Source organism: Robbsia andropogonis (assembly GCF_000970345.1).
In the GTDB taxonomy this organism is placed as follows: Bacteria; Pseudomonadota; Gammaproteobacteria; order Burkholderiales; family Burkholderiaceae; genus Robbsia; species Robbsia andropogonis.
The window spans coordinates 1-194,511 of record NZ_LAQU01000009.1 but is presented as its reverse complement, the minus strand read 5'-3'; the positions used below and the strand labels follow the sequence as shown (position 1 = coordinate 194,511).

Annotated in this window: 167 protein-coding genes, 1 tRNA gene and 6 pseudogenes; 100 read left to right on the top strand and 74 right to left on the bottom strand. The window is 60.5% G+C overall.

Going from position 1 to position 194,511, the window contains the following annotated elements; genetic code table 11:
• Positions 1–304: 304 nt before the first annotated feature.
• The 7 genes from WM40_RS11440 (at position 305) to WM40_RS11400 (ending at position 10,576) form a co-directional block, all read left to right on the top strand.
• Positions 305–1,873 carry a methyl-accepting chemotaxis protein gene (locus WM40_RS11440; RefSeq protein WP_082102590.1) on the top strand — a complete coding sequence of 523 codons (1,569 nt, stop codon included), beginning with the start codon at positions 305–307 and terminating at the stop codon, positions 1,871–1,873.
• Positions 1,874–2,664: 791 nt separating this feature from the next.
• Positions 2,665–4,107 carry a circularly permuted type 2 ATP-grasp protein gene (locus WM40_RS11425; protein WP_024902149.1) on the top strand — a complete coding sequence of 481 codons (1,443 nt, stop codon included), beginning with the start codon at positions 2,665–2,667 and terminating at the stop codon, positions 4,105–4,107.
• Positions 4,108–4,203: 96 nt separating this feature from the next.
• Positions 4,204–5,157 (top strand): alpha-E domain-containing protein, encoded by a 954-nt coding sequence (locus tag WM40_RS11420; protein ID WP_024902150.1) that lies wholly within the window; start codon positions 4,204–4,206, stop codon positions 5,155–5,157.
• A gap of 18 nt (positions 5,158–5,175) precedes the next feature.
• Entirely contained in the window at positions 5,176–6,051 is an 876-nt protein-coding gene (locus tag WM40_RS11415; RefSeq protein WP_024902151.1) for a transglutaminase family protein, read from the top strand.
• Between the two features lie 97 nt (positions 6,052–6,148).
• Positions 6,149–7,207: a peptidase gene (locus WM40_RS31360; RefSeq protein ID WP_024902152.1), complete on the top strand. Its 1,059-nt coding sequence runs from the start codon at positions 6,149–6,151 to the stop codon at positions 7,205–7,207.
• A gap of 191 nt (positions 7,208–7,398) precedes the next feature.
• Positions 7,399–8,646 carry a formate-dependent phosphoribosylglycinamide formyltransferase gene (gene purT, locus WM40_RS11405; RefSeq protein WP_046152921.1) on the top strand — a complete coding sequence of 416 codons (1,248 nt, stop codon included), beginning with the start codon at positions 7,399–7,401 and terminating at the stop codon, positions 8,644–8,646.
• A gap of 211 nt (positions 8,647–8,857) precedes the next feature.
• The gene (locus tag WM40_RS11400; RefSeq protein ID WP_082102588.1) at positions 8,858–10,576 is read left to right on the top strand and encodes a DEAD/DEAH box helicase; all 1,719 of its coding nucleotides are present in this window, start codon (positions 8,858–8,860) and stop codon (positions 10,574–10,576) included.
• A 134-nt stretch (positions 10,577–10,710) separates the two neighbouring features.
• Here WM40_RS11400 and gluQRS read toward each other — a convergent pair.
• Positions 10,711–11,679, bottom strand: a pseudogene (gene gluQRS, locus WM40_RS11395) (tRNA glutamyl-Q(34) synthetase GluQRS); the annotation flags it as partial.
• Between the two features lie 34 nt (positions 11,680–11,713).
• Positions 11,714–12,490 carry a sulfurtransferase gene (locus WM40_RS11390; protein WP_024902156.1) on the bottom strand — a complete coding sequence of 259 codons (777 nt, stop codon included), beginning with the start codon at positions 12,488–12,490 and terminating at the stop codon, positions 11,714–11,716.
• Between the two features lie 162 nt (positions 12,491–12,652).
• On the opposite strand from WM40_RS11390, the gene dnaE reads away from it, so the two are divergent.
• Both dnaE and WM40_RS11380 read left to right on the top strand, forming a co-directional pair.
• Positions 12,653–16,381, top strand: coding sequence for a DNA polymerase III subunit alpha (gene dnaE, locus WM40_RS11385; protein WP_046152890.1), 3,729 nt, complete (start codon positions 12,653–12,655; stop codon positions 16,379–16,381).
• Positions 16,382–16,407: 26 nt separating this feature from the next.
• Positions 16,408–17,565 carry a glycosyltransferase family 4 protein gene (locus WM40_RS11380; protein WP_024902158.1) on the top strand — a complete coding sequence of 386 codons (1,158 nt, stop codon included), beginning with the start codon at positions 16,408–16,410 and terminating at the stop codon, positions 17,563–17,565.
• A gap of 4 nt (positions 17,566–17,569) precedes the next feature.
• Here the strand turns inward: WM40_RS11380 and WM40_RS11375 are convergent, their stop codons facing one another.
• Together WM40_RS11375 and WM40_RS11370 are read right to left on the bottom strand one after the other, a co-directional pair.
• On the bottom strand, positions 17,570–18,472 hold the full coding sequence (locus tag WM40_RS11375) for a glycosyltransferase family 2 protein (protein WP_082102609.1): 903 nt from the start codon (positions 18,470–18,472) through the stop codon (positions 17,570–17,572).
• Positions 18,473–18,491: 19 nt separating this feature from the next.
• On the bottom strand, positions 18,492–20,018 hold the full coding sequence (locus WM40_RS11370) for an O-antigen ligase family protein (protein ID WP_046152889.1): 1,527 nt from the start codon (positions 20,016–20,018) through the stop codon (positions 18,492–18,494).
• Between the two features lie 250 nt (positions 20,019–20,268).
• Between WM40_RS11370 and msbA the strand changes: the two genes are divergently transcribed.
• The 3 genes from msbA to WM40_RS11355 all read left to right on the top strand — a co-directional run bounded on the left by msbA (position 20,269) and on the right by WM40_RS11355 (position 26,064).
• On the top strand, positions 20,269–22,074 hold the full coding sequence (gene msbA, locus WM40_RS11365; RefSeq protein ID WP_046152919.1) for a lipid A export permease/ATP-binding protein MsbA: 1,806 nt from the start codon (positions 20,269–20,271) through the stop codon (positions 22,072–22,074).
• 334 nt (positions 22,075–22,408) lie between these two features.
• Complete coding sequence (locus WM40_RS11360) at positions 22,409–24,673, top strand: hypothetical protein (protein ID WP_046152888.1); 2,265 nt, start codon at positions 22,409–22,411, stop codon at positions 24,671–24,673.
• Between the two features lie 200 nt (positions 24,674–24,873).
• Complete coding sequence (locus WM40_RS11355) at positions 24,874–26,064, top strand: hypothetical protein (RefSeq protein ID WP_046152887.1); 1,191 nt, start codon at positions 24,874–24,876, stop codon at positions 26,062–26,064.
• Positions 26,065–26,250: 186 nt separating this feature from the next.
• Here WM40_RS11355 and WM40_RS11350 read toward each other — a convergent pair whose 3' ends face one another.
• The 12 genes from WM40_RS11350 to WM40_RS11295 form a co-directional block, all read right to left on the bottom strand.
• Positions 26,251–27,198 (bottom strand): ABC transporter substrate-binding protein, encoded by a 948-nt coding sequence (locus WM40_RS11350; protein WP_024902163.1) that lies wholly within the window; start codon positions 27,196–27,198, stop codon positions 26,251–26,253.
• Positions 27,199–27,316: 118 nt separating this feature from the next.
• A complete protein-coding gene (locus WM40_RS11345; RefSeq protein ID WP_024902164.1) occupies positions 27,317–28,351 on the bottom strand; it encodes an ABC transporter permease subunit in 1,035 nt (344 codons plus the stop codon).
• A gap of 41 nt (positions 28,352–28,392) precedes the next feature.
• The gene (locus WM40_RS11340; RefSeq protein ID WP_046152886.1) at positions 28,393–29,943 is read right to left on the bottom strand and encodes a sugar ABC transporter ATP-binding protein; all 1,551 of its coding nucleotides are present in this window, start codon (positions 29,941–29,943) and stop codon (positions 28,393–28,395) included.
• Positions 29,930–31,180: an ROK family protein gene (locus WM40_RS11335; RefSeq protein ID WP_046152885.1), complete on the bottom strand. Its 1,251-nt coding sequence runs from the start codon at positions 31,178–31,180 to the stop codon at positions 29,930–29,932. The genes WM40_RS11340 and WM40_RS11335 overlap by 14 nt, the downstream gene beginning before the upstream one ends.
• Before the next feature lie 196 nt (positions 31,181–31,376).
• Positions 31,377–32,843, bottom strand: a complete 1,467-nt coding sequence (gene rng, locus WM40_RS11330; RefSeq protein WP_024902167.1) for a ribonuclease G — start codon at positions 32,841–32,843, stop codon at positions 31,377–31,379.
• Positions 32,840–33,634 carry a Maf family protein gene (locus tag WM40_RS11325; protein WP_024902168.1) on the bottom strand — a complete coding sequence of 265 codons (795 nt, stop codon included), beginning with the start codon at positions 33,632–33,634 and terminating at the stop codon, positions 32,840–32,842. The genes rng and WM40_RS11325 overlap by 4 nt, the downstream gene beginning before the upstream one ends.
• Positions 33,635–33,681: 47 nt before the next feature.
• Complete coding sequence (gene rlmH, locus WM40_RS11320; RefSeq protein ID WP_024902169.1) at positions 33,682–34,152, bottom strand: 23S rRNA (pseudouridine(1915)-N(3))-methyltransferase RlmH; 471 nt, start codon at positions 34,150–34,152, stop codon at positions 33,682–33,684.
• Between the two features lie 33 nt (positions 34,153–34,185).
• Positions 34,186–34,887: a ribosome silencing factor gene (gene rsfS / locus WM40_RS11315; RefSeq protein WP_024902170.1), complete on the bottom strand. Its 702-nt coding sequence runs from the start codon at positions 34,885–34,887 to the stop codon at positions 34,186–34,188.
• A gap of 45 nt (positions 34,888–34,932) precedes the next feature.
• Positions 34,933–35,625, bottom strand: a complete 693-nt coding sequence (locus WM40_RS11310; protein ID WP_024902171.1) for a nicotinate-nucleotide adenylyltransferase — start codon at positions 35,623–35,625, stop codon at positions 34,933–34,935.
• A gap of 7 nt (positions 35,626–35,632) precedes the next feature.
• Entirely contained in the window at positions 35,633–36,616 is a 984-nt protein-coding gene (gene hemF, locus WM40_RS11305; protein WP_236693472.1) for an oxygen-dependent coproporphyrinogen oxidase, read from the bottom strand.
• Positions 36,617–36,629: 13 nt separating this feature from the next.
• Positions 36,630–37,937, bottom strand: a complete 1,308-nt coding sequence (purD, locus tag WM40_RS11300; protein WP_046152884.1) for a phosphoribosylamine--glycine ligase — start codon at positions 37,935–37,937, stop codon at positions 36,630–36,632.
• 43 nt (positions 37,938–37,980) lie between these two features.
• Positions 37,981–38,709: a YebC/PmpR family DNA-binding transcriptional regulator gene (locus tag WM40_RS11295; protein WP_024902174.1), complete on the bottom strand. Its 729-nt coding sequence runs from the start codon at positions 38,707–38,709 to the stop codon at positions 37,981–37,983.
• A 274-nt stretch (positions 38,710–38,983) separates the two neighbouring features.
• On the opposite strand from WM40_RS11295, the gene upp reads away from it, so the two are divergent.
• From upp to WM40_RS11280, 3 genes are all read left to right on the top strand, one after another.
• Positions 38,984–39,634, top strand: a complete 651-nt coding sequence (gene upp / locus WM40_RS11290; RefSeq protein ID WP_024902175.1) for a uracil phosphoribosyltransferase — start codon at positions 38,984–38,986, stop codon at positions 39,632–39,634.
• Between the two features lie 295 nt (positions 39,635–39,929).
• Positions 39,930–40,598 carry a DUF4126 domain-containing protein gene (locus tag WM40_RS11285; RefSeq protein ID WP_024902176.1) on the top strand — a complete coding sequence of 223 codons (669 nt, stop codon included), beginning with the start codon at positions 39,930–39,932 and terminating at the stop codon, positions 40,596–40,598.
• 128 nt (positions 40,599–40,726) lie between these two features.
• Positions 40,727–43,369: an ABC transporter permease gene (locus tag WM40_RS11280; RefSeq protein ID WP_046152883.1), complete on the top strand. Its 2,643-nt coding sequence runs from the start codon at positions 40,727–40,729 to the stop codon at positions 43,367–43,369.
• A gap of 94 nt (positions 43,370–43,463) precedes the next feature.
• Here WM40_RS11280 and WM40_RS11275 read toward each other — a convergent pair whose 3' ends face one another.
• From WM40_RS11275 to WM40_RS11250, 6 genes are all read right to left on the bottom strand, one after another.
• Positions 43,464–44,048 (bottom strand): LOG family protein, encoded by a 585-nt coding sequence (locus WM40_RS11275; protein ID WP_024902178.1) that lies wholly within the window; start codon positions 44,046–44,048, stop codon positions 43,464–43,466.
• Between the two features lie 76 nt (positions 44,049–44,124).
• Positions 44,125–44,937: a TetR/AcrR family transcriptional regulator gene (locus WM40_RS11270; protein WP_024902179.1), complete on the bottom strand. Its 813-nt coding sequence runs from the start codon at positions 44,935–44,937 to the stop codon at positions 44,125–44,127.
• 123 nt (positions 44,938–45,060) lie between these two features.
• Positions 45,061–46,725, bottom strand: a complete 1,665-nt coding sequence (locus tag WM40_RS11265) for a dihydrolipoyl dehydrogenase (protein WP_082102586.1) — start codon at positions 46,723–46,725, stop codon at positions 45,061–45,063.
• 121 nt (positions 46,726–46,846) lie between these two features.
• Positions 46,847–47,863, bottom strand: coding sequence for a DUF3106 domain-containing protein (locus WM40_RS11260; protein ID WP_157684924.1), 1,017 nt, complete (start codon positions 47,861–47,863; stop codon positions 46,847–46,849).
• Complete coding sequence (locus WM40_RS11255; protein WP_024902182.1) at positions 47,860–48,321, bottom strand: DUF3619 family protein; 462 nt, start codon at positions 48,319–48,321, stop codon at positions 47,860–47,862. The genes WM40_RS11260 and WM40_RS11255 overlap by 4 nt, the downstream gene beginning before the upstream one ends.
• Entirely contained in the window at positions 48,318–48,887 is a 570-nt protein-coding gene (locus WM40_RS11250) for an RNA polymerase sigma factor (protein WP_024902183.1), read from the bottom strand. Before WM40_RS11250 ends, WM40_RS11255 begins: the two co-directional genes overlap by 4 nt.
• 478 nt (positions 48,888–49,365) lie before the next feature.
• Here WM40_RS11250 and WM40_RS11245 point away from each other — a divergent pair, with 478 nt between their 5' ends.
• The 5 genes and pseudogenes from WM40_RS11245 (at position 49,366) to pssA (ending at position 54,954) form a co-directional block, all read left to right on the top strand.
• Positions 49,366–51,240, top strand: a complete 1,875-nt coding sequence (locus tag WM40_RS11245) for an acetolactate synthase 3 catalytic subunit (RefSeq protein ID WP_081764785.1) — start codon at positions 49,366–49,368, stop codon at positions 51,238–51,240.
• Positions 51,241–51,374: 134 nt separating this feature from the next.
• On the top strand, positions 51,375–51,866 hold the full coding sequence (gene ilvN / locus WM40_RS11240) for an acetolactate synthase small subunit (RefSeq protein WP_024902185.1): 492 nt from the start codon (positions 51,375–51,377) through the stop codon (positions 51,864–51,866).
• A gap of 90 nt (positions 51,867–51,956) precedes the next feature.
• The gene (gene ilvC, locus WM40_RS11235; RefSeq protein ID WP_024902186.1) at positions 51,957–52,973 is read left to right on the top strand and encodes a ketol-acid reductoisomerase; all 1,017 of its coding nucleotides are present in this window, start codon (positions 51,957–51,959) and stop codon (positions 52,971–52,973) included.
• A gap of 246 nt (positions 52,974–53,219) precedes the next feature.
• Positions 53,220–53,855 (top strand): annotated as a pseudogene (locus WM40_RS11230) (phosphatidylserine decarboxylase); the annotation flags it as partial.
• Between the two features lie 247 nt (positions 53,856–54,102).
• Positions 54,103–54,954: a CDP-diacylglycerol--serine O-phosphatidyltransferase gene (gene pssA / locus WM40_RS11225; RefSeq protein WP_046152914.1), complete on the top strand. Its 852-nt coding sequence runs from the start codon at positions 54,103–54,105 to the stop codon at positions 54,952–54,954.
• Between the two features lie 92 nt (positions 54,955–55,046).
• Here the strand turns inward: pssA and WM40_RS11220 are convergent, their stop codons facing one another.
• Positions 55,047–55,550, bottom strand: a complete 504-nt coding sequence (locus WM40_RS11220; RefSeq protein ID WP_024902189.1) for a hypothetical protein — start codon at positions 55,548–55,550, stop codon at positions 55,047–55,049.
• On the opposite strand from WM40_RS11220, the gene WM40_RS11215 reads away from it, so the two are divergent.
• The 24 genes and pseudogenes from WM40_RS11215 to WM40_RS11095 all read left to right on the top strand — a co-directional run bounded on the left by WM40_RS11215 (position 55,549) and on the right by WM40_RS11095 (position 78,680).
• On the top strand, positions 55,549–55,836 hold the full coding sequence (locus tag WM40_RS11215) for a hypothetical protein (RefSeq protein ID WP_046152882.1): 288 nt from the start codon (positions 55,549–55,551) through the stop codon (positions 55,834–55,836). The genes WM40_RS11220 and WM40_RS11215 overlap by 2 nt on opposite strands.
• Positions 55,837–56,019: 183 nt before the next feature.
• Complete coding sequence (rpsO, locus tag WM40_RS11210; protein WP_024902191.1) at positions 56,020–56,289, top strand: 30S ribosomal protein S15; 270 nt, start codon at positions 56,020–56,022, stop codon at positions 56,287–56,289.
• 266 nt (positions 56,290–56,555) lie between these two features.
• On the top strand, positions 56,556–58,682 hold the full coding sequence (gene pnp, locus WM40_RS11205; RefSeq protein ID WP_046152913.1) for a polyribonucleotide nucleotidyltransferase: 2,127 nt from the start codon (positions 56,556–56,558) through the stop codon (positions 58,680–58,682).
• A 513-nt stretch (positions 58,683–59,195) separates the two neighbouring features.
• A complete protein-coding gene (gene tpiA, locus WM40_RS11200; RefSeq protein ID WP_082102584.1) occupies positions 59,196–60,038 on the top strand; it encodes a triose-phosphate isomerase in 843 nt (280 codons plus the stop codon).
• Between the two features lie 44 nt (positions 60,039–60,082).
• Positions 60,083–60,463 carry a preprotein translocase subunit SecG gene (gene secG, locus WM40_RS11195; RefSeq protein ID WP_046152881.1) on the top strand — a complete coding sequence of 127 codons (381 nt, stop codon included), beginning with the start codon at positions 60,083–60,085 and terminating at the stop codon, positions 60,461–60,463.
• Between the two features lie 433 nt (positions 60,464–60,896).
• Positions 60,897–60,981, top strand: a tRNA-Leu gene (locus WM40_RS11190).
• Between the two features lie 179 nt (positions 60,982–61,160).
• Positions 61,161–61,520: an NADH-quinone oxidoreductase subunit A gene (locus tag WM40_RS11185; protein ID WP_024902195.1), complete on the top strand. Its 360-nt coding sequence runs from the start codon at positions 61,161–61,163 to the stop codon at positions 61,518–61,520.
• Positions 61,521–61,861: 341 nt separating this feature from the next.
• Positions 61,862–62,341: a NuoB/complex I 20 kDa subunit family protein gene (locus tag WM40_RS11180; RefSeq protein ID WP_024902196.1), complete on the top strand. Its 480-nt coding sequence runs from the start codon at positions 61,862–61,864 to the stop codon at positions 62,339–62,341.
• Between the two features lie 183 nt (positions 62,342–62,524).
• Positions 62,525–63,127: an NADH-quinone oxidoreductase subunit C gene (locus tag WM40_RS11170; RefSeq protein WP_024902197.1), complete on the top strand. Its 603-nt coding sequence runs from the start codon at positions 62,525–62,527 to the stop codon at positions 63,125–63,127.
• 83 nt (positions 63,128–63,210) lie between these two features.
• Complete coding sequence (locus tag WM40_RS11165; RefSeq protein WP_024902198.1) at positions 63,211–64,464, top strand: NADH-quinone oxidoreductase subunit D; 1,254 nt, start codon at positions 63,211–63,213, stop codon at positions 64,462–64,464.
• On the top strand, positions 64,448–64,669 hold the full coding sequence (locus WM40_RS11160) for a hypothetical protein (protein ID WP_024902199.1): 222 nt from the start codon (positions 64,448–64,450) through the stop codon (positions 64,667–64,669). Before WM40_RS11165 ends, WM40_RS11160 begins: the two co-directional genes overlap by 17 nt.
• A 15-nt stretch (positions 64,670–64,684) precedes the next feature.
• Positions 64,685–65,155, top strand: a pseudogene (gene nuoE / locus WM40_RS11155) (NADH-quinone oxidoreductase subunit NuoE); the annotation flags it as partial.
• Between the two features lie 146 nt (positions 65,156–65,301).
• Positions 65,302–66,690, top strand: coding sequence for an NADH-quinone oxidoreductase subunit NuoF (gene nuoF / locus WM40_RS11150; RefSeq protein ID WP_024902201.1), 1,389 nt, complete (start codon positions 65,302–65,304; stop codon positions 66,688–66,690).
• A gap of 12 nt (positions 66,691–66,702) precedes the next feature.
• Entirely contained in the window at positions 66,703–69,069 is a 2,367-nt protein-coding gene (gene nuoG / locus WM40_RS11145) for an NADH-quinone oxidoreductase subunit NuoG (protein ID WP_024902202.1), read from the top strand.
• Positions 69,070–70,134 (top strand): NADH-quinone oxidoreductase subunit NuoH, encoded by a 1,065-nt coding sequence (gene nuoH / locus WM40_RS11140; protein ID WP_024902203.1) that lies wholly within the window; start codon positions 69,070–69,072, stop codon positions 70,132–70,134. It abuts the gene before it with no gap.
• 4 nt (positions 70,135–70,138) lie between these two features.
• Positions 70,139–70,627, top strand: coding sequence for an NADH-quinone oxidoreductase subunit NuoI (gene nuoI / locus WM40_RS11135; RefSeq protein ID WP_024902204.1), 489 nt, complete (start codon positions 70,139–70,141; stop codon positions 70,625–70,627).
• A 72-nt stretch (positions 70,628–70,699) separates the two neighbouring features.
• A pseudogene (locus WM40_RS11130) lies at positions 70,700–71,344 on the top strand (NADH-quinone oxidoreductase subunit J); the annotation flags it as partial.
• A 223-nt stretch (positions 71,345–71,567) separates the two neighbouring features.
• Positions 71,568–71,876, top strand: a complete 309-nt coding sequence (gene nuoK, locus WM40_RS11125; protein ID WP_024902206.1) for an NADH-quinone oxidoreductase subunit NuoK — start codon at positions 71,568–71,570, stop codon at positions 71,874–71,876.
• A gap of 97 nt (positions 71,877–71,973) precedes the next feature.
• Positions 71,974–74,022 (top strand): NADH-quinone oxidoreductase subunit L, encoded by a 2,049-nt coding sequence (nuoL, locus tag WM40_RS11120; RefSeq protein ID WP_046152879.1) that lies wholly within the window; start codon positions 71,974–71,976, stop codon positions 74,020–74,022.
• A 14-nt stretch (positions 74,023–74,036) separates the two neighbouring features.
• A complete protein-coding gene (locus tag WM40_RS11115) occupies positions 74,037–75,515 on the top strand; it encodes an NADH-quinone oxidoreductase subunit M (protein WP_024902208.1) in 1,479 nt (492 codons plus the stop codon).
• Between the two features lie 36 nt (positions 75,516–75,551).
• Positions 75,552–77,027: an NADH-quinone oxidoreductase subunit NuoN gene (nuoN, locus tag WM40_RS11110; protein WP_036007839.1), complete on the top strand. Its 1,476-nt coding sequence runs from the start codon at positions 75,552–75,554 to the stop codon at positions 77,025–77,027.
• Between the two features lie 6 nt (positions 77,028–77,033).
• Positions 77,034–77,342, top strand: coding sequence for a DUF2818 family protein (locus tag WM40_RS11105; RefSeq protein WP_024902210.1), 309 nt, complete (start codon positions 77,034–77,036; stop codon positions 77,340–77,342).
• Between the two features lie 32 nt (positions 77,343–77,374).
• On the top strand, positions 77,375–77,998 hold the full coding sequence (locus WM40_RS11100; RefSeq protein ID WP_024902211.1) for an NUDIX domain-containing protein: 624 nt from the start codon (positions 77,375–77,377) through the stop codon (positions 77,996–77,998).
• A gap of 106 nt (positions 77,999–78,104) precedes the next feature.
• The gene (locus tag WM40_RS11095) at positions 78,105–78,680 is read left to right on the top strand and encodes a DUF1178 family protein (protein ID WP_046152911.1); all 576 of its coding nucleotides are present in this window, start codon (positions 78,105–78,107) and stop codon (positions 78,678–78,680) included.
• Here WM40_RS11095 and WM40_RS11090 read toward each other — a convergent pair.
• The 3 genes from WM40_RS11090 to WM40_RS11080 all read right to left on the bottom strand — a co-directional run bounded on the left by WM40_RS11090 (position 78,646) and on the right by WM40_RS11080 (position 81,473).
• Positions 78,646–79,524: a dioxygenase family protein gene (locus WM40_RS11090; protein WP_201779135.1), complete on the bottom strand. Its 879-nt coding sequence runs from the start codon at positions 79,522–79,524 to the stop codon at positions 78,646–78,648. The two genes, WM40_RS11095 and WM40_RS11090, sit on opposite strands and share 35 nt — an antisense overlap.
• Positions 79,525–79,672: 148 nt before the next feature.
• Positions 79,673–80,845 (bottom strand): pyridoxal phosphate-dependent aminotransferase, encoded by a 1,173-nt coding sequence (locus WM40_RS11085; protein ID WP_024902214.1) that lies wholly within the window; start codon positions 80,843–80,845, stop codon positions 79,673–79,675.
• A gap of 163 nt (positions 80,846–81,008) precedes the next feature.
• On the bottom strand, positions 81,009–81,473 hold the full coding sequence (locus WM40_RS11080) for a putative toxin-antitoxin system toxin component, PIN family (protein ID WP_046152910.1): 465 nt from the start codon (positions 81,471–81,473) through the stop codon (positions 81,009–81,011).
• Positions 81,474–81,631: 158 nt separating this feature from the next.
• Here WM40_RS11080 and yaaA point away from each other — a divergent pair, with 158 nt between their 5' ends.
• Positions 81,632–82,414, top strand: coding sequence for a peroxide stress protein YaaA (gene yaaA, locus WM40_RS11075; RefSeq protein ID WP_024902216.1), 783 nt, complete (start codon positions 81,632–81,634; stop codon positions 82,412–82,414).
• Between the two features lie 15 nt (positions 82,415–82,429).
• Positions 82,430–83,626: a M14 family metallopeptidase gene (locus WM40_RS11070; protein ID WP_046152877.1), complete on the top strand. Its 1,197-nt coding sequence runs from the start codon at positions 82,430–82,432 to the stop codon at positions 83,624–83,626.
• Between the two features lie 142 nt (positions 83,627–83,768).
• Here the strand turns inward: WM40_RS11070 and WM40_RS11065 are convergent, their stop codons facing one another.
• The 3 genes from WM40_RS11065 to WM40_RS27870 all read right to left on the bottom strand — a co-directional run bounded on the left by WM40_RS11065 (position 83,769) and on the right by WM40_RS27870 (position 87,103).
• Entirely contained in the window at positions 83,769–84,548 is a 780-nt protein-coding gene (locus WM40_RS11065; protein ID WP_024902218.1) for a BspC domain-containing protein, read from the bottom strand.
• Positions 84,549–84,855: 307 nt separating this feature from the next.
• A complete protein-coding gene (locus WM40_RS11060) occupies positions 84,856–85,590 on the bottom strand; it encodes a hypothetical protein (RefSeq protein WP_024902219.1) in 735 nt (244 codons plus the stop codon).
• A gap of 175 nt (positions 85,591–85,765) precedes the next feature.
• Positions 85,766–87,103: a helix-turn-helix transcriptional regulator gene (locus WM40_RS27870; protein ID WP_052738282.1), complete on the bottom strand. Its 1,338-nt coding sequence runs from the start codon at positions 87,101–87,103 to the stop codon at positions 85,766–85,768.
• A 534-nt stretch (positions 87,104–87,637) separates the two neighbouring features.
• On the opposite strand from WM40_RS27870, the gene WM40_RS11050 reads away from it, so the two are divergent.
• The 4 genes from WM40_RS11050 (at position 87,638) to WM40_RS11035 (ending at position 92,698) form a co-directional block, all read left to right on the top strand.
• The gene (locus WM40_RS11050) at positions 87,638–88,498 is read left to right on the top strand and encodes a fumarylacetoacetate hydrolase family protein (protein ID WP_046152908.1); all 861 of its coding nucleotides are present in this window, start codon (positions 87,638–87,640) and stop codon (positions 88,496–88,498) included.
• A gap of 319 nt (positions 88,499–88,817) precedes the next feature.
• The gene (locus WM40_RS31355; protein WP_052738281.1) at positions 88,818–90,647 is read left to right on the top strand and encodes an SUMF1/EgtB/PvdO family nonheme iron enzyme; all 1,830 of its coding nucleotides are present in this window, start codon (positions 88,818–88,820) and stop codon (positions 90,645–90,647) included.
• 32 nt (positions 90,648–90,679) lie between these two features.
• Positions 90,680–91,762: an L-histidine N(alpha)-methyltransferase gene (locus tag WM40_RS11040; protein WP_096335523.1), complete on the top strand. Its 1,083-nt coding sequence runs from the start codon at positions 90,680–90,682 to the stop codon at positions 91,760–91,762.
• Between the two features lie 69 nt (positions 91,763–91,831).
• The gene (locus tag WM40_RS11035) at positions 91,832–92,698 is read left to right on the top strand and encodes a 5'-methylthioadenosine/adenosylhomocysteine nucleosidase (RefSeq protein WP_236693470.1); all 867 of its coding nucleotides are present in this window, start codon (positions 91,832–91,834) and stop codon (positions 92,696–92,698) included.
• Here the strand turns inward: WM40_RS11035 and WM40_RS11030 are convergent.
• A complete protein-coding gene (locus WM40_RS11030) occupies positions 92,659–92,874 on the bottom strand; it encodes a heavy-metal-associated domain-containing protein (RefSeq protein ID WP_024902225.1) in 216 nt (71 codons plus the stop codon). The two genes, WM40_RS11035 and WM40_RS11030, sit on opposite strands and share 40 nt — an antisense overlap.
• 153 nt (positions 92,875–93,027) lie before the next feature.
• Here WM40_RS11030 and cueR point away from each other — a divergent pair, with 153 nt between their 5' ends.
• Complete coding sequence (gene cueR / locus WM40_RS11025; RefSeq protein ID WP_024902226.1) at positions 93,028–93,510, top strand: Cu(I)-responsive transcriptional regulator; 483 nt, start codon at positions 93,028–93,030, stop codon at positions 93,508–93,510.
• Here the strand turns inward: cueR and WM40_RS11020 are convergent.
• Entirely contained in the window at positions 93,498–94,367 is an 870-nt protein-coding gene (locus WM40_RS11020) for a 23S rRNA (adenine(2030)-N(6))-methyltransferase RlmJ (protein ID WP_046152876.1), read from the bottom strand. The genes cueR and WM40_RS11020 overlap by 13 nt on opposite strands.
• 206 nt (positions 94,368–94,573) lie before the next feature.
• Positions 94,574–95,029, bottom strand: a complete 456-nt coding sequence (locus tag WM40_RS11015) for a universal stress protein (protein ID WP_024902228.1) — start codon at positions 95,027–95,029, stop codon at positions 94,574–94,576.
• Positions 95,030–95,469: 440 nt separating this feature from the next.
• Here WM40_RS11015 and WM40_RS11010 point away from each other — a divergent pair, with 440 nt between their 5' ends.
• Positions 95,470–96,276, top strand: a complete 807-nt coding sequence (locus WM40_RS11010) for a 3-hydroxybutyrate dehydrogenase (protein ID WP_036007907.1) — start codon at positions 95,470–95,472, stop codon at positions 96,274–96,276.
• Positions 96,277–96,494: 218 nt separating this feature from the next.
• Here WM40_RS11010 and WM40_RS11005 read toward each other — a convergent pair whose 3' ends face one another.
• Positions 96,495–97,694 (bottom strand): amino acid aminotransferase, encoded by a 1,200-nt coding sequence (locus WM40_RS11005; protein ID WP_024902230.1) that lies wholly within the window; start codon positions 97,692–97,694, stop codon positions 96,495–96,497.
• A gap of 301 nt (positions 97,695–97,995) precedes the next feature.
• Between WM40_RS11005 and uvrB the strand changes: the two genes are divergently transcribed.
• The 6 genes from uvrB to opgC all read left to right on the top strand — a co-directional run bounded on the left by uvrB (position 97,996) and on the right by opgC (position 105,464).
• The gene (uvrB, locus tag WM40_RS11000; RefSeq protein ID WP_024902231.1) at positions 97,996–100,077 is read left to right on the top strand and encodes an excinuclease ABC subunit UvrB; all 2,082 of its coding nucleotides are present in this window, start codon (positions 97,996–97,998) and stop codon (positions 100,075–100,077) included.
• Between the two features lie 331 nt (positions 100,078–100,408).
• Positions 100,409–100,951, top strand: a complete 543-nt coding sequence (locus WM40_RS10995; RefSeq protein ID WP_024902232.1) for an iron transporter — start codon at positions 100,409–100,411, stop codon at positions 100,949–100,951.
• A 207-nt stretch (positions 100,952–101,158) separates the two neighbouring features.
• Complete coding sequence (locus tag WM40_RS10990) at positions 101,159–101,482, top strand: cupredoxin domain-containing protein (protein ID WP_024902233.1); 324 nt, start codon at positions 101,159–101,161, stop codon at positions 101,480–101,482.
• A gap of 193 nt (positions 101,483–101,675) precedes the next feature.
• Positions 101,676–102,512 (top strand): FTR1 family iron permease, encoded by an 837-nt coding sequence (locus WM40_RS10985; protein WP_046152875.1) that lies wholly within the window; start codon positions 101,676–101,678, stop codon positions 102,510–102,512.
• Positions 102,509–103,996 (top strand): 4Fe-4S binding protein, encoded by a 1,488-nt coding sequence (locus WM40_RS10980; protein ID WP_024902235.1) that lies wholly within the window; start codon positions 102,509–102,511, stop codon positions 103,994–103,996. Before WM40_RS10985 ends, WM40_RS10980 begins: the two co-directional genes overlap by 4 nt.
• 301 nt (positions 103,997–104,297) lie before the next feature.
• On the top strand, positions 104,298–105,464 hold the full coding sequence (gene opgC, locus WM40_RS10975; RefSeq protein ID WP_024902236.1) for an OpgC domain-containing protein: 1,167 nt from the start codon (positions 104,298–104,300) through the stop codon (positions 105,462–105,464).
• Positions 105,465–105,728: 264 nt separating this feature from the next.
• On the opposite strand, the gene WM40_RS32480 is transcribed toward opgC, so the two are convergent.
• The 9 genes from WM40_RS32480 to WM40_RS10930 form a co-directional block, all read right to left on the bottom strand.
• Positions 105,729–105,995, bottom strand: a complete 267-nt coding sequence (locus tag WM40_RS32480) for a hemin uptake protein HemP (protein ID WP_082102600.1) — start codon at positions 105,993–105,995, stop codon at positions 105,729–105,731.
• 295 nt (positions 105,996–106,290) lie between these two features.
• On the bottom strand, positions 106,291–106,788 hold the full coding sequence (locus WM40_RS10965) for an SRPBCC family protein (RefSeq protein ID WP_024902238.1): 498 nt from the start codon (positions 106,786–106,788) through the stop codon (positions 106,291–106,293).
• 222 nt (positions 106,789–107,010) lie between these two features.
• Positions 107,011–107,433 carry an ExbD/TolR family protein gene (locus tag WM40_RS10960; RefSeq protein ID WP_046152873.1) on the bottom strand — a complete coding sequence of 141 codons (423 nt, stop codon included), beginning with the start codon at positions 107,431–107,433 and terminating at the stop codon, positions 107,011–107,013.
• Between the two features lie 78 nt (positions 107,434–107,511).
• Positions 107,512–108,228: a MotA/TolQ/ExbB proton channel family protein gene (locus tag WM40_RS10955; protein WP_024902240.1), complete on the bottom strand. Its 717-nt coding sequence runs from the start codon at positions 108,226–108,228 to the stop codon at positions 107,512–107,514.
• Positions 108,229–108,311: 83 nt separating this feature from the next.
• On the bottom strand, positions 108,312–109,031 hold the full coding sequence (locus tag WM40_RS10950; RefSeq protein ID WP_052738279.1) for an energy transducer TonB: 720 nt from the start codon (positions 109,029–109,031) through the stop codon (positions 108,312–108,314).
• 379 nt (positions 109,032–109,410) lie between these two features.
• Positions 109,411–109,647 (bottom strand): (2Fe-2S)-binding protein, encoded by a 237-nt coding sequence (locus WM40_RS10945; RefSeq protein WP_024902242.1) that lies wholly within the window; start codon positions 109,645–109,647, stop codon positions 109,411–109,413.
• Between the two features lie 98 nt (positions 109,648–109,745).
• Positions 109,746–110,729, bottom strand: coding sequence for a glutamate racemase (gene murI / locus WM40_RS10940; protein WP_024902243.1), 984 nt, complete (start codon positions 110,727–110,729; stop codon positions 109,746–109,748).
• Between the two features lie 20 nt (positions 110,730–110,749).
• A complete protein-coding gene (gene bfr / locus WM40_RS10935; protein ID WP_024902244.1) occupies positions 110,750–111,229 on the bottom strand; it encodes a bacterioferritin in 480 nt (159 codons plus the stop codon).
• A gap of 322 nt (positions 111,230–111,551) precedes the next feature.
• Positions 111,552–113,075: a fumarate hydratase gene (locus tag WM40_RS10930; RefSeq protein WP_046152872.1), complete on the bottom strand. Its 1,524-nt coding sequence runs from the start codon at positions 113,073–113,075 to the stop codon at positions 111,552–111,554.
• Positions 113,076–113,305: 230 nt separating this feature from the next.
• Between WM40_RS10930 and acs the strand changes: the two genes are divergently transcribed.
• Genes acs through WM40_RS10915 form a run of 3 tightly spaced genes read left to right on the top strand, consistent with a single transcriptional unit; the run spans position 113,306 to position 117,907 of the window.
• Complete coding sequence (gene acs / locus WM40_RS10925) at positions 113,306–115,288, top strand: acetate--CoA ligase (protein WP_046152871.1); 1,983 nt, start codon at positions 113,306–113,308, stop codon at positions 115,286–115,288.
• Position 115,289: 1 nt separating this feature from the next.
• Complete coding sequence (locus WM40_RS27865) at positions 115,290–115,733, top strand: DUF4212 domain-containing protein (protein ID WP_052738278.1); 444 nt, start codon at positions 115,290–115,292, stop codon at positions 115,731–115,733.
• The gene (locus WM40_RS10915) at positions 115,733–117,907 is read left to right on the top strand and encodes a VC_2705 family sodium/solute symporter (protein WP_046152870.1); all 2,175 of its coding nucleotides are present in this window, start codon (positions 115,733–115,735) and stop codon (positions 117,905–117,907) included. Before WM40_RS27865 ends, WM40_RS10915 begins: the two co-directional genes overlap by 1 nt.
• Positions 117,908–117,942: 35 nt before the next feature.
• Here WM40_RS10915 and WM40_RS10910 read toward each other — a convergent pair whose 3' ends face one another.
• The 6 genes from WM40_RS10910 to WM40_RS10880 all read right to left on the bottom strand — a co-directional run bounded on the left by WM40_RS10910 (position 117,943) and on the right by WM40_RS10880 (position 124,790).
• Positions 117,943–119,715 (bottom strand): 3'-5' exonuclease family protein, encoded by a 1,773-nt coding sequence (locus WM40_RS10910; RefSeq protein ID WP_052738277.1) that lies wholly within the window; start codon positions 119,713–119,715, stop codon positions 117,943–117,945.
• On the bottom strand, positions 119,712–120,224 hold the full coding sequence (locus WM40_RS10905) for a DUF6232 family protein (protein ID WP_046152869.1): 513 nt from the start codon (positions 120,222–120,224) through the stop codon (positions 119,712–119,714). The genes WM40_RS10910 and WM40_RS10905 overlap by 4 nt, the downstream gene beginning before the upstream one ends.
• A 120-nt stretch (positions 120,225–120,344) precedes the next feature.
• Positions 120,345–121,898 carry a Rieske 2Fe-2S domain-containing protein gene (locus tag WM40_RS31350; protein ID WP_052738276.1) on the bottom strand — a complete coding sequence of 518 codons (1,554 nt, stop codon included), beginning with the start codon at positions 121,896–121,898 and terminating at the stop codon, positions 120,345–120,347.
• Positions 121,899–122,024: 126 nt separating this feature from the next.
• A complete protein-coding gene (locus WM40_RS27855) occupies positions 122,025–122,456 on the bottom strand; it encodes a hypothetical protein (RefSeq protein ID WP_157685774.1) in 432 nt (143 codons plus the stop codon).
• 323 nt (positions 122,457–122,779) lie between these two features.
• Positions 122,780–123,838, bottom strand: coding sequence for an AI-2E family transporter (locus WM40_RS10885; protein ID WP_024902254.1), 1,059 nt, complete (start codon positions 123,836–123,838; stop codon positions 122,780–122,782).
• A gap of 271 nt (positions 123,839–124,109) precedes the next feature.
• Positions 124,110–124,790, bottom strand: a complete 681-nt coding sequence (locus tag WM40_RS10880; protein ID WP_046152902.1) for a response regulator transcription factor — start codon at positions 124,788–124,790, stop codon at positions 124,110–124,112.
• A 344-nt stretch (positions 124,791–125,134) separates the two neighbouring features.
• Here WM40_RS10880 and WM40_RS10875 point away from each other — a divergent pair, with 344 nt between their 5' ends.
• The 6 genes from WM40_RS10875 to WM40_RS10850 all read left to right on the top strand — a co-directional run bounded on the left by WM40_RS10875 (position 125,135) and on the right by WM40_RS10850 (position 132,182).
• Positions 125,135–126,310 carry an ABC transporter substrate-binding protein gene (locus tag WM40_RS10875; RefSeq protein WP_081764789.1) on the top strand — a complete coding sequence of 392 codons (1,176 nt, stop codon included), beginning with the start codon at positions 125,135–125,137 and terminating at the stop codon, positions 126,308–126,310.
• A 6-nt stretch (positions 126,311–126,316) separates the two neighbouring features.
• Positions 126,317–127,354 carry a branched-chain amino acid ABC transporter permease gene (locus WM40_RS10870; RefSeq protein ID WP_036007952.1) on the top strand — a complete coding sequence of 346 codons (1,038 nt, stop codon included), beginning with the start codon at positions 126,317–126,319 and terminating at the stop codon, positions 127,352–127,354.
• Between the two features lie 11 nt (positions 127,355–127,365).
• Positions 127,366–129,315: a branched-chain amino acid ABC transporter ATP-binding protein/permease gene (locus tag WM40_RS10865; RefSeq protein ID WP_082102597.1), complete on the top strand. Its 1,950-nt coding sequence runs from the start codon at positions 127,366–127,368 to the stop codon at positions 129,313–129,315.
• A 32-nt stretch (positions 129,316–129,347) separates the two neighbouring features.
• On the top strand, positions 129,348–130,169 hold the full coding sequence (locus tag WM40_RS10860; RefSeq protein WP_024902257.1) for an ABC transporter ATP-binding protein: 822 nt from the start codon (positions 129,348–129,350) through the stop codon (positions 130,167–130,169).
• Complete coding sequence (locus tag WM40_RS10855; protein ID WP_046152867.1) at positions 130,166–131,305, top strand: ketopantoate reductase family protein; 1,140 nt, start codon at positions 130,166–130,168, stop codon at positions 131,303–131,305. Before WM40_RS10860 ends, WM40_RS10855 begins: the two co-directional genes overlap by 4 nt.
• A 97-nt stretch (positions 131,306–131,402) precedes the next feature.
• Positions 131,403–132,182 (top strand): class II aldolase/adducin family protein, encoded by a 780-nt coding sequence (locus WM40_RS10850; RefSeq protein WP_024902259.1) that lies wholly within the window; start codon positions 131,403–131,405, stop codon positions 132,180–132,182.
• Positions 132,183–132,234: 52 nt separating this feature from the next.
• On the opposite strand, the gene WM40_RS10845 is transcribed toward WM40_RS10850, so the two are convergent.
• Positions 132,235–133,719: a PAS domain S-box protein gene (locus WM40_RS10845; protein ID WP_024902260.1), complete on the bottom strand. Its 1,485-nt coding sequence runs from the start codon at positions 133,717–133,719 to the stop codon at positions 132,235–132,237.
• A gap of 405 nt (positions 133,720–134,124) precedes the next feature.
• On the opposite strand from WM40_RS10845, the gene WM40_RS10840 reads away from it, so the two are divergent.
• The 4 genes from WM40_RS10840 to WM40_RS10820 all read left to right on the top strand — a co-directional run bounded on the left by WM40_RS10840 (position 134,125) and on the right by WM40_RS10820 (position 137,293).
• Positions 134,125–135,267 carry an acyl-CoA dehydrogenase family protein gene (locus WM40_RS10840; protein WP_036008006.1) on the top strand — a complete coding sequence of 381 codons (1,143 nt, stop codon included), beginning with the start codon at positions 134,125–134,127 and terminating at the stop codon, positions 135,265–135,267.
• 27 nt (positions 135,268–135,294) lie between these two features.
• On the top strand, positions 135,295–135,660 hold the full coding sequence (locus tag WM40_RS10835) for a hypothetical protein (protein WP_024902262.1): 366 nt from the start codon (positions 135,295–135,297) through the stop codon (positions 135,658–135,660).
• A 9-nt stretch (positions 135,661–135,669) separates the two neighbouring features.
• On the top strand, positions 135,670–136,425 hold the full coding sequence (locus tag WM40_RS10830; RefSeq protein WP_046152866.1) for an SDR family NAD(P)-dependent oxidoreductase: 756 nt from the start codon (positions 135,670–135,672) through the stop codon (positions 136,423–136,425).
• Between the two features lie 352 nt (positions 136,426–136,777).
• Positions 136,778–137,293, top strand: a complete 516-nt coding sequence (locus WM40_RS10820; protein ID WP_024902264.1) for a flavin reductase — start codon at positions 136,778–136,780, stop codon at positions 137,291–137,293.
• A gap of 92 nt (positions 137,294–137,385) precedes the next feature.
• Here the strand turns inward: WM40_RS10820 and WM40_RS10815 are convergent, their stop codons facing one another.
• Genes WM40_RS10815 through WM40_RS10795 form a run of 5 tightly spaced genes read right to left on the bottom strand, consistent with a single transcriptional unit; the run spans position 137,386 to position 141,920 of the window.
• A complete protein-coding gene (locus tag WM40_RS10815; RefSeq protein WP_024902265.1) occupies positions 137,386–138,522 on the bottom strand; it encodes an amidase in 1,137 nt (378 codons plus the stop codon).
• Positions 138,523–138,577: 55 nt separating this feature from the next.
• Positions 138,578–138,973 carry a tautomerase family protein gene (locus tag WM40_RS10810; RefSeq protein WP_024902266.1) on the bottom strand — a complete coding sequence of 132 codons (396 nt, stop codon included), beginning with the start codon at positions 138,971–138,973 and terminating at the stop codon, positions 138,578–138,580.
• A gap of 7 nt (positions 138,974–138,980) precedes the next feature.
• A complete protein-coding gene (locus WM40_RS10805) occupies positions 138,981–139,496 on the bottom strand; it encodes an aromatic-ring-hydroxylating dioxygenase subunit beta (protein WP_024902267.1) in 516 nt (171 codons plus the stop codon).
• Positions 139,496–140,839 carry an aromatic ring-hydroxylating oxygenase subunit alpha gene (locus WM40_RS10800; protein ID WP_024902268.1) on the bottom strand — a complete coding sequence of 448 codons (1,344 nt, stop codon included), beginning with the start codon at positions 140,837–140,839 and terminating at the stop codon, positions 139,496–139,498. The genes WM40_RS10805 and WM40_RS10800 overlap by 1 nt, the downstream gene beginning before the upstream one ends.
• Before the next feature lie 52 nt (positions 140,840–140,891).
• Positions 140,892–141,920 carry a PDR/VanB family oxidoreductase gene (locus tag WM40_RS10795; protein ID WP_081764790.1) on the bottom strand — a complete coding sequence of 343 codons (1,029 nt, stop codon included), beginning with the start codon at positions 141,918–141,920 and terminating at the stop codon, positions 140,892–140,894.
• 222 nt (positions 141,921–142,142) lie between these two features.
• Here WM40_RS10795 and WM40_RS10790 point away from each other — a divergent pair, with 222 nt between their 5' ends.
• Together WM40_RS10790 and WM40_RS10785 are read left to right on the top strand one after the other, a co-directional pair.
• Positions 142,143–143,132, top strand: coding sequence for a LysR family transcriptional regulator (locus tag WM40_RS10790; protein ID WP_046152865.1), 990 nt, complete (start codon positions 142,143–142,145; stop codon positions 143,130–143,132).
• Between the two features lie 273 nt (positions 143,133–143,405).
• Positions 143,406–144,182, top strand: coding sequence for a class II aldolase/adducin family protein (locus WM40_RS10785; RefSeq protein WP_024902271.1), 777 nt, complete (start codon positions 143,406–143,408; stop codon positions 144,180–144,182).
• Between the two features lie 68 nt (positions 144,183–144,250).
• Here the strand turns inward: WM40_RS10785 and WM40_RS10780 are convergent, their stop codons facing one another.
• Entirely contained in the window at positions 144,251–145,192 is a 942-nt protein-coding gene (locus tag WM40_RS10780) for a LysR family transcriptional regulator (RefSeq protein WP_024902272.1), read from the bottom strand.
• 168 nt (positions 145,193–145,360) lie between these two features.
• Between WM40_RS10780 and WM40_RS10775 the strand changes: the two genes are divergently transcribed.
• Positions 145,361–146,539, top strand: a complete 1,179-nt coding sequence (locus tag WM40_RS10775) for an acyl-CoA dehydrogenase family protein (protein WP_046152900.1) — start codon at positions 145,361–145,363, stop codon at positions 146,537–146,539.
• Between the two features lie 31 nt (positions 146,540–146,570).
• Here WM40_RS10775 and WM40_RS10770 read toward each other — a convergent pair whose 3' ends face one another.
• Complete coding sequence (locus WM40_RS10770; RefSeq protein WP_024902274.1) at positions 146,571–147,038, bottom strand: DUF4188 domain-containing protein; 468 nt, start codon at positions 147,036–147,038, stop codon at positions 146,571–146,573.
• A 292-nt stretch (positions 147,039–147,330) separates the two neighbouring features.
• Between WM40_RS10770 and WM40_RS10765 the strand changes: the two genes are divergently transcribed.
• Positions 147,331–148,023, top strand: a complete 693-nt coding sequence (locus WM40_RS10765) for a TetR/AcrR family transcriptional regulator (RefSeq protein WP_024902275.1) — start codon at positions 147,331–147,333, stop codon at positions 148,021–148,023.
• Positions 148,024–148,144: 121 nt separating this feature from the next.
• On the opposite strand, the gene WM40_RS10760 is transcribed toward WM40_RS10765, so the two are convergent.
• Together WM40_RS10760 and WM40_RS10755 are read right to left on the bottom strand one after the other, a co-directional pair.
• Positions 148,145–149,491, bottom strand: a complete 1,347-nt coding sequence (locus WM40_RS10760; RefSeq protein ID WP_024902276.1) for an MFS transporter — start codon at positions 149,489–149,491, stop codon at positions 148,145–148,147.
• 128 nt (positions 149,492–149,619) lie between these two features.
• The gene (locus WM40_RS10755; RefSeq protein ID WP_024902277.1) at positions 149,620–150,354 is read right to left on the bottom strand and encodes an EthD family reductase; all 735 of its coding nucleotides are present in this window, start codon (positions 150,352–150,354) and stop codon (positions 149,620–149,622) included.
• A gap of 250 nt (positions 150,355–150,604) precedes the next feature.
• Here WM40_RS10755 and WM40_RS10750 point away from each other — a divergent pair, with 250 nt between their 5' ends.
• From WM40_RS10750 to WM40_RS10720, 7 genes are all read left to right on the top strand, one after another.
• Positions 150,605–151,495, top strand: coding sequence for an HpcH/HpaI aldolase family protein (locus WM40_RS10750; RefSeq protein WP_052738273.1), 891 nt, complete (start codon positions 150,605–150,607; stop codon positions 151,493–151,495).
• Positions 151,492–154,047, top strand: a complete 2,556-nt coding sequence (locus WM40_RS31345; RefSeq protein WP_236693469.1) for an FAD-linked oxidase C-terminal domain-containing protein — start codon at positions 151,492–151,494, stop codon at positions 154,045–154,047. The genes WM40_RS10750 and WM40_RS31345 overlap by 4 nt, the downstream gene beginning before the upstream one ends.
• A 15-nt stretch (positions 154,048–154,062) precedes the next feature.
• Entirely contained in the window at positions 154,063–155,124 is a 1,062-nt protein-coding gene (locus tag WM40_RS10740; RefSeq protein ID WP_236693468.1) for an ABC transporter permease, read from the top strand.
• Positions 155,121–157,037, top strand: coding sequence for a dipeptide ABC transporter ATP-binding protein (locus WM40_RS10735; protein WP_046152864.1), 1,917 nt, complete (start codon positions 155,121–155,123; stop codon positions 157,035–157,037). The genes WM40_RS10740 and WM40_RS10735 overlap by 4 nt, the downstream gene beginning before the upstream one ends.
• Positions 157,038–157,116: 79 nt before the next feature.
• On the top strand, positions 157,117–157,839 hold the full coding sequence (locus WM40_RS10730) for a GntR family transcriptional regulator (protein WP_024902283.1): 723 nt from the start codon (positions 157,117–157,119) through the stop codon (positions 157,837–157,839).
• Between the two features lie 560 nt (positions 157,840–158,399).
• Positions 158,400–159,545, top strand: a complete 1,146-nt coding sequence (locus WM40_RS10725) for a porin (protein WP_176025944.1) — start codon at positions 158,400–158,402, stop codon at positions 159,543–159,545.
• Positions 159,546–159,663: 118 nt separating this feature from the next.
• The gene (locus WM40_RS10720; RefSeq protein ID WP_052738272.1) at positions 159,664–161,214 is read left to right on the top strand and encodes an ABC transporter substrate-binding protein; all 1,551 of its coding nucleotides are present in this window, start codon (positions 159,664–159,666) and stop codon (positions 161,212–161,214) included.
• A gap of 134 nt (positions 161,215–161,348) precedes the next feature.
• Here the strand turns inward: WM40_RS10720 and WM40_RS10715 are convergent, their stop codons facing one another.
• From WM40_RS10715 to WM40_RS10690, 6 genes are all read right to left on the bottom strand, one after another.
• Complete coding sequence (locus tag WM40_RS10715) at positions 161,349–162,611, bottom strand: amidase family protein (RefSeq protein ID WP_046152863.1); 1,263 nt, start codon at positions 162,609–162,611, stop codon at positions 161,349–161,351.
• 187 nt (positions 162,612–162,798) lie between these two features.
• Positions 162,799–163,968, bottom strand: coding sequence for a porin (locus tag WM40_RS10710; protein ID WP_036007963.1), 1,170 nt, complete (start codon positions 163,966–163,968; stop codon positions 162,799–162,801).
• Positions 163,969–164,172: 204 nt separating this feature from the next.
• Positions 164,173–165,345, bottom strand: coding sequence for a pyridoxal phosphate-dependent aminotransferase (locus tag WM40_RS10705; RefSeq protein ID WP_046152862.1), 1,173 nt, complete (start codon positions 165,343–165,345; stop codon positions 164,173–164,175).
• Positions 165,346–165,474: 129 nt separating this feature from the next.
• Positions 165,475–166,701, bottom strand: a complete 1,227-nt coding sequence (locus tag WM40_RS10700; protein WP_236693467.1) for an aminotransferase class V-fold PLP-dependent enzyme — start codon at positions 166,699–166,701, stop codon at positions 165,475–165,477.
• A gap of 10 nt (positions 166,702–166,711) precedes the next feature.
• The gene (locus tag WM40_RS10695; RefSeq protein ID WP_082102574.1) at positions 166,712–168,064 is read right to left on the bottom strand and encodes an MFS transporter; all 1,353 of its coding nucleotides are present in this window, start codon (positions 168,062–168,064) and stop codon (positions 166,712–166,714) included.
• A gap of 90 nt (positions 168,065–168,154) precedes the next feature.
• On the bottom strand, positions 168,155–169,579 hold the full coding sequence (locus WM40_RS10690) for a M20 family metallopeptidase (protein ID WP_046152861.1): 1,425 nt from the start codon (positions 169,577–169,579) through the stop codon (positions 168,155–168,157).
• 184 nt (positions 169,580–169,763) lie between these two features.
• Between WM40_RS10690 and WM40_RS10685 the strand changes: the two genes are divergently transcribed.
• Positions 169,764–170,702, top strand: a complete 939-nt coding sequence (locus WM40_RS10685; protein ID WP_046152895.1) for a LysR family transcriptional regulator — start codon at positions 169,764–169,766, stop codon at positions 170,700–170,702.
• A 3-nt stretch (positions 170,703–170,705) separates the two neighbouring features.
• Here WM40_RS10685 and WM40_RS10680 read toward each other — a convergent pair whose 3' ends face one another.
• The 3 genes and pseudogenes from WM40_RS10680 to WM40_RS10670 form a co-directional block, all read right to left on the bottom strand.
• Positions 170,706–171,653 carry a ketopantoate reductase family protein gene (locus WM40_RS10680; RefSeq protein WP_046152860.1) on the bottom strand — a complete coding sequence of 316 codons (948 nt, stop codon included), beginning with the start codon at positions 171,651–171,653 and terminating at the stop codon, positions 170,706–170,708.
• On the bottom strand, positions 171,650–172,237 hold the full coding sequence (locus WM40_RS10675) for a nuclear transport factor 2 family protein (RefSeq protein WP_036008045.1): 588 nt from the start codon (positions 172,235–172,237) through the stop codon (positions 171,650–171,652). Before WM40_RS10675 ends, WM40_RS10680 begins: the two co-directional genes overlap by 4 nt.
• A gap of 167 nt (positions 172,238–172,404) precedes the next feature.
• Positions 172,405–173,345, bottom strand: a pseudogene (locus WM40_RS10670) (LysR family transcriptional regulator).
• Between the two features lie 207 nt (positions 173,346–173,552).
• Between WM40_RS10670 and WM40_RS10665 the strand changes: the two are divergent.
• From WM40_RS10665 to WM40_RS10645, 6 genes and pseudogenes are all read left to right on the top strand, one after another.
• On the top strand, positions 173,553–175,130 hold the full coding sequence (locus WM40_RS10665) for an ATP-dependent acyl-CoA ligase (protein WP_046152894.1): 1,578 nt from the start codon (positions 173,553–173,555) through the stop codon (positions 175,128–175,130).
• A gap of 65 nt (positions 175,131–175,195) precedes the next feature.
• On the top strand, positions 175,196–176,362 hold the full coding sequence (locus WM40_RS10660; RefSeq protein WP_024902297.1) for a thiolase family protein: 1,167 nt from the start codon (positions 175,196–175,198) through the stop codon (positions 176,360–176,362).
• Positions 176,359–176,442 (top strand): annotated as a pseudogene (locus WM40_RS32475) (zinc ribbon domain-containing protein); the annotation flags it as partial. The gene WM40_RS10660 and the pseudogene WM40_RS32475, both read left to right, overlap by 4 nt.
• A 36-nt stretch (positions 176,443–176,478) precedes the next feature.
• Complete coding sequence (locus WM40_RS27845; RefSeq protein ID WP_051504235.1) at positions 176,479–176,760, top strand: hypothetical protein; 282 nt, start codon at positions 176,479–176,481, stop codon at positions 176,758–176,760.
• A complete protein-coding gene (locus WM40_RS10650; RefSeq protein WP_046152859.1) occupies positions 176,750–177,502 on the top strand; it encodes an SDR family NAD(P)-dependent oxidoreductase in 753 nt (250 codons plus the stop codon). The genes WM40_RS27845 and WM40_RS10650 overlap by 11 nt, the downstream gene beginning before the upstream one ends.
• Before the next feature lie 70 nt (positions 177,503–177,572).
• On the top strand, positions 177,573–178,811 hold the full coding sequence (locus WM40_RS10645) for a dienelactone hydrolase family protein (RefSeq protein WP_024902300.1): 1,239 nt from the start codon (positions 177,573–177,575) through the stop codon (positions 178,809–178,811).
• A gap of 36 nt (positions 178,812–178,847) precedes the next feature.
• On the opposite strand, the gene andR is transcribed toward WM40_RS10645, so the two are convergent.
• Entirely contained in the window at positions 178,848–179,837 is a 990-nt protein-coding gene (gene andR, locus WM40_RS10640) for an anthranilate 1,2-dioxygenase regulatory protein AndR (protein ID WP_024902301.1), read from the bottom strand.
• A gap of 220 nt (positions 179,838–180,057) precedes the next feature.
• Between andR and andAc the strand changes: the two genes are divergently transcribed.
• From andAc to WM40_RS10615, 5 genes are all read left to right on the top strand, one after another.
• Entirely contained in the window at positions 180,058–181,335 is a 1,278-nt protein-coding gene (andAc, locus tag WM40_RS10635) for an anthranilate 1,2-dioxygenase large subunit AndAc (RefSeq protein WP_046152893.1), read from the top strand.
• 54 nt (positions 181,336–181,389) lie between these two features.
• On the top strand, positions 181,390–181,863 hold the full coding sequence (andAd, locus tag WM40_RS10630; protein WP_096335526.1) for an anthranilate 1,2-dioxygenase small subunit AndAd: 474 nt from the start codon (positions 181,390–181,392) through the stop codon (positions 181,861–181,863).
• Positions 181,864–181,871: 8 nt separating this feature from the next.
• Positions 181,872–182,195 carry an anthranilate 1,2-dioxygenase ferredoxin subunit AndAb gene (gene andAb / locus WM40_RS10625; RefSeq protein WP_024902304.1) on the top strand — a complete coding sequence of 108 codons (324 nt, stop codon included), beginning with the start codon at positions 181,872–181,874 and terminating at the stop codon, positions 182,193–182,195.
• Positions 182,185–183,423, top strand: a complete 1,239-nt coding sequence (gene andAa / locus WM40_RS10620; protein WP_024902305.1) for an anthranilate 1,2-dioxygenase system ferredoxin--NAD(+) reductase — start codon at positions 182,185–182,187, stop codon at positions 183,421–183,423. Before andAb ends, andAa begins: the two co-directional genes overlap by 11 nt.
• 203 nt (positions 183,424–183,626) lie before the next feature.
• Positions 183,627–184,697, top strand: coding sequence for an NAD(P)H-dependent flavin oxidoreductase (locus WM40_RS10615; RefSeq protein ID WP_024902306.1), 1,071 nt, complete (start codon positions 183,627–183,629; stop codon positions 184,695–184,697).
• Positions 184,698–184,795: 98 nt separating this feature from the next.
• On the opposite strand, the gene WM40_RS10610 is transcribed toward WM40_RS10615, so the two are convergent.
• The 6 genes from WM40_RS10610 to WM40_RS10585 form a co-directional block, all read right to left on the bottom strand.
• A complete protein-coding gene (locus WM40_RS10610) occupies positions 184,796–185,344 on the bottom strand; it encodes a M48 metallopeptidase family protein (RefSeq protein WP_024902307.1) in 549 nt (182 codons plus the stop codon).
• Between the two features lie 130 nt (positions 185,345–185,474).
• Entirely contained in the window at positions 185,475–186,275 is an 801-nt protein-coding gene (locus WM40_RS10605) for an amino acid ABC transporter ATP-binding protein (protein WP_024902308.1), read from the bottom strand.
• Positions 186,256–186,909 carry an amino acid ABC transporter permease gene (locus WM40_RS10600; RefSeq protein ID WP_024902309.1) on the bottom strand — a complete coding sequence of 218 codons (654 nt, stop codon included), beginning with the start codon at positions 186,907–186,909 and terminating at the stop codon, positions 186,256–186,258. Before WM40_RS10600 ends, WM40_RS10605 begins: the two co-directional genes overlap by 20 nt.
• The gene (locus WM40_RS10595) at positions 186,906–187,604 is read right to left on the bottom strand and encodes an amino acid ABC transporter permease (protein ID WP_024902310.1); all 699 of its coding nucleotides are present in this window, start codon (positions 187,602–187,604) and stop codon (positions 186,906–186,908) included. Before WM40_RS10595 ends, WM40_RS10600 begins: the two co-directional genes overlap by 4 nt.
• Positions 187,605–187,728: 124 nt before the next feature.
• Positions 187,729–188,526 carry a transporter substrate-binding domain-containing protein gene (locus tag WM40_RS10590; protein ID WP_024902311.1) on the bottom strand — a complete coding sequence of 266 codons (798 nt, stop codon included), beginning with the start codon at positions 188,524–188,526 and terminating at the stop codon, positions 187,729–187,731.
• A 429-nt stretch (positions 188,527–188,955) separates the two neighbouring features.
• Positions 188,956–189,309: a hypothetical protein gene (locus tag WM40_RS10585; protein ID WP_157685772.1), complete on the bottom strand. Its 354-nt coding sequence runs from the start codon at positions 189,307–189,309 to the stop codon at positions 188,956–188,958.
• 496 nt (positions 189,310–189,805) lie between these two features.
• Here WM40_RS10585 and WM40_RS10580 point away from each other — a divergent pair, with 496 nt between their 5' ends.
• The 6 genes from WM40_RS10580 to WM40_RS10560 all read left to right on the top strand — a co-directional run.
• The gene (locus tag WM40_RS10580) at positions 189,806–190,885 is read left to right on the top strand and encodes a LacI family DNA-binding transcriptional regulator (protein WP_162199063.1); all 1,080 of its coding nucleotides are present in this window, start codon (positions 189,806–189,808) and stop codon (positions 190,883–190,885) included.
• A gap of 2 nt (positions 190,886–190,887) precedes the next feature.
• Positions 190,888–191,271 carry a tautomerase family protein gene (locus tag WM40_RS10575; protein ID WP_024902314.1) on the top strand — a complete coding sequence of 128 codons (384 nt, stop codon included), beginning with the start codon at positions 190,888–190,890 and terminating at the stop codon, positions 191,269–191,271.
• Between the two features lie 126 nt (positions 191,272–191,397).
• Positions 191,398–192,429 (top strand): acyl-CoA dehydrogenase family protein, encoded by a 1,032-nt coding sequence (locus tag WM40_RS10570; RefSeq protein ID WP_201779134.1) that lies wholly within the window; start codon positions 191,398–191,400, stop codon positions 192,427–192,429.
• Positions 192,368–192,541 (top strand): acyl-CoA dehydrogenase family protein, encoded by a 174-nt coding sequence (locus WM40_RS32470; RefSeq protein ID WP_201779133.1) that lies wholly within the window; start codon positions 192,368–192,370, stop codon positions 192,539–192,541. Before WM40_RS10570 ends, WM40_RS32470 begins: the two co-directional genes overlap by 62 nt.
• 40 nt (positions 192,542–192,581) lie before the next feature.
• Positions 192,582–194,177, top strand: a complete 1,596-nt coding sequence (locus WM40_RS10565; RefSeq protein WP_024902316.1) for an acyl CoA:acetate/3-ketoacid CoA transferase — start codon at positions 192,582–192,584, stop codon at positions 194,175–194,177.
• A 58-nt stretch (positions 194,178–194,235) separates the two neighbouring features.
• On the top strand, positions 194,236–194,511 hold a 276-nt coding region (locus WM40_RS10560; protein ID WP_046152858.1), incomplete at its 3' end, for a MaoC family dehydratase.

Genomic DNA, 194,511 nt, shown 5'->3' with positions numbered 1-194,511 from the left:
GCGGTTCGACTCCGCGGAGGCCCACCAAACACAGTAAGAAAAGCCACCTTCGGGTGGCTTTTTGCTTTGAGGCGTATTTGTGGCCCCCGTGGCGTCCTCCGGCGAGCCGATATCGACCGGACGGTAAGTGTTTTTCAGATACCTTTTTTATCTCATTACAGCGATCTTGCTGTTCGTGACAGGTGCATTGCGCCAGCCATTGTCTGCGCTCTTATACATATAAACCCTAAAGAAAAATTGCTCCAGCATTCAATTGGAAATGCCGTTAAGGAACCAAACAATTCTACTTGGCTTGGGGGCGGCAATGCGCAATATGAAGGTATCCACGCGTCTTACTATCGGTTTCGGTTTGCTAACGGCGCTGGTGCTTACCGTGGCGGCAATCGCCTTCTATGGTTTGTTGCGGTTGGATGCCCAATTCGATGCCGTTGCACGCGTACACAACGCCGAAACGCGATTGGCCAACGAACTGCGTGCATCCATTCTGGATCGCGCGATTGGCGTCCGGAACATGGTCCTGGTTACCGACCGACGGGATAACGCGCAGGACGCCGAGCGCATCAAGAAACAGGAACAGGCCTACGCCGACGCGAACGAGAAATTATCGCGTCTGTTCGCGGAGGAACCCACGACAACGGAACGCCAACGCGCCCTTCTTGTGGCACTGAAGCAGGACGAAGCTGCGGCGTTGCCCCCGATGCGAAAAGCGATTGAACTCGCCCAGTCTAATGATTTCGCGGGCGCTACCCGAGAACTCCTTCAGAATGCGCGTGCCCCGCAACGCGTTTGGCTCGACCGCACGATCGAATTGGCCAGTATCGAGGATCAGTTGAATGTTAAAGCGCAGCAGCAAGCGGAGGAGACCCTCTCGAGCGTTCGCAAATCTATTGCCCTTATCGTGACGATTGCCGTGGTAATTGCGAGCGTGACCGCAACGTTGATCACCCGTAGCATCTTGCGGCAGCTCGGTGGTGACCCCGCACTCGCCCAGCATGCTGCAGCACAGATCGCAGAGGGCAACCTGATGATTGATCTGCATTTGACACGCGGTGATTCCCGCAGTCTCATGGCCTCACTGGAGGCGATGCGTGTCAGGTTGACGTCGATTGTCCAGGACATCAAGATCTCCGCCGAGTCGATTTCAGTCGCGGCGGGCGAAGTGGCGCAGGGAAATGTCGATCTGTCGCAACGCACCGAAGAGCAGGCTGCGTCGCTGGGTGAGACCGCTGCCAGCATGGAGGAGCTGACCGCCACGGTAAGGCAAAACACCGATAATGCCCGTCAGGGCAGTACGCTGGCGGTGACCGCATCCCAGACGGCGCTGTCGGGAGGGGACGTGGTCAAGCAGGTGGTCAGCACGATGGACGATATTTCCACGAGTTCGAGCAAGGTCACTGAAATTATCTCCGTGATCGAAGGTATTGCATTCCAGACAAATATCCTTGCGCTCAACGCCGCTGTCGAGGCGGCACGCGCCGGCGAGCAAGGCCGGGGGTTTGCCGTGGTCGCTGGTGAGGTGCGCACCTTGGCGCAGCGCAGCGCGGTGGCGGCGAAGGAAATCAAGGAGCTGATCGAGAAATCCGTATCGCATGTGAACAATGGCTCCGGGTTGGTGCGGGACGCCGGGCAGACGATGGGTGAAGTCGTACGTTCAGTGAAACGCGTCACCGACATCATGGGCGAAATCGCTTCTGCATCAACGGAACAAGTAACGGGTATCGAGCAAGTGAACCAGGCGGTGGCGCAGATGGACAGTGTCACGCAGCAGAACGCAGCGCTGGTCGAGCAGGCATCGGCGGCGGCGCAGTCGATGGCCGATCAGGCAAAAAACCTGAAAGCCGTGGTCTCCGTGTTCAAGGTCGATGCAAGGTGACGTGCGGTATAGACGCCTGGTTGTTGGTGTGAAATGGTTTCATGTCGATGCGAGATGCCTGCCGGTTCCTGGCTTCGACAAACAACATGAAGTGACGTATAAGGCACCTGGACGGGTGCCGTGGCAGCACGACTGTCAGGTCACGTTGACCGAATTGGAAAAGCATGGGCATGCTTACCGATCGCATCCTACGCGGAAAGGCTGATCAGCCTTTCCAATGATCTATCCGGGAAAATTCTTGCTCTCTCCTGAATTGCTTCGCTATCCTCTATAAATGAGGTGCGCCGTCACAGCGTGCCGTTTAGGCGTCGTGGGCCGATCGATCCGCGCGTGCAGGCGACGGCAATAAGCAAATGAGAGGCCGACGGACGGGATGCAGATTTACGGTGCCATAATGGGCTACCTGATAGCCATGCGCGGCTTTACCCGCGCAGCCTGGCAGCGTTTGAAGGCGAGGGGGCGCAACAGCCGGAACCATGTCAATCCATGGCGTATTGGCACGTTGATTCTGCAAAATGACGATATCCGGCCTGCCCTCTTTGGATAGCACCCGGGAAACGATGGCGCGGTACGATGCCGCCCAGGTTCGCGCCAAAATTGTGCGGCAAGGCGCTGCGTCTTGTCGGAATTTGCCGTAAATTGGCGAGATGCGATGATCGGATGGGATAAGGTTGGCTAAAAAATCTCAAAATTGCCCCATCTTGGTGAATGACGGGCTCGTCCAGGCGGGCATGCCTTTCGCTTAGACAGGACTCTCCATGCAAGGCAGGCCACAGGCCAAAGGCGTAACGATGCGAATTTACGACGAAATGCAGGAGACCGGCGCCGCCATGATCGCGGGCCATGTGAACACGGAAGGAGGGATCAGGCGGCACTACCAGCGTTTCCATCAGTGGTTGCAAGCGCAGCCTGCCGAAACGATTGCCCGGAAACGGGCCGAGGCGGATCTGCTGTTCCGCCGCGTAGGTATCACGTTCGCGATGAACGGGGACTTGCAGGGCACTGAACGCGTCATTCCCTTCGATATGATTCCGCGGATCATCCCGGGTGACGAGTGGCGCCGACTGGAAGCGGGGCTGCGGCAACGTGTCAAGGCGCTGAACCTGTTCATCCACGATATCTATCACGACGCCAATATCGTCAAGGCGGGTATTGTTCCCGCGGATCAGGTCTTCACCAACGCGCAGTATCGCCCCGAGATGCAAGGTGTGGATGTGCCTCTCGGCATTTACGCCCATATTGCGGGTGTCGACGTTGTCCGCAACGGCGATGACGGCGAGTTCTATGTGTTGGAAGATAACCTGCGGGTGCCGTCAGGTGTCTCGTACATGTTGGAAAATCGCAAGATGATGATGCGGTTATTCCCCGAGCTGTTCGTGCAGAACCGTGTTGCACCCGTGGCCCATTATCCGGATCTGTTGCTCGAAACGCTCCGGTCCGTTGCGCCGCCTGGCGTCGACGAACCGGTAGTGGTCGTGCTGACGCCGGGCATGTACAACTCGGCGTATTTCGAGCACTCGTTCCTGGCGCAGCAAATGGGCATCGAATTGGTCGAAGGCAAGGACCTGTTTACCGAGGATAACTACGTATTCATGCGGACCACGCAAGGTCCGCGCCGCGTGGATGTGATTTATCGCCGGATCGACGATGATTTTCTCGATCCGCTCGGGTTCAGACCGGACTCCGCACTCGGGGTGCCGGGACTGCTGACATCCTATCGCGCCGGGAAGGTGGTTCTAGCGAACGCGATGGGAACCGGTATTGCCGATGACAAGTCGATCTATCCGTATGTTCCGGAGATGATTTCGTTCTATCTGAACGAAGCACCGATCCTGAAGAATGTGCCGACGTTTCAGTGCCGCAAGCCGGAAGATCTGGCATACACGCTTGCGCATTTGCCCGAACTCGTCGTCAAGGAAGTACACGGCGCGGGTGGCTACGGCATGCTCGTCGGCCCGGCATCGACGCACGAGGAAATCGAGGCGTTTCGTGCGCTTTTGCTGGCAAAGCCCGCCGGATATATTGCGCAGCCGACGTTGTCATTGTCAGCTTGCCCTACCTTCGTCGATGCCGGCATCGCACCGCGGCATATCGATCTGCGACCGTTCGTGTTGTCGGGGCGTGATGTGACGATGGTCGCCGGCGGCTTGACCCGTGTCGCGTTGAAGGAAGGGTCTCTGGTGGTGAATTCGTCGCAAGGGGGCGGAACGAAAGATACCTGGATGGTCGACTGAGCCGATTCGCGACGCCGCTCACGCCTTACGCACGCAGCGGCAATACGCGCGCTATTCTGCGCACCGACAGCAAGAACAGAGACAGGAAAGACGACCATGCTGAGCCGAACAGCGGACCACTTGTTCTGGATGGCGCGCTACATGGAGCGCGCTGAAAATACCGCCCGGATGCTCGACATCCACTTGAAGGGGGCGCTGTTGCCACAAACCGCGGAAGCGGAAGCCGAAGCCCAGCGCGAAATGCTGCGGATATCGGAACTCGAGGGCGCGTTTGCCGAGCGCCACGGTGATGCCCCGCCGACGTTGGCGGCGGTATTGGAGTTCATGGTCGCCGATGCGTCGAATCCGTCGAGCATCCGTTCGTGCCTGTATGCGGCACGTGAAAACGCCCGCGCGGTGCGGGGGTCATTGACGACGGAAAGTTGGGAAACGCTGAACTTCACCTGGCTGGATTTCTCGGACCGCCTGGTGCGTGACGAACTGACGGCCAATCCGGAGGCGTTGTTCGAATGGGTCAAGTATCGCTCCCACCTGACCCGCGGCGTGATTTCCGCAACGGCGCTGAAGGATGATGCGTTTTATTTCATACGACTCGGTATCTTCCTGGAGCGGGCCGACAACACCGCGCGTATCCTCGATGTGCGCTTGTCGGACAGCACCTTGACGCGCGACAACGCGCGTCAATTGGAGGATTTTTACTATTGGACGTCGGTGCTCAGTTCCGTGTCGGCGCTGGAGATTTACCGAAAGGTGTACCGTGATGTGGTGACGCCGTCGCGCGTGGTGGAATTGTTGATTCTCAACGCGCAGATGCCGCGCTCGCTGCTGGCGTCGCTCGACGACGTATGCGAAATGTTGGCCCTGCTTCGGACGCCGGGTTCCGCGGAGTGCGAACGTTTTGCCGGAAAGCTCCGCTCGGAACTGTTGTACGCGGATATCCAGCAGATCTATGCCACCGGGCTGCACACCTACCTGACCCAGTTTCTGAAGCGTGTCGATGAACTGGGCATGCGTGTGATGCAAACCTACTTGATGTTGCCGCTGGTGTAAGCGGCAGGAGACGGAACCATGCAGTTGAACATTCGTCACGATACCCGTTACCGTTATGCCACGCCCGTCCAATACTCTATCCAGCAATTGCGCCTGACGCCGGAAACGAACAGCGCACAGCATGTACGGCACTGGTCGATCGACGCGCCCGGAAAGCTGGACGCCACGCGCGATGCCTATGGCAATATCCTGCACACCCTGGTGTTGAACCGTCCGCATGAACAGATCGTCTTTGCGGTCAGTGGCGAAGTGGAGACGGTGCCGCTGCGTGACGGCTGGCTATCGGACGGCCCGGGTCGCATCCCGATCGCGCACTACACCTGTGCCACGCCTTTGACCGAAGCCGACGATGCCATCCGGGCGATGGCAAGTACGCATTCGTCGCTGCGCACGCCGGCGGATCTGATCGCGCTCGCCGAAACGATCTCGGGGCGCGTGCGCTACATGCCAGGCGTCACGATGGTCACCAGCACCGCCGCGCAGGCCCTGGCGTTGGGTAACGGCGTCTGTCAGGATCATGCGCATTTGATGTTGGCATGTTGCCGGGAACGGGGCGTGCCGGCACGCTATGTCAGTGGCTATATCGATCCGGGCGATGTGCCCCATGCCGCAAGTCATGCATGGGTCGATGTCTGGCTTGACGGCGGTCCACAGGGCGCGGGTTGGGTGACCGTGGACGTGACACATGCGGTATTTGCCAGCGAACGCTATTGCCGCCTTGCGGTAGCACGCGATTTCCAGCCCGCCTCGCCGGTGCGAGGCTCGCGCATCGGTGGAAGGGATGAAACACTTGAGGTGGCAGTGTTCGTCGACGTCGGAGGGGCGGCGCGCAATCCCGCCGCGAACGGCCTGGGCAACGGGATTGGCAGTAGCGTCGGCATGGCGCAACAGTGATCGCTTCACGCGAACGGCAGTTGCGCATCGCGCCTGTGATGCATCGGCGCGCCGTTCTACAATACCGGATTGAACGAAGGCGGCGAGGTAGGCGGAGATGACATATTGTGTGGCGCTGTGTGTGGATGAAGGGCTGGTCTTCCTGTCCGACACGCGCACCAATGCGGGCGTGGACAATGTAAGCGCGGCGCGAAAGATGGCTGTGTTCGAGCAGCCCGGTGACAGGGTGCTGACATTGTTGTGCGCCGGTAACCTCGCATTGACGCAGGCTGTCGTGCAGCGGTTGACCGAGGGCGCTTCTCCGGAAGCGTTGCAGGATGGCGAGCGGGCAATGCGCCGGACTGGGCAGGGCAATGCGCCGGTGTCGATGGCACCATTGGGTCAGCAAGCGATCCCGACGGAGGCGGTCACCGTGGCGGTCAGCACCACGGATGCCTCGTCTTCCCTCCCGGCGACCCCGGTGACGTTGTGGACGGCTTCGTCGATGTTTGAAGCTGCCCGGGTCGTGGGGCAGGCCGTTCGCGATGTCTATAAGCGTGATGCGCAAGCGCTATCCGAATTCCAGGTCGAATTCAACTGCAGTTTTATCCTGGGCGGCCAGATCGGTAGCCAGAAACCCCGTTTGTTCATGATTTACGCCGCGGGCAATTTCGTCGAGTCCACGGACGCCTGCCCGTTTTTTCAGATCGGCGAGTCCAAATACGGCAAGCCGATCATCGATCGCGTGGTGACGCCGAAGACTTCATTGGACGAGGCCGCCAAATGTGCGCTGATCTCCATGGATTCGACGCTGCGCTCGAATTTGTCGGTAGGTTTGCCGTTGGACCTGCTGGTCTACGAGCGCGATGCGTTGCGGGTCAGCCGATTTGCGGTATTGGACCAGGACAACGCGTATTACCAGATGATTCATCGCAGTTGGGGCGAGCGACTGCGACAGGTGTTTGGTGAAATTCCCAATCCAGTCTGGACCGATGTCGACAGCGCACCGTTCCATGAACGACTTGACGGCGGTGTCAGCCAGGCACTGCGCTCTCACACCGGCCATGCACCGCAGGATCCCGCGGTACCAGGCGGTGCCCTGGCGAACGGCGGTGAAGAGAGTGCCCCGGCGCAAACACTGGCGCAATCCGAGCGGGGTCTGCCCACGCAGAGTTGAGCAATCGTCATCTGGTCGATCGCCTTCGATTACCCGTGGGCAATGCTATCGAGCCCGCCGCGAGCGTGTCAAAAGGCGGGGTGCCTTGTCGGTGGCCTCGCGCCAGCGGCGACGACGCGCATACGCCCACACGCGTCGACCGGGTACAATCCCGCCATTCCGAACCCTTCCTTGATCACGCTATTGTCGCCATGAGCCAATCGACCCTTTCCGCCGCTCCCACCCCATCCGTCTTGCCCGCGTTTGGCACACCATTGAGCGGGTCCGCGTTGCGCGTCATGCTGCTTGGTTCCGGTGAATTGGGTAAGGAAGTGGTCATTGCGCTGCAGCGCCTGGGCGTGGAAGTGATCGCGGTCGATCGCTACGAGAACGCGCCGGCCCATCAGGTCGCCCACCGGTCGCATGTCATCGCGATGACCGACGGCGCGGCGTTGCGCGCGGTGATCGAAGCGGAGCGCCCCCATCTGATCGTGCCGGAGATCGAGGCAATCGCCACCGACATGCTTGCCGAGATCGAGCGTGAAGGGCTGGCGCGCGTGGTCCCTACCGCGCGTGCCACGCAATTGACGATGAACCGCGAGGGGATTCGCCGCTTGGCCGCCGAGGACCTGGCGTTGCCGACCTCGCCTTATGCGTTTGCCGATACGCGCGAAGCGCTCGAAGCGGCGATCGACGCCGGCATCGGCTATCCGTGCGTGGTGAAGCCGGTGATGTCGTCATCGGGCAAGGGGCAATCCGTGCTGCGCTCCGCGGCCGATCTGGACCCTGCGTGGGCGTATGCGATGGCAGGTGGACGCGTTGCCGGTACGCGGGTCATCGTCGAGGGCTTCATCGACTTCGATTACGAAATAACGCAACTGACGGTACGCGCGGTAGGGGCGTCGGGTGCCGTTGAAACCTTCTTCTGCGAACCGATCGGGCATCGCCAGGTGGACGGCGACTACGTGGAATCCTGGCAGCCTCAACCCATGAGTCCGGTCGCGCTTGCCAAGGCCCGTGATGTATCGCACAAAGTAACCGAGGCACTGGGTGGCTGCGGTCTATTCGGCGTGGAAGCGTTTGTAAAAGGCGACGATGTCTGGTTCTCCGAAGTCAGTCCGCGTCCGCATGATACCGGTCTGGTAACGCTGTGCACGCAACGCTATTCCGAGTTTGACCTGCATGCACGCGCGATCCTGGGCTTACCGGTGGACCCGTCGCTGCGTGAGGCTGGCGCGTCCGCGGTGATCTATGGCGGCATGGAAGCGCAAGGGATTGCCTACGATGGCGTCGCCGATGCGTTGAAGGTGCCAGGCGCGGACCTGCGGTTGTTCGGCAAGCCGGAAAGCTTCAAGAAGCGCCGCATGGGCGTGGCGGTTGCCACCGGGTCGACGACGGATGAGGCACGCGAGCGTGCCCGCACTGCCGCGGCTCGGGTCAAGCCGCGCCGTGTCGAATGACGCCAGCGCGGGGCGGGGAATACCCCCGCGCGCAAGTATTTGAAATTCCCGGTGTTACAATAGCCTCCATGTGCCGCATGCCACCGGCATGCCCGCGGCCGTCCACCAGGACAGCGCGCGATTTTGATGATTTCAGGGCCGGCGCCGATCTTTTCACGCTTCGACTGTGAAGCGTCGTTGATCCACCGCTGACCGCCCTATACCTATTTCCATGTCCGAGTCAGGAATTTTTCCGGTTCACGGCAGCGGCGAGAACGCCACGCCGTCCGAGACCGATAACACGAACGCCGCATCCGCATCGTTTGTAAAGGCCGCTCCGTCCACGGTTGCTCCTCCACCAGAGACGGGTACCGAACTGCCTGCCAGTCCGGCCGCGGATGACGTGGCGCCAGTGATCTCGCACGTTGGGGACGTGGTGGAAACCGTCCCGACGGTGGTGCCCGATGCGGTGACGTTCGCAACGTTCGGCTTGCATCCGAAACTGCTCCAGGCGGTGACCGAGCAAGGCTACACGAAGCCCACGCCGATCCAGGCGCGCGCGATCCCGGTGGTGCTGACGGGCAGCGACCTGATGGGCGCGGCGCAGACGGGTACCGGCAAGACGGCCAGTTTCTCGTTGCCGATCATCCAGCGGTTGATGCCGCAGGCGAACAACAGCACCTCTCCCGCGCGCCATCCGGTGCGCGCGTTGATCCTGACGCCGACGCGTGAGCTCGCGGACCAGGTGGCGGACAATGTCGCGGCCTATGCAAAGCATACGGACCTGCGCAGTCTTGTTGTGTTCGGCGGTATCGACATGCAGGGCCAGGCGCAGGCACTGCGAGGCGGTGTCGAGATCCTGGTGGCAACGCCGGGTCGCCTGCTTGATCACGTGCAGCAGCGTAATGTGCAATTGGGCCAGGTACAGATGCTGGTGCTGGACGAGGCGGACCGGATGCTCGACATGGGCTTCCTGCCCGACCTGCAGCGCATCCTGAATCTGTTGCCTGAAAACCGCCAGACCTTGTTGTTTTCAGCAACCTTTTCGAACGATATCAAGAAGCTGGCGTCGACTTACCTGCGTAATCCGACGACGATCGAAGTGGCGCGTAATGCGACCGCATCGACGGTCCGCCAAATACTGTTCGAGGTGGACGAAGCGGACAAGCCGCGGGCGGTGACGCAGTTGATCCGCGCGCGCGATCTGAAGCAGGTCATTGTGTTCTGCAACAGTAAGCTGGGAGCGGGTCGTCTGGCGCGGACCCTCGAGCATGACGGCATCGTTGCTTCGGCGATCCACGGCGATAAGTCACAGAGCGAACGCATGCAGGCGCTGGAAGCGTTCAAGAAAGGCTCGTTGGCGGTCTTGGTCGCCACCGACGTGGCGGCACGTGGACTGGATGTGACCGATTTGCCCGCGGTTATCAACTACGATTTGCCGTTCAATGCGGAAGATTATGTGCACCGGATTGGCCGCACCGGTCGCGCCGGTGCGTCGGGCGACGCGTTGTCTTTGTGTTCGAGCAAGGATCTCCGCCTGCTCGCGGACATTGAAAAAATGATTGGACGTCCGCTCCAACGCGAGACGCTCATGCTGCCCGCATCGCCTGCGCGTGAGCGCGGTGATCGATCACCGCGCGATGGCCGAGCGAGCAGTCTGCGCGAACCCCGTGACGGCGCCGATGCCCATTCGCGCCGCGAGGGTGCGTCTGGGCATCAAGGCCGTGGCCTCTACGGGGATGGGTCGGGCCGTGGGACGGATCGTCGTCCGCGACGTCACGCTCCCATCGACGACATCTTCACTCGGCCGTATGAGCCGATGGTGAAGCCAACGGATGCATCCAGTGCAACAGCGTCTGACGCGTCGCTGGATCACGGCAAGCGCACCACCGCGAAGCGGCCGCTGGCGGCCTTGCTCGGCGGCCTGGGTATGCCGCGCAAGCCGGACTGATCGGCGCTTCGCCGCCGGGTTCCGATCCATTTCGCAGATGCGGGCTGCAACGCCCCTTCTGATCACGCCGAGGGGGAAGGCATTGGGGGGGGTGTCTCCCCGGATGACCTTGGTATTGCCACGACGGTAGCACCTCCGAAGCGTTGTCGCCATGCCATAACGGCTTCGTCCAGTAGACGCGTTCGACCCTCCGCCATAATTGCTTCAGCATGGGGTGGCGTGTTCGCGTTCCATTCCTCTAGCAACGGTATCGTCGGCAAGCCCATTTCCTGCTGTAGAAAACGCAATGCGTCGCGTAATGCCGCATCAATGCCGGGGGCGTCTCGCGGTAGCGCCTCGGCACCTGTTTGCTTGCTCAATTTCTCGCCGCGTGCGTCGTTCAGCACTGGCACATGAAGATAACGTGGCGTGGGGACGCCCAGACATTGCTGCAGGTAGATCTGCCGGGGCGTGGAATCGAGCAGGTCGGCGCCTCGGACCACATCGGTCACACCGGCGGCCGCATCGTCGACAACGACTGCCAATTGATAGGCCCACAACCCGTCGCCACGCCGCAGCGCGAAGTCGCCAACCTCGGCGGCGAGATCCTGTGACTGCGCGCCATGCCAACGGTCGACGAAGTGAAAGCATGCCGCGGTGCCTTCCGGTACGCGCAAGCGCCAGGTACGCGGCGCGCGACCATGCAAGCCATGGCGGCATGTACCCGGATAAGCCAGCGTTGCGTGTCGATGGCGCGTGTCATGGTGCGCCAGCGCATCCGCGATCTCGCGTCGGGTGCAGCCGCAGGGATAAAGCAGGCCGCTCGCGCGCAATTGCGCAAACGCGGTTTCATAGGCCTGGTCGCGATCGTGCTGCCATACTGGCGGGGCGTCGGCGTGCAGCCCGTAGGCGGCCAGCGTGGCGAGGATGTCGTCGGCGGCACCAGGGACGCTGCGCGGTTGATCGACGTCCTCGATGCGCACCAGCCAGGTGCCGTCGTGTGATTTTGCATCAAGCCAACTGGCAAGCGCGCTGATCAGTGAGCCGGCGTGCAATGGCCCTGTCGGGGAAGGGGCGAAGCGTCCACAATAGGGGCGCGGCGCGGTCGACCGCGATGACGGCATGCGGGCTCCCGGCACGCCGTCATCGCGGTGCGGATTACTGTTCGAATGCATCCGAGGTTGCCGCTGCGCGGGAGACGGGTTGCAGTGCCGGCGTCAGCGCTTCCCGCTCATCGAAGACAAAGCAGGCGCCGTTGTAATGCGCGCCGCCGACGTGTTCGAAATAACCGAGAATGCCGCCTTCAAGCTGGTACACGTCATTGATGCCGTTGTTAGCCATATGAATCGCAGCCTTTTCGCAGCGAATACCACCAGTACAGAAAGAGACGACCGTTTTGCCGTCGAAGGTGTCCCGATGCGTCTCTACCGCGTCCGGGAAGTCACCGAATTTCTCCAGTCGCCAGTCGATCGCGCCCTCGAACGTGCCGTGATCGATTTCAAAGCCGTTACGCGTGTCTAGCAGGACCACGGGCCGGCCGTTGTCGTCGTGTCCGCGATCGAGCCAGGTGCGTAACGTCTCAGGCGACACGGACGGTGCACGACCGGCTTCGGGGCGAATCGTTGGGTGCCGCATCGTAATGATTTCACGCTTCAGCTTGACCCGCATTTTTCCAAAAGGCGGATGTTCCGAAAGGCTTGTCTTGAACGTCAACGGCGTGAGACGGCCTTCGAACAGCGGATCGTCGCGCAGGTAGCCGATCAGGGCATCCGTCTGCGGCTGCGCGCCGGCGATAAAAAGATTGATGCCCTCGGGGGACAGCAGGATCGTGCCGCGCAGTTGCAAGGCATCACAGCGTTCGCGCAGCGGCGCGCGCCATGCGGCGGGGTCCGGAATGGACACAAAGAGATAGCCGGCGAGGTTGACGGTACGCATCGGTAAGAAGCAGTAAACGGGGTTCAATTCGACATTATCTCGCAACAAGACCACGCATGGGATCGGATTGGAGCCCTACGCGCTGTCCCGGCGTCGGTACGCCACGCGCGCATCACGCTGAAAGTATGTTCCGGTGATGTGCCGGCAGGTACAATACGCGCTATGTCAGAACCTCGTTTTATTCATCTCCGCCTCCACTCCGAATATTCGATCGCAGACGGTATCGTCCGCCTCGATGACGCGATCGCTGCTGCCGCGAAAGACGGCCAGGGCGCGCTCGCGCTGACGGATCTCAGCAACGCGTTCGGTCTCGTTCGCTTCTATAAGGCCGCGCGCAGTGCGGGTGTCAAGCCGATTGCTGGCGCCGACGTCTGGATCACGAATCCGGCCGATCGGGACAAGCCGCATCGGCTGCTGCTCCTGGTACGCAATCGGCAGGGATATCTGAACCTGTGTGAGCTGCTGTCACGAGGCTCACTGACGAACCAGTATAAAGGCCGTGCCGAGATCAGGTCGGAATGGCTGGCGAACGGTTTTGCCGAGGGTCTGCTGGCGTTGTCCGGCGCGCAGGGCGGCGATATCGGGGCGGCGTTTGCCGCGGGCAATCCCGAGGCGGCGCGGCGTTGCGCGACATATTGGCAAACGGTGTTTCCGGATGCGTTTTATATTGAATTGCAGCGTGCCGGACAGCCAGGCGAGCAATCGTACATCGCCCAGGCGCTCGCCCTTGCCGCCTCGCTGAATCTGCCCGTTGTCGCCACGCACCCGGTGCAGTTCATGACGCCGGACGATTTCACGGCGCATGAGGCACGTGTCTGCATCTCGGAAGGCGATCTGCTGGCGAATCCAAAGCGCGGCAAACGCTTTACGCAGACACAGTATTTCCAGACGCAGGCCGCTATGGCGGCGTTGTTCGCCGATTTGCCGTCCGCGCTCGACAATACGGTTGAAATCGCCAAGCGGTGTAATCTGACACTCGAACTCGGCAAACCGAAGCTGCCGCTGTTCCCTACCCCCGATGGCGTGTCTCTCGACGACTTTCTCGTGGCGGAGTCGCGCGCGGGCCTAGAAAAGCGGCTGGCGTTCCTGTATCCAGATGAAGCGCGGCGTGAATCCGAGCGCCCGCGCTATGCGGCGCGTCTCGAATTCGAGGCGAATACCATCATCAAGATGGGCTTTCCGGGTTACTTCCTGATCGTTGCGGACTTCATCAATTGGGCGAAGACCAACGGCGTGCCGGTGGGACCGGGTCGAGGATCGGGTGCGGGTTCGTTGGTCGCGTACGCGTTGGGGATCACGGACCTCGATCCCCTCGAATACAACCTGCTGTTCGAGCGGTTCCTGAATCCGGAGCGGGTATCGATGCCCGACTTCGACATCGATTTCTGCCAGGAAGGCCGCGATCGTGTGATTCAGTATGTCAAGCGCAAGTACGGTGCCGACGCGGTGTCGCAGATCGCCACTTTCGGGACGATGGCGGCAAAGGCCGCCGTGCGCGACATCGGGCGGGTGCTGGATCTCGGCTACAACTTCACCGATAGCGTCGCCAAGCTGATACCGTTCAAGCCGGGCAAGCACGTCACGCTAGAAGACGCGATGAAGGAAGAGCCGCAATTGGCCGAGCGGTATGACGCGGAAGAAGAGGTGCGCCAGCTGTTCGACCTTGCCCAGCGCGTCGAAGGACTGACCCGAAATGTCGGCATGCATGCGGGCGGCGTCTTGATCGCGCCGGGCAAGCTGACGGATTTTTGCCCGCTTTACACGCAGGGCCCCGCCGGCGAAGGCGAGGAGAGCGGGGTCGTCAGCCAATACGACAAGGATGACGTCGAAGCGGTGGGGTTGGTCAAGTTCGACTTCCTGGGTCTGACCACGCTGACCATCCTGGATTGGGCAGAGCGCTATATCCGCCGACTCGACCCGTCGAAGGCAGATTGGTCGTTGGCACAGGTGCCGCTGACGGACCCTGCGTCGTTCCATATCCTGAAAAAGGCGAATACGGTCGCCGTATTCCAGCTGGAAAGCCGCGGCATGCAGGGCATGCTGAAAGATGCGCAGCCGGACCGTTTCGAGGACATCATCGCGCTGGTGGCGCTGTATCGTCCGGGCCCGATGGATCTGATTCCGAGTTTCTGCGCCCGAAAACACGGTCGCGAGAATGTCGATTACCCGGACCCACGCGTGGAGTCCGTGCTCAAGGAGACCTATGGGATTATGGTCTACCAGGAGCAGGTGATGCAGATGGCGCAGATCATCGGAGGCTACTCGCTGGGTGGCGCCGATCTGCTGCGTCGGGCGATGGGGAAGAAGAAGGCCGAGGAGATGGCGGAGCATCGGGCATTGTTTGCCGATGGTGCCGCGAAAAACGGCCTGAGCGCGGAAAAGGCCGGTGAAATTTTCGATTTGATGGAAAAGTTCGCCGGCTACGGTTTCAACAAGTCGCATGCCGCCGCCTATGCCTTGCTGGCCTATTACACGGCATGGTTGAAGGCGCACCATCCGGCCGAATTCATGGCGGCCAATATGAGCCTCGCGATGGACGACACCGATAAGGTGAAGATCCTGTACGAGGACTGCATCAGCGCCACGAACAACTTGAAGGTGCTCCCGCCGGACATCAACCTTTCCGCCTATCGCTTTGAGCCTGTCGCGGAGGCGCCGGACGCGGATGGCAAGCTGCAACGGTCGCGAACCATTCGATACGGTCTGGGTGCGATCAAGGGTAGCGGGCAAAACGCCATCGAGGAAATTATCCGTGCGCGTGATGAACGGCCGTTCCGCGATCTGTTCGATTTCTGCGAGCGCGTGGACCGACGCGTCGTCAATCGTCGAACCGTTGAAACGTTGATCCGCGCGGGCGCCTTCGATGCATTGCACGACAACCGGGCGCAGCTACTGGCTTCCGTCCCGTTGGCGATGGAAGCCGCCGATCAGGCGGCGGCCAACGCCTTGCAGGTTGGGTTGTTCGATCTGGGCGGGGAAGCGCCGCCGCACGAACTGATTAAAACCGCGCCATGGAACGACAAGCGCCGCTTGCAGGAAGAGAAGTCATCGCTTGGCTTCTACTTGTCGGGGCATTTGTTCGACGCGTACAAGACGGAGGCGCGTCGGTTCACGCGTCAGACCATCGGCGAGTTGACCGAAGGGCGCGACAAGATCATTGCCGGGATCATCGTCAGCTTGCGTACCCAGATGACGCAACGTGGAAAAATGGTGGTGGCGCTGCTCGATGACACCACCGGTCAGTGCGAAATCACGATTTTTAACGAGCTTTTCGACGCAAATCGTGAACTGTTGAAAGAAGACGAGTTGCTGGTGGTCAGCGGCAGTGCACGCAATGACGCATTCACGGGTGGTCTTCGCTTTACCGCGGAGTCGTTGATGGATCTCGAGCGCGCACGAAGCCGCTATGCCCGGGCAGTACGCCTGTCGGTGCGTGGCATCGGCGCCGCAGGCGAAGCATGCAGCATCGGTGGCAAATGCACCACAGTGGTGAATGGCGAGGTGGGAAGTCGATCGGGGAGCGGAAACGTGCAGCCGACCGCGGACATCGCACGTCTGAAGGATATTCTTGTCACCTATCGCGCGCCCGACATGATGGTCACGGCAACAGAGGGTACGTTCGCCGAGGCGGATGTAGGCGGCTATCGAGCCGGTGGGAATGGGTTGGGTGGCAGGCAGGGGGGCGGCTTTGGTGGCGGGGCGGGACGTGGCCGACAGTCGCGCGATGTTGCGCCGGCGCGCACGGGTTTGCGGGTTGAGATACGCTATGTAGGCAAAGACGCTTATACGGAGCTGGCGCTCGGCCACGCGTGGTGCGTGAAACCGAACGATGAATTGATGTCGGCGCTGGCGGTGGCATTCGGCCGGGATGCAGCGGAAATATCCTATTGACCCCCTCTCGGATCCGCGAGGCACGCATGAATATTGCAATCGCATGCAACGCTTTCAAACAAAGCGGTGGGCTTGAACGTTATGCGTTGGACGTGGTGCGCGGGTTGAATCGCGCAAACGTTCGACCGATCGTCTTCGCGCGCAGCTTTGATGACAGGCTCCTTCGCGAGTGCGCCGTGGACCCTGTGCCGATCAATGTGCGATGGCTGCCCGGGAAGCTACGTGACCAATTTTTCGCCCGCCGCGTTGCTGCGCTGCGACAGCAATATCGGGTCGATCTTCTGATCGGTGTCAATCGGACCGACTGTGCTGAAATTGCGATTTGCGGTGGCACGCATCGGGGCTATCTGCGCTCGCTCGATCGAGAGCCAACGTGGAGCGATCGACGGCAGATCGCCCTCGAGTCGTCACAATACGCCCACGCCCATACGGTGGTTGCCCACTCGGAAATGATGGCGCACGAACTCCGTAGTCTCTATGGTATGCCGGATGAGAAGGTCAAGGTGCTTTATCCGCCGGTCGATCAAGTAAATTTCCGAACCCTCGATAGCGTGGCGGGGCAAGCCGAACGTCAGGCTTGGCGCGCCCGGCATGGCATTGGTGACGACAAGATTGTCTTCCTGTTTCCCTCGAATAGCCACCACCGCAAGGGCTATGCTCGCCTTGCCGCGTTTTTTGCGAAAACCTCGCTGCCAATTGTGCTGGCGGTGGTGGGCCGACCGATACCGGACACATCCGACGCCATCCGGTATCTCGGTTATGCATCGGATATCGCGGAAGCCTACCGCGCCGCGGACGTGACGATCCTGGCATCCCGTTACGAACCTTTCGGCCTGGTCGGTGTCGAATCGTTATTATGCGGTACGCCGGTTGTGCTGGATCGCCGTATCGCATGTACCGAGGTGTTGCCATCGTCCGATTGCTACGTCTTCGATGGTGACATTCCGGATGATCTGGCGCGCGCGGTCACCGCGGCAATGCAGCGATGCCTCGCCCGTCGCACGAAGGTGCGTGATATGGATACCCAGGCATCGTTGGACGATTCGACAAGCCTGCCGGTGGGATATGACCCCAATATCGATCAGCACGTCGCCGCCTTGCTGTCCTTGATTCCGCCGCGTCGACATACTCCTGTGGGGCATCACGGTGAATCGAACGCATTCCGGCCACGTGCCACCGCTTGACGTACTAAGACATCGACTTTTTATCGTCTTTCAGTTTGGGCACGCTCTCCGCGCTGGGGTCGATGCCGGACGCATCGGGATGAACAGGCGACCTGACCGCGATCAGTTGCTCGCGTAAGCGCAGGAAACGATAGAAAACCGTCTGCGCGTTCATTACCGCAATCGTCAGTCCCGCGCCGCCATCGAGAAATCCTCGCTTCAAAAGATAGGTACGGGTGAAGGCCCACACCGCGCGCCACCACGCTTTGCCGATGCTCGGTGGGCGTGCCCCCGGCGCACGTTCGAAACGTTGGCGAGCGCCTTCCGCTGCGTATTGGTCGATCTTTCGTAATACGGTGTCGACATTGTCATAGCTGAAGTGCAGCAATTCGCCATCGAGCGTCCGGACAGGGGCGTCGTACAGCAAGCGCTCGTGTACACGGTCGTCGGAAAAACAGGCATTTCCACGCCGGAATACGCGCGGGATGACGTCAGGACGCCACCCGGAATGCTGAATCCATTGGCCGCAAAACGACGACACGCGATCCAGTGCATAAACAACAGGCGGCGCGTTGTCCGGTACCTCCATCGTGGAGTGGACGGACTGACAGTGTTGCTGTAACGAAGCGCGGAGCGTCTCAGAGACGATTTCATCGGCATCGAGGAGGAGAATCCAGTCGGTTGCGAGTAAAGCAATCGCGCGGTTCTTCTGTACCCCAAAGCCTGGCCAGTCCGGGGCCGTGATCACGCGTGCGCCACGGGTCCTGGCGATGTCCACGGTGTCGTCGGTACTCGATTGATCCAGCAGGACGATATCATCGGCGAAGTCAATCGCGTCCAGGCAGGCGGCAAGGTGCCGTGCAGCGTTACGGGTAATCAGCGCCACACCTAACGTGCTGCGTTCCGGTGCGCTCGCGGGCACTTCCATCGGTGGCGTCGGCATCGGCTTACCGGGGGTGTCGCGAGGATTCGACAGCACCAGCGTCGTGCGCGGCATCGCTATCGTGATAGGCCTGCACGGCGGTGAAGCGCCCCTCGCGATCACTGCCGGAATGGGCGATTTTTTCGAGGGTCGCGGTCATCGTCGTTCGCGCCACGGCGAGGAAGACAGCTGTCATGAAGACAAATATGGCGGTTTCCATCGAAATGATGAACATCGTCTCGGTCAACCCGAAGATGAGGTAGGAGAGTGGCGTGACCACGCCCATGGCCATAACGCATCGGACCTGACGAAATCGCGCATCCAGCAGCCAGCGCAGGCATGTCGCAAACGGCACGAGATACAGACATAACAATCCCAGGCCCCCGAAAGCGCCCGCCGTCGACAAGGCGAACAACATGTCGTTATGCGAATGTGGCAATCCGAGCAGCACGTCTGGAACCCGTCTGGCATGAACCATTTCGTTCAGCACGGGTATGAACTGATCGGTGCCAATGCCAAAAAGAGGATGCGCGGCGAACATCATCACGGAGGCGTGCCATACTTCGAAACGGATGCCGACGGGTGTGTCGAAGTGGTCGTAATGCAGAAATACCGCGATGTTGGAGAACGCCTCCGTCAGTCGCGGCCAGGCATGCCAGACACCGAGCGCTATCAGCGCGAGGATGGCGGCCGCAAGTCCGGCGCGTTGCACCCGAGCGTAGGTTGACGACGCGTGCGTACCGCTGCCGCCCTGATGCTCCGCATCACGGGAGCCAAGTGCCGCCAGCGCATACCAGCACAGCAAGCCAAGGAAAGGAATCGTCAACCAGCCGCCACGAGAGCCGCTTGCGATCGAACCACCCAGGGCCAACGCGAACGCAAGCAGTTTGAGTGTGTTTTCCACGAAGACGAGCCAAGGGCGGCGCTGATCCGCCAGCGTCCACCCAAGCGTCAGCAGGGAGAGGAAGCCGAACATCAAGGCGATATCGCTATACGGGATCGTATTGATCAGACCGATCTGCGCGACCCGGTCGACACCGTAATTCAGATAGATCTCACGGCTACCGCCGGCGATCGCCCCAGCGATCAGCCCCCATTGAAGGTGACGGACATGCTTCGCGCCAAGACGGCAGGCACAGGCCATGCAGGGGCCGAGCAGTGCGAAGCGTAACGGCAAGTCGAGATTGCGGGGCACCCATTGCCCACGCGCAAGCTCGCTGGCAACTGCGGCCGTGAATGGCAGGCAACCCAGGATCGCGATGTGCAGCAACGAGGGTCGCGTGAGTGAACCGATGTCCTTGCTCACAAGCATGGGCAGGCTGAACAGCCCGATGAGCGAGAACAGGAAAAGGCCGCCATTGGCCGCGCCTGGAATGTTCAGACTGGCGGCAGGGTAAAGCGTCGCCAGCACCAGCAAAATGATTGGTAAGGTCTGAGGCACGATGCGGCCAATTGTCGACGTGTGTCTACCGCGTTTGCCTTCGTATCGGTCGGCCGCGCTCCGCGATGTACGCTCTCTGGCATCGGCGGCGCGCGCGGGATCGCTCGTCAAAAATACGCCGGCAGGCGGAACGGGGAGCGTTTGGGGACTAGTCGCGGGCGAGTTCCGCGACGCCGAGCGAGGCAATGGAGAGGTTGTTTTACGGATCATGCGTTGGTCTGTTATCCACACCAAGTGTAGCATGGGCGTAATACGCGCAGCGCGCCGCATTACCGCATGGGATTGCGCTGATAGGGGTGACCGATATAATGGGCCTCCTTTTGTTTGGCGCGTGCCGCGGCACGCGCGCTGGCCGACACCGATGACTACAAGCGCCTCATCTCCCGCCCGTAGCGCCACGGCAAAACCCATTGCGAACACCGCCGTGTTCCGCCGCCTGCGAAGCTACGTGCGCCCGCATCTGGCCGTCCTGATCGGGGCAGCCTTGGCGATGGGCCTGGTTGCCGCGAGTGAGGCGGGCATTCCGTGGTTGCTGAAGCCGTTAGTGGACAACGGGTTTGGCGACACCAAGGGTGCGCTTTCCAAATGGGCCATTCCGATCGCCGTGGTTGTATTGGCGTTGGTGCGTGGGGCGGCGCAATATGCGTCCGGCTATCTGCTGAATCGGATCAGCACCCAAATACTGCTGAAATTGCGTCAGGAAATGTTCGAGAAGATGCTGCACGCGCGTGTTGCATTTTTCCAACGTGAGACGGCCAGCACGATCATCAACGCAATCGTGTTCGAGGTGAACAACATCCTCAATACGCTCAGCGGGGTCATGGTCACGTTGGTGCGTGACTCGATGACAGTGCTGTGCCTGCTCGGACTGCTGTTCTATCGGAACTGGCAATTGACGTTGATCATCGCGGTCATTCTGCCGGTGATCGCGTGGCTCGTCCGGAGGATCAACCGTCGCTTACGGCGTCTGAACCGTGACTTTCAAACGCAGACCAATCAACTGTCCTATATCGTCGAGGAGACCGTCGGGGGCTACAAGGTTGTCAAGGTCCATAACGGGGAAGCCTACGAAATGGACCGCTTTCGCGAAATGAGCAAGATCCTGCGTGGCTACGCCATGCGCATGGCGGTAACCGGCGGGCTGGCGCAGCCGATCACGCAATTCATTGCGTCGATCGCACTCGCGGTGGTGTTGGCGATCGCGATGATCCAATCCGCGCACGACCAGACCACAGTGGGCGGCTTCGTGTCGTTTGTGACGGCGATGCTGCTGATCATCTCGCCGCTGAAGCACCTGACGGATGTGAACCAGCCGCTGCAGAAGGGGATGACGGCTGCGGAATTGATCTTCGGCCTGATCGACGAACCGCCGGAGACATCGGGTGGCGACAAACCGCTGATGCGATCCGGTGGCGCCGTTCGCTTCGAGCGGGTGGGATTCCGCTATGGCGAGACGGTCCGTCCGGTGTTATCGGACATCACCTTCGAGGCGCGTCCAGGCGAGATGATCGCGCTCGTGGGGCCATCCGGCAGCGGTAAGACGACATTAGTGAACCTGTTGCCGCGTTTCTTCGATGCAACGGAAGGCACGATCTCGATCGATGGCGAGCCGATCAACCAGTATCGCCTGGCGGACCTACGCAGGCAAATCGCTTTCGTCAGCCAGGATGTCGTGTTGTTCAACGACACGATCGCGGCGAATGTCGCCTATGGTCAGGAAATCGACGTCCCGCGCGTTGAAGCCGCATTGGCCGCGGCGAACCTGACCGAGGCCGTTGCCGGTTGGCCGGAAGGGCTCAGGACGCAGGTGGGTGACAACGGCATGCGCCTGTCGGGTGGTCAACGGCAGCGACTGGCCATCGCGCGGGCAATCTACAAGGATGCCCCGATTCTCATCCTCGACGAGGCGACATCGGCGCTGGATTCGGAATCGGAACGCCATGTCCAGGTTGCGCTCGAGAAATTAATGGAAGGGCGCACGACGCTGGTGATCGCACACCGTCTGTCGACCATCGAACGGGCCGACCGCATTCTGGTCATGGAAGCCGGACGCCTGGTGGAAGAGGGCAGTCACGCCGAGCTACTGCGCAAGGATGGCCTGTACGCAACGCTGCATCGTATCCAGTATGAACGTGCCGGCGACATGGCTGCCGCTTCCGCGGACTGACTGCCTGAAGCGGAGGTTCGACGGTTCACCACATCGGTAGCATGGCGACCGAGGCCCCTTAGCGCATCTTCACGAAGGCAGACGGCTTCAGAGAGAGTCACTTGATCACTGCTTCGTTTTTTTAAAAATAAGGATAACGAAATAAAATAAGAGGTAAAGCGCGCCATGAATCTGGAAACCCGGCGCTGCCCTTGAGACAAGAATCCGGTTTCCCGCAATCCGACCGAATGGAAGACTACGCAACCTTTGGCGCATGTCTTATTGTTTGTAAGTAACAAAGCGTGCGATGGCGTGTACGCCGCCAGAACTGTCGATCACACTATAGGAGCAACATATGGGCGCGATCCAGTCGCATCTCTGTCCTGGGCGCGATAATCCCGTGGTTCCTAGGCCGCGGTCATCCGGTTCAGTTGCCGCGGAGAACGCGCGCGTGCAGATGTCGATGGCGGAGGGTGAACGGTCGGACGATGCGGAAAACCGCCTTGTCGGCGCGCGGGCGCGGGCCGAAGATGAGAAAACGATGTTCTGCAGCGTTGCCCCGAACGACGATGAGGTATGGCTGCAGGAAGGGCGTGACCTTCTCCATCTCTGGCAATGGCATGAACGCCAAGGTCACGGCCATGCCACTGGCCACCGATCGCGACGAGAAAACTGGCGGGCACCCGCGCTTTTGCTGGCGGCATCTGGTCCGCACTTGTCTGATCTGTTCAATATACCGATCGTGGCGTTGAATGAAACGTCTCGTCACGAAGCATCGGTCCCGCTCCAGGGATTACAGTTTTCGGGTGTGCAGGAGGAGTCCTCGCCTGGAGGAAGCGTCATTGAAGTGCTGAGCTATCTTCGCAACGTGACCGCCAATATGGATCCGGGCTTCATGACGCCAACCGATGAAGCGGCGTTTGAATCGGATACGGTTGAGATGATGACGGTACCTGACCTTTGGCCTGCGAATGCCACCCAGTCGAGCGTGTCGCCCGTGGAGCAAGAAGATGTCTCAACATCGTCATTCGCCAATGAGGAGGCAAGCACACCATCCGTTATTGACTTCTTAGATGACAGCAATGTCACCGTTTCACCCGCGCATTTTCCGGATATGGTGAATGGTAGCGCGTGGGGGCCATTAACGGCGTTGGCGTCTTTTTGGGATGAGGCCGACGATGCCGAGGAACCCGGCATGGACGATGATCTGTACCCTGAGATCTTCAAGGAGAAGCAGCAGAATGTCCATCCGGTGCCTAGTAATGGATCGATCTTTCGAGAGAACGACGATCATTTGTCGGGAAACGTCACGGCGGCAGAAACACTGCTGGATGATGCGCCGTATATATTGTCGTTGGTTAGCAACAGCGGTTCCGCGGTCGAATTCGATGCTGCTATCCAAAGCGTTCCAGCGCTGCGTTGCGATCTACGCAGCCGTTATCGACGAGTGATCGGCCTGGTGGATCAACTGGCCACCTACGTCGCGGCCCAGGATCAAGCGAGTGAAGACCGGATTAAGTCTATTGGCTTGGCGGAGCTGATGCGGGCCGTGGACGTTGCGTCCAATACGACCTCGTCACCGATGCGGGAAAATGCGATGGTTGAGGGGGGGCGGAGTGGTGCTACGGAGCCGATTGCGCTTGCGTCTGCGCCGGATTTTGCAAGCAACCTGACACAGGCGATACCCGACAGATCGATGTGCGATCAAGTCGCGTTCGCTTTAACGAATGACGTACGCTTCACGCGCAATCTACTGGAGGCGATCCGGGACGAAATACATCGGGGAGTTAGCCTGATCAGTGATGCTGTCTTGGATCTGCGTCTTGCCGGGTGGAGGCCGCATCGCGGCGAAGAGGGTGCGAGATCGCTATCCTTGGCGCACTTTACCGAAGCGGCATTGGCCGCCTTTCGACAAACCGGCCTCGCCAAGACCGCAGACTTGGTTGATGCAACGGAGCAGGCTCTGGCCGAGCGTGCCCTCGACTTGTTAAGCGATGGTGCCGGGGAACGCTTTGATACAGCGTCAGGGAATGACGAGAGGAACGCGACGCAGCATCTCGAATTGCGGCAACGCTATGCCGCGAACTTGCTTGTCATGCGGTTCGACATGGTTCACTGGCTTGGCGTTGATGACGACCATTTCCTGGGCCAATTACTACGCTATATCGTGAAGTTGAAACCGGAGCCGGTGTGGGAGGCGTCGGATCGATTGCCTACTACCGGTGCGTTGCTTCGTTATGTCGCGGCATTGAGCGACGCTTATGAGGAAAAGCAACGAGCCATGCAAGCGATATCGTTTTTACCGATGAAGTATTACCGTGCGCGGTGTTTCGAAGAAGGGACCAAGCATCTGCGCGTCAAGCGTCTGTGGAATCCGATACCGCTTCGTGACCGGATACGGTCCGCTGTCTATCGCCGTTGCTTTTTCTCGACGGACCCCCATTATCGCGTTCAATATCATCGGCAATTCACGCTCTATCGTGAACGCGACGCCGAGCGTCATGCGCTTTACCTGGCGGAGACCCTATTGCAGCGCGGTGGTATCCACCCGCTTCTCTGGCGCAGTCAGGGGCATGTCTATGATCTGTCGTATGACAGGCGCGAACGAAAAGAAAACTAAATGCCTTGCCTTACCACGTGCTCACGCACCAGTGGCGAGCAACGGTGGTGCGTTTCGATGGTACGGCGCTCATCGTTTGTAAAAGCAAAGAAGATCCCAATTCGCTTGCCGTGTCACTCCTGACAGAGGATGGGGAATGTCAGCAACAATTAAACGCGCTTTCAAAACCGCGTCGCTTTCCGTTAAGAAATCAGCTTGCAATGGTGGCGCACACCGGGAAATTGGCGCTAGGATGGTTGCCCGAGCGCGATGGTAGACGCCGGTTAGCGTACGAATGGCATCTGGTTATCGCGAGCCGTTCGTCAGAGGAATCGTCCGGAATGCCGGAACGTGTCAATGCCACCGCTTCCGGGACCCCGTCCAGGCCGACATCAACGACCAGTATCCTGACGGAATTGCAGACTGCCGCGACGGGTGTGCTCCGGGAGTATGTCGATTCATTCGAGCGAGACCAATACACGCCTGGAAGTGCGGAGTGGCTGGAGAATTGGCTGCCGTTTTATAATGCGATAGAAATGGAGCGTGGCACGGACACCTATCGTGTGCGCTGGCGTCGCGTAGCGCTTGATACGCTTGAGGTCGTCGCCGTATTGGCGATGTTTGGCTTGCCTGTAAAGGCCATTGGTAACGCTGCACTAAAAGCTGGCCGCGCGGCCATTCAATCTGCCAGAAGAGCACGCTTGCTTCCCTTGGCGCGAGCGTATCAGGTAATGCGCAGCGCTTTGCCGCATTTGCGCAGGTTGTCCCGACCAGCGCGGCACTGGGCAAACCGATTGAGATTAGGCGTTCGTCGCGGCAGTAATGACGCATGGCGCTCAATGCGACGTCTATATTGGGATCGCGCTGCGGCATGGTCGCTTGCGGGCAGAGCGCGTGCGCCGGCCTTGACCCCGACACCGCTGAGGCGAATCGATCAGATCTATCTCTCCTATATACAAAGAGTATTTGATAGCCATGTCGGCATGCGGGCGATGATCCTTCAACCTGCCGGCATGTGTCACGACGCGGCTCTTTTGGGGCGTGAATTGATACGCCGCGACTCACTACGCGTGTCGTATCGCGGTGTGTTGATTTGGCGGGAAGGCATCGCACAACCGGCAAATCACGTTGTCATGGTGATAAAAAGGGGCGGTCAGACGTATGTGCTTGATCCAACCGCTGCGCAATTCAGGCGTTTCAGCGCCAGTTTCGAGAACGCGCTTTATGCTACTGATACGCAATGGCAAGCCATGTATCGGCACGGCTTCTATAATGAAGTCGTCAAGTTCTCCGATTTCAAAGCGCTTGCGCAAACCGAGCGACTGTTCGGAACCGTCCCACGTGCGGTTGGTGAATCTCTGCCGTCCAGCACGACCTTGGTAGCGCCAACCTGGTACCGTGCAAGGGTATAAGTGTGCGTCAGCATGCCATGCACCATGCACCATGCACCATGCACCATGTGACGTCTGCCGTCTGCCGGCCGTCCGGAGAAGGCGCTTCGACACGCCGCTTTTTCCCAAGGGACGCGGCACTTTGATGCGATCGGGCTTGCTGACCCGATCGTGAATTACGGCGCGCGGCGCCGCGAATCAGGCGTGTCAGTGCGAACTCCAGCCCTTGTAGCTATTCACGTTGTCGCGCGTGACCAGCACCGGATCGAGCAGGATCGTCGGATTGTCCGGCTTCTTGCCGTTCATGATGCCGTAGCCGATGGATACGGCTTTCTTTGCCATGGCGAACGGATCCTGGCTGGCGGATGCTTGCACGAGCGTATTCGACTTCAGGGCGGCCTCGATGTCCGGCGCACCATCTACCGATGTGATGACAATGCCGTTGCGATTGAATTGCTTCGCGGCGAGGTCACTCCCGATCGCTTGCGGATCATTGATCGTGAACACGCCGTCGAGCTTCGGAAAGCGCGTCAGGTAACCTTGCATCGCGGCCATCCCACCTTCGCGCGATCCTTTCCCATCCTGATCGGAAGACAGGATCTTGATGCCGGGGATCTTCGCCAACACGCTCTTGCAACCATTCACGCGATCGGTGACCGCCGATACCTGCGGGCCGTTCTCGATGACGACATTGCCTTTGCCGCCGATCTTCTTCGCCAGGTAGTCACACGCCATCGCCCCGGCCTTGACGTTGTCGGTCTCCACGGTCGCATCGGCACCTGCGGCCGCGACGTCCACGGCAATCACCGGAATGCCGGCCGCCTGCGCTTTCTTCACGGCCGGCTCGATCGCCTTTGGATCGGAGGCATTGAGCAGGATCAGGTCGACATGCGCGGAGATGAAGTTGTCGATTTGCGTGAACTGTTTGTTGAGGTCGTAGTCGGCGGACACCGCGGTGATTTTCGCGTTCGGGTTGATCGCCTTCGCCTCGGCTTCCGCACCCTTGACCACCGTCACGAAGTACGGATTGCCGAGCGAGCCGACGGTGATACCGATCAACTTCAGCGGCTTGTCCGCGGCATGCGCGGCGCATGCCGAGACAGCAAGTGCGCACGCGAGGCCTGTTTGAAGGGCTTTGATCTTGAACTGGAACATGTCGTGTTGTCTCCGTTGGGTCCCGTTGGTCGAGAAGCGCGCGAGGACCCGCGCGCGCTCCGGTGTGCAGGCTGCCCGGATCAGGGGGAAGTTCTACCGGACAGCGGGCCGTGGCCTATCAGGTGCGTGCGGAACCGCTCTGGCGATAGCGGTCCAGCGCGACGGCGCCGATGATGACAAGGCCTTTGATAATGTACTGCCAGATGTCCGATACGCCCAGCAGCACGAGGCCGTTCGACAGTACCGCGATGATCAGTGCGCCGATCAGCGTGCCGACGATCGAGCCGACACCGCCGACAAAGCTGGTGCCGCCGAGAATCACCGCGGCGATGGCATCGAGTTCATATGATTGGCCGAGCTGGAGGCCATTGGCTGCGTAAAGGCGGGCAGCGGACATCAGCGCGCCGAGGCCGGCAAGCAGCCCGGAAGCGGCATACACGAACAGTTCGATGCCCCGCACGTTGATACCGGACAGACGTGCGGCTTCGCGGTTGCCGCCGACCGAATAGATGCGCATGCCAAGCACTGTACGGCGCAAGATGAACCACGACAAGGCGACCACCGCCAGCGCGATCACGACGAGCCACGGCACGCCCAGGATCGCGCCGTTACCAATAAAGGCGAACGGGAGATGGGCGTTGAAGATCGTCGTGTCGTCCGCCATCAGCCGGGCAATGCCGCGCACGGCGGTCAGTGAGCCCAGCGTGACGATAAACGGCGGCAGACGCAGGAACGTGATCAATGCGCCGTTGACGAGGCCGAACAGGAGGCCAACGAGCAGGGCGACGGGAACGCCGACCCATCCCAGACCGGGAAGGTTCGACGCCAGCAGCGCACCGACCGCCGCCGCCGCCAGGATCGAACCGACGGACAGGTCGATGCCGCCCGTGAGGATGACGAAAGTCATGCCGGCGGCAAGCACGATGTTGATCGATGCCTGCTGGGCGACGATCGACAAATTCTGCATGGTCGCAAAACTGTCGGTCATGAAGCCGAAGCCGATGCAGAGCAGTAGCAGCACCGGCAACATTCCGGCCGTGCGCATCAGTGATTGCATGCGGGCACGGCGGTCAGCGCCGCGGGTCTGCGTGCCGGGCGTTGCTGCGGGAGTAGCGGCCGCGGTGGCCAGGTCGCGCTGGTGAGGTTGGTTCATGTCGTTGTCCTGTATCTTGAATGACTGGTCGGTGGCGTGACTCAGTGCGTCTCCGCCGTCTCCGTTTGCGAACCGGTGGCAAGCGCGATGATCGATTCTTGCGTGATCGGCGCGCCGCTACGTCCGCCGAGTTCGCCGGCGATCCTGCCTTCGCGCATGACAAGTACGCGGTCGGCCACGCCGATGATCTCGGGCAACTCGCTTGAGATCACAATGACCCCGACCCCCGAATTCGCGAGCGCATTGATGATTCGATAGATTTCCGACTTGGCGCCGATGTCGACACCGCGTGTCGGTTCGTCGAGAATCAGCACCCGCGGTTTCGTCTCCAGCAAACGCGAGAGCAGCACCTTTTGCTGATTGCCCCCCGACAAGGCGCCGGCATTGACGTTTGCATGCGATACCCTGATCGACAACGCCGCGATCGCGTCACGGGCACGTTGCACACCGCGCGCCAAGTCGAGCACGCCAGCACGCGCGTCATTGCCCGCGACTGAAATATTGATGTTGTCCCGCACGCTCATGTCGAGAAAGAGACCTTGGTGTTTGCGATCCTCGGTCAGATAGACAAGGCCGGCATCGATGGCGTCGCGCGGTGAGTGCGCGCCCAGCGTGCGATCTCCCACCCGCACTTCGCCCGTGACGCGCGGCTCCGCGCCGAAAATCAGGCGAGCGAGTTCGGTGCGTCCGGCTCCGACGAGTCCCGCGATGCCAAGGACCTCGCCGGCATGGAGATCGAGGCTGCAACCCTTTACACGACCGCTGTCCGCGATGTCGCGCACGGATAGCAAGCAGTGTCCCGGATCGTATGGTGCATGCGCCTTCTTGTAGAAACCGGAGATGTCACGGCCAACCATCATCGACACGAGTTGATCGGCCGACAGCGATTCGCGGTCGAGGGTACCAACGTAGGTGCCGTCCCGCAGTACCGAAACGCGATCGGACAGTTCGTAGATCTCCGCCATCCGATGGCTGATATAGATAATCGCCAGCCCTTCCGCGCGTAATTGGCGTATCAGTTTGAACAGGTGCTCGGTCTCGCGCGACGACAGCGGCGTTGTCGGCTCGTCCATCACGAGGATGCGTGCTTTCGTATGCACTGCCCGCGCGATCTCGACGAGTTGCTGCTCGGCAATCGACAATGTGCCAACCACTGTCTCTGGACCGAAGCTGGCACCCAGGCGCGTCAGCACGTTCTCGCAGCCGCGCGCCATGGCGGGCCGGTCGATCATGCCCCACCGGCCGCCGCGTCGCAGTTCACGGCCCACGTAGATGTTCTCCGCGACGGTCAGGTTCGGGGCCAGGGATAGCTCCTGGTAAATCACCGCGACGCCTGCCGCGCGCGCGGCGAGCGGATCGTCGACGACGATCGCATCGCCATCGATCAGGATCTGCCCGCCGGGGTCGGCTTGATAAGCGCCCGACAGAATTTTCATCAGGGTGGACTTGCCGGCGCCGTTTTCCCCCATCAACGAATGCACTTCACTGGGATAGACGGTCAGGCTCACGTCGTCGAGCGCGCGTACGGCGGGAAACGTCTTGCTGATTCCACGCATTTCAAGCAACGGGCGGCCCGGCTCAGAATGAGACATAAGCGATCTCCTGCGTATCCACGCTTGCGCCTTTGAGAATACTGGCGCGCGGGGAGAAGTTGAAAAACATGGGAAGCGTCGCGGCACCGATCGCGCCGGCGTCCGGACCGAACGAACCACGGACGAAAGTCGGCATATCCCTGGATTCGGGCGTAATGGCGGCAAGGGCCGCATGCAGACGGGTCATTACCTTGTCGATCAGCCCTACGTCTATATCGGCATCCAGTACGACGACCGGCGAATCGAGTACCGATAGCACCGAGCGCAATACGGAGGCGAGCGCCTCGACGCAGTCGTCGATCCATTCTTCGACGGCCGGCACCTCCCGCGCGATGCAGGCCTCGAGGTCCGCCCGGTTGTCGACGGCCTCGCCTCTGTAGCGCAAATGGCGGATCAATGCACGCAAGGACGCGCGGGTTAGCAAGATATCCCAGGTCCCCTGCGGGGCCGGTGCCGACGGCAGACGGCTCGGGAGCACCGGCATCACCGCGAAATCGCCGCCATTGCCTGTACGGCCACGCAGGCAGTCGCCGTCGACTGCAATACCGCCGCCGATCACCGGTCCCAGGAATAAATAGACGAAATCATCGTGATGGCGCGCGCGCCCGTAGAACAACTCGGCGATCGCGGCTGCATTGCCGTCGTTTTCGCTGAAGACGGGCAACGCCAGCGTGCGGTCCAGCTCGGACGCGAAGTCGACCTCGCTCCATGCACGAAAAGCGTCTGCCGGCAGTTCCAGCTCGCGCAGCCAACTGCCAAGATTGAATGGCTGGGCGACACCGACACCTCTCAGGCGTTCGCGATCTTCAGCGGGCAGCATCTGCTGCATTGCCTCGATATCGCGGCCAACCATCGCAAGCACGGTCTCGGGCGGCGGGAGCAGCGTGTCATGCGATCGGCGGCCGATGACGTCGCCGGCGAAGTTGACCAGCGCGGTCTCGATCCGCATCCGATCAAGGCGTACGCCGATGCCGAACGCGCCGCGTGGATCAAGGCGGATCAACGACGCGGGCTGACCGCGCTGGCCCTCGACGCGGCGGCCGGTAAATTCGATCAGCTTCGCATCGGCAAGCGACGCGATGATGCTGCCGACCGCCGTGCCGGTCAGGTTCGCGACGCGGGCGAGATCGGCTTTCGATGCGCTGCCCGCCTGCCGCAGCGCCTTGAGCAGCAAGCGTTCGTTGTAGCGGCGCACATTGGCCGAATTGCTGCCTTGGCCGACGTACGAACTCGTCATGGCGGCGTCTCCTCCGGGTGGCACCCCTGTTTGGCACCATTAAATTAATCAAGTTGATTTATTTAAACCCGGGAGCGGCGGCCTGTCAGCCTAGGAATATCCCGAAGGTGGCGCAAGACGCGCGAGTGATTCGCCTGCCCGTTGCGGTGCGGGAGGCATTCCAGCGTTCTGTCTAGCGGCCTCGTTTCGCGAGGCGTTACATCAGCACGATATCGTATGATTCCTGATTCAAGTGCGTGCCGACACGCAGCGAGATAGGCTTCTGGATGGCGTCCTCGAGCAGCGCCAGATGGGCGGCTTCTTCGTCTAGCAGCATATCGATGACCACTTGCGATGCAAAGATCCGGAACTCTTTCGGATTGAATTGCCGTGCTTCGCGTGTGACCTCGCGCATGATTTCGTAGCACAGGGTGCGGGGTGTCTTGATCTGCCCCTTTCCCGTGCAGACAGGGCAGGTTTCGCACAAGATATGCGCCAGCGATTCGCGCGTACGCTTGCGCGTCATTTCCACCAAGCCCAGCTGCGAAAAACCGCTGACCGTCACGCGGGTACGGTCGCGAGCGAGCGAGCGATTCAGTTCGGTGAGCACCGCCGCGCGATGCTCGGGGTTTTCCATATCGATGAAATCGATGATGATGATGCCGCCCAGGTTCCGCAGCCGCAGTTGCCGCGCGATCATGTGTGTGGCTTCGAGGTTGGTCTTGAAGATCGTCTCATCGAAGTTGCGCGCGCCCACGTAGCCGCCCGTATTGACGTCGATCGTCGTCATTGCCTCGGTTTGATCGATCATCAGATAGCCGCCAGATTTCAGATCGACGCGTCGGGACAAGGCCTTCTGGATTTCCGTCTCGACGTTATACAACTCGAACAAGGGCCGTTCACCGGTGTACTGGTGCATCAACGGCGCCACCGCCGGCATGAATTCCGTTGCAAACGCTAGCAGGCGCGCGTGCGCATCGGACGCATCCACCTGAATTCTGCTGGTCTGCTCGGTGACGAAGTCGCGCAGGACCCGTTGTGACAGATCGAGGTCGTTGTACAGTACCGATGCGGGTGGCACACGCAAGGCCTGTTCAGCAATCGTCGCCCAGGTCTTCCGAAGATAGGTGACATCGCTGGCCAGCGCCTCGCTGCTGGCGTCCTCCGCCATGGTCCGGACGATATAGCCGCCTTTCTCATCGGCCGGCAGGACGGCAAGCAGACGTTTGCGCACAGCCTCCCGTTCGGCTTCGCTGCCGATCTTCTGCGAGACGCCGATATGCGGTTCCTGTGGCAGATAGACGAGATTGCGCCCGGCAATACTGATTTGCGTCGACAAGCGCGCGCCCTTCGTGCCGATCGGGTCCTTGATGACCTGCACCATCAAGGTCTGTGCCTCGAAGACGATTTTTTCGATTGGTTGTTGGTTGTGGTGACCGGGATGACCGTCGACGCGTGCTTGCCAGATGTCGGCAACATGCAGGAAGGCCGCTCGTTCCAGGCCGATATCGATAAAGGCCGATTGCATCCCCGGCAGGACACGGACGACCTTGCCAAGGAAGATGTTGCCCACGCGACCACGTGACACGCTTCGCTCGATGTGCAATTCCTGGACCGCACCTTGTTGTACCAGGGCAATCCGGGTTTCTTGCGGTGTCACATTGATAAGAATCTCTTCGTTCATTGGTTCGAATCGCGATGGGACAATGCGACATCGTAAGCCATCGGTGCCGTATCGCGCAAAAGAGATGCCGTTTCAAACAAGGGGAGCCCCATCACGCCGGAATAACTGCCGTCCAGATGCGCGATAAAGGCCGCAGCTCGCCCTTGGATGCCGTACGCGCCTGCCTTGCCGAATGGTTCTCCGGAAGCGATGTAGTGAGCAATGTCGGCGTCATCGAGCGTGCGAAACGTAACCGTCGACGTCGAGAGCACGCAGCGGATGGACGGGGGCAGGGCTGCCTCGGACAGGGCCGTCGACGTGCATGTTGATGTTGATGCGAACCATGGTCCGGACGCCGTGGTCTGCGGTTGCGGTGCGGCTGGCGTCGATGACACGCGGCGTGTGGCTTGCCCGGTGGGGGCAGGGACGACGGCCACCGCCGTCATCACCTCATGACGGCGGCCTGATAAGCGCGACAATATCGCCACGGCCTCGGTGGCATCGGCAGGCTTGCCGAGGATGGCGCCATCGAGTGATACCGTGGTGTCGGCGCACAGTATGGCGGCGGACGGCCAACCGCGCCGGGCGAGCCGCTCGGCGGCGGCGCATGCCTTGGCTTGCACCACGCGCATCACATAATCGTGCGCGTGCTCGCCTGAACGTGTTGCTTCGAGCGCTTCCGCATCTTCATCGGCATCGGGGAGCAACAGGCGATATGACAGGCCGAGTTGTTCCAATAACTGACCGCGTCGAGGACTTTGTGACGCGAGATACAAAAAAGCAGAATCGGAAAGACGGGGCGTGGACGTCATGGTATGCGGCGAAGTACGCGGCCATGACGACGAACCGAGGAGCGGCGTCAGGCCCGGTGATAAGGGTGATTTTGCGTGATGGTCCAGGCGCGGTACAACTGCTCGGCCAGCAGCAAGCGCGCGACGCCGTGCGGCAGGGTCATGCTCGATACGCGCAGCAGGGTGTCCGCGCGGCTTTTCAACGTGGGGTCGAGCCCGTCGGCACCGCCGATCAGGAAGACGACATCACGACCTTCGCGTTGCCACTCGGGCAATGCACCGGCAAGTTTCATCGTCGTCCAGTCGGCCCCACGTTCATCGAGTGCGATGATCCGCGCCTGCCTGGGCAGCGACGCCTCGATCCGCTGCCGCTCGACGGCCATCACCTGCTCCGCCGGTCGATTGGCGGTACGCGGTTCCGGCTTGATTTCCCGCAACGCAATGCGCAGTTCCGGGGGCATCCGCTTCGCGTACTCCTCAAATCCGGTGGCGATCCAGTCAGGCATCTTATGGCCCACCGCGATAATCCACAGTTTCATGACGGCACGCTTTCAGACAGTACGGGACACGACTCAGGCATTGGATGCCGGTGTGGCGCGCTTGCGCGCCGGTGCTTTCTTTGCCGCCGGTACGCGCTTTGCGGCCGGGGCCTTGGCCGCGGCGGAGGCCGTGCCCGCACTTTTGCGCGCGACGGTCTTGCGTGCCGGAGTGGTTTTTTTCGCCGCCACTTTTTTTGCCGCGGTCTTGCGCGCTGCCGTCTTGCTTACCGGTAGCGGCTCGTCTTCGGTCGTTTGTGCGGCCAGTCCGGCTGGCGTTTCCGGGGCCAAGGCCGGCTTCGCCGTACGGGAACGTGTGACGGCCGGCGCCGGCGTATCGTCGTCGTCCGCTGCATCGGTGCTTGCCTTGCGGCGGCTCGTTGCCTGCTTGGCGGAGGCGGTCGTGACGCGCACTGCCTTGCCGCCCCACAGTTCTTCCAGGTTGTAGTACTGACGCAGTGCCGGTTGCAGAATGTGGACGATGGCATCGCCGCAGTCGACCAGTACCCACTCACCGGTGTCACCGCCTTCGACGCTGACGACCTTGCCGCCGTTTTCTCGCACCTTGTCCGCGACGCTGGACGCGAGCGCCCGTGTCTGGCGGTTCGACGTGCCGGAAGCGATGATCACGCGATCGAACAGTGACGTCAGGTGCGTGGTGTCGAACACCTTGATGTCCTGACCCTTGACGTCTTCCAGACCGTCGACGATCGCCAGTTGCAATGTTTTGATATCCATGAGGTCTCTGTAATGCAAGCAGTGCGCCACGCCGGGCGCTGCTGCTTAATCCTTGTATAAATGATGGTCGCGAACGTAGTGCCAGACCGTATCGGGCACATGTTCGCAGGCTTTTGCGCCATCGGCCAGTCCGCGATGGGCCGAATCGCGAATTTCGGTCGCCGATATGGGCATATCCAACGCCTGGTCGATGAAAATGCCGCCGCACGGACGCTGTTGGATTGCATCGGCATCGCATTGTCGATGCGCCAACTGGGCCGCTACGGCGGGCGACACCGCTGTCAGATCGAAGCCGGGCCGTGCCTCGACGCAGACATGCGCATAGTCGAACAAGTGCAGCCAGTCATGCCAGCGATCCAATCCGACCAATTGATCGGCTCCGATCAGTAGTGACAATGAGGCCTCGTCGCCAATTCGCGGCCGCCATGCGCGCAGTGTTTCCACTGTGTACGTATTGCCCTGGCGATCGACCTCGTCGGTGCCGACGCTGACGTGCGTTGACAACCGAGACTGTTCTGCAAGCCGCCGCGCCAGTTCCGTCGCCGCCAGTCGTGTCATCGCGAGACGGTGGGCAGGCGCGGACACACCAGATTTCTGCCACGGTTGACCCGCGGGCAGCAGGACCAGCTCGTCCAGGGCGAGCAGGCGCGAAAACCGGCTGCCCAAGGCCATATGGCCCTCATGAATCGGATCGAAGGTGCCGCCCAGGATCGCGATGCGCTTTGGTCGCTCGCTCATCGAATGCTCAATTCCTTGGCGTGGCCGGTTCGTCCAGCCAATCGCGCGCGACCAGGAAATCACGCGTCAGGCGCGCCTCGGGCGAGCCTGTTTCGGGCGTCCAGTTATAGCGCCATTGCACGCGCGGTGGCATCGACATGAGGATCGATTCGGTCCGGCCGCCACTCTGCAGGCCGAACAGCGTGCCTCGATCGAATACCAGATTGAATTCGACGTATCGACCACGCCGGTAGGCCTGGAAATCACGTTCGCGCTCGCCATACGGGATATCGGCGCGACGTGCGAGTATGGGTTGGTAGGCCGGCAGGAATGCATCGCCCACGCTGCGCATCAAGGCAAAGCCATTGTCGAAACCGAGTTCGGTCAGGTCGTCATAGAAAATGCCACCTACGCCACGGGGTTCGTTGCGATGTTTCAAAAAGAAGTACGCGTCGCACCACTGCTTGAAACGCGGATAGAGATCCGCGCCAAACGGAGTCACGGCGTCATGGCAGGCTTGGTGAAAATGCCGCGCGTCTTCTTCGAATCCGTAATACGGCGTGAGGTCCATTCCGCCGCCGAACCAGCAGGCCGCAGGGGCCGCGTCCGCGGCCGCACCCGGATGTCGCGCGATAAAGCATCGGACATTCAGGTGCACGGTTGGGCAGTACGGATTGCGCGGATGCATGACCAGCGACACGCCCAGCGCTTCAAAGCCGCAACCGGTCAGTTCCGGGCGATTCGCCGTGGCGCTGGGTGGCAACGATGTGCCGCGGACGTGCGAAAACCCAACGCCACCGCGCTCGAACACCGTGCCGTCTTCGATGATCCGGGTACAGCCGTCGCCTTGCAGCCGTTCGCCCGGCGCACGGGTCCATGCGTCCCGTGCGAACGGCCGGTCGTCCAACGCGCCCAGCGTGTCGGCGATACGTGTCTGAAGGTCGAGCAGATAGGCGCGTACCGCGTCGGTGCGCCAACCGGCAGTGGACTGATCGATGGAAACGTTTGCCAAGTAAAAGGCCTGCTCAGGACGTTTGTTTTCGGTTCAGCGCACGGTAACCGATGTCGCGGCGGTATTGCATGCCGTCGAACGAGATCTGATTGATCACGTCGTAGACTTCGGATTGCGCGCCGCGCACGGAGTCGGACAGACCGACGACGCATAGCACGCGGCCACCGGTGGTCACCAGCTTGCCGTTTTCCAGTGCCGTGGCGGCATGGAACGTGACGGTGCTGTCGGTTTCGCCGGGAATGCCGGCAATCAAGTCCCCCTTTTGTGGCGTTTCCGGATAATGGCGCGCGGCCAGAACCACGCCCAGGGCTGTGCGCCGATCCCACTCGATCTCGGCCATATTCAATTGGCCTGCGATGGCCAGCTCGAACACCTTCGCCAGATCGCCCTTGACGCGGGCCATGATCGGTTGCGTTTCCGGATCGCCCATGCGGCAATTGAATTCGAGCGTTTTCGGCGTGCCCTGCGCGTCGATCATCAGGCCCGCATACAGGAAGCCGGTGTAGCGCATGCCGTCCGCTTCCATGCCCCGGACCGTCGGCAGAATGATTTCGCGCATCACGCGCGCATGCAATTGGGGCGTGACGACTGGCGCGGGGGAGTAGGCGCCCATGCCGCCGGTGTTCGGGCCCTGGTCGGCATCGAGCAGCCGTTTGTGATCCTGGCTGGTCGCCAGTGCCAGCACGTGCTTACCGTCCACCATGACAATGAAACTGGCTTCCTCGCCAGCGAGGAACGCCTCGATGACGACGCGCGCACCGGCGCTACCGAGCTTGTTGTCGGCAAGCATCATATCCACCGCGTCGTGCGCTTCCTGCGTGGTCTGCGCCACCACGACGCCCTTGCCGGCCGCGAGCCCGTCAGCCTTGATCACGATCGGCGCGCCCTTGCTGTCGATGTAGGCATGGGCGGCGGTCGCGTCGGTAAAGGTCTCGTAGTCGGCGGTCGGGATCGCGTGGCGCTTCATGAAGGCTTTTGCGAAATCTTTCGAGCTTTCGAGCTGAGCTGCCTCCTTCGTCGGCCCGAAGACCTTCAGGCCACGGGCACGGAACACGTTGACGATACCGGCTGCCAACGGCGCCTCGGGTCCCACCACCGTGAACGCGATCTGCTCGCGTTCGGCGAAATCCGCCAATGCGTTCAGCGCAGCCGGCGTGTAGCCGTCCTTCAGTTCCGGCAGGTCGACGTTGCGCAGGCGGTCGTCCAGCGCGGTGCCGCCGTTACCCGGCGCAACATGGACCATCTGCACGCGCGGCGACTGGGCGAGCCGCCATGCCAGCGCGTGTTCGCGGCCACCGGAGCCGACTACCAATACATTCATGCTATTTCCCCGAATCGCAATTGCCATGGGTGTCGAGGGCGTTTCACGCTTCCTCGATCACCGCGTTCGTATACACATTCTGGACGTCGTCCAGATCCTCTATCACGTCGAGCAGTTTCTGCATCCGTGCGCCTTCGTCGCCCGTGAGCACGATGTCGTTGCCGGCTTTCATCGTGACTTCCGCCAGTTCCGCCTTGAATCCGGCGGCCTCCAGGCTTTGCTTGACGTCCGAGAACACGTCGGGATTGCACAGCACCTCGATGCTGCCGTCATCGTTTGTCGTGACGTCATCGGCGCCAGCTTCCAGTGCCGCTTCCATCAGCGCATCCTCGGACGTGTCCGGGGCGAAGAGGAACTGACCTACCGACGTGAACAGGAATGCCACCGAGCCTTCCACACCCATATTGCCGCCGTACTTCGAAAACGCGTGCCGTACTTCGGCCACGGTCCGCGTGCGATTGTCGGTCATCGTGTCCACGATGACCGCTGCGCCGCCGATGCCATAGCCTTCGTAGCGGATTTCCTCATAGTTGGCGCCCTCGGCGCCACCGACACCACGATCGATCGCGCGCTTGATGTTGTCCTTCGGCATATTCGCATCGGTGGCCTTGTCCATGGCCAGTCGCAGACGCGGATTGCTGTCCGGATCGCCGCCGCCCATCCGGGCCGCAACCTGGATTTCCTTGATCAGACGCGTCCAGACCTTGCCTCGCTTCGCATCGGCCGCGGCCTTCTTATGCTTGATATTGGCCCATTTCGAATGTCCCGCCATGTCCGGAAGTTCCTCGTTCGTTTCCTGATTCGTTAGCCGCATCCGGTCGACGGGATGCGGCAAAGACCGCTATTTTACCGGTGGTTGCGCGCTGGCGGGGCGGTTTAGCGCGACGGACGTGGCACTGAGAGGGTGAAAGGGCGATCCGGTGGGTGGGTGGGGCGCATTTGAACGGGTCTTGCAGGCGTCGCTACCGTATACTGCGACTCGTCGCCGCGCGCCGCCGACCCGGTCATGGCGCGCGTTCCATCCGACCGATCCGAGATTTTCGCCAATGACGACCGATCCGCGCTTTCCCGCGCTGCGCATCCTGAATCATCCGTTGATTCAGCACAAATTGTCGCATATGCGCGACCGCCACACGTCGACCCGGACCTTTCGCGAATTACTGCGGGAGATCACGTTGCTGATGGGCTATGAAATCACCCGCAATCTAGAATTGACCACCCGGGAGATCGAGACGCCGCTGACCCGAATGGATGCGCCGGTCATCGCCGGGCGCAAGCTGGCCATCGTGCCGGTACTGCGCGCCGGGGTCGGCATGTCGGACGGTCTGCTCGAATTGGTGCCCTCGGCGCGGGTCGGGCATATCGGCGTGTATCGCGATGAAAATCAGCGACCCGTCGAATATATGGTCAAGCTGCCCGATGTCGAGGACCGCACCTTCATCCTTTGCGACCCGATGGTCGCCACCGGATACTCCGCGGCGTACGCGGTGGATGTACTGAAAAAGCGCGGTGTGCCGGCATCGCGTATTTTGTTTCTGGCATTGGTGGCGGCGCCGGAAGGTGTGGCGGTTTTCGCGCGGCAACATCCGGACGTCCACCTTTTCGTGGCGTCGTTGGACGAGAAACTCGATGACCACGCCTACATCGTGCCGGGCCTGGGCGATGCGGGTGACCGGCTATTTGGCACAAAGAACTGAATCCTGCGCCTCAACCAATATGGTCGCGTATTGGAGGGCCGGCGACCCTGCGATGGAACCGGTCCATGTACCGGCCAGCGCATCGTTGCCCGCGCTCTGGCGCCTTGGCGTATTGTCTGGCCGGATGGCTGGACGATGCGGATGTCTGATTCGTGACACGAATACGATCGGCTCATGATAAAACCGTCAGGGTTCTCCCGCGCCGATTTCGATGCGGGGCTATAATGAAATCGACAGGTCGGCGCCCTTGGCATCTTCTTCGATGCGGGACGTCGCGACCGACATGGAGAACGCGATGATCCTGGCTTACGCGCTGGCGGCGGCCCTGGCATGGTCCAGCGGCTTACGGCTGTATTTGGCCGTCTTTCTGGCGGGCCTCGCGGGCAGGAGCGGCTTGGTCGTATTGCCAGGCGCGCTGCATGTGCTCAGCTCTCCCTGGATCATTGGCGCGGCCGTGGTGCTGGCTACCGCGGAGTTTGCGGCTGACAAGATCTCGCCACTCGACTCCCTCTGGGACGCGCTGCATACCTTTATTCGGATTCCCGCCGGCGCCGTGATGGCCTGTGCCGCATTCGGGCATGCGGAGGAAAGCTCGACGCTGATCGCGGCCGGCGCGCTCGGCGCATCGCTGGCCGGCGCGTCGCATCTGACCAAGGCCGGGGTTCGCGCGCTGATCAATCTCGCGCCGGTGCCGGTGACCAATGGCATGGCCTCGTGGTTCGAGGAATGCATCGTGGTAGGGGGACTGACGCTGGCGCTGTTGGCGCCGGGTGTGTTCCTGGCATTACTCTTTGCGTTCCTTATCGTCTCGGCGTGGGTACTGCCGCGGTTATGGCGGGGTGTACACCACGGCTATCACGCGATGTCGACCCGAATGGTCCCGGCGCGGATCCGCACCGATCGCGGCTATCGCTCGCCGCCGACCGGTGAGCGCGATACGGCACGTCGCCGTTCCGGCGACTGATGCCGGACCCCGTGTCTGGCGCCGATCCCCGGCAATCGCGACCGTCCTCCGGTCGTTCTCCTTCTCCTGAATCCGCGACGTGGCCGCTATCCAAGGTAGCGGATGCGTCTTCTCATGACCCGGTCCGAATGCGTCGCCGCACCCGCGTTGGGTGGCGTTTTCTTTTCAGGATGGCGCTGACGCTGTCATTCCGGGATGCGCGCGCCGGCGAGTTGACCACGCTGTGGGTCGCCGTGGTACTCGCGGTCGCCGCCTTGACCAGCGTGGCCTTTGTCGCAGACCGCATGCACGCCGGACTCGACCGCGAGGCGCGTCAGATGCTGGGCGGCGACCTGCGTCTCCGCGCAGATCATCCGATCGATCCTGCGCTGCTCGCCGAGGCACGGGTGCGCGACTTGCGAATCGCGTCGACGGCCGAATTTCCGAGCATGGCGACAGGCGACGCCGCCCCATCCACCCATGCCGCGCCACCGCCCGCACGCCTGGTCGCGGTCAAGGCGGTATCGGCGAACTACCCGTTGCGCGGCACGGTCTTGTTGGCACCGCAGCCGAATTCCCCGACGCGTGAAGACTATGCTGCCACGGGCGGGCCGGCACCCGGTACGGCTTGGGTTGACGCGCCCTTGCTTGATGCCTTGGACCTGAAAGTAGGGGGCAATCTGCAACTGGGGGGCCGCATATTGCGGATCGCCGCGGTGATTGTCCGGGAGCCTGATCGGGGTTTCTCTTTCATTAATTTCTCGCCTCGCGTAATGCTTGCCGACACCGATCTGGCCAGCACCGGGTTGATCGGCCGTGGCAGCCGTGTGACTTACCGCACACTGCTGGCTGGCCCGGATACGGCGAGTGCCGATGCGTTCGGTGCATGGGCGCGAACGACGATTGCTCAGCGCGGGATTCGCGGCACCCAGGTTGAGACCCTGCAGGCCGGGCAACCGCAGTTACGCCAGACACTGGATCGCGCGGATCATTTCCTGCGGCTGGTGGCATTGTTGACATCGTTGCTCTGTGCGGTTGCCATCGCTTTAGGCGCACAGCGCTTCGCGCGACGCCATATCGATGGTTGCGCCGTGCTGCGTTGTCTCGGAGCAAGCGAGGGACTGCTACGCGGCGTCTTTCTCATAGAGCTGGCCGGGCTGGCGGTGGCGGCATCTGTCGTGGGTGGTTTGCTCGGACTGGCCGGTCATGCCATGTTGTTGCATTGGCTTGGCGGTTTGATTCGCGTTGATCTGCCCTGGCCGTCGATGTGGCCCCTGTTGCAAGGGTTGGCCGCGGCGCTCGTGCTATTGCTCGGATTCGGGCTGCCCGCCTTGTATCCGTTGACGCGAGTGCCGCCGGCGCGGGTGCTGCGGCGCGATGGCACCGGCGTGGCGGCCGCGCTGACGCAAGAGGACGAGGCGCGCCAGGAGCAGTCGGCGTGGCGTCAGGCCTGGGGACATGTCTATTCGCTGCGAGGCTATGCCATCGGTCTGCTGTTATATGCCGGCTTGCTGGTGTGGGCGGCCGGAGCGCTGCGCCTGGGCGTGATCGTGTCAGCCGGATTCCTGATCGGCGTGGGTGGTTTTGCTTTATGCGGACGCGGGCTGCTTCGCGTGCTGGCATGGTGGGGGCGCAAGCCCGGTGCCCCCGGCTTCGGTTGGCGGTATGCGGTGGCATCGCTGGAACGCCGCAGCGGCGCCAGTACGTTGCAGATTACCGCATTGGGGGTAGCGCTGATGTGCCTGTTGCTATTGTCGATGACGCGCAGCGACCTGATAGCTGGCTGGCGTCAATCAACCCCGGCCGATGCACCAAATCGCTTCGTCATCGATATCCAGCCCGACCAGGCCGACGAGGTCGCGCGCCGCCTCGCCGCGGCCGGCATCAGCGCGGCACCGCCGGCGCCGATGATCCGCGGGCGCCTGACCGCGCGCGATGGCAAGCCCGTATCTCCGGATCAATTCAAGGACGCGCGAGTCAAACGTCTGGTCGATCGGGAGTTCAATCTGTCTTATCGGATGACATTGCCGGACGACAATCGCGTGGAGCAAGGACAGTGGTATGGTCCGGCAGGCACGCCCAAGCCGCAGATCTCGATCGAATCGGGATTGGCACGCGACCTCGGTATTCGTCTTAACGACCTGTTGACGTTCGACGTGGCCGGACAGCAGATTACCGCGCCCGTCACCAGTATTCGGCGTCTGAACTGGGGCACGATGCAGGTCAATTTCTTTGTGCTGATGCCGCCGGACGCGTTGCGCGGTTTTCCGGCCACGTTCATCACCAGCTTTCATCTGCGCGCGGATCAGCAGCGCGCGCTGGATGACATGGTACGGGCCATGCCAAGTTTGACGATTATCGATACGGCTGCGTTACTTGGGCAGGTGCAGCGCATGCTGGATCAGGTCATCGCGGCGGTCCAGTTCCTGTTTCTGTTCACGCTCGCGGCCGGTGCGGTGGTGCTGTATGCGGCCCTGGCCGGGACCAGGGACGAGCGGGCCCACGAGTCGGCATTGTTGCGAGCGCTTGGTGCATCGCGACGTCAGGTGCAGGCCGTGCAATGGACGGAGTTTGTCGTGGTGGGCGCGCTGGCCGGGCTGATGGCGGCCATCGGTGCCGAGGCGGTGGGGTGGACATTGGCGGTGCGAGTGTTCTCGTTCGCTTTTACCGTCAATCCTTTGATTCTGCTGACCGGTGTCGCAGCCGGATTGGTCTGCGCCGTGGCCGGTGGTTGGTGGAGCCTGCGTAGCGTTTTGCGTCGCCCGGTGCTGGTGACGCTGAGAGAAGGATAAGTCTCGGGTCGACGGTGAAACGGATGCACGGCCCGCCCCGGTCGTCGTCAGCGTCGGGCACGGTCCCGTCCAGCCTCGATGGCCGCCAATCGCGTCAGACTGCGTTGCGGCCGTCTGCCCATTTGTCCTGCTTGACGCGGCCCCGCATGTGCAGCGCGTTTAGCAGCGCAGCCGGATCGTGGTAAGACTGCAGCAGATCGAGATAAGCAGGGCGAATAAAGCCTTCGTCCGCCGTATGCTGGAGCATCGTGACAAGGGGGTCATAGAAACCCGCGATGTTCAACAAGCCCATCGGCTTGTCGTGATAACCCAACTGTGCCCAGGTAAAGACCTCGAATAATTCCTCGAGCGTGCCGCCGCCGCCAGGCATCGCGATAAAGCCTTCTGCCAGATCGGCCATTTTCTTTTTGCGCACATGCATGTCGGGCACGACATGCAATGCTGTCAGACCCGTATGCGCCACTTCCTTGTCGACCAGCAATTGCGGGATGACGCCAATCGCACGTCCACCCGCAGCCAGAATGGCATCGGCGATCGTGCCCATCAGCCCGACCCGTCCACCGCCATAGATCAGCGCGATATCGCGTTCGGCCATGGCTTGCCCCAACGCTTGCGCGCCGGCTTTATATTCGGAACGCGTACCGTAGGACGATCCGCAATAAACACATACTGATTGCATTATCGATAAATAGCGAAACGAAGAAATAAAAAAAGGAAGCGACCAGACCCAGGCTTCTCGGTCCGCGCGGCGCGCGCTATGCGCCCACGTGGCTGCCGTGACTGGCCGCGCCCGGCACGCCGACGCCGAACAACGCGGGCGTGGCGTCGGGCGGTGCCTGGCGCACCAGTTCATCAAACATCTGACGCGATTTGCCACGCAGATAAGGCGCCAGGATGGACAGGATCTGGCGGCTGACGCGCCGCAAGTCCTTGCCAATGGCCTGCTGATCATTGTACTGCCGGGGATTCATGACAAATTGATACGAGAGCCAATAAGTCGCAATGATGCCAATATTGGTTGCTATTTGGTCGATCTCCGCAGGCGATGCTTCCATTTCTCCGTCGCTCACCAACTGTTCGCACAGTTGCTGGGCGAAGTGCACCTTGCGTTCGACGATTTCCTTGAAATGTTTCTCGAGTTTTCGATTTCGGGCCAGGAGGTCGTTCAAGTCGCGATAAAAGAAACGATAGGTCCAGAGGAAATCGGCCATCTGTTCGAGATAATGCCATACCTCAGTAATGGTTGGTCGTTCGCGGTTGCTCTGCGTCTCATCGCGCGGGCGATGTTCCGCCGGCGGCAGCGATGCGTCAGACCTAGCCGGGGCGTTGCTCGCCGAACGGGGCGCGAGAAATTGCATCCGGGTGTCGAGTTCTTTCTCGAACTGCCGGAAAATGCTCTCGATGATGTCGTCCTTGTTGCGGAAATGGTAGTACAGATTTCCCGGACTGATTTCCATTTCCTCGGCGATCGTCGTCGTCGTGACGTTCGGCTCGCCGATATCGTTGAACAGCTTCAACGACAGCTCGAGAATGCGCTCGCGGGTGCGTCGTGGCGGTTTGGCTTCCATATAAATGTCGATACACTCGATGCGTCCGATTATACGCTCGGCATCTGGGCGGATCTGTGTATTACAGTGTCATTCGGAATTTACCGCGTTCGTGTACCGACGTATCGGAGTGAGCGATACGATTCATGTGCCAATCGCGTTGCTGAGCGGGGTTTCCGTTACCGCGTCGGCGCAATTGGCGGTGGCGCGCCGGGCCACGGTACGCGCCCGCATCGCCTCGCGCAAGGCGGTGCGTAATCCTTCCTCGAAGACCGGGTGATAGAAGGGCATGGCGAGCGTATCGTCGACGCTGAGGTTCTGTTGGATCGACCAGGCGAGCAAGTGCGCGAGGTGTTCCCCGGCAGGTGCGATCCCTTCCGCGCCGAGCAATGCGCCGCTATGAATATCGACATAGACGTGCAGCAGGCCGTGGGCGCGTTGCACGACCTGGCTGCGGCCCTGGTGCGCGAAATCGATCGAACCGGTCACGAAGCGGCGAGGGTCCAGCGACGCATACCGGGCGCCCACGCTTAATATCACCGGATCGCAGAATACCAGCGACATCGGGGTCGGCAGAGGCTGTGGTGCCACGACGCCATCCGGCGCGGCGACCCGCGCGGCGTTGTCGCCGGCGATGTGACCCTCGTTTGCGGCGTCGTTCAGCCAGGGACGCTGGCCGTCGACATCGCCCGCGATGAAGATGGGAAGCCGGGCCGGATGGGACGACGCATCGTCGCCGCTGGCGGCACGGCCGAGGCATTGCATCGTGCCCCCGTCGAAGAGGGGGACGCCGCGCTTGTCGGTGGCTACCGAGGTACGTTCCAGGTCGAGACCGTCGAAAACCGGTACGCGGCCGGTGGCCAGCAGCACACGATCGACATCGACATGCCGCTTGATCGTCGGTGCGTCACGGTCGCCGTGCGAGCCCGTCGTTGCGTTCTCTCCGGACGACGTCCAATGCAGCCGCGCGCCGCCTTTGGCGAGCCGCTCCGCATGCGGGGCGGTATGCGCGTGGATTGGCATCTGCGTGCGTAACAAGGCGAAAGCCGCGTCGCGCACGGCAGGGTCCTGGAGCGCCGCCAGATTGCCGTCCCGCCCGAACATCGTGACGGCTACCCCGAGCCGCGACAACGCCTGGCCAAGCTCCAGCGCAATCACACCGGTGCCAATGACGGCGAGACGGCGCGGCAAACTCGGCCATTCGAAGATATCGTCGCTGGTGCAGAGTGCCTCGCCAAGGGGCCGATATGCATCCGGAATCAGGGCTTTCGCGCCGGTGGCGATGACGGTGGCGCGGGTCTCTATATGATATCTGGGCCCATTGGGGTCGGCGAAGGGCGCTTCCGGTGTTACCAGCAGCGCGCGGTCGGAGAGAAAGCGCGCGCGCCCCTTCAACTTGTCGCTCGCTGGAAAATCATCGACGTCATCGATCACCGATGCCACGAAACGGTCGCGCTCCTTGCGCACGCGCGCCAGCACGCGCGCTCCGTCGCCCACCTCCGGAGCTTGCGGCAGCGTCACCCCGAAACCGTCAAGCAGTGTTGTGTCGTACATCGCGTTGGCCGCGGCGATCAGAAGTTTCGAGGGCATGCAGGCGCGTTGCGCGCAGGTGGTACCGTAGCTCTGGGCTTCCACCAGCATGACGCGTGCACCGCGTTTTTTCGCCGCGCGGTAGGCGGACATACCCGCCGAGCCTGCACCGATGACCACCACGTCCACCGCGAGTGAGACCGTCTCCTGGCTATCGGGCGCGTCAATGGGAGCGTGGGGCGGCACTATATGGTCGCGGGAATACGGCGCAGGGGGCATGGTGGCTCCAATGTGACAGGTGGTGGGCGTCGCGGTGGATGCCGTCCATGCGTGACGCATACGGAACGGGGATCACCCCTCATCACTTTGCCACGAATGGCGTAAATCGTCGGTCGGCGACTTAGTGCTGTTCGACCGAGGGTTCCGGCGAGGAAGGTGCTCGTGCCGGTTGCGCGGGGGGAGTGCCAGGGGCAACCAGGCTGGAGGCCGGGGCCGTTACGCCATTTGAATCACCCACCCGTTTCGCGAGATTCGGTGTACCACTGGCGGGTGTAGCACGCGTGCTGGAGCCAGGGCGACCAGAGTGCCGCGCGGGCCGCCGGGGTTCGGACGGCGGCGCGCTGACGACCGATGGTTGGCGACGCTTTTCCGCTGCGGCGAATTTCGCGCGTTGGGCCGGGGGTAAGGCCTCATAGGCCCGCCACGCCTGTTGCCGCGCGTTCGGCGGCAACACCCGCGACATCTCATAGTTTTCTCGGGCCAGGCGGCGCTGTTCCGGTGTCATTTGCGTCCAACGCAGCATCCGCTCATGCAATCGCTGCTGGGCATCGGGCGACATTCTGGGATATACCGACGCAATGGCAATCCACTTGCGTTTCTGTAGATCCGACAAGTGGGGCCAACATTCCGCAAAGGGCTGGAGTGCGTCCTGCTGTTGCGGCGTCATCGCTTGCCAGGTTGCGGGAACATCGTCGCTGACAGGTACTCGCACGATCGTTGGACGTCGCCCGGTCTCGCGCTTGGCACCGGTAGTGGGCGCGGTCGTGGCGTTCCCGATCGCGGCGCCGGGCGCTGCCAATGTCGAAGGCGTCCCGGATATCGCGCCTGGCGTCGTCGAGGGCTTGCCGTCGCCCGGCGTAACGCCTTGCGTTTCCGGCGCGGGAGCTATCGTCCCATCGCGGGCCACCTCGATGGCCGTCGCACCGGCTTCGTTTTCCGGCGGCAATTGCACGGTGACCACCGCTGGATGCCAGCGCGGCCACGTTGCAAGCACACAGACGGCCACCACGCACACGACACTGATGACGATGGTCGACAGGCGCGATGGCGCGAGCCCGACCGGGTCGCTCACCTTGGTGGCCACGCTGTCGGGCGGCTCATTCGCCATCCGTCGCCGATCGTCAAGGCGCTCGCTCACCGGTTGCGCGCCAGATATTCGTTGAAGCCGTGATCGAGGTAGGCATCCAGCGGCAGTGTGTCGCTCAACACCTCGGCGTCGAGGCTCGCCAGCTCAGCGATCTGGCGTTGATCTTCCCAGTGCGCGATGGCGGCAAGCGACGCAAGCAGCAGGGCGATCGGTACCCATAATTGCAGTCGAACACGGAAGGGCCGTGGTCCGCGCGCGCTGTCGAGGCCGGGCAGGCTACCCATTCCGGCACCCGCGAGCGCCGGCACGAACGTCGGAACGGGCGCGGCGGCGGTCTCCGGCTTCTTGCGTGCAAGCGCCATGCGCCGCGCCGCGGCAAGGCGCGCCGTCGTGTCGTTGGGGAGTGCGCGGGCGCCTTCGTCCAATGCCCGACGCACCTTGTAGGCAAACACCGCCTCGTTCAGTGGATCGCGTGATGCGCGACTAGACGGCTCTGCGACGTGGTTCATAATGTGATCCCCTTGGCGTGGAGGGCCTCGGCCAGCGCGCGCACTGCGCGCGAACAATGCGTTTTCACGCTGCCCTCGGAGCATCCCATAGCAGCCGCCGTTTCGGCGACATCCATATCTTCCCAATAACGCATGACGAACGCCTCCCGTTGACGCGCCGGCAGACGTTGTATCTCTGTTTCGATCACACCGACGATCTGGTCCTGGCTGACCTGATCCTCGCTGCTCGCCGAAAAAGACGTTGCCTGGGCATCTATGCGTTCCGCCGCGTCGTCCTCTCCTTCCTCGCGGGCCGCGGCGGAACGGAAGCTTGAAAACAACGTGATACGGGCGTCTCGGACTTTTTTACGGCGAAAGTAATCGAGCGCCGTCGTTTGCAGAATCCGTTGAAACAGAAAGGGTAGTTCCGCGGCGGGCTTGTCACCGTAATGCTCCGCGAGCTTGATCATCGCGTCCTGGACAATATCCAGCGCGGCGTCTTCGTCGCGGACGGCAAATAGCGTCTGCTTGAATGCGCGACGTTCCGCGCTTTGCAGGAAATCGCCTAATTCCTTATCACTGGCCATCCGCAGAGCTTAGCAAGACTTTCGGGAAGTTGGGGCAAACGTCTGAATTCATTGCGTCACCACGCGGCGGTCGCCTCGTCGTGAATTCACGTCAGTGGTCATGGTGACGCAGGGTGCGCCAAGTAACGCGCATGATCCGGCAAATGCGGGGATGGTACCAAATTTCGTCACCATTTCCCGGCGACGGGCAGTGTAGGAGGGCGCTGCGACGCCACGCCGCTTTTGATCCGCCTCTGGTGGGGCGGGTCGTTGGTGCGGCAGCCATATACACGCATTGTAGGGCGGACAAAAATAACTTGACTGAATGCGGTCATCTGACTATTGTGTTGGACTGTTTATCGCATCCATGTCCCGTAGTCGATCCGCCTATCCGGCTGATCAGCGCACTGGACGCCTCGTTCAAACCCGCGCCACAAGCGCGTGGAGAGAGCACCCGATCAATTTTTTGCCGAAAATTGCAAAGGCGACTTTAATGAATATGCCTCGCGCGGATATCGATCCGCACGCCGACAGCGTCCCAGCGCCTGCTTCCGCGAATCGGAACGCGCCCACCGCTGCACACGCTACCGCAACGAACCAACGTGATTCGTCGGTACGCTCCGCTTCTCTCCCGGTCTCCTCGGTGTCCGCAGAACCGTCAGACGCCTCTATCGGCGCCACGGTGTTACTGCGCGCGTTGCAGGAAGAAAACGTCGAATATCTCTGGGGTTATCCCGGCGGCTCGGTCCTGTATATCTACGACGAGCTGTACAAGCAAGACAGTATCAATCACCTGCTGGTGCGTCACGAGCAAGCCGCCGTGCATGCCGCCGACGCCTATGCGCGGTCGACCGGCAATGTCGGTGTTTGCCTGGTGACATCGGGTCCCGGAGTGACCAATGCCGTCACGGGGATTGCGACCGCCTATATGGATTCCATTCCGTTGGTGATCCTGTGCGGCCAGGTGCCGACGGGCAGCATCGGCCAGGACGCATTTCAGGAGTGCGATACGGTTGGCATCACGCGGCCGTGCGTCAAGCACAACTTCCTCGTGAAGGATGTGAAGGACCTTGCCGCCACGGTGCACAAGGCGTTCTACATCGCCCGTACCGGTCGACCCGGCCCGGTGCTGATCGACATTCCGAAGGACATTTCCCGCACGCCGCACGAATACGAAACGCCGAAGAATATCGCGCTGCGTTCCTACAACCCGGTGGTGAAGGGGCATGCGGGTCAGATCCGCAAGGCGCTGGCGCTGTTGATGACTGCGAAGCGGCCATATATTTATAGCGGCGGCGGCGTGATTCTGGCCGATGCGTCACGCGAGTTGAACCAGTTCGCGGACCTGCTCGGCTTCCCGGTGACCAATACGCTGATGGGCCTCGGTGGCTATCGTGCCAGCAGCAAGCAGTTTCTCGGCATGCTGGGCATGCATGGCACCTACGAAGCCAACATGGCGATGCAGCACTGTGACGTGCTGATCGCGATCGGCGCGCGTTTCGACGATCGTGTTATCGGCAATGTCGCCCATTTCGCCGAAGTCCCGCGCAAGATCATTCATATCGACATCGACCCCTCGTCAATCTCGAAGCGCGTCAAGGTGGACATCCCCATCGTGGGTGACGTGCGTGAGGTGTTACGCGAGATGATCGACCAGATGCGCGCAATGTCGGCCGGCCCGGATGGCACGGCGCTGGACGCGTGGTGGCAGCAGATCACGCAATGGCGTGACATCGACTGCCTCAAGTTCGATCGCGACAGCGAGATCATCAAGCCGCAATACGTGGTGGAGACACTGCACCGCTTGACGAAGGGTGAGGCGTTCGTCTGCTCCGACGTCGGGCAGCACCAGATGTGGGCCGCGCAATACTATCCTTTTGATCAACCGCGCCGTTGGATCAACTCCGGCGGTCTGGGTACGATGGGATTTGGCTTGCCGGCGGCGATGGGCGTGAAAATGGCGCACCCGGACAGCGATGTCGTCTGCATCACGGGCGAAGGCTCGATCCAGATGTGTATCCAGGAGTTGTCGACGTGCAAGCAACACAACACGCCGATCAAGATCGTGTCGTTGAACAACCGTTACCTGGGTATGGTGCGGCAATGGCAGCAGATCGATTATCGCAAGCGGTATTCGCACTCCTACATGGATGCGTTGCCTGACTTCGTCAAGCTGGCCGAGGCGTATGGTCACGTCGGCATTCGTATTGAGCGTACGGCCGACGTCGAGCCGGCGCTAAAGGAAGCGCTGCGGCTGAAGGATCGCACCGTGTTCCTCGATTTCCAGACCGACCCGACTGAAAACGTCTGGCCGATGGTTCAAGCGGGCAAGGGCATCACGGAGATGCTGTTGGGGTCCGAGGATCTGAACTGAGGGTCATCAGCGGGGATGGCGCGTTGGCCCGCGGTATGGGAGTGGTTTGCCGGCAAAAGGCACAACGCCCGACCGCGGTCTCCGGCGCGCCGTGGACGCCCTTCGTGGCGGTTGACGGAAATAACGGGTGTGCGATGAAACACATTATCTCTATCTTGCTGGAGAACGAGCCGGGCGCGTTGTCACGCGTGGTGGGCCTTTTTTCGGCGCGCGGCTACAACATCGAGTCGCTGACGGTGGCCCCGACCGAGGACCGGTCGTTGTCACGGATGACAATTACGAGCATCGGCTCGGATGACGTGATCGAACAGATCACGAAGCACTTGAACCGCCTGATCGAGGTGGTCAAGGTGGTCGACCTTACCGAGGCCGGCCATGTGGAGCGGGAACTGATGCTGATCAAGGTCAGGGCGGTGGGGAAGGAGCGCGACGAGGTCTACCGGATGGCGGATATTTTCCGTGGCCGGGTCGTCGATGTCACCGAAAAGACGTACACGATCGAGCTGACCGGAGACAGCGCGAAGCTCGACGCGTTTATCGACGCGCTGGACCCGGCATCGATCCTCGAAACCGTGCGTACCGGATGCTCCGGCATCGGTCGCGGTGAACGAATCTTGAAGGTCTGACCGGCAGCGAACATCGGTGCCGGACACGCGGTCTGGTCCCGTTTCTGCCGATACTCGTATAACAGATTATTTATTTAGCGGAGCATGACAATGAAGGTTTACTACGACAAAGACGCCGACCTGTCCCTTATCAAGGGCAAGCAAGTGACGATCATCGGTTATGGCTCGCAAGGCCATGCACACGCGCTGAATCTGAAGGAAAGTGGCGTGAACGTGACGGTCGGCTTGCGAAAGGGTGGCGCGTCGTGGTCGAAGGCCGAGAACGCCGGCCTGACGGTCAAGGAAGTCGCCGATGCCGTGAAGGGCGCGGACGTCGTCATGATGCTGCTGCCGGATGAGCAGATCGCGGCCGTCTACAAGACGGAAGTCGAAAAGAACATCAAGGATGGCGCGACGTTGGCATTCGCGCACGGCTTCAACGTTCACTACGGCCAGGTTGTGCCGCGCAAGGACCTGGACGTGATCATGATCGCGCCGAAGGCACCGGGCCACACGGTGCGTTCGACGTACTCGCAGGGCGGCGGCGTGCCCCACCTGATCGCCGTGGCACAGGACAAGTCCGGCGCTGCGCGCGACATCGCGCTGTCGTACGCCACCGCCAACGGCGGCGGCCGCGCCGGCATTATCGAGACGAACTTCCGCGAAGAGACCGAAACCGACCTGTTCGGCGAACAAGCCGTGCTGGCTGGTGGGACCGTCGAATTGATCAAGGCGGGTTTTGAGACGCTGGTGGAAGCGGGCTATGCGCCGGAAATGGCGTACTTCGAATGCCTGCACGAACTGAAGCTGATCGTCGACTTGATCTACGAAGGCGGCATCGCCAACATGAACTACTCGATCTCGAACAATGCCGAATTCGGCGAATACGTGACGGGTCCGCGGATTGTGACGTCGGCGACGAAGGATGCGATGCGCGCGGTGCTGAAGGATATCCAGACCGGCGAATACGCGAAGCAGTTCATCCTGGAAGACCGTGCCGGTCAACCGACATTGCAGTCGCGTCGCCGTCTGACCGCCGATCATCAAATCGAGCAGGTGGGCGAGAAGTTGCGTGCGATGATGCCGTGGATCGCGAAGAACAAGTTGGTTGACCAGTCGAAGAACTAAGGCGAAGGCTTAGAAACCGACCGGCCGGGAGGCCTTTCCGGCTTTGCGATGGACTCGTCCTAACGCGCGTCAAGATGCCGTTCAGCGAATGCTGGATGGCATTTTTTTTCTCGTATCGCGTTTGCACGCCAACCCGGCCCGCCTTTTGCTATCCTTGAGCCTGGCGTCGCGTGTTGGCGCGTGACGGGGAATTGTTGTCGGTCCCGTCACGCCCGACTGCACCGATCAACACTCACCTCGATTTATATGAACTATCCTCATCCGATCATTGCCCGCGAAGGTTGGCCGTTTATCGGTATTGCCCTGTTGCTGGCGATACTGGTCCATGCACTGGGGGGCTTTGGCTGGGCTTGGCCGTTCTGGCTGCTGGTCGTGTTCGTCGTGCAGTTTTTCCGTGATCCGCCGCGGTCGATTCCAGCCGACCCGAACGCCGTGTTGAGCCCCGCCGATGGGCGAATTGTCGCCATCGAGACCGTGCTTGATCCGTATGCGCAGCGGGAAGCGATGAAAATCAGCGTGTTCATGAATGTGTTCAACGCACACTCGCAGCGCTCACCCGTAGATGGGACGGTGCGTCGCGTGCAATATTTCCCGGGTGCATTCCTGAATGCGGAGCTCGACAAGGCATCGCTGCAGAACGAACGCAATGCGCTGATATTTGACTTGCCGGGCGGCGTGGTGATCAGCTGCGTCCAGGTGGCGGGCCTGGTGGCGCGGCGCATTCTCTGTTACGTCCGGGAGGGTGAGACACTGAAGCGCGGTCAGCGTTACGGTTTCATTCGCTTTGGCTCGCGCCTGGATGTGTATTTGCCGCTGGGCGCGCGTCCACGTGTTTCGATCGGCGAAAAGGTGTTCGCATCGTCCACGATTCTTGCGGAATTGGGGGAGCCGATAGCGGTCACGCCGGAAGCACCGTTCGCGACCGCACCGGCCGGTGCCACCGTGACGGATACGGTGGCCAGCCCGGTCAGTCCGACGTCACCGGTTCAGCCGACCAGCCCACTGACGTCGGCGGAACCGGTGGGTCAGGGCGTGGCGACCGCGCCGTTGGCGGGTGCAGCAGGTATCGCATCGGAGGTGGGGATTGGCTCTGAAGCCGCGCCGAAGTAAAGCCAAGCCCGGCGCGGAGCTGCAGGGGACGTTCCGTCGTCGCCCGCGCGGCTTCGGTCGGCGCTATGTCGATGACGCCGCACGGGGGGAGCCGCTTACGCCCCGTGAGCAGCGTCGTCTGGCGCGCCAGCAGTTCCTGCGCAAGCGTGGCATCTACCTGTTGCCGAACGCGTTCACGACGGCCGCCCTGTTTTGCGGCTTTTATGCGATTGTCCAGGCGATGAACCTGCGGTTCGAGTTTGCCGCGGTCGCGATTTTCGCCGCGATGGTGCTCGACGGAATGGACGGTCGCGTGGCCCGGATGACGCATACGCAGAGCGCGTTCGGTGAACAGTACGACAGCTTGTCCGACATGGTGTCTTTTGGTGTCGCGCCCGCGCTCGTGATGTACGAATGGGCGCTGCGGGATCTCGGGCGGTGGGGCTGGCTGGCGGCGTTTGTCTATTGTGCCGGTGCGGCCTTGCGGCTCGCCCGGTTCAACACCAACATCGCCGTTGTCGACAAGCGATTCTTCCAGGGGATTCCGAGCCCCGCGGCTGCGGCTCTGGTCGCGGGTTTCGTATGGCTGTCAATCGATAACCGATTGCCGGTCAGCTCGCACTGGGTGCCCTGGGTCGCCTTCGTGTTGACGATCTATGCTGGCGTAACCATGGTCTCCAACGCGCCGTTCTATAGCGGGAAGGCCCTGGATGTACGCTATCGCGTGCCGTTTGGCGTCATGGTGCTGGTGGTGGTCGCGTTTATCGCCATCTCGTCTGATCCGCCGATTGTCCTGTTCGGGCTGTTCGTGTTGTATGGATTATCCGGCTATGTATTCTGGGTCTGGTCCAAATTGCGTACGCGTGTGAAAGCGCCGGACGCGAGCGCTTGACCGATTATCCCGCAGTCGTCTAGCAGGCTGTGTGCAACGAAAAACGGCTCGCCATCATCGATGGCGAGCCGTTTTTCATGTGGCAATGCGTTTCAGCAAAGCTCGCCGAACCCAAAGCGTCGATCTGGATCATGCAGCGGATCGGGCGACTTTTGTGTGCCCTTCAGCACGCCGTTGTCGTCGAACAGGAAGACGAACATCGAATACCAGACTCCGGCGTCCATATACCGATAACTCCAGGCGGCCCGGTGCGAGAGCTGGAAGTATTGCTTGCAGACGGGCTGTCCAAAGTGGGAGAGCACATCCTGTTGCGTCCATTTGTCCGGGACAGCCTGATAAAAGTACGCGTTGTCGAGCACCTGCGCCACCTGTACCACCTTGCCGGACGCATCGATATCGACGGCGGTCGTGGTCTCGCCAAACGGCTGTGTTGGCCAAAGCAGGCGGGTAACGCCGTTGTCCAGCGGGTAACGCTCGCGCGGCTGTCCCAGCGTGGAATAGACTCGCGCCACCGGTGTGCCAGGCGGCAATTTCTGCTGTGGCAAGGCGCAGGCGGCCAGCGTGGCAAGCGCCGCGGTAGCGACAGACCACTGCATGACGCGCCGCCATCCCCGCAATCGCGGCGTGCGTTTGACGGCGTTGAAGACCTCGGGTGCGGTGGAATACCGCGACGGCCGGGTCATGCAACACGGGGAATCCCTGAAAAAGCGGGTCGCTACGCGGGAAATGAGCGGGCGGGCAATCGACATGGCTGGCCTGTTATTGTTGTCGGTCGGAATCGGATGCCTGCGCTTCGCGTACCCGGCATACCGTCGGCAATGGCTTTCCGCCCAATGGACGATGGCGACGTCGAAGCGGCATCTAACACACATCTTCGCATGATAAATAGCCTTTAGCCGGAAGGCGAGTTGTGGTAGACTCGGCGATTCAGTTTTGACCGATTTATGTCAGCGCGCGAAGTGTGGGCGGTTGATTCGCCAAGGCGCCGGCTCGGAAAAGCTGATACTCACGGCACGGCCTTTTCTTCCGTGACCGCATGTCCCTATAGGAAAACGAAGGAATATCATGTCTGTATCAGAGATCAATAAGACCGAAATTGTTGCGAAGTTCGCACGCGCGCCGAAGGACACCGGTTCGCCGGAAGTACAGGTTGCGCTGTTGACGGCACGTATCAATGAGCTGACGGTGCACTTCAAGGAACACAAGAAGGACCACCACAGCCGTCGTGGCCTGTTGGCCATGGTCAGCCGCCGTCGTAAGCTGCTGGACTACCTGAAGAAGGGTGATGCGGACCGTTATCGCAACCTGATCGAAAGCCTCGGCCTGCGTAAGTAAGTGATGAAGCGCGGTTGCCGGCGCTGAAATGAGTGCTCAATGCCTGTGTCAGCCTCCTGATACAGGCATTTTGTTTTTTCCAGAACGAAAACGCGCGTCCGCGGCATATTGCATCGCGGCGTCATGGCTAGCTTGCGCCAGTGCGCGGGCAGCGGACGCCTCAGAGCAGGTCGCGCGCCGGGGATTCCCGGTCGCCTGGGCAACAGGGCACGGTGGTTCCGCGTCCGATCAAGGGCGCCGCGCAGCCGCATATAAAGGAGTGGTACATGTTCAATAAAGTCGTGAAGGAATTCCAATGGGGCCAACACAAGGTCCGTCTGGAAACCGGTGAAATAGCACGTCAGGCAAGCGGCGCCGTCATCGTCGACGTCGAAGACACCGTCGTGCTGGCAACTGTCGTAGGTGCCCGTAGTGCAAAACCGGGTCAGGATTTCTTCCCGCTGACCGTCGATTACCTTGAGAAGACGTATGCCGCCGGTCGTATCCCCGGCGGTTTCTTCCGTCGCGAAGGTCGCCCGTCGGAGGGTGAGACGCTTATTTCGCGTCTGATAGACCGTCCGCTGCGTCCGCTGTTCCCGGAAGGTTTCTACAACGAAGTACAGGTCGTCATTCACGTCCTGTCACTGAATCCGGATGTGCCGGCCGATATCCCGTCGATCATCGGTGCGTCGGCGGCATTGGCGATTTCGGGCCTGCCGTTCAATGGTCCGGTGGGTGCGGCGCGCGTCGGATATATCGACGGTCAGTACGTGCTGAATCCGAACCGTTCACAATTTTCGTCATCGGACCTCGATCTGGTGGTGGCGGGGACGGAGACAGCGGTGCTGATGGTCGAGTCCGAAGCGGATCAGTTGCCGGAAGATGTCATGCTGGGCGCGGTGGTGTTCGGTCACGAGCAGATGCAGACCGCGATCGACGCGATCCATGAACTGGTCAAGGAAGGCGGCAAGCCCGAATGGGATTGGCAGCCGGCACCGAAGGACGAGGCCCTGATCGCAAGCGTCACCGAGATCGCGGATGCGCCGCTGCGCGCCGCTTATCAACTGCGCGACAAGCAACAACGCACGGCAAAGCTGCGTGAGGCGACGGCATTGGTCGAGCAGACGCTGAAAGAGCGAGCGGCGGCGTCGGGTACAAGTGCGCCAGACAGCACTGCCATTGGCAATGTGCTGTTCGATCTGGAGTCGAAGATCGTCCGTGGCCAGATCCTGAATGGCGAGCCGCGTATCGACGGTCGCGATACGCGCACCGTGCGTCCGATCGAGGTCCGTACCGGCGTGCTGCCACGGACGCATGGTTCTGCACTGTTCACGCGCGGTGAGACGCAGGCATTGGTCATCGCGACATTGGGCACGCAACGCGACGAGCAGATCATCGACGCGCTCGAAGGCGAGCAGCGCGATCACTTCATGCTGCACTACAACATGCCCCCGTTCGCGACGGGCGAAACCGGCCGTGTGGGTTCGCCGAAGCGCCGCGAAATCGGCCATGGCCGCTTGGCGAAGCGTGCGCTGGCTGCCTGCTTGCCGACGAAGGAAGCGTTTCCGTATTCGATCCGGGTCGTCTCCGAAATCACCGAATCGAACGGTTCGTCGTCCATGGCATCGGTCTGCGGTGGTTGCCTGGCAATGATGCATGCCGGGGTGCCGTTGAAGGCGCACGTCGCGGGCATCGCGATGGGCTTGATTCTGGATGCCGACACCAAGCGTTTCTCGGTGCTGACGGATATTCTAGGCGACGAGGATCACCTGGGCGACATGGACTTCAAGGTTGCCGGCACCGATGCGGGTGTCACGGCGCTCCAGATGGACATCAAGATCCAAGGCATCACCAAGGAAATCATGCAGGTGGCGTTGGCGCAAGCGCGCGAGGGCCGGATGCATATCCTGGGCAAGATGCGCGCGGCGGTGGATGGTGCAAATACGGAGTTGTCCGATTACGCGCCGCGGATGATCACGCTGAAGATTAATCCGGACAAGATTCGTGACGTGATTGGCAAGGGTGGCTCGGTCATTCGCGGACTGTCTGAGGAGACCGGCACGAAGATCGATATCAGCGACGAGGGCAATGTCACCATCGCCGGCACCAGCGCCGAAGGGATGGAAGAGGCAAAGCGCCGTATCGAAGCCATCACGGTCGATGTGGAAGTCGGCAAAACCTACGACGGTACCGTGTTGAAGCTGTTGGACTTTGGTGCGATCGTCAATATCCTGCCGGGCAAGGATGGTCTGGTGCACATCTCCGAAATCGTCCACGAGCGCGTCAACAAGGTCGGCGATTACCTGAGCGAAGGGCAGCAAATCAAGGTCAAGGTGATTCAGCTCGAAGAAAAGGGTCGAATCCGTTTGTCGATGAAGGCCTTGCTGGATGCGCCGACGCCCGCTGGCGAGTAATCGCGCGGCGACCGCTCCCGCTCCCGTCTACCCAAGTTGGGTGCAGGCCGGGGCCGGGCGTCGGCTGCGGTGGTCTGTCTGTCTGCCTGGCGATGCATTGCGCGGATGCTGCGCCAATGAGGCAAAATAAGGGTCCGGGTCGACAGGTCCGGCACCCTGAATATCGGTTAGAACGCCGGTGTCGCAAGGTGCGGACACCGGCGTTTTATTTAGGCGAATGTCCCAGACTGTCGGGTCGTGCCGTCTTGTCGCCGAGACGGAGAACGCGTGCCCGGCGCCGGAGAACGTCCATCGATCGGAAAGGTGGCGTTGTTGACGTGTCGTTGAACGTTGAATTGACCAGCCCGGTTCCGGCGTCTTACAATGCCGTGTTTTGGTCCGGATTTTGTGCCCGCCTGCCGCAAAGGGCGTTGCGATCGTGTCCGTCGCAACGTTTGTGAGTCTTGCGAGGGCTTGGGTCCGGCCGCCGCGAACCGCGCTTCCCCGATTTTTAATCAGAGAGAGCGAATCGCCATGTCCGAACAAGTCAAGAGCCCCCAGACGTCCGTTGGTCACGCTCATGCGTATCCCGCCGATGCGGGGCGTACCCGCTGGGTGGTGGGTAACTGGAAGATGCACGGCAGTCTTGCATCAAATGCCACGCTGTTGTCGGCACTGGCCGATACTGTCGGCAGGCAGCCGGCGGCGGAGGCCGGCGTTGCAGGCGGCGTCAAGGTAGGCGTCTGTGTGCCGTTTTGTTATCTCTCGCAAGCGCAGCAAGCGCTTTCCGGGTCCGCGGTTCGATTGGGCGTCCAGGATATTTCCGGCCACGCGCTCGACAAGGGTGCTTATACCGGTGAGATCTCCGCGGCGATGGTGCGGGAATTCGACGTGACATTGGTCATCGTTGGTCATTCCGAGCGCCGCACGTTATTGCGTGAGAGCGATGCCGCGGTGGTCGCGAAGACCCGACAGGTGTTGGATGGTGGCATGACGCCGGTGGTGTGTGTGGGCGAGACCCTGGCGGAGCGGGAGGCGGGGCGTACCGAAGCGGTTGTGGGCGCGCAGCTCGATGCGCTGCTGTCGGCATTCGATGCCGGCCAATTGCGACGCATGGTGTTTGCTTATGAGCCGGTCTGGGCGATTGGTACCGGCAAGAGCGCAACGGCGCAACAGGCGCAGGACGTGCACGCATTTCTGCGCGCGCGGCTCGTGGCGAAGAATGAAGTGTTGGAACAGGTGGCGTTGCTGTACGGTGGCAGCGTGAAGCCGGGGAATGCCGCCGAGTTGTTCGGACAACCGGACATCGATGGTGGCTTGATTGGCGGTGCGGCGTTGGTGGCAGATGATTTCATTGCCATCTGCCGTGCGGCATAGTGTGATTTTTACTTGAGGCATTCGACACGTCGAATGACATACGCATGGTGTTGTTGAAGTCCCTGATCATCGTCATCCAGGTTTTGTCCGCCCTTGGCGTCATTGGCCTCGTGCTGGTGCAGCACGGCAAGGGCGCCGATATGGGGGCGGCGTTCGGCAGCGGCTCTTCCGGCAGCCTGTTCGGCGCCTCGGGTTCTTCGAACTTCCTGTCGCGCACGACGGGCGTATTGGCCGCGCTGTTTTTTATCTGCACGCTGGCGTTGACCTACATGGGTAGCGCCAATCGTGAAGTGGCGTCGGTCGGCGTGATGGGTGCCGCGCCTGCGCCGGTGACGTCAGTGCAGGCAGGTTCCGCGCCTGCGGCGGCCAGTGCCGCAGGTGTGGCCCCGTCGTCGACCGTGCCGGGCCAGGATGTGCCGAAGTAAGGGGTGCATGTGTTCATTCCGCGTCGTAGCGGGCGTCAGGTAAATATGGTGCCGGCCCGTTTTCTTCGCCGGATCAAGGCGATCCGTCTGGTGTGTATTTAACGATCTCGTTCCGATGTAAAAATTGCGGATTGTGATTGAATAATCATACGAGAGGCGCTACAATTTTGGTCTTGTCGCGGAGCGAAGACGGTTCGTTAGACACAGATTGTGCGTAGATGCGGAAAGATCCGGATTGCCTGTGCAAGGCGAGAACGATTCAAGCGCGGTGCCTGATATGGTCTGAAGGTGCTTGCTGCTGCCGTTTGTATCGCAATCGAAAATGGATTATTAAGCGTTGCGATGCAGCAAACCGTCGCGCATCGGAGTAAGATACCCGTGGCTTTGCAAGATCATGGGTAGCAGCAAGTAGCGCAAGTAGTAGAACGTTTTAGCCGACGTGGTGAAATTGGTAGACACGCTATCTTGAGGGGGTAGTGACGCAAGTCGTATGAGTTCGAGTCTCATCGTCGGCACCATGATTCAGACAATGCCAGCCTGTTGCAGAGACGCTTCGGCTGGCATTGTTTTGTGAGGCGTAGGATCATTTGCCCGAAGTGGGTGAATGGTGTCAGGGTGGTGCGGTCTAGGCCGTGACCATCATTACGCGCCGAAGCGCTTTGCTGTCAGCGCGCACTACTATCAAAAGAGGATTGCCGTGAACCTCGCACCCTATTTCCCCGTATTGTTGTTCATAATCGTGGGTGTCGCACTGGGTGGTGGTCTCATCACTGTCGGCAAACTAGTCAGTCCTCATAAACCAGATGTCGAGAAAAACGCACCATACGAGTGCGGCTTCGAAGCATTCGAAGACGCGCGTATGAAGTTCGACGTGCGCTATTATCTGGTCGCCATTCTCTTCATCATCTTCGATCTCGAGACCGCTTTCCTGTTCCCATGGGGGGTATCACTGCGCGACGTCGGTTGGCCCGGGTTTGCTGCGATGATGGTGTTCATCCTTGAATTCATCCTGGGTTTCGTCTTCCTCTGGAAGAAGGGCGCGCTGGATTGGGAGTGAGCAGGATCGTGGGAAGGGGTGATAATAAACGTGTCGGCCGTATGACGTGTCGCGGTGCGGGAAACGCAAGGTAGGCTGTTTCTTTAAGCGGCCTGCGGTATTGCAGCGCAATACGCTGCGCGTTGTAGTGGGCGGGCAGGCGTCGTGCCGGATCCTGGGCGACGAGTAGAAAGTGAGGGACGGTATCGCCAACCGATGTGAGCGAAGCGCACGCATCGGTTCGACGGACCGGCGGCAGAGTCGGCCGGTTGCATACGACGTGAGTAGACCACGAGTCGACGACGGGCCGCGGCGTGTGTTTCGCGAGATGCCACCGCATCTTGCGGTACCAGGAGTCAGGAATGAGTATCGAAGGGGTCTTGAAAGAGGGGTTCGTCACCACCTCCGCAGACAAGCTGATCAATTGGACGCGTACCGGCTCGTTATGGCCGATGACGTTCGGGCTTGCCTGTTGCGCGGTGGAGATGATGCATGCCGGTGCCGCGCGCTACGATCTGGATCGTTTTGGCATCGTGTTCCGCCCCAGTCCACGTCAATCCGATCTGATGATCGTCGCCGGCACGCTGTGCAATAAAATGGCGCCAGCATTGCGGAAAGTCTACGACCAGATGGCCGAGCCGCGGTGGGTGCTCTCGATGGGCTCCTGCGCGAATGGCGGCGGCTACTATCACTACTCCTATTCGGTCGTCCGTGGTTGTGACCGCATCGTACCCGTGGATGTCTATGTGCCCGGTTGTCCGCCCACTGCTGAGGCGCTGATCTACGGCATCATCCAACTTCAGGCGAAGATCAAGCGGACGGCGACCATTGCGCGCCCATAACGCACAGCAGGCAGGTGGCCGGGCGGTAGTGTGCGCATTGTCAGCCAGGTTTCCCGCGCCGACGCATGCGATCGTCTCGTCACGCGCGATTGCCTGTTGGCGTCGTACAGGACCGCCGGCGCGTTGCTTCGCCGCGTATCGGCCGCATGATGCTCGTGGCCCAAAACAGCGTCTGTTTCCACTATGACAAACAAACTCGACACTCTGCAAGCCGCGCTCGAAAGCGCTTTGGGCGACAAGATCGTTCATCTCGTCTCATCGCTGGGACAAGTGACGCTAACGGTAAATGCCGGAGATTACCTGAAAGTTGCTGAGACTTTGCGCGACAATTCGTCGCTGGCTTTCGCGCAGCTGTCGGATTTGTGCGGCGTGGATTACTCTGCCTACGGAGACGGGGCCTATGAAGGGCCCCGTTTCGCCGTGGTCGTACACCTTTTGTCGCTAGAGCATAACTGGCGGCTGCGTGTCCGGGTGTTTGCCCCGGACGATGATATGCCGATGGTGCCGTCGTTGATCGACGTCTGGCGTTCCGCGGATTGGTACGAGCGGGAAGCCTTCGACCTGTTCGGGGTGGTCTTCGACGGTCATCCGGACCTGCGCCGGATCCTGACGGACTATGGGTTTGTGGGTCATCCGTTCCGCAAGGACTTTCCGATATCGGGTTATGTGGAGATGCGCTACGACCCCGACCAGAAGCGCGTGATCTATCAGCCGGTGACCATCGAGCCGCGCGAGATCATTCCGCGTGTGATCCGCGAGGATCTGTATGGCGGGCTGAAGCATTGAGTCGTGGGATGGAGAAGCGCGCGGGATGATGGCGTACGCCGCAAGATGAATACAACGCGGCTGAATTGGAAGTGGGGCCTCGCATGGCAGATATCAAGAACTACACGTTGAACTTTGGACCGCAGCACCCGGCAGCGCACGGGGTGCTGCGCTTGGTGCTGGAGTTGGATGGCGAGGTGATCCAGCGTGCCGATCCGCATATCGGCCTGCTGCATCGCGCAACCGAGAAGCTCGCGGAGTCGAAGACTTTCCTGCAGTCGGTTCCGTATATGGATCGTCTCGACTATGTGTCGATGATGTGCAACGAGCACGCCTATGTCATGGCGATCGAACGGCTGTTGGGTATCGACGTGCCCATCCGTGCGAAGTACATCCGTGTGATGTTCGATGAATTGACGCGCTTGTTGAACCATTTGATGTGGATTGGTTCGCACGGCCTCGATGTCGGCGCGATGGCGTTGATGCTGTATGCGTTCCGCGAGCGCGAGGATCTGCTCGATATCTATGAGGCCGTGTCGGGCGCGCGGATGCACGCAGCCTATTACCGTCCGGGCGGCGTATATCGTGATCTGCCGGAGTCGATGCCACAGTACAAGGCATCGAAGGTGCGCAACGCAGCGGCGTTACGCCGCTTGAATGATCAACGTAGCGGCTCGGTACTCGATTTTATCGAGGACTTCACGAATCGCTTTCCGCATTACGTCGATGAATACGAGACACTGCTGACCGACAACCGGATCTGGAAGCAGCGGTTGGTGGGCATTGGCGTGGTGTCACCGGATCGGGCATTGCAACTCGGCTTGACCGGCGCGATGCTGCGCGGCTCGGGCATCGAGTGGGATCTGCGTAAAAAGCAGCCATATGAGGTCTACGACAAAATGGACTTCGACGTGCCGGTGGGTACGAATGGGGATTGCTATGACCGTTATTTGGTGCGAATGGAAGAGATGCGCCAGTCGAATCGGATCATCAAGCAGTGCATCACCTGGCTGAGGGCGAATCCGGGGCCGGTGATGATCGACAACCATAAGGTGGCGCCGCCGTCTCGGGTAAACATGAAGAGCAATATGGAGGAGTTGATCCACCATTTCAAACTCTTCACCGAAGGTTTCCATGTGCCGGCGGGTGAGACCTATGCGGCAATCGAGCACCCCAAGGGCGAATTCGGCATTTACCTGATTTCGGATGGTGCAAACAAGCCGTACCGCCTGAAGATCCGTGCCGGCGGTTTCGCGCACTTGTCGGCATTCGACGAGATGGCGCGGGGGCATATGATCGCGGATGCGGTCACGATCATCGGCACGCAGGATATTGTGTTCGGTGAAGTCGACCGCTGAGCTGCAGGTCGGCGTGGCGGTATGGCAGGCGGTGAACAAGAGCAGCATTGTGGCTTCGTGGGGTGCGGGTCCGGTTCGGCAGCAGATGCCGTCGGACCGTCGCGAAGAGAATCAAACCAGGGCAGCAAACCAGGAATGCAAACCGGCGCGCGCCACCGTCCATGAGGCGGTGGCGAGGTGCAGCGGGGAGCGCCTGACTGAATAGCGAAAGAAGACGACCATGCTTTCTGCTGAAGCGATGAAGGAAATCGACCGCGCGGTCGCCAAGTATCCGCCCGAACAGAAACGCTCGGCGGTGATGGCCTCGCTTGCGGTGGCCCAGGACGAACTGGGCTGGGTATCACCCGAGGTGATGCGATTCGTTGCCAACTATCTCGGCATGCCGGCGGTAGCGGTGCAGGAGATCGCGACCTTCTACAACATGTTCGATACGCGTCCCGTCGGACAATACAAGATCACCCTGTGTACGAACCTGCCATGCCAGTTGCATGATGCCGATGACGCGGCAACGTATCTGAAACAGAAATTAGGGATCGATTTCAATGAGACCACGGCCGATGGCCGGTTCACGCTGCGCGAAGGTGAATGCATGGGCGCTTGCGGCGATGCGCCGGTCTTGCTGCTGAACAACCAGAAAATGTGCAGTTTCATGAGCCGCGAAAAGATCGACGCGCTGCTGGCCGAATTGTCTGCCGCGCCGTTGAGGACGACGGCCGGTGGCGGGCATCCGGTTGATCATGCCGCGGACGCGCGGCTTGCGGATCATGCCGACCATGATGGTGCACATGCAACGCTGAATGAGCGTCCGGCTCCCATGCCGGGCGAGGAGACGGCACGATGACCTCCCTGCACGATCGACATATCGCCCCCTTGATTCTGGCGGGCCTGACCGGTGACAACTGGGATTTGAAGGGTTATGAAGCGCGTGGTGGCTACAAGCAACTGCGCCGGATATTGGAAGAGAAGATCCCGCCGGAGCAGATCATTGCCGACCTGAAGGCATCGAGCCTGCGCGGTCGCGGCGGCGCGGGCTTCCCGACGGGCCTGAAGTGGAGCTTCATGCCACGTCAGTTTCCAGGGCAAAAATATCTGGTATGCAATTCGGATGAAGGTGAGCCGGGCACGTTCAAGGACCGCGACATCCTGCGCTACAACCCGCACGCCCTGATCGAAGGCATGACGATCGGCGCATATGCGATGGGCATTACCGTCGGCTATAACTACATCCACGGCGAGATCTTCGAGGTTTACCGCCGTTTCGAGGAAGCGTTGGAGCAGGCGCGTGAAGCAGGGCTGCTGGGAAACAACATCCTTGGTACCGGTTTTTCGTTTCAACTGCATGGGCACCACGGCTATGGTGCATACATCTGCGGTGAGGAAACGGCGCTCCTCGAGTCACTGGAAGGCAAGAAAGGCCAGCCCCGCTTCAAACCGCCGTTTCCGGCCAGCTATGGCCTGTTCGGCAAACCGACGACGATCAACAACACCGAAACATTCGCGGCGGTGCCGTTCGTGCTAGGCGTGGGGCCGCAGGCTTACCTGGAGATGGGCAAGCCGAACAATGGCGGCACGAAGATTTTTTCGGTGTCTGGCGATGTCGAGAAGCCGGGTAATTACGAGGTGCCGCTCGGTACGCCGTTCGCCAAGCTGCTCGAACTGGCCGGCGGCATGCGCAACGGCAAGAAGTTGAAATCGGTGATTCCCGGTGGATCGTCGGCACCGGTGGTGCCGGGTGCGCTGATGATGGAAACCGATATGGACTACGACGCAATCGCGAAGCAGAAGTCGATGCTCGGGTCGGGTGCGGTGATTGTCATGGACGAAACCCGCTGCATGGTGCGCGCACTGCTGCGGCTGTCGTACTTCTATCATGAGGAATCGTGCGGTCAATGCACGCCCTGCCGTGAAGGTACGGGCTGGCTGTATCGCATCGTCAACCGGATCGAACATGGCAAGGGCCGCAAGGAAGATCTCGATCTGTTGAAGTCTGTTGCTGACAACATATCGGGTCGGACCATTTGCGCGCTCGGTGATGCCGCCGCCATGCCGGTCCAGGGAATGCTGCGTCACTACTGGGACGAATTCGAATACCACGTCGCGAACAAGCGCTGCCTGTGCGGGCCCGGTGCCGAGGGCGCCTTCACCGGATTGGTGGGGGCGGCCGGGGCGGAACCGGCGGCATCGGACGCGAGCAAGCAGTCGGCGCTCGCCACTGCGCAGGCCTAACTGAGTTGAGCCATGGTTGAAGTTGAAATCGACGGAAAGACCGTAGAAGTACCGGAAGGCAGCATGGTGATGGAGGCCGCGAAGCGTGCCAACACCTACATCCCGCACTTCTGCTATCACCGCAAGCTGTCCATCGCGGCAAACTGCCGTATGTGTCTTGTCGAAGTCGAGAAGATGCCGAAGGCCGTGCCCGCCTGCGCGACGCCGGTCTCGTCTGGCATGATCGTGCGGACGAAATCGGACAAGGCGATCAAGAGTCAGCAGGCGGTCATGGAGTTCCTGCTGATCAACCACCCGCTGGACTGCCCGATATGTGATCAGGGTGGCGAGTGCCAGTTGCAGGATCTGGCCGTCGGCTATGGCAAGTCCGCGTCGCGCTACCAGGAAGAAAAGCGTGTCGTGTTCCACAAGAATGTGGGGCCGCTGATCTCGATGGAAGAAATGTCGCGCTGCATCCACTGTACGCGCTGCGTGCGCTTTGGCCAGGAAATTGCCGGCGTGATGGAGTTCGGCATGTTGGGCCGTGGCGAGCACGCCGAGATCACTACATTCGTGGGCGCAACGGTCGACTCCGAAATGTCGGGCAATATGATCGACCTCTGCCCGGTGGGTGCGTTGACGTCGAAGCCGTTTCGTTTCAGTGCGCGAACCTGGGAGTTGACGCGGCGCAAATCGGTCAGCCCGCATGACGGCACCGGCGCGAACCTGATCGTTCAGATGAAGAACGGTAAGGTCAAGCGCGTGCTGCCAATGGAAAACGAAGCGGTCAACGAATGCTGGATATCAGACAAGGACCGCTTTGCCTACGAAGGCTTGAACGGTGAAGACCGGTTGACGTCGCCGATGATCCGCCAGAATGGCGAATGGCATCAGGTCGACTGGCAGACGGCGCTTGACTATGTCGTCGACAGTTTTGGCAAGATCGCCGCGCAGCATGGCAAGGACGCCATCGGCATGCTGGGTAGCCCGCATAGCACCGTCGAGGAACTGTTCCTGTTGAAATCGCTGGCAAATGGCATTGGCACGCCCAATGTCGACTACCGTCTGCGTCAGAGCGACTTCGCTGGCGAGGTGCGGGGCGGCGGCGCGAATGGTGGCGGGGTACGCTGGCTTGGCATGCCGATCGCGGACCTTGCGTTGGTCGACCGTGCGTTGGTGATCGGCGCGCATCTGCGGCGCGACCAGCCGTTGCTCGCGGCGCGCTTGCGCCAGGCGGCGCGGGGTGGGGCGCATATCGCGCTGTTGGGTGCCAGCAGTGACGATTCGCTGATTCAGAACGCGCATGCGGTCGTGGCGGCGCCGAGCGAATGGCTTGCGGAATTGTCATCGATCGCGCGCGCGGTCGCGTCGGTGCGCGGGGTCGACTTGCCCGCGGCGTTCGTGCAGGGCGATGCCGCCGAAGCGCCTGGCGATGAAGCACGGCGCGCGGCGGAGTCGTTCGTGGCGGGCGAAAAGATCGTCGTGCTGCTTGGCAATGACGCGGTACATCACCCGTCATTCACGCAGTTGCACGCATTGGCTGCCTGGATTGCCGAACAAGCCGGTGCCGCGTTCGGCTTCCTGACCGAAGCGGCGAATACGGTGGGCGCACAGTTGGTCGACCTGTTGCCGGGCGAGGGCGGACTTGCCGCGGCCGAACAGTTCACGCAACCGCGCAAGGCCTACCTGCTGCTGAACACCGAGCCTGAATTCGATACCGCAAACCCGGCGCAGGCTGTCACGGCATTGCGAAACGCGGACCTGGTCGTCAGTCTGACCGCGTTCAAGCATGCAACCGACTACGCCGATGTGTTGTTGCCGATCGCGCCGTTCACGGAGACCGCGGGTGCCTTTGTCAACTGCGAAGGCCGTGTGCAGGCGTTTAACGGCGTCACCACGCCATTGGGCGAGACACGTCCCGGGTGGAAAGTGTTGCGCGTCTTGGGCAATCTGTTCGGCATGTCCGGTTTCGAATACGACAATGTCGAGCAGGTGCGTCAAGCGGCGTTGGGCGAAATCGACGTTCCCAGCCGCCTGAACAACGCCACATCAACGCCAATCGTAGAAGGACGACGTTCTGCGCGTGTACCGGGCCGTTTCGAACGGCTGGCCGATGTGCCGATCTACCATGCTGATCCGCTGGTGCGTCGTGCGCCATCGTTGCACCTGACCGTGGCGGCGAAGCAGGCGGTGCGGGCCGGCTTGCCGGCGGCGCTGTTCGATACGCTGGGTCTGAAGCAGGGTGATGCGGTCCGTGTCACGCAGGACGGGTTGTCGGTGACCTTGCCGGCATTCCGCGATGCGGCGCTGGCCGAGACGGTCGTTCGGGTGTCCGCAGCCACGCCGGCATCCGCCGCGCTCGGTAGCCTGTTCGGTGAATTGGTGGTGGAGAAGGCATAAATGAGCTTGTTCGATACGATCAACACGGCGGGACTCGGGGTATTCGGCGTCGCATGGCCTACGATCTGGGCGCTGGTACGCATCGTCGTGCTGTCGGTCGTGCTGTTGCTGTGTGTGGCTTATCTGGTGCTGTGGGAGCGCAAGCTGATCGGCTGGATTCACGTGCGCCTGGGTCCGAACCGGAATGGTCCGGGCGGGATGTTCCAGACGATTGCCGACGTGCTGAAGCTGATCCTGAAGGAAGTGATCACACCGGCCCAGGCTACGCCGTGGCTCTACCTGCTCGCCCCGATCATGGTCGTGATGCCGGCGTTTGCCGTCTGGGCCGTGATTCCGTTCCAGCCTGCCGCCGTACTGGGCAATATCAACGCGGGCCTGCTGTATGCCATGGCCATCTCGTCGATTGGCGTCTACGGCGTCATTCTCGCCGGATGGGCCTCGAATTCGAAATATGCGTTCCTTGGCGCGATGCGCGCGTCCGCGCAGATGGTGTCGTACGAAGTGTCGATGGGGCTGGCGCTGGTCACGGTGTTGATGGTTACGGGCTCGTTGAACCTGAGCGACATCGTCACTCAGCAGACTCAGGGCCGGTTCGCGTCGCATGGCCTGAACTTCCTCTCGTGGAACTGGCTGCCGTTGTTGCCGATGTTCATCGTCTACTTCATCTCGGGGCTGGCTGAAACGAATCGCCACCCGTTTGACGTCGTTGAAGGCGAATCGGAAATCGTCGCCGGTCACATGGTCGAATATTCGGGGATCGTTTTCGCGTTGTTCTTCCTGGCCGAATACCTGAACATGATCGTGATTTCCGCGCTGACGGCCACGATGTTCCTTGGTGGCTGGAACGCACCGTTCGGTTTTCTCGAATTCATTCCGGGTGCGTTCTGGCTCGTGCTGAAGGTATTCATGCTGTTGTCTGTGTTCGTGTGGGTCCGTGGCACCTTTCCGCGTTACCGTTATGACCAGATCATGCGCCTGGGCTGGAAAGTGTTCCTGCCGCTGTGCCTGATCTGGGTCATCGTGACCGGCTGCTGGATCATGTCGCCGCTGAACATTTGGAATTGATGCGATGAATGCGATAAGAGATTTTTTCCGTAGTTTCCTGCTGCTTGAATTGTTGCGTGGCATGGCGCTGACTGGGCGTTATGCGTTCCGGCGCAAGATCACCGTGCAGTTTCCCGAGGAAAAAACGCCGATTTCACCGCGTTTTCGGGGGCTGCATGCATTGCGACGGTACGAAAACGGCGAGGAACGGTGTATTGCTTGCAAATTATGCGAGGCCGTGTGCCCGGCGCTGGCAATCACGATCGAGTCGGAAACGCGGGCCGACAATACGCGTCGAACCACACGGTATGACATCGACCTGACCAAGTGCATCTTCTGTGGTTTCTGCGAAGAGAGTTGCCCGGTGGATTCGATTGTCGAGACGCAGATTCTCGAGTATCACGGTGAGAAGCGCGGTGACCTGTATTTCACGAAGCCGATGTTGTTGGCGGTAGGCGACCGATACGAGAAGGACATTGCCGCAGCGAAAGCGGCGGATGCACCGTATCGCTAAGACGTGGGGGCTTGACCGCACGACGCAGGCCTTCCCTGGGCACTGCACACGAAAGATCAGCAAGCAGACAACATGGCATTCACGACCGTACTGTTTTATCTCTTTTCGATCCTGTTGGTAGGCAGTGCCTTCCGCGTGGTCACGGCGCCCAATGCGGTGCAGTCGGCGCTCTTCCTGGTGCTGGCGTTCTTCAACGCCGCCGGGATCTGGATGCTGCTCCATGCCGAGTTCCTGGCGATTGTCCTGGTCCTGGTCTATGTCGGCGCCGTGATGGTGCTGTTCCTGTTCGTCGTGATGATGTTGGATATCAACATCGAGGGACTGCGCAAGGACGTCCGACGCTTCGTGCCGTGGGCGACCGTTATCGGCGTCATCATCGTCGCGGAGCTGGCGCTGATCATCTGGCATGGTTATGGCGGCACCGCGACGCCGCTGGATGGCAACCCCGCGGATATTGGCGTGCCGAATACCGTGGTCATCGGCCGACTGCTCTATACGAAGTACATCTTTGCGTTTGAAATCGCGGGACTTATCCTGCTGGTGGCTATCATCGCCGCCGCCGCGTTGACGATGCGCAAGCGCGAAGGCGTCAAGCGCAACGACCCGTCGCAGCAGGTCCGTGTCCGGGCGAAGGACCGTCTTCGGATCGTCAAGATGGCGGCTGTCGTCGATGCGCCTGATGCCTCGACCGACCCGGCAACGCCAGGCAATGCCGGCGCCGGCTTGACGCAGACCGCGGGTGCCGCGGCGGGCTCGACCGCACCCGCATCGTCGGCGACGCCGTCCGGTCCGGCCCCGGCGGCAACGACGACCGGCGGCGCGGCGAGCGCGGCGGGCAATGCGTCAGGTGGTGCGACGCGGACGCCCCCGCACGCGTCACCCGAGAATCCACCGAAAGACGCACCGAACAACAAGCAGTCATAACACGGAGGAGACAACGATGACCCTCACCCTGGCGCACTATCTTGTCCTTGGCGCGATCCTGTTTTCGATTGCGATCGTCGGCATCTGGTTGAACCGACGCAATGTGATCATCATCTTGATGGCCATCGAGCTGATGCTGCTCGCGGTCAACACGAACTTCGTCGCGTTCTCCCGTTATCTGGGCGATCCGAACGGTCAGGTCTTCGTGTTTTTCGTGCTGACGGTGGCCGCGGCGGAAGCGGCGATCGGCCTGGCGATCCTGGTGGCGTTGTTCCGCCGTCTCGACACCATCAATGTCGAGGACCTCGATCGCTTGAAGGGATAAGCATGAAACGCAAGAGGGAAGTGAGAAGGGAACGGTACGCGGGTGGCATGCGCCACGCGTATGTCATCGGAATTCAGGGATAAAGGCAGGTGTCGTCATGGCAAATACATTAAGCCCAACCATCTTGTCGGTGATCGTGCTCGCACCGCTGCTGGCGGCCATCGTCGCCGGGTTGTTCGGTCGACAGATCGGCCGCGTGGGCGCGCACTCGATCACGATCCTGGGCGTGGGCATCTCGTTCGTGCTGTCCGCGATCGTCTTCTCGAAGGTCATCGCGGGTGCCAGCTTCAACGGGACGATGTATGAATGGATGAGCGTGGGCGCGTTGAAGCTGGAAGTCGGCTTCCTCGTCGATACGCTTACCGCGCTGATGATGTGCGTGGTGACGTTTGTCTCGCTCATGGTCCATATCTATACCATTGGCTACATGGCCGATGACGACGGGTATCAGCGATTCTTCTCCTATATCTCGTTGTTCACGTTCGCGATGTTGATGCTCGTGATGAGCAACAACTTCCTGCAGCTGTTCTTCGGTTGGGAGGCGGTGGGGTTGGTGTCTTACCTGCTGATTGGCTTCTGGTACACGCGGCCGACGGCGATCTACGCGAATATGAAGGCGTTTCTCGTCAATCGCGTGGGCGACTTCGGTTTTCTGCTCGGCATCGGGTTATTGCTGGCCTATGCGGGTTCACTGAACTACGGCGACGTGTTCGCGCATCGTGAACAACTGGCGGCGTTGACGTTCCCAGGCACGAGCTGGGGGTTGCTGACCGTGGCGTGCATCTGCCTGTTCATCGGCGCAATGGGGAAGTCGGCGCAGTTCCCGCTGCATGTGTGGTTGCCTGACTCGATGGAAGGCCCGACGCCGATCTCCGCGCTGATCCATGCGGCGACGATGGTCACCGCCGGGATCTTCATGGTTGCCAGGATGTCGCCGCTGTTTGAACTGTCCGATACCGCGCTGTCGTTCATCCTGGTGATCGGGGCGATCACGGCCTTGTTCATGGGCTTCCTCGGCTTGGTGCAAAACGACATCAAGCGGGTTGTGGCGTATTCGACGTTGTCGCAACTGGGCTATATGACGGTCGCGTTGGGTGCATCGGCTTATCCGGTCGCGATTTTCCACCTGATGACGCACGCGTTCTTCAAGGCGCTGCTGTTCCTTGCGGCGGGCTCGGTGATCATCGGCATGCACCACGATCAGGACATGCGCAACATGGGTGGTCTGCGCAAGTACATGCCCATCACCTGGGTCACGTCGCTGGTGGGCTCACTGGCATTGATCGGTACGCCGTTTTTCTCCGGCTTTTACTCAAAAGACTCGATCATCGATGCGGTACGCGAATCGACGTTGCCGGGTAGCGGCTTTGCTTATTTCGCGGTGGTGGCCAGTGTGTTCGTGACGGCACTGTACGCGTTTCGGATGTACTTCCTGGTGTTCCACGGCAAGGAGCGGTTCCGCGCATCGCATGCGGCGCACGACACCGACGGGTCGGCGCATGCCCATGGCGATCACGGTCATGGCGACGCCCATGCGCATGGCGCACATACACCGCATGAGTCGTCGTGGGTCGTGACGTTGCCGTTGGTGTTGCTGGCCATTCCTTCGCTTATCATTGGGGCGCTGGCGATCACGCCGCTGCTCTATGGCCGATTCTTTGGTCAAGGCGTTGCATTCGACAAGGTTATTTTCATCGGTGAGAACCACCCGGCCATGGCCGACCTCGGCGCGCATTTCGATGGGTGGGTGGGCATGGCGCTGCATTCGGTGACGGGCCTGCCGGTCTGGCTCGCGTTGGCCGGTGTCCTCGTCGCGTGGTGGTTCTACTTGCGTCAGCCGGCCATTCCGGCGGCGATCAAGCAACGCTTCCTGCCGGTCTACACGGTGCTTGATAACAAGTATTATTTCGACAAGTTCAACGATACCGTCTTTGCCAAGGGCTTCGTGGCGATCGGGCGTGCGTTGTACAAGGAAGGCGATCAGGCGGTCATTGACGGCGCGGTGGACGGCAGTGCGAATGCGATGCGGTGGCTTGCCCGCTCGTTGCGCCCGATGCAGACCGGATATGTGTATCACTACGCGTTCGCGATGATCCTCGGTGTACTCGCGCTGCTGACGTTGTTCGTGGTGATGAGCGGCAATTAACGGGAGGGCGCCTCATGCATACACTTCCGTTACTTAGCCTGGCGATCTGGGTTCCGATCATTTCAGGCATCGTTGTTCTGGTTCGTGGCTCGAATCGCGATCCGCACATTGCACGACGACTGGCGCTGGGTGGATCGGTGCTGGGATTGCTGGTGACATTGCCGTTGATCTGGGGTTTTGACCGCAGCAGCGCGGCGTTGCAATTCGTCGAGCACGCGGACTGGATCGATCGATACAAGGTGGCGTATTACCTTGGCGTCGATGGTATTTCCATGTGGTTCGTCGTGTTGACCGCGTTTATCACCGTGGTGGTCATCATTGCCAGTTGGACGTCGATCACGTCGCGGGTGGCGCAATATCTGGGCGCCTTCCTCGTGCTGTCGGGTTTGATGATCGGCGTCTTTACCGCGGCCGACGGCCTGCTGTTCTATGTGTTCTTCGAAGCCACGTTGATTCCGATGTACCTGATCATCGGTGTGTGGGGTGGTCCGAACAGGGTGTATGCGGCGTTCAAGTTCTTCCTGTATACGCTGGCCGGCTCACTATTGATGCTGATTGCGCTGATCTATCTGTATCGCGAGTCGCATACGTTCGAGATTGCCGCATGGCACGGGATGGCACTCGGCATGACGCAGCAGATCCTGCTGTTCATCGCGTTCTTCTTTGCCTTTGCGGTGAAGGTGCCGATGTGGCCGGTGCACACGTGGCTGCCAGATGCGCACGTCGAAGCGCCTACCGGTGGGTCGGTGGTGCTGGCGGCGATCATGCTCAAGCTGGGTGCCTATGGTTTCCTGCGGTTCTCGATGCCGGTAACGCCGGACGCCTCGCATACGCTGGCACCGGTCATGATCGCGTTGTCGCTGATCGCGGTGATCTATGTCGGTGTGGTGGCATTGGTGCAGACCGACATGAAGAAGCTGGTGGCGTATTCTTCGATTGCCCATATGGGGTTCGTCACGCTGGGTTTCTTTATTTTCGACCCGTTGGGCGTGGAAGGGGCGATCGTGCAGATGATCTCGCACGGCTTCGTATCCGGGGCAATGTTCCTGGCCATCGGCGTGTTGTATGACCGGATGCATACGCGCGAGATTGCGTCGTACGGCGGTGTGGTGAACCGGATGCCGCGTTTTGCGGCGTTCGCCTTACTGTTTTCCATGGCGAATGTCGGCTTGCCCGGTACGTCCGGTTTTGTCGGCGAGTTCATGGTGATCCTGTCGTCGGTCCATTTCAACTTCTGGGTCGGCGGTCTGGCAGCCACCACGCTGATTCTGGGCGCAGCCTACACGTTGTGGATGTATAAGCGGGTGTATTTCGGTCCGGTGGCGAACGAGCAAGTGGCGGCGCTCACGGATCTGAACGGTCGGGAAATGGGGTTGATGACCGTGATGGCGATACTGGTGCTGGCGATGGGCCTGTATCCGAAGCCGTTCACGGATGCGATGCATGAGTCGGTGGCGAATCTGCTCGCGCACGTCAGTCAATCGAAGTTGTAGGGAAGGTCCAAAAGAGGACAGAAGCGAAGAATAGCTATGCAAAATGCGAACATGACTGTCTTGCTGCCAGAGGCGCTGCTGTTGGTGGCAGCCCTGCTGACGGTGCTGAACGACGCCTTTACCACGGGGCCCGGCGGCCGCCGGATCACCTACGGCATCGCGTTGTTCTCGTCGTTGGCGGCAACGGTCTGGTATGCGGCCATTGCGACTCAGCCGCAGGTGGGGCGCTTCTTCTCCGATATGTATGTCGTCGACCAGATGGCGAGCGTGTTGAAAGCGTTCGTCTGTCTTGGTTTCGCCTTGACGCTGTTGTACTCCCGGCGTTATCTGGTCGATCGCGATCTCGACAATGGCAACGTGTACATGCTCGGCATGTTCTCGCTACTTGGTCAGATCGTGATGATCAGCGGCAACAATATGCTGACGCTGTATCTCGGCCTGGAAATGATGTCGTTATCGCTGTATGCGTTGATCGCGCTGCGGCGGGATGACGCCACGTCTGGCGAGGCATCGATGAAGTACTACGTACTCGGTGCCTTGGCTTCCGGTTTCACGTTGTACGGTATCTCGATGATGTATGGCGCGACATCGTCCTTGGACCTGGGAGAGATCTCGCGTACGCTGGCGTCCGGCCGGGTGCCGAATACCGTGTTGTTGTTCGGTGTCGTGTTCGTGGTTGTTGGCGTGACGTTCAAGCTTGGTACCGCGCCGTTCCATATGTGGGTGCCGGACGTCTACCAGGGCTCGCCCACGGCGATGACACTGCTGGTGGCGGCGGGCCCGAAGGTCGCGGCATTCGCCTTTGGTTTCCGCTTGTTGATCGACGGCATGCTTCCGCTGGCGACGGACTGGCAGCAAATGCTGACGATTGTCGCCGCCCTTTCGCTGATCATCGGTAACGTGATGGGGTTGGTGCAGACGAATATCAAGCGGCTGCTGGCCTATTCGGCGATTTCAAACCAGGGTTTCGTGCTGCTCGGGCTGATCGGTGGCGTGGTCAACGGCAATGCCGACGAAGCGGCGAGCGCGTATGGTTCGGCGATGTTCTACAGCATTGTTTACCTGATCACCACGATCGCGGTCTTCGGTATCCTGTTGATTTTGTCGCGCCGCGGTGTGGAAGCGGAGAATATCGACGATCTGAAGGGGCTGAACCAGCGTAACCCCTGGACCGCGTTCGTGATGTTGGTTTTGATGTTCTCGTTGGCCGGGATTCCGCCTACCGCCGGTTTTTATGCGAAACTCTCCGTCTTGAGCACAGTGGTCAACGCAGGCATGGTCTGGCTTTCGATCCTGGGCGTGCTGTCCTCGTTGGTCGGGGCGTTTTACTACCTGCGGATTGTCAAAGTGATGTATTTCGATACGCCGCTGGATGAAACGCCGGTCGAGACGCACACCGTGGCGCGGGTGGTCTTGACGCTGAACGGCCTCGCGGTACTGGCGCTTGGGATCATCCCAGGCCCATTGCTGAACGTCTGTCTGCACGCAATGCATCAAATTTTCGGAGCGTAGGAAAACATGTCCGCAGCAGGGTGGTTTATCGTTTTGGTTGCCGTGTTTTTCGCGAACCTGCCGTTCGCCAACCAGCGCCTGTTTGCGGTCATTCCCTTGCCGTTGAAGCCGGGCAAAGCCAAAAGCGCCTGGATCCGCCTGGGCGAATTGCTTGCCGCGTATCTCCTTGTTGGCGTGTTCGGTCATCTGCTGGAGGCGCGTGCCGGTAATGCTTTCGACCAGGGCTGGCAGTTCTACGCGGTGACCTTCAGTTTGTTTGTGGTTTTTGCCTTCCCCGGCTTCACTGCACGTTATCTGGTCAAATATCGCGTGTAGGCTGAAAACTCCTTCCGATATTCAGACTTCCGATGACCCTCCATTTCACCGATTCTCCTGATTCGCTTTCCCCTGATACCGACGCGGCAAAGCAGGCCGATCAACGGCTGCGCGAGCATTGTGAGTCGAGCACATTGGTGCATCAGGGGGTCTTCCTGACGGTAAAATGCGACAGTGTACGTTTGCCCGATGGCAAGATCGCTACGCGCGAATACGTTCAGCATTCCGGGGCAGTGATGATCTTGCCGCTGTTCGACGACGGTACCGTGTTGGTGGAGAAGCAGTTCCGCTATCCACTCGGCAAGGTACTGACGGAGTTTCCGGCCGGGAAGCTGGATCCTGGCGAAGACCCTGTTGTTTGCGCACATCGTGAGTTGCTGGAAGAAACGGGCTATAGTGCGAGCCAGATGACGTTTCTGACTCGCATCAATCCGGTCATTTCCTATTCGACCGAATTCATCGATCTTTACCTGGCGCGCGGTTTGACACCTGGCCAGCAGCAGCTCGACGACGGTGAATTCCTCGAACTCGAGATTGTATCTCCGGCACGCATGATGGAAGCCGTGCGGCGCGGTGAAATCAGCGATGTCAAGACGATCATTGGCACGTTCTGGCTTGAAAAGATCCTGTCTGGCGCATGGCCTTTGTCTGCTTAGCGCGATCTGGGCGCACACTGTGGGTTGAAGGTGTCCTTGCGATGTGAGAGGCATTGCCTCGCCGGAAACAATGCCGTGTGCCGGCTCAGATGAGTTTCGTTACAGCATGAAAGTTTTCGATTTGCAGTGTGAGCACGAGCATCGCTTTGAAGGGTGGTTTGGCTCCGCTGCCGCCTATGATACGCAGCGCGAGCAAGGCCTCGTGCAATGCCCGATGTGTGGCTCCCCCGTGGTGCAGCGGTTGCCGTCGGCGCCGCATTTGAACGTTTCATCGCTGCGTGATCCCGGTGCGATGCAGGCGCGGGCGGCGGTTACGCAACCCCATGGTTCCGGTCGCCACGCCGCTGTCGACGGTGACGCTCGCGCGGCTGCCGAGCAGGGCGCGGGGACGGTGGCGGGTCGGCGAGCAAGCGGTCAGCGTATCGACGACAGCACGCCAGAGGCCAGGATGGCCGACGCATTGCAGGCAGCGTGGCTGAAAATGGCGCGCGAGGTGATTCGCCAGACCGAGAATGTTGGCGCAGCCTTTGCCGACGAGGCGCGCAAGATACATTATCAAGAAGCGCCGGCACGTGCGATCCGTGGTCATGCAACCGCCGAGCAGGTCGCTGAACTCGCCGACGAAGGCATCGACGTATTGCCGCTGCCTATACCGGACTCGGCGAAAGAGACGCTACAGTAGCGGGTTGCGCGAATAAGAAGGCGTCCATGGACAGTACGCCGTAGCTTATCCCCCCCTCGATGCAGGTGATCACGTCGGGCGCGGGTGAACCGTCTACGTTGGCCGCACCGAGCGCTACGTGCAGCGGCAGCAAGTGGTCGTCAGTTGGATGTGCCCGCTCGGCATAGGGTGCCAAGACGCGGTAATCGAGTAGGGCGGGCACGTCGCTGCGTACCACCGCGGCACGGATCCAGTCTGAGAATGCCGTGGCATAGGCGGCATCGGCATCTGCTTCCCGTCGAATATCACCGAGATTGTGAGTCAGGCTGCCGGACGCCATGATCGCAATTCCCTGCTCACGCAGCGGCGCTAGCGCGCGACCTAACGCAAATGCCTCGGCCGGCGTCGCGGGCCATGGCAGCGACACCTGGAAAACGGGGATATTCGCGTCTGGCACCATATGCCGCAGCGGCACCCAGGCGCCGTGATCGAGGCCGCGGTCCGGGTCGATCCACGCGTGCACGCCCGCCGACTCCAGCGCGTTCATTGCTAATGCCGCGGCGTCCGGTGCGCCCGGTGCCGGATAGCGCAGTTCGTATAACGCGCGCGGAAAGCCACCGAAATCATGTATGGTCTCCGGTGCGCGGGTTCCGGCAACGGCAACGCCCCCTCGCGTCAGCCAGTGCGCGGATACGACAAGAATGGCATGAAGGCCGGACATGGCGCCCTGATGCAATTGGGCACTGCCTAGCGCAGCCAGGCGCGGGCCGGCGACGCCAGGTTCCAGGGCGAACGTGGGAGCGCCGTGAGAGATGAACATCGCCGGCATTCGCGAGCGGGTCGCCGTGGAGGATGGGGAACGCATGATCGGGTTTGCTCCATGTCGCGCGCGACGGTCTCGGGATCGATTGATCGCTCAGGCTCTACTGTATGAGCCCGTCGAGCATTGATAAATGAGGCAAAAAGGAATGGATTGTCTCGGTAATCGTGCCAATCATGCGATTTCAGCGTTGTTATAACCGGGAGAGTCGACCGATGGCGTCACGAAGCGTGTCGTCTTTCTTGGCAAAACAAAAACGCACAACGCCGGATTCCTGGTTGTTTTGATAGAACGCCGACATGGGGATCGCGGCCACGCCCGCCTCGTTGATCAACCATCGGCAGAAGTCGACTTCATTCAAGTCGCTGATCGCGGTGTAATCGACGCATTGGAAAAACGTGCCTTCGCACGGCAACACCGTGAAGCGTGTCTGCGCAAGCCCGTCTCGGAAAAGATCGCGCTTGCTCTGGTAGAACTGCGCGAGGTTCGCGTATGTCGATGGATCTTGCATATACGACGCGATACCGGCTTGCATCGGTGTATTGGCGGTAAAGACGTTGAACTGGTGGACCTTGCGGAATTCCGCCGTCAACGGCGCGGGCGCTAGTACATAACCGAGCTTCCAGCCGGTAACGTGGAACGTCTTCCCAAAACTCGATACGATGAAGCTGCGCGCGGCCAGCGCCGGATGCCGGGCGATGCTGGCATGCGACTGGCCATCGAACACCATGTGTTCATACACCTCATCGGACAGCACCAAGACATTGGTGCCATGCAGAATCTCCGCCAGTTTCTCGATGTCTTCTTGTTTCCACGTCCGACCGGTGGGATTGTGCGGGGTATTGATGATAAGCATCCGCGTCCGATGCGTCAGCGCGGCCTGGATCGCATCGAAATTCAACATATAGTCCGGAGCGGAAAGCGGGACCCGCACCGGTTTACCGCCCGCCAGTTCGATCGCCGGTACGTAGCTGTCGTAACTTGGCTCGATGACGATTACCTCGTCGCCCGGTTGCACGGCACACAGGATGGCGGACAGCAAGGCCTGGGTCGCGCCGGATGTTACGGTAATCTCATTGGTGGTGTGATAGCTGCGACCATAGACGGCATCCACTTTGTTGGCGATCGCTTCGCGCAACGCCGGCCAGCCAGCCATCGGCGGATACTGATTGTGCCCATCGCGCATGGCTTGCGATACCGCGTCGATCAATGCCGGATCGCAATCGAAGTCCGGAAAACCCTGCCCAAGGTTGATCGCTTTTTTTTCCGCGGCAAGCGCGGACATCACCGTAAAGATGGTCGTGCCTACCTTCGGCAACTTTGACGGAAAGGATGGCGTGTGATGAGCGAGGGCGGCCGAGGTCATAAAGCGTAAGGTTTTAGAAAGCAAAAAGAAGCAAGGTCCCGCCGGATGGCGGGATGACAGGTGTATTTTAGAGGTTCTGCCTCGCAAACATGGATTTTGGCCGTTGTTTCGGCTGCTCGAGGAGATGAATCGCGTCTCGATGGTAGGCGCGCCGTGTGTCCGGTCAAGTGACGCCGAGCGCTTGCGCGGTGAACACGGTGGGCAATACGACGTGACATCCAAAATCGCGCAGCATCCGGCGATGCAATTTCAGCAACGCCTTGTCCTTCGTCACCAACCAGCGTGCCCCGGTTGACGCCGCGAGCGCTAGGAATTTCTGGTCGTCCCGATCGCTGCAGCGCGGTAGCACCGGCTGCAGTGGCAGTGCGGCGCCGGTGGTCGGGCCGGCTTCCTCGGGGACGATTGGTGTGACGTGATGCGTCCAGGCCCGAGTTTGCGCTAGCGCTTTCGCATCATCAACGGCGTAGGGTACGAATTGGGGATACAACAACACGCGCGCCAGCTCCCGGAGGCAGGCGTCGTCGATGACGGCGTGCAGGGTGCCGGCACGCAACGCCTGGCGGATCGGTTCGACGTCAGGATCGGCGAAAACGTGCAGGTCGATCCACACGTTCGAATCGAGGATGATCGGCGTGGTTGGCCCGCACCGTGCGGTGCGCCCGGTCGTATCTTCCTTGGCGTGGTGCGTGCCGGGATTATTGTTGTCGGCGGGGCCGGTTACAATCACGTTTGCTCTCCGCGTCTGGCGGTCCTTTTGTCAGTCTTTCATGCGTCTTTCTGCCCCACATGATAATCGTTTTGTCCCCCGCGAAGTCGCTCGACTTCGACACGCCAGCGCATGTGCGCACCCATACGCAACCCGCCTTTCTTAAGGAATCGGCTGAGCTGATCAAGACATTACGTACGCTTTCCCCGGCGCAAATCGCCAGCTTGATGAGCATCTCGGACCCGCTTGCGCACCTGAACCACGCGCGTTTTGCCAGTTGGCAGCCGACGTTCGACGAGACCACGGCGAAGCAGGCGGTACTGGCGTTCAATGGCGATGTTTACGAGGGACTCGACGCGAAATCGTTGCACGGCGACGATCTGGCGTTTGCGCAGCAGCACGTCCGGATTCTTTCTGGTCTGTACGGCCTGCTGCGCCCCCTCGATCTGATCCTGCCGTACCGGTTGGAGATGGGGTCGAAGTTGGTGAATCCGCGAGGGCGCGACCTGTACGCTTTCTGGGATGGCAAGCTGGCGGATGCATTGAACGCGGCGTTCGAGCAGCAGAAGGGCGGCGAGCGCGTGCTGGTCAATCTGGCATCGGAAGAGTATTTCAAATCGGTCAAACGCGGCAAGTTGGCTGTTCCGGTTGTCACGCCGGTGTTCGAGGATTGGAAGGGGGGCCGCTACAAGATCATCAGTTTTTATGCGAAGCGCGCGCGTGGATTGATGACGCGCTTCGTGACCACGCAGCGGATCGACAGCGTGGAAGGCCTGAAGGGATTCGACCTGGATGGCTATGCCTTCGCACCAGAGGTGTCCGGCAAGGACAGTTGGGTGTTCCGCCGTCGGCAAGCAGACTGAGACCAGGAAGAGACGATGACAATCAGTATCAATAGCCGGTTCGATAGCGGTGCGGTCGACGTGGTCGACGCGAGCCGGCCGGACGATGTCCGCCTGCGACTGCGCCCTGATAACGCCAGCGCCTTCGCGCAATGGTTCCATTTTCGCGTGAACGGCGTGTTGGGCAAGGCGTGCCGCTACACGTTCGAAAACGCATCCGAAGCGGCCTATCCGGATGGATGGCGTGATTATCGTGTTGTAGCCAGTCACGACAGCGTGAACTGGTTTCGTGTTGTGGACACGCGGTACGATGGCCAGGTGCTGCAATGGCACTATACGTCACCATCGGATACGGTCTGGTTCGCCTATTTCGAACCGTATGGCGAAGCGCGACACCATGCGTTCCTTGGCGAAGTCGCGGCTAGTGGTCATGCGCGTTGCACGGATCTCGGCATGACGTTGCAGGGGCGGCCATTGACCTGCGTGCGTGTGGAAACCGCCGACGCCGGGAGCCCAGGTGATGTGCGTGATGCACGCGGCGCGGACGCGACGGCAACCGCCGTGCGGGCGCCGATCTGGATGATTGCCCGGCAACACCCGGGAGAGACCATGGCGGAGTGGTTTGTCGAGGGATTTCTACGACGGCTGCTGGGGCTGGGCGAGTGGGCGGGCGATCCGGTGGGCCGTCAGTTGCGTGAGCGCGCGACGTTTCATATCGTCCCGAATATGAATCCGGACGGCGCAGCGCTGGGCAACCTTCGCACGAATGCGTGCGGCGCGAATCTGAATCGCGAGTGGATGCAACCTAGTGCGGCGCGCAGCCCGGAAGTGCTGGCGGTGCGTGATGCGATTGCCGCAAGTGGTATCTCGATGTTTTTCGATATCCACGGTGATGAGGCGCTGCCGTGGAATTTCGTCGCGGGCAGCGAGATGTTGCCTGACTTCAGCGACGCACAGCGTGCGGAGCAGGATGCATTCATTGCGCGTTTCAAGGCGGTCAGCCCTGACTTCCAGAATGTCCATGGCTACGAAGCCGGCCATTACAACGCGGACGCATTGACGCTTGCATCCAAATACATTGGCAATCGGTATCGTTGCCTGTCACTGACGTTGGAGATGCCGTTCAAGGACAATGCCGATCTACCCGATCCGGTGCATGGCTGGAACGGTGCGCGCAGCATGGCGTTGGGTGCCGCGATGTGTCTTGCCATCTTGCGGCAACTCGGCGACTGAGCGATGGGGCGCGTCAGATCAGCACAGTCCGAGCGTGCCGCGTGGCGGCGCGCGGACAGATCATTCCGCCCCCGATGCCGTCGCGCCATGTGATTCGAGACTGGGTGGTCGCGGCCCCCCATTCCGCGGAGGCCTGACATCATCACTGCGCCGTGCGCGATTTGCCGGTGTTTTTCGCCTTCGAGGATTTTGCCGGAGCCTTGGCGCCCGATTTTGCCGTGGACTTCGCGGACGAACGCGTCTTCGTCGTCGTGCCACGCCGGCTGGTCGCGTGCGCCGCCTTGCCACGGGTAGCGTGGCGTGAGGACGACGCGCGATTCCGGGTGCCGCGGCTTCGCGATACGGGCGCACCCGCAGGCGGACTCGCTTGCTCGGGCTCGTTATAGCCGAACGCCAGCAATTTGTCCTGGACATACCCGCAACGGAAGTGCAGCAGGTCGGGTTGGCCCGCTTCGCCCGCGTTTTTGCGGTAGCCGAGCCCGCTGACGCGTACCAATGTTTCGACGTTTACGCGCTGCTTACGGTCATCGAACGGCTGGTTCCACGCCTCGATGCTGGCATGCTGATCGTCCAGCTCGGCCGGCAAGAATTCCACGTGGTCGTACAAATGCGATGTTGGCACGACAAAGGCGGCATGCGCGGCGCAATCGGCCACCAATGGATTGGCGTGTTGCTGTTCGATCAATTGCTGGACCATGACGTCGTGGTCCAGGATCGGATCGGCGTGGGCTATCGTGAGGGGCAACAGCGTCGCCAGGGCGCCTGCCCTGAGGCGGGTTGGTCCGAATCGAACGACCGTCAATCCGGCAGGAGACGAGAAAGACGCGGACGATGGGAGGGCGCGAAGGGCACGGTCGGGAATGGCACCCAACCACGCCAAGGCACGGGCGTACCAACGGGAATACGAATCGGATTGCGGCATCTTGCTAACGAAAAACTAGGAAGTCCGAGACCAGATCGCGATCTTTCGGAACAAATAAGAGTCGATGCGCGCGGAAGCGTTCACTTCTGCCAGGGCTTCACGGCAATGGCGAGAGCGGAAACGTCTCGCCGCCATCTTTCGACGGGGCGAGTCGCACACAGCTCGTACCAGACACGCGCGCAACGCTGAATGATTATACGGATAAATCGTCTCAGCTCTGCCCAATTGGCGCGGTACCGTTTGAGATGGTGACCTGATTTCGCGCGTGCGCGGATTGTCGTGGGGACCAGGAGAGGGGTATTGCCGCTTACTGATCGATACGATTGAGTCGCTTGTCGAACGTGGTCATCCAGGCAGGTTTGTAGACCGCTATGATCGCTGTCATCGCGCAGGTGAACATCGCCTCCCCGCACGCCTGAATCGACGTCACCATCACGAAGGATGGATCGATCCAGCGCCAGGCGACCCCGAGTAACCCGACATGACCGAGAAGGACCGTCGATGACGATGCGGTCACCGCCAGTACTGGCGTCAGGACGCCGTGCCCTAGCACGAAAGGAGCACGCTTATTCGGGAAGTACCGGGTAAGGATGTTCTCGACGAAGGCGGACACGAGTACCGGGACGACACTGAACGCCAGTAATGTGAGCCCGATGCCGTCCAACGGCGTACTCAGCATCACGGCAACCAGCAACACGACGATACTTGTCCCAATCAGCGCCAACGCCCAGCCGAACAGCGTGACCATCAAGGTCGCACCCAGCAAGTGGAACACGGGACCGTATTGCGACCAGATATCGAAAGTCCACAGCACCGATAGCGTTACGACGCACGACAGCCAGAGGTGCTGCAGCCCGTCGGTGTTGAGTTTCGCGAACGGGGTACTGAACGAAGCGCGCAGCCGGCCAGCCCGGCTTCTGCCCGCGTGCTGAAGATGCGGGAATGGTGTCTTCCGCACCACCGCCGCTGCGAGCACCACCATGGCGACGATCCATCCGCCTATCGATGCCCACAACGGTAAGGGTGAGTAAAGGAAGCCCATGCGCTAAATCTTACCCGCTGCGACGCAACAGTGGTAGCGCGGCACGGCATTGCCGCGCGGACTGTTGTCAAAATCCCGCGTCGCGACGCCGGCGATTCCCGCCATACGGAGCCTGGATAGCCGTGACGGAGGCGTGCAAAATCCGTTCCGATCGCGGCTATATGGCGGATGCGCCTTACCATGTCGAGTGGATATTGTTGTGCGTGGTCAGATCGCGTTCGGCATCGCCGTCTTCCGGGAACGGTACGGTGGACATCGGGGGCAGTGGTGTCTCGGGGGTGTTGTGTCGTTGCGATTCATTGAAGCGTTTGTCAGGGTTGGGAAAGCGCGGCGACGACGGCCAGCGCGGAATGGCACGTTCGGCGCGAGGAGAGCGGATTGGTTCGGTGGGCGACGATGATGCCGTGCCGTTTTGATCATGCTGTGGAAGCGGGGTGCCACGCGGCGGCGACAACGCCTTCGGACCCGGAAAGGGGCTGGCGGGCGTGCTGGGTGGGGCAGGAGGTTCATCCCCATGCATGTCAGGGCGCTGGTCCGGCACCGCATCAGGATGCGCATCGACGCGCCGGTTCTGGAGCGTGTCGGGCACCTGATCGGGGGTTGAATGCGGGCATGCCTCCGGACGAAGGACATAAGGGCGCCGATCGGGCGGCGTGATCGATGGCGTTTCCGGAAACGGTGACAGCGGCGCCCGGGGCGCAGATGTTCCTCGTTCAATCGATGCCGTCGACGCTTCCGCATCCCCTTCACCGGTCAGGTTTTCCACGCTGGGCCGTCCAAGTCGTAACACCGCCGCTACGTCCTGCGACTGGGGCAGGCGCAGCGGCTGTCCAGGCGTCGCCGCTACCGAATCGATTTGCTCGAACATCCAGCCGTTATAAATGGCGACGGCGGCAGCGCGATTGCTTGCTCCCAAAGTCTTGAATACGGTAGCTAAATGAATCTTTACCGTGCCTTCGCTGATGCCTAGCGCACGTGCGATGCCCTTGTTGGTACTTCCCATATGGACAAGGCGCATGATCTGTTGCTGGCGCGGTGACAGCAAAGGCGCGTCCCCAAGACCACGTCGACGGTATGGCAGGCGTCGCTCCGAAATTTCCGGCGATGTCGCCTCCGGACTGTGCAAGCTGATTGCACTAGGCGGCACGTAATGGGTCCCGAGTAATACCAGTTCAAGCGCACGCACCATCGCGCGGATGCCCATCGAATGCGGCATGACGGCTTTTACGCCTGCGCACATCAGGTCACGGATCAGTTGTGCGGGAAGTTCCCTGCACGTACCGGCGAGCACCAATGTACCCTTATGTTCGGCGATGAGACGCAGTGCCTCGGTTTGGTTTGCTGTACTACCCAAATCACAGAGCAGAAGATCGCGCGCTTCGTGAGATAGCGCACGCCGTGCCTGCAGCCAGTCACGGACATCACTCATCTGTGCACGTCGGTCGAGTTGCCGAAGAAGGGTTTTCATCTCCTCTCGTTCCTGCGCATTGTGGCTGACTACGAGAAATTTCATTGCATCACCTGTATTTCGATGGACTGCGATCAAGCGCAACGTCGTGTGCGTTCGAAACGTCCTCGGAACTGTGGGGCCGTTTTAAAGCGCCGACACGTGCATGACCTGAGTCAGGACTGGCGCGCGGCGCAGTATTCGGTGCGACCCTTCAGCATTGCGTTCGGCCGTGCTGTTTTAGCTGCGTCCGACCCGCATTGCGAAAGGCAGTGGAAGTCAGGCCCATCATTGCAAATTCGGGGATTCCGCGCGTCCTCTCCGAAAGAGATAGGCGGTGGAACAGGATCGACTAGGTGCAACGGATAGTGATGGGCGGTATAAGTATTTAGTAATAGGTGCGATGCTTAAGCCTTATAAGATTTTTCGATTAATCTCATGAGGCTAACGGTTTGCCACGCAGGGTGGCGACCTTGACTTTTTCACGGTGCGTGCGGTGCGCGACATGGCGGATTGGCTGACATTGCGCGGACCATGAGACAGGTAATAATGAGATAGGGTGCCTACGGGTCACCCAGGACGATGACAAGGAGAAATACGTTGAAATTGTTGCGTTATGGCGCGAAGGGGCAAGAACGTCCGGCGATGCTGGGTGCGGACGGCATCGTGCGTGATTTGTCGTCCGTGATCACCGACATTGGGCCGGAGATGCTATCGCCGCAGGGTTTGCAGCGGCTGGCGGGAATCGATCCGGATACGCTGCCGCCCGTGCCTGAGCCCGAGCGGCTGGGCGTACCGTTTATCGGGATGGGCAAATTCCTTTGCGTGGGTTTGAATTACGTTGACCATGCGGCGGAATCAGGCGTGCCCGTCCCGACGGAACCGATCCTGTTTACCAAATGGTCGAGCAGCCTGTCGGGCCCCAACGATCCCGTGGTGCTTCCTCGCGGGGCCGTCAAGGCGGATTGGGAGGTGGAGTTGGGCATCGTCATTGGTACCAAGGCGCGCCATGTATCCGTCGAAAACGCCCTGTCTCACGTGGCCGGCTATACGCTCGTCAATGATGTCTCCGAGCGAGCCTTTCAAATGGAGCGTGGCGGAACCTGGGATAAGGGCAAGGGTTGCGACACATTCGGTCCGGTGGGTCCGTGGCTGGTCACCGCGGATGAGGTGCGCGATCCGCAAGCGCTGACGCTTTGGCTGAACGTCAACGGCGTGCGCCGCCAGATTGGAAATACCAAGGCGATGATTTTCGACGTGGCGTACCTGGTTCACTACATCAGCCAATTCACGACGCTGCACCCGGGTGATCTCATTTCCACGGGAACACCGCCAGGTGTCGGCATGGGATGCAAGCCACCCATCTATTTGCGGCCGGGAGACGAGATGCACTTAGGTATCGATGGCCTCGGGGAACAGCGTCAACACGTCTACGCATGGGATGAACGCCTGCTTGATTGAGGGCGTTGTCCCCACCGCGCACGACGGGATGCCGCGCGGCGGAGTCGATCAGATTGACGTACGGGCATGATGCCTGCTTGTTGCTTTTTTTTCCGTACCACGCCGCTTTCCCTTCCGAGGTGACCGGTTGCGGACCGGGTGTGGCCGACAGGATGGGCTTGAGTCGATGCTGTCACCCGGCCCGACGTCACAGAAATGTGCGATTCGGTTGCCATGTCGTGCGGTTCGGCCGTCCGACTAGGGCGCGCGGCGGGGTCGCGGATGCGTCCGGGTTGCTGACGGCCTGGATGTATCGCCCGTTTCCGAGGAGCTTGCCCCCATGCCAGACAAGTTGAACGGCGCCAGCCACGGCACGGCAGTCGCGCCGCGCGCCGCCGGTTTCACCCGGTCATCTACCCACAAAGATCGGATACACCCGCCTCGCGTCGACGGCAGTATCCATTCGCCGGCGCAGGCCGCGGCACGGTCAACCGCGTGGCGCGCAGCCATCGGTGATGCTTCGTCCTTCCTGATGCAATATCGGGATGCTTGCGCCGAGACCGACCGTCTGTTCGCCGCTGTCCATCCAGATTTCCTGACCAGCCGTCCGGTCCTGGAACGGCACCGCCTCTTGTTTTATATCGGGCACCTGGAAGCGTTCGACTGGAATTTGTTGGCGTCCCGTGTGCTCCGTCAGCCGTCGTTCCACCCGGTGTTCGACCACTTGTTCGCGTTTGGGATCGATCCCGTGGGAGGCGGCTTGCCCACGGATGTTCCGGAGGATTGGCCGGCGCTCGATGAGATTCGCCGCTATCGCGACATGGTTCGGGACCGTATAGAAACCGCCATCGCGCATGTCGATTTTTCCAGTCCTATCCAGCAGGTTCCCGCGGACAGCCCTGGAAATCGACTGTCTGCGTCCACGATGCCCGCGGGGGTGCCATTGATGCGTGCGGAAAGCCCGATCTCCGGCGGCGGCAATATCCACTCTGACGCCGGTGATGGCATCGTCTCCGTTGGAACATTGTGCCTGGTGGCATTGGAACACCGGCAGATGCACGCCGAGACCCTGGCCTATCTGATTCATCAGATGCCTTACGAACGCAAGCGCATGCCGCCGGATGCGGCACCGATGGTCGTTGCCTCAGGCCGGGCGCGTCCCCGCGCGGCTGATCCGGATGCGCCGATGTGCGTGATACCGTCTGGCACGGTGACGGTGGGGCTCCCTGGGCGCTTTGCAAGCCGCTCACCGCATCGGTCGCCTGAAGTGGACACGGATCGCCATTCGACATCCAACCACGCGTCACCGGACGTGGAGGCGGCAGTCACGCGCCGTGACGATGAACACGACGACCCATCACGGACGCCACGTTTCGGCTGGGACAACGAATGGGTGGACCCGGCAGCCGCCCAGGTACCGGTGCCGTCGTTCGAAATCGACCGGTGGATGGTGACGAACGGCGCTTTCCTGCGATTCGTCGAGGCCGGCGGCTATTACGAACGGTCATGGTGGCGCGACGAGGATTGGGCATGGCGGCAAACGGCCGGCATTGTCCACCCGGCATTCTGGGAGGCGGATGCGCACGCGGCGGACGGGTGGCGGTGGCGTGGCATGTTTGCTTCCTGCGCGCTACCACTGGATTGGCCAGTGTATGTGAGCCGAGCGGAAGCGGCCGCTTACGCGCGCTTTGCGGGAAAACGTTTGCCGACCGAGGCGGAGTGGCTTCGTGCGGCCGAGGGCGTCCCAGGACTGCCGGACATGGAAAGCCGGCCGCCCGGGGAGGAGGGCGACAAGGTGCGCGACCGGTTGTCGCCAGCGGGTCCGGCCGAGTGGGCGTCGAAGCCCACGTCCGGCTTTACCGGCAACGCCGATTTCCGGCGATGGGACCCGGAGCCCGTCGACGCAGCGCCGTTGAATCGCAGTCGCTTTGGTGTGGAAGGACAGTTTGGCAATGGATGGGAATGGATCGCGGACCCGTTTGCGCCGTTTCCAGGATTCACTGCATTTCCATTCTATCGGGGTTATTCAGCCGACTTTTTTGACGACAAGCATTTTGTGTTGAAAGGCGGCTCCCCGCGCACGGCGGCCCGCATGCTGCGGCCATCGTTTCGCAATTGGTTTCAGGCGCATTACCCGTATGTATATGCCGGTTTTCGCTGCGTGCGATGACCGCACGCCTTAAAAGGACAAGGAGAGACTGCATGGCAATGACTTCAAGCGATGTGCATGAGCGGGCGATGTTTGCGCGGGCCGTGCGAGACGGGTTGGGGCAGGAAGGGCAAAAATCGCTGCCGCCCACGTATCTATACGATGCGCTGGGCTCGGCGCTGTTCGATGCCATCACACTGTTGCCGGAGTATGGCGTGACGCGCGCCGAAGAGCGTGTGCTGGTGCGGCATGCCGCGCGTATTGCAGCGCAGGTACGTTCGACCACGCCGCGCACGAAGGCGCTGCGCGTCGTGGAGCTGGGCAGCGGCTCTGGACGAAAGACGCGCGCCCTGCTTCAGGCGTTGACGCGTGAAGGACCGGTTCATTACTGCCCGATCGATGTGTCGGGCGCGGCGCTGGCGCAATGTGCGCAGGCTTTGTCGGATTTGCCCGGCGTGACGATCCAGCCCTTCGAGGGGGATTATCTCGATGGTCTCGCACACGTCGGCCGCGAACGGATGCACGCCGACACGGACGAGGCGGTGCCGGCAAGGCAGGGCGCGGTGGGGCTGCAGCCGCCACGCGGGGATGTCGCGGCGCTAGGGTCGCGCGACTTGCGGGGAGCGCCGATGTTGGTGCTGTTCCTGGGTAGCACGATCGGCAATTTCCCGAGACTTGCCGCGCAGCGCTTCATGATGGCGCTGCGCAGCGCCATGTGCGCGGGAGACGCCCTGCTGCTTGGCGCGGATCTGCTGAAGCCGATCGATACCCTGCTGAATGCTTATGACGACGCGACAGGCGTTACTGCTGCCTTCAACCTGAACGTGCTTGGGCGGATCAATCGGGAACTGCAAGGCGATTTCTTGCTGTCCGCATTCGAGCATGTTGCCCGTTTCAATCCGCAGGCACGCAGTGTCGAGATGCATCTGCGCGCCAAGCAGGGACAACACGTCAATATCCCGGTGGCGGGGCTGCAGGCGGGCTTCGTGACGGGAGAGACGATCTGGACGGAAAGCAGTCACAAATACCTGCCGGAGGAAGTCGTGCGCCTGGGGACCGATGCCCGGTATCATGTCGTCGATCAATGGACCGACGACACATGGCCCTTTGCCGAGACGCTGATGGCAGTGCACTAGCTGCTGTCACATCGCACCGTTCCAGGCGTGTGCGGCACGGCGCTGGGCCGTTATGAGAACACCTCACCGATGCCTGCTTCCCTTGCGCCTTCATCCTCGCTTTCTGATATGACATCGACGTTGGCGGCAGAGGCGCAGTCGCACCATGCGCCCGTGTCTCGCGATGCCGGTCCGATCGGCGTTATCGGCGCCTTACCGGAGGAGATTGCCGGCTTGCTTGCCCGGTTGTCTTCCTATGGCGTTACGCTTGGCGGTCGGGATTTTCACCGGGGTTACGTCGCGGGCGTCGATTGTGTCGCCGTGCTGTCACGTATTGGCAAGGTCGCCGCGGCGACAACCGCGAGTGTCCTGATTCACCGGTTCGGCGTGCGCGCGATCGTTTTCGTCGGGGTGGCGGGCGGGATCGGTGATGCGGTGCGGGTTGGCGACATCGTGATTGGCGAAGGCTTCGTCCAGCACGATATGGACGCGTCGCCATTGTTTCCGCGTTTCGAGGTACCGCTGTCGGGGGTGTCCCGTCATGCGGCCGACGCGCATTGGTCTGCCGCGCTGCGCCGTGCAGCCCAGACCTATCTTGCCTCGCGCCGGGGGCGCCCGGGCGAGGCGCAACCACGGGTACATTGCGGACTGATCGGCAGTGGCGACCGATTTGTGTCGGGCTTAAATGAGCGCATACTGCTAAGTGAGGCGATACCCGGGTTGCTGGCCGTGGATATGGAAAGCGCCGCCGTCGCGCAGGTGTGTCATGAGCATGACGTACCGTTTGCCGCGATGCGATCGATATCGGACAGCGCGGATGACGGAGCCGCGATCGATTTTCCGGTTTTTTTGCGTGAGGTGGCCGCCGTGTATGCCGATGGCGTCCTGGATACGCTATTTGCGCAAGTGTCGAGCGCTCACGACCCGGCGGCGTCCTGCAACGTCGCCGCCGGATAACCGGCGTCATCGATTGCAGCCCGCAAGGTTTCGGCCGAACGATCGCTTTGCACCTTGACCCGTCCGCTGCCTAGGTCAACCTGCACGTGCGCATTCGGGTCCACGTCCTGGACTGCTTGCGTGACGGCCTTGACGCAATGTTGGCAGGTCATGTCGTTCACTTGAAACTGGGGCATGCTACCTCTCTTGGTTGGGGCGCGATTCATGCAGGATCGGCGTGGCGGGGGAGGCACGGCGGACCACCATGCCTGGTGCCCGCATGCGTCATGCATGCGTTGGGTGTTCATGATAACCCTAGCCTCATGAAAAAGTTGATACGGAGGACATGAATGAATATCGGTGTGGTGGCGAAGGCGTCGGGCGTGAGCGCGAAGATGATCCGGTACTACGAGGACATCGGATTGTTGCCGGAATCGGCGCGGAGTTCAGCTGGGTATCGCTGTTATGGCGAGCGCGATCTGCATGTCCTGCGGTTTGTCCGGCAATCGCGAGACCTGGGATTCAAGATTGATGACATCCGGCGCTTGCTGATGTTATGGCAGGATCGGTCGCGCAATAGTGCGGACGTCAAGGCTATCGCGCTCGATCATGTGCGGGCGTTGGACCAGCGGATTGCCGATTTGAGCGAGATGCGTGCCGCGTTGGCGAACATGGCCGATGCCTGTCAGGGCGACGATCGGCCGGATTGCGCCATTCTCGATACGTTGGCCACTACCCCGTGTTGCGCGGCCTCGTCCAACGAGACCGCATTCGCAGCGCGTCCGGATGTTGCGCCGGGGCCCTCGATGTCGGTTTCTCGTCAGGGAATATAAGCTTCGAGTGACCACGCCGCGCCATCGTCGCCTGCCAGCGTATCGCACAGCCAGGGCAGTGCTTCCTGCAATAGTCCTTCCAGCAGGTAGGGGGGGTTGACGATGAACATGCCGCTGCCGTGCAGGCCAAAGCCGTCGCTGGATGGCCGGGCGACGCGCAACGTGGCGTGCAGCCACGCACCTGCGCCAAGGGTGTGCAACTGCTTGGGGAATGCAACGGACTCCGGTCGCGAAACGATCGGATACCAGATCGCATAAACGCCGGTGGCGAAGCGCTTCATGGCATCGGAGACAGTGGCCAGGGTGCGTGCGTAATCGGATTTGTCTTCATACGACGGATCGATCAAGGTCAGCGCCCGGCGTGATACGGGTGGCATCACACTGCGTAGAGCGTCGAATCCGTCTGCCTTGGTTATCACCGCCCGCTTGTCCGCACGGGAGAAATTGTCTGCAAGGATATCGATTTCACTCGGATGCAGTTCGAAAAGCCGCATCCGATCCTGCTCGCGCAGTAACTGCCAAGCGAGATACGGGGACCCTGGGTAGAATCGCAACTGCCCGTCGGTATTCATCGCGGCAACCTGGTCAAGGTAATCGACGATCAGGGTGGGCGGCGGTGTCAGGGCCGAAGCCCCGGAATTCTGACCGGTCCACAGGCGGCCGATGCCGTTGTTGAATTCCTCGCGTTTCGCCGCGAACCCCTCGGTCAATGCATAGGCGCCCGCGCCCGCATGCGTATCGACATACCAATACGCCTTGTCCTTGCGCGCCATATAGCGCAGCAGGGCGACCAGCATGGCGTGCTTCAGGACATCGGCGTGATTGCCGGCATGAAAACCGTGGCGATAACTGAACATGATGCAAGCGGGAAGAAGGAGATGGCCGACGTGACGGTAGGGACAGGGATACCGTCGCCGCACCGTGTTGCACAATGCGACGACGGCGAGACCGGACCTCGGCAACGCCCCGGCTTCCCATCGCATCGTGTAAAACAGGGAAGCGATACTATCCGAACCCGGCCGTTCTGGCTATTTTCGCCGCGTCACGGCCACGGCCGCATGCATCACTCGTCGGCGGCGTAGCGTACCAACAGTACTGGCACCGGCGTCACCCGCATGAACTCCTCCGCGACGCTGCCCAGCAAGGCGCGCTGCATGCCGCGTCGGCCATGTGTCCCGAGAACGACGAGGTCGGCGCCCCAGCGGTCGGCTTCCTGCGCCAGTGCATGTACCACGTCGCCATTGGCGCCTTGGGCATCGACGATCGCGGTGTCGCCCCGCACACCGGCCGCCTGCATAGACTCCTCCGCTTCCCTTGCCAGAAGCGCACCTTCCTCGACAAATGCTTTCTTCAGTTCCGCGGGATCGTAGAATCCCACGCCGTAAAGCATCGCAGGGCTGTCCACCACGTAGACGACATGCAACAACGCATCCTGGCTTCTTGCAAAGCGCATCGCTTCATCGAATGCCCGCTTCGAAGTGTCGCTGCCGTCGATCGCGGCCATGATTTTCTTGTACATGGTGAGCCTCCCTTCAGTGGTCATCGTGCGGTTTCATTGTACAGCCACACGTTCGGCGGATGTGTGCACCATCGTCATGTATTCGGGTTAGGAAAGCCCTGATTCGCGTTGTATAGTCACAGGTCAATGAGACCTTCCTAAGCGATTGCCAAATCCTGTAAATCCCCGCACACTGGAACGGCGACAGCCATTCGGAGGGGACAATGACCAAGGAATTCGACGAACGCCGTGGGGTGGAGGAAGGACCGGCTGATCCGCTCGATGATGTATTGATGGGCAGGGCTGACACCGTCCGGGCCGCGCGACCGCATGCCGATGTGCACCGACCGCCGGCGCATGCCGAGACGCCGCACCGGACCCCTGGCACGCCGGGCGAACCCGCTGGTAATGCCGAGATAGTGGCTGCGCAGGATGGTGATCTGACGCTCGCGCCGCAGCCCATGCCCGAACGGGAAAGCGGGAATGGCGCGCTGGCCGGCAAGGTCGCCGTGGTGACCGGTGCGGCCAGTGGCATTGGGCGGGCTATTGCGGAAGGGTTGTCGCGCGCCGGCGCGATGGTCGCCGTCGCCGACCTTGATCTGACAAAAGCGACCGAGGCTGCCGCGCAAATCTGTGAGCGCGGGGGCAAGGCGGTGGGGATCGCGATGGACGTGTCCGATGAAGAAGCGGTAGATCGAGGTTTTGATGAGCTTGCGGCAGCGTTCGGGGCGGTGGATATCCTCGTTTCAAACGCTGGCATCCAGATCGTCGATGGGCTCGACACCTTGCCCTATGCGGATTGGAAAAAGGTGCTTGCAATCCATCTGGATGGGGCTTTCCTGACGACCCGCGCCGCGTTGCGCCAAATGTATCGGGCGAACCGGGGGGGAACGGTGATTTATATGGGATCAGCGCATTCGCATCTGGCATCGCCATTGAAGGCGCCGTATGTCACGGCAAAGCACGGGCTGCTGGGGTTGGCGCGCACGCTTGCAAAAGAGGGCGCGAAGCACGGCGTACGGTCACATGTGGTCTGCCCTGGGTTCGTGCGGACGCCTCTGGTGGAAAAGCAGATTCCCGAGCAGGCAAAAGCCCTAGGTATTTCCGAAGAGGCGGTGGTACGGGATGTGATGTTGGCGGGGACCGTCGACGCGACGTTCACTACGTTGGAGGATGTGGCGCAGACGGTGCTGTTCCTTTGCACTTTCCCTAGCGCGGCGCTGACCGGCCAATCGATCATGGTCAGCCACGGCTGGTATATGCAATAAGGCCGGAAAAAAGATTCGCGGCACCACGCGCCGCCGTCTCTAGAGATATCTTTTAGTCGGTGCGTCGTGCATGGATCGGCCACGGTCACCGTCTTTGTCCCGCACCTGCACGTCTTGCACCGGACGTCAGCGTCTCTTCCGGGCACTTCGTACTGCGAATCGCATCTTGATAACCGGAGGGGCGAAGCGCATCCCTACGGTGCAAGACAAAAAATGGCTTACGATACGACCTTCGCGATCGCATTCGCGACGGCGTCGATGTTACGCGTGTTCAGCGCAGCCACACAGATACGTCCGGTAGACACCGCGTAGATGCCGAATTCCTCGCGCAACTGATCGACTTGCGCACTGGTCAGGCCCGAGTATGAGAACATGCCGCGTTGCGCCGCGATGAAGGAGAAATCGCGTGATGTGCCGGAAGCCTTCAGTTTGGCTACCAGCGAGGTGCGCATCGTGCGAATGCGCTCGCGCATGTCGCCCAGCTCCTCTTCCCACTTTGCGCGCAGCGCCGTATTGCTCAGGACCGCCGCGACGATCGCGCTGCCGTGCGTCGGTGGGTTCGAATAGTTGGTACGGATCACGCGCTTCAATTGCGATAACACGCGTTTTGTTTCGTCGGCGTTTTGCGTGACGATGGACAATGCGCCCACGCGTTCACCGTACAGCGAGAATGATTTCGAGAACGAGCTGGAAATAAAGGCGGAGAGGCCGGCATCGGCAAACAGTCGAACCGAGACGGCATCGGCGTCGATGCCGTCGCCAAATCCTTGATAGGCCATGTCCAGGAACGGCACCAGACCACGCGCCGCGACCACGTCGACGATTTGCTTCCACTGGTCCGGCGTCAGGTCGGCGCCGGTTGGGTTGTGACAGCAGGCGTGCAGCACGACGATCGTGCCGGCTGGGTAGGATGTGAATGCTTCGATCAGCTTGTCGAATGCCACGCCGCGCGTTTGCGCGTCGTAGTACGGATAGTTGACCACATCGAAACCTGCCCCCTCGAACAGCGCCCGGTGGTTTTCCCAGCTCGGATCGCTGATGGCCACCTTGGCATCGGGATTCAGGCGCTTCAGGAAGTCCGCGCCGATTTTCAGCGCGCCAGTACCACCGAGTGCCTGGGCCGTGATTACACGGTTGGCGCCGATCAGCGGTGAATCCGCGCCGAACAACAAGGTTTGCACTGCCTGGTCGTAAGCCGCAAGGCCCTCGATCGGCAGGTAGCTACGTGCCGGCGCGGCTTCCAGACGCGCTTTTTCCGCCTCGGCGACGGCGCGCAGCAACGGTACCTTGCCGTCGTCGTTGGTATAGACGCCGATACCCAGATTCGCCTTGGTCGCGCGCGCGTCCGAGGCAAACGCTTCGTTCAGGCCAAGAATGGGGTCGCGGGGCGCGAGTTCGACAGCGGAAAACAACGTCATGGCAGGGTCTCGTGAATCGGACGAAAGGAAAGAAATCTCAGGTTTGCGCATGGGTGGGACAGGCTATCGGAGCGATATCAGCGAATGAGCGCAGTGATAAAGGGCGCGAATAGCAGAGTTCCACAACGCGACACGCATAAAACAAGTGAATTACCGGTTTCGAAAGCTTTTTGTAATGCAATCCAGGATTGAGGATAATCGCGACAAATCCAACGCCTTGGGACCCTCGTGCTCAGGAAGGTCTAAAATAGGATGTTTACTGGGCGATAGTCAGGTCGTCCGGACCCGATATCTTAAGCCAATGACTGAACTGCGGGAAGTCTCGAACGCCTCGGATGTGCTTGATCCGTCGAAATTCATCGAATTTCCGGATTCGCCATATCAGCTCTATCAGCCGTACCCGCCGGCCGGCGATCAGCCGACTGCCATCCAGACCTTGGTCGAGGGCGTGGAGGATGGTCTGTCATATCAGACACTATTGGGGGTCACCGGGTCGGGCAAGACGTTCACCATGGCCAATGTAATTGCCCGGCTAGGGAGACCCGCCATCGTCTTCGCGCCCAACAAGACGTTGGCAGCGCAATTGTATTCGGAGTTCAAGGACTTCTTTCCGCATAACGCTGTCGAGTACTTCGTTTCCTATTACGACTACTATCAACCGGAAGCGTATGTGCCGCAGCGCGACCTGTTCATCGAAAAGGATTCGTCGATCAACGAGCATATCGAGCAGATGCGCTTGTCCGCCACCAAGAGCCTGATGGAGCGACGGGACGTGGTAATCGTCGCAACGGTTTCCGCGATCTACGGTATCGGCAATCCCGGCGAGTACCACAAGATGATCCTGACGCTGCGCTCCGGTGACAAGATCGGGCAGCGCGAGGTGATCGCGCGCCTGATCGCGATGCAGTACAACCGGAACGAAACGGAGTTTGGTCGAGGGACCTTCCGCGTACGGGGCGATACGATCGATATTTTTCCGGCGGAGCACGCGGAACTGGCGGTGCGTGTCGAGTTGTTTGACGACGAGATCGAATCGCTGCAATTGTTTGATCCGCTGACGGGACGGGTTCGCCAGAAAATCCCGCGTTTTACCGTTTATCCGTCGTCGCATTATGTGACGCCGCGAGATACGGTGATGCGCGCTATCGAGACGATCAAGGCGGAGTTACGTGACCGACTGGCGTTTCTTTATCAGGAAGGCAAGCTGGTGGAGGCACAGCGGCTGGAGCAGCGGACGCGTTTCGATCTCGAAATGCTGCAGGAATTGGGCTTTACGAAGGGCATCGAGAACTATTCGCGACACTTCTCCGGCGCCGCGCCGGGCGAACCGCCGCCGACATTGGTCGATTACCTGCCGTCCGATGCGCTGATGTTGCTGGACGAGTCCCACGTGCTGATCGGACAGTTGAACGGGATGTACAACGGCGACCGCGCGCGTAAGGAAAACCTGGTGGACTATGGCTTTCGCTTACCGTCGGCGCTCGATAACCGTCCGCTGAAATTCAGCGAATTCGAGCGCAAGATGCGCCAGGTCGTCTACGTCTCGGCAACGCCGGGCGACTACGAGCAACGTTCGGCTGGTCAGGTGGCGGAGCAGGTGGTGCGTCCCACCGGTCTGGTGGATCCGCTGATCGAGGTTCGACCGGCACGTACGCAAGTGGACGACGTTCTCGGCGAGATTCATCTTCGCGTCAAGGTCAACGAGCGCGTACTCGTGACCGTGCTGACAAAGCGCATGGCCGAGCAGTTGACCGACTTCCTCGCGGAGCACGGCGTCAAGGTTCGGTATCTGCATAGTGATATCGACACTGTCGAGCGCGTGGAAATCATTCGCGACTTACGGCTCGGAACGTTCGACGTGTTGGTCGGCATCAACCTCCTGCGCGAAGGGCTCGACATCCCGGAAGTGTCGCTGGTCGCCATTCTTGATGCGGATAAGGAAGGTTTCCTGCGAGCCGAACGTTCATTGATCCAGACGATAGGCCGCGCTGCGCGGAATGTGAACGGTCAGGCGATTCTCTATGGCGACCGGATCACGGATTCGATGCGACGTGCAATCGACGAGACCGAGCGGCGGCGGGCAAAGCAGATCGCGCATAACGCCGCGCACGGGATCGTCCCGGTGGGCGTGAAGAAGCGTATCAAGGACATCATCGATGGTGTCTATGATGCGGACGACGCGAAACAGGAATTGCGTGAGGCGCAGGAACGCGCACGTGTGGAAGATATGAGCGAGAAGCAGCTCGCGAAAGAGATCAAGCGATTGGAAAAGCAAATGGCCGATCACGCGAAGAATCTTGAGTTCGAGAAAGCGGCCCAGACCCGGGACGCGCTGGCGAGCTTGCGGGAGAAGGCGTTTGGCGCGCGAAAAAGCGACCTGTGATGTCATGGGGTCAATGGCGTGGCAAGACGGTTGTCCGTGGTTCGCCTCCTCGTGTATCGAAAATGTCCGCCTGGCCGGCATGATCCCCCTCCGATGAGGCGTGTCACCGGGCACGAAACACATTAATACGACACCTTTTCTCTTATCCCGGGGTACTACCCTTACAAATTGTTTTTGAGAATAATTCGTATTATTATTCGACTTCGCGAAGACATCAGTAATATGTTTTGCTTCGTTTGTAAAGCAGGCTTTTTGTAATCACCGGCGTGCATGCGCGGCGGGTAATCAACAGCAAGGGACTCTCATGGTGGCAGCACGTTCGACGGGCGGTATGGCAGGGGCATGCGTTTTCGCGGTGGTGACAACAATGGCGGCATGGTCCGTGGCAGCATCCGCTGCGGAATACCCGATTGGTCAGCACAAGATCGAGGGAGGCATGGAAATCGGCGCGGTGTATCTGCAGCCCATCACGATGGAGCCGGCAGGTTTGATGCGTGATGCCGCAAAGTCGGACATTCATCTGGAAGCCGATATCCATGCCGTCAAGGACAACCCGACAGGTTTCGCCGAAGGTGACTGGATGCCGTACCTGCAAGTCAGCTATGAGCTATCGAAAGTGGGTTCGAAAGACGTGATCAAGGGCGACATGATGCCGATGGTCGCGAACGACGGTCCGCATTATGGCGATAACGTCAAGCTGATGGGGCCGGGCAAGTATCACTTGAAGATGGTCATCAAGCCGCCCCTGCAATCAGGGCACATGGGCTTTGGCCGCCACGTCGACAAGGAAACGGGCGTGGGTCCGTGGTTCAAGCCGATTACGCTCGAATACGATTTCCCGTTCGCGGGCGTTGGGAAGAAAGGCGGCTACTGATCTATCGCTGCGTCGGCAATGGATTGTTCGGCGCATGCGATAGGGACAATGTGCCACGCCATCGGAATGGGTAATCTGGTTAAACGATAAGCATTCTGATTTATCATGTCGGTTATTCGGCGTCCGGCCGGCAACAGGGGGGGTCCGGTCCTCGGACGGCCCCTGTGTTGTCGCCTGGGCGTTTTGCTGTCTGATAAAGGGTTGTGTATGAAGAAGGTGGCAATGGCAACGGCGCTGTTGTTGGCGCATTGGGCGCATGCGGCGGATCTGCCGACGTTCCCGCTCGAAATGGAGGACGGCAAGATGACTCCCGCTCGCATCGAGGTGCCGGCAGGTCAACGGATCAAGATCGCCATCAAGAACACCGGCACCAGCGCGGCGGAGTTCGAGAGCGTGCAATTGCGCAAGGAAAAGGTGCTGGCACCGGGCGGCGAGTCGTTCGTCGTCATTGCGCCCTTGTCGCCGGGCGAATACAAATTTTTCGACGATTTTCATCAAGCAACGGGACAAGGCGTCATCGTCGCCAAGTGATGATCGCGGCGTGACCGGCACGGGAGATCTTGATGACTGATCGCACAAGGCAGGCCGTTGCGCGCTTACGCGATGCGCATTGATGGCGGGGCGGCGTGATGCCCGTGTGGTCGCCAGCCCGGTGCCCGGTAGCGTGCCTCCTCGTCTCCAGGGCCGGATTCGCCAGCGTGGTGAGGCAAAAAAAGGGTAGATCATGGGGCAGGTCATATTTGTGGTGTGGCGCGAGAGTGTCGAGGCCTTGCTGGTCGTCGGCATCCTGTACGCGTGGCTGAAGAACGGGGATGCGGCGGCGCGCAGGGGCCTGCCTTATCTGTGGGCCGGCGTGGTGGCCGGGCTGGTCGCGGCCGTGGGATTGGGTGCGGCATTGGTTGGGTTTACCGATTTGTTGTCCGGCTCGGCCCAGGACGTTTTTCAATTGGTGATGGTCCTGGTGGCGTGCGTGCTGATCGTGCAGATGGTGATGTGGATGCGCCATCATGCTCGGACACTGAAGCGCGATATGGAAGCGCAGTTGCAGGAGCGTGCCGATGCCGCGAATTGGTGGGGGGTGGCCATTCTCGTTGCCACCGCCATTGCGCGCGAAGGCAGCGAGACCGCGATTTTCCTGTATGGCCTGGGATTCGGTCAGTCGGGGCATATCGCGCCTTCGATGTACGGCGCCGTGCTGATCGGGCTCGTGCTGGCCTTCATCACGTTTTATATTTTCCAACTGGGCGGCAAGATTTTCTCGTGGCGGCTGTTTTTCCGGGTAACCGAAATCATGTTGCTGTTCCTTGCCGCAGGACTGTTCGAAGCAGGTATCGACAAGTTGATCGACATGGAATATTTGCCGACGATCGTCGACCAGCTGTGGGATAGCAGCCGTATTCTCGACGATAGTTCGACGATTGGCTCACTGGCCGCCACGCTGACGGGCTACCGTGCGCATCCGTCCTTGATGAATCTGCTGGCCTACGCGGTCTTCTGGCTGATCGTCGCGGGATTGATGCGCTTCGCGCGTCGCCAGCCGATGGCGGGAAAAACAGCATGAGTCAGGCTGCGCGCATCGGCCGCCCTCGCGGAATCGCCGGCTGGCCGCATATCGCGGGTGACTGGATGCAGCGTCACGGCCGGGTGATCCGGGGAGTGCAATGGGTTGTCGTGCTGGCGTACGCGGTGCTGATTATCGTGCCAGCTGTCATGCCGTTGCCGCCGGACAGCGCGCGCATGTGGAACAACCTCACCGTATTGTCGGAGTTCGTGTTCTGGGGCATCTGGTGGCCATTTGTGCTGCTGTCGATGGTGATGCTCGGGCGCGTATGGTGTGGCGTGCTATGCCCGGAAGGCACGTTGACGGAATTTGCCAGCAAGTTCGGTGCGGGTTGGGCCATTCCGCGCTGGATGCGCTGGGGCGGCTGGCCCTTCGTTGCATTCGGCATGACGACGGTTTATGGCCAGATGGTCAGCGTCTATCAATATCCGAAGGCCGTGCTGGTCGTGCTAGGCGGTTCCACGGTCGGGGCCATGATCATCGGCGTGCTGTACGGCCGTGAGAAGCGTGTATGGTGCAAATACCTGTGTCCCGTGAATGGTGTTTTCACGCTGCTGGCGCGTCTTGCGCCGTTCCGTTTTCAGGTTAATGAAGAAGCATGGCGCCATTCGTACAAGCACGGTGAGCATGGCCATCGGGTGATCCCCGTCAATTGCGCGCCATTGGTGCCGTTGCGGCAGATCCAGTCCGCCGATTGCCATATGTGCGGCCGATGTAGCGGGCATCGCGATGCCATCAGCCTGGCGACTCGTTCCTCATCCGATGAAGTGGTCGAGCAGGGAGCAAAGCGTGCGTCCGCCTGGGATACGGCGCTGCTGCTGTATGGCATGCTCGGCATCGCGATTGGCGGGTTTCATTGGACCGTGAGTCCGTTGTTCGTGCAGATCAAGATATCCCTCGCGGGTTGGCTGATCAACCACGACATCATGTGGCCGCTGGCGGATAACGCGCCTTGGTATGTGTTCACGCACTATCCGGACCAGAACGATGTCTTCACCTGGCTGGATGGCGGATTGGTCATCGGCTATATGATGGCGACGGCATTGGTGTACGGTACGGCGTTGCTCGTCGTGATGGCAGCCGGGAATGGCCTGCTTGGCTTGGGCGTTGCAAATAGCAAGGCGGCCATGGCTTCCGCAGTGGCAAGCCGTGCCGTGATGCCGGTTCGGGGCAGTGGCTGGTCGACCCGACGCCTGCATCATTTTGCGCAGGCGCTGATTCCGCAGGCAGGCGCCAGTGTCTTCCTCGGTCTGACCGCAACGACGTTGACGATCCTGCAGCATCATCACGTCGATACGCGGTGGGCTGGCGATGCGCGTGCGGTCCTTCTTGGTCTGGCCAACTTATGGAGCCTTTGGCTGGCGTTTCAGATCGCGCGTCGCTATGCGGCGTCGTGGTATGCACTCGGCGGCGCCATGTTGTCCTTCGCATTGGCCTTGGCAATCGCTGATAGCGCTTGGTGGCTGATGTTCATCCGCTGGTAAGACGGCCGGGACAGCGCGTGCGGACGTGTTGCCGCGCGCATCTGTTGTGCGGCCGCGCCGCTTTCCGGGCAGGGGGCGGCTGCTTATTCGAAATATTCGGTGTTAGTCGTAAATCAGTGTATCAACGGTGTTTTTTTGCCGCGAGAGGGTTTACCATGGCGCCGGTACGTATCATCGACTCCCTTTCGTTCGTAGCGCGGAAGCGCTGACTTCCTCCATGGATCCCGCTTTTCCATGAGGACTGCCGGGGCGCGATGACACGCCGGGCATGCCGGCCTGCTGCGCATCGAGTGAAACACCCGTGAAAGTAAGTCCGTCCCGTTCCGTGCCTGTCGATTTCTATCGTGGCCTGGCGATGTTGATGATTGTCGTCGATCATATCGGCGGCAGCATCCTGTCCCGCGTCACGATGCACCGCTTCGCCTATCCGGATGCCGCCGAGGCCTTTGTGTTTCTTTGCGGATTCGCTTTGACGGGTGCGTGGTGCGGCTGGCGCGAGCGAGCTCCTGAGACGGCCCAGGGGAAGCTGCTGCGCCGCATCTGGCCGATCTATCGTGGCTTCCTGATTTGCGCTGTCGCAATGATGTCGACAACGTTGATCTTGCGTGTGTTCGACGTCTCTGCCCCGAATCTCCCATTCACGGCGGTGGACAGGTTGTTGTCGTCACCATTCTCCTTCCTGCTTGATGTCGCAACCCTGCGCGAGCAACCGTATCTGTCATCGGTGCTGCCGATGTATCTGATCTTTGTAGCGTGTGCGCCGGTGTTGCTGCCTTGCGCGATGCGGCGGCCCTTGCCGACCCTGGCGGCAAGTTTGGTGGTCTGGTGGCTCGCGCCGTCCGCGCTGGTCTGGTTACCGGGCGTAGGGGGCGCCATGGGAAGTGCCGTGGAAAGCGCACGTGTCTGGCCCTTCAACCCGTTTGCGTGGCAGTTGATGTTCGTGTTGGGTGTGCTTGCGCACTCGTTACCGGTCCAGCGTGTCTTTTCGTCCCGCATGGGTTTCTGGTCGGTGGGCGGGGTAGCCATTGCATCGGTCGTCGGCTTTGGCATTTATCGCGTGGGATTTACGCCGGCGTATCTCGATGCGTCGCTGAAACAGAATCTCTCCTGGTTGCGGGTCGTCAATTTCGTTGCCATCGCCTGGGTATGCGCGATGGTGGCGCAGGCAGGTTGGCTCGCACGGCTAGGCAAGGGAATCAATTGGATCGTGGCAGTTGGGCGTCAATCAATGCCTTGTTTTATCGCGGGCGCGGTCATTTCACTCGTGCTTGATTCGGTGCTCTTCGAGGCGACGGAGGGGTTGCTGGACTATCCCGCCGGATTGTTGACCGATGTTGTCGCACTGAGCGCATTGTTCGGATTTGCTTTGTCATGGCGCGCCTTTCAATCTTCGCGTGCCCCATCGCCCATCGTGCCCACCACGGGAAAGGGCCTCGCCCGCATGCCGCGCGGCGAAGCCCTGGAATAAAAAAAAGGTCTGGCTGGCTGCCGATTCGCACGGAAGGGGTCTAGTTCTTACGTGCACCTCTGACGCTGGCGATGACCTTTAACACCTCGTGCGAGGTGGTCCCCACAATACACGGTAAAGTGTTGGGACGGCGGGCGGGGCGAGGGTGTCCGCAGCGCGCTTTTGCCTCTTCGCGACGCCGCACAACCACTCCATACTGCCTTTTACCAAGGCATTGCTGCCTGAGTGTCCGTCCCGACGCGAAATCGGGTTCCTGCTGACGTCTTACTTCGTCAATATCAACTTGCCGTGTCGTGTTGCACGCAGCGTGTACGGCTCGCCGTTATGCATGATCTGTACGGTCTTGTTGCCTTGCAATAGCGCTGCACTCGTGACGGGCCCTGCCGACACAGGGACGTTGGACAGCGATGGTTCAAGTGGCATGACAACCGGTTGCGGCTGCCTGGCCGACCGTGCGACTGGCGCTCTGGCATCCGTGCTCACGCGCTCGGTGACACTTGCTTCTGGTCCCACGCTCGTCACGCGTGGCATCAGACGCTGCATGGGGCGAACCACCGAGACGTTGGTGGCATTTTGACTACCGCCCGCGGACGACAGATCACGGTGACGGAGGTGAAGCGTGCGGCTGCTGCGTGGCAGAGAATTCATAGTGTGCTGGGCTCTGTAAGCGGCGACGATGGGGTTATATTAAATGAGAACCATTCCCATTCGCAAGCGAAATTTGCGTCGCTCAAGTAGTTTTTTGAACGTGTTCCGCAGACCGCTTTCCATGTTGTTCCGAGCGGAAGCACGCATTTCACGCTATGTGCGCAATCGCTGTTGAACGTCAGTGCGTGGGGCCTGTTGGTGCGGTGTCCAAGTCACCGCGCTCCGCCATCTGACGAATCACGCGAATCGTATCGATATCCGATTCCCGATAAGCGGACTTGACGAATTCGCTCGTGCGTTCGGGGTCCGCCTGGTCGCCACTTGCCAATGACGTACGATAAGCAAAGCGGACGAATAATTGCGCTTCGTCGGGCGCCTCGATCGACATCGTCAGGCTGCCTCCGACGTGTTCTGTCGTGGCATCGATCATATATTCGATTGATTCGTACGGACGTAGCGTGACGCGATCCCGCACCGTTGCCGACGGACCATAGACCAGTTCACGCTCCATGACGTTGCCGGCCCGGGACAGGATCGTGCATTTCTCGAGTCCCAACACGAAGCGTTGTGGTTGTTCCGCTCGCAAGACGAGGCCTTGCCATAGCTGACCAAGTGACAGCGTTCCCAACAGGGGATTAAGTGGGTCGTTGATCTGGACCAAATGTTCGTAGTTCACGGTGGACCTCCTGTCTTCCAGCGGGCACGGTGCCGCGAAAGGCGCCGAGCGGCCGATGACGCTTATGCCGATAAAAAAGCACCTATGCGGTGCTGTCCGGCATTGTCGCATGGTCGTAAAGGGGGTGCAGCGGGTTGCGCATTCATGAAATACGCCCACCGGTACGACAATGGTGGGCGCTACTGACCAGAATGCGGGTGTAATCGGTCTGGCGGGAGGATCTCACTTCCTCGGCGCTGGATCTGTCACGAATCCGATTTTGCTCAAACCGCCATTTTCAGCGGCGGCCATGAATTGCGCGACCCGCTCGTAGCGAACGTTCTTGTCCGCACGCAAGTGCACCTCAGGTTGTGGCGTCTGCTTCGCCGCGGCGTCCACGCGCGTGGCGAGCGATGCGTCGTCAACCGCGCTCTTGTCCCAGAAGATCGTCCCGTCTGCCTTAATCGAGACGTCGATGAAAGCCGGTTTTTGGTTCAGCGGCTGGGTGCTGGCTTGCGGCAAGTCGATCTTGACCGCGTTGTTCATCACGGGGATCGTGACCAGGAAGATGATCAACAGCACCAACATCACGTCGACAAGCGGCGTCATGTTGATCTCGTTCATCAGCCCTTCGTCGCTGTCCCCTTCAAATGGGCCCATGGACATCGCAGTTCTCCGCGTGGTGCGTTACGGTGTGGCGGCACGGTGGCCGCGCACGAATATCGGGATAAATAAAAAACAGCTTTATTGCGCGCGGGTCGCCAGACGCAGCCCTTCGCGGCGTGTCGGGCGTACGCGCGAGCCGGTGACGAAGTACGCATGCAGGCCATGCACGAAACGGTTCAGCTTTGTCACGCTCGCCTTGTTCGAGCGCGTCAATGCGTTATAACCGAGCACCGCCGGAATCGCGACGAACAGACCGAATGCGGTCATGATCAGCGATTCTCCTACCGGGCCGGCAACATGGTCGATCGACGTCTGTCCGCTCGCGCCAATTGCCAGCAGTGCGTGATAAATGCCCCACACGGTGCCGAACAAACCGACAAACGGCGCCGTGCTGCCGATGGACGCGAGCACCGCCAGGCCGGCTTGCATGCGCGCGACGATTTCATCCATCGTGCTCTTCAGGCAACGCGCGACCCAATCACTGGTGCTCATGCCGCCATGTAGTTCTTTGTCGTTCTGCTGGTGATGGTCGACGGCGTCCTTGCCTGTGAGCGCCAGCTGCGCGTACGGATTGTCCGCGCTGCCGCCGATCCGCTTGATGCCATCCTCGAGATCACCCGAATGCCAAAAATCCTGTTCCGCGGTACGCGACAGGCGTGTCAGGCGCCATGCCTGCCAGGACTTGACGATAATGACGGTCCAGGACAGGACTGACATGATCAGCAGCAGCAGGGCGATGCCGCGGGTAACGAAGTCGCCTTGGGCCCATACGTGGGCGATGCCATAGTCTTGCATTACAGTTCCTTCGCGTATGTGTGTATGCGTATGTAGGTCGTTCTTCCCCTGCGGGCGGAATGCGCCGCCGGCAGGGACGGGTGCTAGTCGGACAAACTGAAGCTATAGGGCCGTTCCGTGATCGCTTTCACGGCCGTGCCGCCTTCCATATAGGGGGTGCAGGGGCTGGACAACGCTGCCTGCCGCGCGGCTTCGTCCAGACGGTCATAACCGCTGCTGGTCTTCACGCGAGCACTTTCCACCTTGCCATGCGTATCCACCACGAACTGGATGACCACCGTGCCGGTCTCGCCGCGTCGACTTGACAGGGCCGGGTACTCCGGCCGGGTTCCGGCGCAGGTCAGGTGCCGGACATTCTTTGGCACGTTCGGATCGATCGCCGGCGCGGGTGCTGGTGCTGGTGCGGGAGGCGTGGGCGCGGGCGTCGCCGGCGTGGGGGGCGGCGCGGGCTCTGGTGGCGTGGCGGCAACGGGCGTAGGCGTCGATGTCGGGTGTGGGGTCGGCTTGCGCATGACCGGCTTCGGCGGTGGCGGCTTGACGACCGGCTTTTGCTCCGCCTTGGGTGGTTCCGGCCGTGCGACCGGAACCGGCGCCGGCTCGGGCGCAATCAATGTGGCTGTGACAATGCGAGCGGGCACCTCTTTGATCGGAGGCGGCTTGTTGTTCAGCAGGATGGCCGCAATGATCGCGGCATGCAAGGCCACCACCGCACCCGCGGCAAGGAGCGTCGAATTGCGCTGCGTTGGTAGACCACGCGCCGGAAAACCGTCCGGTCCGTTCGGTGAGGATAAGACGTCGCTCATGCGGCATGGGCTCCACGGAAGAAGCGCGCCAAGTCATGCGCGCGACGAAAAGCAGAGCGATGGATCATGATTCTAAAGAATGGATCAGAAACGACTTCACTTCAACGACATCGCAAAAAATGCAAGGAAGCGCACGATCGGTCAGCTTTTGCTCTGGCAATATTGGAAGCGAATTATCGGATTTCGATGTGTTGTCAGAGCTTCCAGTGACTCCGCGGCAAAAGAGATGACAGCGTGCCATGACAGTTGCGCGACATTATCGCAAATACGCCGCCGTGGCAGGGTATGTTACGGCGATGTGAAGACGGCGCACGCTGTGCGTTGCCGGTGACCAGGACTCACTATCCGGGGACGCAGCCTGCGCCACGCCGGTAACGGATCACGCCGCGATGGTCGCGTAGAACACTACCGGTGCCGCACTGCTGTTCGCTGCGGCGCTGCGTCGGCTACAACCGATTTCCCGGCCTTCCAGCACATCGTGAACCGCTTCTTCACAACGGCCACAGCACGTAGCGACACCATGCTCGAATTGCAGCGCATCAAACGAATTGTTCCCCGCTTCAATCGAAGCACGTAGTTGCCGATCCGAAATGGCCTTGCACACACAAACGATCATAATGGGCCACCGCCCCTTGAAAGCCGTTAATGCGAATTATTATCATTCATTGCAAGCGACTTGGCAAGATGGAAAGCATATCCCTGCCGTCAGGGGTGTTACAAAGATCGAACGGTGGCAGGTGCACTGTGCAGGCTGAGAAAAGGGCGGTCCGCCGCTGTCAGCGGCGAGCGGATATCGACGGTGGCGGCGGATGAAAGATTTTCACCGCATGCCTGACGGGCGAGCCAATCAAGTGTGGTCGTATCGCCGGTGCAACACAGGATCAGCGGGGCGGTAGCGGGCGCGAGGTAGACGCCGTCATCGTCTGAATCGACGTGGGTTGCGGCGCTCGTCACGGCGCCGTGCGACGGTCTGGCACGTAGTCCGTGAGCATCGAGGCGCCGTGCTAATTGCAGGGCGACCGGAGTGCCGTTATCGATGATGTGCAAGCGACCTTCGGTCAACTCGTCGATCAACGGGGTGAGAAAGGGATAATGAGTGCAGCCCAGCGCCAGTGTGTCCGCGCCGGCGTCCAGCATCGGCAGCAGGTAGTCCATAAGCCGGGCGCGGAGCGCGGATGACGCGAGGTCACGTGATTCGATCGCTTCCACCAGGCCATGGCCTGCCGTGCAGATCAGGCGGGCGCCTCCGGCGTGTTCTAGAACCAGGCGCTGGAAGCTAGTGCTGCGAAGCGTGCCGGCCGTCGCGAGCACGCCGGCGACGCCCGATCGGGATGCCGCAACCGCCGGTTTGACACCGGGCTCCACCCCGACCACAGGTATGGGCAGGGCGTCGCGCAACGCGCTGACGGCAATCGTTGTCGCGGTGTTGCATGCAACGACGACGGCTTTCACGCCCTGGGCAAGCAGCCATTCCCCTATCGCTAGCGTTCGGTCGATGACAAACGCCTCGCTCCGGTCGCCATAGGGGTTATATCGAGCGTCCGCACAGTACAGCACCCGCTCGTCCGGCAGGACTTGTCGGATCGCGCGTACGACCGACAACCCCCCCACGCCCGAGTCGAACACGCCAACTGGCGCGGTGGCGTCACCGGTTGCCGGCATCGGGGACGGGCGTGCGCGGTTGATGTCGTGAAGCATGAGGGAGGAGCGATCCCGGTTTATTCGTTGATGCCGCCCATCGCGCTTTGCAGGTAATTCGGCAGCGTCAGCTTGGTCACCAATTCGATCTGCGTTTCGAGCCAGTCTATATGTTCCTCGGTGTCATCGAGGATTTTCTGGAAGATTTCACGAGAGACGTAATCGCGAACAGATTCGCAGTAAGCGATCGATTCCTTGCAAGTCGCCTGGGAAAGGTATTCCAGTTTCAGGTCGTTCGCCAGGATTTCCGGTGTGTCTTCGCCCACGAGCAGTTTGTGCAGATCCTGCAGGTTCGGCAGGCCATCCAGCATGAAAATGCGCTGGATCAACCAGTCCGCATGCTTCATTTCTCCGATCGACTCGTCGTATTCCTTCTTGCCCAACGATTCCAGTCCCCAGTGCTTGTACATCCGGGCGTGCAGGAAATATTGGTTGATCGCGGTCAGTTCGTTCTTGAGCTGCGCATTGAGGTATTCGACGACTTTTGGGTCGCTTTTCATCGGGACTATCCTTTTTAAGCACGCAGCCGGTGAGACAGGTATGGGCAGTGCGATCAGCGGGCGATCGAGAAGCGGCTGGCCCACTCCGGCGTGTATGTCGATCGCATGCTGCCGGCCGCGTTGCGTGATGGCAATTTCGGTATCGCAGGGAATGCGCACACGATAATCGCTCGCGTAAAAAAAGCCAAGCCTTTTACCGCGGGCTTGGCCTATTTTTGGGCTAATTACCGTGAAATCTGCGCTAATTTTGCGAAATATCGGTGTAAATGCGTGGGGAAGCGCTAATCGTACCCATTCTCGTTTGCGCCTCCCGGCACGGCGTTCAGGCCGTGGCGACCGGAATCTTGCCGATCTTCGCCTGCCATTCCTTCGGCCCCGTCTGGTGTACCGAGGTACCTTTCGAATCCACGGCGACGGTCACGGGCATGTCTTCCACCTCGAATTCATAGATGGCCTCCATGCCGAGCTCCTCGAACGCCACGACCCGCGCCTTGCGAATCGCCTTCGACACGAGGTAGGCAGCGCCACCGACCGCCATCAGGTAGGCGGCTTTGTTTTCGCGAATTGCCTCGATCGCGACCGGGCCGCGCTCCGCCTTGCCAATCATCGAGATAAGACCGGTTTGCTTCAGCATCAGATCGGTGAACTTGTCCATCCGGGTCGCGGTGGTCGGCCCTGCCGGACCCACGGCCTCGTCACGCACCGGGTCGACTGGGCCGACGTAGTAAATGACCTTGTTCGTGAAATCCACCGGCAGCGTCTCGCCTTTGGCCAGCATGTCGGCAATGCGCTTGTGCGCGGCGTCACGGCCGGTCAGCATCTTGCCCGACAGCAGCAGCGTCTGGCCGGGCGTCCATGCGGCCACTTGTTCCGGGGTCAACGTATCCAGATCCACGCGCTGGCTGGTCTTCGTATCCGGCGTCCACTGTACCTGCGGCCAGGCGTCGAGTGGTGGCGGTGTCAGTTCGGCTGGCCCGCTGCCGTCCAGGACGAAGTGCGCATGGCGGGTGGCGGCGCAGTTCGGAATGATCGCGACCGGCTTCGATGCCGCATGCGTCGGGGCCGCCAGGATCTTGATATCGAGCACCGTTGCCAGGCCACCGAGGCCTTGCGCGCCGATTCCCAGTGCATTGACCTTCTCGTAGAGCTCGACACGTAGTTCCTCGATCCAGTCCCGCGGACCGCGGGCGATGATGTCCTGGATGTCGATCGACTCCATCAGCGACTCTTTTGCCATCAACATCGCTTTTTCGGCGGTGCCGCCGATGCCGATGCCGAGCATGCCTGGCGGGCACCAGCCGGCGCCCATCGTCGGAACCGTCTTCAGCACCCAGTCGACAATCGAGTCGGACGGATTCAGCATCGCCATCTTGCTCTTGTTTTCCGAGCCGCCGCCCTTGGCCGCCACCTGGATGTCGACCTTGTCGCCGGGCACGATCTCATAGTGAATCACGGCCGGCGTATTGTCGGTGGTGTTCTTGCGGGCGCCTTCCGGCGGGCTGACGATCGATGCGCGCAGGACGTTGTCGGGGTGGGTGTAGCCCCGGCGGACGCCTTCATTGATCATGTCCGTCACGCTCATCGTCGCGCCGTCCCAGCGCACATCCATGCCCACCTTGACGAAGATGGTGACGATACCGGTGTCCTGGCAGATGGGGCGCTTGCCTTCCGCACACATCCGGCTGTTTGTCAGGATCTGCGCGATGGCGTCTTTCGCGGCCGGACTTGCCTCGCGTTCGTAGGCGCGGCCGAGGGCTTCGATATAGTCCAGCGGATGGTAGTAGCTGATGTATTGCAACGAATCCGCGACGCTTTGGATCAGGTCTTCCTGCTTGATGACGGTCATGTTCGTATCGTGGGAATGGGAAAACAGGCAAATGGGGGGAATAAATATCGTGATTTTTGGGCCGTATTGTACCCGTTGTGCCGCAGCGGTGCGGCATGTCGCCGCACTGCCGATTGGGAGACCTGTCCGCATACGCGGCGTTGTCCCTTCTGTACCCGCGCCATGCGGCGTAAGATTGGGGTAAGAGGCAGCACTTATAGTATTTGGACTAACAAAAAAGGAGACAGGCCATGACGGCGATCGAGTCAGTCATGCACGAACATCGTGTATTCCCGCCCGCGCCGGAAGTGTCCCGGAACGCCGCGATTGCAGGCATGGAGGCCTATCACGCCCTGGTGGCTGAGGCGGCGCGTGATTATGAAGGTTTCTGGGCGCGTCTCGCGCGCGAGGGCCTGACCTGGCGCACGCCTTTCTCGCAGGTGTTGGACGAGACCCAGGCGCCTTTTTATCGCTGGTTCGCCGACGGCACGATGAATGCATCGTACAACTGTCTCGATCGTCACATCGAGGCGGGGCAGGGTGAGCGGGCCGCGCTTATCTTCGAGGCCGACGACGGCGCAGTGCGCACGGTCAGCTACCGCGCACTGCGCGATGACGTCTGCCGGCTTGCCAATGCATTGAAGGCGCGCGGCGTGCGCAAGGGCGACCGTGTGGTTATCTACATGCCGATGTCCGTGGAAGGCGTGGTGGCGATGCAGGCGTGTGCGCGCATTGGCGCGACGCATTCGGTGGTCTTCGGCGGGTTTTCGTCAAAGTCGTTGAACGAGCGGATCGTCGATGCGGCGGCAGTAGCCGTGATCACCGCCGACGAGCAGGTGCGAGGGGGCCGCACGTTGCCGTTGAAGGCGATTGTCGACGAAGCCCTGGCCGCCGGCGGTACCGACGCGGTGAAGTCCGTGATCGTCTACCAGCGCACCGGCGGCGAGGTTGCCTGGGATGACGGACGCGATCTGTGGCTGCATGACCTGATGGCCGCCGAGTCGATCGAATGCGAGCCGGAATGGGTCGATGCCGAGCATCCGCTGTTCATCTTGTACACGTCCGGTTCGACCGGCAAGCCCAAGGGGGTGCAGCACAGCACGGCGGGTTATCTGCTGTGGGCATTGCAGACCATGCGCTGGTCGTTCGATATCAAGCCATCGGACGTCTATTGGTGTACCGCCGATATCGGCTGGATCACCGGTCACAGCTACATCTGCTACGGACCGACGGCGGCGGGTGCGACGCAACTGATCTTCGAAGGGGTGCCGACGTATCCCGATGCGGCGCGTTTCTGGCGAATGATCGAGGCGCACAAGGTCAGCGTGTTCTACACCGCCCCTACCGCGATCCGGTCGCTGATCAAGTATGCCGACGCGGACAAGGCCGTACATCCGGGGCAATTCGACCTGTCGTCGCTGCGGATACTCGGCACCGTGGGCGAGCCGATCAATCCGGAAGCATGGATGTGGTACTACGAGCAGGTGGGCGGTGCCCGTTGCCCCGTGGTCGATACGTTCTGGCAGACCGAAACGGGCGGGCACGTGATCGCGCCGATGCCGGGTGCGACGCCACTGGTGCCGGGCTCCTGCACGTTGCCGCTGCCCGGCATCGCCGCCGCGGTGGTCGACGAGACGGGGCAGGACGTAGCGGACGGGCAAGGCGGGATTCTCGTCATCAAGCGGCCCTGGCCGGCGATGCTGCGCACGGTGTGGGGCGATCCTGAACGGTTCAAGAAAAGCTATTTTCCCGAGGAACTTGGCGGAAAGCTGTACCTTGCCGGCGACGGGGCGGTGCGCAACAAGGAGACCGGTTACTTCACGATCATGGGCCGGATCGACGACGTGCTGAATGTGTCCGGGCATCGGATGGGTACCATGGAGATCGAATCCGCGTTGGTGGCGCATCCGCTGGTTGCCGAGGCGGCGGTGGTGGGGCGGCCCGACGATACGACCGGTGAGGCAATTGTCTCGTTCGTCGTGTTGAAGGGCGCGCGTCCGGTGGGCGACGACGCGAAAGCGGTCGCCAATGAATTGCGTGCCTGGGTGGGCAAGCAGATCGGGCCGATCGCGAAGCCGAAGGACATCCGCTTTGGCGACAACCTGCCGAAGACGCGCTCCGGCAAGATCATGCGTCGCCTGCTGCGGGGCCTGGCGAAAGGAGAGACGGCGCCACAAGATACGTCGACGCTTGAAAACCCCGCGATCCTGGAGCAGCTCGGGGAGTCGGTCTGACGTGGCATCGCGCGGCGAGGCACGTGCCGCCCAGGCCGCACGGCGACACTGGCGGGTATCGCTGGCGGCAACATGCACGGTGTTGCTGCTAAGTGCGGCGGTCTCTTTCGTGCCGCCGATGCTGGCGTATCGACGGCATCCGGTCTGGCCGGATGTGACGCTGGCGGGCACGCCCTGGCCTTATTTCATCGGCGCGCAGGGCGCCGTGCTCGCCTTCGTGCTGTTGGTGACCGCCTATACGATTGTCATGGGACGGGCCGATCGCAGATATCGCGCCGCAATGCAGGCGATCGCCGAGGGCAACGATGGCCCGGGTGAGGTCCATGCCGACGGTCATGGCGATTCCGCGCGCGACGACCATGCGCGTGGCGCGATCCACCGGAGGCGTCATCCGCGGCTGACCACCGACAAGGAGCGCGATATCGATCGCGGACCGGAGGCGTGATGACGCGCGAGATCGTCCTCGCGTTGCGCTACGCCGCTTTCACCGTCGGCTTGTTTGTTTTCACCGCCGTGCTCTACGCAATGGAGCGCCGATATGGCGGTGGCGCCTGGATCGCCTACCTGTTCCTGTTCATGACGCTGGCGGTCTATGCGGTGATCGGGATGTTGTCGCGCACATCGCATTCCCACGAGTACTATCTGGCCGGGCAACGCGTGCCTGCCGTGTTCAACGGCATGGCCACCGCGGCCGACTGGTTGTCCGCCGCTTCCTTTATCGGACTGGCAGGTTCGCTGTTCGCCACCGGATATCAAGGGCTGGCCTACATCGTCGGATGGACCGGCGGCTTCTGTCTCGTCGCAGTCCTGCTCGCACCTTACGTGCGCAAAATGGCGCGCTATACGATCCCGGATTTCCTGGCGACGCGCTATGACAGCGGTGCGGTGCGCGTGATCGCCGTGGTGGCGACGATGCTCTGTTCGTTTGTCTATCTGGTCGCGCAGATTCAAGGTGTTGGACTGATCGCCGCGCATTTTATCGGCGTGGACGTCAGTGTCGGCATCGTCTTTGGCCTGGCGGGCATTCTCGTCTGTTCTTTTCTAGGCGGGATGCGGGCCGTGACCTGGACGCAGGTTGCGCAGTACCTGATTCTTATCGTCGCGATGTTGGTGACGGTCTCGCTGATTGGCCATCGGGCAGGGCTTGGGTGGTTGCCGCAATGGCATTATGGCGAGGCGTACCAACGGGTGGCGGCACTCGAAGCGGACCTGCGCGATGGACGGGGTACCGGTGCAGGTGAACCGCGCGCGCGTGCCGCATATCGGCAGGCAGCCGCGGCGTTGCAGCAGGAAATCGATGCATTACCGGCAAGCTGGACGGCGCAGAAGGCGGCACGTGTAGCGGCACTGACGGCGGCGCGTGAGCGCAATGCGTCGCTGCGGGAGATTGGTCAACTGCAGCGGTTTCTGGATGCGCTGCCCGCCAGTCCAGAGCAGGCGCTGCAGGTTTGGACGCGCGAGCGTGATGCCTTGCTGCGTCAGGCACAACCGCCGTCATCGACGTGGCTGGCCGTCCCCGCGCCATCCCCATCTTCAGCGGCGATGTCAGGCGACCAACAAGCGCGCGGACAGCATGGCGAGGTCATCGCCGTCGACGCCGCCATGCGGGATGTCGATTCGGGTGACAGCACGATGGACACGGCGGATATCGCACAAGGCGATGCGAATGCGGGCCGCGCCAATGCGATCAATTTCATTGCATTGGTGATGTCGCTGACCTTGGGCACGGCCAGCCTGCCGCACATCCTGACGCGCTATATCACTGCGCCCGATGTCGGATCGGCACGTCGCGCGGTGGGCTGGACCTTGTTCTTTATAAGCCTGTTTTATCTCAGCGTGCCGGTCCTGGCGATCCTGGTAAAACTGGCCCTCATGGAAAACCTGCCGGGGCGCTCGCTCGCGCATCTTCCCGATTGGATCGTGCAATGGCAACAGGCCACCCCGCCCACGCAGCCGCTGGTGCGCATCGATGATCTGCTGCATGACGGCTTGTTGCATTGGGCCGGACTCGCGATGCAGCCTGACATGGTCGTGCTTGCCGCACCGGAGATCGCGGGGCTGCCGTACGTGATCACGGGACTGATTGCCGCGGGTGCGTTGGCCGCGGCGCTGTCGACCGCGGACGGATTGCTGCTGACCATCGCAAACGTCCTGTCACACGATGTGTATTTCAAACTGCTGGCATCGCGGACGAGCGCGCATAGGCGCGTGATGTTGTCGAAATTCCTGTTGCTCGCGGTCGCATTGGCCGCCGCATGGTTGGCGTCGGTCAATGGCGGCAACATTCTTTTTATCGTCGGTGCGGCGTTCTCGCTGGCGGCGTCAGGTCTCTTTCCCGCTCTGGTGTTGGGGGTCTTCTGGGAGCGGATGACTCGGCGGGGTGCGGTGGCGGCGATGGTCGCGGGCCTGGTTGTGTGCGTGTACTACCTATGCCGGGCGCATCCTGGATTCGCGCATGCCATGGATCTGACGCCCGACACCTGGTTTGGCGTGGCGGCAGGAAGCGCCGGCGTGTTCGGGGTGCCGGTAGGATTCGCCGTCGGCATCGCGGCAAGCTTGTTCGACACGCCCCCGAGCGAGGTAATGCGCAATCGCGTGCGCTGGATGCGTTTGCCATGAGCGGGCCTGGCTGCGGAACACCTGATTCGGTGCAGTTACTCTGTCTCGAAGCCGATCGCCATCTGGGTGTCGGGGACGGCGCGCCGTGCGCGGGCGCGATTGACGGGGTCCCGTGATGGCGGCACACGCTTGGGCGGGCGGTCGACCAGGGGCGCGCGCTGGTCGCGTTGCGCCGGATCGGCGCGATTGGGATGTTCGCCGCTGTCCCGCCTCGATGCCACCGCCCCTGGCGGTTCCAGTGTGAGCGGTGCGGCGATCGGCAACGGCAGGATATCGAGATTCGGTTGTTTCAGCGCGCGGCGCAGGATGGCGTAGGTCTCGTGATCGAAGATCGGTGGAGGTGCGCCCTCGACGATGCGGCGCAATGCCCGCGGCTCGTCGGTGCTGCCCAGGTAGCACCAGTTGTCCACGACGTGCCATTGCGTGAAGCCGCTATGGTGCCGCTCGGCGAACGCGATGGCGCCGTCGTGCGGCCAGCGTGCGATCGACAGCGGGGACAACGCCTCCCGCACGCGTAGGGCGTGCTCCCTTGACGACTCTTCGCCAATGCAGGTGCCGCGGCATCGGTGCATGTGGTACCCGGTGCAGGGGCTGCCTGGTTTGCTGCTTTCCAAGCCCAGCGTGACCATGCAGAGCGCGTATTCATCGGCGATCTTGCGCAGGCGGTTTTCCGCGCGGGCGCGTGAATCGAACATGCCATACAGGTCGTCGGTATGACCGAAGTCACGCTCTCGCAGCGTGGTCAGCCGCGGCACCGGCATCGTGTCCGGGAAGTGCCAACTGCACAATCCGGCACGCCGCCGCGGTACCCGGTTATAAGGCGGTGCATGTCTCCTTATCAGTTGCGCTTCGAGCAACTGCGCGCCGATATCGCCGGCGCAAAGACGATGTTCGATGCGCGCGACGTCGCGGGCGAGCCGCGCGTCGGGGCTTTCCTCCGCGGATGCTGGTTGCGCCGATGTGACGAGCCCGGTGCCCGACGCGGGTGCCATGGCGGATGCCGGTTTGCCTTTGGCACGCGGTGCGCCGCAGAAATGCTGGCCGACACGCTGCCGCAAATCGGCGGCACGGCCAATGAATAGAGGCTGCCGCGCCGGCGACTTGCCGTGCAAAAGATAGACGCCCGGCAAGGAGGGCACCGCGTCGAGCGCGTCCGCATCCAGTCCGGACGGGAACGTGGCACGGCGCGTCAGGGCCTTGATGGCTTTATCGATGACGTCCGGCGCAAGCTGCTGATGAATCCGCTGCCAGAACTGCCATAGCAAGTCCGCATCGGCGAGTGCGCGGTGCCGGCCTTTGGGCGTCAGTTGGAAGCGTTCGATCAGTGCGTCGAGCCCATGCTTGCGCAGTGCCGGATAGAGCGCGCGCGACAAGCGCACCGTGCATAATGTATCGGCGCGGAACGTCAGGCCGACGCGCCGGAAAGACTGTTTCAGAAAGCCGAAATCAAAGCCGGCGTTATGCGCGACGAAGAGCTTGCCCTCCAGGCGCGAGAGCAAACCAGGCGCCAATGCGGCAAACACCGGCTGGCCGCGCACCATGTCGTCGGAAATGCCCGTCAATTGCTGGATGAAAGGCGGGATCGGTCGTTCCTGATCGACCATCGCACTCCACTCCTGGATGCCGTCGGCGCCTACTTCCAATACCCCGATCTCGGTGATGCGATCGGTCAGGGGGTCTGAACCAGTGGTTTCCAGGTCGACAAAGACGAGCGGGCGGCTCAACGCGGCGAACGGGTCATGCCCATCGCGGGTCGGCGGCCGCGCGTTCGTCGACGCAAGTGCGTGCGTGGTGGGTTCCGGTGTCATTCCTGCGTCGGGGTCGGCGCGACGGTAGGGGTTTGCGCTCCGTGGGCGATGGCGTGTTCAATCGCCACTTTCACGCGTTCGGTGAACGCGAGATCACCGGACGCGAACACGTCCTCTTCCGTCCCGGTATCCCGAGACAGAAACAAACGATGACGCAGGTTTTGAAAGCGGTACGTCAGATAGCTGACAACCACCAGCATTACCGCCATGACGCTGGCTGGCGCGTTACCATACAACGTGGCGTAGACCCCGAAGGCAATGCCCGCGATCAGGATGGGGATGGCAAAGCGCACATGACGGCGATCGACGACCAGGCGTACGGATGTCGCGCCAGTCAGCACCGCTGGCGTGCCGTAAGCAACGATGCGCGTGGCGCTGACGCTGACGTCGTTTTCTTGAAAAAAAGGCGGCGCGGTATCGAGAGCGGCACGGCCGCGGGGACCCGAAGCCGGCGCCGCATGACGGGGTGCCGGCGCGCTGGGCGAGCCGGACGCTGCGGATTCAGACATAGAGTGTGCAATCACAAATACAAGGAACCCCCGAAGCATAGCAATATCCAGGTGAGGATGGTGCCCAAAAGTTCCACTGTGATTGACATGACCCCTTATTTGAACGGACCCCACGCGTCCTTAGGCGGCGGGAGCCTGGATTGACGTGGGGGGCACTGTCGCGACCGGGTTTGCCGCTATCCGTTCAGTGGCATCGCGTGTTGCAAGCGCGCCGCCACCGTCTGGCGTGGTAGCCGGCAACGGCACGGGTGCGCCACGGCGCCGCAACAGATCGCGCAGCGCAACGATGACCGGAAAATACTCGTTGTTCATGTCGCCGCCTTGCTTGTCGTACGCTGCCTGCTCGGCCTCGACGATCCAGCGGTCTTCCGTGAAGATCCGGTCCGTAAACCAGACCAGCAGTGGCCAGGCGATGTCGAGCAGGAAGCCCGGACGCGGGCGCTTGATCGATAACAAACCAAACGTGCGGTTGACTTTCTGCGCCGCGTCCACTGGCACGTAGTTGATCCACAGGTCCATTACCTTGGTGCCGTCCGCCTTGTGGATGCAGAGCGTCTGGTAGGGATATTGGGTGCGGATGGTCATGACATCCTTGTGCTGGTCGGCCGCACCCTTTGCTTTCGCCTCCGTGGGCGCCGCTGCGTCATTGGCGGCTGGCTTGCCAGCGCCCTGATCGGTCTTGCGCCTTTCGCCGAACACCAGCGCTTCGCCGATCGGTTGCTTGCCACCCACGCGGGCGAAGGTGTAGTCGACCTCGACCCAATCGGTTCCGGCACGGCGATCGACGACGCGCGCACGCATCTGCCCCATCTGCTTGCGATGCAGGAACTGATGGTTCATGTCCATCAGGTTCTCGTGCATGAAGGAATAGTGGCAGCGCACCGTTTCGCCGAATCGACGCGTCTTGTAGGCCGGGTCGGAGCCATGCGCAAGTGCTGCTTCCAGCTCGGCGAAACGGGCTTCCGCTTCGGCGCTGACAGGGACCGATGCAGGTTCGGTGGCCGTGTGACCACGGGTTCCTTTGCCCGGCGTCATGCGGTTTGCCGGATTCACGGCGCCGTCTTCCTCCCATGGCGCCGCAGTGGGTGTCTCAACGGCTCCGCCAGCACGCATGTCACGAAGCGGAATCGCGACGGTGGACGCGCCGGCGCGCGGCGATGCGCCGGAAGCGGCGGGGCATGTCTCGGGCGTGGCACCTGACTGCGACATCGTTGCGGAAACGGTGTCGGCGCAGTAGACCAGGACTAGGCCCGCCAACTCGCGACACGGATAGGCACGTACCCCATTGGGCCGACGCTCGCGACCGAGATAGGGAATGTCGACGCAGTGCCCCCCGTTGTCATACGTCCAGCCGTGATAGCCGCATTTCAGCGTGTCGCCTTCGACGACACCCGCATGGAGCGGCACCTGGCGATGGGCGCAGCGGTCGAACAGTGCATGCACGACGCCGCTCTGACCCCGGAACAGGACGATCGGCACGCCGCCGAAATGCACGCCGATGGCTGTACCGGGCTTGACTTCTCTTGACCATGCCAATGGATACCATTGATTGGGGTCGATCGCCACGCGGCGCAGGTCACGGGGATGGTCTAGGCTGCCGGTGCCATCGATGAAATCCGATTCGGGGATTTCGGCGACAGCGGATGATGCCAGGGGGCGCGACGGTACGATCATGGACGCGAGGCTCCGAACGACGGGGACACAAGAGGCGCGGCATTGCCGCCCCCAGGGCCTTCAGTCTAGCGGAGTCCGGCGATCGTTGCCGGAATGGCATGCGGATTCCCGGCCACCTCTGCTCGATCAGCGGGCGCTGAGCGGGATCGGCGGGGTGTTCAGCAAGCGTTGGGACAGGCGTTCCGCCTGTTCGCGGTCGGGCGCCATATGGACATCGGTGCCGAATGCTTTCTCGAGCTGCGGGGTATCGATTCGCATCATCACCCGGCGTGACGGATCCGCCTCGATGACGATCACGGCCCGGCAGCACGCGCCAAATGCTTCGTGAAACACCTTGTACCACTTCAGCGGTCCGCCCAGGCGGGTCTTCCGGTCGCCGGGCATGTCCGTCACGAACAGCACGAACGGCGTGTCCATGTCGAGCAAGGCAGCCGTATCGTCGTGCCAGCGTTGCGGGTCAACGCTCGAAAGGTGTGGCCAGTCGACCGTGACGTGCGGGAAGGACTGCACGTTGTAACAAACCAGATTAGGGCAGGCAAGCGGGGCAAAAGACTGCATCTGACGATCCTTTCGGTCTCGTCCGGTTTGCGCGTCTCTTCAACGTCTGGGAGCGCTGTCGAGTCTGTCAACTCTCCGGGAATGCCGGATCGACATGGCGGGGCAGTGGATTCAGGCGATGCTGCGGCGCAAACGTGCCGAGGAGGGCGGAAACAGGTTCCGAGGGCGGCGTATGTCCCTCGGGTTTCCCCTTATCTCGGACCGGACCACGCCGCAAGGATGCAGTTTTCATAAAGAAAGTGCTACTCTGCGCGGAACAATGATCTTTTGCAGCGTGCGTTAAACAAATATCTTGACGCGCACACCCTTTTGTGATTGCCTTGTCAATAATCCTGCGCGTGGTTCTGCTGTGCGAACAGCGTCCAACTGGCAATGAAAAGCGCGGCGATCAACGGGCCGATAACGAAACCGTTGATGCCGAACAGCGCCATGCCGCCCAAGGTGGAAATCAGCACGACCCAGTCCGGCAGCTTCGTGTCCTTGCCGACCAGCAGCGGTCGCAATAGATTATCCGCCAGACCGATCACGAACACGCAGAACAGCAGCAGGATGATCCCCTTCCATAAATGCCCGGTGGCGAACAGCAGGATGGCGGCGGGCCCCCAGACGAGTGCCGCGCCGATTGCAGGCAACAACGACAGAAAGGCCATCAGCACGCCCCATAGCAGCGAGCCTTCGATGCCGAGGATAAGGAAGATGACGCCGCCCAGGCCGCCTTGAACGAGCGCGACGACGATGTTGCCCTTGACGGTGGCCCGCACAACGGTCGTGAATTTCTGGAGCAGATGGGTTTTGTGTGATTCGTCGAAGGGCAGCGCGTGGCGGATCATCCGGCCAATCTGCCTGCCGTCGCGCAACAGGAAAAACACCAGATACAGCATCACACCAAAACTGATCACGAACTGAAACGTATTTTGTCCAACGCTGAGCGCTTGCGCCGCAAGAAACTGGCTGATCTGCGCCGCGCCCGCCGTGAGCTTGGCCTGCAGATCGCCGAAATCGATCAGCCCGTAGCGCGCCAGCAAGTGCTGCACGGATTCGGGCAGTGCCGCGATGATTTGCTGGAAATAGGAACCAATATTCAACTGGCCCTGCTGAATCCGCTGGTAGATCGATGCGACTTCCTGAATCAACGTGACGGTGACCAACGCGAGCGGCAGGATCACCAGCAAAAGGATGAACGCCAGCGTCACCAGGGCGGCAAGGTTTTGCCGATGGTTGAACTTCATCAGGAGCCAGCGTTGAACGGGCTGGAACATCAATGCAAGGATGGCGCCCCAGAACACCGCGCTGAAAAATGGCCATAGCACGAAACCAAGGCCCAGGGTAACGATGGCCAACAGGATGTGAAACGACTTCTCATAGATCCGGCGGTTATTCATGTAATGCTGCCTGCTGGGTTAGACGGTCTGCCAAAGCGGGGGACGATGGGCAGCTTGCCTGACGCCATTTCCTATTCCACTTGTTGCAAACAGCTTACACGAGCGGCGGCGCAATTGCGCGCTTGGCAAAGCCGGCAGCGCAATATTACGGTGCGGTTTGAGGAAAAAATGAAACCTTGTGGCGTGCAATCTGCTCCACATGCTATCTATTTGCTTGTGCAAGTAATGAGCGCGATTGCCGGGTGTTCGAGATGCCGGGTATTCTGGCAGGTCAACGGCGGGCGACGCGGTTGCCGAGCGGCAGGGCGCGACTGGCATCCTCAAAATCGAGCGGATCAATGATGGTGGCAATTTCGCGGATCACGGCGGCGAGCGACGTCGTGCCGAATTTGGATTTGATATTGGCGCGATAAACGTCGACCGTTTTCGCGCTGATGCCCATTTCGGCGGCAATCCGCTTGCTTGCCTTGCCATCTACGAGGCCGTTCAACACCTGCTGCTCCCGCGGCGTCAACTGTGCATGGCGGCGGCGCAGCGTTTCACTGCGCCGACTGCGTTGTCGCAGCGCGGTCGCCATTTTCAGCGCACGCTGCACACGTTCGATCATTTCCTGCGAGTTATAAGGCTTTTCGACAAAGTCGATGGCACCATTCTGCAATGCCCGCACCGACATCGGAATATCGCCATGGCCGGTAACGAACACGGTCGGCATGACGATGTCCGCGTTGCGCAGCGCCTCCTGCAAATCAAAACCACTCATCTCTGGCATGCGGACATCCAGTACCAGGCATGCGGCACGGTCTCGATCGAATTGTTCAAGGAAGGCGCGGGCACCGGCAAAGCCGATCGATTCGATATGCACCGAGCCAAGTAACCAGGCCAGTGAGGCGCGCATATCGTCGTCGTCGTCGACGATATAGACCACTGGCGCAGCGGAGTCGGTCGACGGCATGCCGCGTCCGGGCAATGCGCCATGTGCCGAGCGGTTGTCATGCATGGTGGCGTACGCGTGGAGGAAAGAAGGCACCCGACGAGCGGGCACTGCGCTATGGCGTAGCGGCTGTTTCCAGGAAACCGCTGCGTATACGAAGGAACGATATCACGCGGCGCGCGTGAAAAAAAAGTTCCGGCCCGTATTTCAAAGTGTTGAACGCTCGCGGTGTCGATTTGTGTGTTGCCGTGCGCCTGGAACTAAAGGTTTCTTTAGGCGAGAGCAGGATTTTAAGAATTACTACCAAAAAAAAGCCCCTCTAGACTCCCTGCATGCCGCCTATTCTTGAAAGGATCGTTCTCGCCATGGTTCGCACGCTCGCCGCCGCAAAGTTGACTTCGTTGGCATCGCTCGTCTCGCTGGCTGCCGTGCTCGGAAGCATGGCGCTTCCCGCGGTGGCGCAGGTAAAGGTAGGCGTGATCACGTCATCCACCGGTCCAACGGCACTGGTCGGCATACCGCAGCGCAATACCGTGGCGTTGTTGCCGGCAAAGATCGGTGAGCTGACGGTCAGCTATATCTCGCTGGATGATGGCAGTGATCCGACTGCGTCGGTGACCGATTTCAAGAAACTGTTATCCGAGGACAAGGTGGACGCGATCATCGGCCCGACCGGATCGCCGAATGCGATGGGCGTGATCCAGTTCGCCGCCGAATCGGGCACGCCGATGTTCGCTCCGGTGGGGACGGCCGCCGTGGTGCTGCCGATGACGCCGCAGAAGAAATGGGTCTACAAAACCACGCAAAACGACGACCTGGTGGCAAAAGCACTGGTGGATCACATGGCGGCGACACAGGTCAGGACCGTCGGTTTCATCGGATTGAATGATCCGTTTGGCGAGAACTGGTACAAGGTTTTCTCAAGCCTGGCGCAAGCGCATGGCATCAAGGTGGTGGATAACGAGCGCTATCAACGTGCCGACAACTCCGTCACGGGTCAAGCGCTGAAGTTGGTTGCCGCAAAGCCGGACGCGATCCTGATCGCCGCACCGGGCGGCGCGAGCGTACTGCCGGAAACCACGCTTGTCGATCTGGGCTACAAAGGCAAGTTCTATCAGACACACGGTGCCGCGCTCGACGCCTTCCTGAAACTGGGCGGCCGCAAGGTCGAAAGCACGATCCTCGCGGCCAGCCCGATGCTTGTCCTCGATGAAATTCCCGATAGCAATCCGTCGAAAGCCGTCGCGCAGCGTTACATCGATGACTACAAAAAGCGCTATGGCCAGACCCCGGCGACGTTCGGCGCGAACGTCTATGACGCGGGCCTGTTGTTGCAGCGTGTCGTGCCGATCGCGGTAAAGGCCGGGGCGCCTGGAACGCCTGCGTTTCGCAAGGCGCTGCGTGATGCGCTGGAGAACGTTCGTGATCTGGTGGGCACACAGGGTGTGTACAACATGACAGCGGATGACCACAGCGGTTTCGACCGCCGTGGCGTCGTGATGATCACCGTCAAGAATGGCAAGTGGACGTTGCTGAAGTAAAGGCTCATGAACGCACAAATCCTGATGATCCTCGGGCAGGACGGGCTGACAAACGGTGCGATCTATGCGTTGTTGGCCGTGTCGATCCTGTTGGTGTTCAGCGTGACGCGGGTGCTGTTCATCCCGCAAGGCGAATTCGTCGTATACGGCGGATTGTCGATGGCGGCAATGCAGAACGGCAGGCCGTTGCATGTGGTCTGGCTGCTCGTCGTGTTGTCCGTATTGTCCGTGGCGGCGGATGTCATCGCACGTCGTCGGCATCGGGGGGTGTGGGCGCTGCGTCCAGCGGAAGCAGGGCAACTGGCGTATCCCGTCATCCTCGCCGGCATGCTCGCGGTGTTGCCGCTGGCGGCCTTGCCGACCTGGGTCCAGGCGATGCTCGCGCTGGCCGTCATCACACCCATGGCGCCGCCGATGTATCGGCTCTTCTATCAACCGGTGGCCGATGCGTCCGTGTTGACGTTGATGATCGTGTCGATCGCACTGCATCTCGTGCTGGTCGGCCTTGCCTTGCTACTGTTCGGTCCCGACGGTTCGCGGACCTCGACCTTCGTCGATCTGCCGTTGTCGTTGGATGGTATCAACCTCGACAGCCAGGCATTGCTGGTCATGGTATTGGCCGGCTTGCTGATGGTGGCCATTCACCAACTGTTCGAGCACACCTTGTACGGCAAGGCGCTGCGTGCGGTGGCGTTCAATCGCATCGGCGCCCGATTGATGGGCATTTCGCCGGTCTTCGCGGGAAAAGCCGCATTTTTTCTCGCGGCGGTGATCGGTGTGGTGTCCGGCGTGGTGATCGCTCCGTTGACAACGCTGTACTTCGACTCCGGCTTTCTTATCAGCCTGAAGGGTTTCGTCGGATCGATCATCGGTGGTCTGGTCAGTTATCCGGTTGCGGCGGCCGGCGCGGTGGTGGTCGGATTGATCGAGGCATTCGCCTCGTTCTGGGCGAGCCCGTATAAAGAGATCATCGTGTTCACGCTGATCATCCCGGTATTGCTGTGGCGTTCGCGCAAACACGCGCCGCTCGAGGAGGAACATTGATGGCGCGCGTCATGCCCTCTACGACGCCGGTCGCATCGCGAAAGAATGCACGCTTGCGGAGTGGCTGTATCGTACTTGTGGCCGTGGCGCTGCTTGCCGCCCCGCAATGGTTGCCGGCGTTCTACGTCACCTTGCTCAACTACATCGCCTTGTATGCGCTCGTGACCGTCGGCGTCATCTTGTTGACGGGCGTTGCCGGTTTGACCAGCTACGGGCAGGCGGCTTTCGTCGGCATTGGCGCCTACACGACCGCGGTATTCACGACGCAGGCCGACGCGATGCCGGCCTGGCTCGCGTGGGTCGGCGTGTCTCCCTGGCTGACGTTATGCGCCGGCTGGATCCTGACGATCGTCGTGGCGTGGATAGTCGGTCGAGCAACCTTGCGCCTGTCGGGGCACTTTTTGCCGCTGGGCACGATTGCGTGGGGATTGAGCCTGTATTTCTGTTTTGGTGCCTTGCCGATGCTGGGTGGTAATAGCGGTATCGCCAACATCCCGCCGATTCATATCGGTGCGATGAGCCTGACGGACGGCCGCCATATCTACTACCTTATCTGGCTATTTCTTGGCGTCGGCATGTGGGCCGTGCGTAATCTGTTGCAGTCGCGAGAGGGCAGGGCGATTCGGGCGCTGAAGGGAGGCGTGGTGATGGCAGAAGCCATGGGCGTGGACACCCAGCGCGCGAAGATGACGGCGTTCCTGATTGCGGCAATGCTTGCCAGTGCGTCCGGCTGGCTATATGCGCATATGCAGCAGTTCGTCAATCCGGTGCCGTTCAGTATTCACGCGAGTATCGACTATGTCTTCATGGCCGTGGTCGGCGGCACGGGACAAGTCTGGGGCGCCTTGCTGGGCGCTGGCGTCATTACGTTGCTGAAGGATGTGTTGCAGGATGTCATGCCGCGTCTGCTCGGACAGAACCAAAACGTCGAGACGATCGTTTTCGGCCTCGGCATGATATGGATCCTTCATCACGCGCGTGATGGCGCGTTGGAGGCGAGCGGCCGCTTGCACCGTTGGATACTGGCGCGCGTCCGCCAACGTATCGACGTTGCTGCCAGTCGTGCAGGCGCGCAGGGGCACGATGCCATCAAGGCACGGGAAGCCGCGGAGACGGCACGCGCCGACGCCCTGAACCGCATGCGTCACGCTGCCTTCGCCGAGGCGTTGCCCATGCCACGCAAGCCGTTGCCGCAACGAGGTGAAACGGTATTGGTGGCCGCCGAGGTAACGCGCCGCTTCGGTGGACTGGTTGCAAACGATGCGATGAGTCTGAGTGTTCATGCCGGTGAAATTCTGGCATTGATCGGACCGAACGGCGCTGGCAAGAGCACGATGTTCAATCAGCTTTCCGGTGTTGATACGCCAACCAGTGGTGAGGTGTTGTTCCGTGGCGAACAGGTGGCGGGCCGGGGCGCGCGACATATTGCGCGACGTGGCATGAGTCGGACGTTCCAGCATGTGCGCTTGCTGCCGAAGATGACAGTGCTTGAAAACGTGGCGTTGGGCGCGCATCGACGCGGCGAAGCGGGTATCGCGCGTGCCGTGCTACGCCTAGATCGGGAAGAGGAGAGGCGGTTGTTTGCGGAAGCGGCGCAGCAACTGACGCGCGTGGGATTAGGTCGCTACCTGTTCGAGGAAGCCGGTACGCTTGCGTTGGGGCAGCAGCGCCTGCTGGAGATTGCACGGGCGTTGGCTTCGGATCCTTGTTTGTTGCTGTTGGATGAGCCGGCCGCCGGTTTGCGCTATCACGAGAAACAGGAACTGGCGACGTTGTTGACCAGCTTGCGAGCTGAGGGATTGGCGATTCTGCTCGTCGAGCACGACATGGCATTCGTCATGAACCTGGTGGATCGAGTGATCGTCATGGAGTTCGGCAAGAAAATCGCGGAGGGCATGCCGGCTGCGATCCAGGATGACCCTGTCGTACAGCGTGCCTATCTCGGGGAGGGTGAAGCATGAACGCACCCATGCGACAAGCGCAAGTGGACAGGATGGCGGCATCCAACCGCGATGACGCGGCGATGTTGCAGGCGGACGGCCTGAGCGTCAGCTATGGCAAGGTCCGCGCGGTGGAAGACGTCTCGTTGACGGTCGGGCGCGGGCGGATCGTGACGGTCATCGGACCGAACGGCGCGGGCAAGACGACGTTGCTATCGGCGCTGATGGGCCTATTGCCTTCCCAGGGTGGCATCCGGTTCGCGGGGCAGCGGTATGCGCATCCCGACGTGCAGGAGATGGTCAGCGCCGGGATGAATCTGGTGCCGGAAAAGCGCGAACTGTTCTTGGAAATGTCGGTCGAGGACAATCTCGTCCTGGGTGCGTTTCATCGACGTCGGCATCGCGATCACCTTCAGGACTTGGAAGCGGTCTATGGGCTCTTCCCGCGCTTGCGTGAGCGGCGTAAGCAACTGACGGGCACGCTGTCCGGTGGCGAGCGCCAGATGGTCGCCATCGGCCGTGCGCTGATGGGGCGGCCCGCGCTGCTGATGCTTGATGAGCCAAGCCTGGGACTGGCGCCGCTCATCGTCAAGGAGATCTTCCGTATCGTGCAAACGTTGCGTGAGCGTGGTGTATCCATTCTCCTGGTGGAGCAGAACGCGCGCGCCGCGCTGCGGATTGCTGATTATGCGTACGTACTCGAGATGGGGCGCGTGACGGTGGCCGGCCCGGCCGCGGATGTCGCCGCGGACCCGCGCGTGACGGCGATCTATCTCGGAAAAGCCGGCGGAGAGGGGCAGACGTGCCATCCGCAACCCGGTGCCGTCGTTGCGCCGGGGCAGACGGCGCGGGTCGAGCAAGTGGGTCGCATATGACACGGGATACGCCTCTCGATAACGCGAAGCGGGCGCGTCGCGCATTACGTATCACGGTAGTGGGCGCCGGCGCCATCGGTGGCACCTTGGCCGTACGTCTTGCTTGTGCGGGACACATGGTCAGCGTGTTGACACGCGGTGCGACGCTCAAGGCGCTTCATGAAGGACCCGCTTCTCTGAGCGATCTCGATGGCATGCACCAGGCCCGTCTCGCCGCCTACGACAGCGCGCCGCATGTCGAAGACGGTGCCGTCGTGATGCGGGAAGCGAGCGCCGCGGCGATCGGTCCGCAAGACTTGGTGATCACGGCGGTGAAGGCGCACGCGTTGCCCGGGGTGGCATCGATGGTGCCGCCGCTATTAGGAAAGGGTACGCGGGTCATGCCCCTCGTCAACGGTGTGCCGTGGTGGTATTTCCAGGGAATGGGCACGCGCGGCGCTGACGCCGCCACGGTACACACCACCAAGCCGCACGCGATGATCGCGCGTCCGATTGCCGCGTTGGACCCCGAAGGTCTGCTGGCACGGTGTATTGCGCCAGAGCGCATTGTCGGCGCCGTTGTTTATATGACCGGCCATACGCCCTCGGCGGGCGTTTATGTCGCGAATAATCCGCATCGGCTGATTATCGGTGGCATCGGAGAGACGGATGACGTTGGCCATGATGGCGATGCCAGTACCGAGATGTCCTTGTTCTGCATCGCGGCGGGGTTCAATGACGCCGGGATCGTCACGCATCGCAGTGCGAATATCCGCGCAGACATATGGGCCAAGCTCGCGGGTAACTTGACGTCGAATCCGCTATCGGTGCTGACTGGCGCAACCTTGGAACAGATCTATGGCGAGCCTGATCTGTTGCTGACGGTGCGGCCTATGTTGCAGGAAATCCGAGCGCTCAGTAAGGCGCTTTCGGTTTCCCTACCGTTCGAAGACGATGCGTTCCTGGCGCGTTGCCGGGGCATGGGGGCGGTAAAAACCTCGATGTTGCAAGACGCGGAACGTGGCAGACCATTGGAGATGGGCGCGATTGGTGACGCGGTGCTTGAGCTGGCCACGCGTGCCGATGTCGCGATGCCAGTGACAACCTCGGTACTTGGCCTCGTGCGCCGCCACGTGTCCAGCGCGCCGCGCCCCTGACCGTATTCGGCCGGGACATGCAGGGGCGTTTGCTATTGCTTCCGCGCGAATGCCGCCAGCCGCTTCACAAGATGCAACCAGTAAAGGCGAGACTTTCATGAACGACATTGCCCCCCCCTTGGCCGCGGAATCCGCTCCGCGCCCGGCGCATATCGATGCAAACGAATGGGCGTTACGAGAGCAATTGACGCACTTTTATCACCTCGTCGATTACCTCGGTTGGACGGAACTGATCTTCAACCACATCTCCGTTCGGGTGCCGGGCACGGACGGTCATTATCTGGTCAATCCATTTGGACTCAACTACAGCGAGGTCACGCCAGGAAACCTGCTGAAGGTCGACCTGGACGGCAAGCTGGTCGAGCCATCAGACTATCCGGCCAATCCGGCGGGGTTCGCATTGCATAGCGCTATTCATGGTGCGCGCGAAGATGTGCATTGTATTGTGCATACGCACACCACGCCGGTGTCCGCAATCGCGTTGAAGCAAGGTGGTTTTCGTCACGACGATTTTTACGGCGCGCAGTTGTTCGGTCGTGTTGCGTACCATGCATTCGAAGGCATCACGCTGTTTGCAGAAGAAAAAGAGCGGATGCTGGCGAGCCTGGGGCCCAGGCATGTGCTGGTACTACGCAATCATGGTGTTGCAGTGTGTGAGAAAGACATTCCTGGCACGTTCATGTTGCTTTGGACCGTACAGCGTGCCGCCGAGATTCAGTGCCAGGCGGGCGCGCTGCCGGGCCCGGATGTGGCCCTGGATGATCTGGTCAAGACGCGATGCGCCGACCTCGCGGCGCAGTTGATTCAGAACGACCGCTTCGCCATCCTATTGTTCGATGCCACGGTGCGAAAGATGAAGGCCGGACGCACACGCTGATGTAACGCATTTCATGTCGCGGTTGCGTCTCATGCGTCCGTGCGGACCGATATCACGCGCCATGTTTCAGCGGTAAAGAAAAGCCGAACGTCGTACCATTCGGGGCGTGCGGCTCCGCCCATACGTCACCGTCGTGCCGGGCAATGATGTTCTTGCACACGGACAGGCCCAGGCCGTTGCCGGACGGTTTTGTCGTGAAAAAGCCGTCGAAGATCCGGCTCTGCACATTCGGCCCCAGCCCGGTACCGAGGTCCGAGACGGTCAGTTGAGCCCGATCGCCCACGCGCGTGGTCTGGAGTGTCACCACCCGCTGCTTTTGTTTCAGTTCACGCATCACTTCCATCGCATTGAACGCGAAATTCAGGATAACCTGACCGACCAATACTTTCTCGCACCGTACCAGCAGGGGGTGTTCATCGAGACGTGTTTCAATACGGACGCCTTCCTCGCGCGCGCGCAGGCGCAGGAAGTAGTAGACATCATTGACAACAGCGTTCAGGTCGATGTCTTCCACCACCTGTTCGAGCTTGACGACGTAGTCCCGCACGCTTTTGATGATGCTTGTGGCGCGCTCCATTTGCTTCATGGCATTCTGCATGCCCCAGATCACGTCCGGGGCAGGGGTCGTGCCGGCTTGCAAGCGCAGCATGCCACCTTCAATGAAATTACGCGCCGATGCCAGTGGTTGACTTAATTCATGGGACAACGTCATCGCCATTTCTCCCATGGCGTTATAACGTGCCATGTATTCGAGAGCGCGTTCGTTCAGCCTTGCTGCCTCCTGTTCGGCAACCTGGCTTGTGACATCCCGAAAGTGCAGCAGGATACCGCTCCATTCTTCATCGAGCGCCACATAACGACAGGTGGCGTCATGCCAGCGTACACTGCCGTCGCGAACCACGGCACGATAGCGGAAGGTCGGCGGTGTCTTGCCTTCCGCGGCTTGCGCCAGGCGTCTCGTCAAAAGCAGCGAATCGTCGGCCGCGCCGAGTGAAAAAAAGTTCGTCGGTTCGGGGTCGTCGTCCCGTAGACCGAGCAACGGTCGCGCGGATTCGCTGAGATAGCGGATCGTGCCGTCGGCATCCACCACGGCAATGCCTTCCGTGAGGTCCTGCATGAATTCCTTCAGTCGCGTTTCCAGTCGTCGCAAGTCCTGCTTGATGCGCTCTTCGGCTGCAATGTCCCTGAACTGCACCATCACGACATCGCGGTCGTGCAGCGTTACGCGGGTCGCGACTGCTTCCGAGAAGATTTCCGTGCCGTCTTTCGCGCGATAGGGCCATTGCACGATGCATTCCCCTTTTTGCACCGCATCCTCGAGCCACTGGCGGCCTACCTCGCGCCGATATTTCTCTTCGTTACGCGTCATATCTGGTGCTTTCAGCGGCAACAGTTCTTCCACGGTGAAGCCCAGCGCCGTGCAGGCGGCGGCGTTCGCCCAGAGGATGTCCTTGCTCTGGGCGTCGTGCAGCAGAATGCACGTTTTCAGGGACTGCAGCATCGCCAGGCGATCGCTGTCTTGCAGGGCGAATGTCATCGTTTTCCGAGGGGTGCGAGACGGCACGGGCAGGTCTCGCGCACGCGTGGCTTAACCTGATTTATCTCCAAATCATAGCGCGAAATGACGTGATTTTTGTTGGGGCCGAGGGATGTTCGAGCGTGATTCCGGGTTGCGTGCGATGTTCCATTCACGAGTATTAGGGAAATCTTTAGTTGGACCGCTCGCTTTCTTTAACGCACGCTGCACAGTCCCAATTGCCGCGCATTTATGGTATTTCTACACTCGACGTCATCACCTTGCGTCGTTGTCATCACGTCGCGACACGATATTGCCGTTTTTTCGATACGAGGTTTTAGAATGACATCCGATACGACGCGCCATGCGGCCACCCTGTCTGACGTGAGGAGTGTTTGTGATGCCGTCGATTTGTCGATTCCCGTGATGACGCAGGGTCTGGGGGCGGGCCCGACCGATACGCCGTTATCGCTCGATAGCGTATGCGAGCACATCGTTGCACGCCGCGACGAATTCACGCGACTGTCACATGTGCCGCGTGACGTGATCGATTTATTCAAGCGCGCGCATCTCTATCGTGCCGCCACGCCAAGGCGTTTTGGCGGTACGCCGATGCCGCCGGCGCAGTTTCTTCGGATGATTCAACGCATTGCCGAGGCCGATGGTTCGGCGGGCTGGGTGGCAAGCTTCGGATCGGCAAATGTCTATCTTGCGGCGCTGCCTTTGGAAACGCAGGCGATCCTGTATGCATCGGGGCCGGATCAGGCGTTTGCCGGAGGGTTGTTTCCCGTGCAACCGGCGACCGTGACGCCCGGTGGCTATCGCGTCAACGGCCGCTGGCGCTTCGCAAGCGGTTGCAAGGGCGCCGACTGGCTTGGCGTCGGGATTGGCGGTGCCCCGGGCACAAAGCCACGAATGGCCATCCTGCCGCCATCGCACGTCGAGATCGTCGAGAACTGGGATGTCGTGGGCATGCAGGGGACCGGTAGCCATGACTTATGCGTGCGCGACAGGTTCGTGCCCGAGGAATGGACGTTCGTGCGTGGCGGGCAGACCCAGGTGGATGAACCGCTTTACCGTTATCCGACGATCGCGTATGCCGCGCAGGTGCTGGCGGTGGTGAATCTTGGCCTGGCCCGGGCAGCGCTGGATACGGTGAATCAGATGTCGGGTGCCCGCAAGACCAACACCGGCGCGCCGCAACTTGCCGACCGCGCCTATTTCAAGATCGGCGTAAGCAAGGCGGAGGCGCGCTTGCGTAGTGTTCAGGCCTTTTTCTACGAGACCACGGAAGCGGTGTGGGACGATATCGCGCGAGGGAATCACCCCACGCCCGACCAGGTCAGCCAATTGCGCTTGACCGCGGCGGAGGCCGCGTTTGCGGGCGCTGATGTGGTACAGAGCGCGTATCGGCTGGGCGGCATTGCGGCAATCTATTCATCGCATCGCCTCCAGCAATTGATGCGTGATGCAATGGTGGTGACCCAGCATGCGTTTCTTGGCGAAGGGATTTACGAAGGCGCTGGTGCGGTCTATGTGGGCGCTACCCCGTTCCCGGGTTATATCTAAACACGTTTCTCAAAGGATCGACCTGTCATGAGTGAAACCGTAACGCCGCTGCGCGTCCTTTTCTGCTGCAGCGTGACACAGAATTTTTTCGATTTGCCGCGCGATCAGATCAGCACGGTCTGGCGGGCGTATGGCCAGATGTTGAAGTCGGTCGAGCAGATGGAAGGGGTATCCGTACTCGGTATCATGGATGATGACCGTCTGGTCGTAGGGAACGGCGATGCGAATAACTGGACGTTCTACATCATGGCCGACGTCAAGGATTTCGAGACCGTGACGGCGGTGTGCAATTTGTACCGCACGACACACGTTGGTGAGCATAACCTCTGGCGGTACGGCAAGATCGAGGCGCGCGTCGGCCGCGCGCTGACCGTCCCGGCGGATGCGCAATAGGAGGCGCGGATGAGGCACACGGAAGCGTCACGCGTCGTTCTGGTCACTGGTGGTGCACGCGGTCTTGGCGAAGTCATTGCGCGTGCCTTTCATCGCGCCGGCTATCGCGTCGCCATCGGCGACATCGCGGTGGACGAGGCAATCAAGGTAGCCGCCGAATTGAGTGCGGACGGGAGCACTGCGTTTGCGCTACCGCTGGACGTCACGTCGAAGGCCGCATTTGAATCGGCGCGCGATGCGATGCTGTCGCGCTGGAACCGGATCGACGTGTTGGTCAACAACGCCAGTACGACACAAGTCGTTCCGGTGATGGAAATCACTGCCGAGCAATTTGATCTGGTAATGAATGTGAACCTGCGTAGCGTGTTGTTTGGCTGCCAGGTGTTCGGCACCTATTTCGGAGTGAACAAGGTTGGCCGGATCGTCAACATAGCCTCGCTCGCCGGACAAAACGGCGGGTCCGCGACCGGCGCCCATTATGCCGCGGCGAAGGGTGGGGTGTTGACCTTGACGAAGGTGTTCGCGCGTGACCTGGGACCGTTGGGCGTGACGGTTAACGCGGTCTCCCCCGGCCCGCTGGATCTGCCGATCGTGCACCAGAGTGTACCGCCGGAACGACTGCGGCAGGTCATTGCGAACATCCCCGCCGGCCGTTTGGGAGCGCCGGAATATATCGCGGAGGCGGTGATCATGCTCGCCGCGGAAAACGCGTATTTCGCGACAGGCGCGTGCTGGGATATAAACGGCGGTTTGTACATGCGATGACGGGCGACGACCGCAATCGCGTTTTATGTGGCTTTCCCGCTGCGCCTCCCGCCCGCGGGCCGTGCGCCAGCGGCAGTCGGCATCGGAGGCCCGTGACGGATGAGGCATGCGGGCCTGCCTTCATCGGCAACCCGCATGAAGGCGGTGTGACGCGCCCCGTTGCGGGTACGGACATCATCAGCGAAATGTCATTGGCATGAAGTGGTGAAGGCAGCGGCGCGACATTGGCTCGCAAGAGAATGAGCCGGGTGACTTTACGTCATGAATGTCGCTTGTTTGACCTTCTGCATAACGAACCGTATTGTGATGGTGGGTTGCCGGTGCGGCGACGTCGAGAATATCGGGAGGAATCATGGTCGATACGGAAGCCATCCGGCTGCAATTCCGGGACGCGATGGCGTCATTGCCGGCCGGTGTCAATGTGATCACCAGCGATGGCGAAGCAGGACTATGCGGCATCACCGCGAGTGCGGTCTGCTCCGTGACCGATACGCCACCCACCTTGCTGCTGTGCATCAACCAGCAGGCGCGGGCACATGATGTACTTGCGAAGAACGGCCGCCTCGCAGTCAATATGCTGTCAGGGACATGCCAGGGTACGGCAATGGTGTTCGCCGGCGCGCAAGGTGGATCGATCGAGGAGCGTTTTGCAACGTGTGACTGGCGGATGGGTGACACCGGCGTACCGGTATTGTCCAGCGCCGTGGCAGCGCTGGAAGGCGTGATCGAAGAATGCAAGCAGGTGGGTACCCACTCGGTGTTTTTCGTGCGAATCGAACGCATCACATTGCAACCGGACCGCGATGGGCTCGTCTATTTCGCGCGGGCATTTCATTCGCTGGCGCGCGTGGCGGCGCACACCCCATGATGTGCATGGCGGGCGTCGCCACGATGCAAAAAGAGACAGGGTGCGACATGCACGCTGTCTCTCTCTCTATCAACCGTGTGGGAATGTGCCGTTCACGGCGTTTTCAATGCTGACTCGAATACGCGAGCGACCGCGCAGACCATCTCGTCGGCGCCATGTCGACCGATGATCTGCAATCCTCCCTTGATGGTCAGACCGGGCAATGGCACCGGCAGACTCAGCGCGGGATGGCCGCTGAGATTGAAGGGGCGAATCAGTGCTGAGACATTGATTACCGATACACCGGCCAACGCCTGCGCCACCGTGATCGGCAGTTCCGGCATGGTCGGCATGACGAGTACGTCTGCCTGATCTAGGATCGCATCCACGGCCTGGGTAAAGCGACTACGGACTGCTTCGGCGCGGGCAATGGCGTCTTCCGTGGTTTTTTTGGCGTTATCGAGACGCGCTTCCAGATCGGCTTGCAGCAGACCACGGTTCGTCAAGTGACCAAAGGCCTGCGCCGTTTCCGTGTTGATGATCGTCAGGCCCGCATCGAATGCGTCCGGCATATCCGGCAGCATGACCGACAGCGTGTCCAGCCCGGTCGCGGCGATCGCGTTCGCCACGCCTTGGGCGATTGTCGGGTTACAAGGCGGTTGCAAGACGGCGAGGCGATATCGACCGTCGGCGCGCTGTGTGCTCTCCATGTCGAAATCGTCGGTCAGCGCTTGCATCACACGCTCGATGATGTCCATGTCGCGTGCGAACGGACCGACGCAGTCGAGTGTCGTATAGTCCGGCGCCACGCCCACGCGACTGACGCGTCCAAACGTGGGTTTCAGGCCGATGACGCCGCAGCAGGCGGCCGGACCACGTATGGACCCACCGGTATCGGTGCCGAGCGATGCATTGGCCAGCCCCGCGCCCACGGCAGCGGCGCTGCCGCTCGATGAACCGCCCGGTACGCGCGCAGGGTCCTGCGGATTCGTGGCTGTTCCGGTGAAGGCATTGATGCCAGTCATGCCAAAGGCGAGTTCGTGCATGTTCGCCTTCCCGGTGATCGTCCAGCCACGGTCGAGCAGCCGGGTGACAACGTCGGCGTGTCGCGTGGCGGGCGCGACCTCGGCCAATGCGCGGCTGCCGGCCACGGTGCGCATGCCCGCGATGTCGATCGTGTCCTTGACGACGATCGACAGGCCGTTCGGTGCCGCCGGCGCCAGCGTGAAGGTGGAAACAAGTTCATTCATGTCATCGCTCCGCGAAAGGGCGCACGGGCGCCCGGGATGCAGTACGTCCTATGCGTCATCGACCCAGCGACCGCGCGGTCTGGCCCGCCAATCCGAAATCGGTATTCGGGATGTCCTTGATGAAGATGCGGCTCGGCTCACGGGTGGCGCCGAGCACGGTGACGCAGGCGCGATCGATCTGCGCGATCAAGGCGGCCTTTTGCGCCGCCGTACGACCGGCGATCAATAAGGCGAAGACAATGGGCGATGGCGCTTCGGCGCGCGACGCGGCGGCGGGGACCGCGTTGCCTGCCGCACCGTGATCGATTGCCGCATAATCTTCAATCATGATGCGCACGGATTCGATTGGTACCGTCAGCGCTTCTACGGTGGCGTGGCTCAGGGCCGCGATCAGCGCGGCTTTCTGCGAGGCGTCATGACCCTGCGCAAGGTGAATCTGCAATGTCGGCATCGTTGGTTCAGAGCAGGAAACCGATGGCGTTCAGTGCTTCTTCTGAGTCGACCAGGCGAATCACCTTGTCGACGATTCTCGCGTCACCGGGTGCCACACCCAGGGCGATGCGATGTGTCAGGTCGGCCGCGAACATCGTCGTCACACCGCGCTTGCAGGCCGCGACAATCTGCGCCGAGCGCACTTCGATAATGTTGTCGGCGTCGGGCTCGCCGCCCTTCGTGAAGCGGGACACCGAACGTACGGTACGCGCCGCGTCGCTTGCCGAAGAGGAGAAGCCACACGTCATTCGCTCCACGCGCAGGCCGCGCATGACGTGGTCGTCGTAGACGTAGTTCAACGTGCTGGCGAAGTCCGTGGTCTGCTGGTCGATCGGCACCGTGTAATGGCCGGTTTCGGTCCACAGCGTAAGCCAGGCATGGTAGTCCTTCTTGTCCAGCAGTTCGGCTTCGCGCCAGATCAATTCAATCGCACTGGCAAAAGCGGCGGAGGTCGCGGTTATCGTCATGTCATTGTTGTTCATTACGCTTTCTCCGTGCCGCCCGAACGCGCTGCCGCCGCGGCTTCACCATCTTCCATCATCTTGCGCCACATCTTGTACGCCTCTCTCATGCCCGTCTCGTCGGTGGAGTGCGCGGTGGTTTCGCCATTGTCCGACCGGGCTTCGCGATTCAGGCCGCGATTAACGAGAATCGGCACGTCGGGGCCGGCATGGGCACCGCGCTGCACCCGTTCCCACGCTTCGGCGTCGTCCGGGCTGCCGAAGCCGAACGGGCCTTGAAAGTGTTCGTGAATGCGCAGGCGCTCCTGGTTTGCCTCGTCCGGTCCGCCATCCATGCCCAGCGCGACGTGACGAATTTCCGTTTCCTCGGCCGAGAGGGGACGGAGCACACGAAAGAACGCCATCGATAACGCCAGATTCGGGAACAGGTTCAGGTTGAATCCCACGCCGAGCAGTGACCGCACGATGCGTCGTACTGCTTCCGGCGAATGCCTGCCGGACAGCTTCTCGATCAGCGGCGTGAAGCGTTCCGGCAGCGGCGCGCCATCGTCCTTGTCAAGGTCCACCAGGTTCGGCATCAATACGGCCAGGCTATGACCATTACCGAGGCCACGGCAGAATGCCCCGTCGTCGGTCATGAAGCTGGTGACGATCTTCTCGGTTTCCGCATCGATCGACTTCAACCATGACTTATGTACCACGGGGAAGTGATAAAGGTCCGTCGTGTTCTCCAATTGGATTTTCCAATTGCCCTTGAACTTGAACTTGTGCTCGCCGTTTGCCTTCACCGGATAGCCCGCGCCTTGTTTCATGAACAGGTCGATCCACGGTTTTGCGCCGCCGAGGAAATCTTCCAGCGGTTCGATGTCTTCGTTGAAGCTTGCAAAGATCAGTCCGGCATACATGCCCACCCGCAAGCTGACCAGTGGCAGTTCGCTTTTCTCTATCACTCCTTCATAGCCATCGCCGTATGGCAGTGCGCGCAGGGCACCATCGAGGCCATAGCTCCAACTGTGGTAGGGGCAGGTAAAACCTTTTGCGTTGCCTTTGTGTTGTTCGCAGACCGTGGCCGCACGGTGGCGGCAACGATTCTGCAAGACGCGCACTTGACCAGTCTTGTCACGTACGACAATCACGGGTTGACGGCCGATGGTCGTCGTCCGGAAATCCCCGACGTTCGGGATTTCGCTTTCATGCGCTACCCAGATCCAGGTCTTGTAGAAGATGTGCTCGAGCTCAGCTTCGAACAGCGCCGGATCGTGATACATCGACGGGGCGATCCGGTCGGTGCCGGCGCGAGCGTGCATGGCACCGCGATCCTTCAGCGCCGTGCAATCAATGATGTGAAGGGACGAATCGCTCATTATTCAACTCTCGGAAAAAAGGCCCCGCAGTGGGGGGCTACGGGGGCAAACCTTAAATGTCCAACGTGATCACGGCGCTCTTCGCCCGTGATACACAACAACAAATCGTCTTGTTCGCCGCGCGTTCCGCTTTACTCAGGCAGTGATCGCGATGATCCGGTTCGCCATCGACGACGTCGACGATGCAGGTGCCGCAAATGCCTTCCCCACAGGACGTGTCGATTTCGATGCCGATGCCGGCCAGGGCATCGACGATCGTTGTCCCGGCGCTTACCGTCACCCGTTGTCCGCTATTTGCCAGAACGACGTCGAAAGCGCCGGGTGCGGGGGTATCCGCGACCATTGGTGCGGGCTCGGCGCTGAAGCGTTCGAGATGCAGGTTATCCGCCGGGTGCGTGCGTTCGCCCACCACCATGACGTGATCCATGAATGCACCAGGGCCGCAGGTGTAGGCGTGTGCATCCGAACCACATCTCTGGAAAATCTTCGCCAATTCGTCGTCGAGTGCCTCGGGCGCCACGCCTGCATGCATCACGACGTGCCTGGCGAACGGTTCGGACGTCAGCAGCGGTACAAACGCCGCTTGCGCCGTGGAGCGCACGAAGTAATGCAGCGTAAAGGTGGAATCGGGCAGTGCCAACAAGTGATACGCCATGCTGAGCAATGGCGTGATGCCGATGCCGGCCGCGATCAACACATGCTCGCGTGCGCCATCGCTGAGCCGGAACAGGTTGCGCGGAACGCTGACGTCGATTTTGCTGCCAACGGTGAGTCGTTCATGAATGGCACGCGAGCCGCCGCGAGAATGCGCCTCCCGCTTGACCGCGAAGCACAGCGTTTGCCGATTGGCAGGCTGGCCGCAGAGCGAATATTGGCGTACTGGTGCGTCCGGCAGGATGACGTCGACATGCGCGCCGGCTTCATAGGCATCGAACGGCGTCCCGTCTACCCGGCTGATGTGGAACACCCGGATGTCGTCGGTTTCGTCGATCACCTGATCAACGCGTACCGCGATGCGTGCAGGCACGTTCGCCGTCGCGGACGGGGAACGAAGAACGGGGGACAGGCTGGGGGACGTCATGGTGTGCTTCCTTCGCTGTATCGCGAAACGGCTTGAGGACCTAGGTTAGGAAGGTTTGACAAATCCGTCAAATCTATAAAAAATGGATAGGTAAATAAATTCAATTTATTTGATGCCCCCAATACGCCGTCCCATAAACCCAATACGCCGTCCCATAAATAGACGAGACATGCCGGACTGTCGGACCCCGGCCTATGTTGCACCCACCCACCGGATGCCGCCATGAATGCTATTGACCACGTCGATTTGAACCTGCTGCGCGTCTTCCAGGCGATCATCGAGGAGGGCAGCTTGACGCGGGCGGGCCAGCGCCTGGGGCTGTCGCAGCCCGCCGTCAGTTATTCCCTTGGCCGTCTCAGAACGTTGTTCGACGATCCGTTATTTATCCGGACGCGTTCGAGCATGCAGCCCACCCCGACCGCGCTGGAGGTGTCGGCAATCGTGTCGCGGGCCCTGGAGACGGTGCGCGAGGCATTCCGCTATGCCGAGCGCTTTGATCCGCTGACGAGCAGCCGGACGTTTCGGCTTTCGCTATCCGATGCCGGTGAATTGGGATATCTGCCACGCGTATGTGAGGTGCTGCAGGAACGGGCGCCGCGTGTATCGATCCAGGTGGTGCCCACGCCCATCGCGTTGATCGGCGAGCGCTTGCGCAGCAGCCGGCTGGATTGTGCGATTGGTCACCTGCCGGAATTGCTGATGCAGACCGAGAGTGCGGTATTGTTCGAGGAAGACTACGTTTGCATGTGTCGCGCAAAACGGACGGGCGGCAGTACGGTCACAAAAGGGCGCATCGCCGCGACGGCATTGGCGACGTCGCATTCGGACGGTAAGTCGACGGGCAGCATCGGCATCATGCCACTCGCGGACTATCTGCGCGCATCGCATGTGCGCGTCAACTCGCTGGAACATAGCCATATGGGTATCGATGATGCCTTGCGTGCCCGTCGGGTGACGCGCAATGTGGCGTTGGATCTCTCCCATTTTGCGTCGCTGCCTGCGGTGCTCGCGGTCACGGATCATCTCGCCACCATTCCGAGGCGGCTGGCGCAAATTTTCCAGCGCAGTGGCGCATTTGATATCTTCGATTTGCCCGTGCCGTTGCCGGCGGTGCAGGTGACCCTGCATTGGCACGCCCATTTCGCCGCCGACGACGGTAACACGTGGTTCCGGGAGTTAATCACCGAAGTGGTCGGGCCGGCAATCGTGTGACAGTACAGGATGCCGCATACACTGGAAGCCCGTATATACGGGTTGCCGCACCGGTATGAGCCGGAGGGCGATCGCACCGCGCAACGGGCAGATACGCCGGCCGCGATAGTGCAAGCCGGCTGGAACGCACGGCAAATATCAAGGCTACTTATAGGGCGTGGGATATTTGATCGATTTGTTCTTCGCGGCTGATGGTCCTACGCTGCATGGCAATGGCGTATCATCACGCCCGCATTAACTGAATTCAGAATGTATTTATAGGAGTGACCCCCGATGCAACGCGATCAAAACACCGCCATCTCCCCGCCGATCAATTGCAGCGCCGAGGAGTGGGAGGCAAGGTTGCGGCTTGCCGCCACGTATCGGGTGTTTTTCATGATCGGTTGGCACGAGCTGATTTTCAACCACATCACGCTGCGGGTACCGGGTGAGCGAGATCAGTTGTTGATCAATCCGTTCGGCCTGGCCTATGATGAAATCACCGCGTCAAACCTGGTCAAGATCGATCTGAAGGGGAATATCCTCAGCGACAGTGCGTATCCGGTCAATCCTGCTGGCCTGACGATCCACAGTGCTGTGCACGAAGCCGTGCCCGACGCGCATTGCGTGATGCACATTCATACGACGGAGAGCGTGGCCGTGGCGTGCATGGAGGAGGGGCTGGTCGATCACAACATCTATTCGTCGCAGTTGCACGACAAGATTGCGTATCACACGTTCGAAGGCACGACGGTACATGACGGCGAGAAGTCGCGGATGATCGCCTCGATGGGAAACAAGAACCTGATGATCCTGCGCAACCATGGGCTGTTGTCGCATGGTGTGACGTTGGGTCACGCATTCGTGCTGATCTGGACGCTGAATCGCGCCTGTGAAATTCAGGTTGCGACGCATTCGATGCGTGGCAACATCATCCCGGTGCATCACGACATCAGTGCGCAATCGACGAAGGATGCGCTTCAGTACGATCCGCGTTTCCGTGGCGGTGACCAAGTGCTCGACGCGCTAATACGTCGTCTGGATCGCATCGATACGAGCTATCGACAGTAACTGCCGATATTGTGGGGGCCGTTCTTGGCCTCATGTCGTTGGACGCGCGCTCTTGTCGCGCGACAGGTTCACGCGGCCGCCGGCGTGAGCAACGTCGTGATCTGGTCGTACAGCCACGTGATCCCGGTGTCGCGTTCGAAGCGTTCGTGGCGATACAGTTGGACGTCGATACTCGGTAGGGTAAAAGGGAGGGTAAGCAGTCGAAACTCGCCGCCATGATTGAAGCGCTCAGCGATGCTACGGGGGAAGATCACGGCCAGATCGGTATTGCGGATCACTTCCGGCGCCACCGTGAAATGTGGCAGCCGCACGACGAAGTTGCGGTCAAGGCCGTGCTCGCTGAGCATCCGTTCGGCTAGGTAGTGTCCCGTGGTGTTACTGCTGGCATAGAGATAATGCAAGCGGTTCAAGACATCGACGCTGGGCGTGTCTTCTCGCACGGGATGATCGCGGCGCACCAGGCAGACGGAATCGTCGTTGAACAATACCCTTCGTCGGCATTCCTCATGCAGTCCGGGCAAATATCCGAGGGCGATATCGATCTCACCCGCGCGCATGGCCATTCCGAGCGCCTCCACCGACAACTGGGTAACATCAAGACGCACGCCAGGTGCCTCTTTTTCCAGAAGCGCGAGCAGTGCTGGCAGTAGGTAGTAAGCGGACATGTCCGACATCGACAGTCGGAATGTTCGCTGGACCCGTTGTGGATCGAAGTCACCGTGCTCCTGGAGGGCGCGATCGATTAATGAGAAGGCAGCCTCTACCGGATCGTGCAGGCGCTTGGCCGCCGTGGTGGGCACCATCGCATGCGCGGCACCGGAGGGCGCGCGAACGAACAAGGGATCATCGAACAGCGTGCGGAGGCGACGCAAGGCGTGACTGACTGCGGATTGCGTCAAACCGAGCCGTTCGCCAGCAAGCGTCAAATTACCCGTATCCCAAATTGTCAGAAATACCCGCAGCAGATTCAAATCCGGTATCTCGTGAAATGAGGGATGATTCATTTTCATGGTTTTCATTATTGGTGTGAATTTGACGCATGCGCCGCCAAATTCTATCGTTATTCCGTTGTAACCGCCACGGTGCCGGAACCCGATCTCGATGCGATTTCTCCGCCGTGTTTTGACCTTACTTTGAGCGAGCAGACGACGATGACCGCACGTGACGGATATCAAGCGATGGCGCAGGGCGATGGTGCGCATCCGGGCGATGTGATTGCAACGTTGGGCGCATTGCCGCTGACGGATCTGTTGGAGATGGTTCGCGCGCGCCGGGACGAATTCGACGAGCGAGGCCATGTGACGCGCGATATGGTTCTGCAGATGAAGCGCGCAGGTATCTATCGCGCCAGCACGCCGCAACGGTTCGGCGGCGATGCCAGGGCACCGGCGGAGTTCCTCCGTATTCTGGAGAAGATCGCGATCGTCGACGGATCGACGGCGTGGGTCGCCGCGTTCGGTTCCGCCAACGTCTATCTGGCGGCGTTGCCGTTGGACACGCAGGAAGCGATCTATCGCACCGGACCGGACCAGGTCTTCGCCGGCGGCTTATATCCGTTGCAACCGGCGGAGCGTGTCGAGGGTGGCTGGCAAGTCAGTGGGCAATGGCACTTCGCCAGTGGCTGCAAGGGCGCGGACTGGCACGGTGTGGGCATTGGCGGGACCGCGGCGAGCGGGGGCGGCGCGGCGGCCGGGAAGCCGTTGACCGCGGTGTTTCGCGCGGGGACGCTGGAGATCGTCGATAACTGGGATGTGTTTGGCATGGAAGGCACCGGCAGCCATGATCTGAAAGCAACGGGTCAGTTCGTTGCCGACCCCTGGACGTTCACACGCGGGACCTCCGCGCTGATCGATGAGCCGCTGTATCGCTATCCGGCGGTGTCGTATCAGGCGCAAGTGCATGCGGCCTGCAACGTGGGGATTGCTCGCGCGGCGCTCGACAAGATCATCGAGATGTCCGGTGGCACGAAGACGACCACGGGTGCGCCGCGTCTGGCGGATCGCGCCTATTATCGCAGCGCGCTGGCCAAGGCTGAAGCACAATGGCATGGCGCGCGCGCGTTCTTCTACGATGCTGCCGAATCCGCATGGGAAACGATTCTGGCAGGCGATCCAGTATCGCAGGAACAGGCCAATCTGCTGCGATTAAGCGCGGTCCACGCAGCGCGTACCTGCGCCGATATCGTGCAGGAAGCGCATCGCCTGGGTGGCATCGCCGCGATTTATCGCAAGCATCCGCTGCAAAAAATGGTACGCGACGCGATGGTGGTGACGCAACACGCCTTCCTCAACGAAGCGGTGTATGACGGTGCCGGGTCACTGTTCGTTGGCATCCCGCCAAACATGCCTTATCCGTAAGCATGGCATCGCGGGCGACGCGCGGTATGCCTCAGTCGCCGCGCAGGCGACCTGCCGCCGATTGTCTGCCGCCTGTCGCTGGTTGCAGGACGCCAACCTTTCCGAGGCCAAACGGCGGCATGTTGACGTAGATATTCTCATGTCGACCTGGCGACACCATATAGGTTTCATGCCAGATGCCGACTGATCCGTCCGTTCCAATCGCCTTGTTGAAGGCCTGCCAGGCGGGTAAATGGGCGGCTTTGCGATCTTTGGCATAGGCCAGCAGTTGCTCCCTCGAACGCCAGTATTGCACCATGATCGTGGTGCGGCCCAACCACATCTCCGCGTGCAGGAAACCCAACTCGGGTTGACGCGAGAGCTCTTTGATCATCCGCGGCATGGCTGCCGTGACCGGTAGCCATTTGTGTACTTTAAGAGGCGCATTGATGCGCATGCCAATTAAAAACACCACAAAATCGCCCTCGAATCGGGCTGTGACGCGCGCTTTATTCATCATGGCGACCTGACCTCTGAAAAGAGTATTGCGTACCCCCTTGTGTGCGCGCTGGACAGTATTCGTGCAAGCCGGCGAGGGTAGTGACGCTGTAATGTTGGTGACTTGCGCCCTTTGGGGATATACCGCCAGAAATTCCGACAATGGACGTAAGGCGAGAAAGCTGCCATGCGTGGCAGATCCTATGGAATAGGCATTTGGCGATCTATGTTGACAGTGACAATATTAAGATTAGATAGGCTTTTGTGGCGCGTCAAGCTAAAATTGACGATGTCAATATGTAAGGTGGAGAAGCGTGAACAAACCGACACAGGGGATGATCGCCACCAAGCGACGCGGATCAACCGAACGTCGTGAACGTCCTTATCACCATGGAGCGTTGCGCGAAGCGCTGCTGGAGGCCGCCGAGCGAATACTCGCAAGGGACGGCATCGACCAACTGACGTTGCGCGCGGCGGCGCGCGAAGCCGGCGCCTCTCATGCAGCACCAAAGAATCACTTCGAGAATGTTGCAGGACTGCTAAGCGAATTGGCGGCTGTCGGATTCCGACGATTCGAGCGACGTCTTCTCGATGCGGTGCAGGTTGCGGAGACGGTGGAAGAAAAACTGGCGGCACTGGGGCGAGCGTATGTCGCGTTTGCGATCGATCATCCCGGGCTGTTTGTTCTGATGTTCCGTAGCGAACGCCTCGATTTGCAGAGGCCAAGCCTGAGTGCGGCGATGACCGCGGCATCGTCGGTGCTTCGTGATGCGGTGGATGCACACCCCACGGTCGATGGCACTTTGCCGATAGATCGGGCAGCACGACTGGTTACCGCATGGTCACTTGCTCACGGGTTCGCGATGCTGAAAATCGATGGCCGGCTAGACGTCATCACCGAGAGCCTGCCCGACCGTGGGGAGGCGATGATGTTGCTCGATACGATCCTTGCAGCGGGGGGCGGACGCTTGTCAAACGCACCCGTCGGCAACGGCAAAGCGCGTTAAGCGGCAAGACGTTTCCATGCGCATGTGCCGTGGACCGCGGGTACCATGTGGTGCTATCAACAGGGTCGATGTCATGTCCGCAGCCAACCGAGCGCGTGAGAAATGCGTCGCGTATGCGATATCAACCACGCTGCAACGCTGCAACGGCGGTGGCTTCTTCGTCGCTTGCCTTTCGTGGCGGAACGATTGACGTCGCGATGCCGGCGCAGACCGCGGCCGCGGCGAAAATATAGAAGTTCCATGCAACGTTGATTTCCTGGCGCAGGATAAAACCTCCGACCAGCGGGCCCGCCATCGCGCCAAAGCGACCGACGCCGGCCGCCCAACCCGTGGCGGTTCCTCGCGCATGGGGCGCGTAGTAATTCGCGATCAGCCCGAGCTGTACCATTGCAACGCCGCCGGTACCTAGACCGGCAAGGGCTATCAGGCAATACGTCACGATCATCCCGCTTTTCATCGATAGCGCGATGAGGCAGGCAGCGCCGAATGTATAGGTCAGCAGGACGGATTTGCGTGGCCCGAACCGGTCGGCGTATCGGCCAATCAGGATGCCGCCGATTCCCGAGCCCAGCATGAACGTCGCCAGGAACGCCAGGCTTGACCCCAAGTTATAGCCCATCTGACGCATGATCTGGGGCAACCAGGTGCCGATCCCATAGAGATTCAGAACGGCGGCAATTTGCGCAATCCAGAAAGACGTGGTGGCGAAGAAGTTGCCTGACAGAAATATCTCGCGGAACAAGCGGCCAATCGTTGGTTTGTCGGCTTCCGCATGGTTAGATGCCACCAGCGACTCCAACGACAGTCCGTGATGCCTGGCGATCTCACGCGCCTCGGTCACGCGGCCGCGCGAGATCAGATGGAGCGGCGATTCCGGCAGCAAGCGCAACAACACCGGCAAGTACAACAGTGGCAGGCCGCCTACTGCGATGACGAAGCGCCATGTGTACTTTTCCATGAAAAACAGCGCCACGAGCGCCGACAGCAAAGCACCGACGAAATAGCCTGAATACATCAAGGCAAAATTGAAGTTCTTGCGTTCAGGGGACGAGAATTCGACGGTCAAGGCGGCGCTGACCGAGATGACACCACCAAGGCCGAGCCCCCCAACGCCGCGCGCCAGTGTAAAGAATAACGGGCTCGGCGCCAGCGCGGACACCACCATCGACAGTGAGAACAGCGTAACGCAGCCGATCAACAATGGCTTGCGTCCGGCGAAGTCGCCGATGACGCTGATCAGATAGCAGCCGATCAACGTACCGAATAACGCCGCGCTACTCATTGCGCCAATTTCGGCCGGCCCCAATTGCCACGGACCATAATGCATCAACGCCGGAACGATGGCACCCATTACGGCGGAATCATAACCTTCGGTCACGATCACGCCGAAACAGAGGGCAACGACGAGATTCCATTTTCCGCCAGAGCAGGTCACCGAGCTCGACATACTGTTATTTGCATGTGCCATCTGTCTGCCCTTTGCATCTTTATTGCAGGAATGAACGACAATAGAGGGCTGAAAAGGCAGGGTCAAATGGTTCACAAAAATACCGGCATTGAAGGGGATTCATGGCGCGCTGCAGCAGCATCTAAAAATCACGCGCTGTAGACACGCCCCACACTGTGCATCGGGAAGTGGTGATTTGCGCCTTGATAGGGCGGAAATTCTTTGAAGTCGGCTCGCATCTGATGACGCACCGGCGAGGCCAGCGCCGCATCGAGCGCCGCTGGTGAATCGAAGACAACCTTGTTTCGCTGCATCGGCGTGACAAAGGCCACGTCCAAGGTATTGCAACTGTCCATGCGCGAGTAGATCTCGATCTCGCGGATACCTGGGAAGCGGGCCATGATCGGCGGATGGCTGTCGATGTAATGCCGCAGCCAGGCGTTCATATCGTCGGCTGGTCCCTCATAGCTGACCATATAAGTGCATTGTGCCGGTGCACCGGGGGCCGTGTTGCCGGTTGCCGGTTCGGGTACGCCATAACGCCGGACGGCCATCGTCTGCTGGACCCATGCATGTCCATCGAGACCGAATGTGCCTGCTCGCTTCAGTATGGTCGCAATCGGACCACCGTCGCGACATGCCGCTTCCAGGCGGTCGAGGTCATCGAAATACCATTGCAGTGTGCATGCAGGGGGTATCTCGTTGTGAAGATAAGGATCATTCGCGCCGCCTTGCACCGGCGTGTGCACAATCAGTTTCAGCAAACCCGGCACGCCGCCGGATATTTCCGAAACCGCGCGATGCAACGCCGTGGCATCCATGACAGTGGTCGCGCCGTTGGAATCGGTACTTGGTCGCGCCTCCAGGAACAAGCAGCATTGCATTGCCTTCTCCGTGATCAGTGAAATAACGAGAGTGATAGTAAACGGAATTCAGAATGTTTTCCATGTCGGGGGTATTGTCTTGCGTGCGTTCGATCCGCTAAAAACGCAGGGAAAGACTTGACGCTGGATTTTGATGCGAATAATCTGAATTCAGAATGTATATTTCAAATGGATGGCACTGTGCTTAGGCCAACCTGTTCGCGCTTGCACGCGGCATGCGGTGAGGCATGGTCAATACAGGAAGTTGTCGATGCACAGCGATGTGATGCGGCCTCCGATGTCGCTTCAACAGTTGTTTGATCTGATGCCCGTCGGCGGGACCGTTTTGTCGGCAGGCGGCACGGCGGGGGCAGGCGCCGCGCTTACCCCGTTGATGCGCCCGATCTCATGCGCCTGGTTCATGCTCGGTAGTGCCGCCATGGTGGAAATCGGATTGACCGCACATCCGGATTGCATCGTTCTCGATCGTCAGCACGGGCTATGGGAGCGGACGGCGCTGGAGGCGGCCGTCGGTATCGCGCGCCATCGCGTGCCCGTGGTCGTCCGCGTCGCGGACTATACGCCGGGGGCGATTTCGGAGGCACTGGATGCGGGCGCGTGTTCGGTGCTGGTGCCAATGGTCGAGACCATCGAACAGGCCGAGGCCGCAGTCCGTGCATCGCGGTATCCGCCGGTCGGCACGCGCTCGGCAGGCGGTGTGCGACCGCTGCTGGGGGGCACGCGGATGATGCGTGACGATGGCGTGTGGTCTTCGGTGGGAGCAATGATCGAAACCCGGTACGGTGTCGAGAATGTCGAGGCCATTGCCGCGGTGTCGGGGCTCGGCTATCTCTTTATCGGTACCGGCGATCTGGCGATGTCGCATGGCGACTATCGCGATCTCGATCAGGGTGATCGGCCGGAACTGCAGTCGCGCGTTGAAGCGGATTGCCTGCGGGTGCTTCGCGCCGCCCATGCCCATGGCAAGCCATGCGGTATTTTTACGACACGCCTCGATGATGCTGTGGCCAAATGGCGTGCGGGTTTCGACTGGGTCGTCGCGTGCAGTGATATCGATGCCGCGCGCAAGGGCATGTCCCAGGCGTGCGCGGCGATGCAGGATGCGCGCGACGCCACAGACGCCGCTGGAGCGTTGCGATGACGCATGTTGACAAGACCACGGTGGCGGTTTTTCCCGGTGCAGGACGTGAACGGTTGGATGGTGCGTCAACCCCGTTGGATGCCGCGATGCAGGCGCATGCCGGTACCGCGGCTTTTTCCGACATATTGATCAACGCTTTCGGCGTGGATGAAGTGACGTCGGGCAGTGCGCTCGGAAGCCGACGTTTTCGGGATTGGAGCGATACGCACGGTGTCGCGCCCATCGCGGTATTAAGGCCTCGCTCGGTGGACAGCTTGTCCAGGATGTTGGCGTTTTGCCATGCACATGATCAGAAAGTAGTGACGCAGGGGGGGTTAAGCGGCCTGGCGGGTGGGGCGAATATCCTGGGCGGTGAAGTGGCGCTGAGCCTCGAGCGGATGCAAGCCATCGAGGAAATAGATACGGTATCCGCCACGATTCAGGTACAGGCTGGCGCGATCTTGCAACGTGTCCAGGAGGCGGCGGAGGCGGCCGGCATGTTGATGCCGCTTGATCTTGGCGCGCGTGGCAGTTGCACGATAGGCGGCAACCTCGCGACCAACGCCGGTGGAAACCGTGTCATTAAATACGGCATGGCGCGCGAAAGCGTGCTGGGTCTGGAGGCCGTGTTCGCCGATGGCACCATCGTCTCCGATCTGCACAAGATGGTGAAGAACAACAGCGGCTACGACTTGAAGCAGCTGCTGATCGGCAGTGAAGGTACGCTGGCCGTCATTACGCGCGCCGTGCTACGGCTTGCACCGCGTCCGCGTGCGATTGCCACTGCCTGGTGCGGCTTGCCGAGCTTCGCGGCGGTGACCACTTTGCTGGCGCGCGCACGGTCGCACCTGAGCGGCGGCGTATCCGCCTTTGAAGTCATGTGGCCGAGCTATTACGATTTTGTCACGACGCGGGTATCGGGCCTCAAGGCGCCGTTGCACGGCGCACATGCGTTTCACGTGCTGTTGGAAAGCGAGGGCACGGACCCAGAGCGTCATGCGGAGGATGTCGAGGTCTTGCTTGCCGCATTGATGGACGAGGGCGTCATCGAGGACGCGGTGTTGGCGGCGTCGACATCGGACGCCGTGGCGTTATGGCGCGTACGGGACGCGACCGCGGAATTTCCGGTGCTGATGCCCGGTCTCATCGGCTTCGATATCAGTTTTCCCATCGTGGATCTGGAAGCAGTGGCGGCGGAATGCGCGGCGGCATTGCAGATGCGCTGGCCAGACATCACGACGCTGTTCTACGGCCATCTTGGCGACGGCAACCTGCATTTGATCGCGCATCATCCGGCGCCACCGCCCGGATTGGAGCAGGCGGTGGATGCCATGGTCTACGACATCACGCGTCGTTGGCGCGGGGCCGTGTCCGCGGAGCACGGGATCGGGAGGAAGAAGCGCGGCTATCTCGGCCATACACGGGATGCGGGCGCCATGGCCGCGATGCTCGCCATCAAGCGCGCCATCGATCCGCGCAATATACTTAAACCCCGGCAAGGTCATCGCGCTGCCGGAAAGCGGTACATCCGCGGCAACATCGGGAGGTGCTTCATGCTGACGCTCGTCACCTCGGTGTTGTCACGCCGCTTGATGTCCGCCATTCCGACGTTGATCGCGCTGGCACTGATCGTCTTCGTCGTGCTGCGCCTGATTCCGGCCGATCCCCTTGGGATGATGCTGCCGCCAAACGCAACGCCGGCCGACGCCGCGGCGCTACGCCACCAATTGGGGCTCGATCAACCCATCCCGAATCAATTCGGTATCTGGCTTTGGCGCGCCGTCCACGGCGACATGGGGTCGTCCATTTCGTTCCAGCAGCCGGTCAGCACCCTGATCAGCGCGACGCTGCCGGCCACGTTGGAGCTCTGTTTGACGGCGCTCTTGGTATCGCTGCTTATCAGTATTCCGGGTGGGGTCCTGGCGTACTCGGTGACCGGTGGCCGGGGAGAGGCCCCGGTCAGCGTCGGCGTGGTGGTAATGCAGTCCGTGCCGTCGTTCCTGTGGGCATTGTTGTTGATCGCGCTGCTCGGCGTATATCTTCCGATCCTGCCGTTTTCGGGGCGACTGGGAGATGGTTTGCCAATGCCCCACACAACGGGCTTTCTACTGATTGATTTCCTGTTGCAGGCCAATCCGCGTGCATGGTGGAGTGCGGCTCAGCATCTCGTATTGCCATCGCTGTCGCTGGCTTTCGGTTTCGCGCCCTTGGTGATTCGCGTCTTGCGATCAAGCTTGCTGGATCAGCGTAACGAATCGTATGTCGGGGTCTTGCGGCTGCGCGGCGTCAGCGAGCAACGCATCTTATGGGGCCATATGTTGAAGAACGCGGCGCTGCCTGCATTGACGATGATCGGTGTTCAGTTTGGTTTTCTGTTCGGCGGTGCGTTGCTGGTGGAGATGATCTTCGGCTTTCCGGGAATCGGCAACCTGATGATCCAAGCGGTTCGAGCGAACGATCTACCGCTGATCCAAGGTATCGCGATGGTGTTCTGCGTGCTGATGCTGGTGATCAACGCGGTGGTCGACGCGCTTTACCTGATGATGAATCCGCGTCTACGCAAGCGCGCCTGAGTGTCCGAGATCTCGATGAACAGTACCCCTCTGCGTCCCAATCCGACCATGCAAGAAGGCCCTACCCCGGTTGCGCACACGCCGTCTGCGCTGAAGTCGACGCAGCCGTCGTCGATCCCCCCCGACGCTGTCGGTGCCGACGTCGACAGCGCACCGTCCGGGAAGGGCGTACCGGCACCGACCGGACGGGTCGAGGGGCCGCGAGCCTCGGAACGCAAGCACGCGTGGCTGCATCGGATACGTGGCTTCAACCTGTGGATTGGTGGCGCCATCGTGCTGTTCGTCGTGGTCTGCGCGATTTTCGCGCCGTTGATCGCGCCACATGATCCGCTCGACCAGGATCTGTTGCACATGCTGACGCCGCCAGCATGGACCGCGGACGGCGACGCGGCGTTTCCGCTTGGCACCGACAGCCTGGGCCGCGATGTGCTCTCCCGGCTTCTCTACGGTGCCCGCGTGGCGTTGATGGTGGCCATCGTCGCATCCATCGGCGCGGCGCTGGTCGGCAGCACCCTCGCCATCCTGGCAGGCTATTTTGGCGGCAAGGTGGATCGTGTGATCAGTTATCTGGTGGATCTCTGGATGTCTTTTCCACCGGTCGTGCTGTCGCTCGTGCTGATGGTCAGCCTGGGCGTTGGCATCCAGAACGTCATTTTGTCGATCGTGCTCGTGGACTGGACGCGTTTTTGCCGCGTCGTGCGTGCCGAAGTCATGGTTGTACGGCAACGCGATTACGTGCTGGCGGCGCAGTTACTGAACTTCACGCATATGCGCATCATGCTGCGCGAGATCCTGCCGGCTGCGTTGCCGTTGATCATTACCTTGATGTCGCTCGAAATGGGTGTGGCGATCACCGTGGAGGCCTTGCTCAGCTTTATCGGCTTGAGCGTGCCCGCCAATGTGACGGCATGGGGCGTGATGATCGCCGATGCACGTATCTCGATGCATGAGCAGATGAGCGGTCTTGTATTTCCCGTGCTGGCGATCGTGATAACGGTGCTCGGATGTAATCTGCTGGGCGACGGGCTGCGTGTCGCGTTGGACCCGCGCATGCGCGGACGCGGAGAGGAAGCATGACGATGCCTGTAACGCGTGACGCGGTATTGGATCTGCGGGAGGTCAGCCTTACCGCGCGGTTGGGTGGCACTCCGGTGGCCGCCTTGTGCAAGTTAACGCTGCAGATTGCGCCGGGACGTGTCCTGGGGATCGTCGGTGAATCCGGCGCGGGGAAAAGCATGCTCGCCCGGTTGATCTCCGGCTTGCTGCCGCCACGCTTCGATGTGACCGAGGGCACGATGCACTTCGCGGGGCGGGACATGCTGGCAATGCGTCCGCGTGAGCGCCGCGCGTTGCTGGGACGCCAAATCGCGTTTGTTCCGCAAGAGCCGTTGACCGCGCTCGATCCCTTGCTGACGATTGGTGATACGTTTGCCGAGCACCTGGCGCATATCGGCGTGCCGTCGGCGCAGCGCCGGCAGATGGCCCGGGACGCGTTGGCCGCCGTCGAATTGCCCGTCCCGGAGCAGATGCTCAAGCGCTATCCGCATCAGTTGTCGGGTGGCCAATGTCAACGTGTGCTGATCGCCATGGCGTTTGCCAGCAATCCCGCGCTGCTAATCGCCGATGAACCGACCACCGCTCTGGATGTGATCACGCAGACACGGGTGATGCGCCTGCTTGCCACGCAGCAACGCGAGCACGGCACGGCCGTATTGTTGATCACCCATGATCTCCGCCTTGCCGCGCACGTCTGCGACGATGTTGCCGTGATGTACGCCGGCGACCTCGTCGAGGTGGGCCCGGCGCGCGATGTCCTCGACAATCCACGTCACCCCTACACGCGTGCGCTGAAATACGCGACACCGGACCTGAACGGCCCGCGCCGGCGGCTACCAGTGTTGCCGAAGCAGATGCCGGGGCTGTCCGCGCTTGCGGGCATCACGGGTTGCCGTTTTGCATCGCGCTGTGGAGTGGGGGACGCGGCATGCAGTGAAGAGCGCGTCCTGCGCGTGGCGTCGAATGGGCATCGCGTGTCTTGCAGTGAAGCGTGTGAGTTCACGCCGGACGGGGCACTGGCGGTGGTGCCGTTGTCGGTGCCAGCCGTGCAGACCGGCGTCATGCCGGTGGCGGAGCTGTGCGAGGCGGCGCTGACCTATCGCACGCGGACTGGTTTGATCGGACGCACGGTCACCCAATTCGATGCGGTGAAGCCGCTGTCGTTGAAAATCCATCCGGGCGAATTCGTCGGCATTGTCGGTGAAAGCGGCAGTGGGAAGACCTCGGTCGCGCGCCTGTTGATGGGAATCGAGCAACCGACGAGCGGCCGCGTATTCATCGGTGGCCAGGATATGACGCATGGCACCGCGCAGACCATCCGGAAAGCACGGGAGCAGGTGCAGATCATTTTCCAGGATCCGCAATCGGCGTTGAACCCGCGACGACGAGTGGATGCGCTGTTGACGCAGGCCCTGGAGGCCGCGGGCCTGCCCAGGCAGGAAGCGGCGCAGCGCACGGCGAACGCGATGCGGGTGCATCGAGACGTTGGTTTGCCTGCGGATACGTTATATCGTTTTCCCTCGCAGTTGTCCGGGGGCCAGAAGCAGCGGGTCAATATCGGTCGGGCGCTCTGTGCTGCGCCACAACTGATCGTGGCCGACGAAATTGTCTCGGGGCTCGACGTCTCGGTGCAGGCCCAGATCCTGAATCTCCTGCTGGCATTGGGGCGTGAACGCGGTATCGCCTTGCTGTTGATATCGCACGATCTCGCTGTCGTGCGGTATCTGTGCAGTCGCGTGCTGGTGATGCGGCGCGGGGAAGTCGTCGAGGAAGGGCCGACCGAGACTGTATTCACCGCGCCGCGGCACCCCTATACGAAGGCGTTGGTCGCGGCGGTTCCCAGTGACCGCCCTGACGCGAAGTGGCCACCGGAGGAAGACGAAGTGGATGGCATGGCCGCGATGCAGGGAACGGCTGAGGTGGTGGCTGCCTGACGGTATGCGCTGCGGGTAGTGCGAAGTGCGGGTGCGGACATGGCTATAATCGTCGGTCAGGTTCACTGAGGAGAGCAACATGGCAGGCGCCGACACGGCGAACGTCAAGCAACCGAAGCGCTCGGCGCTGCGGCAGACCACGTTAATGGAAACGGTGTACCAGGAAATCTTGCGACGCTTGCAACGTGGCCAGATCAGCCCGGACGACCGTGTGCTGGACTACGAGATCGCGAAGGAATTCGACTGCACCCGCATGCCGGTACGGCAGGCGTTATTGCGCCTTGTCAACGAAGGTTATCTGGTAGGCTCCACGCGGGGTTTCATGACACCGGTGCTCAGCGCCGAGGATGTGCGTGAGATATTCGAAGTGCGGCGTTTGCTCGAACCAAGTGCCGTCGCCTCGACGATTCCGGTCTTGCACGATGTGCAACGCGCCGGATTGGCCACTGCGTGTCGCGATGCGCGACGCGCTTATGAACGTGCCGATGTCGCGTTGATGTCCGAAGCGAATGTCGCGTTTCGCGGCATCTGGCTGGAGGGTGTAACGAATTCGCGACTGAAAAGCACCATCCTGCGGTGGTCCGATCATTCTCAGCAAGTGCGGCGGGTGACGATGCAGAAGCCCGGTACGATGAAGCTGATCGCCGATGGGCTGCAAGCCATCCTGAAGGCATTCAACGATAGGGATACGGTGCAAGCGCGCGCCGCGGTACTGGCTTTTATCGACGATGCGGAACGCCAATATTTCCTCACTACCGAGGAAAATGATGCCGCGCGCAATGCGCAGGCACTGTTGCGTTAAACGGTTACACCATTTTCCCTTCTGTCTAGACGACGCTAGCGAGCCGAGCCGAGCCGGCTAGGCTCGGGTCCCGCGAGTTGCCCCGTGTAAAGAAACGTGTCCCGGAGCGCATTCGAGATGGCGTTCAAGAAAAAAACAAGGGAATACTGAATTTCTTTAGTCGAATAAGACGTTGTTTTTTAGATGCGAGGACAAGGCGGCTCACATCCACGATGCCATAAGCCAGCATGGTGAGAGGCTTTCATTGCGTATGAACGCAACCCGTCAAGATTGGTTTTAGCAAGAATTCATACTGTTTTTATAGTGAATTTCATGTAATGGAGGAGATTACCCGCACGGGCGTCGACATCTTTCTCTTATCGATTACCCGTAAATGCCTAAACAATTTGATGTACTACTTGACGTCCTAATTTTCGACAAATAATCTGAATTCAGAATGTTTTATGAGCCTGCTCTGGCGATGAATATTCTGGCGCCGCAGACGACGCCCCCACGGAACGATGCTGCATTTCATCAATAAAGACTGTCGCGCGACGCGACCGACCATAACGGGAAAAACAGTGAAGACGCCCCTGATCAACATGCCCCGCCTGCACGCTTTTGCCCTGGCTTCCGTCACCTTGGTGGGTGCGGGCGCCGTGCATGCACAAAGCAATGTCACGCTTTACGGCATCATCGATAACGGCTTGACGTACTCCAGCAACCAGGGCGGTCATTCCGCATGGCAGATGCAAAGCGGTATTTCGCAGGGTAGCCGCTGGGGCATGATGGGCACCGAGGATCTGGGTGGCGGCATGGCGGCTATCTTCCGTCTGGAAAATGGCTTCAATGTTGATACCGGCGCGCTTGGGCAAGGTTCGCGGATGTTTGGCCGGGCGGCGTATGTAGGCTTGGCCAGCAAGCAATACGGTACATTGACGTTGGGTCGGCAGAATGAATTCATGGGCGATTACGTCGGCGCGTACGGTGGAAACGGCAACTGGGGCATTCTGATACCGCATGCGGGCGACCTCGACAACACGGGTATCGACTTCCGTGTAAACAATGCCGTGCGCTACGTCTCGCCGGTCATTGCCGGATTTACGTTTGCAGGGTTGTATAGCTTCGGCAACGTGGCGGGTGCGATGGGTACGAATGCGGTCGAGTCGTTCGGCATCAAATACGGCAATGGCCCGCTGAGCGTGGCAGCCGCGTACACGGCGATCGACCATCCGGCAACGGCCGTAAGCGAGGGAGTATGGACGTCCGCGAATCCGATCGACGGCAATTACGGCATTGCCGCCAAACACTATCGCTCGACGGGTATCTCGGCGCAATATGTCTTCGGTCAAGCCAAGGTGGCCGCGGTCTACACGAACACGCGATTTTCCTCGTTGGACCCCACGCTGGGTGCGCGCATCAGCGGTTCCGTTACCTTCAATATCGGCGAACTGCTCGCCGCATACAACGTAACGCCCGCACTGCAACTGGGTGCGGCCTATAGCTATACGCAAGGCAGCGTCTCGCAGACCGGCGCGACGCCCAAGTATCACATCCTGGGCGGCATCGCGGATTACTTCCTGTCCAAGCGTACAGACGTCTATCTGCAATCGACGTGGATGCATGCCGCGGGCGATGCGACCGTTGCGGCGTTGGCACCGGTGGAAGCCGCGTCGAGCAGCGTCAATCAGGTCATCGTGCGCGTGGGCCTGCGCACGAAGTTCTGATCGACGCCTGACATCTTGCGCGCGCGTGAGGCATCCGAGGTGAAGCATACCGGGGTGCACGTCCGCGTTTTCTTCATCCACATAGTGCACTGATTGTGTTTGATCAGCGGGAGAATTGATGGAAAAGTTTGACATTGATGCACGTCGTCGCAGTCTGCTTCTCGCGACGCTGGCGAGCGGCGTCATGTTGCCGCTGGATTTTGCCCGAGCACAGCAACCGTCGGCTGGCGACGTCTTGAATATCGCCTATATTTCCGACGTGCCGGGATGGGACCCCACGGCGGTGACGGTGCCGCAGGCGCAGTCCATTTACACGACCGTATTTGATTCGCCACTGCGCTATTCGCCGAAGTTGGTGTTGCAGCCGCGCCAGATCAAGTCCTGGAAATGGCAGGACAACAACGCGCAGCGACTGGAAGTGGAACTGCGTGACGACATCCTGTTTCACGACGGTTCGAAACTGACCACGGCCGATCTCAAATACAGCCTGCACGATCGTCCGGCTCAGGATAAGAAATTGGCGGTTGGCGGAATGTTCAACACGTTGCAGGACGTGGAAATCATTTCCTCCACGCGGGCGGTGATGGTGTACAACCGTCCAACGCCCACGGCTCCCATTTATTTTGCTTTTCTGGCCGGCTATATCATTCCGAAGGCCTATATCGAAAAGGTCGGGGCGGAAGCTTTCCAGGCGAAGCCGGTAGGCGCGGGTCCCTATCGAGTCGTCGGCTATGAACGCGGTTCACGAATCGTGCTGGAAGCCTTCGATAGGTATTGGGGCGGCGCGCCGGCCATCAAGAATGTAACGATTCAGATCACACCGGACCCGACGGCGCGTGTTGCGGCAATCGAGTCGGGCCGCGCGAGCGTGGCGGTGCAGATCCCGTTGCGTGAAACGATGCGACTGTCGAAGATGCCAGGCATTACGACGAAGATCTATCCGTATAGCGAAATCTATATGCTGCGGATGCCAAACTATGTCAAACCCTTCGACGATATCAACGTACGGCAGGCAATGCATTACGCCATCGATACACAAGCGTTATCGAAGGCATTCTACGGCGGAGTGGCACGTCCTGTGTCGGTCGTCGCCGTGCCGGGTTCACCGGCCGACGTGCCTGGTTTTACGTTTCCTTACGATCCGAAGAAAGCCATCGAGGCGCTGGCGAAGTCCGGGTATGGTCCGAGCAAGCCCGTCAAGGTTCCGTTCCTGACGACCAACGGAACGTTCCCGAGTGACTACGACGTGGCGCGTGCGATTGTCGGTATGTGGCAGAAAGTGGGCATCGAAGCAGAGCTTACGCAGACGACGATGGCGCACGTCATCGGGCAGATTCAGGCGACGAAAATGCCTGGCGTGCTGCTCTACAGCTGGGCGAATGCAACCGGAGATCCCGAAAACTATACGGGTCGCCTGCTCGATCCACGACTACGGTTCTCGGCGTGGAAAGATCCGGCGCTTGGACCGCGGATAGATGCGCTGATGACCGAAACCGACGAAGCAAAGCGGATGCAGGGATATCGCGACCTGAACAAGCAATCTTCAGAAGAGACATGGGTTGTTCCGCTGCTGCAGGCTGTCACCACTATCGCGTATCGGTCGAACGTCGAGGTAACCGTGTTCGACAGCGGTTATATCCTGCCGGTTGAATATAAGCGAAAGGGGTAGTCGCTATGATCGTACGGCGCATTTCAAGTGCACCGTGCGATGCGTGGCGACGGTGCAGGAACCAGGGGCGAGACATGGCGTGCGAGTGGCGATATTGCACAGGCGTTGCAGATAAATGCCAGCCTGTTCCTTGATCAACCGGCCCGGGCGGTGAGCCAACCGGGCACGGATATATGATCTGCAAGCGTGCGGTACGCGGTGAAAGCGTGGTTCCCCGTCGCGCGTGCCGGGTTCCGATTGGTCCACTGCGCCGCGGGATGGCGGGCAAACATGTCGTCGAACCAGCGCGCCGCCCCACATAGCCGAGCATCGTCACCATGTCGACCGATCAACTGCAATGCGTGGGGCCGGCCATCCGCCATGTCGAAAGGCAACGGCAGGGTCACCGCGGGATGGCCGCTGAGGTTAAAGACTCGGGTTAGCCTATCAATACCGATGTTACCGTCTCCGGCCGGTAGGGTTGGAAGGGCCAACACGTCGACATGCGTCAAGGCCTCGTCAACGGCAAGGCGGAAAGTGCGCGCCTGATGCAGCGCTTCGGATATGTCGACGAGCGTTGGAGTATCGATGCTGTCTTCATTGGCCCGACCCGCGAATTGGGCGATCAAACGGGCAGCCGCGGCCGCTTCCGCGATGCCGCACAAACGCACCGTGCGATTACGGGCCGGCGCCCCGGTGTACGTATCGAAATGCGGTTCGGGATGCGTGGACTGTGCCTGCAAAGCGTGGCGTCGGCAGGCGTCGATCAACAGGTCCTGCACCTTCGACCAATCTTTTGCGCCCAGATAGCCATTGTCTCTGGCGCTAGGCGCGCCGCCGCGCTGATCATCGCTGGCGAGCCATGCAACCCGTATCGGCTCACTGGGATGCATGGCTTGCGTTTCGTCAAATCGGTCATCCAAGGCGGCCGCCAGGTCGACCAGCGCCTGCATATCAGGCGCGAGCGCGCCGACGCAATACATCGGCAGGCCGACGTGCGATGCATACGTGGGTTTGAACCCGAAGATACCATGTAGCGCCGCGCCGACCCGTAGCCCACCGGTGAAATCCGCCGCCAACGCGCCCCGGACCCAGGCATTCGAGACCGCTGCCGCCGCGCCGAAGCCGGCATGCCCGACGCGGGTGTCCGCATGCCAGCCATTGTCCAGTACGCGTCTAACCGCCGGTGCATGCCTGTGCACACGATGACAGACACGAACAATGCGACGTGTGGCGATGTCGGTCGTCTCGTCGCGTGCCGCTTGATTTGGCCTCTTGGTAACACCGTTGCCGGCCATGCTGGAGATTGCATCCACGGCTCGCACCGTCTTTAAGCCAGCGACCGGGATCGTGTCTTCAATCGCGAGTGAGGGACCGTCGAGATCTCCTAACGCAAGAGGGCGAATGAATGCATTCATGGCGTCTTTGACTCTTCTGTATTGGGCGCGGTGGGGAGACGGCGCCGTGCAGTAGCACGTAAGAAGAGTGTCCGACGGGCGATAAAATCCGTCAAATCAATCGCAAAACAGTCTCATCATCAATCAGGTTGATGAGTAGCGATGTATGCGGGTTGGCGAGTACGCTTGTTGCCCGCCAACCGTTTTCTTAGAATTTCACGCGCAGCCCCGCTTCGAGAAACGCCTGCCGATTCGAACTGGACGCGCTCAACGCCGCGATGTTGGCTTTGGCGGATTGTCCGGTCGAGTCGGTACCGTTAGCAATTTGATACGATGCCAGCAGGTAGACGTCGGTCCGCTTGGATAGGAAATAGTCATACGACAATGACAGCGTATGGTAGTTTGAGCTGCCGACGGTGCCAACGCCGCTGCCATGGGTCAGGCTGTAGACGGCGCCGAGAACGATATCGGGGCGCAGCATGTAGTCGAGGTTGATTTCGCCCGTATTGAAGGTGGCGGTCCCGTGCAAATGTAGCGGATTCGCCCCGGCACTGCTGTCGCCCAGTCCCTGAAACTGGACGTTCGAATAGTTGACGCCGATGATCAGTTTGCCGATCGTGTAATTCACCACTGCCCCGATGTCTTGATAAGTATGCGCTGACGCATAGCCGCTGTACACAGGATACGCGGTCATGTTGTTCGTCGTGGCGCCGTTGACATTTGTTGGCGTATTGGTAAAGAACGACTGGTTCGGATCGCGTACGTTCAAGTAGGCCGCACCGAGTTCGATAGGCCCTTGCTTATAGTTCGCGCCCACGGACCAAATCTGGTTACGCGTGAAATCACCGGCCTGATTACCCATTCCATACAGGGCGTTGCCGCTCAAACCATAGTACGTTTGCGACTGGTATTTGATGGCATTGTTGACGCGCTTGACGTTGTTGAAGTTGTCCAGGTCGCCCATATGCGCGGTGTTGCCGCCGCCGGTTTTCATCGAGGTGATCAGCGCGCCCACGCTATCCACCACCGAGTCGTATTGCCGTCCCAGTGTGATCGTCCCATATTGTGCGGACGACAGTCCGACGTAAGCGGTACGCCCGAACTCCAGTCCGCCTTGACCCGCGGTGCCGTTGCCCAGATTCAATCCATTTTCAAGGCGAAATACGGCCTTCAGGCCGTTACCAAGATCTTCGTCCCCGCGGAAACCCCATCGCGAGCCTTGCTTGACACCACTGGTCCCACCAATCAGCCGGCCACCTGCGTTGTTATTGGTATATTGGATGCCGTAATCCAGAATACCGTAGATCTGGACATTGCTTTGGGCATGTGCGGCCATGGTCATGCCGAGCGAGGTGGCGACCGACGCGGCGAGCGTCATCGCATATTTCTTCCGTAGCGGGCGGATGCGGCGAGAAGGAGCAAAGCGGAGCGCCATTTTTTTGGTCTCTTTGTGGAAGTAATTCGGAATGCGAAGTGACGAAACAAAGAGGCCTTCTGCTTTTCTGGCGAATGCCGTGGCCTCTGGTACGGCATATCGCGGAACCGCACCATTCCTACCGGAGCGGCGCGACGTGCGACGTTTTTACCGCATTAACTGCGTGAAAAATGCATGCAGTCGTTCCATGGCGGTATGCAGGACCGCTTCCGTGCTGGCCGTGAAGCAGATACGCAGGAAGCCTTCACCCGCGGGCCCGTAGAAACTCCCCGCTTCCACGACCACATGTGCTTCGTCCAATAACCTGTCCGCGAGTGTCTGCGAATCCAGGCCGGTCGCACGGATGTCAGGAAACGCGTACATCGTGCCGTGTGGCACGGCGCAGAGCACACCGGGCATCGCATTCAGCGCCTTGACAACGAGGTCGCGCTTGATCCGATCCGCCGCCACCATGTCTTCCACCAGTGCTTTGGGGCCCGTGATCGCGGCCAATGCGCCATGCTGGATAAAGGTGTTGACATGCGTGACATCGCTCGCTGTGATTTTCATCAAGGCGCCTATCGCTTCCTTCGGTGCACACAGATAGCCAATACGCCAGCCGTCCATCGCATAGCCTTTTGTAAAAGCGAATGTCGAAATGGTGCGCTCGGCCATGCCCGGCAACGCGCCGATGCTGACATGGGGTACCTCGCCATAAATATTGTCTTCGTAGACTTCGTCTGCAAGAATGACCAGATCATGCCGGATCGCGACGTCGGCAAGGGCCTGCAGTTCGTCGCCCGTGTGAACGCGTCCGGTCGGATTCGACGGATTCACCAGCACGATCATCCGCGTGCGTGGCGTGATGGCCGCTTCGATTGCCGGAATGTCAAAGGCGAAGTCGCGGTCCTTGTCAAGATCGACGATCACCGGTATCCCCCCGGCCATTTCAATCTTGCCGATATGTTGAGGATAGTAAGGTGCGAGCAGGATTACTTCGTCGCCGGCATCAAGCAAGGCAAAGAAAGCAGCGAATGAGGCGTGGGTCAGACCATTCGTCACCAGTACGGAATCGGCTTCAACTTCGAGCCCATTGCGTGTGCGTAGCTTGTGCGCCAACGCTTCGCGAAGCGCCGGCACGCCTTGCAGGTCGGTGTAATGAACCTCTCCCCGGAGTAGTGCATCGATGGTTGCCTGCTTGATCGGCTGCGGGGTATCGGCAATCGGTTTGCCGAGTTCCAAATGGATCAGGTCGGGATCATTGCCAAAGCGCTTTGTCGCCTTGTCGTACATGCCGTAGTTTTTTTTCGACGTCTGGGTGATGCGTGTCGCGAATTTCATGGTGCTATTCCTGGTGTTACGTAAAAAGAGCGGCGGGACGGCGTTGATGGCCGACCCGGCGGTCCCCGCAGCACGCAGGCGAGGCCGATCGTCCTCGGCGCATTTGAATGGTGACCGGCCCGCATTGCCTTATCCTCCGCGCTTGGCTTGATGCAGCGCCGCTGCCAGCCTATCGATCCCGGCTGGCGTTGTGCGGGCGCCAGGAGACAGGCGCAGCGTGCAGCCACGCGCGTCCGCCGCGACTTGATGCGAGGCGAGCGTTTGCACCGCCGCCGCGGCTTGCGCGGGTGTTGGAAGCGCGAGCATGATGCTGCCGCCACGTCCGGCCGGATCACGTGGCGTCAACACGGGTAGGTCACAGGTATCGGCGATATCGAGGATCGCATCACCGAGCGCTAAGTTGTGTCGTCGTAGTACATCTACACCTTGCGACAGCACCCAATCGAAGCCGGGACGCGAAGCGATGTAGGGCAGCACGGAAGGCGTTCCTGTATCGAAGCGCCGCGCGTCCGGTGCGAATGTGAATCGCGATAGATCCCAGTTGAATGGATCGGGCTGACTGAACCACCCACGCAGCCCTGGCACGCGCCCCGATGCAAACAGGCGTGGACCGGCATAGGCGAATGCCGCACCGGGCACGCCGCACAGCCATTTCAGCGTGGATCCGCAAACAATATCGACCGGATAGGCTTGCAGATCAAAGGGCAGGATGCCCGCACCTTGGGTGATATCCACCGCGACCACGGTACCGCGCTTTTGCGCGTGCGCGCACAGTCGTGCAAGGTCGACGCGTTTCGATGTCAGGGAAGACACCCAGGTAACAACCGCCAGTGCGACATCGTCGTCCCAGGCGGCGAGGTAATCGTCGTCACTGACATAGGTCGGGCCGCCAGGAGCACTTTGCGTCGCGGCGACCGTGCGTAATGTGAAGCCATGTCTATCAGACAGGCCACGCAGCAGGAAATGCAGGCTTGGAAAGCAATCCGCGGCGATCAGCACGACGCGGTTTCGCAGCAGCGAAGGCCCGTGTGTGTTGTCCGCGAGCGTATCAATGCAGCGCGCCAGCGCCTCGGTCACGTTGGGTGCCGGGAACAGACTGTCCACGGGCGCATTGATCAGCGTTGCCCAGTTCCGCAGCAGTTGTGATCTTGCTTCCAGTGCAAACTGCCAACCTTCTTCTTGCGGCGCGCACCATGCTTGCGTGAACGCTTTCAGTGCGCGATCGATGGCCTGTTGCTGACCAGGGAAACGGCCGGCGGAATGGTAGAGGCACCAGCCGCTGTCGCGATTTTCGATGCCAGAGTCCGGCAAGTTGCAAGACGGCGGCGTGGGGGCTGGGGGGGGCGCGATCATCATCGTCGATGCTTCAGATCTGATGCGCGATACGCTTGCTGTAGATGCCGACACAAATCAGGCTCAGCACCGCGCATCCCATAAGATAGTAGCTAGGTGACGCCGGATCGCCGGTCTTTGCAATCAGTATCGTGACTAGCCAGGGCGTGAAACCGCCGAATACCATCACGCCGATGTTATAGCCGAAGCCGAGACCGGTGCTGCGTACCGAAGCTGGAAACAACGATGACAGTACTGCGGCGAGAGGGCCGAAATACACCGCTTTTATAAGGCCGGCGATGATCATGATCGTCATCAAGACGCCGAACGTTGGCGCCATCAGCAGCCATTTGAAGCAGGGGTAGATCGTCAGCAGCGTGCCGAGGGCGGCAATCGTCATGATGCGGCCACGCCCGAATTTATCCGCGCAATGCCCCATCAGCGGGGTCAGTACCATCAGGATCACACCGGTTACCACCGTTGCGGCAAAGCCAGTGGATGCAGGTAAATGTAATTGCTTTACCGCATACGTCGGCATGTAAAGGATCATCAGATAGCTGGCGGCCGTCGATACGGACAGGATGCCGGCGGCCAGGAACAGGCGACCCTTGTAGTGGGTGAAGAGTTCTTTCAGCGGTGCCGCCGCGGGAGCGAGCGCCTTACCATGGGCATCCGTCGGCAAGGTGTCGTCGACGAAGCGGCGGATGTACAGCCCGACCGGAGCGATCAGCAGGCCGAACACGAAAGGTATGCGCCAACCCCATTGATCGATCTGTGCGTGCGACAGCTGAGTGCTGAGTAGCAATCCGAATGACGATGCCAACACGGTGCTCATGCCCTGGCTTGAAAACTGCCAGCTTGCAAGAAACGCTTTGCGTTCAGACTTCTGCTCGACCATCAAGGCCGTGCCGCTACCGAATTCACCGCCGGTGGAAAAAGCGATCAGGAAGCGGGCCAGCATCAACCCCAGCGGCGCGGCCAGACCGATGTCCGCGTACGTAGGAATGATCGCGCAGATCAATGTGCCCACGGTCGTCAGGGACAGGGCAAGCAGCAATGCCGACTTGCGGCCTTTCCGGTCCGCATAATGACCCAGGATCAAGGCTCCCAACGGTCGGAACAGATAGGAGGCACCAAATGTCCCAAAAGTCAGCAACAGCGAGACAGTGGGGTTTGATGCCGGAAAAAACAATTTCGCGATCGTGACGGCAAAGAAGCCGTAGGCCGCGAAGTCGAACCATTCGAGTGCATTGCCGATGCTGCTGGCGACGATCAGTCGTCGCAATTTCGCGCGCTTTTGCGCATCCTGCGTTGGTGTGTCATTCGCGGCGCTCGAGGCGATCGCACCACTGGCGTCGACCGGCGAAGTGACTGCGTCTTGTCTCATTATCGTGTCCATGAATAGAGATCGTTCCAAACTCGCGCCGCGGCGTGGGCAATATACGGCGGGCTGTGAAGACGGCTTGCGCCGAATCGGTCAGGCTTGCGGATTCTGGCCGTGCGGGGCTCGCGCCGATTTCGGCGTGTCGCCAGCCGCATCGCCGATATCCCAGAATAGACCGGCCATCATTTGCAGTGCTTCACGTACCACACTGCCGAGCAGATGTTCATCGGGCGCGTGCTGCCGGCAATTTGGATAGGAGTGTGGAATCCAGATCGTGGGCAGCCCGAGCGTATCGGCGAAGCATTCATTTGGAATGGTGCCGCCGAGGTTCGGCAGCACCGTGACAGGTTTGCCTGTCGTCTCCGACAGCGAGGCTGTCGTAAAGCTGACCCATGCGTCGTCCGGGTCGAGCCGCGTGGCGCCACCGGACGCTTCGATCGTCACGGTGATTTGCGGGAAACCTTCACGGGCAAGATGCGCCTCGATCAGCGTTTTGGCCCGATGCCAGTCGGTGCCTACGACAAAACGTAATTGACATACCGCTTCTGCATGTCGTGGAATCGCGCTAACCGGCTGCGCGGTATTGCCGGACTGCATGGCGAGAATTTCAAGGGTGTTCCAGGCAAAGATACGTTCCGCCGGACTCAGTCCCGGTTCACCCCAGCCTTCGGACAAGGGCGGATCGCCTTCGTCGGCACCCACGCGCAAATCCTGGACAAGTTCACGCACGCGCGGTGGAATAGGCGGTGGCAGCAGTCCGTTGATGCGGATGCGACCCTGTCCATCTACGAGACTTGCCAGCGCGTTGCTGAGTACGATCGCCGGATTGGCGAGCACGCCGCCCCAGTTACCCGAGTGTCGCGCACCGAAGTCATTCCCCACGCTCAGGCGGAAATGTAATGCGCCGCGCGAACCGAGAAAGACGGTGGGGGCCGTGGAAAGCTGACGCGGACCGTCAGAAGCAATCAATACGTCAGCGCGCAGTTTGTCCTGATATTGCTCGCAGAGTGCGGCCAGCCCGGGCGATCCAACTTCCTCACCCATTTCCAGGATGATCTTGACGTTGAAGCCGAGGCTGCCCCGAGCTGCGAGCACCGCATCGAGCGCGGCGAGATTGATGGAATGTTGCCCTTTGTTGTCGGCAGTGCCGCGACCGTACCAACGATCACCATCGACTGTGATCGACCACGGCGTCAAGCCGTCGCGCCAATTCGCGGCATCGCCGCCAACCACATCGCCGTGCCCGTACAGCAGCACGGTGGTCAACGCGGGATCTTCGATGCGCGCGGCCAACAGGAACGGAGGGGCACCTGCTACAGGATTGTCGACTAACTCATGCGTGAAGCCGAGGTCGCGCAACGTGGCGCCCATCTCGTCACGCAGATAGGCGACGAGATGCGGCGCGGCGTCCGGGCGCTGGCTTTCGGTCGGCATGGCAACACGGCGTTGCAAAATGTCGAGGAACGCGCCGCTGTCATAGTGGGTGCGGGCGAGATCGATAGCGGTTTGACGTGACATGGCGATAAGGCAAGAAGTCGATGATGCGGTATGCGGCGTAGGCTGCGATAAGCGCCGTAAGGTAAAGCGTGGCGCATTCGGAACAGTCGGTAACAAGGATAGTAGTCAACCGAAATAGTTTTGGAATTCGCAATCAAACAAGGTAACCTTGAAAAAAACGCAAACCTCTGAGGGTGAACCACCGATGCGTGCATTGCTGGAGCCGTCGTTGTACTACTTCTCCGTTGTTGCTCAGTGTGGCTCGCTGACGGCATCGACGGAAAAGCTCGGCATGACGGTTTCCGCCTTGAGCCGACATATTGCCAAATTGGAGGGCGACCTCGGCGTGCCGTTGTTTGAGCGTCACGCGCGCGGGATGAAGCTGTCACACGCCGGTGAGATGTTGTATCGGCATGCCCGTCGCTCGATTGCCGATGCCGAGGCATTGGAACAGGATATCCGCCGTGACACGGCGCAACAGGAGCGCCGTATCCGCATCGCTTGCACCGAAGGATTCGCGTTTGATTTCTTGCCGAACTCCTTGAGCCGGTTTCGCAATGCTTATCCGGAATGCAGCGTCCTGATGGACGTCGTCCCGTCCCATGTTGCCACGCAAAAACTTCTCAGTGGCGAAGCGCAGATCGCGTTGACGTTTAGCATGAAGCCGGAACCCGGTATTCGGGTACGGTGGACGATGTCGGCCCCGGTGATGGCGTTAATGCGGACGCGGCACCCGCTCGCGACGCGGCGGTCGGTGCGGATCGCGGACCTGTTGCCTTATCCCATTCTGGTGCAGCAGCGCGTTACGACGAATCAGCAACTGTTCGACATCGCGTGCAATGTCGAAGGCGTCGATATTGTCCCGGCCGTGACAAGCCAGTACGCCGCCGCGCTTTACCAGTTTGTCAAAACGATGGATGGCGCGGTCATGCCGTCGGGCTATGTGTCGGTCGCGAATCGAATGGCGCAGGACGACCTGATCGCGATCCGATTTGATAATCCGCTACTGCAGCAACGGCGTTTGCAAGTGCAAACCCTTGCTGGGCGTACGCTGTCGGGCATGGCCTCCGCTTGTCTCGAATGGTTGATTTCGGATTTGCGGCAAGCCGATGTCGTTGGGGACGGCGAGGCGTCCATAACGTAATACTCAGGATTGCGCGCGGTGCTCGTAGGTGCGTAGGTGCAGCATCACCAGATCCAGCAGGAGCGGTGCGCATCGGGCGGTGGGCGGTGTATGGGCATCCCGCGCACGGATCAAGGCGCCGATGAGATGATCCGCTTCCACGCGCGCCCCGCGTTCCAGATCCTTCATCATCGACGCGGTGACAGGCGAGGTATCGCTGGTCACCACCGAACGGATACGCGCTGCGGTTTGCGTGCCTAGCGGATACCCTGCATGGGCCGCGATAGCCGCGCATTCATCGAACAAGGCGTTCGCGAAAGCCGTGCCACCGACGGAGTTGATCGTACCGATTGCGCCGCGCATCAGGCAGGTCATGCCGGCAGCGGTGGCAATCTGGATCCATTTTTCCCACATTTGCGCCATGATCCGCGGGCTGGCGATCGCGTCGCAGAGGGCGCCTTCGAAGCAGGCTTGCAATCGTAATACCCGTTCCGACAACGTGCCGTCGCGTTCACCAAAGTAAAGCTGATGCGTGTCGTTCAAATGCTGCACCCGGCCTGCGTCGTCAAGCGCGGCGGAAATTAGGCAGAAGCCGCCGAGGACGTTCTTCGGATCGAAACGGGATGACAGACGATCCAGGTGCGTCATGCCATTCAGCAAGGGGACGATCATGGTGTGCGGGCCAACGGCCGGCGCAAACGCATCCATCGTGTCATCGAGATCATAGGCCTTGCAGCCGACCAGGATGGCATCGTAATGCGTAGGTGTTGCGAGCAATGCTTCACGACGCGTCACCTGCGGCGCGGCGATGACGGTGTTGCCAAACGTGGGGCTCTGTATGACCAGGCCGCCTTCGGCGATCTGTTGCGCGCGACGCGGACGTAACAAGAAGGTGACATCCTGGCCCACCGCCGCAAGGCGGGCACCGAAATAGCCGCCGAGCGCGCCGGCACCAATGATGAGGATTTTCACGGTTTCATCAATATTGATTGGGAGGGGTAATCAGACGCCCATGTAGGCGACAGGGGGGCGACAAAGACATTTTCTGTACGGGTTCGCGTGATCCGCCAATGGCCGTCTGTTTCTTTGCGGAATAGATTGTTCAGTCGCGACGACCGCAGCAGCGCCTTGCCGTCCGAGAATAACCACGGTTGCATATGCACCCATTGACCGTCCGCGGTCAGTCCATCCGCGTGAACGTGGATTTGTTCCGATGTCAGGTAATGGCAATTGAGGATCAGCGCCGGATCTTTTTTCTGCCCCCAGAACGCCTCGAAATGCGAACGGATTGCCGCTTTGCCAACCGCTCGCCCGAATTGGTTGTCATAATACTCGCCCACGCCTTCCCAAACCGCATCTTCTGTATACAGTTGCAAGATGAGGTCGATGCGCGCCATATCGTTCTCGACAGCGTATTCAGGGAGCGGCGTGTCGCACAAGAACATATACCGGGCCTGAATTTTCCGAATGTCGGATTCGGCTTCCAGGGCTTCCACACGGCGGACGAGCGCAGCGTAATCCGCTGCTCCGGCGACGCTTGCTTGCGGGGCTGACATAACGTTCCTCACGATGGCTGATTCGGCATGGCTCGACGCGCTCACGATAGGGGGCACTCGCGCCAGCGTCAAATCCATCAAAATTGCCGCGGCCATCAATGAGGCTGATGATCGGTGGTCGTCGGAGTTTCCGGTATAGGCTATCTCCCAAAATCTGCATAGCGGCATCATTTTCGTGCGCTGCTGGCGAAAAGGCGGGCGTGTGTCAGCGTGTCGATCAACAGTGTCCGGAACCACTGATGCCCGATATCGTGTTCATATACTTCATGCCAGTGCACCGTCGATTCAAATTTTGGAAGCACCACCGGTAGTGAAAAATCGCGAACTGGCCGGTGGCGTTGAACACGTTCGCGACGCCGCGCGGTATGGTGACCATCCAATCGGTCCGTAACAGGATTTGCGGAATGACGGTGAAGTGTTGCACGCGCATGGCGATTCGTCGATGCAGGTTACGCTCGCGCAGGGCCTCGTCGATTGCGAGGTGGCTGCTATCGGTCGACGACACCGCAACATGCTGCAATTCGAGGAACTGGTTGCGAGACAAGGTGCGCGCCGGGAGACCCGCGCGTTTGCGTGTCATGCAGGCCCATTCCTCGTTGAAGAGTGCGGCGTGGCGGGTCACGCGTCTTAATGCCGTCAGGTTGCCAATGGCGAAGTCGAGTTGCCCGAGGCGTAGCCTGCTTTCTATTTCGGCGAGCGGAACCGGGTCGGCGGCGAGGCGAACATGCGGTGCGGCTTGCTGCAGGGCTTCACATACCGGTGGCAGGAATACTTGCTCACCCACATCGGACAGCGTGAGCCGGAATTCGCGCGTACTGGTAAGCGGGTCGAAGGGCTCAGCATCTCGTAATGTTTCGCCAATCGCAGCCATTGCGCGGCCCAGGGGAAGTGCAAGCCTCTCGGCCGCGGGCGTCGGCATCATGCCATCGGTCGTGCGTACGAACAAAGGGTCTTCGAACAAAGCGCGCAATCGCCCCAACGCATAACTGACGGCAGGCTGTGTCAGTCCCAGACGCTGTCCAGCGCGTGTCAGGCTCCGCTCGTCGAGAATCATATGGAACACGCGCAACAGGTTCAGATCGACCCGCTGGAAATCAGTGGGGTTCATGGGCTGGATATTTAAGATGAATTTGACCGATATTGATCTCGACTCTAGACTCGGTCAATACCTTCATCACCGGAGTCCGGAAGTATGCAGATCCCAGCGCCATCGTCGCTGTCAGCACGTGCGTCTCAGCGGAACGATTTGGTCGGCACGACGCACGCTGCGGAAACCTTCACAGGCGATGCTCAACCAACGTGCCGTAACGCGTCGATGCGCACAGTGCCAGCGCTGTTGGCGGCTCGGTGTGCGCGTGGTGCAGAGGGTGCGCTATTTTCGGATCGGACCGATACCTGGTCCGCATCGATGCTGCGCGAAGCGGTCGCGAGACGTGCAGGCGCGCTGCAGGCGCACGGTGTTACCCGTGGTGACCGAGTTGCCGTGCTGTGTTCGAATCGGTTCGAATTTCTTGAAATCGTCCTGGCTTGCGGCTGGTTGGGCGCCGTGGCGGTACCGATCAATACTGCATCGCGTGGCGCGCAGTTGCAGCATATTCTCGGCAATTCGGGCGCGCGCTTGCTGGTTACCGAATCTAGCCTGGTGTCCGCCGTGCATATGCTAGGTGAGGGTGCTTGCTCATTGCGGTCGATTTGGCTTATCGACGACGCGGTCAATGAACCGCTCGGTGGCGCAAAGGTGTTCTCCATCGAGACCATTCCGATGCCGGCGGCAACCGATCCGATATGCCCAGCGACGTTGGCGGACGGTGACCTCTTCGTAATTCTCTATACGTCCGGCACATCGGGGTTGTCGAAGGGCGTGATGTGTTCGCACGCACAATTTTATTGGTGGGGTACGCATACCGGTGGTGATCTGGCATTGCGTTCTGGCGATGTGCTTTATACGTGCTTGCCTTTGTTTCACACGAATGCGCTGAATGCTTTTTTTCAGGCCTTGCTGTTCGATGCGACGCTTATCGTCGATAAGCGTTTCTCCGCGAGTCGCTTTTACGACGCGCTGATCGAAACGCGTGCAACCGTCACCTATGTTCTAGGCGCGATGGTGCCGATCCTATTGCGGCTGCCCGAGGCATCACGGGAGCGGGAGCATCGGGTAAGGGTGGCATTGGCGCCCGGCGTGCCGGCGCAATTCCACGCAATATTCACGGGCCGTACGGGTATAGGTCTAATCGATATCTATGGCTCGACGGAGACCAACGCGGTTATCGGTGGTGCGCTGGCGACGCAGCGCGCCGGCTACATGGGGCGGCTGGCGGACGCATTCGAAGCGCAGGTAGTCGATGCATGCGACGAACCCGTTGCCGATGGCGAGGCCGGAGAATTAGTTTTGCGTGCGAAGCAGCCCTTTGCTTTCGCGAGCGGGTATTTCGGGATGCCGGAAAAAACCGTGGAAGCGTGGCGCAACTTGTGGTTCCATACCGGTGACCGGGTCGTGCGAGAGTCTGACGGTTATTTCCGGTTTGTTGATCGCTTGAAAGATGCGATTCGTCGCCGGGGTGAAAATATCTCTTCGTTCGAAGTAGAACAGGTGTTGCTCAGTCATCCCGCGATCGCATTGGTCGCTGTCTTTGCCGTGCAATCGGAACTCGCGGAAGACGAGGTGATGGCCGCTGTCGTGCTGCGCGAGCATGCTGCACTCAAGCCGCTGGAGCTGGTCCAGTATTGCGAGCCGCGCATGCCGTATTTCGCAGTGCCGCGCTTTATCGCGTTTATGGACGAATTGCCGAAGACGGAAAATGGCAAGATACAGAAGTACAAGCTGCGTGAGCGCGGGGTGACCGCGACAACATGGGATGTGGAAACGTCCGGGTACCGTATCAAGCGCACCTGACGGAAACGCGGCTTACACTTTTATCGAAATGAAGGCGATGATGGCAGGTATCGTGGAGCGAATGCATGCACCCCTGTGATTTCGATGGAGCGCGAATCGCCGCAGCGGTTGAAGTACCCTATCGGCGCAAGCGTGACGACATGACAACGGCAGCACTGCTGGCGGCTGCATTTTCCATGGCCCTTTCGCAGTCCGGTTTCAGCGCAGACGATGTGGACGGCCTTGGCGTATCTTCGTTTACGTTGGCGCCCGATCACGCAATCGACATGACATGGCGTCTTGGCATTCGTACTCGATGGAACATGGATGACTGCAACGGTGGCGCCAGCGGTATCAATCTGCTGCAGCACGCGATGCGCGCTGTGCAGCATGGCGATGCAAACGTGATCGTATTGTTGTCGGGCGATACCTTTTCACCCGCCGACTTCAAGCGTTTGGTCGAGCATTACAACGTTACGACACGGGATTACCTGCGACCGTTGGAAAATGGTGGCCCGAATAGTCTATTCGCGATGTTGACGCAGCGTCACGCGCGATTGCATGGGCTGGCGCGTGAGGACTACGGTCGCATTTGTATCGCGCAGCGCGAGTGGGCGATTCTTAATCCGGATGCCGTGTACCGAATGCCGTTGGTGATGGACGACTACCTGAGCGCGCCAATGGTCGCGGACCCGTTATGCCGTTTCGATTGCGTGCCCGTGGTCAGTGGTGCGAACGCGATCGTCGTTGCGCGAGCGGATCTTGTGAAATCCGGCACGGCCGTCAAGGTCCAAGCGCTCCAATGCAGCTACAACGCGGATCATCAAGGCGGCGACGGCTTGCTTACCGGATTGGCAACACTGTCCAGCGATTTGTGGCGTCAGGCACGGATCACGCCCGAGCAGATCGATCTCGTCTCGGTGTATGACGACTATCCGGTGATGGCACTGATCCAACTCACGGACCTTGGCTTTGCCCCCGATGGTGACGTGCGGTCCTTGCTTGACAAGGTTACGTCGCACGCATTGCCGGTGAACACCTCGGGAGGCCAGTTGTCGGTGGGGCAGGCGGGCGCGGCCGGTGGCATGCATGGCCTTGTTGAAGCGATCAAGCAATTACAGGGAAGCGCCAGTGCGCGGCAAGTGCGCAACGCGCAATACGCGGTGGTCAGCGGCTATGGCATGGTGGGCTATCGCTACGCGATGTGCGCCAATGCTGTAGTGTTGGCACGTGCTACGGGATCGATGGAATGACATTGCACGTATATTCTTGCACTGCCTGCGGCCATGCGCTTTTCCCTGCGCGCATATTTTGCCCAGCGTGTGGGAGCGGTTCGTGGCGCGTTCTCGGGTGCGCGGGCGGACGGATTATGGAAAGTACCGTGGTGCGGATGCGAGCAGGCGTGTCCGCAGGTGACAAGGAAGCGGGGGACGTGCATCTTGCGAGCGTCGAAACGGATCACGGCCCCATTGTGATCGCGATGCTTGAACCTGCAGACTGGCCGGATCGAATCGCGCCGAATGGTGCCGCCGTGTTGCTGACGATGGACGCCGCGCAGCGTATTCATGCCAGCCGTGCCATCGCCATTGATGCAAAGGAAAGTGACGTGCGATCGAGAACAGGTCAACCAGGGGGTCAAAATGCGGATTGAAGGCAGTGTGGCGTTTGTAACCGGTGCGAATCGCGGCCTTGGGGTTGGCTTCGTGGATGCGCTGGTCGCGGGTGGTGCGAGAAAGGTCTATGCAGCAGCGCGCGATCTGGCGTCGCTACCCGCACCCTGGCGGGAAGATCGGCGTATCGTGCCGGTGCTACTGGACATTACGGTGCCCGCGCAAGTGAATGCCGCCACCATGTTGGCGACAGACGTCACGTTGCTGATCAATAACGCCGGTATCAATCGCTTGCAACCGGCCTTGGCTCAAGACGACCTCGCGGCCGCGCGCGCCGAGATGGAAGTCAATTATTTCGGGACACTGCAACTCACGCGCGGTTTTGCGCCAATCTTGACACAGGTGGCCAAGCAGACGAGTGGGACGGAAACAGGCGCGGCAATCATCAATATTCTGTCTATTTTGGCGCGTGTGACCTTGCCGTCAATGACGTCACTCTGCGCCGCGAAAGCGGCGGCACTCAGGATGACGGAAGGCGTACGTGCCGAACTTGGTCCGAGAGGCGTGCAGGTCATGGCTGTGCTGCCGGGAGCGATAGACACCGATATGAGTCGAGATTTCCCGCCGCCGAAGCTGGCGGTGAGCGAAGTGGTCAAGGCCGTGTTCGATGCGCTCACGAACCACGTTGACGAAGTCTACGTCGGTGAGATGGCGCGGCATGTCGCGGCGCAGCTTGCGCATGATCGGGTCGCGGTGCAGCAGCAGTTCGCCAACTTCGGTTGACTGCTTTTTGGTCTATCCTGTGGAGCGCGGTGATACGCCGCGTTTGTACTTATTAACGACGGAGCTTTTTGTGAGCGGCGAAACCATTCAGATCGCGTCGGCCGACGGCCAAACCTTTTCGGCGTATCTCGCCATGCCCGAGCAAGGTTCCGGACCGGGGCTGGTATTGATTCAGGAAATCTTCGGCATCAACGGTTTCATGAAAGACATGGCCGATCGTTATGCGGAAGAAGGGTATGTCGTGATGGTGCCCGATCTGTTTTGGCGTATGAAGCCAGGGGTCGTGCTCGGTTATGACGAAGCTGATTTCGCGCGGGCGCTCGGGTACCTTGAAAAGCTCGACGTGCAGAAAGCCGTGGAGGATATCGCGGCGACGCTTGCCGCATTACGCGCCCATCCGCGTCAGGCCGGCAAGGTTGGTGCGATTGGTTATTGCATGGGTGGGCGGCTGGCGCTGCTAACGGCGGTCCGTACCGATGTCGACTGCGCGGTGAGCTATTACGGCGTTGGACTGGAGGCGCATCTCGACGAGATGGACGCCATCCGTTGCCCGATGTTATTTCACTTCGCGGGTGACGATGCCTTCTGTGGGCCGGATGTCCGTGACGCGATCGTGCAGCGCTTTGCAGACAATCCGCGGATCGCGCATCATGTCTATCCTGACTGCAATCACGCATTCGCGACACCGGACCGGTCGCACTTCAACAAGCCTGCCGCCGAAATGGCCTATTCGCGCACGCTGGCATTGCTTCGCACCACGTTGGGTCCGATCTTCGATCTGAACCATCTATGGGAGCAGCATTGCTATTACGAATTCGCCACGCGTGATGTAGACGCGATCATGCCGACGATGGTGGCCGAGCCTTACGTCAATCATATTCCGACAATGACGGGTGGTGTCGGGCATGACCAGTTGAAGCGCTTCTATAAATACCATTTCGTCAATGCAAATCCCGAGGACACGCGCCTGATTCCGCTGTCGCGAACCATCGGGGCGGATCGCATTGTCGATGAATTTGTTTTCTGTGCAACGCATGATCGAGAGATCGACTGGCTGTTGCCAGGGTTGGCACCCACGGGCAAGTATTTCGAGGTACCAATGCTCGCGGTAGTCTGCTTCCGTGGTGACAAGCTCTATAACGAGCACATCTATTGGGATCAGGCGTCGGTGTTGGTGCAGATCGGGGTATTGAACCCCGCGGGACTGCCCATCGCGGGCATCCAGGCAGCCAGGAAATTGGTGGACGAAACATTGCCATCGAACACGATGATGCCGAACTGGGCGTCGAGTGAAAGCAAGCCGGTCTGATCGGTACGCGGTCCGGGGAGTCGCCTATGGGCTTACTCAGCGCCGCCGCAGCGTTTCCGAGGGAGATTCGCCGAACGTCTTCGCATACGCAAGTGAGAAGCGCCCAAGATGAAAGAAACCGCACTCGAGCGCGATATCGGAAACGCGAACATCCTGTTCGGCACGCAATAACGTCTCACGAGCCCGTGACATCCGGATATCCCGAACAAACTGCATCGGTGTGATGCCCCGAAAATGTTGAAAACCTTCGCGTAATGTTCGCGGGGGCACACCGGCGGCGTCGGCGATGTCCTGTAATTGCAATGCGTCCGCACTGCGCGCGCGAATGAAGTCCTCGGCGCGACGAACGAAAGCAGGCGCGATGCCTGTGGATCGCGAGGGTAGCGCGGCGGAGACGCCTGAGATTCCATCGTACGGCGAGAGGGGGCCAACTGCCTGAGACAACAACTCAAGCAGCAAATGCTCCATATGCGTGGCAATGCCGGGACTGTTGCGTGCGCTTTCGAGCAAGGCGGTGGAACCGGTCAAGGCGCGAAGTTGTTCCATCCATCCGCGCAGATGAGGGCCGCCTACGGGCAGCCGCGGGGCAATATGAAGCGGTTCGTCACCGAGCACGGATACGAATGCTTGCGCGTCGATCCGCAACACGAATTGTTCGCAGTTATCGGATAACTGCGCGTCGAAGGAGTGCCCCGGGCGGCAGAGGATGCCGTTGTCCTGATCCACGCGCAAGGTGGTGTCGCGCGTGCGGGCCAGCGCCTGCCCGGAAAGGCAGAACATCAGCAGGTAATAGCCATCGACGGACTCCACGTCGACATGCATGTCCGACCCGAAAGCAATAGTGCCCAGCCCGAGGCGGCCCACTTTCACGAAATCCATGTGCGAGGTGCCCTCCGCGTGGCCGGTGGGGCGTAGCGCATGCGGTTGCATCACGCGGGAAATGGACTCCCGTGTTTCGTCGAGGTCCGACGATTCGAACAGACGGTACTTGCGCAGCGCGTCAGGATGGAAAAAGGAAAGCGGCATGATCATCTGACCCCGTTATCGAGGACGAAGCCAATAATTCAGTAACAGTCTATCCCGGAACGCAGGCACCTGGGAAACCTGCCGAAATTGGATAAGACCGGTATTCGCGCGTTTTTTATGGATAGACCCGTTATTGTGGCGCTCCAAAAATCTGTCTACACGCCCTGTAATGCGCAAGCGCCCCACAAAACGGAGAAAGATGATGGAAACAACAGTCGCAATGCCCCTGAGCCGCAAGGCTCCGCATGAGCCTGGCGACGCACCGCGAGAGGCCGACGCGGTGGTTTTTCCGCATGATGACGGATCGCGCGTTCCGTATAAAGTATTTAGTTCGCAGGCGGTGTATGACCGTGAGCAAGAGCGTATCTTCCGCGGCCCGACGTGGAATTTTCTTGCGCTGGAGGCCGAAATCCCGCACGCCGGCGACTTCAAGAGTACGTTTGTCGGTGATACCCCGGTGGTGGTGACACGCGGCGAAGACGGTTCGCTGTCCGCTTGGGTGAACCGCTGCGCGCACCGCGGTGCCTCGGTGTGCCGGAAGGCGCGGGGCAATGCCACGTCGCACACCTGCGTATACCATCAGTGGAGCTTCGACAACAGCGGTAACTTGCTCGGCGTGCCGTTCCGTCGTGGGCAGAAGGGCATGACCGGCATGCCCGCGGATTTCGATCCAAAGCAACATAGTTTGCGTCAATTGCGGGTGGACAGTTATCGCGGACTTGTCTTCGCCACGTTCAGCGACACAGTAGGCTCGCTCCCCGAGTACCTGGGTGCGGAGATGCGTCCATGGATCGATCGGATCTTCCATAAACCCATTGAATATCTTGGTTGCACGCGGCAGTTCTCGAAATCGAACTGGAAGCTGTATTTCGAGAACGTCAAGGATCCGTATCACGCCAGCATGCTGCACCTGTTTCATACCACGTTCAATATCTTCCGCGTCGGCATGAAGGCGCGTTCGATTCCTGACGCCACGCACGGATTGCACAGCATCATCACCGTGACCAAGACCGGAGAAGATACATCCGCCGCGTACAAGCAGCAGAATATCCGTTCGATGGATGACGGCTTTGTCCTGGAAGATGACTCCATTCTCGGCCTTATCTCAGAATATGAGGAAGACACGACGAACCATATCCAGCCGATCTTCCCGCAATTGGTGGTTCAGCAAATCCACAATACGTTGGTCGCGCGGCAACTGCTGCCAAAAGGGCCGAACAGTTTCGAGTTGATCTTCCATTTCTTTGGCTACACCGACGACACGCCGGAAATGCGAGAGCTGCGCCTCAAGCAGGCGAATCTTGTCGGGCCAGCGGGCTATATCTCGATGGAAGACACCGAGGCGACCGAATTGGTGCAACGCGGCACCGTCCGCGACGCGGATGCGACATCTGTCATCGAGATGTCGCGCGGTAATCCAGACCAACAGGATACGGTGATAACGGAAAGCCTGATCCGGAAGTTCTGGGTGGGGTATCAGAAACTGATGGGCTATTGAGCGAAACCCGTAGCGGACTGGCAATCGCGGCCGCCAATGCACAAGAGGAATACGATGGATCGAACAACGTTGTGGCTTTCGCTGCAAATGCTGCAGGACGAATATATCAGCAACCTAGACAATGACCGGCTCGAAGCGTGGCCGGCGATGTTTACCGAGGATTGCCTGTACGAGATCGTGCCGAAGGAAAATGCGGACATGGGTCTGCCGGTTGGCATCATCTACTGCACGAACCAGAGGATGTTGCGCGATCGCGTGGTGTCGCTGCGGAACGCGAATATCTTCGAGGAACACACGTATCGCCATATGACGTCGGGGATGATCATCCTATCCGAACGCGACGGCGAGATTGAAACCGAAAGCAATTATGTCGTGGTGCAGACGCGCGCTAACGGTGAATCGAACGTCTATCAGGCCGGGAAGTATTTCGATACCGTGGTACATACCGACGCGGGTCTGCGCTATCGGCGCAAGCGGGTCATCTATGACACCTCGCGTGTGCAGACCCTGCTTGCAACGCCGATCTGAGAAAAAGGATGGACGCTATGGAAACGAACTGGCAGCCCATTGGCGCACTCGATGATTTCACCGAAGGCGAGCCCACCGCCGTTTTTGCCGGGGATAGGCAGATCGCGGTTTTCCGTCTGGGGGATGAAGTATTTGCACTCAACGACTTGTGCTCACATGGCCATGCGCGGCTTTCAGAGGGATTCGTGGAAGACGGCTGCGTGGAATGTCCGTTGCACCAAGGACTGATCGATATCCGGACCGGTGCACCACGCTGCGCACCGATCACCGAACCGGTTCGCGTATTTCCGATACGCATTGTCGCATCGCGGGTAGAAGTCCATGTCGGTTAAATCCATCGTCGTCGCCGGGGCGGGCCATGCTGCCCGCCGTGCGGCGGAAGCGTTGCGGGAGCGTGATGCGGAGGTGCGAATCACGCTGGTTGGTGCCGAGGAGGCGTTGCCATACGATCGGCCGGTGTTATCGAAAGAAGCGTTGACCAGCGCCGATGGTGCGCGGCGCGCGTTCATTCGCGATGCCGCGTGGTATGACGCACAACGGATCACGCTGCAGCTCGGCACACGGGTAACGGCGATTGATCGGTCACGGCGTGTCGTGACCACGGACCGAGGTGGGGCGTTGCCCTATGATGCGCTCCTGCTGGCGACAGGATCACGCGTCCGGCCTTTCCCGGGGCCGGTCGATACGGACGTGCCGCTGCATTACGTGCGGACTGTGGCCGATGCACAGGCATTGCGCGCGGTATTACAACCGGGCACGCGCGTGGCGGTGCTTGGCGGAGGTTTCATCGGACTCGAAGTCGCTGCGTCTGCGCGTGCACTCGGTTGCACGGTCACGCTGTTTGAGGCCGCGCCGCGTTTGTTGCAGCGATCGATGCCGTCGACGGTAGGGGCGTACCTTCTCGCGCTGCATCGCGGACGTGGTGTTGACGTCCGGTTGGGCGCGCGTATGACGGCACTTCGTCGTTCGGATGAGGGGGCGATTGCGGTGGACGCGGGTGCGGACAGCATCACGGCGGATGTCGTGGTGGTGGGAATTGGCGTCTTGCCCAACGTGGAACTCGCGGCGGCGGCGGGGTTGCGCGTGGATAATGGCATCGTGGTGGATGCGCAATGCCGGACCGAAGACCCCCACATTTTTGCCGCGGGGGAAGTAACGTCGCACTTCAATCCATTGCTGGGCCGGCATCTTCGTGTTGAATCCTGGCAGGTTGCGGAAAATCAGCCCGTTGTCGCGGCCGCAAATATGCTCGGCGCCGATGACCGCTATGCTGAAATACCTTGGCTCTGGTCGGATCAATACACCTGCAATGTGCAGACACTGGGCATATTCGCGTCCCCGGATATGGCTGATGCATCGGAGCGACTGGTGCTACGCGGTGATCCGGCGAACGATGTCTTCTCGCTGTTTTCCCTCGATGGGGGGCAACGACTGCAGGCCGCGGTTACCGTCAATGCGGGGCGGGATATGGCAGTCTGCCGACGTTTGCTCACGGCGGGGAAGTCGTTGGACCCTGCCGCACTGCAGGACGGCGCCGTGACATTGCGATCCTTGCTGTAATTCCGGGCGCGGCAGTAGGGGTGTCGTCGAGCGCTGTGGTCGGCGCTTGACGCGCTCCCGCATTGGCGTTTCGGCTGCCAAGACCATGCGAACACGCCTGCACCCGAGTCACGGGAATAGCGAAATATCGGTAGATCCTGATCTTCGAGCGCGTTTGTTATATTCTTATCGCGAAGAATCAAACACGAAACTTGGAGTAATCAATGACTACGCCGGAAACGGTGGCGGCGCTTTTTGGCGTGCGCTTCCCAATCATCCAGGCACCGATGGCCGGCATCAGCACGCCAAGTCTCGCCGCCGCCGTGTCGAATGCGGGAGGACTGGGATCCCTGGGATTGGGCGCCAATACCGTTGCCCAAATCGCGGAGCAGATTCGGAAGACACAGGCGCTGACCACCAAGCCGTTCAATGTCAATCTGTTCTGCCACGTGGCGGCTCGTGCCGACGCAACGCGCGAAGCGGCCTGGCTACAGCATCTTGCGCCCGAATTCCGGAAGTTCGACGCGACACCGCCACCGTCGCTTCGAAATATTTATGCGACGGCCCTCGGCCATGACGCGTTGCTTGAAACGTTGTTACAGACCCACCCGAAAGTGGTGAGCTTCCACTTTGGACTACCTGATGCGCATTGGATCGACGCACTCCGAAAGGCGGGCAGCGTGACGATGGGCTGCGCCACGAATCTTGAAGAGGCGCGGCAGATCGAGGAAGCGGGCCTGGATGCGATCGTGGCGCAAGGTATCGAGGCGGGCGGTCACCGTGGCGTCTTCGACCCCGCGCATGATAATGAGATAGGGACATTGGCTTTGGTGCGTGTTCTCGCGAGCCGGTCTCGTCTTCCCGTGATAGCAGCGGGTGGCATCATGGACGGGGAGGGCATCGCCGCGGCGATGCAACTGGGTGCCGCAGGCGTGCAAATGGGTACGGCATTCATCCTGTGCCCGGAGTCATCGGCATCGGAGGCATATCGGGATGAACTGAAGAGCGAAAAGGCCGCGCATACCGCGATCACCGCCGCCATTTCGGGGCGGCCGGCACGCGGTATTGTCAATCGCTTTCATGCAATGGGCGCTTCCGGTGCACCAGCGTTGCCGGATTACCCCATCGCGTACGATGCCGGCAAGGCCCTGCATCAAGCAGCCAGCGAGCGCGGCGATCACAGTTACGCAGCGCATTGGGCCGGTCAAGCGGCTCCTCTTGCGCGGACGCTCCCGGCAGAAGAGCTGATGGCGGTATTGGTCAAGGAATGGCAACAGGCGCAAACACGAGGGTGAGGCGGCGCGTTACTGGAGCATTCGGCGTGCCGTACCGTAAGCAGCATGACAGGGAGTAGGAGTTTCGGAATGCCATGCAACTTAGACGGCACCGTTCCTCAAGCGATCAATCGCAACTGTTTCGCCGTCAGATGAATACGCAAATCGAGTTCGATCTGGTGGTAGTCAGGCTCCATGAACTCGCAAAGGCGATAGAACGCCTTATCGTGCTCTGGTTCCTTGAGATGCGCCACCTCGTGCACGACAATCATGCGCAGGAATGCGAGCGGCGTATCGCGAAATAGCGAGGCAATGCGAATTTCCTTCTTCGCCTTGAGCTTGCCACCCTGGACTCGCGAGATGGCGGTATGCAACCCGAGCGCATGCCGGACGACATCGAGCTTGTTATCGTATAGCACCTTGTCGACTGGCGGGGCGGAACGCAGGAATTGCTGTTTGACGTCAGCGCAAAAGGCATACAATGCCTTGTCCGATTGCACGGCATGCCGCGATCCGCTTTCCTTAATGCACGTGTCATCAGTTGCCGGCAGAACGTAATCGGGATAACGCCCTTGCAGATAGCGGGCAACACGGCCTTCGTCTATCAACGTGCGAACTTGCTGTTGCAACGCCGGAGGATAGTGATTCAGGTAGGGCAAGCGGACCAGGGCGGCATCCAACGCGTCGCCCGTAGGGCCCGATGTTGCCGCGCCGCCCGTGCCAGCCATTCTGATGGCGCGGTTGACAGGAAGCGCAAGGGCGCCGCGGTGCGTGTCGGCGGTCACACCGGCGCCTTCATCAAGCCGACTGCGGCAAGCCGGCAGCGTCTAATGACGTTGCCGGCGCGCCATCCGCCGCACCACCGGAAAGGCCCGCCGTCATGCCGATGAACTGCCGCAACTCCGGTGTCTTCGGGTTCGTGAACAATTCTTCCGGCGGCCCGACCTCATGCACCTTCCCTTGATGCATGAACACCACGCGATCGCACACTTCCCGCGCGAAACGCATTTCGTGCGTGACCATCAGCAGCGTCATGCCTTCGTCGGCCAGTTGCCGAACGACGGCCAGCACTTCCTGCACCAGCTCCGGGTCCAGCGCTGACGTGATCTCGTCGCAGAGCAGCGCCTGCGGCGCCATGCACAGGGCGCGGGCGATGGCCACGCGTTGCTGCTGCCCGCCTGACAACTGATCTGGATAGGCATCGAACTTCGCACCGAGGCCGACACGCTCTAGCTGCGCCGTTGCGGCCTTGCGCGCCTCCGCTTCGCTGGTCTTCTTGACCACCATCGGCGAGATCATGACGTTACGGCCCACGGTCAGATGGGGGAACAGATTGAACTGTTGGAAGATCATACCGATCTTCAAGCGCAACCGCCGCAATTCCGCATCGCCTTGACCGACGTAAGCGCCCGCAACGTTAATATTGCCCTCGTCGATCGTCTCCAATCCATTGATGCAACGCAGCAGCGTGCTTTTTCCCGAGCCGCTCTTGCCAATGATCGCGATGACCTCGCCTTTGTCGACGCTCAACGTGATGCCCTTGAGCACCTCGTTATCGCCGAAGCGCTTTTTGACGCCGTCAATGGTGATGAGGGGCATGGAACTTCTTCTCCAGGAAACGGCTGTAGAGCGATAACGGCCAGCACAGCGCAAAATACAGGGCGGCAACGATGCCGTAGGTTTCAAAAGGTTGGAACGTCGCGTTCGTGATCATCGTACCGGCCTTCGTTACTTCGACGAAACCAATGATCGATGTCACCGCGGTGCCTTTTACGATCTGCACGCAGAAGCCGACGGTAGGCGCGATGGCGATCCGCAGTGCCTGCGGCAGGATAACGTAGCGCATCTGTTGCAGCCGCGTCATTGCCAGACTGGCGGATGCCTCCCACTGTCCCTTCGCGATCGACTCGACGGTGCCGCGCCATATTTCCGACAGGAAGGCACTGGACCACAACGTCAGGCCGATACCCGCGGCAAGCCAGGCCGGTACATCCAGCCCGAACAGCGCAAGGCCGAAGAAGATCATGAAGAGCTGCATCAGCAGCGGGGTACCCTGGAAGAGTTCGATATAGCCACGCGCGAACCAGTTTGCCGTTCGCACGCGCGAAATCCGCAACCACAGCAGAATCAGACCGACCACTCCGCCCATGATAAAGGCAACCACGGATAACAATGCCGTCCAACGCAATGCCATCAGTAACGCACGGATGATATCCCACAATGTAAAGCTCATGCGCGGCCTCCCGGGAAAGGCACAGAACGGGGACGTCGATTGACAACGTAACGATCCCCGATATAGCGCAGAATCTGACGCAGGACGATGGCGAGAACCAGGTAGATTACGGTTGTAATTGCATAGGATTCGAATGAGCGGAAGTTGCGTCCCTGAATGAAATTCGCCGCGAAGGACAATTCCGTAACGGCAATCGTCGAACACACTGCCGACCCAAGCATCACGATGACCAATTGGCTCGACAGCGCAGGCCACATCTTCTGCAATGCAGGCTGCAGGATAATGTAGCGGAACGCCTGCCCACGCGACATCGCCAGGCTGGCGGCGGCTTCGCGTTGGCCACGGGGAATGGCTGCGATGCCTGCCCGGATGATTTCCGTATTGTAGGCACCCAGATTGATCACCATCGCTAGGATTGCCGCTTCCATCTCGTTGATGCGAATGCCGCGGGCCGGCAAGCCGAAGAAAATGAAGAAAAGCTGGATCAAGAACGGCGTATTACGGATTACCTCGACGTACAGTCCCACGATGGGACGCAGCCAGGTTGGACCGTCCGTACGCACCCACGCACAGAATATTGCAACCAGCATGCCGAGAATTCCGCCGGCGACGGTCAGCTCGATCGTGACCTCAATGCCTGTGACGAGCACAGGCGTGTAGTCGAAGACCGCGCCGAAATCGAATTGGTAAGCCATCTTGAAAATACGAAAGCGTGGGTTCCAGAACAACGGGATGCTGCCCTGAAGCGATGATGGCGCAGTGACATGTCATGGCAGCGCCGTCATGGGAAGATCTCCGACGGCGTCGGGCTGACGTATTTTATTGGAATGTGGTCGCCATTGTTTGCGGCAGCGGCGTATGCAGCCATTTTTCGACGATCTTATTCAGCGATCCGTCCTTTTTGGCTGCCGTCAGGGCGTCATTGACTGCGGAGAGTAGTGCCGGTTCGCCCTTGTTCAGGCCGACGTAGCACCCAGACTCATGGATGACATACTTCAAGACCGGCGGGTGGGGGGGATGCTTTTCAGCGATCGCATTGGCAACGAAGTCGCCGGTCCCCACAACCTGTACCTGCCCCGACATATAGGCCGCGATCATGCCGTTGTTGTCGTCATACCGCTTGATTGTTGCCGATGGCGGCAGGGTCTGGGTCAATTGCAGATCTTCGAACGTGCTGCGGGCAACGCCCACTGTTTTGCCCGCCAGATCTTCCGGTCCGGTGACCTTGATTTCCTTCCACCCGAACACGCTGTTCGCGAACGGCGAGTAGGCTTGCGAGAAGTCAATCACTTTCTCACGTTCAGCGTTTTTGCCAAGCGTCGAGATGACTAGGTCCGCCTTGTGTGTCTGGAGATAGGCAATTCTATTCGCGCTACTGACCGGCACGAGTTCAAGCTTGACATGCATGGCCTTGGCAATCAGTCCGGCGGTGTCGATGTCCAAACCATGAAGGCTCATATCCCCTCCTACGGAGCCGAACGGTGCGAAGTCTTGCGGTACCGCGATGCGTAGCGTGCCACGCTGTTTGATGTCGGACAGCGCGTCGGCGTGCGCGGCCGTGGCGCCGATGAGCGAAATGCTGATGCACAGCGAGGTCAGGATCGAGCGGTATTTCATTGTCATGGAACTCTTGCTGGGTGACCGCATGGGGCGGTCGAGTAACGGGCGCCGGCGGCACGATGCCACGGCGCCCACCGCATGCGTGGCGATGACAAGGCTGGCAAGGCTCGGGGCGGCGATCCCGTTGTCGCCGGTCCCCGAATACCGCTGCACAGGTTGCCAACGTCGGGCATGAATCGCTGCTTGGCACGTGCAGACGCTCGCATTCTTGCAGATGCCAAATTAGGTGGCAATCGGCGTGAACGGCAATTCAGCGTGTTGGGTGTCGTTTGTACCACGCGCTGCCATTTGCCGTATCTCGAAAAACCATTGTTCGGAACGCAACAAGGCCGCATGACGCATGCGGCCTTACGGTGCTGAAAGATGGTAGGCGCGCCACGGCCGCAGCCGGTTTCACCGGGATGCGGCGGGTCCCGACCATGTCCCTCAAGGCATGAGGTGACCCGGGACAATGCGCCGCAGGAACTGTTCGCTGCGTTCTAGTGCACTGTCAGGAATGGTTGAAGCGTTCTGATTGGCGGATATTTCTTCCAGAATGCGCTTAAGAATCATGGCAAATTCTGGATCATGCTGCAGGCGTGCCACAGTTGCCTGGGCAATAGGTGTCAGTGCCGATAACTGCGCGGTATGCGTATCGATCGCCTGTGTGTGCGCATTGATGGAAGTGTTATGCGACGTAAAGCTGCTGACCAACGTTTTCTGTATTTGCAGCAACGCCTTAGTGAGTTCCTCAACTTGTCGTCTCAGCTCATCGATTGCCTGCTGCGTCTCGCTATCCATGCTCATCGGTCTCTATCTCGTGCCGGGTTGTGAATGGGGACGGGCTGCGGACTCGCGCCACGCACTGCCTATGTGCAACGGCACGGGCAATAGTTCAATTCTCACACAGATTCTTCTTCCGTTTCAGTAACGGATTGCAAGCATGGCACGGGGCGTTAGCGGGCTATAAGGTGCCGATGCACATCGACCGTTTGCCGGAAATACCCGCCACTTCGTCGCGTTCGAGGTCTCCTTGCAAGCAAACGGTTACGCATTCTTACATGCGTCTGCCGTCCTGGCCAGGATGGCAAGCGCTATTGCCTGTCAAGTAAAGGACTCAGGCCTCGTGCCATGTGTCATGTCAAAAACACACTATAACGTACGCCAATACCTGACCTTCATTTGGTAATGGTCAGCTTATTGACTGGTCATTTTTCGCTTCCTACCATCCGATCAACGTAATCGATTACGTGATTTTTCCCGACTTTTACTTTCCTTCATGCCCAAGGACGCGGATATGAAAGCCGTCACATTGCGCGACGTTGCCGAAGTTGCCCATGTCTCCGTGGCCACGGCGTCGCGAGTGCTGGCCGGGAAGGGGCTGGCGGGCCCCGCCACGCAAGCGCGCATTCGTGAGGCGGCGTCACGGTTGGGTTACCGTCCCAATAAGTTTGCGCAAGGTTTGAAGACCCGGCATGCGCAGTTGATCGGCGTTGTCATTCATAACCTTGAGAATGCGTCCTTCCGTCGTATCGCTGCCGTTGTGCAAGGCCGGATGCGTGAAAAAGGCTATCAAGTAATGCTTTGCATTACTGGTGATGACGCCCAGCAAGAGCGTGACGCCATATCTGCATTGACCGACTACAACGTCAGCGGCGTGGTTGTGGTGCCAACCGGGCAGAACAGCGAGGTGTTCGTCCAATTGGAACGCAGTGGTGTGCCGGTTCTCTGCGTTGTGCGTCGCGATCCATCGGCATTGCTCGAATCCGTGTTGAGCGCCGATGTCGACGGGGCCTATGACGCAACGCGTTACCTTTTGCAGATGGGGCATCGCCGGATTGGTCTGGTCGTCGGGCGGCGTGGGACGACATCGGGGGACGAGCGCCGGGCCGGTTATCTCCGGGCGCTTGACGAAGCGTTCGTGCCGTTCGATCCGGCGCTGATCATCGATGGCCCTTATTTGCCGCAGACCGGGACGAACGCCGCGATGGCGCTACTCGACCGACCGGATCCGCCGACAGCTATCTTCGTGGCGAATCACGAATCCGCACTTGGTGTCATGCGTGTTGTGTCCGAGCGCGGTCTACGCGTTCCGGAAGATATCTCTTTATTGTGCGCCGAGGATTCGCCATGGTTCGAATGGGGCCGCCCGACCCTGAGCGTGGTCGACAGCGGCCCGGAGGCGCTGGCGAACCTGGCGGCGGATAGGATTTTGCAGCGGATCGATGGCGCCGCGAACGGGGCAAGGGAATACCGCGTCGGCCAGCGTTTGATGCTGCGTGGCTCATGCCGAGCCCCAGCAGAGCCTTTATGCGCGACTGACGATACGGTGGATCCTCTCGTCTTTCAGGGCAATCTTTCCGTGGAATCCAAGTGACCATGCCGTATCTCGAAATTATTTCGCCGTTGCTGCCGGCCGAGACGAAACAACGTATTTCCCGGAGCGTCACGGAAGCGGTGGTTGCCGCGTTCGATGTGAAGGCCGTTACTGTGACGGTGTTCTTCCAGCCGCTTGAAAGTAGTGATTACGCGCACGCCGGCAAGCTGGGGTATGAAGATGGCCGTCCGGTACGCGTCCTGATCAAAGTGCACGCATATCGGCGGGATGTCGACGCTCGCCGACGCGCGGCCGCCCATATTACCGCCGGCTTCAATGACGCTTGTGCGCCGATGGTGACCGACACCGCCGTGTATTTCTTCGATCGTGATCTGGATGAAGTCGCACATGACGGCATGCTGGCTAGCGATCACCGAGTCGCGTGAACCGCCAGGACAGCATCCATTTCGTTTTGACGCAGTAGAGAAACCCGGAAACGTTCCGCCGCGCGCGCAGTGCATGTTGTCATTCGACGACGTGTCTGACGCAAGACCCTGTATTGATACACTGCCATGACGCAACTCTATACTGAAGACCAGACCGCCATCCGCGACACCGTGCGCCGCTTTGCGGAACAGGAAGTCTTGCCGCGCGCGAAGAAGATCGATCGCGAGGATTACTTCGATCGCGAACTGTACAAAGGCATGGCGGATCTTGGCTTGTACGGCACCTCGCTGGCTGAATCCGCGGGTGGCTCTGGACTCGACACTATTGCGGTATGTATCGCGATGGAAGAGTTGGCACGTTGCTCCGGTGCAATCGGCAATACCTTCGCGATTCCAGTGGAGGCGGCGCTGTTTCTGCATCACCATGGCAACGCGACACAAAAAGCACTTATTCCGAAAATTCTCGACGGCAGCGCTGTTTTTGCAACGGCCGTCTCGGAACCTGATCATGGCTCCGATGTCGCCAGCATCACGACCACGGCGCGTCGTACTGAAAGCGGCTGGGTGCTCAATGGTGTAAAGGCTTGGGTGACGTTGGGCGGCGTATGTGACTACACGATGGTGTTCGCGCGAACGGGTGATGCGCCGGGCCACAAGTCGATCAGTTGTTTCCTGGTCGACATGTCTCTGCCGGGCATATCGCGGGGCAAGAACGAGGAACTGCTCGGGATGCACGGTCTAGAAGACTGCCAGTTGGTGTTCGAGAACGTGAGGCTGGCGGAAGAGTCGATGGTTGGCACTGAGAACCAGGCGTTCAAGATGGCGATGGGCAATTTCAATTTCAGCCGTTTGCTGATGTCGTCGATGGCGCTCGGCTTGGCGCAGGGCGCAATGGAAGATGCGCTAGCCTATGCCCGTCAGCGCAAGCAGTTCGGCAGTTCGATTCTGTCGTTTCAGGCAGTGCAATTCATGATTGCGGACATGTCGACGGAAATCGATGCGTCGCGTCTGTTGATCCATCATGCATCGCGTCTACACGACGCCGGGCGGTTCGATTGCAAAAGAAGCCGCGCAAGCGAAGCTGTTCACCACCGACATGGCGATGCGCAATGTATCGAACGCGCTGCAAATCCATGGCGGCAACGGTTATTCATGTGAATACCGAATCGAACGTATCTTCCGCGACGTGCGCCTGGCACAAATCTACGAAGGCACGAACCAGATCCAGCGCATGATCATTTCGCGCCAGGTGGACAAGGAACTCGCATAAACGGCGACCGACAGACGATCACGACGAGACCACAGCGATCATGATTTCATGCATCACGGCAGCCGAAGCAGCTGCGTTGATTAAAGACGACGATTTCGTCATGTTGGGAGGCAATGGCGGCTCCGGGGTGCCCGAGGCCGTGCTGATGGCGCTTGAATCGCGGTTCCTGGAGGGCGCGACGCCGCGCAACCTGACATTGTTTCATATCACCGGGGTGGGAGCGCTGACCGAGAAGGGTATCTGTCGCCTCGCGCATCCTGGCATGGTCGGGCGCGTGATTGGTGGCAACTTCGGATTGCAACTCCCGTTCATGAAACTGATTCTGGACGAGGCCATTGAAGCGTATAACCTGCCGCAGGGGGTGATGACACAACTTTGCCGGGCGATGGCGGGCAAGCATCCAGGCATCGTCTCGCACGTGGGGCTGGAAACCTACATGGATCCGTTGCAGGAAGGCGGTCGAATGAACAAGCGCACCACGGAGCCGATGGTGGAGCGTATCCAATTGAAGGGCCGCGACTATCTTTTCTATCATGCACCCGGCGTGCCCACGGTGGCGTTGATCCGTGGCACCTCCGCCGACGAGGACGGCTACGTCAGCATGGAGCACGAGGCAACATCGCGCGAAGATCTGTCGATCGCGCAGGCGGTGCATAACGCGGGCGGCATCGTGATCTGCCAGGTAAAGCGTTTGGTGAAGCGGGCAAGCTTGCACCCGCATATGGTCAAGATTCCCGGTTTTTTGATCGATCATTTCGTCGTCGAACCGGATCAGATGCAGACTTACACAACGCATTATGATCCGGCCCGGTCTGGCGAAACCCGTTTGCCGGCGTCGCAGATCGCGCCGGACCCGTTGACGATCAAACGCGTCATTGCGCGTCGTGCCGCATTCGAACTGCATCCGCGCGACGTCGTGAACCTCGGCGTCGGCGTCTCGGCGATGATCCCGAATGTCGCGGCGGAAGAGGGTATCGACGAACTGATCACGCTCACCGTCGAGGCCGGCGTCATCGGTGGTGTGCCCGGTCATGGCCGGGAATTCGGGACGGCGGTCAATCCGCGGGCGATTCTGGATCAAGGCTATCAATTCGATTTCTACGACGGGGGCGGACTGACCTGTGCTTTCCTGTCGTTTGCCCAAGTCGATCCTAACGGTAATGTCAACGTTACACGCTTTGGTGAACGCTACGACGGTGCGGGCGGCTTTATCAACATCACGCAGAATTCGCAGCGTCTTGTTTTCAGCGGCACGCTGACCGGCGGCAGTCTTGACATCGTTGCCGGTGGCGGCAAGCTCGACATTCGGCGTGATGGCCGTTTCAAGAAATTCGTGCCAATGGTCGATCAGATTAGCTTTTCCGGTGCCCTGGCTCGCCGTCGTGGTCAACGCGTGTCATTCGTGACCGAGCGCGCAGTGTTTGAACTCGAAGCGGATGGTCTGGTCTTAACCGAGATCGCGCCTGGTGTGCGTTTGCAAGAAGACGTACTTGACCATATCGGATTTTCGATGCGGGTCAGCACGACGTTGAAGATGATGGATGCGCGATTGTTCAAGTCTGGCGCGATGGGCATTGGAGAGGCGTTCCGCGCGCTGCCACGCAGACAGATTCCGGTGCCCACGCACGCGGGTTAGCGCGTTACTGCAAACAGGTAACGATCGTATCAGTGGACCTGGAGAAAGAGATAAGGCGATGACGAAAACCGACATTCCCGCAAGTGACTTGTACTATGAAGACGTTCCGGTGGGGCAGACGATCAGCACGGCGCCGCATGAGATCACCACTACGGACATTGCGGCGTTCTGTACGCTGACCCGTGATCATCATCCTCTGCATACGGACGCGGCATTTGCGCAAAGCAAGGGGTTCAACGGTGTGATCGCGCACGGCCTCTACGGATTGGCTTTGATGGAAGGCTTGAAGACCGAGTTGAAGCTGTACGACAACAGTTCGATTGCGTCGCTAGGC

Coding starts and splice junctions, on each gene's coding strand:
- nuoH (WP_024902203.1), top strand. CDS start 69,070: ATGAGCTTGTTCGATACGATCAACACGGCGGGACTCGGGGTATTCGGC.
- WM40_RS11345 (WP_024902164.1), bottom strand. CDS start 28,351: ATGAACCAACCTCACCAGCGCGACCTGGCCACCGCGGCCGCTACTCCC.
- purT (WP_046152921.1), top strand. CDS start 7,399: ATGAGCCAATCGACCCTTTCCGCCGCTCCCACCCCATCCGTCTTGCCC.
- WM40_RS11115 (WP_024902208.1), top strand. CDS start 74,037: ATGCATACACTTCCGTTACTTAGCCTGGCGATCTGGGTTCCGATCATT.
- pnp (WP_046152913.1), top strand. CDS start 56,556: ATGTTCAATAAAGTCGTGAAGGAATTCCAATGGGGCCAACACAAGGTC.
- WM40_RS10730 (WP_024902283.1), top strand. CDS start 157,117: ATGGCAGGCGCCGACACGGCGAACGTCAAGCAACCGAAGCGCTCGGCG.
- WM40_RS11380 (WP_024902158.1), top strand. CDS start 16,408: ATGAATATTGCAATCGCATGCAACGCTTTCAAACAAAGCGGTGGGCTT.
- WM40_RS11165 (WP_024902198.1), top strand. CDS start 63,211: ATGGCAGATATCAAGAACTACACGTTGAACTTTGGACCGCAGCACCCG.
- WM40_RS10835 (WP_024902262.1), top strand. CDS start 135,295: ATGAGTGAAACCGTAACGCCGCTGCGCGTCCTTTTCTGCTGCAGCGTG.
- WM40_RS11265 (WP_082102586.1), bottom strand. CDS start 46,725: ATGCCCCCTGCGCCGTATTCCCGCGACCATATAGTGCCGCCCCACGCT.
- WM40_RS11355 (WP_046152887.1), top strand. CDS start 24,874: ATGGTGGCGCACACCGGGAAATTGGCGCTAGGATGGTTGCCCGAGCGC.
- WM40_RS10790 (WP_046152865.1), top strand. CDS start 142,143: ATGAATGCTATTGACCACGTCGATTTGAACCTGCTGCGCGTCTTCCAG.
- WM40_RS10785 (WP_024902271.1), top strand. CDS start 143,406: ATGCAACGCGATCAAAACACCGCCATCTCCCCGCCGATCAATTGCAGC.
- ilvN (WP_024902185.1), top strand. CDS start 51,375: ATGAAACACATTATCTCTATCTTGCTGGAGAACGAGCCGGGCGCGTTG.
- WM40_RS32470 (WP_201779133.1), top strand. CDS start 192,368: ATGGCGATGCGCAATGTATCGAACGCGCTGCAAATCCATGGCGGCAAC.
- WM40_RS11285 (WP_024902176.1), top strand. CDS start 39,930: ATGATCCTGGCTTACGCGCTGGCGGCGGCCCTGGCATGGTCCAGCGGC.
- WM40_RS32480 (WP_082102600.1), bottom strand. CDS start 105,995: ATGCCACGCGTGACGAGCGTGGGACCAGAAGCAAGTGTCACCGAGCGC.
- WM40_RS11220 (WP_024902189.1), bottom strand. CDS start 55,550: ATGCAGTGGTCTGTCGCTACCGCGGCGCTTGCCACGCTGGCCGCCTGC.
- tpiA (WP_082102584.1), top strand. CDS start 59,196: ATGTCCGAACAAGTCAAGAGCCCCCAGACGTCCGTTGGTCACGCTCAT.
- WM40_RS11010 (WP_036007907.1), top strand. CDS start 95,470: ATGCCCGAACGGGAAAGCGGGAATGGCGCGCTGGCCGGCAAGGTCGCC.
- WM40_RS11065 (WP_024902218.1), bottom strand. CDS start 84,548: ATGCCGCAATCCGATTCGTATTCCCGTTGGTACGCCCGTGCCTTGGCG.
- WM40_RS10575 (WP_024902314.1), top strand. CDS start 190,888: ATGCCGTATCTCGAAATTATTTCGCCGTTGCTGCCGGCCGAGACGAAA.
- WM40_RS10585 (WP_157685772.1), bottom strand. CDS start 189,309: ATGGATAGCGAGACGCAGCAGGCAATCGATGAGCTGAGACGACAAGTT.
- WM40_RS10945 (WP_024902242.1), bottom strand. CDS start 109,647: ATGATCGTTTGTGTGTGCAAGGCCATTTCGGATCGGCAACTACGTGCT.
- WM40_RS11295 (WP_024902174.1), bottom strand. CDS start 38,709: ATGGCGGGACATTCGAAATGGGCCAATATCAAGCATAAGAAGGCCGCG.
- WM40_RS11040 (WP_096335523.1), top strand. CDS start 90,680: ATGGCAATGACTTCAAGCGATGTGCATGAGCGGGCGATGTTTGCGCGG.
- WM40_RS10995 (WP_024902232.1), top strand. CDS start 100,409: ATGGCAGGGGCATGCGTTTTCGCGGTGGTGACAACAATGGCGGCATGG.
- WM40_RS10770 (WP_024902274.1), bottom strand. CDS start 147,038: ATGATGAATAAAGCGCGCGTCACAGCCCGATTCGAGGGCGATTTTGTG.
- WM40_RS10955 (WP_024902240.1), bottom strand. CDS start 108,228: ATGCAAGACTATGGCATCGCCCACGTATGGGCCCAAGGCGACTTCGTT.
- WM40_RS10780 (WP_024902272.1), bottom strand. CDS start 145,192: ATGAAAATGAATCATCCCTCATTTCACGAGATACCGGATTTGAATCTG.
- WM40_RS10710 (WP_036007963.1), bottom strand. CDS start 163,968: ATGACGCTCGCCGCGTCGGTCGCCACCTCGCTCGGCATGACCATGGCC.
- ilvC (WP_024902186.1), top strand. CDS start 51,957: ATGAAGGTTTACTACGACAAAGACGCCGACCTGTCCCTTATCAAGGGC.
- WM40_RS10860 (WP_024902257.1), top strand. CDS start 129,348: ATGGCGGCATCCAACCGCGATGACGCGGCGATGTTGCAGGCGGACGGC.
- WM40_RS11255 (WP_024902182.1), bottom strand. CDS start 48,321: ATGAACCACGTCGCAGAGCCGTCTAGTCGCGCATCACGCGATCCACTG.
- WM40_RS10775 (WP_046152900.1), top strand. CDS start 145,361: ATGGCGCAGGGCGATGGTGCGCATCCGGGCGATGTGATTGCAACGTTG.
- WM40_RS10985 (WP_046152875.1), top strand. CDS start 101,676: ATGGGGCAGGTCATATTTGTGGTGTGGCGCGAGAGTGTCGAGGCCTTG.
- WM40_RS10720 (WP_052738272.1), top strand. CDS start 159,664: ATGGAAAAGTTTGACATTGATGCACGTCGTCGCAGTCTGCTTCTCGCG.
- WM40_RS10755 (WP_024902277.1), bottom strand. CDS start 150,354: ATGCAATGCTGCTTGTTCCTGGAGGCGCGACCAAGTACCGATTCCAAC.
- WM40_RS11095 (WP_046152911.1), top strand. CDS start 78,105: ATGAAAGTTTTCGATTTGCAGTGTGAGCACGAGCATCGCTTTGAAGGG.
- rpsO (WP_024902191.1), top strand. CDS start 56,020: ATGTCTGTATCAGAGATCAATAAGACCGAAATTGTTGCGAAGTTCGCA.
- WM40_RS10800 (WP_024902268.1), bottom strand. CDS start 140,839: ATGAGCGATTCGTCCCTTCACATCATTGATTGCACGGCGCTGAAGGAT.
- WM40_RS10660 (WP_024902297.1), top strand. CDS start 175,196: ATGCACCCCTGTGATTTCGATGGAGCGCGAATCGCCGCAGCGGTTGAA.
- WM40_RS11105 (WP_024902210.1), top strand. CDS start 77,034: ATGTCCGCAGCAGGGTGGTTTATCGTTTTGGTTGCCGTGTTTTTCGCG.
- dnaE (WP_046152890.1), top strand. CDS start 12,653: ATGTCAGAACCTCGTTTTATTCATCTCCGCCTCCACTCCGAATATTCG.
- WM40_RS11415 (WP_024902151.1), top strand. CDS start 5,176: ATGCAGTTGAACATTCGTCACGATACCCGTTACCGTTATGCCACGCCC.
- WM40_RS11060 (WP_024902219.1), bottom strand. CDS start 85,590: ATGGGCTTCCTTTACTCACCCTTACCGTTGTGGGCATCGATAGGCGGA.
- WM40_RS11360 (WP_046152888.1), top strand. CDS start 22,409: ATGGGCGCGATCCAGTCGCATCTCTGTCCTGGGCGCGATAATCCCGTG.
- WM40_RS11400 (WP_082102588.1), top strand. CDS start 8,858: ATGTCCGAGTCAGGAATTTTTCCGGTTCACGGCAGCGGCGAGAACGCC.
- WM40_RS10885 (WP_024902254.1), bottom strand. CDS start 123,838: ATGAATAACCGCCGGATCTATGAGAAGTCGTTTCACATCCTGTTGGCC.
- WM40_RS10855 (WP_046152867.1), top strand. CDS start 130,166: ATGACACGGGATACGCCTCTCGATAACGCGAAGCGGGCGCGTCGCGCA.
- msbA (WP_046152919.1), top strand. CDS start 20,269: ATGACTACAAGCGCCTCATCTCCCGCCCGTAGCGCCACGGCAAAACCC.
- WM40_RS10690 (WP_046152861.1), bottom strand. CDS start 169,579: ATGTCACGTCAAACCGCTATCGATCTCGCCCGCACCCACTATGACAGC.
- WM40_RS10595 (WP_024902310.1), bottom strand. CDS start 187,604: ATGGCTTACCAATTCGATTTCGGCGCGGTCTTCGACTACACGCCTGTG.
- WM40_RS31345 (WP_236693469.1), top strand. CDS start 151,492: ATGACGCATGTTGACAAGACCACGGTGGCGGTTTTTCCCGGTGCAGGA.
- WM40_RS11250 (WP_024902183.1), bottom strand. CDS start 48,887: ATGGCCAGTGATAAGGAATTAGGCGATTTCCTGCAAAGCGCGGAACGT.
- WM40_RS31350 (WP_052738276.1), bottom strand. CDS start 121,898: ATGATCGTACCGTCGCGCCCCCTGGCATCATCCGCTGTCGCCGAAATC.
- WM40_RS10905 (WP_046152869.1), bottom strand. CDS start 120,224: ATGTCTGAATCCGCAGCGTCCGGCTCGCCCAGCGCGCCGGCACCCCGT.
- WM40_RS10695 (WP_082102574.1), bottom strand. CDS start 168,064: ATGAGACAAGACGCAGTCACTTCGCCGGTCGACGCCAGTGGTGCGATC.
- WM40_RS11030 (WP_024902225.1), bottom strand. CDS start 92,874: ATGCCCCAGTTTCAAGTGAACGACATGACCTGCCAACATTGCGTCAAG.
- WM40_RS10600 (WP_024902309.1), bottom strand. CDS start 186,909: ATGAGCTTTACATTGTGGGATATCATCCGTGCGTTACTGATGGCATTG.
- andAd (WP_096335526.1), top strand. CDS start 181,390: ATGGATCGAACAACGTTGTGGCTTTCGCTGCAAATGCTGCAGGACGAA.
- WM40_RS11170 (WP_024902197.1), top strand. CDS start 62,525: ATGACAAACAAACTCGACACTCTGCAAGCCGCGCTCGAAAGCGCTTTG.
- WM40_RS11245 (WP_081764785.1), top strand. CDS start 49,366: ATGCCTCGCGCGGATATCGATCCGCACGCCGACAGCGTCCCAGCGCCT.
- WM40_RS11085 (WP_024902214.1), bottom strand. CDS start 80,845: ATGACCTCGGCCGCCCTCGCTCATCACACGCCATCCTTTCCGTCAAAG.
- WM40_RS11100 (WP_024902211.1), top strand. CDS start 77,375: ATGACCCTCCATTTCACCGATTCTCCTGATTCGCTTTCCCCTGATACC.
- WM40_RS11275 (WP_024902178.1), bottom strand. CDS start 44,048: ATGCAATCAGTATGTGTTTATTGCGGATCGTCCTACGGTACGCGTTCC.
- WM40_RS10580 (WP_162199063.1), top strand. CDS start 189,806: ATGAAAGCCGTCACATTGCGCGACGTTGCCGAAGTTGCCCATGTCTCC.
- WM40_RS27845 (WP_051504235.1), top strand. CDS start 176,479: ATGGAAAGTACCGTGGTGCGGATGCGAGCAGGCGTGTCCGCAGGTGAC.
- WM40_RS10845 (WP_024902260.1), bottom strand. CDS start 133,719: ATGACATTCGCCCTGCAAGACAGCGATCGCCTGGCGATGCTGCAGTCC.
- cueR (WP_024902226.1), top strand. CDS start 93,028: ATGAATATCGGTGTGGTGGCGAAGGCGTCGGGCGTGAGCGCGAAGATG.
- WM40_RS10740 (WP_236693468.1), top strand. CDS start 154,063: ATGAACAGTACCCCTCTGCGTCCCAATCCGACCATGCAAGAAGGCCCT.
- WM40_RS10750 (WP_052738273.1), top strand. CDS start 150,605: ATGCACAGCGATGTGATGCGGCCTCCGATGTCGCTTCAACAGTTGTTT.
- WM40_RS10980 (WP_024902235.1), top strand. CDS start 102,509: ATGAGTCAGGCTGCGCGCATCGGCCGCCCTCGCGGAATCGCCGGCTGG.
- nuoF (WP_024902201.1), top strand. CDS start 65,302: ATGACCTCCCTGCACGATCGACATATCGCCCCCTTGATTCTGGCGGGC.
- WM40_RS10990 (WP_024902233.1), top strand. CDS start 101,159: ATGAAGAAGGTGGCAATGGCAACGGCGCTGTTGTTGGCGCATTGGGCG.
- uvrB (WP_024902231.1), top strand. CDS start 97,996: ATGACTGAACTGCGGGAAGTCTCGAACGCCTCGGATGTGCTTGATCCG.
- upp (WP_024902175.1), top strand. CDS start 38,984: ATGACGACCGATCCGCGCTTTCCCGCGCTGCGCATCCTGAATCATCCG.
- andAc (WP_046152893.1), top strand. CDS start 180,058: ATGCCCCTGAGCCGCAAGGCTCCGCATGAGCCTGGCGACGCACCGCGA.
- purD (WP_046152884.1), bottom strand. CDS start 37,937: ATGAATGTATTGGTAGTCGGCTCCGGTGGCCGCGAACACGCGCTGGCA.
- WM40_RS10700 (WP_236693467.1), bottom strand. CDS start 166,701: ATGATGATCGCGCCCCCCCCAGCCCCCACGCCGCCGTCTTGCAACTTG.
- WM40_RS10795 (WP_081764790.1), bottom strand. CDS start 141,920: ATGACGTCCCCCAGCCTGTCCCCCGTTCTTCGTTCCCCGTCCGCGACG.
- WM40_RS27855 (WP_157685774.1), bottom strand. CDS start 122,456: ATGCAGTCTTTTGCCCCGCTTGCCTGCCCTAATCTGGTTTGTTACAAC.
- WM40_RS10815 (WP_024902265.1), bottom strand. CDS start 138,522: ATGAATGAACTTGTTTCCACCTTCACGCTGGCGCCGGCGGCACCGAAC.
- WM40_RS10570 (WP_201779134.1), top strand. CDS start 191,398: ATGACGCAACTCTATACTGAAGACCAGACCGCCATCCGCGACACCGTG.
- WM40_RS11340 (WP_046152886.1), bottom strand. CDS start 29,943: ATGTCTCATTCTGAGCCGGGCCGCCCGTTGCTTGAAATGCGTGGAATC.
- yaaA (WP_024902216.1), top strand. CDS start 81,632: ATGATAATCGTTTTGTCCCCCGCGAAGTCGCTCGACTTCGACACGCCA.
- nuoI (WP_024902204.1), top strand. CDS start 70,139: ATGAATGCGATAAGAGATTTTTTCCGTAGTTTCCTGCTGCTTGAATTG.
- WM40_RS11390 (WP_024902156.1), bottom strand. CDS start 12,490: ATGCGTACCGTCAACCTCGCCGGCTATCTCTTTGTGTCCATTCCGGAC.
- WM40_RS10930 (WP_046152872.1), bottom strand. CDS start 113,075: ATGACCGTCATCAAGCAGGAAGACCTGATCCAAAGCGTCGCGGATTCG.
- rlmH (WP_024902169.1), bottom strand. CDS start 34,152: ATGAAACTGTGGATTATCGCGGTGGGCCATAAGATGCCTGACTGGATC.
- WM40_RS10875 (WP_081764789.1), top strand. CDS start 125,135: ATGGTTCGCACGCTCGCCGCCGCAAAGTTGACTTCGTTGGCATCGCTC.
- andAa (WP_024902305.1), top strand. CDS start 182,185: ATGTCGGTTAAATCCATCGTCGTCGCCGGGGCGGGCCATGCTGCCCGC.
- WM40_RS10650 (WP_046152859.1), top strand. CDS start 176,750: ATGCGGATTGAAGGCAGTGTGGCGTTTGTAACCGGTGCGAATCGCGGC.
- WM40_RS11180 (WP_024902196.1), top strand. CDS start 61,862: ATGAGTATCGAAGGGGTCTTGAAAGAGGGGTTCGTCACCACCTCCGCA.
- WM40_RS11015 (WP_024902228.1), bottom strand. CDS start 95,029: ATGTACAAGAAAATCATGGCCGCGATCGACGGCAGCGACACTTCGAAG.
- WM40_RS10665 (WP_046152894.1), top strand. CDS start 173,553: ATGCGCACAGTGCCAGCGCTGTTGGCGGCTCGGTGTGCGCGTGGTGCA.
- WM40_RS11280 (WP_046152883.1), top strand. CDS start 40,727: ATGCGTCGCCGCACCCGCGTTGGGTGGCGTTTTCTTTTCAGGATGGCG.
- nuoK (WP_024902206.1), top strand. CDS start 71,568: ATGACCCTCACCCTGGCGCACTATCTTGTCCTTGGCGCGATCCTGTTT.
- WM40_RS10685 (WP_046152895.1), top strand. CDS start 169,764: ATGCGTGCATTGCTGGAGCCGTCGTTGTACTACTTCTCCGTTGTTGCT.
- WM40_RS11325 (WP_024902168.1), bottom strand. CDS start 33,634: ATGACGTCCACGCCCCGTCTTTCCGATTCTGCTTTTTTGTATCTCGCG.
- WM40_RS10705 (WP_046152862.1), bottom strand. CDS start 165,345: ATGAAATTCGCGACACGCATCACCCAGACGTCGAAAAAAAACTACGGC.
- WM40_RS10715 (WP_046152863.1), bottom strand. CDS start 162,611: ATGAATGCATTCATTCGCCCTCTTGCGTTAGGAGATCTCGACGGTCCC.
- WM40_RS11005 (WP_024902230.1), bottom strand. CDS start 97,694: ATGACGTTGTTTTCCGCTGTCGAACTCGCGCCCCGCGACCCCATTCTT.
- WM40_RS10760 (WP_024902276.1), bottom strand. CDS start 149,491: ATGGCACATGCAAATAACAGTATGTCGAGCTCGGTGACCTGCTCTGGC.
- WM40_RS31355 (WP_052738281.1), top strand. CDS start 88,818: ATGCCAGACAAGTTGAACGGCGCCAGCCACGGCACGGCAGTCGCGCCG.
- WM40_RS10605 (WP_024902308.1), bottom strand. CDS start 186,275: ATGCCCCTCATCACCATTGACGGCGTCAAAAAGCGCTTCGGCGATAAC.
- WM40_RS10735 (WP_046152864.1), top strand. CDS start 155,121: ATGACGATGCCTGTAACGCGTGACGCGGTATTGGATCTGCGGGAGGTC.
- WM40_RS10915 (WP_046152870.1), top strand. CDS start 115,733: ATGACGCGCGAGATCGTCCTCGCGTTGCGCTACGCCGCTTTCACCGTC.
- WM40_RS11310 (WP_024902171.1), bottom strand. CDS start 35,625: ATGAGCGAGCGACCAAAGCGCATCGCGATCCTGGGCGGCACCTTCGAT.
- WM40_RS10675 (WP_036008045.1), bottom strand. CDS start 172,237: ATGTCAGCCCCGCAAGCAAGCGTCGCCGGAGCAGCGGATTACGCTGCG.
- WM40_RS11270 (WP_024902179.1), bottom strand. CDS start 44,937: ATGGAAGCCAAACCGCCACGACGCACCCGCGAGCGCATTCTCGAGCTG.
- WM40_RS10850 (WP_024902259.1), top strand. CDS start 131,403: ATGAACGACATTGCCCCCCCCTTGGCCGCGGAATCCGCTCCGCGCCCG.
- WM40_RS11090 (WP_201779135.1), bottom strand. CDS start 79,524: ATGCGTTCCCCATCCTCCACGGCGACCCGCTCGCGAATGCCGGCGATG.
- WM40_RS10820 (WP_024902264.1), top strand. CDS start 136,778: ATGGTCGATACGGAAGCCATCCGGCTGCAATTCCGGGACGCGATGGCG.
- WM40_RS11425 (WP_024902149.1), top strand. CDS start 2,665: ATGCGAATTTACGACGAAATGCAGGAGACCGGCGCCGCCATGATCGCG.
- WM40_RS10830 (WP_046152866.1), top strand. CDS start 135,670: ATGAGGCACACGGAAGCGTCACGCGTCGTTCTGGTCACTGGTGGTGCA.
- WM40_RS10840 (WP_036008006.1), top strand. CDS start 134,125: ATGACGCAGGGTCTGGGGGCGGGCCCGACCGATACGCCGTTATCGCTC.
- rng (WP_024902167.1), bottom strand. CDS start 32,843: ATGAACGAAGAGATTCTTATCAATGTGACACCGCAAGAAACCCGGATT.
- WM40_RS11420 (WP_024902150.1), top strand. CDS start 4,204: ATGCTGAGCCGAACAGCGGACCACTTGTTCTGGATGGCGCGCTACATG.
- WM40_RS11440 (WP_082102590.1), top strand. CDS start 305: ATGCGCAATATGAAGGTATCCACGCGTCTTACTATCGGTTTCGGTTTG.
- WM40_RS10910 (WP_052738277.1), bottom strand. CDS start 119,715: ATGACACCGGAACCCACCACGCACGCACTTGCGTCGACGAACGCGCGG.
- andR (WP_024902301.1), bottom strand. CDS start 179,837: ATGCCGCTTTCCTTTTTCCATCCTGACGCGCTGCGCAAGTACCGTCTG.
- secG (WP_046152881.1), top strand. CDS start 60,083: ATGGTGTTGTTGAAGTCCCTGATCATCGTCATCCAGGTTTTGTCCGCC.
- WM40_RS10590 (WP_024902311.1), bottom strand. CDS start 188,526: ATGAAATACCGCTCGATCCTGACCTCGCTGTGCATCAGCATTTCGCTC.
- acs (WP_046152871.1), top strand. CDS start 113,306: ATGACGGCGATCGAGTCAGTCATGCACGAACATCGTGTATTCCCGCCC.
- WM40_RS10615 (WP_024902306.1), top strand. CDS start 183,627: ATGACTACGCCGGAAACGGTGGCGGCGCTTTTTGGCGTGCGCTTCCCA.
- WM40_RS10950 (WP_052738279.1), bottom strand. CDS start 109,031: ATGAGCGACGTCTTATCCTCACCGAACGGACCGGACGGTTTTCCGGCG.
- rsfS (WP_024902170.1), bottom strand. CDS start 34,887: ATGGATATCAAAACATTGCAACTGGCGATCGTCGACGGTCTGGAAGAC.
- WM40_RS11215 (WP_046152882.1), top strand. CDS start 55,549: ATGACGCGCCGCCATCCCCGCAATCGCGGCGTGCGTTTGACGGCGTTG.
- bfr (WP_024902244.1), bottom strand. CDS start 111,229: ATGAAAAGCGACCCAAAAGTCGTCGAATACCTCAATGCGCAGCTCAAG.
- WM40_RS10805 (WP_024902267.1), bottom strand. CDS start 139,496: ATGAACAACAATGACATGACGATAACCGCGACCTCCGCCGCTTTTGCC.
- WM40_RS10865 (WP_082102597.1), top strand. CDS start 127,366: ATGCCCTCTACGACGCCGGTCGCATCGCGAAAGAATGCACGCTTGCGG.
- WM40_RS10870 (WP_036007952.1), top strand. CDS start 126,317: ATGAACGCACAAATCCTGATGATCCTCGGGCAGGACGGGCTGACAAAC.
- WM40_RS10810 (WP_024902266.1), bottom strand. CDS start 138,973: ATGCCGACATTGCAGATTCACCTTGCGCAGGGTCATGACGCCTCGCAG.
- WM40_RS11035 (WP_236693470.1), top strand. CDS start 91,832: ATGCCTGCTTCCCTTGCGCCTTCATCCTCGCTTTCTGATATGACATCG.
- WM40_RS11375 (WP_082102609.1), bottom strand. CDS start 18,472: ATGGAAGTGCCCGCGAGCGCACCGGAACGCAGCACGTTAGGTGTGGCG.
- WM40_RS11070 (WP_046152877.1), top strand. CDS start 82,430: ATGACAATCAGTATCAATAGCCGGTTCGATAGCGGTGCGGTCGACGTG.
- murI (WP_024902243.1), bottom strand. CDS start 110,729: ATGCTTCACGACATCAACCGCGCACGCCCGTCCCCGATGCCGGCAACC.
- andAb (WP_024902304.1), top strand. CDS start 181,872: ATGGACGCTATGGAAACGAACTGGCAGCCCATTGGCGCACTCGATGAT.
- nuoN (WP_036007839.1), top strand. CDS start 75,552: ATGCAAAATGCGAACATGACTGTCTTGCTGCCAGAGGCGCTGCTGTTG.
- WM40_RS31360 (WP_024902152.1), top strand. CDS start 6,149: ATGACATATTGTGTGGCGCTGTGTGTGGATGAAGGGCTGGTCTTCCTG.
- WM40_RS11020 (WP_046152876.1), bottom strand. CDS start 94,367: ATGTTCAGTTATCGCCACGGTTTTCATGCCGGCAATCACGCCGATGTC.
- WM40_RS11350 (WP_024902163.1), bottom strand. CDS start 27,198: ATGTTCCAGTTCAAGATCAAAGCCCTTCAAACAGGCCTCGCGTGCGCA.
- WM40_RS10880 (WP_046152902.1), bottom strand. CDS start 124,790: ATGCCGTCGACCGACTCCGCTGCGCCAGTGGTCTATATCGTCGACGAC.
- nuoL (WP_046152879.1), top strand. CDS start 71,974: ATGGCAAATACATTAAGCCCAACCATCTTGTCGGTGATCGTGCTCGCA.
- WM40_RS27870 (WP_052738282.1), bottom strand. CDS start 87,103: ATGAAATTTCTCGTAGTCAGCCACAATGCGCAGGAACGAGAGGAGATG.
- WM40_RS10565 (WP_024902316.1), top strand. CDS start 192,582: ATGATTTCATGCATCACGGCAGCCGAAGCAGCTGCGTTGATTAAAGAC.
- WM40_RS10960 (WP_046152873.1), bottom strand. CDS start 107,433: ATGTCCATGGGCCCATTTGAAGGGGACAGCGACGAAGGGCTGATGAAC.
- WM40_RS11335 (WP_046152885.1), bottom strand. CDS start 31,180: ATGACGAGTTCGTACGTCGGCCAAGGCAGCAATTCGGCCAATGTGCGC.
- nuoG (WP_024902202.1), top strand. CDS start 66,703: ATGGTTGAAGTTGAAATCGACGGAAAGACCGTAGAAGTACCGGAAGGC.